Origin of the sequence: Nonomuraea sp. PA05, from assembly GCF_008086045.1 — a bacterium.
In the GTDB taxonomy this organism is placed as follows: domain Bacteria; phylum Actinomycetota; class Actinomycetes; order Streptosporangiales; family Streptosporangiaceae; genus Nonomuraea; species Nonomuraea monospora.
This window is the reverse complement of record NZ_VSEY01000017.1, coordinates 1-222451: the sequence shown is the minus strand read 5'-3', so window position 1 is coordinate 222451 and position 222451 is coordinate 1. Positions and strand designations below refer to the sequence as shown.

The following is a 222451-nucleotide window of genomic DNA, read 5'->3' as shown; positions in this document are numbered from 1 at the left end:
TCACGTCCGGGCGCAGCGCGCCGGCCGCGTGCGCCCGCCGTACCAGCTCATCGAGCAGCCCGTCGCCGCGGCGGGACTTGGCGGCCATCTCCTCGGTGACCTCGATGGTGCCCGCGACGGGCGCCAGCGAGCCCTGCCCGAACTCCACGCAGCCGCGCACGAACCCCACCAGCCCCGCCCAGGCATCCGGGTCGGCCAGGGCCTGCTCGGCGGCGTCGTTCCAGTGGTCGAGGGAGAGCAGGCTGAGCCGCTGGAACAGCTCCTCCTTGGTCTTGTAGCGGCGGTAGAGGCTGCCGATGCCGACGCCCGCGCGGGCCGCGATGGCGGCTACGGAGGCGTGCGCGCCGTCCTCGGCGAGCACGTCGCGGGCGGCCTGGAGCAACGTGCGGTCGTTGCGCTCTGCGATGTCTTTGCGTGTGGTCATCGCCCCGGACTCTACCAGTTGCGGAGCGATTCGCTCCGGCGTAGTGTCAGGCCCCGGAGCGAATCGCTCCGCTAGTTGAGGAGATGCGACGTGAATCCAGATATCGAAGCGATTGAGCAGGTCGTCCGCGACGCGGAGGAGCTGCAGAGCGACGTGGCCGGTTTCACCGGGCTGCTGACCGAACAGGTGGCCCTGGTCAACTTCACCGGCATCCGGCTGCGCGGCCGCGAGCAGGTCGAGAAGGTCATGGCCCAGGCGCTGCGCACCCCGCTGAAGGATGTGCTGACCAGGAACGAGCTGCTCGGCGTCACCTTCCTGCGCCCCGACGTGGCGCTGGCCCATCTGATCAAGCACGTGAGCGACGGCCGGACAGGAGCGCTGACGTTCGTGCTGGTCAAGGACGAGGGCGCGTGGCGGATCGCGCTGGCCCAGACCACCCCGGTGGTGGCGTCGTGAGCCTCGCCCTGGTCATCGGCGCCACCGGCCGGCCGGGCGGCGCCACAGTCACCGGGGTGCCCACGCGGCTCGTGCCGCTGCCGATCGAGGAGAGGCTGTTCGAGTGGTTCGCCGAGAGCGGCCACCAGGCCGATCCCGCCAGGCTGCGCGCGGACTTCCCCGGCCTGCTCACCTTCCGGGACTGGCGCGGCGGGCGGGCCCGCCGCGCCATCGCGTGACGGCCGTACGGGCGGTGAGGAGCTAGAGGCGGCGCAGCACCCGCATGGCCTCCTCCTCGATGCGCGCGAGGTCGCCCAGCAGGGCGCCGGCCTGCTCCAGGGGTGCCGCGTCGCCGCTCTCGCCGGCCTTGGCGATCAGGGCCGACACGTCCGTCCACCCGACGGCCGCCTCGGCGTACAGCCGGTGGCCGGTGCGCAGGCCGGTGCGCGGGCCGCCGCTGACCAGCCGGCTGCCCTCGTCCAGGAAGTCGCGGAACAGGACGCGGAACAGCGCGCCGCCGGTGCCGCCCCGCTCCATGAGCAGGGCGGCCTGCGGCAGGTCCCGCCGCGGCTCGGCCGTGCGGCGCAGCCAGCCCGGCACCAGCCTGGCCGCCTTGGCGATGCCGCGGTGGCCGAGATTGGCGATGGGCGCGGCGAGGAAGGCCTCGGCGCAGTGCCGGACGGCGGGCACGATCCGGTCCTGCCAGGACGGCGGCCGCTGCGGCAGGGCGAGGGTGAAGGATCGGTTCCTGGCGGTCATCGGGCCGCGCTCGGCCCGCGCCGACGCCAGCCCCGCCAGCCCGGTACGCACCGCACCGCCCTGCTGATCGGTGTCGACCAGGTAGGCGTGGTGCTCGTCGTAGCCGTACATGGCGACCACGTGCCCGCCGAAGTGCACCTTGGTGCCGAAGTAGTCCAGGTGGTAGGAGTCGAGCTGGAGGCCGACCGGCCGGCCGGCGTCGATGGGGGCGGCCACGTTCTGCCACGCCTTGCGCGGTGAGGCGGTCTCCTGCACCGTCAGCGTCAGCCCCAGCCTGGACGCCAGGTTCCGGGTCAGCTCGAACGGCTTCACGCGGCCGCCGAGGAACGGGAACGGCATGCTCTTGGCGTCCCAGTAGACGAACGACAGGCCCGAGCCCAGCCCGAACAGCATGGGCTCGGACAGCTCCAGCCCCTCGTGCCGCAGCAGCACCCCCAGCGCGGTCGTCTCGCAGTGGTGCATGCCGCGGGCCTCGATGCCCTGCACGATGGTCATGCCTCGTCCTTCCCGTTCGCCCGTACTCCCCTTCATGGTCGGGTCTCCCTCCGGGGGAGAGTCCAGCGGCCCTCCTGCCGGACCCAGGTCCGCCTTCCACGCTCATCGCGTGATCAGCTCGCGCAGCCGCTGGGCCACGGGATCGTCCGGGCGAGCGCCGAAGCAGATGTTCAGCCACCCGGCCGCATCGGCCTGGAGAAGATCGTCGCGGATGGACGGGTCGGCGCCGCGCTCCAGCAGCAGGCGGACCACGTCCGCTCGACCGGTCGTGATCGCCCAGTGCAGGCCGGTACGCCCCAGGTAGGGCGCGACGTCCGGATCCACGCCCCGGTCGAGGAACCACCGCACGACGTCGATCCGGCCGTGCTGGCAGGCGTGGACGAACGCCTCGCCCGCGATCTCCTCCGGGTCGCCGCTCGCGGGCAGCCGGGACGGGAACCCCGCGCCGGTGTCCGCCAGATCGGGGCGCGCGGCCGCCGCGTCCGGCCGGAGGCCGCCGTCCGCGCCGAAGCACGCCCGCACCAGGTCCAGCCGTCCGCAGGCGGCGAACGTCCACAGCGCCCCCGGGACGATCGCATACCCGGCGAGCAGATCGACGACCTCCGTGTGGCCGTGGTAGATCGCGTTCTCCAGCGGGGTGACGCCCCAGGCGCGGGTGCCGGGGTCGGCGCCGGCGTCCAGCAGCAGCCGCACGTACGCGAGCCTGCCGGAGCGGGCCGCCCACAGGAGCGGGAGGTCCAGGTCGGCGGCCTTGCCGAGCAGGACCTCCACCCCGGCGCGCGGCACACCGAGGTCCTCGCCGAGCCGGACGCCGGGGAGCGTCTCGGGGCCCGCGAGCATGCGCAGCAGGGTCGCGGCCTGCGCGGTGGTCACCCCGGCCAGGCGGTCGGCGTCGCCCGCCAGCAGGGCTTCGGCCTCGCGGTGCAGCCGCCGCCGCTCCTCCCGGTGCGCGCCCAGGTCGCGCTGGGACTTCTCGGTGTACGAGATCAGCTCCCGCCAGGTCGGGAAGCCCAGCTCCCGCGCGATGACCAGCCGCGCGTCCCTGACCTCGACGATCGCGGGGGCAGCGGGGGCAGCGGGGGCAGCGGGGGCAGCGGAGGTGGCGCCTGCGTGGCGGGGCACGTAGGCGCGCAGCCGGCGCAGCGCGCCCGCGTCGCCGCGGCGCAGCTCGGCAAGGAGGGCGTCGGCCATCGAGGCGTAGGTGTCCGGCTGGACGCCCATGAGCCGGGAGACCGGCCGGTCCTCGGCGGCGCCACGGCCGGCGAGGTGGGCGCGGAACTCGGCCCACGTCCGGAACCCGTGCTCCTGCGCGAGCACGAACTGCGCGTCGCTGAGCAGGAACCGCCCGGCGGCCCGGTCGCCCAGCACCTCGGCGGCCCGCGCCCGGGCGGACGCCTCGCCCGCCGCGTACGCGTGGTGCAGGTGTTTGGCCTGCTTGCGGTAGTACTCCAGGCTCGGACGGGCCGGCAGCTCGAAATGACGTGCGGACATCGCGACCTCCTTCGTCACCGAGGTCCGCTCGCCCGGCCGGAAAGAGGCTGATCTACGTCCAGTGCGTCGACGTGGTCGATCGAGGTGGGAAACTCCCTGCCCGCGGACTGGCAGCGCCCTCGCACGCTCCCGTCCACAGTAATGATCGGTCCCGCGCGAAGGCAACCGCACGAAGCGCCTACTGCGCGCGCACGCCCGACGTGGACAGCAGCGGGATGCCCAGCATCACCAGCCGTGGATCAAGCGAGATCTCGGCGAGGAAGTGCAGGTCGCCGGGGTCCATCCCGGCCTCGAGGAGCTGCGGCGCCAGCTCCCTGCCGAAGTGGGCCAGCAGGCAGACGCCGGTGCCGCCGCTCCACGAGCGCTGCCACACCTCGGTCTCGACCCGGCTCAGCCCGGTTCCGGTCATCGCCGCGTGCACGTGGCGGCACCAGGCGATGTCGTTGTCGTTGGCCCGCAGGACGGCGCGGATGCCGCGCTCGTAGGCGGCGAACACGTCGTGGGCGCGCGGGTCGGGGGTGTCGAGCACGGACGCGGCCCACCGCGCCTCCAGCTCTTCCACCAGCAGCACGCCGCCGGGCGCGAGGGAGCCGGCCAGCCGGGCGAGCACCTCGCGGCGCTGCGGCACGTGCTGCAGCACGGCCCGGGCGTGGATGAGGTCGAAGCTGCCGGGGGGCATCGGGTCCGCGGCGACGTTGTGGCGCATCACCGTGAGCCGGGGGTGCGGGCGTACGTGCCGGGGCTTGACGTCGGTGGCGATCACCTCGCCCTCCGGTCCGACGCGGTCGGCGAGCCAGGCCGCGATCGTGCCCGCGCCGGCGCCCACCTCCAGGCAGCGGGCGCCCTCGGCGACGCCGAGCCTGGCCAGCCTGGCGGTGGTGTACTCGTCGAGCATCTCGCCCAGCGAGCTGAGCACCCTGCCGGCGTCGGGCGCGTCGTTGTCGAAGGCGTACGGGGTGTCCGGGTCATGGCTGTGCCCTGTGGCCGCGCTCATCGGTCCTCCTCGTTGGACCTCGCCGGCGGTGCTCCGGCGGCGAAGATCGGACCTGGCCGGAGTGTCGCAGGTCTGCGCGCCGGGAGCAAGCCGCCCCAGGAGCAGGAGGTGGCTCACAGGAGCGGCGCATGGGGACGGGGTCAGCCGCGGCCCCCGGTGAACGGCGGCTCGCCCTCCTTCAGCGGCCGGAAGCGCAGCGCCGACCACACCTCGTCCACCGCCACCTGCCCGTTGGGCCGCAGCCCGTACTCCCCCACGATCGGCCACAACGTGTCGCGGTTGATGTCCGACTTGTTGCCCTTGGGGTAGGCGACCCAGACGATGCCCGGCTCGGTGAGCGCGGCCCGCTGCTCGTCCAGCAGCCGGCGGGCCGCGGCGGCGTCGGCGGCGAAGAACACCGCCACGTCCGCCTCCTTGACGGCGTTCGCGTGGCGAGCCCCGTCGGGCAGCGGCTCCACGAGCGGACGGCGGGCGTCCTCGGAGATCCAGACGGCGGTGCCCGGCTTGATGAGCAGTTTCTCGGCGACGGTCTTGGCAGGCATGGTCAGGCCCTCGTGTAGGTCAGGTTCAGCACACCGGTGCTGAAGGTCTCGGATGCGGTGAGCTTGAGGGGGATCTGCCCGATCCCGTCCTCGAACAAGCGCTGCCCGCCGCCGACCACGATGGGGTGCACCATCAGGTTGAGCTGGTCGAGCAGGCCTTCGCGCAGCAGCCAGATCACCAGGGTGGGGCTGCCGCTCATGCCGATGTCCTTGCCGGGGCCCTCCTTGAGCCGGAGCAGCTCCTTGCGCGGGCCGGCGCTGATGACGGTGGTGTTCTGCCAGGTGGGGTCGGTCAGGGTGGTGGAGACGACGTACTTGGGCGCGGCGTTCAGCGTGGCGGCCATGGGGTCCTTGGCGGAGTCCTGGAGCGGCCAGTGGGCGGCGAAGACGTCGTAGGTGCGCCTGCCGAGCAGCAGGGCGTCGGCGGCTGCCATCTGGGCGGCGACGGCCTGGCCCATCTCGTCGTTGAGGTACGGGAAGTGCCAGGTCTCGGGCGCCTCGACGACGCCGTCGAGCGAGATGAACAGGTTCGCGATGATCTTTCTCATGGTTGCCCGGCTCCTTGTCCTTCTGTGGGGTGGGTTCAGCCTTCCACCGAAAAAAATAATTGTCAAGGCAAGCCGTTCTGTCGGTGACGTAATACGGATGAGAAGCGCCCACCAGGCCGATAAGGTCCATGGACATGACCTATCCCCGCAAGCTGACCAGGGGCGATGTCGTGCGGGTCGTGGCCCCGTCCGGGTCCCGCGCGATGGTGACCGAGCACGACCACACCGGCATCATCGAGACCCGCTTCGCCGAGCTCGGCCTCACCCTCACCTACGGCCACCACGTGGACGAACGCGACGCCTTCGACTCCTCGGCCATCGCCTCCCGGGTCGCCGACCTGCACGACGCCTTCGCCGACCCCGGGGTCGCGGCGATCATCACGGTCATCGGCGGCTACAACAGCAACGAGCTGCTGCCGTACCTGGACTGGGACCTCATCCGCGCCAACCCCAAGATCCTGTGCGGCTACTCCGACATCAGCGCCCTGCAGAACGCCATCCTGGCCCGCACCGGCCTGGTCACCTACTCCGGGCCGCACTGGTCGACGTTCGGCATGCGCGACCACTTCGAGCAGACCCTGCGCTGGTTCACCGAGGTCATGTTCGGCTCCGGCCCGGTCACCCTGGAGCCCTCGCAGGCCTGGAGCGACGACCTGTGGTTCCTCGACCAGGACAAGCGCGAGCTCATCCCCAACGAGGGCTGGTGGCGGCTGCGCCCCGGCACCGCCGAGGGACGGATCGTCGGCGGCAACCTCGCCACCCTGAGCGCGCTGCGGGGCACCCCGTACATGCCGTCACTCGACGGCGCGATCCTGGTGCTGGAGGACGACTTCGAGTCGCACGCGGCCACCTTCGCCCGCAACCTGACGTCCCTGCTGCAGCTTCCCGACGCCGCCGGGGTGCGCGGCCTGGCCATCGGACGCTTCCAGCCGGCGAGCCGCGTCACCCGGCCGCTGCTGGAGCAGATCGTCTCCACCCAGCCGGTCCTGCGGGAGGTGCCGGTGCTGGCCAACCTGGACGTCGGCCACACCTCCCCCCTGGCCACCGTGCCGATCGGCGGGCTGGCCGAGCTCACGGTCACCGGCGAGGAGGCGAGCCTCGTCCTGCGCGAGCACTGACGGCGCGCGCCCGGTAACGGCGCGGCAGCTCAACAAGGGCGAATCGCTGCACGCGCTGCGCCGGGACCTGCACCCCGCTCAGCAGGGCGCCGTCGTCCGGCCCCACCCGCGGACCAGACCGAGCAGGCCTGGTGCCTTACGATCCTGTGGACGACCGCATATCACGGCATGGCAATCAAATCGGATGCCGACGACAGCGAGGGCGGGGCTGGTGGGCGGGTATGAGTGATCAGATGAACGCGCCAGGCGCTCGATCAAGCTAGGGCTTGTTCAGATAGGCCAGGACGGCGCGCACGCGGCGGTTGCTGTCTTCGTCGTCGACGATGCTCAACTTGCCGAACATGGAGGTCGTGTACTTACTGATGGCGCTGTCGCTGAGGAAGAGGCGGCGGCCGATGGCCTGGTTGGACAGCCCCTCGGCCATGAGAGCCAGCACGGCGTGCTCGCGTTCGGTGAGCCGCTCGAGCCCGCGGCTCGGGGAACTGCTGGACAGCAGCTTGGCGATGACCGCCGGGTCCATGGCGGTCCCGCCGTCCGCGACGCGCTCCAGGGCGCCGATGAACTGGTCGGCCTCGAACACGCTGTCCTTCAGCAAGTAGCCGACGCCGCCGGAGCCATCGGCCAGCAACTCCCGGGCGTACAACTGCTCCACGTGCTGGGAGAGGATGAGGACCGGCAGCCCGGGCATCTCGGCACGGGCGGCGAGGGCCGCGCGCAGGCCCTCGTCGGACTGGTTCGGCGGCATGCGGACGTCGATGACGGACACGTCCGGGCGCCATCTCCGTAGCGCCTGCAGCGTCTCGGGGCCCGTGGCTGCCGTGCCCACCACTTGGTGCCCGTACGCTTCGATCAGGCGGACCATCCCCTCGCGCAGGAGATAGAGGTCTTCGGCTACAACGACTCGCATGGCAATGCCATTCTCACACGGGTCGGACCGCCCGGCGGACTGCTGATCTCCAGGGTGCCGTCGAAGACCGCAAGGCGGCGGCGCAGACCGGCGAGTCCGCCGTCGGCGCGCACATCGGCACCGCCCCGCCCATCGTCCTCGACCTCGACGATGAGGGCGGCGTCGTCCCGGGCGAGGGAGATACGCGCCCGGGACGCCTGGGCGTGTTTGACCGCGTTGGCCAGTAGCTCGGCGACGCCGAAGTAGACGGCGGCCTCGATCGGCGGGTCGAGGCGCAGGCCGGCGTCGGCGCTGACGGCCACGTCGAGGGGGACATCCAGGGCCAGGGCGCGGACGGCGTCGGCGAGGCCCCGCTCGTTCAGCACCGGCGGGCTGATCCCCCTGACCAGTTCGCGAAGCTCGGCCAGCGAGGCGGCGGCACCGCCGCGCGCTTCCCGCATCAGCGCCCTTGCCTGGTCGGGGTCGGTCTCCATCAGCCGCTCGGCGGTCGCCAGGGCGAGCCCGAGCGCGACCAGGCGGGCCTGCGCGCCGTCGTGCAGGTCGCGTTCGATGCGGCGGATCTCGGCGGCCTGCGCGACCGTCGCGTCCGCGCGCTGGGCGGTCAGCTCCTCCACCCGCTCGGTCATCGCCATCGCCCGCGACGGGCGCAGGAAGCGGACGGCCACCGGCACGAGCAGCCGCCAGGCGTACGGGGCTGTGGCGATGGCCCCGGCCAAGCCGAGCATCCCGAAGAGGCGCGCGGCGAGTACCCCCCGGCCAAGCCCGAGGACCGCCGCGACCACTCCAGCCGGTGGAACGGACGCCACCACGCCCGCGGCGAACGGCACGATCCCGGTGAACCGCACGTCACGCCAGACGGCGGGATCCTTCCACCGGACCCGCCATTTTTGGTCCAGGACGGCGTCGCGGCGGCTGCGCTCGTAGGAGAAGCCGTTCCACCAGTACCCGGTGGACATCCGCACCACCGGCCCGGCCTCCCGGTAGCCGGCGGGGATGAAGGTGCCCGTCCACCTCGCCACCAGCGAACGGACCAGCCGGCAGACCGGCCGGGATAGCCCCAGCGTGGCCACGCACACCAGCACGAACGGCGCCAGCCACGACCACGGGTTCCCCGCACCCCACCAGACCGCCCACGCCACCGCCATGCCCCACACGGCCGGGACCAGCATGGTGACGACCGCAACCACGCACGACCGCACGAACCCCACGCCCACGCGCCCCGCCCAGATACCCAACTGCCGCATGCCTCTTCCTTCGCCTGTCGGTTCGGTGCTTCCACTGTGCACCGCGCGGAGCGCGCCACTGCCCTGACCGGCCAAGGAGTGGGTCTGGCCCCACCCACCCGTGTGCCTGGACCGATAGTGACTCGGCCAAGCGCTTCGTAGCGTCGCTGAGCATGGAATCCAACAACCCCCAAGGGGCCTTCGACACGGCGAAGAACGGCATCAAGGTTTACGGCGCGCTCAGCGCCATCGCCCTCCTGGCGGTCATCGTGGTGTCGAGCAGCGGTCATATGGTCAACACGTTCATGTGGGTCCGGGCAGCCCTGCTGCCTGCGGTCGCCGTGCTGATCTACCGGATGACCGTCTCCGCTTCCCGGGGATCTCGGCGGGCCTTCGAGCGCGTGAACGCCCTCACCGTCGTCATGCCGATCGCGATCATCGGCGTCGACCTGATCCCGGGGATCTGCCCCCTGTGGTACGCCGTGATGCAGGTCGTCTGCATGCTGCCCGTCGTACGGGTCGCGTTCATCACCCGCGGCTCCACACTGCGCGCCGCCTTTCCCAAGAGGCGCTGATCGGGCGTCGAGCGATCAACCCTCGGTGGCGCCGCCCCGTCCCACGTGAGACCGCGCCTGCCGCCCTTCCGCGATCCCGGACGACGCAGCTGTACGCATGGCTCGACGACAAGATCGCCGACGCCGCGACAAAGCGACCCACTGACGACGAACCGCTCAGGGCTCATCGCATCCTCTTGCGCCATGAGCGCAGGTTAGAGACGGGTTCGCTGGATGTTCCGCGATGGCCACCGGGACCCCTGGTGACGGCCGTGCCAGGCGGGGGCCGGAGGGCGCGAGGGCGGCTTGACCGTCACTTGTTCCGCGTCCGGGAGGCGGGCGGGCAGAACTCGGCCTCGATCACCGCCCTGGACATGTCGAGCGAGTTGTGCCCGCCGTACAGGTCGACGTTCATGTTGGTGGCGATCAGGTGCTTACCGTCCCGGGTGCCCATCGCGAAGGAGAACCCGCCGGTGATGGCGCCGCCGATGCCCCAGACCCGCACGCCGCACGCCAGCGTCCACGAGAAGACGCCGGTGCCGTAGGTGGTGCCCGGGATCCAGGTGTCCTTCCAGGTGCCGTCCGGCATCGTGATCCCGGTCTTGACCATGGTGAACATCTCGCGCTGCTGGGCGGGCGGAAGAAGCGTGCCGCGCAGCAGCGCGCCGGTGAACCGGTGGAGGTCGCCGACCGTTGAGATCACGCCACCGGCCGCCCAGCCGGTGGTGGCGCTCTGGCCGGTCACGTCGTGGACCTTGGCGCCGGTCTCGGTGGCGAACAGAGTCGAGTAGTGCTGGGTGTGGGGGCCGCGGATCCCCGTCTCCCTGCCCGGCAGGTACGTCCCGGTCAGGCCCAGCGGGCGGACGATCCGCCGCTCGATCTCGCCGGCCAGAGTCCGGCCCGTCACCTTTTCCACGATCATCCCGGCCAGGATGTAGCCGGTGTTGGAGTACACGAAGCCGTCACCCGGCGCCTCGAAGGAGCGCGCGTTGCGCAGGCCGATCTTCACGAGTTGCTCCGGCGTGTAGACGTCGTAGCGGTGCTCCAGCCACGCGGGGCCGGAGAGCTTGGCGAACTCCTCCTTGTCGTTGCCGTAGTTGAAGATCCCGCTGGTGTGGTTGAGCAGGTGCCTGACGGTGATCGCGCCGCCGTCGTTGCCGTTGCCCTTGACCAGGCCCGGCAGCCACTTGTCCACGGTGTCGTCGAGGCTCAGCCGCCCTTCTGCCGCCAGTTGCAGGACCACGGTGGCCGTGAACGGCTTGGCGGCACTGCCGATCCGGAACCGCTCCTGCGCGTGGCGCTTGCGGCCGGTCCGGAGGTCGGCCACCCCCGCCGAGCCGAACCACCGCCCCTGACGGTCGCGAACCTCGGCGACCATGCCGGGCACGCCGCCGTCGGCCACGGCCCGCTCGAGCGCCTTCTGCACCTGGGGGTGGGAGGTGGAGGCGGATGCCGCGGGGAGCGACGTGGCGGCCTGCGTCAACGCGACGGCGGCGATGAGCAGCCCTGCCGTTGAGGGGAGAGATCTGGTCATGTCAGGATTCCTTCCTGGTCAACTCGCGATAGTACTCATTTGGCGCAGACGAAAAGCTATCTTGCATTCACAAAATTTGCAACGCAGAACCCCGAAGAAAAAGGAAATGTCCATGGAATTTGCAATGAGTATGAGATCAAACGCAAGTCGAATAGCCGTACTTGCAATGGGGTGTCGACGAACGCAATACTGTCCGCGGAGCGCAGCGACGAGGAGGCACGCCCGATGCCGGGAGGCAGACTGACGCACCAGGACCGCCGGCACATCGCCGCGGGGCTGGCCGAAGGACGTACCTACACCGAGATCGCCGGGGACCTGCGACGGCCGATCTCCACCGTCACCCGTGAGGTGGCCCGCAACGGCGGAGCCGACGGCTACCAGGCCGACCGGGCACATCAGGCGACCGAGGGCCGGGCTCGCCGCCGCAAGCAGACCCCCGCCCCGGCCCCGGCGCCACCGGCGGCCACCGGCTCACCCGGGCGGGACCCTCAAGCGGTGCACGCCCTGGAGGAACGATTCGCCACGGTGATGACCATGACGGGGCTGCCCCGGATGACCGCCCGGGTGCTCGCCTGCCTGTGCACCGTCGACAGCGGGAGCCTCACCGCCGCCGAACTCGTCCAGCGTCTTCAGGTCAGCCCGGCGTCCATCTCCAAGGCCGTCGGCGAACTGGAGCAGCACGAACTGATCCGGCGCGAACGCGACCCCCGCCGGCGGCGCGACCGGTACGTCATCGACCCCGACGTCTGGTACCGGGCCTGGCTGGTCAGCGCCCGGCAGAACGCCCTGATGGCCGATCTCGCCCGTGACGGAGCCGAAATCCTCATCTCCACCACTCCCGCCGGCGCGCGACTGCGGGACATGAGCCAGTTCCTGGAGCACGTCAGCCGGAACTTGATCCACGCCGCCGAGGAGTGGCGGCAGGACTTCATGTCGAGGCGGACGGCTCAGCGCTGAGAATCGCGAGCAGGGGCCCGGTCCGCCGGCGGCGGGTCGCAGGTGAGGGCGGCGGTCACGGCGCCGATCAGGTGCTCCTCGACCTCGCCCGCACGCCTGCCCCGGTCGGCCGTCAGTTGCTCCCAGACGGAGACCGAGGTCATCGCCCAGGCCAGGTCGGCGGCGACGTCCACGTCCAGGCCGGGCCGCAGCCGTCCGGCGGACGCCAGGCGGCGGACGGCGGCGAGGAATCCCGCGTGCAGTTCGCCCATCCGGTCGCTCCAGGCCGCGGCGGCGTCGGGGTCGTCACGGCGGGAGGCCAGCAGCACCGAGGCCACCGGATGGATCGTCGCCGCGTAGCGCAGCCAGACGCGCAGGAAGGCGGTGAACGCCTCGGCGGGTTCCTCCCCGGTCAGCGCCTTCTCGCAGCGCGCGCGGATCCCGTCCTGCTCGTCCATGTCCCGCACGACGGCCACCAGCAGGCTGGCCCGCGAGCCGAAATGGAGGTAGAGCGCCTGCCGGGAAATGCCTGCCGCGCGGGCCACGTCGGCCATCGAGACCCGCGGGCCCTGCTCGGTGATGAGCCGCCGGGCGGTCTCCAGGATGCGCGATCGCGTGCTTGACACGTGTCAAGCGTAGCCCTAGCTTGACACATGTCAAGCATGGAGGCACTCGATGGACACCACCCACCCGGCGGCCGTCGCCGCCCTCACCGCGATGGGCGCGGTCAGCGCCGGCGACCGGGACGCCTGGCTCGCCTGCTACACACCGGACGCCGTGCTCCACGACCCGGTCGGCGGCTCCCCGCTGGATCCCCACGGCGCCGGTCTGCGCGGCAGGGCCGCACTCGAACGGTTCTGGGAGCTCACCGTCGCCCCCAACGACGTGCGTTTCGAGGTCGCCGCGGTGCACCCCGCCGGCGACGAGGCAGCGGTCGTCGCCTCGGTCTCCGTCCGCTTCCCCACCGGCGCCCGCGCTCGCTACGACGGCGTCTTCGTCTACCGGATCGAAGGCGGGCGGATCTCCTCGCTGCGCGCCTACTGGGACCTGGGCCGCGTCCTGTCCGCGCTCGGCGCCTGACCCGCCGCCGGGCCGCGCGGCACAGGCTCCCGGCCGCTCACGACTCCAGGAAGTGCAGCACCGCGAGCACGCGACGGCTGTAACCGCTGGTGTGCGACAGGTTCAGCCTGTCGAACAGCGAATTGACGTGCTTCTCCACCGCGCTCTGCGACACGTGCAGCTCCTGGGCGATGGAGGCGTTGGTCAGCCCCTGCGCCATCCGTTCCAGCACCTCGCGCTCGCGGGCCGTCAGCCGGGCCAGCGGGTCCACCTGGGTGGTGCGGGCCAGGAGCTGCCGCACCACCTCGGGGTCGAACGCCGCGCCGCCCGCGCCGACCCGCTCCAGCGCGTCGAGGAAGTCGCCGACCTGGCCGACGCGGTCCTTGAGCAGGTAGCCGACGCCGTCCACGTCGGAGCTCATCAGCTCGGTGGCGTAGCGCTTCTCCACGTACTGCGACAGGACCAGCACCTTGATCTCGGGCCAGCGGCGCCGGATCTCCAGCGCCGCCCGCAGCCCCTCGTCGGTGTGGGTAGGAGGCATCCGCACGTCGGCCACGACGATGTCGGGACGGTGCTCGTCCACGGCCGCCACCAGCGCCTGGCCGTCGCTGACGGCGGCGGGCACCTCGTGGCCCTCCTCCAGCAGCAGCCGGACCAGGCCCTCGCGCAGCAGCGTGGAGTCCTCGGCGAGGATCACTCGCACGGCAGCACCGCCGTGATCGTCGTGGGCCCGCCCGCCGGGCTGGTCACCTCGAACCGGCCGTCGAGCGCCGCCACCCGCCGGGCCAGCCCCGACAGGCCGCTCCCGGCCGGCCGCGCGCCGCCCGAGCCGTCGTCGGTCACCCGTACGACCACCGCTGTCTCCTCTTCTCGCACCTCGACCGTGATGAGCGTGGCGGCGGCGTGCTTGGCCGCGTTCGTCACGGCCTCGCAGACCACGAAGTACGCCGCCGTCTCCACCGCCATCGGGGGCCGCCGCTCCAGGCGGCAATCTACCTTGACCGGGACGCTGGAGCGTTCCGCCACCCCCGCCAGCGCCTCACCCAGCCCTAACGAGTCCAGCCCGCTCGGGTAGACCCGCCAGGCCACCTCGCGCAGCTCGGCCAGGGCCTGCTGCGCCTCCCGGTGCGCCTGCTCCATCAGCTCGGCCCGGCCGCGCAGGGAGCGGCCGATCAGCATCGACAGCGCCACCAGCCGCTGCTGCAGGCCGTCGTGCAGGTCGCGCTCGATCCTGCGCCGCTCGGAGTCGACCGCCGCCACGATGCCGGCCCGGCTCTCGGCCAGCTCGGCGATCCGGCGCCGCAGCACCTCGGTGGGGTCGGGCCCGAGCATCCGCCTGGCCAGCACGGACTCCAGCGCGTACACGCCGGCCAAGCCCGACAGCACCAGGAACAGTCCCACGAACCCGGCGACGCCGAAGTAGGTCACCAGCGGCACCGACGGCAGCATGTCATCGAACGGCTCGCCGTGCGCCCAGGCGACCGTGATCTGCACGCCGACCGAGATCCCGAACACCAGCAGCAGGATCACCAGGCCGCCCAGCACCCCGACCGGCACCCGCGCGGCCAGGTACCCGGCCGCACGCTTGCCGCGCCCGTCCGTCAGCGCGTCCAGCGCCGTCAGGTCCAGGCGCAGGCGGCGGGCCTCCATCCTGGCCAGCCGCCGCGCGGCGGCCCACACGTTGGGGTTGCCCAGGAACGGCAGCGTGATCACCAGGAACGCCAGCTCGGCCAGCGCTGTGACGGCGCCGAGGAGCACCGCGCCACCCAGGCGCAGCCCCTCAGCGACGGCTCGCATGCCTCCCCTTGCGGCGCTCGGTCAGCCGGATCACGATGAAGATCACGACGGCGAGGGCGACCAGGCCGAGCACGACCTTGCTGCCGATCCCCGCGTAGGTCTCCACCAGGTGCCACTGGTCGCCCAGCAGGTAGCCGGCCATCACGAAGACGGTGTTCCAGATGAGGCTGCCGGCCGTCGTGAGCAGCGTGAATATGGGCAGCGGCATGCGCTCCACGCCGGCCGGGATGGAGATGAGGCTGCGGAAGATGGGGATCATCCTGCCGAAGAACACGGTCTTGCGGCCGTGGCGCTGGAAGAACGCCTCGGTCTTCTCGATGTCGCTGATCTTGATCAGCGGGAGCTTGCTCGCGATGGCCAGCGTGCGTTCGCGGCCGAGCATCGCCCCGACGGCGTACAAGGCCAGCGCGCCGATCACCGATCCGAGCGTCGTGCACACCAGGACGTCGAGCAGGTCCATGTTGCCTCTGCTCGCCGTGAAACCGGCCAGCGGCAGGATCACCTCGCTGGGTAGGGGCGGGAACAGGTTTTCGAGTGCGATGGCCAGGCCCGCCCCTACGGCACCAAGGCTCTCCATCAGTCCGATCAGCCAGTCAGTCATGAGATCAAGGCTATGGAAGATCCGGATAAACGCGGAATGAAGAGGCTGCCCGATCTCTACTGAGGTAAACCACACCCCCGTTGTACCGTACGATGTACGGCCGTGACCTCTTCGACGGATCTGGCCCGGCACCCGGCAGTCTTCCAACCCGGCGACCCGCCCAGATCCGGCCACGTCGCCTTCCTCGACCCCGGCGGAAACGGGCAGGTCACCCTGGCCGAGGAACACGACGGCCAGGTCACCACCAGACCCGCCGCCGCCACCCTCGTGCCCGTCGCGGAGGCCGTCGCGGCGCTGGCCAGGGCCCGCACGGCCCCGGACGCCCACCCCGCCGCCCGCTTCTGGGGCGCCGCCGCGCTCGTGGCGCTGCAACTCGTCACCCGGGGGCGCATCCTGCCCGGCGTGACGGCCGGGGAGCACGATTCGTGGCGGGCCGGGCCGCTGGACGCCGACGATCTGCGGCGGGTGCGGGAGCTGGCGGCCGCCATGCCCGCCGCCGCCCGCGCCATCCCCCTCGACCCCTGCGGCGGCTCTCTCGGTGCGGAGCCGCTGTTGCCGGACGCCGAGCCGCTCGTGCGCGCCTTCCTGGACGCGGTCGCCGACGCCATGCCCCGCTCACCCGGCGCCGTCCGCGCCACCGGCACCACCGCCTTCGCCGCCGCCAAGCCCGTCAAGGTCCCCCACCTGCGCCGCTGGTCGGAGGAGGTCTCGGCGGGGCTGGACGCGGGCGTGCGGCTGTCGCTGCGCGTCGAGGCCGACGACCCGGCCGCCGCCGAGTTCCGCGCCGTCGTCCAGCTTCACAGCCTGGCCGACCCGTCCCTCATCGTGGACGCCGCCGACCTGTGGCAGGGCCGCGACCCCGGCTTCGGCGCCCGCGCCAGGATCGAGGCGACCCTCGCCGTCCGCCGCGCCGCCCGCGCCTGGCCCCGCCTGGAGCGCCTGCTGGACAGCGCCGTCCCCGACGAGCTCACCCTCTCCGACGGCGACGTCGAGGACCTCCTGGCCGGAGCCGCCGACCGGCTGGCCGCCGCCGGCGTGGACGTGCACTGGCCCAAGTCCCTGGTACGCGGCCTCAGCGCCCGCGCCGTCATCGGCGACCGCGACCCGGCCCCCTCCGACATGCCGTCCTTCCTCGGCGGCCACCACCTGACCAGCTTCGACTGGCAGCTCGCCCTCGGCGGACGCCGCCTGACCGCCGAGGAGATGGACCGCCTCGCCGAAGCCCACCGCCCCGTCGTGCGGCTGCGCGACCAGTGGGTGCTCATCGACCCCGACCTGGCCCGCAAGGCCCGCCAGCGCGACCTGAAGCCCCTGACGGGCATCGAGGCGCTCGGCGCCGCCCTGACCGGCACGGTCGAGGTGGAGGGCGAGCAGGTGCCCGTCGAGCCCACCGCCTGGCTGGAGGAGCTGCGCGAGCGCCTGGCCGAGCCCGCCGCCGCCGATCCGCCCGGCGGGCTGGCCGCCACGCTGCGCGACTACCAGCTCGCCGGGCTGCGCTGGCTGGCCAGGATGACCTCCCTCGGCCTCGGCGCCTGCCTGGCCGACGACATGGGACTGGGCAAGACGATCACGCTCATCGCGCTGCACCTGCACCGCGCCGCCGAAGGGGCGGGGCCCACGCTCGTCGTCTGCCCCGCCTCGCTGCTGGGCAACTGGGAGCGAGAGATCACCAGGTTCGCGCCTGGCGTGCCCGTCCGCCGCTACCACGGCGGCAACCGGGCCCTGCCCGGCGATTGGGCCGGGGAAGGCTTCGTGCTGACCACGTACGCCACCATGCGCCTGGACGCGTCCCTGCTGGCCGCACACCGCTGGGGGCTGCTCGTCGCCGACGAGGCCCAGCACGTCAAGAACCCGGCTTCCGGAACCGCCAAGGCGCTGCGCGAGATCCCCGCCGCCGCCCGCGTCGCCCTCACCGGCACCCCCGTCGAGAACAACCTGTCGGAGCTGTGGGCCATCCTCGACTGGACCACACCCGGGCTGCTCGGCCCGCTCGGCAGGTTCAGGGCCCGATGGGCCAAACCCGTCGAGTCCGGCGACACCGAGACGGCCGGGCGGCTGTCCCGCCTCGTCGGCCCGTTCCTGCTGCGCCGCCGCAAGAGCGATCCCGGCATCGCGCCCGAACTGCCGCCCAAGACCGAGACCGACCGGCCCGTGCCGCTCACCACCGAACAGGCCGGCCTGTACGAGGCGGTCGTCCGCGAGATCATGACCCAGATCGCCGGCGCGCAGGGCATGGCCAGGCGCGGCCTCGTCGTCAAGCTGCTCACCGGGCTCAAGCAGATCTGCAACCATCCCGCGCACTACCTGCACGAGACCGGCCCGCGCCTGACCGGACGCTCCGGCAAGCTGGAGCTGCTCGACGAACTCGTCGACACCATCGTCGCCGAGGACGGCGCCGTGCTGGTCTTCACCCAGTACGTCGCCATGGCCTGGCTGCTGGAACGCCACCTGTCCGGCCGCGGGGTGCCCACCCAGCTCCTGCACGGCGGCACCCCCGTCGCCCGCCGCGAGGAGATGGTCCAGCGCTTCCAGGACGGCAGCGCCCCCGTGTTCCTGCTGTCGCTCAAGGCCGCGGGAACCGGGCTGAACCTGACCCGCGCCGACCACGTCATCCACTACGACCGCTGGTGGAACCCGGCCGTCGAGGACCAGGCCACCGACCGGGCCTACCGCATCGGCCAGACCAGGCCCGTCCAGGTGCACCGCCTCATCACCGAAGGCACGATCGAGGACCGCATCGCCCGCATGCTCACCGCCAAGCGCTCGCTCGCCGACGCCGTGCTGGCCTCCGGCGAGGCCGCCTTCACCGAGCTGACCGACGCCGAGCTCGCCGCCCTCGTGGAGCTGAGATGACCACCGCCGCCCTCGCCGCCCTCGTGGAGCTGAGATGACCGACGCCCGCGGATTCGCCGCGTTCCCCCCGCAGAGCGCCGGCGCCCGCTTCGCCACCTCCTGGTGGGGACGCGCCTGGATCCAGGCCATGGAGGACACCTCCCTGGACCACGGCCTGCTGCGCAAGGGCCGCGCCTACGCCAAGCAGGGCCTGCTCGGCCCCATCACCGTCAGCCCCGGCAGGATCGCCGCCGTCGCCGAGAGCGAGTACGACGTCGTCGTCCGCGTCGAGCAGCTCACCGACGCCGCCTGGCAGCGCTTCCTCGACCAGGTCGCCGCCAAGGCCGGGCACATCGCCGCGCTGCTCGACCGCGACATGCCGCACGACCTGGTGGACGCCGCCGAGGACGCCGCCGTGCCGCTGCTGCCGGCCGTCGGCGACCTGGAGCCCGAATGCTCCTGCCCCGACTGGGGACACCCGTGCAAGCACGCCGCCGCCCTGTGCTACCAGGCGTCGTGGCTGCTGGACGCCGACCCGTTCGTGCTGCTGCTGTTGCGCGGGCGCGGCGAGCGCGACCTCATCGAGGCGTTGCAGGAGCGCGAGGAGCCCGTGCGGGAGCCGTCCGGGGTGCCGGTCGCCGAGGCGTACGCGGTGGGGGTGCCGCCGCTGCCGGAGCCGCCGCCGTACGACGTCGTCTACACCCCGCCCGCGCTGGCGCCCGCGCCCGGCGTGGACGTGGCCGCGCTGGGTGTGCTGGCCGCCTCGGCGTCCGGGCGGGCCCGCGAGCTGCTGCGGCGCGGGCGGCTGCCCGAGCTGGGCGAGTACCAGGACCGCGTCCGGCTGGCCGCCGAGCATGACCTCGACCTCGGGCTCGACGCCGCCGTGCAGGCCTGGCGCTACGGCGGCGCCGACGGTCTGGACGTCCTGGACGGCTCGTGGACGCCGCCCCGGCGGGAGCTGGCCAGGGCGCAGGCGCTGCTGGAAGCGGGGTGGGAGGGCGAGCGGCCGCCGGAGGTGGAGGCTTGGCGCAACCGCTGGACGATCGGCGCCGTGCAGTTGCGCTACGGACGTGACGGGCGGTGGTACCCGTTCACGCGGCGCGAGGAGGATTGGTGGCCGGCGGGACCGCCGGAACGCGACCCTGCGGCATTGCTCGGCTGACCAGGCCGCCCATGGGCGGTCAGAGGGTGTTGTCGAACGTTTGATCTCGCTTCGGTGTGCGCAGGTCCGCGGCGGCGATGGCGGGCTGGTCATCGGTCGCGGCGTGGGCTATCGGGGCTGGCCATCCCGGCGTACAGTCACGGGCATAGGCCGGGGGTGACCGGCTGTTTCACCATTTGGGACGGCTCTGGCCGGGAAACCGAACCCCGCCGGATCCTTCGGGTGATGCGCCTGGAAGGGGACGCGTCGCCGGGCCGCACAGAGAAGCCCTTCTCGCAGGCGGCCCCGGATGCGGACCGGGCGCCGTCACGACGGCGCCAGACTCCGATCCCGGGCGGGAGCCTGGCTCTGCTCCGGGTTTGAGGAGGCCCCGCATGGGCCCGACCGACGACCCTGTCCCGAGGGACGCCCCTGCCCAGACCGGCAGCACCGACGGCGGCGGTGGCGGGCTGGATGACGCCTTCCTGCACGAGCTCACCGCGGCGCTGCTGGCCACCAGCGGTATCGAGGCGGCCCTGAACGAGCTGGCCACGGCCGCCTCGCGCATCACCCCCGGCTCGCCGATGGCCGGGGTGACGCTGCGGCTGGGCGGCCGGGTGCGCACGATCGCCTCCTCCGAGGCCGACGCACTGCTGATCGACGAGATCCAGTACGACAACGGCAGCGACGGCGGGCCGTGCCTGGAGGCCATCGACACCGGCCTGGTGGTCCGGGTGGATGATCTGGCCACCGAACACCGCTGGGGCGAGTACTCCGCACTTCTGCTGGCCCATGGGCTGCGCAGCATCTACTCCCACCCGCTGTGGGCCGGCGAAGTGGTGATCGGCGCGTTGAACATGTACGCCCCCACCACGGCCGAGACCGCCTTCGGCCCGGCCGCCCGCGCGGCGATCGCCCGCGCGGCCGAGCACACCGAGCTGCTGCTGCACGCCGTCGTGCAGGCCGCCCGGCACGTGGAGATCACCGGCCAGCTCCGCGAGGCGCTCGCCCACCGCGCACTCATCGATCAGGCCATCGGCATCTTGATGGGCCAGCGCCGGTGCACCGCCGATCAGGCGTTCACCCTCATCCGGCGCGCCGGCCAGACCCGCAACCGCTCGCCGGCTGAGGTCGCCGCCGACATCATCGTCTCCTTCACCGGCCAAGGCCCGGGACCGCCCCCTTTCGCCGATCCGCTCTGACCCGTCCCGCCCTGACCCGTCCCGCCGGACCGGCCACCGGGAACGGAGAGGGCACGCCAAGCACCGGCACCGCGGCAGGGGACGGCACCGCCGCGGAGGATGAGGACAGGCTGGCACGAGCGCGCGAGCGGGCCGCCCGTGCGGCGGAGCGGCTGGCCGCAGCGCTGGAGCGGCTGGATGCGGCGCGAGCCCGCGAGCAACGCGCCCACCGGCGGCTGACGGAGATCCAGACCGAGACGGCGCGCCGGTGGCCCGGCGCCCCGGGCCAGGCGGGCGATGCGTGGGGGGAGAGGGATGTGTGACAGCAGGGTGGCCGGCTGATTCCTGACCTTGAGTGAACCACTGGTAGCAGACTCGTTTGCTGAACGACCACGAGATCCGGACAGCCGCGGCGCTACTGGCCGCGCCGGCCGCTCGTGACAGCGGCTCTCCGTTGAAGCGTCAGGCGCTGCGGACGGCCGTCCGCCTGCGCTCCGTCACTGCCGACCTCACGAGCGGCCCCACTACCGGCGATGCGCCGCCGCCCGGCCCGGCATCGGCAGGCGCCGGCGGGCCGGCCGTGCGGGCCGGCGCCGAGCTTTCTGCATGTCCGGGCGCACTGGCAGGGCTGTGACCTGGCCCAGGCCGCCGCCGAGCTGATCGGCTCGATCGCCGGCCAGCCGATCTCCGCCCGGCAAGGCTCCACCGGCCCCCGGACGCCTCACCCCGGCCCGGGCCCCGCCACCACTCGCGGACCGCCGCGATCGATCGGCCGATCACCATCGGCCAGAACGCGCCCCAACGGGCGTTTTCCCCCGGCATGGCTGTTGGGGTTGATGCGAGCGGAGTGGTCCTGACTTCGGCGCAGCCGCTCCTGCAGCTCCCGTATCTCATCGCGGAGTTCACGCATGGTCTCGGCCAGGACCGCGGCCTCGAGCCGCCTCTGGCCGAGCCGTCGCCGCAGTTCCCCGTTCTGCTCGCGCCAGCAGGCGATCGACATCGCGAGCAGGTCGGGGTGACGAAGAAACTGTTCATTCTTCATCAGGATCTCCCCGGAATGCCGATGCTCTGCCTCGACGCCGCGACGATCGCCGCCGTCCGTCCGCGGTCCGTTCCCCCTCGCCCCATGCGGACGCTGCATCGACCCGTTCCTCCCCGTGGCGGGACCAGGCGTTGCCGAGGAGCCCGGAGGGAGCCTGGCCCGGGTCGGCCGGAGTATGTGAAGACCAGCGCCTGTCCCGGCATGCCTGTGCGAGCATCGCACCGAATCACCGCGAACGACTCGACCCGGCCACGGATCACCATCGAAGTTCCCCCTTCGAGTGGGGTGGTTCGATGGTCTCACCGGTCGCACCGGAGCGGTAGCGCACTGACCGGCTGGAACCCATTCCTGATCAGGTGCGGTAGTGGCGGGCGACGGTGTCGGCGCTGACATCGAGCACGGCGGCGATCTCGTCCCAGGTGGCGCCGGTGGCTCGATCGGCGGCGACGGCCGAGGCCAGGACGGCGCGGGCCCGGGCGAGCGGGGGCAGCGCGGCGGCGGTGCAGCCGGCGATCGGCCCCGGTTGCCAGCCGCTCTGCTGGGTGGGCGGGGCGAGAGCTTCGGCGTGCAGGTCTAGGGCCCCGCTTCCCGGCTGCCTGACCGAGGTGTTCGGCCTGGTCACGGAGATGGTTGCGCTGCCTGCGGGTGTCGTCCTGGCGTTGGCGGCGCTGGGTGAGGAGGCGCCGGGCGCGGGTGCGGCCGAGGCCCATCGGCAGGTGCCGGAGCAGTACCTACGGGGCCGCCCTCCGCGGCCTGCTGGCGGGGGCAGTGGTGCCTCTGAGCCGGCGCGTCATCTGAATGATCGCCGACCAAGTGATCACGATCTCGCTTCATGGTCACGGATGTTGCGGCGGGTCAAGGTCTCGTGTGGCCTCACTGACCGTTTCCGCCCCCTTCACCGACTGAGGATCGACGATCAGGGTGACGGCACCAGGACAGCGGCCCCTGCGCAGCCGGATCGCGCGCCAGGCGCAGCCGTTGGCCACCAGATAGCGAATCGCATCCACCACATCGCGGCGATCGTGCTTTCCCGGCCGGCCGCCGGTGGGCGTCTGGCAGGCGGGGACCGGCAGAAGCCGCTCCAGCAGAGCCCACTGGGCGGCGCTGGTGTCGGAGGGATGGCGGCACGGGCGCATCGCTCAGCCTCCGACCGGCGCATGACCGTTGGTCAGCATGTCCAGCGTGGACTGCAAGCCGGTGGCCTGGGCCAGGACGAAGCGGGCCTACTTGTCGTCGGGGTACTTCATGGCGTGCGGAGTGATCGTGCCGTCCAGCAGTCGGCTGATCCAAGTCAGCGCGGCGGCGAACTGCTCGCGCGCGGCGACTTCCTTCAGCGCCATCCGGACTCGCTCACCGCACACGTTCGTCGGCAGCCTGCCTTGCTGCCCCCGTCCAGGCGTGGAGGCGGCCATCGCAGGCTCGGGGGTCAGAGAGATTTGGAACGGAGTCCGGCGTTAGCGGGGTTCTCCCAGGTCAGCGAAGCCCCGTCGTGGCGGGCTTCCCAACATCGTCAACGCCGGATTTCGCTCCAGTACCGGAGGCCGTCCTTCGGTGGTTCACCGCCGCCCTATCGCACCGTCCACCCATGTCTGCGGAAATGGCTTGACTCTCTGGCTGACGTCGGCGTTCCCGTCACCCCCTGTCCCTTCTCTGCCGTGGCCGGCTGTGGGGCCGGCCACCTCGCCGGTGCCGATCGGCGCCGGCGCTGGGCGTGGCGACCGGCGGTCGCTGGATGCGGAGAGAAGCTGGTTGGCACGCATGAGGAGCTGGTCGCTACGCTCGAGGCGCTGGTCGGCACGCTCCATGACCTGCTTGGCACGCTCGATGAGCTGCTTGGCACGCTCGATGACCTGGCCGGCGCGCTCGGATGGACGACACAGGTGTTCCGCTCGCGCCGTGGCGGCGATGTCGCGTTCGCTCGCTCGCGGTGCCCGATGCTGCCGCGGGGTGCCGGCCCCGTCGATGCTTCGCGCGGTGCGCGAACCGGCGGGATCATCTGGTGACGGCATGGAGGCTCCAGGTGCGGCGGCAGGCGTGACGTCTTCGGTGTTACCCTCGCCGCATGGGTGCCGCATCGACGCGGGATGACCGGCCGGTCAACGACTCGCCAGCGCGCGAGCCGCTGCGCCCGGCAGTGACGCGGCCGGTGATCGCTCTGGTGGATGACGAGGCGGACCTGGTCGAGATGGCCACCGCGTACCTCACCCGCGACGGATTCCGGATGTGCACCGCCGGCGACACCCGCGGTGCGGCGGCGTTGCTGCGCACCCACCCCGTTGACCTGCTCGTGCTGGATCTCGGCCTCCCCGACGGCAACGGCCTGGACTTCCTGCGCGGGGTGCGCGCCGGCCGTCACCTGCCGGTGATCATCTTGACCGGCTGGGTCGAGGAGCGTGAACGCGTCGTCGGGTTGGAGCTCGGCGCCGACGACTATGTCGTCAAGCCGTTCTCCCTGCCGGAGCTGGCTGCCCGGATCCGGGCGGTGCTGCGGCGCGCGCATCCCCCGGATGCCGACGCGGTGCATCGCGTGGGCGGGCTGGCCGTCGACACCCGGTCACGAGAGGTCAGCGTGGACGGTGTGCCGATGGCGTTGACGCCGCTGGAGTACGGGTTGCTGGCGCTGCTGATCGCCCAGCCCCGGCAGGTGTTCACCACCGGTCAGCTGCTGAGCGCGGTGTGGGGCGCCGACCCGGACCGGCAGGACGGCTCGTCCGTGGTCGAGCATGTGTACCGGCTGCGCCGCAAACTCGCCGCGGCCGACGCGACCAGCCCGCGGATCACCACCGTGCGCGGCATCGGTTACCGGCTGGACCCGTGATGGCCTCCCCCAGCGCACGGGCGTTGGACTACGAACGGCTGTTCGAGGCGCTCCCGTCGCCATACCTGATCATGACGGCGGACTTCACCATCGTCACCATCAATCAGGCCTACGCCGACGCCACCATGATCGACCGGGAGGCGGTGGCCGGCCGGCCGATGTTCGAGGTGTTCCCCGACAACCCTGACGACCCGGACGCCGACGGCGTGCGCAACCTGCGCCGATCCCTGCAGACGGTGGTGGATTCCGGCCGGCCCGACGCCCTCGCCCTGCAGCGCTATGACATCCGTACCCCCGAGGGCGGGTTCGTCGAGCGATACTGGAGCCCGGTCAACACCCCGGTCTTCGCCGACGACGGCAGCGTGGCGTTCATCGTCCACCGGGTCCAGGATGTCACCGACCTGGTCGAACTACGCCGTCGCGGCCACGAGCAGCGGCGCGTCGCCGTGGCGCTGCAGACCCGGGTCGAGCAGATGGAGGCCGACCTGTTCACCCGCGGCCGCCACCTGCAGGACGCCAACCGGGAACTGCAGCGCGTCAACGCCGAACTGGCCGCCGCAAGCGACGCGCTGCGGGCCCAGCAGCAGGCCAAGGACCGGTTCATCGCCACCCTGTCACACGAACTGCGCAATCCCCTCGCCTCGGCCCGCGCCGCCCTCGACGTTCTTGGGCTGGACGTCCCCGACCATCCGGCCCGCGCCGTACTCGCCCGGCAACTGACCGCCCTGACCCGGATGACCGACGACCTGCTCGAAGCCGCCAGGGTCGTCACCGGCCAGCTGCAGGTCGCCCGCCGACCGCTGGATCTGCGCACGCTCGTGGCCGCCACCGTCCGCGACATCGAAGCCGCCCTCCCTGGCACCGCCGGGATCCATCTCGCGTTGCCCGACATGCCGGCGACCGTCCACGGCGACCCGGTCCGCCTCGCCCAAATGATCAGCAACTTGCTCGACAACGCCCGCAAACACGCACCCACCGACCTCCCGGTCCACGTCGAGGTGACCACCGACGCCGGGCACGCCTTCCTGCGCGTGAGGGACCCGGTTTCGCGCCTGATGCGGCGGCCGGCCTGTTCGACCCGTTCGTGCGGGCCGGCACATCCGGCCAGACTGCTCCCGCCGGGCTGGGCCTGGGCCTGGCCGTGGTCCGCGGCATCGCCGCGCTGCACCACGGTACCGCCGCCGCCCACAGCGACGGTCCCGGCACTGGCGCCACGTTCACCGTTCGGCTGCCGCTCACCGACGCGCCGCCGAACAGCGCCGAGCGGCGCCCCGCGCCGGCCACCACCCGGGCGCCGATGCGGGTCTTGCTCGTCGAGGACAACGCTGACCTCGCCGCCATGTACGCCGTGCTGCTACGCCAGCGCGGCGACACCGTCACCATCGCCACCAACGGCACCGACGCCCTCGCCGCCGCCTGCCACCCGTTCGATCTGATCCTGTGCGACCTCGCCCTCGGCGACGACCCCGACGGCTACACCGTCGCCCGCCGGCTGCGCCGCACCCCGACCCACCGCAGCACCCGCCTGATCGCCGTCTCCGGATTCAGCCAAGACACCGACCGCGAACGCAGCCGCGCCGCCGGATTCGACGCCCACCTCGCCAAACCACTCGACCCTGCCCACCTCGACAAACTCCTCAGCGACTGGCCGATCGGCCCACCCCGGACAGCCCAGGCCCCGCCCCGCCCCGCGTGACCCTCCCGCATCCCGGTCCGCGACACCGCCGGCGGGACCGATCACGACGGCGACCTGCGGGCGCTGGCCGACGCGCTGGCAGTGCTGCCGGCCGAGCAGGCGCGGGCCACGGCGGAGGCGTGCCTGCCAACGGGGATCCGGGCGCGGTTCGCCATCGATGCCGCGCCGTATCCGCGTCCCGACGCCGAGTGCTCGCCCGGACGCGGGCACGTGTATCACGACGCCTGCCGGTGTGACGGCACCCGCAAGACCATCCTGGGCTGGGAATATCAGTTCGTCGCCGCGCTGGGCGAACCGCGCTCGGCCTGGACGGCGCCGGTGGACGCGGCCCGCACCACCCATGCCACCCGTCTGGCGGTCACCACCAGCCAAGTTCGCACTCTGACCAACCGGCTGCACGCCGGCGATGACCTGCCCATCCCCCTCGGAGTGCTGGACGCCGGCTACCCGGCCACCGCCCTGTCCGGGCTGCCCGCCCATCTCGTGCTGCGCTTACCGGTCAAGAACGTCTCCTACCGCGATCCGCTCACCCGGCCGGGCAAGCCGGGACGGCCCGGCAAGTTCGGCCAGCGCATCAAGTGCATCGACGAACCGCAGCCCGAGCCCGACGAGGAACTCGTCCTGCCCGACACTTCCAGGTGCGGCACCGTGCACGTCGCCTGCTGGCAGGGTGTCCATCCGAAGATCCACGGCGACCGCACCAACTTCGCCGCCTGGCCTGGCGGCCTGCAAGGGAACCCGCGACCTGACCGAGGACCTACGCCGCCCCTGGGACAAGCCACCCGCCCTGGACCGGCCACTCACTCCCGCACGGGTCCGCCGTGGGTTTCGCAACATCCACCACCTGCTCGGCACCCAAGCCGCTGTTCCCAAACCCAGCCATGCAGGACCGGGACGCCCTCAAGGAACACGCTCCGGCCCAGCCCCACGCCACCCCGTCCCACGCAAGCAAGATCAACCAGCAAAGCTCAGGTGGCCACCGAGACGACGTGACCGACCGACGTGCGATCACCGATCAGCTCCAGCATGCAGTGCGCCACGTCCGCGCGGGTCGTCCGGAACCCGCCCCGCACACTCAGGTCGCGAGCCGTCCGATACGAGCCGGTGAGGCCGTCGTCGGTCAGCCGGGCGGGCCGGACGATCGTCCAGTCCGCGTCGGAGGCGCGCAGCAGCCCCTCCGCCCTGGCCAGATCGGCGTAGGAGTGCCGGAACACGCGCTGGATGATCAGGGGCTTGAGCACGTACCGGGCGAACAGGCCGTCCCCGGCGTCGGCCTCCAGCCCGGCGGCGCTGACCATGAGCAGCCGCCGGGCCCCTTCCTGCCGCATGGCGGCCAGGATGGCGGTGATGCTGCCGGCCTGGACGGTGGTGGGGCCGCGCTCGCGCGAGCCCATCGCGCTCAGCACGGCGTCGCGGCCCTTGACGGCGGGCGCGATGGTGGCGGGGTTCATGATGTCGGCCTCGATGACGTCGAGGCGGTCGCGCAGGTCGGCGGGCAGGCGGCCGGCGTTCCTGACGACGGCGGTGACGTCGTGGCCCCTGTCCAGGCCCTGGCGCAGCAGCTCCAGCCCGGTGCCGCCGGTGGCGCCGAACACGGTGATCTTCATGGGCGATCATCCCCAAGGCAGGTGGGTAAGTGCTCACTCACCACCCTACTCCACCCGCCCTCCGCCTGCCTTCCGTGAGCCCCGCTACTCACATCACGGCAGGGGGGAAGCGGCGCTTGGCACCTGATCGGCCAGCACGCGCGCCAGCTCCACCACCACCTCGCGGCGGCGGGCGACCGCGCGCCCGGGGTCCGGCTCGTCCAGGATGAGCCGCCGCACCTGCGGCACCGCGAAGTTCCACGCCACCAGCCCCAGGACGGTGAACAGCCAGTCCTGTGCCGTCGCCCGGTCCGGCAGGCCGGTGGCCTGCAGCCCGGCCACGTGGTCACGGTAGGAGTCGCGGCGTTCCTCCTCGCCCTCGACCCGGTCGCCACCGGCCTCCAGCGCCTCCCACAGCAGCAGGCGGATCAGCTCGGGATGCTCGTGGTACCAGTCGTAGAGCTGCCCCACCGCCTCGGGCAGGGTGCGCGGGTCGAGGGTCAGGGTGTGGCAGATCTCGTCCATCTTGGCCCGCACGACCACGCCGAAGAGCTTCTCCTTGCCGCCGAAGTACAGGTAGATGGCCTGTTTGTTGGCGCGGGCGGCGGTGGCGATGCGGTCGATCCTGGCACCGGCCAGCCCGTTCTCGGCGAACTCGGCCGTGGCCGCCTCGAAGATCCGCTGCCGGGTGGCCTCCGCGTCGTACGTCATGGAAGCAGAATAAACCATCCAGTTGACTTAGTCGGCGGTCGTGCGCCATGGTGGTGCCCATCGGTAAACCAACCAGATGGTTTATTTCCGTCCTGAGGGAGTGTCGTCATGTCCACCACCACCGTTGCCCCGATGCCCGTCTCCTCGCCCCTGACCTCCGCCCTGCGAGGCCGTGGCGTGGTGATCGTCGGCGGCAGCTCCGGCATCGGCCTGGCCGCCGGCGCGCTGCTGACCTCCGTCGGCGCCCGGGTGACGCTCGTCGGCCGCGACGCCACCCGCCTGGCCGCCGCCGTGGACCGGCTCCGTACGACGCCTGACGCCTCCGTGACCGGCGTCGCCGGCGACGGAAACGACGAGAACGTCCTGGAGCAGGTCCTGGACCAGGCGGGCCAGGTCGACCACGTGCTGGTGACCGCGGGCGGCTTCAGCCCGGGGGCGCTGCTGGACACCCCGGCCGAGCAGGTGCGCGCCAACGTGGACGGGCGGATCTGGGGCGCGTACGGCGCCGCCAGGGCCGCCGCCCGCCGCCTGCCCGCCGGCGGCTCGATCACCTTCAGCTCCGGCCTCTACCTGACCCGCCCCATCCCCGGCGCGTCCGCTGCCATCGCGAGCATCGGCGCGGTCGAGGGACTCACCCGGGCGCTGGCGGTCGAGCTGGCGCCGCGGCGGCTGCGCGTCAACGCCGTCCGGTACGGGGTCGTGGACACGCCGCTGGCGCGCGGCGCCATGGGCGCGGCCGACGACTCGGCCATGGCGGCGGCCGGGCAGAACGCGCTGCTGGGACGCTTCGCCACCGCCGAGGAGGCCGCCTCGGCGACGCTGTTCCTCATGGCCAACAACTTCATGACCGGGACGGTGCTGACGGTGGACGGCGGGCAGAGCCTGGTCTGACCTCCCGCTGGACTACAGTCACGCCCATGATCGAACTGGCTGACGGCACGCGGCTGCGCACCTGGACCACGGGCCACGCCACCTCCGGCAGGCTGCCCGTGGTCCTGCTGCACGGCGGCCCCGGGCTGCCCGACTACCTCGCCCCGGTCGCCGGCCTCATCGACGACCTGTGCCTCGTCCACCGCTACGACCAGCGCGGCGCGGGCGGGTCGGCCTGGGAGGGCGAGCACACCGTCGCCCGCCACGTCCAGGACCTCGCGTCGCTGCTCGACGCGTGGGGGCACGAGCGGGCCGTCCTGGCGGGGCATTCGTACGGGACGGATCTGGCCGCCTACTTCCTGCTGGCCCACCCCGAGCGGGTCGCCGGGCTGATCCAGCTCGCCGGGCCCTTCCTGAACCCGTGGCGGGAGGCCGACCGGGCGGCCCAGCTCGCCCGGCGCACCGGCGAGCAGCAGGCCAGGCTCGACGAGCTGGACGCGATCGCGTCGCGTACCGAGGCCGAGGAGATCGAGTACCTCACGCTGTCCTGGTTCACCGATCACGCCGACCGGGACCGGGCGTGGGAGTGGGCGCTGGCCGCGGCCCGTGCGCTGCGGCCCGTCAACTACGTGATGAACGCGCAGGTCAGGGCGTCGGAGAAGGCGGATCCGCTTGAGGCGCACGTGGACGAGCTTCGCGAGCGGCTGCCGGCCGGTGCGGTGATCATCGGCGGGGAGGGGGACAGCCGCCCGGCCGGCGCGCTGCGGCGGCTCGGCGCGCGGCTCGGCTGTCAGGTCGCGATCATTCCGGACGCGGGACACCACCCGTGGCTGGAAGCCCCGGACCGGTTCCGTGAGCTGTTCCGCGCCGCCGTCGAGCAGGCCTCGCGACGCCGCTGAACACCGGGCCTCGCACGGCGCGTCCGCGGCGGCGGCCCGCGACGAGTCGCCGAGGAGCAGGTCGGCCGTGCCGCCGCCGGCCCGCTCGCAGCGCAGCACCTGGCCGCGGGTGCTGCCGCCCGGGTCCGCCGGGGGTTCGAGCCTTTCGCCGAGAGCGGCCGAGGCCGCCGCCAGAATCCGCTCCATGCGCGAGACCCTGAGCGGCGGCCGGTCTCACGCCAGGTCGAGCCGGCGGGCGGCACCGCAGCGGCCGCTGCTCACGCCAGGTTGAGCTGCCAGGAGACGCCGAAGCGGTCGTTGACCCAGCCGAACTTCGTGCTGAACCCGTACGACCCGAGCGGCATGAGCGCCTGCCTGCCCTCCCCCAGCGCGTCGTACAGCCGCTGAAGCTGCTCGTCACTGTCGCACTCGACGAACAGCGACATCGACGGCGTGAAGGTGAAGGCATGCGCGGGCGGGCTGTCGAAGCACCGGTACTCCTGCCCGGCCAGCGAGAACACCGCCTGCTTCACCGTGCCCTCCGCCCCGTCCTCCCCCGGCCCGAAGCGCTCGACGGCCACCACCTTGCCGTCGTCGAACAGCGACACGTAGAAGTTCATCGCCTCCTCGGCGTCGCGGTTCTGGAACATCAGGAACGTGGTGATCTTCATCAGGAGCCCTCCTCGGGTGCGTACGCCGCGCTGGTCGCGGCGACTGTGGCGGCGACGACGTCCTCCGGGGCCCCCGAGGCCCGGTGGGCCTCGCCCCACGCCCTGGTGCTGCCGAGGATGTAGGCGCGGCCCTCCTCGGTGAGATGGAAGGCGGCCTCGTCCACCTTCTCGCCACCCGCCAGGTGCAGGGCCAGGCCGAGCAGGGCCAGATCCCAGCCGACGCCGACGGCGCCGGGCCCGAACTGTCCCCAGAACTCCTCGGGCGGCTCGGCGGTGTGGGTCAGCTCGAACAGGGTGCCGCCGTCCTTGGCGGCCAGGCGCACCTCGACCTCGGAGAAGCCGGGGTCGGGGCCGAACAGCCAGGAGACCTTGAGCAGGCTGGGCGGCTCGCAGCGCAGGATCTCGCCGCCGGCGTTGCCTTCGAGCTGGTACTTGCCGCCCAGGCGAAGGTCGCCGCTGATGGGCATGAACCAGCGGCTGAGCCGGTCGGGGTCGGTGCAGGCCTGCCAGACGTCCTCGACCTCGGCGTCGTAGTGGCGGCGCAGCACGACGACCTTGCGGGTGCCGTCGGTGAGTTCGCGGTGCGCCTGGGTGAGTTGGTCGATCATCTTCATGGATTGTCCTTCTTCTCGCTGTTGAGACGGCGTTCGCGGTTGCCCCGGGCCAGCTCCGTGGCCAGCGCGTCCAGGCGCTGGTCCCAGAAACCCCTGAAACGCTCCAGCCAGAGGTCGACCTCCTGGAGCGGCCCCGCCTCCACGGCGTAGAGGCGCCGGGTGCCCTGGGACCGCACGCTGGCGAACCCGTTGTCCCGCAGCACCCGCAGGTGCTGGGAGACGGCGGGCTGGGAGATGCCGAACTCGCGCTGGATGACGGCGGTGACGTCTCCGGAGCTGCGCTCACCGCCTGCGAGCAGCTCCAGGATCCGGCGGCGGACCGGATCGCCGAGGACGTCGAATGCGTGCACGGCCCGAAGTGTTTCAGTGTCGGCTTATATAAGTCAAGCCCGGTATAACGGGATCAGTCGTCCAGGCCGCGAGCGCTGAGCGCCTCCCCCAGCGCGTCGGCGTGCCGCAGCGAGCTGACCACCAGCGGCACCGCGAACGCCCGCAGGCTGCGCTCGACGCCCCTGGCCCGCTGCGCCTCCCTGACGCGGGCGGCCAGCCCCGCCACCACCGGCACGCTGCGCACGGTCAGCGACAACAACAGCGACAGCCTGAACGGGTCCAGCCCCACGAACCTGACCGGCGACAGGCACCACTCCAGCGCCCGCATCATGTCGGCCGTGCGGGTGGTGAGCGTGACCAGCCCGGCCAGCGCCACGGCCAGCACCACCCGCAGCGTCGTCGAGATCGCCCCGTCGAGGCCGGCGAAGACGAGCTGCATCCCGAACAACGCCACCGCGAACCACCGCACCGGCCTGACCTGCGCCCACGCCGCCGCCACGCCCACCCGCGACAGCGCGTACAGGGCCGCGGTCACGACCGCCGCCACGGCCAGGGCCGCCGGCGTGCGCAGCAGCACCAGGGTGGTGCAGGCCGCGGCGAGCGCGGCCAGCTTGGCGCCGGCGGGCAGGCGGTGCAGGACGGAGGAACCGGGGACGTAGGCGCCGGTCAAGCTGTTCACGCCACTCGCGCCACTCACGCCATGAGCTTCCTGTAGTGGCCGATGGCCTCCCCCGGGGAGCCGTCGGCGACGACGCGGCCCTCGTCCAGCACCAGCACGCGGTCGAAGCCGGTCAGCAGCGGCAGGTCGTGGGTGACCACCAGCACCTGCTGCGGCATGTCGCGCAGCAGGTCGCCGACCTGGCGCGAATGGCGCAGGTCCAGCAGTGTGGTCGGCTCGTCCATGACCAGGATGTCGGGCTCCAGCACCATGACCGAGCAGAGCGCCAGGAGTTGCTTCTGGCCGCCCGACAGATGGTGGGCGGGATGGTCGGCGTGATCGGCCAGGCGGTAGCGGGACAGGACGTCCGTCACGCGCCGCTCGACCTCCTCGCGGGACAGGCCCTTGCGGCGCAGCGAGAACGCCACGTCCTCGGCCACCGTCGGCATCACGATCTGCGCGTCGGGGTCGGTGAACAGGAAGCCGACCCCGCGCCTGATCTTGGCGGCGTGGCGGCGGGTGTCCAGGCCGAGCACGGTGACGCTGCCGGAGGTCGGCAGCGCCAGGCCGTTGACCAGGCGGGCGAGCGTGCTCTTGCCGGAGCCGTTCGCGCCGACCACGCCGATCCGCCGCTCGGACAGGGAGGCGGTGACGCCGCGCAGCACGTCGCGCTGACCGAGCCGGACGTGCACGTCGGCGAAGTCGATGGCCATCAGACCACCTCGAACAGCGCGGCCACGCCCAGCCCGCCGCCGACGGCCGCCGCCGCCAGGCCCAGCGTCCCCGGCGGGGCGGCGGCCCGTACGAGACCGCTGAACAGCCTGGTCACCACGACCGCCCCGGTCGCGCCCCACGGGTGCCCGAGCGCCAGCGCCCCGCCGCCGGGGCACACCCGGTCGGCGTCGGCGCCCAGCGGGTCGAGCCCGAGCGCGTCGGTCACCGCCAGCATCTGCGCCGCGAACGCCTCCACCATCTCCACCGCCGCGACCTGCTCCAATCCCACCCCCGCACGCGCCAGCACCCGGCGGATCGCCGGCACCGGCCCCCATCCGGGCAGCCCGGGATCGCATCCGACGACGGCCCCGGCCACCAGCCGCATCCCCGGCAGGCCCGCGCGAAGCCGCTCCGGCACGATCGCCACGGCCGCCGCGCCGTCGCTGACCGGGGACGCGTTACCGGCCGTCACTGTACCTTCCGCGACGAACGCCGCAGGCAGGCGGGCCAGCGACGCCGCCCGCAGCGGGCGCGGGCGCTGGTCGTCGCGGCGCTCGCCGATCGGCACGATCTCCCGCTCGAAGCGGCCCGCCTGGCGGGCCGCCAGGGCGCGGGCGTGGCTGCGGCAGGCGTAGGCGTCCTGGCGTTCGCGGCCGATCCCGTACGCCGCCGCGAGCGCTTCGGCGGCCGGCCCCATGTCGGGGTCGGGATGGCCGGCGGGCGTGAACGGCGCCCGCTCGTACGGCCGCTCCGCCCCTCTGAACGTGCGCAGCGGCGCGGTCGAGGCGCTCTCGGCCCCGCCCGCGATCACCAGGTCCGCCTCGCCGGCGCGCACGGCCTGCCCGGCCACCAGGATCGCGGCCAGCCCGCTGCCGCACTGCCGGTCCACCGTCAGCCCGGGCACCTCGTGTCCCAGGCCCGCGGCCAGCGCCGACACCCGGGCCACGTTCCCGCCGGGTCCCATGCAGTTGCCCAGCACCACGTCATCGACCCGCCGCCCGGGAAGCTGCGCCGCCACGGCGGCGATCACGGGGGCGGCCAGCCGGTCGACGGTCAGGTCCTTGTAGGCGTGCCCGGCGGTGCCGATGGGCGTGCGCAGCGCCGCCACCACCACGGGGGCGTCACCCAGGTCAGCCCGGCCCCTGTCAGCCCGGCCCCAGTTAGCGCGGCCCCAGTCAGCGCGGCCCCTGTCAGACCAGCTCATCTCAGACTGCCCCTGTCAGACCAGCTCATTTCAGACCAGCCGCCTGATCTCGGGGTCGCCGCCCGCCAGCCGGTCGGCGACCAGGGCGCGGGCGGGTTTGCCCGTCGGGTTGCGCGGCAGGCTCGGCACCACGAACCAGCGGCGCGGCCGTTGCGCCGCGTCCAGCCCGCCCCTGGCGGTGGCCTCCAGCAGGGCGCGCGGCGGCTGCAGGGCGGGCTCCGCCTCGACGACGGCCGTCACGACCGAGCCCAGCGACGGGTGCGGCAGCCCGACCACCACGATGTCGCCCACGCCGGGCACCTGCCTGAGCACCTCCTCGACGTCCTCGGGCACGACGGTGGCGCCGCCCGTCTGGATGGCGCCGTCGCCGCGTCCGCGCAGCCGCAACACCTGTCCTTCCCGGTACGGCTCCGCCAGGTCGCCGACGGTCACCCAGCCGTCACCGTCGCACCGCAGCGGCCCGGCGGCGCCCGCCAGGTAGCCCTCCGCCAGCCAGGGCGAGCGGGCCCACACCTCGCCGAGCGGCCCGTGGGAGCCGGTACGGACCTCGATCTCCACGCCGGGAAAGGGCCGCAGCCCGCCCCCGTCCGCGTCGGCGGCCACGAACGACAGCTCGGTCGCCCCGTAGTACGACACCACGCGAACCCCGGCCGCGGCGGCGTCCGCCCGCGTGCCGGCGTCGAGCGCCGCGCCGCCGACCACGGCCACGCGGACGGAGCCGGGCCGCGCGAGCACGTCGGGCAGGCGGTGCGGTACCACGTGCACGACGCTCGCCCTGTCCAGCTGGGCGGTCAGGGATCGGCCGGGCCAGCGGCCGGGCAGGAGTGCCGTCGCGCCGGTGGCCAGGGTGTGCAGGGCGGCGAAGGAGTACAGGGAGGAGACGAGCGGGCCCGGCACCAGCACGACGTCGTCCGGGCCGATCCCGGTCAGCTCGTCCAGGTGCGGGTAGGAGCCAGTCCACGAGGCGCGGGTGCGGACGATGGCGCGGGGGCGGCCGGTGCTGCCCGAGCTGAAGCACGCCCAGGCCAGGTCGTCCGGGCGCGCCTCGCCCCACACGGACGGGCCCGCGTCGGACGAGCCCGCGTCGGACGGGCCCGCATCGGACGAGCCCGCGTCGGACGGGCCCGCATCGGACGGACGCGCGCGGAGCGAACCCGCGTCGGACGGGAGTGCGTCGGACGGGAGCGGCGTGTCGATGCGGGCGGCGAGGTCCTCGCCGGTGATCTGGTCCCACCGCTCGCCGTCCCAGGCGGGGTCGCCCACCAGCGGCGTGGCTCCGGCCAGGTCGGCCGCCAGCACGGCGGTGAGCAGCTCCACGGGGTCGGCCAGGGCGACGGCTACCAGCGCGCCGGGCCCGACGCCCCGCCCGCGCAGGTGACGGGCGGCGCCGTCGATCTTCCCGGCGAACCGGGCGTAGGTCAGCTCGCCCGCGGGACCGCACACGGCGAGCCGGGACGGGCGCTCGGCGGCGTGCGCCAGGACGTGTCGTGCTACGGGCATGAAGGGGTCAACGCCCCCGGTCCGAGCGCACGCGTTCCCGGTGCACGGCGGGCACCGCGTCGGGGTAGGCCCGCTGCGTGCCCCTGGCCACGACCGCGGTCAGCCCCGCCTTGATCAGGTCGCCCGGCAGGAAGACGAGGGTGCTCAGCGCGGCCGCGCCGAGCGAGATCCCGCTCACGAGCGACCACACGGGGATCCCGAACAAGTAGATCACGCCGATGCAACCTACCAAGCAGGCCACGAACAGTTGCAGGGTGCTCGGGTCGCGGCCCGCCCGCTCCGTCAGCCACCCGGTCACCGCCGCGCCGGGCAGCCAGCCGATCAGGAACCCGGCCGAAGGCCCGGTGAACACCCCGAGCCCGCCCCGCCCGCCGGCCGCCAGCGGCAGCCCGGCGGCGATCAGCACGAGCAGCACCAGGACGGCCAGCGCGGCCCGCCACGAGCCCAGGATCACCCCGGCCAGCATGACGCCCATCGTCTGGAGCGTGATGGGAACGGCGGCCCCGAAGACGTTCAGCGTGCCCGGCACGCCGAGGACGGCGATGAGCGCCGCGAACACGGCCACCCTCGCCAGGGTCTGCGTCGCGATCCCGCGCTGTTTCTTCATGGAGTCGATCCCACACCACGAGGGTCACGGACGGGCATGGAGGGATCCCACAACTTTCCGGCGGATCATCTGCGAGTGATTGATACCGTCCGCACAGTGCAGCGGGCCTCCTGGAACGCCTTGGTGATCTTTTCCTGCCTGGCCTCGAACTCCTTGGCGGGCAGCGCGCGGTTCGGCAGGTCGAACTTCAGCTTTCCGGGGGCCGACAGGGTGATCGTGATCTGGTCGGGGGCGAGGGTGTCGCGGTCGGGGTAGCGCAGGCGCACCCGGTAGCCGGCCACGGCGCCGTCGCCGTCCAGGCAGGAGCGGGCGCCGTCCTCGACGCGTTTCATCAGGCCCTGGTTGATCTGCCTGCCCTGCATGGGGACGAGGTTGTAGCGCAGGCCGACGCCGTCGAAGGAGGCGGCGATGAGGTGGCCGCCGTTCCAGTCGCCGCTGCCGCCCCAGTTGCCGACGGTGCTCTGGCAGCCGGTGCGTGCGGCGCTCTTGTCGGTGAGTCTCCTGGCCAGGGCCTCGACGGGGCGTCCGGCGTCGTCGGTGGTGAAGGTGTGGTGGTGGGCGTGGTAGGTGTGGGCCGGCTTCAGGTGGCGCTCGCATGGAGCGGTCTCCGGCGCGTACGCGGGCGCCGCCGCCCCGGCGGTGAGCAGGAGGGCGGCGGCGCTCGCGCGCCGCAGGGCAGGCAGGATCGGGGGCAGGATCGGGGGCAGGATCGGGGGCACGGTGGCGTTCCTCTCGGGAAGGGAAGATCGCCGGCCAGGCGCGATACGCCGATGGAGGGGCAGGCATATGGCCGTATCGGCCGCCTCGTCGGCTTTGTCGCGACATTCGTGCCCGTGACCGAAGTCACATAACGTTGCCTAATGGTTACTGTTAGTTGTTTCAGGCGGCCAGGCGTAGGGCGCGGGCCACGTCCGAGGTGGCGGCCGAGGTCTCGGTGGCGGTGTAACCGTCACGCAGGGAGGCGTCGAGGTCCTTCAGCCCGTTGCCGCTGAGCGTGATCACGATGCGCAGGCCGGGCTCCAGCCCGCCCCTGGCGTGCAGGTCGAGCAGGCCCGCCACGCCGGCCGCGGAGGCGGGCTCGGCGAAGACGCCGTCACGGCGGGCCACCAGCCGGTACGCCGCGAAGATCTGCTCGTCGGTCACCGCGGCGATGAACCCGCCCGACTCGTCGCGGGCGGCCAGCGCGCCGTCCCAGGTGGCCGGGCGGCCGATGTTGATCGCGGTGGCCGCCGTGCGGGGCAGGGCGACGGGCTCGCCGCGGACGAACGGGGCCGCGCCCGCCGCCTGGAAGCCCCACAGGCGCGGCAGCCGCGACGACAGCCCGGCCTCGCGGTAGTTGCGGTAGCCGCCCCAGGTGGCGGTGATGTTGCCGCCGTTGCCCACCGGCAGGCAGTGCACGTCGGGCGCGTCGCCGAGCGCGTCCACGATCTCGTACGCCACCGTGCGCTGCCCCGACAGGCGCAGCTCGTTGCCGACCGAGTTGACCAGCGCGATCGGGTGGTGGGCGGCCAGCTCGCGGGCCACCCGCAGGCAGTCGTCGAAGGTGCCGTCGATCTCCACGATCTCGGCGCCGTACCGGACGGCCTGGCTCAGCTTGCCCAGCGCGACGCCGCTCCTGGGCACCAGCACGGCGGCGGTCAGCCCGGCGCGGGCGGCGTAGGCGGCGGCCGAGGCGCTGGTGTTGCCCGTGGAGGCGCAGATGACCACTTCGGCGCCGGCCTCGGCGGCCCGGCTGATCGCCACCGTCATGCCGCGGTCCTTGAACGAGCCCGTCGGGTTCGCGCCCTCCACCTTCAGCCAGACCTCGCACCCCGTCAGCTCCGACAGGTGCGCCGAGCGCAGCAGCGGAGTGTTGCCCTCGTTGAGCGAGACGGACGGGGTGTCGGGGGTGACCGGCAGCCAACGCCGGTACGGGCTGTCGATGAGGCCGTGCCAGGTAGTCATGGCGGCACCGTAACACTCGTTTCGCCTATTTCGTCAAACGGGGGTTGATGTAACATTTGTCATTGTGGAGAACGATCCGATCGCGGCCCGCCTCGGCGCCGTCTATCCCGAGTTGCCGCCCGGGGAGCGCGCCGTCGTGCGCGTGCTGCTCGACGACTACCCGTTCGCGGCGCTCGGCTCGCTGCGCGCCCTGGCCGAGCGGGCGGGGGTGAGCCCGCCGACGGCCTCGCGGCTGTTCGACCGGCTCGGGTTCGGCGGGTTCGCCGCGTTCCAGGCGGCCGTGCGGCACGGGGCCCGCGATCGTTCCCAGCTCCTGGAGCACGTCGCGGGGCCCACGAACCTCGGTCAGGCGGCGGAGGACCTGCGGGCCGGGCTCGACGGCACGCTGGCCGCCGTCCCCGAGTCGCTCTGCAACAAGGTGGCCGCGCTGCTGGCCGAGGCGCGCACCGTGTGGGCGCTCGGTGGCCCGCTGAGCGAGCTGGCGGCCGAATACCTGATCCGCCAGCTCGCCAGCCTGCGGCCCGGCGCGCACCGGGTGCCCGACCCGGCGCCCGCCCGCGCCCGTACGGTGCTGGACCTGGGGCCGTCCGACGTGGTCGTGGCCTACGACTTCCGCCGCTACTCCCCCGACACCGCCCGGTTCGTGCGCGCCGCGCACGAGCGGGGCGCGCGCCTGGTGCTCGTCACCGACGCCTGGGGGTCACCGCTGGCCGCGCAGGCGGAGGTGCTGATCAGCCTGCCGCGCGAGGCGAGCGGCCCGATCGCGCCGCTCGCGCACGAGATCGCGGTCACCGAGCTGCTGCTCGTCGCCGCCGCCGCGCTGCTCGCGCCCGCCCGGCGGCTGGCCGACCTTGACAAGCTCACCCGCTCCCTGTCCTGAGCCGACCTGGACGAGCTCGCCCAGTCCCTTTCCTGAGCCGACCTCGACCAGCTCACCCGCTAGTTGTCCTGAGCCGACCTCGATCCAGCTCAGCCACCCCCCGCCCTGAGGCGCGGGGTGGTGCCCAGCGACGCCCAGAACGCGCAGTTGCTCGCCTTGGCCGGGTCCACCGTGCGGATGCCGCGCGGCCCCGGCGCCAGGCTCAGCACGTCGCCCGTCGAGCGGTAGCGCGGCCAGCCCGCCGCCTTGGGACGGCCGGTGGCGGCGAACGACGTCCAGAAGCCGACCATGGCGTCCGACAGCCGCTCCTGCTCGGCGTTCAGCCCGGCGCCCGGCAGCAGCCCGGGGAACAGGTACTCCAGCTCGGAGGCGTGGTAGGCGCCCTCCTCGAACCCCGGCACGTCGATCAGCGGCGGCGCCGTCCTGTCGGCGAACTGGTAGCCCCAGACCGGCACGCCGGAGCGCGCGAACAGGCCGAGCGCGTCCAGATGGCCGCAGGTCGACAGCGGAGAGCCGAAGTCGGTCAGCAGCGTCGCGACCGCGATCCGCAGGTCCGGATAGGCCGAGGCGGGGTAGCGGGCCAGGACCGCGTCGGCGTCGGCGCCGTAGGTGCCACGCACGAACGCCTCGTACTGCTCCACCGTGATCGGCTGCGGGTACTGCAGCGACAGGAACAGCCGCATCTCGTCCAGGGTGTTGCCGTGGATGATCGGCATGCGGTTGTAGCGCCCCGAGGCGAACGCCTCGTACGGCTGCGCGGGCAGCACGTGGTCGGCCCCCGCCACGGCGTACGGGTTGTCCTCCTGGTAGCTCTCCAGCATCGTCCGCACGGGCAGCGCGCGCAGGCAGGCCGCGTCGGAGCAGCCCACGGCCGTGGCGAAGCCGGCGCCCGCCGTCTCGGCCTCCTGCTCGGTCCTGGTCGGCCAGGCGCAGCTGTAGCTCTGCGGGATCGCGCGGTGGAACAGGCCCGCCGCCGTCGGCGAGGCCAGGTTGGCGCAGGTGTCGGCGCCGCCCGCCGACTCGCCGAACAGGGTCACGTTGCCCGGGTCGCCGCCGAAGGCCGCGATGTTGCGGCGCACCCAGCGCAGCGCCGCCTGCTGGTCGAGCAGCCCGTAGTTGCCGCTCTGGTAGCGTTCGCCGGCCTCCAGCGCGGGGTGCGCCAGCCAGCCCAGCACGCCCAGCCGGTAGTTGACGGTGACGACCACGACGCCGCCCTCGACGGCCAGCTTGGCGCCGTCGTACAGGGCGCTGGTGCCGGTGAGGTTGCCGCCGCCGTGCACCCAGACCATCACGGGCAGCCGTCCCGCGCGGCGCGGGGCGGTGACGTTGAGGTAGAGGCAGTCCTCGACGTACGTCGCCACGGGGCCGCCGAAGGGGTTGGCGGGCTGCGCGCACTGGCTGGCGAAGGCCGTCGCGTCGCGCACGCCCCGCCACGCCTCGGCCGGTCGCGGCGCCTTCCAGCGCAGGTCGCCGACGGGCGGCGCGGCGTACGGGATGCCCTTGAACTCCCTGCGGTCGTCCAGCACCTGGCCCTTGACCACGCCCTTGTCCGTCCGCACCTGGTCAGGGGACCTGGACTCAGCGGCGGCGGGGGCGGCGAGGAGGGTGGTGAGGAGCAGAATCGCTGCTGCGGGAATGAGTCGCACGGAAATCTCCTTCCGGCGGAGCGCCCTGACCGTACACGTGTGGGCGCCCTGACCGTACACGCGCGCAGCGCACGCGCCTAGCTGTCCGCCAGCCGCTTGAAGAAGAAGCTGCACTCGCGCAGGGTGCCGTCAGGTGAGGCGGCGTAGTCGGGGACGATGCCGAAACGCGTCCAGCCGCCGGACAGGTAGACGTGCTCGGCGGTGCTGCCCGTCTCGGTGTCCAGCATCAGCAGGCTGACTCCGGCGTCGAGGGCGGCCTGCTCGGCCGTGGCCAGCAGGGCGCGCGACAGGCCCTGGCCGCGCGCGTCGCGGTGCACCATCAGCTTGACGACCTCGGCGCGGTGCCGGGAGTTGGCCTTGACGGCCGGGATCAGGCTGACGGTGCCGGCCAGGACGCCGTCCACCCGGCACACCCACACGAGCTGGCCGCCCGCGGCCACCGACGGTGCCTGCGCCCGCCACCACGCCGCCGCGGCCTCGTGGCGGAACGGGGTCACGAACCCCAGCGAGGCGCCGTCGTCCACGGCGTCGACCAGCAGGTCCGCCAGCTCCTTCACGCTGTGCTCGAACTCCTCGGCGGACAGGCGGGCGATGGTGCGCATGTGATCCCTTCTCACGGCAGGACTATGAAGATCGCGTAACGGGCCTCAAGAGGGCCTGGGCAGCGGAAGCGGGAGGCGCCCCACAGGCGGAAGCGCAGGCAGTCGCCCGCCTCCAGCAGGTGCGTGCGGCCGTTCGCGGTGATCTCCACCGCCCCCTCGAGCGCCCAGATGTGCTGCTCAAGACCTGGTACGGGCGGCGCGTCGTAGGAGATGTCGGCGCCCGGCCGCAGCGTCGCCTCGACGACCTCGCCGCGCAGCCCCGGGTGCGGCGGGGAGAGCGAGCGGCGCACGAACCCCGAGTCCTCGTCCCGCCACACCGGCTGCGCCCCGGCGGTCACGACCTGCGGCGGCTCCTCCTCGACCTCGGCCAGCAGCCGGGACATCGTCCGCCCGTACACTTCGCACAGCTTGCCCAGCAGGGCGGCGGTCGGGCTGATCTCGCCGCGCTCCAGTCTGGACAGCGTCGAGCGGCTGATGCCCGAGCGGTGCGCCAGCTCCTCCAGCGGCCATCCCCGCTCGACGCGCAGTTCGGCGAGGCGGTCGGCGAGCCTCGCGTCCACATCTCTCACATTCGGGATGATATCCCACATCTGGGATGGGCGAGGGCGGCGGCCAGGCAGGCGACCGGGATGACGGGCAGCACGTACCGGTGGTCGAAGTCCAGCACCGCGACCGGGCCGGCCAGCAGCCCGGCCGCCACGGCCCACGGCAGCAGCGCCACGCCGGGCCGCCGCACCGCGGCGTACGCGCCCAGCAGGAGGATCAGACCGAGGAACGGGCCGCGCAGGTAGGCGGCGTACTGGTAGGCGATGAGGAAGTCCGCGTACGGGGACACCGACGACAGGCCGCGAATGTCCGGGTCGTACTCCTGTTTCACCTTGTCGATCAGCGGTTGTTCGGGCAGCTCCCAGTGGCCGCCGGCGAAGCCGAACGCCGGGGTGGTGCGGTCGGGGTGCGGGATCGGCGTCCAGGAGAAGGCGATGGCGGTGTCGCGGACGACGTCGGCCAGGTAGTCCAGCGGCTGGGCGAGGATCGCCTCGATCGCGAACGAGCGGGCGAGGTCGTTGTGCGCGAAACGGCCCCCTGGCAGCAGGTTGAGCGAGGCGCCCGGCGCCCAGACGTACTCGGAGGCGGCGTCCACCTCCGTCCCGTTCGGGCACAGGCGCGCCAGCTCGGGCGGCGGCTGGATGCGGGCGCAGTCGGCGAACGTCATCGTGCGCGCCCACAGGGCCACCCCGTCGGCGCCGCTGATCGCGAACCGGCCGTGGTGGGCGGCGTACCAGGCGGCGTAGCCGGTCAGCGGCAGCGCGGCGGCCACGACCAGCGCGGCCAGGCGCCGCCACCCCACCCGCCGTACCGCCAGCGCCAGCACCACGAGCAGCAGCAGCGGCAGCGCGATCGTCCTGGTCAGCGCCGCCGCTGCGAACAGCAGGCCCGCCCCTGCGGCGGCGCGCACGGACAGCTTCGGCGACCACAGCAGCACCGCCAGCCCGGCCACGACCAGGAAGATGAACTGCGTGTCGGACAGCACGCCGTGCTCCAGGCGCAGGAACGAGGCGTCGAACAGCAGCGGCACCGTCGCCAGGGCCGCCACCCAGCCGGGCGCCGACCTGCGGCGCAGCACCGCGTAGAGCAGCAGCCCGGTGGCCAGGCCGATGGCGTGCTGGACGGCCGCGACCAGCTCCACGCTGTGGAACGGCAGCAGCGCGCGCAGCAGCAGCGGGTAGCCGATGGGGTGGAACGTCGCCGACGGGGCCGGGTGCACGGCGGTGTCGAGGTAGGTGAAGGAGTCGTACCAGTAGAGCGTGACGGGGCGGTAGCCGAGCATCGTCACCACGCGCAGCGCGGCGGCCAGGGCCAGCAGCACGGTGAAGAGGCGGTGACCGTCGAGGCGGGGCTGCGCGGGCAGCGCCACGCGGGTGTCGGTGAGCACGCGAAATCCGATCTCGGGGCATGACTGAGGTCCGCGCATGCCGAGGACGGCGCATGGCGGTGAAGGGGAAAGGAAGTGTCAGTGCGGGGCCGGGATCAGCAGCGGGACCCCGGCTCCGCGCCGGCGCAGGGCCGGGATCAGCAGCCGGGCGCCGTCGCCGGCTCACGCCCGGCGGCGGGCTCCGGCTCGCGCCGGGTGGTGGGCTCCGGCTCGCGCCGGGTGGCGGGATCGGCGGCGACCAGCAGGAGCGCCTGGCCGTCCGCGCTCATGACGCCGTCGTGCACGAACCAGTCGCCGGGCGGCGCGAAGCCCGAGGGCTGGCCGAAGGCGGTGTACGAGGGCGTGACGCCGCGCTCGCGCAGCAGGGCCGAGACCTCGGTGACGCTCTCGTTGACGAAGTCCACGCAGTGCAGCGGCTCGCCGGGCAGGGCGATGCCGGGCGGCAGCTTGTACCGCTCGCCGGGCAGGGCCCGCCTGCCGAGCGTGATCTCGGCCTTCTTGTCGAAGTCGACCGGCACCTTCACCCCGATGGGGCAGCCGGCGAACCGCTCGCAGTCGCCAGGGGCGTCGATCGTGGTGATCGGCCCGTCGTCCGGCACCATCTGGCCGGACATCAGCCGTTCCATGTCGTGCATGACGATGATCCGGCCCGTCAGGCCGGCGGAGGTCGGCGCCAGGTCGAGCGTGATGTCCAGGCCTCTGGCCCGCAGCTCGCGCTGGTAGACCCCGGGCTCTGCCATCAGGTCCTTGACGGTGATCACGTAGTGGTCGTCGACCACCTCGATGTCCAGCGCGGCGGAGGCGGGCGCCTGGGCGACGCCGACGGACAGCAGTGCCGTCAGCAGGGCCGTCAGCAGGGCCAGCACCGGCACGGCGGCCCACCTGCGCGGCCGGGGCAGCGCCTGCCACCTGCGGCGGCGCTCGGGGACCGGGACGGAGACGATCTCCTCCAGCAGCTCCCTGGCGATCGGCGTCGTGCCGGGGCCCGGATCGGGCGCGATGCCGGCCACCAGCCGGTCGATCTTGTGCATCACAGGATCCCCCTCGTCATGGCGACGGCACGCAGGCCGATGCGGGCCAGGTCGATGCCGGCCGCGTCCAGGTGCTTGGCCAGCCGTTTGCGGGCCCGGTGCAGCCGCAGCCTGGCGTTGGGGCGCGAGCAGCCCAGCACGGTGGCGATCTCGTCGGATCCCAGCCCCTCCCAGCCGGCCAGCGCGAGGACCTCCCGATCGTCGGGGCTCAGCCGCGCGAACGCCTCCCGCACGTCCGCCAGGTCCTCGCGGACCTCGGTGTGCTCCGCCCACACGGCGAGCTGCCGCCCGAGCCGCTCCACCAGCTCGCCGCGCCGCGACTCGGCGCGCCGGCCGTTGGCCAGCACGCGCCGGGCCACGCCGAACAGCCACAGGCGCGCGTCCGGCCCCTGCGGGAGGTCGTCCAGGCGGCGCCAGGCGGTGGTGAACGTCTCGGCGAGCGCGTCGGCGGCGTCCTCCGGGGAGGTCGTGCGGCGCCGGATGTAGGCGAGGATGTCGGCGTAGTGGGCAACGTAGATCACCTCGAAGCGCTGCTTCCGGTCATGGTGGTGCACGTTGCCTTCTTCCATCTGATCGGTCCGACATCCCGTACCTGTCCGGACCGATCAGATAGTTTCACCCCTATTTGCGGCGAATTTTGATGTCTCGCATGTCGGTCACCGCGAGCTTCAGGATCTCGTACGGCACTTGGTACGCCTCCAGGGCCGCCATCGCGCCGAGACCCGCGTCGTCCTCGTCGCCGTCGACCGGCACCTGGCAGCGGAAGGTGAACACCGACACGGTCGCGTCGTGCGTGAACGTCCCGGCCTCGGTGTACGCGGCTCCCGACGCCGCCAGTACGGCGGCCCTGCCTTGCTCGTCGAGCCCGTTGAACTTGCCCCTGATCGTCACCCTGAACACCCTTTACTCCTCTCGCACGCCATAGGCCAGGACCCGCTCACCCAGCACGCTTTCGGCCGCGTCCAGCAGCTCCAGCACCGCCCGCGCGATCTCCTCGGGCCGTTCCCCCGCCGCCGTGCGCCGGCCGATCTCGGCCAGCACCAGCGCGTGCAGGCAGCCGATGTGCCAGGCCACCACGCGCGGCAGCGGATCTCCGGGGGCCGCGCCGCTCTCCTCGGCCAGCAGCCCGGCCAGCGCGTCGGTCATCTGGTGGCCGAGCGACTCCAGCCGGGCGGTGAGCGTGGGGGCCGCCCGCATCATCTCCAGCACCCGCCCGAACCCGGCCGTCAGGCCCACCCGGCGCTCGCGCCCGCGTACCTCCTGGCGCAGCCGGGTCAGCACCGCGCCCGCCGCCGACTCGCCGGGGGCGCGCTCGCGCACGATGTCGGCCAGGCGCTGCGGCGAGGCCTCCTCGGGCGGCAGCACCAGGTCCTCCTTGGCCTGGAAGTAGTTGTAGACGGTGTTCACCGACACCTCGGCGGCGGCGGCGACCTCGGCGATCGTGACGTTGTCGAAGCCGCGCTCGACGAACAGGCCGATCGCCACCTCGGAGATGCGCTGCCTGGTCTGCCGCTTCTTGCGCTCGCGCAGTCCTTCACTCACGAAGGTGAACTGTACTGCAATTTTGGAGTCTATTGCAGTTTTCTGGTCGCGATGAGGTGGGTGGCGCGGCGCACGACCTCCGCCTGCGCCGGGGCCAGCCCTTCCAGGAAGGGCTCCAGTTGCGCCGGGTCCCAGTCGGGGCCCGGCCGCATGCCGTGCAGCACGTGCTCCACGCTGTAGTCCGCCAGCTCGGCGGCCAGCGGATCCACGCGGGGGTCGCCGGGCTCGGCGTCGGCCAGCTCGTCCAGCCGGCGGTAGAACTCCTGGCCACGCGCCGCCGTCGCGGGGTCGGCCGCCAGTGTGTCGAGCATGGCCAGCGTCCGCTCCCGGTTGTCCGCCGCCGACGTGCTGTCCACCAGCACCAGCAGGTCGCGGTCCCAGGCGGCGCTCCTGGACGCCGGCACGTCCACCACTCGCAGGAAGGCCACCAGGTCGGGCGAGGCGGTGTCGTCGGGGCCGAGCGTCCCGTCCTCGGCGCGGGCCAGCACCTGCGCCAGGCGGGCCCGGCGGCGGCCGATCTCCTGCTCCTGCGCGGCGAGGTCCGCGTCGATCTCGGCGAGGATCTCGGGCAGGTCCCTGGAGCGGTCCTCGGCGATGACGTCGCGGGCCTCGTCCAGGCTCAATCCCAGCTCGACCAGGCGGCGGACGCGGGCCAGGGCGACGGCGTCGCGCATGCCGTACTCGCGGTAGCCGTTGGTCAGGCGCGGCGGCTCCGGCAGCACGCCCTGGTGGTGGTAGTAGCGCACGGTCCGGGTGGAGACCCCGAGCAGCGCGGCCAGCTCTCCGATCCGCATGCACCCAGTTAAGACGTTGACGCGGCGTCAACGTCAAATCGGGGGCGCGCAGGTCGAAGTGGACGTCAGGCCGGGCGGAGGGCCTTGAGGAAGAGGTCCACCAGCGCGTCGGCGTACTCCGGGGTCAGCGGGCCCGAGCGGTGCAGCCAGCGCTGGTAGAGGGGCGCGTACAGGATCTCCAGAGCCAGGTCGAGATCGGCGTCGGCGGCGATCTGACCGGCCCGCTGCGCGCTGCGCAGCCGGGCCTTCTTGGCCTCGTCCACCGGCGCGGCCAGCCGTTCCCGGTACTGCGCGGCGAGATCGGGGTCGTTGATGATCTCCGTGTTGAGCGCCCGGATCGGCGCCTCGAACGCCGGATCGGCGAACTCCGCCGTCGTCGCCCGCATCACGAGCTTCAGGTCGGCCTCGATGTCGCCGGTGTCGGGCAGCGCCATGTCGCCGTCCGCGCCCGCCTCGCTGAGCGCGAGGAACGCGTCGAAGACCACCGCCCCCTTGGAGCGCCACCAGCGGTAGATCGTCTGCTTGCCCACGCTGGCCCGTGCGGCGATGGCCTCGATGGACACCTTGGCGTAACCCACCTCGGAGACCAGCTCGCGGGCGGCTTCGAGGATGGCCTGGCGGGAGCGCTCGTTGCGGCGGGCGGGATCGGGGTGCTTCGGCATGCGAGGCAGCATAGCAGTCCGACGAGACGAGACGGTCCGTCTTGACATCGCCGTCGGCGTGGTCCAGAGTTGGGGCAATCAGCGAGACGGGCCGTCTCGTCTCGCTAACTGACACAAGGAGTGAATCTTGACCCGAGTATGGTTCGTCACCGGTGCGTCGCGAGGCCTCGGACGGGCGTTCACACAGGCGGCGCTGGCCGCCGGAGACCGCGTCGTGGCCGCGTCGCGGAACGTGGAGCCGCTGGAGGAGCTGGCCCAGAAGTACCCCGGCCAGCTCGTACGACTGCCGCTCGACGTGTCCGACCGCGCCGCCGTCTTCGAGACGGTCGACCGCGCCGTGGCCGCGTTCGGCAGGCTCGACGTCGTGGTCAACAACGCGGGCAACATGTTGTTCGGCATGGTCGAGGAGGCCACGGAGGAGCAGCTCAGAGCCCATTTCGACGTCAACTTCTTCGGCGCCGTCTGGGTCGCGCAAGCCGTCGTCCCGCACCTGCGGGCCCAGGGCTCCGGCCACCTCCTCCAGGTCACCTCGATGGGCGCGGGCGGCGGCTTCGCCTCGACCGGCATGTACGCGGCCGGCAAGGCGGCCCTCGACTCCGTCAGCGAGGCCCTGGCCATGGAGATCGCGCCGTTCGGCGTCAAGGTCACCATCCTCCAGATGGGCGGCTACGACACCGGCCTGTTCACCAAGGGCACCGTCGCCACCGAGCCCGACCCTGCCTACGCGGAACTGCGCGCCAAGCTGGCCGAGATGTGGGGCGACGAGGCCGGCCCCGACCCGAGCACCGCCGCGCCCGTCATCATGGAGCTGGTCGATCTGCCGGAGCCACCGGTAAGGCTGATCGTCGGCAGCGCCTCCTTCGACATCGTGCTGCAGATGGAGCAGGCCCGCACCGAGCAATATCGCGCCTGGGAACGGCTCAGCCGCGTGGCGGCGGGCTGATTAAAGAGTGGCGCGCCCGGCGGGCGGGCATTAATGTGAATGACAACTCCGGTCGATGAGGAAAGGCCAGCCATGCTTCGCACAGCCATTGCGACAGAGCGGGAACGACGTCTCCCCGCGCTCTGCTGTGCGCTGCTCGGGACGGCTTCTGGATAATTTCCGAAGAGGAGAATTCCGGAGGCCGCCAGGTGACCACCAGGCGGCCTTTTCTCTTTGTCCTGCCCGGCGTCCGTAGCATGCCCCGTTCGTCCAGCGGTCAGGACACCCGGCTTTCACCCGGGAAATCGCCGGTTCGAATCCGGTACGGGGTACGGCCCCATAGCTCAATGGATAGAGCGCCGGCCTACGAAGCCGGGTCCGTCGCAGGTTCGAATCCTGCTGGGGTCACTGTGACCGTGGCGCAGTTCGCCGGTCGCGGAGGTCGGCCTGCAAAGCCGTACCGTGCGAGTTCGACTCTCGCCTGCGCTTCCAAGAGTGGTGCCGCTTGACAGCTTCGCGCGGATGTGTGCGTAATAACCGTCGCGTCGCGTGTCGCCGGCCGGGAGGACGGCCGAGGCATGGAGGCGCCGAATCAAGGGGGATGACACCGTGGCCACTCACACTGCCGGTCGTGCCTGAGCGCACTGCGCCCGCGCGTCATCCCATGCCCTCGGCGGTGTCGTAAACCCGCCGGACGTCGGCATGCCCGCGCGGGTTTGTCTCGAACCTTTCGACATCCGACCCGCCAGGAGCTTGAAACCAGCATGCCCATGAACTTCAACCAGCAGATCATCGACGAATTCCGCGCCAACAAGGGCCAGGTCGGCGGCCCCTTCGAAGGAGCCAGGCTGCTCCTGCTGACCACCACCGGCGCCCGATCAGGCGCCCCGCACACCACGCCGCTCGGCTACCTGCCCGACGGCGACCGCGTCCTCGTCATCGCCTCCGCCGGCGGCTCGCCCCGGCACCCCGCCTGGTACCACAACCTGGTGGCCGATCCGATGGCCACGGTGGAGGACGGGCTGTTCACGTACCAGGCCAAGGCGGTGATCCTCGACGGAGAGGAGCGCGACCGCCTGTTCGCCCGCGCCGTCGAGCAGGACCCCGGCTGGGGCGCCTACGAGGAGCGGTCCGGGCGGACCCTGCCCGTGGTGGCGCTGCTCACGGTCGGCTTCGGCCCGCCCGCCGCCCGCATGGGCGACGCGCTGATCGCCATGCACGACGGCTTCCGCCGCGAACTGGCGCTGATCCGCCGCGAGGTCGCCGCCTCCGGCCCGCGCCTGGCCGCCCAGCTCCGGGTCAACTGCCTGACCATGTGCCAGGGGCTGCACGTGCACCACTCGCGCGAGGACGCCGGCATGTTCCCCGTACTGGAGGAGCGCTACCCGGAAGTGGCGCCGGTGATCGCGCGGCTGCGGGACGAGCACGAGGTCGTCGCGCGGCTCCTCGGGGAGCTGCAGTCGCTGCTGGGCGACGGCGCCGACGTGGCGCCGGCGGACCTGCTCGCCGAGGTGGAGCGGCTCACCCGGGAGCTGGAGGCTCATCTCGACTACGAGGAGGAGCAGCTCGTCGCGCTGCTGAATTGATCTTTCGGGGTGTCCCTGTGGCAGAAGGGACAGGCGGGGTCGTATCCTGGTATGGCGTCCGGGCCCGGCGCCATATTCAGGGATTTTTCGCGACTTCGTCGCGCGCCCGTTCCCCAGGATCCATCGAAGGATGGACGACCGGCGGCATGCCCCTCGGCCAGGCCGAGGGGCACGATCTTCACCGTGCTCGGCACGATGCTGCTCCCCTGACGCCACCTGCGACCGCGCTGTCCTGGCAGGACTGCGGGGGCGGCCTGAGATGCGGCCGGGTCACCGTGCCCGCCGACTGGGCCGCCCCCGAAGGTGAGCAGATCACGCTCGGGCTCGCCACATTGCCCGCCAGGCCGCCGGACCGCTCGCGGACCACGTGGCCTACGCTTCCGCGTCGGCCGCATGTACCTGGACCAGCTGTCACGCCGCCCCGCCACCACCGAGCACGGCCTCGTCACCCGTGACGCTCAATGAGCGGGGCGCGTTCGTCCAGCAGCTTCTCCGCACGCAGATCGGACCACAACCCCGCAGGAACGCTCCCCGAGAACGCGGCGACATTGCGTCCCACCTCCTGCTCCGACCGCATGCCGACCACGATGCCCGCGACCACCGGGTGGAGCAGCGGGAACGCCATGGCGGCCTGCGGAACGGTCACCCCGTGCGCCTCGCAGACGTCCGCGATCCGGTTGACCCTTTCCAGCATTCGCGCGTCGGCGGGCGCGTAGTCGAACCGCGCCCCCTCGACGGGCCGGTCGGTCGCGAGCAGACCGGAGTTGAAGATGGAGGCGGCCAGGATCGACACTCCGCGTTCGGCGCAGGCGGGCAGCAGCTCGTCCAGGGCGGACTGGTCCAGCAGCGTGTAGCGGCCCGACAGCATGACCACGTCCGCGTCGGTCTCCCGGACCAGGCGGGCCAGCTTGCCGGGGTGGTACATGCCCGCGCCGACCGCGCCGACCGTGCCTTCGTCACGCAGTTCGGCCAGCGCCGGGTAGCCGTCGCGCAGGGCGGGCTCGAAGTGCTCCTCGGCGTCGTGCAGGTACAGCACGTCGATGCGGTCGACGCCCATGCGGGTCAGTGAGTCCTCGACGCTGCGGCGGATGCCGTCCCGGGAGAAGTCCCACACCCGGCGGTGGGTGGCGGGGACGGCGAAGCCCTCGTCCATCCGGCCCTGCGGATCCTGCGGCACCAGCAGCCGGCCGACCTTCGTCGACAGCGTGAAGTCCGCCCGCGGCTTGCCGCGCAGCAGCTCGCCGATCCGGCGTTCTGAATGTCCGATGCCGTAGTGCGGCGAGGTGTCGAAGTAGCGGATCCCGGAGTCCCAGGCGGCTTCCAGCGCCCGCGCCGCGGTGTCGTCGTCCAGCGGTTCGAACAGGCCGCCCAGCGGCCCGCCTCCGAAGCCCAGCTCGGTGACCCGCACCGGGGTGCGTCCGAGGCGATGAGTGCGCATGTGGTGTGTCTCCTTGGTCTGCGTTCATGTCATGATGCGGTCGAGTGTCCGGCGCCCCATCGCGCTCATCGAGGGGTTGCTGTCGGCGTAGTACCAGACCAGCCCCATGGCCTGGACGAAGGCCCAGGCCATGCCGCGTTCCCATTCCAGGTCGCCGCTGCCCAGGGCTCGCCGCAGCACGTCGCGCGGCTGTGCTCGCAGCAGGTGCCAGGCGCCGACCAGGTCCAGCGCGGGATCGGCGGGGGCGAAGCCGCCGCCGTCGAGGACGCCCGCCAGGCGGCCTGCCGAGACCAGCACGTTCCCGGAGATCAGGTCGCCGTGAGTCATCACGTCGTCGCCGTCGCGTGGCAGCTCTCGCAGGCGGCTCCAGATGTGGCGGAGCCGCGGCACGTCCAGCAGCTTCTCGCTGCGCTGGAAGCACTCCTCCATCCAGGGGTTGTGGCGGGTGAGCTCGCCGCCGCGCCCTTCGCCGTCGAAGCGCCGTCCTCCGGTCCCGGCCTCGCGCAGGGCGGCGATGAAGGTCGCGAGGTCTTCTGCGAAGGCCTGCGAGCCGCTCGGGTCGGTGTCCGTGGCGGCCGTTCCCCGTAGCCACGTCTGCACCGACCACGGCATGGGGTAGCCCGCGCCGGGCGCGCCCAGGGCCACGGGCTCGGGAGTGGGGAACGGTGAGATCCGCGCCAGCTCGGCGCTCGCGGTGGCCTCGCGTTCCAGAGCCGCTCGGGTGGTGTCGGCGTCGGCCATGCGCAAGGGGAAGCGGGCGGCGAGGTCGTCCCCGATGCGGAAGATCGTGTTGACCGTTCCCGTCGAGCGCACCGGGCGGATCCGCAGGCCCCTCCACTGCGGGAACTGCTCCTCGACCAGGGCGGCGACCGTCTCGGCCGGCACGTCCACCTGGTCGTCATGCATCATCACGTCGTGCGCCTTTCCTAGGAGGGACCCCACAATGATCGCTTCGGCGCCGGGGACGCCGCACATGGTTTTGCCGTGGCGCGCCGGGTCAGAAGGCAGGGAACGCCCAGCCGGAGGGGTGGAACGGCTCGCGTTCGCCGCGGAACGCGAGCGAGGCGGCGGCGACCGCGCCTGGTCGCAGCTCCCGCACCCGCCCGGCTGCCGCCAGGCAGGCCAGCGTGGTGCCGCCCAGCTCCGCGACGGACAGCCGCAGGTCCGCGTCGTCATGGGTGCGTTCGCAGGTGACGGTGTCGCCTTCGGCGCGCAGCCGGTAGCGGCCGGCGTTCCACGGGCAGAACGTGTCCTCCACGTCCATGACCAGGTCCAGCGGGGTCGAGTAGCGGCGTGCCGTCAGCGCCCGGTCGACGTCCACCAGGCGTACCCACAGGTTGTCGATCAGCGTGGTGCGGGCCGCGCGCGGGTCGGCCGGCAGGTGCTTGAGCGGCTCGTCCACGGCGCCGTCGGCGGTAGAAGGCGTAGCCGGTGACCTCGCCGCCTGGCTCGGTGTGGACGGCGAAGCGCAGCGCCGTCCGCCAGCCGGGCGTCCCAGAACTTCTTCGTACGGTCCACCCAGCCGACCGCCGAGCCGCGGACGGGCGAAGAGCAGAGAGGCCTCCATGCCGGTCATCCTCCCGGCCACCACTCCCCCGGATCACCCGCCAGCCGTCGGAGATCCCGCCGCTGTCACATGCCGATCGTCGCGTCCCCGGCCATACTGGTCACGCGCCGATCGTCGCGTCCCCGCCACACCGGTCACGCGCCGAGTGGCGCGTCCCCCGCCAAGCCAGGCTCATCGGCTGGCGACCAGCTCCTCGCCACCGGAGGAGGAAGCGGACGCGCGCAGCCCCCGCCGACCGGTGGTGAGCGTCAGGAGCAGCGACGCCGCCGTCAAAGCCACCCCGAACCAGACCACGCTGGTGACGCCCAGGTGATCGGCGAACAGCCCGCCGAAGAGCGCCCCGAGCGCGATGGACGTGTTGTACGCCATCGTGTTCAGCGACATCGCCGCTTCGAAGGTGTCAGGCGCGGCCGCCTGCGTCATGTTGACCTGGCACAACTGCACGACACCGAACGACAGGCCCCACAGGACCAGCGCCACGATCGACCCGGCCTGCCCGTGCCCGATGGTGAGCAGCAACAGCAGCGACACCACGAGCCCCGCGCAGCCGGCGATGAAGCTGCCCCGCAGGCTCCGGTTCACGGTGTACCCGGCGACGAAGTTGCCGATGGCGCCGCCGACGCCGTAGACCATCAGCACCACGGTGATGAACGCGGGCGAGGCGGACGTGTTGCCCTCCAGGAAGGGCCGCACGAAGGTGTACGCGCCGAAGTGGCCGAGCACGAAGAGCACGACGGTGCACAGCACCAGCCGCAGCGGCACGTTCCTGAACGGCAGCACGAACACCTCCCTGACCGGGACCGCGTTCGCCGACGGCAGCGACGGCACGGCGATGGCCACGGCGAGGAGCACCAGCGCGCTGAGGCCGCTCCAGATGAGGAACGTGGTGCGCCAGCCGGTGAGGCTCTCCAGGACGGTGCCCAGCGGGATGCCCACGACGGCGGCGATCGAGATGCCGGACATCACGACCGCGGCCGCCCTGCTGGCCTGCCGTCCGGGGACCAGCCGCATCGCCATGCTCACCCCGATGGCCCAGAACACGCCGCTGGCGAACCCCATGACGAGCCGGGTCGTCAGGACGAGCGGGAACGTCGGCGCGACGGCGGTGACGCAGTTCCCGGCGGTCAGGATGACCAGCAGCGTGGACAGGAGCACGCGCCGGTTGACGCGTCTGGTCCAGGCCACGATGAACGGCACGCCCAGCCCGGCCGAGACGCCGTACAAGGTGACCATCAGCCCGGCGACGCCCACGGAGATGTGCAGGCTGGAGCTCACGGGGGTGAGCAGCCCGACCGGCATGAGCTCGGTGGTGAGAAAGACGAACAAACTGGCCGTGATGGCCGCGACGCCCAGCCAGCCCCGCAGGGCGGAGTGCGCGGGCCCATGGTGTGTTTCCACTTTTTCCTCCATGTTGATAATCTCAACGTTGAGATAACAGCACGCTTGGAAGCTCAACGTCAAATAGATGAACGTTGAGATAGTTAGCGTTCAGAGGCCTGCGAAGCTGGCGAGCAGGCGGAAGGAGGGCCCGTTGGGCGACGCGGTGGACCTGATCCTGGGCCAGTGGCAGCGCGAACGACCGGACATCGACGCCTGGCCGATGGGCGTCATCGGGCGGATCAGCAGGCTGGCGCGGGTGCTGGACCGGGAGCTGAAGGAGTTCTTCGCCGCGCACGGGCTGGAGCGGTGGGAGTTCGACGTGCTGGCCACCCTGCGCCGGTCCGGCGCGCCGTACGAGCTGACGGCCGGAACTCTCAACCGGGCCGCCATGGTGACCTCAGGAGCGATCACCAACCGCATCGACCGGCTCGCCGCCAAGGGGCTGGTGGAGCGGCTGCCGGACGAGGAGGATCGGCGGTCCATCCGGGTGCGGCTGACGGCGCAGGGGCTGGCGAAGATCGACGAGCTTGTCGGCCCGCATGTCGAGAACGAGGCCCGGCTGCTGGCCGAGCTGGGGCCGCGGGAGCGTGATCAGCTCGCGGGGCTGTTGCGCGGGCTGCTGGAGTCGCTGGGCGACACCTCGCAGGAGTGACTGGTCGTGCACGAGCACGAACGGCTCGGCCGCGGCCCGGCCCCGGCGGCACTGGTGGCTGCCTGTGCCGGGCCGGTGGCTCCGTGTCCGATGTTGGACAGCCGCCGGACCTGGCGGGCGCCCGCGATCGGCGGAATATGAGGAGCAAGCGACCGCGTGCCGCGGGCGGGATGTGATCAGCAGGGATCCCGCTCCGCGGCAGGCTCTCCAGCGCTACACGAAGGATGTCCCCATGACGACGACTCGCCCCGCCCTGCCCAACGCCACGACGCCGGAGTTCCAGGCCGAAGCGCTCGCGGAAGCCAACGCCTACCGGGCCAAGCACCACGCGCCGCCGCTGGCCATGGACCCGGAGCTGAACGCCTACGCGCTGGAGAGGGCCTCTTCCCGCTCCGAGCAGGAAGGACTCGCGGCCGGTCACACCGGTCTGCGCGCCCAGACCGGGGAGAACATCTTCTGGGCCGGCGGGTCAGAGGCGCTGCCCGGGTCGGCCGCGGTCAAGAGGTGGTACGACGAGATCAGCGGCTACGACTTCGCCGCGGCCCAGTTCAAGTCCGGCACCGGCCACTTCACCCAGCTCGTCTGGAAGGCCAGCAGCAAGGTGGGGATCGCGCGCGTGGCGGGCAAGCCCGGCGAGTACTTCGAGACCTACATCGTGTTCGTCTTCGAGGAGCGCGGCAACATGCAGGGGGATTTCGCCCAGAACGTCCTGCCTGCCTGACTTGAGCTGCGCCGGGGCCGGCGTTGTGAGAGGCGACGGCCCCGGGCCGGGCGCGTCAGCCGATCGCGTCCAGGCGGTTCATCTCGTCCTCCGTCAGCACCAGCGCGCCCGCCGCCACGTTCTCCTCGAGGTGGTCAGGGTCGCCGGTGCCCGGGATGGCGAGCACATGCGCCCCCTGCCCCAGCGTCCAAGCCAGCCGCACCTGAGCGGCCGTGACCCCACGATCGCGCGCGATGTCCAGCACGGCCTCGGGCTCGGATGCGCCCGAGGCCGCGCCCGCCTCACGCCCCGCTCCGGCGATCGCGAAGAACGGCACGAAGGCGATCCCCTGCTCACCGCAGAGCCGCAGCAGCTCGCGCTGCCCGGATGGTGAGCCGACGCCGTAGGGGTTCTGCACGCACACCACCGGCGCGATGGCCCGCGCCTCGGCGAGCTGGGCGGGGGTGACGTTGGAGACCCCGAGGTGGCGGATGAGGCCGGCGTCGCGCAGGTCGGCGAGCGCGCCGAAGTGCGCGGCGATCGAGCCGGTCCGCTCGCTGGGCGGGACGCGCAGGTTCACCACGTCGAGCCGGTCGCGGCCGAGCTGGCGCAGGTTCTCCTCGACCTGGCCGCGGAGCTGCTCGGGGGTGGCCCACCACCACTCGCCCGACGGGTCCCTGCCCGGCCACACCTTGGTGGTGATGACCAGGTCGTCCGGGTACGGGGCCAGCGCCCGGTTGATCAGCTCGTTGGCCGACAGGCGCGGCGAGAAGTAGAACGCGGCGGTGTCGAGGTGGTTGACCCCGAGCTCCACCGCGCGCCGCAGCACGGCGATCGAGCGGTCGCGGGAGGCGCCGGCGCCGATGGAGGTGAAGGCGGTGCGGCCGGTCAGCCGCATGGCGCCGAAGCCGATGCGGCTGACGGTGAGGTCGCCCAGGGTCCAGGTGCCTGCGGCGTTCGGGTGAGCGGTCATGGGCGTCCTTCGCTGCTGCTGAGGTTTTCCGGCATGAAAAAAGCCTCCTCGGGCGCCGAATGAGGATCGGGCCGAGAAGGCTCAGCAGTCGGGTGAAGACTATCAGGTTTCCGTCATTGACATACTGACCTTGGGTCAACAATAGTGACCTCAGGTCAATAGTGGCCGCAACCCCCAAGGGAGTGCACATGTCGATGGCGACGGACAGCGCGACGTCCGGCCTGCACCTGGTCGGCAAGCTTCTCGACCCCGTGTCGAGGCCCGACCCGTATCCCGTCTACGCCGAGTTCCGCGCCCTCGGCCCGGTCTGGGTCGAGGAGATCTCCGCGCTGGTGGTGACGGGATACCGCGACTGCGAGACGCTGCTGCGCGACCCCCGGCTCAGCTCCGAGCGCTGGCGGCACTTCGACGCCGCCCGCGATGCCGACCCCTTTCCGCCCGACGCCCCGTCCTCGGTCCGCCAGCCGTGGTTCCTGTCGATGGACGCGCCCGACCACACCCGGCTGCGGCGCCTGGTCAGCAGCGCGTTCACCGCCCGCACGGTCGCCCGGATGGAGCCCTACGTGACGCGCCTGGTCGACGACCTCCTCGACCAGGCGTGCGAGCAGGACACGTTCGATGTGGTGTCCGGCCTCGCCTACACCCTGCCCATGACGGTCATCTGCCACCTGCTCGGCGTGCCCACGGCGGACGAGCGGCTGTTCCACGGCTGGTCCGCGCAGCTCACCCGGCAGCTCGACGGCTTCTCCGCCCCGGGCGACGGCGAGGAGGAGCTGTGGGCGGGCGGCATGGTGGAGCTGCACCGCTACATCAACGAGCTCGTCGGCGACCGGCGCAGGAGCCCGCGGCGCGACGACCTGATCTCCGAGCTGCTGGCCGCGCGGGACGGCGGCGACGTGCTCAGCCATGACGAGCTGGTCTCCACGCTCGTGCTGCTGCTCGTCGCGGGGCACGAGACGACGGTCAATCTGATCGCCAACGGCGTGCTGGCGCTGTTGCGTCACCCCGGTCACCTCGCCGCCCTGCGCGACGGCCAGGCGAAAACGTCCCCCGTCGGGCAAGGAGGCGGCCGGGTGACGGCGTCCGCCGTGGTGGAGGAGGTTCTGCGCCATGACCCGCCCGTCCAGCTCACCGCCCGCGTCGCGCGCGAGGACCTGCGGGTCGGCGACGCGCAGGCGCCCGCCGGCGCGCTGGTGATCCTGCTGCTGGCCGCCGCCCACCGCGACCCGGAGGCGAACGCGGACCCCGACCGGTTCGATCCGGCTCGCGCGCAGGTGCGGCATCTCGGCTTCAGCGCGGGCCCGCACTTCTGTCTCGGCGCGCCGCTGGCCAGGCTGGAGGGACGGGTGGCGCTGGACGCGTTCGCCCGCCGGGTCAGGGAGCCGAGGCTCGTCGCCGACCCGCCGCCGTACCGGGAGCACATCAACCTGCGCGGCGTCAGCGAGCTCCGCGTCGCTCACGGCGGAGGGGGTCGCTAGCCTGGTGCGGTGGTCACCTCCAGGAGCCGCCGTCGCCTCTCCCCTGAGGCCAGGCGCGCCGAGCTCATCGACGCCGCCGTCCGGCTCCTGCGCTCCGGTCAGGAGGTGACGAACTGGGTGCAGGCCGTCACCGCCGAGGCCGACGCCGCCAAGGGCACCTTCTACGTCTACTTCTCCTCCTGGGAGGAGATGCTCGTCGCGGTCCGCGACCATGTGCTGCGCGGCTACGTCGACCGGTTTCGCCGGCTCGCCGAGTCCACGGAGCCGATCGACTGGTGGGCCACCCTCGACGCCGAGTGCGCGGCGGCCATCGAGGACATCTCCCGCCCCGGCGGGCTGCACGCCGCCGTCTTCCACTCCACGTCCGAGCTCACCGACGAGGGGCCGATCGACACCATCGCCGCCATCGCCGAGGCGCTGCGGCGCGGCATGGACGACGGCGCGTTCCGCCAGGTCGATCCGCACATCGCGGCGACGATCCTGTTCACCGTCGTGCACGGCGCGGCCGACGCGATCGCCGCCGGTGAGCAGCGGGAACGCTGGCTGGAGGCCGTCCGCGACCTCACCCGCCAGTGGCTGGCGCGCTGAGCGTCAGGCCGGGCGGCACAGGATCGGCATGGCGACCATGCCGTGGTCCTTCAGCGCCGGCCGGACGAAGCCGTGGAAGGTCGGCCTGAGCAACTGGCCGAGCAGGAAGGTGAGGGCCGTGCCCGGCAGGCGCGCGTGATTGACGAACGCGTACGGCGCGTCCTGCTCGATCGGCCCCAGCAGCGTGGAGTTGTCCACGCCGGTCTTGGCCGTGTACCAGCCCGCCAGCCCCTCCCAGATCGCGACCGCCGCGTCCGGGTCGGGCGCGGTGAAGTGGTTGAACAGGAAGGTGCCTCGCGTCGTCGCGTCGGTGTCGCCGATGCGCCTGAGGTTGCGGGCCGGCATGACCAGGTCGGCCTGCAGCTTCTCGACCGGTACGGCGGCGAGCTGCTCCGGGGTGCCGGTCTGCAGGAGCATGAGCACGTCGTGGCGCGGGCCGTCCTTGATGGGCGGGATGAGCACGGCCTCGTAGACGGTGGCGCTGACGACCTCGTTCTGCTCTGTCAGGTGCTGCGCCAGCGCCCGCCACTGGGCGAGCACCTGCTCGCGGCGCGCGCTCCGGCGTACGAAGGGGGCGCGGGCGGGCGGATCGACGGTCGCGCAGGCGTACAGGTACCCGCGCGGCGACGGGTCGGTGAACCTGATCGGGGGGATTCCTTTCGGCATGGCGATCCTCTGCCCGCCGCCCGCGGCGCCGAACTTGCAAAAATCTGCAGACCGGTCTATTTTTTTGGGCATGGGACGCAAGGGTGATGAGACGCGCGGGCGGCTGCTCGACGCCACGCGGGACCTGATCGAGGCGGGCGGATACTACGGCGCCGGCCTCAACCAGGTGATCGCGACCAGCGGGATGCCCAGGGGCTCGCTCTACTTCCACTTCCCCGCGGGAAAGGACCAGCTCGTCGCCGAGACGTTGCGGCGGGCGGGGCGGGAGCTGGGCCAGGCGATGCGCGACCTGGCCGACGCGGCGCCGGACTCGTCCGCGCTGGTGGCCGGGGTGATCAAGCTGCTCGGTGACCGGCTCGAAGGCTCGGCGTGGCGCAAGGGCTGCCCGGTGGCGACCGTCGCGCTGGAGATGTCGGCGGGCAACGACGCGCTGCAGCGGGTCTGCGCCGAGGTGTACGACGAGTGGGAGGGCGCACTGCGGGAGCGGCTGATCGCCGACGGGCGCCCTGACGCCGATGACGTCGCCACCACCGTGCTGGCCCTGGTCGAGGGGGCGCTGCTGCTGGCCAGGGCGCGGCGCAGCCGGGAGCCGCTCGATCGGGTGGCCAGGAGCGTCGCGGCGTTGCTCGGCGGCTGAGCGGCGGCGCTTTCGCGTGTCCCAAAAATATGTAGACCGGTCTAAAGAGAGAGTGGGCATGGAACCCGATTCGATCGTCTTCGGCGCCTCCGGCCTCGTCGGGCGCTTCCTGGTCGCGGAGCTGCTGCGCCGCGGCCGGGCCGTCGCCGCGACGATCCGCGGCGCCGACGGCCTCACGGCCTGGCTGACCAGGGAAGATGTGCCGGTGGACGGGCTGACCGTCGTCCGGGCCGACATCACCCTGCGCGGCCTCGGCCTGCCTCCCGACGAGCTGACCCACGTCCGTGACGTCTACAACTGCGCGGGACGGTACGCGTTCGGGCTGAGCGACGAGGAGGCGCGCGCCACGAACGTGACAGGAGCGCTGAACGTGCTCGACTGGGCCGCCACCCGGCCCGGGCTCCGCCGCGTGGTGCACGTCAGCGGTTACCGGGTCGGCGGGGTGGACGAGCCGCCCGACTACCGGCGGCTGGGCGCGTACGAGGCGTCCAAGGTGGAGGGGGACGCGGCCGTGCGGGCGCGCGCCCGGGAGCGGGGCATCCCGCTGAGCATCGCGAACCCGTCCACCGTGATCGGACCTGGGCAGTTCATCGGGCTCGCCTCCGTGGTGTCCGACCTGTGGCACGGGCGGCTGCCTGCGCTTCCCGGAGGGCGGGAGGTGTTCGTGCCCGTGGTGGAGGCCGGATATTTCGCGGCTTTTCTGGCTGAGATGCCTGAGTGGGAGGAGGGGGCGTACTGGGTGCTCGATGAGGGGACGCCGGTGTTGCCGGAGCTTGTCGGGCTGCTCGCGCGGCACATGGGGGTGCGGGCGCCGGGGCTTGCGGTGCCGGTCGGGCTGCTGCGGCGGCTCCCCCGCACGCTGACCAGGGCCGATCCCGAGACCTTGGCCTTTCTGTCCACCGATCGGTACGACACCGCGTCCGCCCAGGCCCTTGCCGAGAAGGCGGGGCTGCGGATGCCGCCGGTCGAGAGCGCGCTCACGAGCTGGGCCGACGATCTGGTGGCCGCGCGGTTCGGCGACGGGGAGACGCCGCGCGGTCCGTACGGATACCAGCAGGTGGCGGGCATCGCGACCTGGGTCACCGGGGCGCGCGAAGAGCCGGGGCACGTGCTGCTGCACGGGCTGCCGCTGGACTCCGGCTCGTGGCAGGAGGTGGCCGACCGGCTCGACGGGCCCGTGCTGGCGGCCGACCTGCCCGGCCTGGGCCGCTCAGGACCCGCCCACGGGCCCGCCGGTGAGCGGGTCCTGAGCGGCAGGGCCGCCGGGGAGTGGCTCACCGATGAGCCTCCGAGCGGGCGCATTGGGACGCGGCCCGCCGATGAGCCTCCGAGCGGGCGCTTGGGGACACGGCCCGCCGATCAGCCTCCGAGCGGGTCCGCCGGGGCGTGGCTTGATGAGCTGCTGGCCGGAAGCAGGCCGGTGCTGGTGGCGCACTCGCTGGCCTGCGCCCCCGCCCTCCGCTACGCGGCGGCGCACCCGGACCGGGTCTCGCGGCTGGTGCTGATCGCCCCGGCCTTCCTCCAGGCGCCGACGCCATGGCTGCGACGGACGCCACCGGCCGCGCTCCTGCTAAGGCGAATGTCCGCCACCCGGCTGGCCGGTGCGCTCGGCGTCCCCGAAGGCCCGGCCGTCGCCGCCGCGGCGGCGAACCTGGCGCGCCCCGGTCAGGCGCGGCGGGTGGTGGGGGCGCTGCGGGCCGCCCATGCCGTACGGGACGAGCTGCGTGAGCTTCTCACCCAGGTGAACGTCCCCGTGGAGATCATCGTGGGCTCGGCCGACCCGCTGACCGTGGCGGTGGACCGGCCCGTGACCACGATCGAAGGGGCCGGGCACTACCCGCAGCTCACCCATCCCGCGCAGGTGGCCGCCGTCCTGCGTCAGGACGGACAGAGCGAGTGAGGACGTGGATCAGCCGCCACGAGCCGAGCCGCCCGCGGGGCGCTCCGAGGGCGGGCAGGTCTGCTGGTACGGGAGCCGCGGCAAGTAGGTCCGCCAATCCGCCTCCGGCAACCCGCCGCCGGCGCGACGGCACACGGTCGCCACCGTGGCGGCCGGGCCGAGGTCGTAGCGCTGGACCGGCACGTGCTGACCGGCGGCGTACAGGGTGTCGCCGTCGGCGCTGAAGGAGAGGGCCATGATGCCGTCGCCGGGGGTGGGCAGGGGCGTTCCGATGGGCTGGCGGGAGGCGACGTCCCACAGTTGCAGCACGCCGCCGGCGGTGCCGACCGCCAGCACGGACTCGTCGCGGGAGAACGCCAGCGCGGTGATCGCCCGGCGTTGATTCGAGCCGCCCGCGGCGGAGGTGCCGAGCACGCCGACGCGGCGCCGTACGGCACCGTCCCACAGGACGGTCTTGCCCGAGCTGTCGCCCGTGGCCAGGTAGCCGCCGCCAGGGCTGAAGGCCTCCGCCTGGGTGGCGCCGGGGCTGGACGAGGCCGGATTCTTCGCGGCCGATCGCAGATCCACGACGTCGCCCATCGACGTGACCACGAGCGGCCGGCTGGGATGGACGGAGATGCGGTGCGCGGTGACGGCGGCCAGCGTCTTGGTGATGACGCGCCTGCGCAGATCCCACACCTTGGCCGTCCCGTTCTCGGGCAGCGAGGCGACCAGCAGCGACGTGTCGTCCGGCGCGAACGCGATCGCCCCCGCCCCCGGCTCCTCGCCCGTTTCCAGCACGAGCGTGTCCGTCGTGCGCCCGCCGGCCACGTCCCACAGGGATACGCGGGCCGGCCGCCCGGGCCGGTCCGGTGAGCCGCCGAAGGCCAGCGTCCCGCCGTCGGAGTCGAAGGCGAGCAGGACCGAACAGCCCGGCATCTCCGGCGGGTGCGGGCAGGCGAGTTTCGGCAGGTCGGTGGACGGTCCGCCGGACAGCGGCCGGTGAAGCCTGAACAGCACGTTCCCCGGCTCCAGCAGCGGGTAGGCGAGCGCCAGAACGGTACCGTCAGGACTGAACACCGCATTGTGCACGACGGCGTCCTGCCACTCCGGGGTGATGGCGGAGCCCAGATCGAGGGTGCGTACGGTGGCCGGCCAGCTGTTGCCGGAGCCGCCCAGGTAGCGGATCCGGCGCCCCTGCGGATCGACACGAAGATCGAAGACCTGCTCGCCCATGAGGGAATGGCGGAACACGGGCTCGTCAGGCCACGAGACTCGCCACATGATGAGGTCGACCCCGTCGGAGGCGGCCAGGAAGGCCCCGTCCGCGCTGAAGCCGATCTCCCTGACGCCTTCGTGGGCGATGGTCGCCACTTCTGCCGCGGAGGCGAGGTCCCACAGGCGGACCGCCGCCTCGGTGACGATCGCCAGACGCCGGCTGTCGGGCGTGAAGCGCACCAACTCGTACTGGCACTGCCGCCGGGTCATGACTGGCGCCCGGGGGAAGTCCATCCTGCGGCCCGCCCGAACGTCCCACACCTGCGGCCGCTGTCCTGGAACGCACAGTGCCAGGTACCGGTCGTCCGGGCTGAGCGTCGCGTCCGGGAAGCCCGGATCGGTGAAGGTCCGTTTGTCGGCATTGCTACGCACCATGCCGGCCCCGTTGTCCCACGACACACTCAACGGCCCCGACGGCGCCTCGCGACGGACGTTCAACTGCAGAAGCTCACGCCGCCGGGCGAGGTCCCACACCTGGATCCGATACGTGGAGCCGCCGGCGTGGTAGCCGATGGCACTGCGGCCGCTCATCCCCATCTCGAACCCGCTGTTGACGCGGCCCAGTTCCCTCTCGTCCTGGCGGCCGACGGTCAGATCCCACGTCACCACCGTTCCGTCCGATCTCAGCATGGGCACGATCCACGCGTCGCCCCTCCGCGCCCCCACGTGCTTGTGGTAGGCGCCCAGTCCTGGGAAGAGCGCCGTCCTGCGGTGTGTGTCCAGGTCCCAGGTGGAGACCTGGTCCGTGCCCACACTGACCAGGGTCCGGCCGTCGGTGCTGAGGTAGCGCCTGGTCTTGACGGCGCCGTCAGGGTCGGTGAAGACGTCCTGGGGGCGTTGGGCGCCCGCCGCCAGCAGGGCCGAGCGGGTCTCGGGCAGGTCGGCGACCTGCCAGGCGGCCAGGCTGAGGCGCATCGCCGTGACCGGGTCCGTGTCGCGCAGGCTGTCCGCGACGGCGGCGGCGCGGCGGGCGTCGGCCTCGCGCTGGCGGGTCTGGCCGGTCACGTTCTGCTGCCAGGCCAGCAGGGCCGCCACCAGCGTCAGGACGAGCAGCCCGGCGATCGCCGCCGTCCGTCGCGTGCGGGAGCGCCGCTCTCCCTGCCTGGCGGCGACGCTGGCGGCGAGGAATTCGCGTTCCAGCGCACCGAGCTCCGCCGATATCGTCCGCGGCTGCCTGCCCCAGCCTTTCGAGGGCTTCTCCTGGACGGTGAACTCCTCGCAGGCGGCCGACAGGCGCACCCCGCGATAAAGGCCGCCCGAGTCGCGATCATGGTCCCGCCAGGCGGAGGCCGCCTCGGTCAGCCGGCGTTGCAACCGGATCCGCTCCCGATCCTCCTCGATCCAGCCGCGCAGCCGAGGCCAGGCCGTGAGCAGCGCCTCGTGGGCCAGCTCGACCGTGTCCTCGCCGAGAGTGATCAGCCTCGCCGCCGCCAGCCGATCCAGCAGGAACCCGGTGTCGCCGTCGCCCGGCAGCTGGGCGCGGCCGGCCGGGCGGCGGGTGTCGGGCGTGTCGCAACCCGGCTCGACCAGGTGTAACAGCAGGTGCCGCAGCCGTTCCTGCTGGTTCGGGGCGAGTTCGGCGTAGAAGGCTTCGCAGGTGCGGGCGATGGCGGCGTGAATGCCGCCTGTCGCCTCGTACGCGGCGGTTGTCAGGGCCTTTCCTGTACGGCGGCGCCAGGTCTCCAGCAGCGCGTGGGACATCAGCGGCAATCCGCCGGGCTCACCGTCGACCTCGTCGATGATGCGGGCGGTCAGCTCACGTTCGACGATCAGCCCCGCGGTGGCCGCGGGCTTGACGATCGCCTCACGCAACTCGGCCGCGCTCATCGGCCCGACCAGCAGCGTCGACTCCTGCACCGCCTCCGCCAGTGCGCGGTGCTCGGCGCAACGGCCGAAGAAGTCGGCCCGCACGGCGATCACCACCCGGGCGCCGCTCCGGCCCCCGGCGACGGCCAGGAGCGCGGCGACGAAGGCGTCGCGCTCCGCCGCGTCGGCACAGAGCGTGAAGAGCTCCTCGAACTGGTCGACGATGATCACGTCGTCGGCCGGATCGTAGGTGATCTTCGGCTCCGCTCCCGGGGTCACGATCCGGACCGACGGCGACGGCCGCAAGCGGGGAATCAGACCCGCACGCAACAGCGAGGACTTGCCGCTGCCCGACGGGCCGGCCAGCAGGACCAGGCGGTGCGCGCGGACCAGCGCGGTCAGCCGCTCAGCCGGCGCGTCACGACCGAAGAAGCGGGCGTGGTCGTCTTCCTCGAAGCGCGCCAGCCCGAGGTACGGGGCCTTATCGTTGTCGCGGCCGGCCGCGGCGAGTTCGAGGACCTCCTCGCTGGTCTCCTCCCAGCGGCGCCGCCAGTGCTCTTGGTCGCCGTCGCACGCCCGCACGTAGGCCAGCGTCACGTCGAGCGAGGGCAGCCTGTCGCCCGCGGCGGCGTGTGCCAGGGTCGCGGTGGAGTAGTGGGCGCGGGCGGCCATCACCCGGTAGGTCGGCGTACCGGCCTCATGGCGAAGCTTGCGCAACTCGGTGGCGAAGCGGGCAATGGGCCCGCCGGTCGGATCCAGTGGCTGTTCGCGACGTCCCAACATCTCCCCCGATTCGGCCGTCCGGAATGCGTGCAGAGTCCGGGGAGTACAGAGCTTCAACGCGGCCCGATCCGGACGTTCCGCTGCCAGGAAGTTTTTGTCTGCACTGGTGAAACGGGCTGTTGGACAATCCTCGGCCGACCAAGACTGATCTCCGCAGCCGTGGGCCGGACACGTTCACACCGGTCCGGCGACGGTGAGCGACCCTCAACGACCAGAACGCGGAAGGACATCGAATGAAGCTGCTGCGCACGCGTCTCAGCGCGACGCTGGGTGCTCTGGCCCTGACTCTCTCGGCCGGCGCTTTCACGGCGAATCAGGCCTGGGCCGCCCCCGAGGACTGCGCCTCGTGGCCGAGCGCCGCCAACGCGACCAACGCGTACGTCGGGGCATCGGAGAGCCCGGGCTCCTCGACCTACCTCAACCTGTGGTTCGGCACGGTCAACGGCAAGGGGGCCGGCTGGGCGTCGATCACCGGCTTCTCGGGTGACAAGGTCTGGTTCGACGTCTCCCACGACGGAGGCCACTACTGGTTCCAGTGCGGCCCCTTCACCTTGAGCGGCAGCGGCAGGGTCGGAAAGCGCACGCCGGCGCATTACACCAGCCCGGACCCGGATGTCGTCTTCCGTGCCTGCGGCCTGGCGTACGGCGCCATCAAGGAACGCTGCACCGACTGGTACTAGACCGCTCCACTGAACCAGGAAAGGAGTGCCGGTGCAGAGCCGGATCCCGTTATCCAGGCGATGGCAGGCCCCGCTGGTGGCGCTGACCATCGCGGCGGCCGGTGCCGCGATGCACGTCCCGGCGCGGCCCGCCGCCGCGACACCCCCGCCCTCTTCAGCCCAGTCGCCGCCCGCCTCGCCGGCATCGGCTCCTGCGCCTGAGTCGGCCACGGTCGATCCCGCCCGGCGTGACGAGCTGCTCGGCACCGGCTGGGCGTCGTCCGACGACCTCGCCTGGACCACCGCGGGCGACTCGACCGGCCTGCACCTCCTGGTGGCCGAGGCCGGGAAGGGCTACACGTGGCGTACGGCGGCCACGCTGTCCGAGCCCGGACACGAGACCGATCGATGGATCGGCAACGTGTGCCTGACCGGCTCGGGCAAGCGCGCGGTCGTGGTGTACGCGCCGCGCCAGTACACCAACTCGGAAGCCCTCTTCCAGCGCGGCGCCTTCGCCGCGGTCGTGGACCTGGCCACCGGGAAGGTCCGGAAGCTGGACGTTCGTGTCTCGCTCGCCTACCACAATCCGGGGTGCGGGGCCGGCGAGCAGACGGTGCTCAGCCAATCGGGCGGGCAGCGGCTCGGCGCCACCAGGCTGCACCGGCTCGATGCCGCGACGGGCGAGGTCATCGGCCGCCACGAGGTGCCCGGCCAGGTAACCTCCGCGGTCCCGGTGGGCGATGAGATCGTGGCCGCGGGTGGCGACGGCCTGGTGCGGATCGGTCAGGACGGCAAGGTTGCCGTCAAGGCCGCCGTCCGCGGCACGCCGTACCATCTGCGGCCGGACGCGCACGGCGGGGTGAGCTTCCTGCGGGCCGAGGACGACCGCACCGCCGTCGCCGAGCATCTGCTCGCCGGCGAGGCCCGCGCTCGCACGTTCGCTCGTGGCGGGCTGAGCGACCTCGCGCTGGCTCGCGGCGCCGCCGGCCAGGCGTTCCTGGTCGGCACCCCCACCCAGGTGATGTCACCGCCCGCCTCGATCGGCCGCGTGAACGCGTCGCCTCGTGCGGATGTGTCCACCCGGGGCCGGATGATCGTCACGCACGACGGCTCCGGGTCCGCGCCGGTGTCCCTGCCAGGGCGGGGCCTGCCGGTCCGGCTGCGCGGAACGTCGACGCGAACAGGGGCCGCGGTCGAATTCGGCATCCGGCCCGGCGGGCCTTCAAGGGCAACGGCCGGCGCGCGTCCGGAGGGAGCCCGGGCCGCCGGTTCCCCGGTCGATCCGGTCGACGACGACCGGACCTGTTCCATAGCGCGCAACGACCCTCGCCGCCAGGTGCTCCAGCCTCATTGGCGGCAGGTGGAATGGGCGGCGAACCTCGCGGTGCAGGGCGCGCTGACCCTTCAGCGACCCACGAACTGGAACCAGTCAGGGCTGAGCGCCTGGTCGCCGCAGCAACTGTTCCCACCGCTGGCCCTCAAGGGCGGAGGGCGGATCCCGGCTCAGATCATGCTGGGCATCCTGGCGCAGGAATCGAACATGTGGCAGGCCTCCTATCACGCCTTGGAAGGCGTCACCGGCAATCCCCTGGTCGGCGACTTCTACGGCAACCGCTCCGCGCCCGACGGCTGGACCGTCCTGTGGGGCGAGGCGGACTGCGGGTACGGCGTGGCTCAGATCACTGACCGGATGCGGGTCGGCGGCGGCCTGTCCGAGACCTCCCAGCGCGCGATCGCCCTCGACTACGCCACGAACATCGCCGCGGGCGTGCGCATCCTCCAGGAGAAGTGGAACCAGCTCCACGACCACGTCAAAATCAACAACGCCGACCCGTCGCGGATCGAGAACTGGTTCGCGGCGGTGTGGGCCTACAACACCGGCGTGCAGCCGGGAAGCCCCAGCATGGGCAACCCCAGCGGCTGCGTGCCTGGCCCGGCCTGCACCGATCCGGACGGGAACTGGGGACTGGGCTGGTCCAACAACCCGATCAACCCCGACTACCCCGCCAACCGGGCTCCCTTTCTGGAGCTCGACCAGGACGACGCGCGGACACCGAACCTGTGGCCCTATCCGGAGAAGGTCATGGGCTGGGCCGCCTTCCCCATCACCAAGTCCGACTGGCGCACCGGCGGCTACGAACCCGGCTACCAGCAGTCGTGGTGGACGACCGATGCCAACCGCACGGCGATCAAGCCCCCGCGTTCCCAGTTCTGCAACTCGGGCAACCTCTGTGACAGCACCAAGGCCCAGCCCTGCCTGCGAGCCGACTACCACTGCTGGTGGCATCAGCCGTCCACCTGGAAGGAGGACTGCTCGGAGACCTGCGGCTACGAGGCGGTGACCTTCAAGCCGGGCGCCGCCGAGCCCAAGTTCGGCCAGGACGGGCTGTTCACCGAGCACTACCCGCCCAACTGCAACCCCTTCAGCGCCACCAACGGCATCCCGGCGAATTCCCTGATCATCGACGACGTCCCCGACAGCGTGCCATCGGTGCGGCCCAACTGCGCCCGGACCTGGACGAACAAGGGCACCTTCAGCCTCACCTTCGCCCCCGACCGTTACGGCGCCTACCGATCCAAGATCGACTTCCATCAGATCGGAGGCGGCATGGGCGGCCATTTCTGGTTCGCCCACACCCAGCAGGCCGACAACCCCGCCCACCAGGTGACCGGCACCTGGAAGCTCGGCCAATCCCTCAACGGCTGGGCCCGGGTCATGGTGCACCTGCCCGACCAGGGCGCACACACCCAGCAGGCGATCTACACCGTTCACCTCGGCGACGGCCGGACGAAGACCAGAGCCGTCCTGCAGCGAACTCAGCGGCACGCCTGGGTCTCCCTGGGCGTGTTCCCCTTCAACGGCACACCCAAGGTGTCCCTGACCAACATCACCGCCGACGGCGAAGGGGTCGAGGACATCGCGTGGGACGCCATCGCCTTCCAGCCGCTGCCGGCCAAACCCAAGCACATGGTGGTCGCCCTGGGCGACTCCTACGCCTCCGGCGAAGGTGCGGCCACCGACGCCCGCCGGGACTACTACGCGGAGACCGACGACAACGGCGGCGGCGTCGAGGGCACCTACCTCGATCCCACCTACACGTGGAAATACGGCAACGCCTGCCACCGCTCGAAGTACGCCTGGCCACGCCTGCTCAGGAGCTACGACTCCGCAGACCTCATCGGAGCCCGTCACGACCGCTGGGACACCAACGTCGACCTGCAACTCCACGCCTGCTCGGGAGCGCAGACCGAGAACGTCCTGGCCGCCTCCGATCCGCGCAACGACTTCCTCGATCGCAACCAGGGGCTGTACCGGGAACTGTCCCAGCTCGACAAGGGCTACCTCGACGAGAACACCACGCTGGTGACGCTGTCCATCGGCGGCAACGACGCCCGCTACAGCCCGGTCCTGACCCAGTGCATCAGCCTCCCGGACTGCGCGGACACGACTCTCGCGGGGGATGAGATTCCGCTGCGGCAGGCACAACCGCACCTGATCCAGCAGAAGGTGCGTCCGTCCATCGTGAAGGTCCTGCGTGCGATCCACGCCAGGGCGCCCAACGCCGAGATCGCGCTCATGGGCTACCCCGTCCTCTTCGAGGACAGCGGCAGCTGCGTGATCGGCATCAACCCCAACACCGAAGGCCCCTGGCTCAACGAGGTGGGCGACATCCTGACCCAGGAGATGCGGCTCGCCGTCACCGACGCGGTCGAAGCCGTAGCCGCCGAGCCGGGCGACGACACGCTCACCGCACACTTCGTCGATCCGTTCGCCGACCTCCAGGGGCACGCCGTCTGCGCAGAACCCGCCGCCATCCACGGCATCGTCATGGGCCGCACCGAGGGAGAGGTGCCCACCGACCTGCTGCCCCTGCCGTCCCAGCAGTCCTTCCACCCCAACCGCGACGGGACCCCTTTGTTCGCCAACGCCTTCAACCGCGTCCTCGGTCCCCTCGGCTGACTCCCCTTCATCGGTCTACAGCACTGGAGGTTTCATATGTCACTGTCCGCCCTGCGCCGGCGCACGACCGCGGCCCTGACGGCCGTACTCGCCGCGCCCCTGGCCATCGCCCTCGCCCCGGCATCCGCCCAAGCCACCACCACCTGCGCGAAGGCTCAGCTCGGTGTGTACCTGACGGGCGACCAGGCGGGCGACTGGGGCAGCGTGGTGAAGTCCAGGGAGTACGCCGACCGCAAGATCGCCCTGGAGACCGGGTACGTCAACATCGCCGGCGGTGGGAGGCAGCACGTCGCCTGGGCCATCCTGGTCGCAGCGGGGACGCCGGTCAGCCAGTACGACCGGGTCAGGCTCGACGTCACCACCGACGGCGGGAGCACCTACGTCAAGTGCAACGGGGATTACGGCCCGGGCGAGCCCACGACCTGGTTCTACGTCCCGCGTCCGAATGACTCGGCCTACATGTTCCGGGCCTGCGGCTATCTGCCGAACACGTACGGCCGGTCATGGGTGTGCACCGGGTGGTGGTAACCCCTCTCTGAGCTGCCCGCCTGCCACCGCTGCGGAGGTGGCAGGCGGGCAGCGGCGCTCCGGCTCACTCAGTCCGGTCCGGGATCAGCGCCCTGACGGCGAGTTGTTCCTCACCCGCGGGGCCGTCGAGGCGGATGGTCAGCTCCCAGACGCCGCTCATCGGGAACAGCTCACCCCCGGCCACGAACCGGCCCGGCTGCCCCTCGGTGGCGGTCAGTTCGGGTGTGGAGTGACCCATCTCGGCCATGACCGCCGACACGGACACGCTGTCGGCGTCGCCCCTGCTCACCTGGATCTCCACGGTGACCTGGCCGGGCCGGGGATCGGGGATGAGGACGGTGGCGGTGTAGCGGGTGCCCGCGGTGGTCAGGGTGATCGGCCCGGCGGCCGTGCTCCTGCCCACGACGAACAGCGCCGCCGCCACGGCCACGAGTAAGGTCGCGACCAGGATGTGCCACCTCTTCATCACCGGGCCTCCGTTGCGATCACCTTTCCAGTGAAGCGTACGGTGCCGGCGTACCGGGTCCGGGCAGGAACAGCACGCCGAGCGCCAGCCCGATCAGCCCCGCGACGACCGGCGCGCCGGTCCACAGCTCGGGCACGGCGGGCAGACCGCCCCCGAAGGCGGAGGCGACGGCGAGGTAGAGCGTCCAGGTGGCGAACGCCGACAGGCCGGCGAACGCCCAGTAGGCGCCGCGCCGCTCGCCCGAGGGCCGCAGCCAGCGGATGAGAAGGTCGCTCACGAGCCCGGCGGCCACGAACGCCCCCAGGATCGGCAGGTTGCGGAACGACGTCTGCGCGCCCGGCATGAGCGCGATGATCGCGTACATGACGGTGATCGAGCCGAACGGCAGCAGCCAGCGGCGCGCCAGGAGCAGCACCGGGCTGAGCATGTCGACGTTGGTGACGACCATGGCGACGGCCACGCGCTCGGCGCCCACGGCGACCGGCCTGGGGCCGCCGCCCTGGGGCACGGCGGCCGGGCCCTGCCCCATGGACAGCGCCTCGACGATCACCTGGGGCCGGTACTGCAGGGCGCCGCCGTACGACAGGAACAGCGACACCAGCGTGGTGGCGAACGCGAGCCCGATCAGCGCGGGCAGCAGCCGGCCGAGCCGGGGCCGGGCGCCGACGTGCGGCGCGCTCCAGGCCGAGCGGAGCGGGGTGGTGATGATGAGCAGCATCGTCACGACAAGGCCGAGGTGGGACGGGCTGAAGAAGATGTTCAGGGTCGTCTCGATGCCGAGGACGGTGTGCCATGTCAGGTCGGCGAGCCCGAAGGCGGCGAACGCCGGGATGGCCACCAGCCCGGCGAGGTAGCCCATGGGCACGGCCGCCACCCCCTGCCGCCCGGTGCGCAGGTTGCGCCACACCTGCCAGATGATCCAGCCGGAGACGACGGCGAACCCCGAGTAGAACACGGCGTGCCACGGGGTGAAGAACGTCTCCAGCTCGGCCAGGTTGGCGTGCGCCCAGGCGTCGATCATCAGCCCGGCCCCGAACCAGACGCCGAGCAGCGCCGTCACCAGGTCCGCTCGGGGTGACGCCCAGCCGCGGGGTTCACCCGTGTCCGTGATGAAACGCCGGGTGCCGGCGGCGTGTGATGCCACGTCGTGCGTCCTCTCGATCCAGCCATGCGAGCCTAACGGTTAGCCAATAGATAGCGGTTAGCCGTAGGGGTGTCAAAGCAAGATCTCGTCAGAGCCTGGTGCTGACCCCCCGGAGAAGCCGGCGCAGCATCCAGGTGCCCAGCCCGGCGGGCATGGCGACGGCGCCGCGCATCGCCCACTCGCTCTGCGTCAGCAGCGCCCGGGGCCCGCCGGTCGCGACGGCCCGGGTGGCCAGCACCGAGGCCAGCGTCGCCTGCCGGCGCCTGCGCCGCTCGTAGACGTCCAGCGCCTGGTCCGGTTCCGCGCCGGCCAGGGCGCGCAGGAGCGCGGACACGTCCTCGAGCCCCTGGCCCGCGCCCTGCGCGAGCGTGGGCGGCATGGCGTGCGCCGCGTCCCCGATCAGGACCGTGCGCCCGCGCCGCCAGCGCAGCGGCGCGCGGTGCCGCCGGTGCGGGAACAGCTCGATGTCGTCCGCCGACAGCGCCTCCAGCAGGTCGGGGACGGGCGGGCCCCACGAGCCGTAGCGCCGCCTGAGGGCGGCGAGCGCGAGGTCACGGCGCTCGTGCACGTCGCCGGGGCGCGGGCGGAAGTCGATGAGCCACTGCAGGGTGCCGTCGCCGGACGGGTTCAGCCCGAAGTCGCCCTGGCGGCCGAGGAACAGCAGGGCGCGCGTGCCGGGGTCGAAGGGCGCCTTGATCAGGCCCTGCCAGGTCGCCGTGCCGGTCGGGTGCGCGGGCGAGTGGCCGAAGAGGGCCGAACGGACCTGGGAGTTGACGCCGTCGGCCCCGATGAGCAGGTCACCGGTGTGCTCGGCGCCGTCCTCGGTCCGTACGCGCACCGACCGGCCGTCGTCGTGCACCCCGGTGACGCGGGCGCCGAACCGGTAGACGTGCTCCGGCAGCCCCTCGGCGAGCCGGTCGAGCAGCACCCGGCGGGGCAGCGACACCACCGGGGCGCCGAACTCGGCCGACAGCCGTTCCAGGTCCATGACCATCACGCGGCGGCCCTTGGCGCTGCGGACCTCGACGGCGTCCAGGCGCTGCCCCGCCCCCTCCATGCGGACGCCGAGATCACGCAGCACGGTCGTGCCGTTGTGCCAGATCATGATCGCGCATCCGGTCTCGCGTAACGCGGGTGAGCGCTCCAGCACCGTGACCTCGTGTCCGGCGGCCAGAAAGCCTCTGGCCGCCGCCACTCCCGCGATGCCTGCTCCCGCGATGAGTACGCGCATCCCCGTCCCCCTACATCTCGTAGTACTACTTGATGTAGAGAATAGGCTGTCCGTCAGACGGAGATCCGTACGCCGTCGCTCTCGCCGTCCGACAGGAACGACGCCAGCGCCCGCCCCTCCTCCCCCACGGCCTCCCGGTCGATGCGGGAGAGGGGACGCAGCGGGGCGACCGTCACCGCGCCGCCCTCGACGGTCCAGGTCGCGGCGACCCTGCCGTCCACCAGGACCACGCGCGCGCCCGCCACCGACAGGCCGCGATGGGCGTCGTCGATGATCCGGGCGCGGTCGTGGTAGCCGAGGATCGCGTTGTCGAACGCCGGCAGGAACCGTACCGGAGCAGGGGTGTCCGGGTCGGGGAGCGGCGCGCCGGGCAGGTCGAGCAGCACCCTGCCCCGCTCGTCCCTGAAGCTGACCAGCTCCTCGCGGACCGCGGCCACCGCGGCGGGCAGCCCGGCCAGCCCGCTCCAGGCGCGCAGGTCGGCCGCGGCGGCGGGGCCGAACGCGGCGAGGTAGCGGCGCACCAGCTCCTGGCCCACCGGGTCGGAGCCGTCCGCGGGCGGCGGGTCGGGCTCGCGCCCCAGCCAGGCCGCAAGCGGCAGGTTGCGCACCCCCGCCTTCGCCCGCCACAGACCGCGCGGCGGTAGCTGCGCCATCGGGATGAGGGCCGCGACCAGCATCTCGCCCAGCGGCCGTATCCCCGGCTGTATCCCCGACTGTGGCCCCTGCTGAGGCCGGCGTCCGGCCACCGCCCGTGCCAGCTCGCTCATCGAGCGGGGCACGCCGTCGGCCATCACCGCCCGGCCCGCCGCCGCCAGCTCGTCGAGGTCCACCCCGGCCAGCTCGCGGCGGTAGGTGCCGAGCACGCGCTGACGCAGCATGGCGTCGTGCCGGGCGCGCCAGGCGAGGGTGTCCTCGGCGGTGAGCAGGTGGACGGTGCGGCGCATCAGGTGGGTGCGGACCACGTCGCGGCCGGTGAGCAGGCTCGACAGGCCGGCCGGGTCGAAGGCGCGCACCCGGGACCAGAGACCCGCGAACGGCTCCTGTGGTTCCTGTGCTTGCAGGCCGCACAGGTGGGCGACCGCGTCTCGTGCGGTGACGGGGGCGCGGTCGAGCAGGAGCTGGCGAGCCAGCGTCGCCCGGTTCAGCGCGCGGGTCGTGAGAACGGTCATCTCTTCACACTGGACGCGTCGGCGACGTCGAGGACCCAGACGACGCCGAAGCGGTCCTTGAGCATCCCGTAGAGCGGCGCCCACGGGGAGGGGCCCAGCGGCTGCACGACGGCCGCCCCCTCGGTGAGCCTCTCCCAGTACGCGGTGATCTCCGCCGCGTCCGCACCGCGTACGGACAGGAAGAAAGAGTTCTCGCCCCGCTCGAACGGCATCGCGGACGGCACGTCGTAGGCCATCACGTGGAAGCCGCCGGCGGCGAGCACCTGACCCCACGTCACGAGGTCGGCGTCGGCGGGGTTCTGCACGTAGCCGGTGTCCTTGTAGGTGACGACGGCGAGGTCGCCGCCGAACACGGACCGGTAGAACTCCAGCGCCGCCCGGGCCTCGCCACGGAAGTTCAGGTGCAGGACGGACTTGACGGACATCTATGGCTCCTGTCATCGAGGACATCTCGTTTGCGGGACCCACAGTGGCAGGGGTAGCGGTCAGGTTGTGGCCTCTACTCCGGGCACAATGGGAGGCATGCCGAAGACCTCCGCCCGGCTGCTGGCGCTGCTCTCGTTGCTCCAGACGCGCAGGGACTGGCCGGGCGCGCTGCTGGCCGACCGGCTGGACGTCAGCCCGCGCACCGTGCGCCGCGACGTCGATCGCCTGCGCGAGCTCGGCTACCCGATCACCACCTTCAAGGGCCCGGACGGCGGCTACCGGCTGGACGCCGGCTCGGAGCTGCCCCCGCTGCTGTTCGACGACGAGCAGGCGGTCGCGCTGGCCATCGCGTTGCGGATCGCCACCACCAGCGGCGCCGGCATCGCGGAGGCCTCGGCCCGCGCGCTGAACACCGTCCGCCAGGTGATGCCCGCCCGGCTGCGCCACCGGATCGACACCTTGCAGGTCACCGCCGTCGAGCGGCCCGAACCGCAGGTGGGCGCGGGCGTGCTGGTGACGCTCAGCGCAGCCGTCCACGCCTGCGAGGTGCTGCGCTTCGACTACGGCTCAGGCGACGGCCCGCCGCGCCGCGCGGAGCCGCACCACCTGGTCACCTGGGGCGGGCGCTGGTACCTCGTCGCCTGGGACCTCGACCGCGAGGACTGGCGCACCTTCCGCGCCGACCGCCTCACCCCGCGCACCCCGGCGGGGCCCCGCTTCACCCCGCGCGAGCTGCCCGGAGGCACGGTCGCCGCGTTCATGGCCGCCAGGTTCCGTGGCGGCGACGCCTCCGGCGACTGGCCCTGCCGGGGCGAGGTGATCCTCGACCTGCCCGCCTCCGTCGTGTCGCCCTTCGTGCGTGACGGGGTCGTGGAGGAGCTGGGTCCGGAGCGGTGCTGGCTGGTGCTGGGCTCGTGGTCGTGGAGGGGCCTGGCCGCCTCCGTCGGCCGGTTCGACGCCGACATCGAGGTGGTCGGCCCGGCCGAGCTGAAGGACGCGTTCGCGCAGCTCGCCCGCCGCTACGCCGACGCCGCCCAGCCCGTCAGTCCTGCGGGGTGAGCTCCTGGAGGATGGCCTGACCGGCCGCGCGGTGCCCGGCCGCGGCGGGCGGGTCCGTCGCGTCGAGCACGGCCGCGATCCCCTCGTGGGCCAGCGCCTCCGCGTACCGGTAGCCCAGCTTCGGCGCCAGCTCCAGCGCCTGCCGGTGCAGCCGCAGCGCCTCCTCGGGCAGCCCGGCCCACCGGCAGGTCTCCGCGTAACCGTCGAGGAAGTGGATCTTCCAGTGCTCCTCGAACAGCTCGTCCAGCAGCGCGAACGCCTTCCGATGGCTGGCCAGCGCCTCCTCGTACCTGCCCATCCGGCGCAGCGCCACCCCCATGCAGTTCAGGCACCACGCCTCGTTGTGCTTGTGCCCGTCGTCGCGGGCCAGCGCCAGCGCCTGGCGCAGGTGTGCCACGGCCTCGTCGGGCGCCTCGCGGGCGATGGCCACGCCGAGCGTGATCCTGGCCGTCACCGTGGGCGGCCAGGCGGGGTCGGCGTGCCGTAGCTCCAGCGTCTCGCGCGCCAGGCGGGCCGCCTCCTCGGCGTGCCCGAGCTGCAGCATCGCCCAGCCCTCGTACGCCGTCGCGTGCGCCGCCCCCATCGGGCAGCCGGCCCGCGCGTACAGCTCGCCCGCCAGCCGGAACAGGCCGAGCGGCTGCTCGACGTACCCTTCGTCCCACTTCAGGTAGCCGCGGCGCATCGTCAGCTCGGCCTCGAAGCGGGCGTCACCGGACTGGGCGGCCAGCGGGGCCGCCGCCTCGTACGCGGCTGCGGCCTCCGCCATGCGGCCCGCGTTGTAGCGCGCGAAGCCCAGGTCGCTGTGCGCCTCGGCGAGCCGCAGCGGGTCGCCCAGGCGTCGCGCGGCGGCCAGCGACCGCTCGAACAGTACGTTGAGCTGCGTCGTCCCGCATCGCCTGGAGAAGTAGGCGCGCATGAAGCGCGGCAGCTCGTACGCGTGCGCGTCGGCCCCGGCGGCGAGAGCCGCGTCGAAGGCGGCCAGCAGGTTGAGGTACTCGGCGCCGAACCAGGCCAGGGCCGCGTCCTTGCTCGTGAAGCGCGGCAGCTCGGCCGGCGGGCTGCCCGCGGAGGCGGCCCTGCCGGGTGACAGGAACGGCATGGCGGCGTCGGCGGCGGCCGCGGCGTGCACGTAGTAGTCGAGCACCCGGCCCAGCGCCTGCTCCCGCTCGGCGGGCGAGTCCTGCTCCTCGGTGGCCCGCCGCGCGTGCTGGTGCACCAGGTCGTGCAGCCGGTAGCGGCCGATGGCGGGCTGCTGGACGAGGTGCGCGTCGAGCAGGTCCTCCAGCATGGTCCGGGCCGTGCGCAGCGGCACCCCGGTCAGGGCGGCGGCCACGTACTCGTCGAAGAACGCGCCGGGCAGCAGGCCCAGCAGCCGGAACAGCCGCCGCTCGGCCCGGTCGAGCTGCCGAACCGACATGGCGAACGCGGTGTCGAACTCGCTCGCGCCCTCCGCCATCCGCTCGACGAGGATGCCGACGGTCCAGCCAGGCCGGTGCCGCAGCCGGGCCGCGGCCAGCCGCAGGGCGAGCGGCAGGTGGCCGCACAACCGCAGCACCTCGGCCGCCGACTCCGGGTCGCGGGCCAGCCTGCCGTCGGGGCCGCCGGCGTCGCCGCTGGCGCGGGCCAGCAGCTCAGCGCTCTCCTGCGGAGTGAGCACGTCGAGCGAGACGGGCGGCACCTCGTCCAGGCCAAGCAGCCGGTTGCGGCTGGTGATCAGGGTGACGGAGGAGCCCGCGCCGGGCAGCAGGGGGCGCACCTGGGTGGCGTCGGCGGCGTTGTCGAGGACCACCACGGCCCGCCGGTGCGCCAGCTCCGAGCGCCAGCAGGCGGCCAGCTCCTCGACGCCCTCCTGCGGGATCTTCTCCGAGGGCACGTCGAGCGCGGCCAGCAGGGTGCGCAGCGCGCGGTCGGGGTCGAGCGGCTCCCGGCCCTCGGTGAAGCCGTGCAGGTCCAGGTAGAGCTGGGCGTCCGGGTAGCCAGTGGCGAGCCGGTGCGCGGCGTGCACGGCCAGGCAGGTCTTGCCGACGCCCGCCATGCCGTCCACGGCGACCACCCGGCTGTGCTCCACCGCCGCCAGCACGGTGGCGAGCTGCGGCTCGCGGCCGGTGAAGTCGGGCACGTCGCGTGGCAGGTCGTTGCGGGGCGGGCGCGGCGCCGCCGGCGTCTCTGACGAGGGCTGCGGGTGGCGGCTCGCGTTCGGTGGCGCGGGCAGCGCCTTGGAGGCGCGTTCCCACAGGGGACGCAGCGGGCGCGGGTCGCGCCTGACCAGGCGGCACAGCGCGATCACCGCCGGCCACGGTGGCACTGTTCGCCCTGTGAGGTAACGCGACAACGACGACGAGCTGAGGTTCGCGTCGCGCGCGAGGGCGCGCACGCCGCGCCCGGACAGCTCCTGGATCAGCCGCAGCCGGGCGGCCAGCTCGTCCTGCGGGTCGGCCTTCGCCGTCGCCACCACTGTCCCCGCCTTCCCGTCCCGCCGCGTCGGAACCTTTCCTGGCCGCGTCGCCCCTGCTCAGGGCCGTTCCCGCTGTCCCACGGTGTCCCATCGCCATCGTCGTCGCGCGCCTGCTCCGCTGTCATGGAGTCACACACCACACGAAAACGGAGAAACCATCATGAAGTCTCGCATGCAGAACCCCGCCGTCGTCCTGTCCGGCGCCATGCAGCCCATCCAGGCCCTGTCCAAGGCCGCCTACACCGGCGGCGTGGACGAGCAGACGCTGGAGCTGGTGCACCTGCGGGTCAGCCAGATCAACGGCTGCAGCGCCTGCGTGGACGGCGGCGCCAAGAAGGCCCGCAAGTCCGGCGTGAGCAACGAGAAGCTCGACACGGTCGCCGCCTGGCGGGAGACGCCGTACTTCACCGAGGAGGAGCGGGCGGCGCTCGCGCTGGCCGAGGCCGCGACGCGGCTGGCCGACCAGCCCGACGCGGTCGGCGACGACATCTGGGACACCGCCGCCACCTACTACGACGAGAAGCAGCTCGCCTCGATCGTCTTGATGATCGCCGTCACGAACCTGTACAACCGGCTCAACGCCACCACCCGGCAGATCGCCGGCGCGTGGGGCTGACCGCGCGTCCCGCCGATCGGAGGAGCCTGCTGTGACGACCGCACCGGCCGCGACGAACAGCTCGTACCGCGACGTCCTGCGCCGCGACCGGCGGGTGACCGGCCTGCTGCTGGGCGACCTGCTGGCGCAGGCAGGCACGGGCATGCTGATCGTCGCCATGCCCGTGCAGACGCTGGCCGTCCACGGCAGCGTGCCGGCGGCGGTGGCGATCGGGCTGGTGGAGGCCGCGCCGTTCCTGCTGTCCACGGTGCTCGCCCTGGCCATCAGCCTGGGACGGTTCCCTGCGCCGCCGCGGCTGTTGCTGCTGGCCGACTGCGTGCTGCGCGCAGTCACGTTCACCGGTCTGGGGTTGCTGGCGGTGACGGGGCGGCTCACCCTGCCCCTGCTGATCGGCGGGCTGCTGCTGGGCAGCGTGTTCCGGATGGCGGGCTCCAGCAGCCGCCGCCTGCTGGCCACCTCGATGGTGGGCGAGGCGGACCGGTTCGCCGTCAACGGGCTGCTGGGGGTGGGCGGCAACTTCGCGCTGCTCGTCCTCGGGCCCGTGGCGGGCGGGCTCCTGGTGGCGTCGGCGGGCGCCGGGTGGGCGCTGTTCGCCGACGCGTGCGGGGCGCTGATCCTGCTGGCGGCGGTGTTGTGGTGCGCGCCCCGATCCCCGGCTCCGGCTCCGGCTCGTGAGGGGGACAAGCCGCGGAGCGAGTCCGGATGGCGGATCCTGCGGCGGCGGCCGGTGGCCGCGCGGCTGCTCGTGGTGGTCTTCTTCTTCAACTTCCTCTACATGCCGATCGAGGTGGCCCTGCCGCTGTACGTGCGCGAGACGCTGCACACCGGGGCGTCAGGACTGGGGCTGCTCTGGACCGCGCTGGGCGTCGGCGCTCTCGTGGGCGCCGCCGTCGTGGACCGGCTCCGCAACCTCCCGCAGCGCCCGCTGCTCATCACGATCGTCGCCCTGTGGGCGTTGTGCCCGATCGCACTGGCGGGCATCGGGAACCAGGCCGCGGCCATGGTCGCCTTCGGCATCGGCGGGCTGATCTGGGCCCCGTTCACGCCCGTCGCGTACAGCTTCCTGCAGTCGGGCCTGAGCCCGGAGGAGCAGCAGCCGGTCGTCACGCTCTGGACGACGGGCTCGACGGTCGCCGCCCCGCTCGGCCTGCTCGCCGGCGGCCCGCTCGTCGCCGCGGCCGGCACCCACCCCAGCCTGATCCTGTCCGGCGTGCTGACGCTGCTGCTGGCGCCGCTGGCCGCGTGGAGCGTGCTGACGGCCCGCGACCCAGGTCAGGGCGCCGCGGGCGTGTAGATCACCACGTGCAGGTCCGGGTGGTCGGCGGGGGCCAGGCGGTGGTGCTCGTAACGCAGCACCCCCTGCGCCGGATGGTGGAAGACGCGCAGCCGGGAGGCGAAGCCCTCGATGCGGTGGTCCTGCCAGGCGTCGCGGAACGGCCCGCTCGCGCCCAGCAGCCGCTGGATGACCGGCGAGCGGGCCAGGTCGCCCAGCCGGGGCCCGGCCTCGGCGCGGAACTCGGCCAGGAAGCGGCGGCTGGTGGTCTCCCAGTCGGGCAGCAGGTCGCGCACGTAGGGGTCGGTGAACACCAGCCACAGCAGGTTGCGGTCGGCCGGGGCGACGGTGGCCACGTTCGGGTACAGCGCTGCGTAGGCGGCGTTCCAGCCGGTGATCGTCCAGTCGGGGGCGATGGCGTAGGCAGGGAAGCCGGCCAGCGCGTCGAGCAGCCGCCGCACGTGGCCGGGCGCCTCCTGACCGGCCGGCTCGGCGGCCGAGGGCAGCGGGGTGTAGCCGGCCAGGGAGAGCACGTAGGCGTGCTCGGTGCCGGTCAGGCGCAGGCAACGGGCCAGCGCGTCCAGCACCTGGCGGGAGGGCTGGATGTCGCGGCCCTGCTCCAGCCACGTGTACCAGGTGGCGCTCACGCCCGACAGGGTGGCGACCTCCTCGCGGCGCAGGCCGCCCCTGCGGCGCGGCCCCGCCGGGGGCAGGCCGACCGCCGTCGGGTCCAGGCCCGCGCGCCTGGCGCGCAGGAAGCTGCCCAGCTCCGCGCGTCGTTCCGGTGCCGTGCTCACCTGGTCAAGGGTAATGCTGGTAGCGGGACTACTAGCAGTACGGGCGTCTTCGCCGCACGCCCGCCCGCCACCACCATGGCCGCATGCCACAGTTGAGATCACGAACGGTCACCCACGGGCGGAACATGGCCGGCGCCCGCGCCCTGATGCGCGCCTCCGGCGTCCCCGCCGCCGACATCGGCGTCAAGCCCGTCGTCGCGGTGGCCAACAGCTTCGCCGAGTTCGTCCCAGGCCACACCCATCTGCAGCCGGTGGGCCGCATCGTCTGCGACGCCGTCACAGCGGCGGGCGGCATCGCCCGCGAGTTCAACACCATCGCCGTGGACGACGGCATCGCCATGGGCCACGGCGGGATGCTGTACTCGCTGCCGTCGCGGGACCTGATCGCCGACTCCATCGAGTACATGGTGCAGGCGCACCGCGCCGACGCCCTGGTGTGCGTCTCCAACTGCGACAAGATCACGCCGGGGATGCTGATGGCCGCGCTGCGGCTGAACATCCCTGCCGTGTTCGTCTCCGGCGGCCCGATGGAGGGCGGCCGCGCGGTGCTGGCCGACGGCACGGTCCGCACCGGCCTCACCCTGATCACCGCCATGTCCGAGGCGGTCAACCCGGACATGGCGGACGCCGACCTGGCCAGGATCGAGGAGGCGGCCTGCCCCACCTGCGGATCCTGCTCGGGCATGTTCACCGCCAACTCCATGAACTGCCTGCTGGAGGCGCTCGGCCTGGCCCTGCCCGGCAACGGCACCACCCTGGCCACCCACACCGCCCGCCGCGCCCTGTACGAGCAGGCCGGACGTACCGTGATGGAGCTGGCGAACCGCTACTACGGCGACGACGACGCCCGCGTGCTGCCGAGAGCCGTCGCCTCCCGCGCCGCGTTCGACAACGCCATGGCCCTGGACCTGGCCATGGGCGGCTCCACCAACACCGTGCTGCACCTGCTCGCCGCCGCCCACGAGGCGGGCCTCGACTACACCCTGGCCGACATCGAGACGCGCTCGCGCCAGGTGCCGTGCCTGTGCAAGGTCGCCCCCAACGGCCACTACCTGATGGAGGACGTGCACCGGGCCGGTGGCATCCCGGCAATCCTCGGCGAACTGCACCGCGCCGGGCTGCTGCACAAGGACGTGCACGCCGTCCACGCCGAGTCCTTGGAGGAGTGGCTGGCCGCCTGGGACGTGCGCGGCCACGCCCCTTCGCGCGAGGCGGTCGAGCTGTTCCACGCCGCGCCGGGCGGCGCCCGCTCGCCGGCCGCGTTCTCCCAGTCGGCCCGCTGGGAGTCGCTCGACCTGGACGCCGAGGCCGGATGCGTCCGGGCCACCGGCCACGCGTACTCGCCGGACGCGGGCCTGGCCGTCCTGCGCGGCAACCTCGCGCCCGGCGGCGCCGTGGTGAAGTCCGCCGGCGTCGAGGACGGCATGCGCGTCTTCACCGGCCGGGCGGTGGTGACCGAGTCGCAGGAGGAGGCCGGGGAGGCGATCCTGTCCGGGCGGGTCACACCGGGATCCGTCCTGGTCATCCGGTACGAGGGGCCGCGCGGCGGGCCCGGCATGCAGGAGATGCTGTACCCGACCGCCTACCTCAAGGGGCGCGGCCTGGCCGCCTCGGTCGCGGTGGTCACCGACGGGCGCTTCTCCGGCGGCAGCTCCGGGCTGTCGGTCGGCCATGTCTCACCCGAGGCGGCGGCCGGCGGCCCCCTGGCCCTCGTCGGGGAAGGCGACACCATCACCGTCGACATCGCCGGCCGATCCCTCCACCTCCAGGTGGCGGAGCCTGAGCTCGCCGCCCGGCGCGCGGAGCTGGAGCGGGGCGGCGGCTACCGGCCCGGGCACCGCGACCGTCCCGTCTCCGCCGCGCTGCGCGCCTACGCCTTCATGGCGCAGTCCGCCGACAAGGGGGCCGTGCGGGAGGTGCCCGAGTACTGAGCGTCAGGGCGCCTTGACCAGGCGCATGCCGACGTAGGCCCCGATCCCGGTGATCATCTTGTGGTGCACCTTGGTGCGCTTGAACTCGGTGAAGCCCAGCTTCTCGTACAGGCGCAGGGCGGGGGTGTTGATGTCGGCGATGGTGTCCAGCACGTACTCGTCGTACTGGGGCAGGGCGAGCAGGTGCTCGATGACGGCCGACGCCACGCCCTGCCCGCGGAACCGTGACCCGGTCGCCACGAACTCCAGCGAGGCCATCCGCTCCCCGCCGTACGACAGCGGACGCTCGAACATCCGGGTGAACGCGAAATGCGCGACCGTGCCCCTGACCAGGCCGAGGTGCCTGCGCAACTCCCGGGCGTCGTGCCGGACCGCCCGCTGCCGCCCGTCGGTGCACGCGACGATGCCCGCCGGCTCGCCCGCCACCAGGCCGACGTGGAACAGGTCGAGCACCAGCATGTGGGCGAGGGCCTCGGTGAGCTTGCCGGGGTCCTTGGAGAAGAAGACCAGGTCGGGCCCGAATCCTTCGACGAAGATCCGGGTGATCGCGTGGCGGTGGCTCTCGCCCAGCTCGCTGCCGCGTCTGACCTCGATCATGGCGTCGCATCCCTTCTTCGAACGATGAGTGCCTGGATGCCGTCCAGGAGCAGGGTGAGGCCGAAGGCGAAGTCGGCGTCGTCCACCCAGTCGGGCGAGGTGCCGAACGCCCCCGAGGCCAGCGCCGCCGACAGGCCCGGGTAGCCGCGGGCGTCCACGAGCCGCGTGAGCAGCGCGGTGTAACCGGCCGGCCCCTCCGGCCCCGCCTCGTCGACGGTCCCGCTCATGGCGGTCTGGAGGGTGGCGGCGCTGACGGCGTACGCGGACAGGGTGGAGGCGATGTTGACCGCCGCGGGCCCCGTCAGCCCGGCACCGGCCAGCACGGTCAGCGCCCGGTCCAGCCAGCGCAGGGTGCGCGGGCCCAGCGGCGGGGTGAGCGGTGAGACCTCCAGCAGCCACGGGTGGCCGGTCAGGAAGTCGCGGTGGGCGCGGGTCCACAGGGTCAGGTACTCGCGCCAGTCCTGGGCGCCGGGCTCGGGAGGGGCGGGGGTGGCCGCGTCCACCATCGCGGTCAGCAGGTCGTCCTTGCTGGTGACGTAGCCGTACAGCGCCATCGCCGAGACGTCCAGCCGGGCGGCGACGCTGCTCATCCGCACCCCGGCCAGGCCCTCGGCGTCCGCGATGCCGATCGCGGCGTCGGTGATGCGCCGCAGGGTCAGCCCGGGGCGGGGGCCGCGCCGTGAGGCCGGTTCCAGGCCCCACATCCGCGCCACCACCGTCGGCAGCTCGTCCATCGCTCCCCCCTCAAAACTGCGAATGACATACACTGTAGCTTGTACGGAGTTGAGTTGTCTTCGGGGTCCGCGCGAGAGCCCTGCCGCCGGCAGGCCGTGATATGGGTGCAATGAGCTGTAGCTGGGTGCAACAGGAGGAGGCCGCATGCCGGGAGCCAGGCTGACCGCCGAGGACCGCCGCCGCATCGCCGACGGCCTGACCTCCGGCCTGACGTACGCGGAGATCGCCCGCCGCCTGGGACGCTCCAGGTCCACCGTCACCCGCGAGATCGCCAGGAACGGCGGCCCGCACGGCTACCGGGCGGCCCGCGCCCAGCACGCGACGAGCTGGCGGGCCCGCCGCCGCAAGCGCGCTCCGCACGCCGGCGTCGCGCCCGCCGCCGACAGCCGGGACGCCCGCACGGCCCGCGAGTTCGAGGAGCAGTTCACCGCCATCATGGTTCAGACCGGCATGTCGCCCATGACGGCCAAGGTGTTCGCCGCGTTGTTCGTCAGCGAGAGCGGCAGCCTGACCGCCACGGAGCTGGTGCGGCGGCTGCAGGTCAGCCCGGCGACGATCTCGAACGCGATCAAGTGGCTGGAGCAGCGGGAGATGGTCTCCAGGCAGCGCGAGGCGCGCCGGACGCGGTACTTCCTGTCGCCCGACGTCTGGTACCGCACCTGGGTGGCCAGCGCCAGGTCGATGGCGCTGTGGGCGGACACCACCCGGCACGGCGCCGAGATCTTCGGCCCCGAGACGCCCACCGGCGACCGGCTCCGCGCCACCAGCCGCTTCTTCGAGTTGCTCGGCCACGACATGACGCAGGCGGCCGAGCACTGGCGTCAGGCGATCTCGCTGAACCGGCCCGCTACGAGGCCGCTGGATGATGCTCGGTGAGCCGATCCAGAGCGGCGGCTGTGGCCTCGTCGGCGGCGAGGTGGACGACCAGCCGCTGCTCATCGGGGCCGGGCACCTCCAGGCTCTCGTACGCCGGCGCGACTCCCCCGCCTCCGGATGCGCCCACCGCTCGACCCCGGTCCGCGAGGGCAAGGCGGCCACCCCTTCGAACCGGTCGCGGAAACAGGTGGCCGCGGCGCGGCGGGAGGGCGTCACCACCGTGCCCGGGTTCGTCTTCGGCGACGGCGACGGCGACGTGATCGTCGGCGTGACGCCCTCGGCCGAGCGGGAGGAAAACCTCATGCGGTGCCGCCGCGACGTGCACTAACGTCGGCGCTCATGAGCATCCCTCGCGAACGCCCGCCCTTCGTCGCCGACGAACGCACCCAGCTCGTCGGCTGGCTCGACATGCAACGCGCCATCGCGTTGTGGAAGTGCGAGGGCCTGTCGCAGGACGACGCCTACCGTCCGGTCCTGCCGGACTCGCCGCTCATGACGGTCGCCGGGCTGCTCTCCCACCTGCGCTGGACCGAGCACTGCTGGTTCGAGGTGCTGTTCCTGGGCCGCTCGCGCGAGGGTAACCCGCAGTTCGACGAGTCCGTCGAGGACGCCGACATGCGCGTGGAGGGCGTCCCGCTCGCCCGGCTCATGGCGGAGTACGAGGCCCAGTGCCGGCTCTCCAACGACGTCATCGCCGCCCACTCCCTGGACGACGTGGGCAAGCACCCCGACTTCCGCTCCGCTCAGGCGAGCCTGCGCTGGATGGTGATCCACATGGTCGAGGAGACCGCCCGGCACGCCGGCCACCTCGACACGATCAGGGAGCTGCTGGACGGCGCCAAGGGCTACTTCTGATCAGCGGGCCGGGAAGCGCAGGACGCGGTCGTCGCCGTCGCGCAGGTCGCCGCGCCCGTCGGTGTTGGACGTGGTGACCCACAGGGCGCCGTCCGGGGCGACCTGCACCGTGCGCAGCCGGCCGTAGCGCCCGTCGAGCTGCGCGACCGGTTCGCCCAGGTCGTCGCCGTCGAGGGGCACGGTCCAGAGCCGTTCGCCGCGCAGCGCCGCGACGTAGGCGGTGGTGCCAGCGATCGCCATCCCGGACGGGGACGCCTCGCGGACGGGCCAGGTGATCAGCGGGTCGGTATAGCGGTCGCCTTCGCCTTCGCCTTCGACGTTGGGCCAGCCGTAGTTGCGTCCCGGCTGGATGAGGTTGACCTCGTCCAGCTCGTTCTGGCCGAACTCGGTGGCGAACAGGCGACCTTCGTCGTCCCAGGCCAGGCCCTGCACGTTGCGGTGGCCGAGGCTGTAGACCGGAGAGCCCGGGGTGGGGTTGCCGGGTGCGGGCTCGCCGTCGGGCGTCAGCCGCAGGATCTTGCCGTTGGGGCTGTCCGGATCCTGCGAGCTGGCGGTGTTCCCGGCGTCGCCGGTGCCGGCGTAGAGCATGCCGTCCGGGCCGAACGCGATGCGGCCGCCGTTGTGGAAGCTCGCCTTGGCGATGCCGTCGAAAATCACCTCCGGGTCGCCGCCGCCGAGCTTGAACCGGATGATGCGGTTGTCATCGGCGGCGGTGAGGTAGGCGTACACGAGGTCGTCGGTCGCGAAGCCGGGTGAGGTGGCGAGGCCGAGCAGACCGCCCTCGCCACCGGCGGCGACGCCGGGCACCTCGGCCACCTGGCGGGGCCGGCCGCCCGGCGTCAGGCGCAGGATCCGGCCGGTGTCGCGTTCGGCGATCAGCGCGTCACCGCCGGGCAGGAACGTCAGCCCCCACGGCACGTCGATGCCGGTCGCCAGCTCCTCCGGGGTGCCCAGCCCGTCCGTGGCGGCAGGGGAAGCGGTCGCCGTGCCGGTGGTGACGACGGCGCCGCCTCCTCCACCACTACCGCTGCACGCGGCGACGCCGATGCTCAGCACGAGCCCCGCTACCGCTCTCGCGCGCATTCGTCTCCATCTTCTGATCGGTGGCACGAACGTCACTCCACCACAACAACCCGAAACACCGTGTAAAGGACATCCGGCCCGCACCCTACGGCCGGCCGCGCCTCCGCAGGACCACGCGGACGAGCTCGGCGGCGATCGCGGCCACGAGCACCAGGCACGCGATGGGCAGCGAGCGTCCGGGCGCGTCCGTCGTCGCCGTCTCCAGGACGGACTGCCCGGGCAGGAAGATCAGCCCGCTCAGGACGACGAGCACGAAGCACGTGGCGAAGGCAGCCGCCGCGGGGATCAGCGGACGCAGCGCGCCCACCGGCGACTGCGGGCGGGCGGCCAGCCGCCAGGCGAAGACGATCCCGCCGACGAGCGCGAACGCCATCCACCCGAAGTTGGTCGTGCTGAACCCGCTGATACCGGCGTAGTCGAACTGGCGCATTCCGCCGATCACCAGGTTCACGACGCCGGCGGCGATGACGGCCGGGATCCACGGCCAGGTGCGGGCCAGTTCGAGCGGGCCGGGGAACGTCCCCGCATCCGTGGCGGGCTGGGGCCGTGCGTCCGGACGGACGGCTTCTGACATGTCGCGCCTCCCTCTCCTCGACTCCTCCCGCCAAAGTAGCTAGATAATCTAGATACATCAAGTTCTAGTATTCTGGTAATCGTGGATATCGTAGAGGTGACCCCGGCGAGCGTGCAGCAACGGCTGCGCGCCCTGCATGGCGCCGTAGAACGGATCAACCGGCAGGTGTCCGAACGGATGGGCATCAACCGCAGCGACCTGCAATGTCTGGAACTGATCGCCCGGCACGGCCCCACCCCGGCCGGAGAGATCGCCAAGCTGATGCGCCTGCCCACCGGCACGATGACGACGGTGATCGACCGCGTCGAACGCGCGGGCCTGGCGGTCAGGCAGCGGTCGGCGTCCGATCGGCGGCGGGTCCTGGTGTCGCTGACCGATCAGGGCGCGCTGCGGCTCTTCGCGATGTACGCGCCGCTGATGGCCACCTCCGCCCAGAACCTGAGCAGGTATGACGCGGCCGAACTGGCTGTGATCGACGACTTTCTGCGCACCAGCGTGCAGCTCACCGAGGAGTACTCGCCGCCGGAGCCGGAATGAGCGTCGGCGCAGGAGGGCAGGCGAGCACCCGCCGCACCCCGAGCGCGCTCCCCGTCCGGGCCCAGCAGGAGCACCTTCGCCTCCAGCGCCGATGGGGGCCATGCTGCGCGACTGCGCCGAGGCGCTCAGGCGGCCGGCGTCGACAGGAAGGCCCGCCAGAATCCATCCCGGGGGTTCGTCGGACTCCTCCTCGTCCGGGGTCAGGGCTGCAGGAGGACCTTGACGGCGCGGCGTTCGTCCATGGCGCGGTATCCCTCGGCCGCCTGGTCGAGCGGAAGCGTCAAATCGAAGACCTTGCCGGGGTCGATGGCGCGCCCGCAGATCAGCTCGATCAGCTTCGGCAGGTACTGGCGCACCGGCGCGGGACCGCCGTGCAGGTGCACGAGCGACATGAACAGCTCGTCCCCCGGCAGCGCCACGTCGTGGCTGACACCGACGAACCCGACGTGGCCGCCCGCGCGGGTGGAGCGGATGGCCTGCATCATCGACTCCTGCGTGCCGACCGCCTCGATGACGCTGTGCGCGCCGAGCCCGTTCGTCAGCTCCTTGATCCTCTCCACGCCCTCGTCGCCGCGCTCGGTGACGATGTCGGTGGCGCCGAAGAAACGGGCGAGCTCCTGGCGCGGGGCGTGGCGGCTCATCGCGATGATGCGTTCGGCGCCGAGCTGCCTGGCCGCCAGGACGCCGCACAGCCCGACCGCGCCGTCACCGACGACGGCGACGGTCTTGCCCGGCCCCGCCTCCGCGGCGACGGCGGCGAACCAGCCGGTGCCCAGCACGTCGGAGGCGGCCAGCAGGCTGGGCACCAGGTCCGCGTCCGGCATGGCCGGGGTCGCCACCAGCGTGCCGTCGGCCAGCGGGATCCGCGCCAGCTCGGACTGGGTGCCGATCGTGCCCATCAGCACCCGCTGGACGCACGCGCACTGGTATCCGGACCGGCAGATCTCGCAGGTGTTGTCGGAGGCCCAGAACGAGCCGACCACGAACTGGCCGGGCCTGAGCGTGCGGACCTCGCTGCCGACCTCCTCCACGACGCCCACGTACTCGTGGCCCATGGGCGCGGGCCCGTCCAGTTTCTCCACGCCGCGATAGGGCCACAGGTCGGAACCGCAGATGCAGGTGGCCGTCAGGCGGATGATCGCGTCGGTGGGCTCGATGATCCCCGGGTCCGGACGGTCCTCGACGCGGACGTCACCCGGGGCGTGCAGAACTGCTCCACGCATGGTGGATCTCCTTTTCTGTCAGTCGCCCTGCTTTCCGGGAACGGGCCGAGTGGTCCGTACCGCAGGAGAATTTGCCCTTCTCCGCGGCGTTGCTTTGCCACGCGTGACCGTTCGCCGCCCGGCAGGACAATGCCCCAGGAAACCGGATCCGTCGCGCGCCCGGGAGGTCGGGCTTATCGGGGGGACAACCCCTACCCCTCAGCGACCCCCGCGAAGGCACCCCGGCCGCCGCGCACTCCCTGAGCCTACGGACCCGGCTCCAGGGCCCGGCACCGCAGAAGCCTCACCTGAGGAGCCCCCGCCGCCAGCCGACCACGGCGAGCAGGAGCGCCGTGCCGATCACCGCGATCCCCAGGCACCACAGCAGCGACAGCGAGGTGAGATAGGCCAGCCCGCACAGCAGGATCGGGGCGAAGCACAAGCCGTCCAGCATGGGGTGCCGCCGGGACCAGTCCATGAGGCGCTGGAACGGGACCCAGACGGTCGCCGCCAGCGCCCCGTAGGTGAGCGCGGCCAGCACCCCCATGGCCACACCCCGCTTGTCGATCATCCCGAGCGTGATCGCCACGGCGACGAGAGCAAGGAAGACGCGCGAGAACCACTGGGCGATCCGCTGCTTGGTGCGGGACGGAGCCACGTTGTCGGCATCGGTCATGCGACCAGGGAACGCCCCCCGACGCACCCCGTCAACCGCACCACGACCACGGCCGCCATCAGCTTGGCCTGGGACGCGATCCGGGGCCACGAGCCCGAGGAGATGCGCCCGCCCTTGCCGTCGAACAGCCGCGAACCCGCAATGCCCTTGTCCACCCGCTTGCCGTCGGCACAGCGCCTCTGTTGATCCTTTCGACGAGACCGATCGCGTTCGCCGGGATGGCCAGGGCGGTGAAGCTGTCGCCGATCAGCAGAAGGGGCGATTACCGAACCCCGGTGGCCGTTCGTCGTGCCGTCAAGGTCGATCCCCGCCTTGACCCGCGAGTCAGCGACCATGCCATGGTGGCGGAGGCACCGCAGCAGCATCATCAGCGCCACTGCGGTGCTCCCGAGGGTCAGCCTTCTTGCCAGTTAGCGCTACCAGCCCCCGATCCCCCGCCGCATTCCCCTTCGGACGTCCCTCTCTGCCCCTGGTTGAGTGTTATCCACCGGCCCGCGGTGTCCGGCCACAACCCACACACGATCGTGACCCGAAAGGCGATCGCCCGATTGGTGTTGTTGGTGCACTCCGCGAATCCCTTGTAGCCGTCGACCCACGTCCTGCAATTGAGACTGTTGCGCGCGACGGCGGCGGCTGCCGCGTCAGGAGCCGCCGCTGAGGCGGGCAGTGCGAGCCCGGCGGCGGCAGCCGCCGAGACCAGGAGCAGAGCGGTTGATCGGAGGACGGTCGTCATGGAGGACTCCTTTGCTGAACGGGACCGCCTGCGAAGGGCAGGCACCCCACTCAACAACACTGAGTATTCACTTAACAACAGATAGTGACGAAAGTCTGTCGTCGGCGTACTGAGTCGGCCCGTAGCCCGTCCACTGCACATCGGGCGGCTGCCGGAAACGCTCATGACCTCGTGCCGCTCGGCATCCGCCCGCCTCCTCTCGGCGACCTGCGCCGCGGGGGAAGCCGAGGCTGACGGCGGCTGGCGGGCGGAGATGGCGACCGGCCGGGCCTGGGGGAAGTCATGTCGGTGCAGTAGCGGGACGCGTCGTCGGAGGGTGGGCAGGATGGCCACTGCGGCTGCTCATATGGCGATCATCGAGAAGACGGCCAGATCATAGGCCTCACCCCCGTCCCGCTCAGCGATCCGCACAGTGCCCTCCCGCTGGTATCCGGCCTTCTCGGCCACCCGCAGGGAAGCGGCGTTGTCGATTCGGGAGCGCAACTGAACACGCCGTATCCCGCCGTCGATGAGCGCCCACCGTCCAACCGCGCGCGCGGCCTCGGTCGCATGGCCGCGACCTCGCTGACCGGTGTGAATGCCGTAGCCGATCTCGGTGTGACCGGCTTCCCAGTCGGTGTCGCGCAACCCGATGCTGCCGACGATCTCGCCGGTGGCCCGCTCCACGATCGCCAGGTGTACGCCCTCGCCGTCCAGCCGTCGCCGGTGCACGGTGTCGGTCAGCCACCTCTCCACGTCGGCGACCGTCTCAGGAGAGCCCGGGGGCAATGCCGTTCGATCGCCGGAGGCCACGAATGCCGCCACAGGCACGGCATCCTGCGGCCCATACTCCCGGATTACCAGTCCATCGGAGATGATCTTCACTGGAGGAAACATGGTGTGCAGCTTAAGTCCCTCACCTGGTGCTCGATGTGCCGGGTGGCCGGCCAGTCGGAGGTGCTCGCGGATGGTGCCGGCATGGGCGGGTTGGAGCCGCTCTTGTCCCCGCCTGTCCCGCGTCTGGGGGCGGGTCACGCACTCCTGAACAGCCGGTCCAGATGCACGTCGATCGCGGCGAGCGCGTCCTGGGGCTCGATCACGTCGAGTTCGATCAGGGAGGTGAAGCCGGTGAGGGCAAGGAGCAGGTTGGTCTCGGTCGCCGGGTCGCGGCCGGAGTCGATGTGCCCGTCGGCGATCGCCTGGCGGACCAACTGCTCGACGAGGGCCCGCCCTTGGACGAGCCCGCGGCGCGCCCGCTCGTGCACGGCCTCGTCGTGCAGCGCCTCCAGGACGTAGGCGGCGCTCATCCGGCTGGTGGCGCGGGCGTCGGCATGCAGGGGCAGCATTTCCGCGAGCGTCAGTCGCAGCACGTCACGGGGGTGCGGACGCTCACCGAGTTCTTCGAGCCCCTGGCGTACGCGCACCGAGGTCTGCTCGGACGCGAGGTCCATGGCGAAGGAGAGCATGGCGGTCCGGGAGGCGAAGTAGTGCTGCAACTGCCCGAGTGACATGCCCGCCTCCTGCGCCACCACGCGCATCGTCAGCTGTGTGACGCCGCGCTGCTCCACCACCCGCCACAGTGCGCGGGCGATCGCTTCGCGGCGTCCACGGTGATCCACCTGCTTCGGCATCGCCGGCCCCTCTTCCGTACCCCGGGACTGTTCCAATACAGTTGACATAATACACTTGACCTATAACTCTGATGGAAGGAACCGTCATGTCCGAACAGCCAAAGGTGCGGACCACGGAGGGCGTGGTGCAGGGCCGCCGGCGGCAGGGACACGTGGTGTTCCGCGGCATCCCCTACGCCCAGCCCCCGGTCGGAGCGCTCCGCTTCGCCGCGCCCGCGCCGCCGCACCGCTGGGAGGGGACGAGGCAGGCGGTCGAGTTCGGCCCCGTGGTGCCGCTGTCCCTGCCGATCGACGTGCCCCCGCAGGGCACCGACTGGCTGACGCTCAACGTCGGTACTCCGGATCCCGGCGCGGCGGGACTGCCGGTGCTGGTGTGGATCCCCGTGGGCGGCTACCTCGCGGCGGCGTCGAGCGACCCGATGTACGACCCGGCAGCGCTGGCCCAGGCGGGAGTCGTCGTGGTGACCATCAACTGCCGCGTGGGCGCGGAGGGATTCGCGTTCCTCGACGACGTGCCGCCCAACCGCGGATTCCTCGACCAGATCGCGGCGCTGGAGTGGGTGCAGCGCAACATCGCCGCTTTCGGAGGCGACCCCGGCCGGGTCACCGTGGGCGGGGTGTCCGCCGGTGCGGGCTCGGTCGCCGCCCTGCTGACGATGAAGTCCGCGCGCGGACTGTTCCGGCGGGCCATCGCCCATTCGGTGCCGGGGCTGCACAGCACCCCCGCGATGGCACGGCAGGTCACCGCCGCGTTCGCGGACCGGCTCGGCGCGGCGGCCCCCACCGCCGAGGCCCTGCGCGACCTCGACCCGTGGCGCCTGGCCGCCGAGCTCACCTCGTTCAACGCCGGCCTCCACGCGCACCGGGAGAGCTGGGGACGCCTCACGGAGACCGGCACCGCGCTGTGCCCCGTCGTCGACGGCGAGGTCCTCACGGAAACGCCCTGGCCCGCGCTGACCGGCGCGCGCGCGAGCGGGATCGAACTGCTCGTCGGCCACGCCCGGGACGAATTCCGGTACTTCAGCGTCATGAGCGGACGGTACGGCACCTTCACCGAGCAGGACGCCCACGCAGTCCTGGAACTGCACGCCCCGCAGCCGGACGGCCCGCGAGCCTACCGTGCCGCGTTCCCGCAGGCAGGCCCGGAGGAACTGGTGGAGACGGTCTACTCCGACGCCCTCTTCCGCATGCCGTCACAGAAGCTGGCCGAGGCGAACGCCGCAGCCGGCGGCACCTCGTACCTGTTCGAACTGTGCTGGGTCGCCCCGGTCCTCGGCGGCATCCTGGGCGCCTGCCACAGCCTCGACGTGCCCCTGGCGTTCGGCACGCTGGACAGCCCGGTCGGCATCCAGCTCATCGGCGAGGAGCCCACTCCCGAGGCCGTCGCGCTCTCCCGCGAACTCCAGCAGGCATGGGTCCGCTTCATCACCACCGGCGACGCGGGCTGGCCCGCCCACCGGCCCGGCGGGCACCTCACCCGCGTCCTGGACACCGAGCCGAAGACTCTGCCCTACCCCGAGCAGGCATCCCGCCAGATCTGGGAAGGCCATTTCCCCGCCCCCTTCGATCTCTCGTAAGTGTCCGGGCCGGTTCCCAGGCCATCCGCTCGGACCGGTGTGATGCGCCGTGAACGGGCACGGATTGCAGTGGGGTCGTTCGCGGTCCCGGCCGAGCGGGTTTCGGCTCGAACAGGGCAGGACAAGGCTCGATCTCCTCCAACCACGGTGGCGTGAGGTCGCAAACTCAACTTGACGGAGTAACCGGGACCACATGCCGAGCCACTGCTCGGCGCCCCATGCCTCGAACCGCTCTACCTCAGTGAACGCCAGCTTCGCCGCGAGACGCATCGAGCCGGCGTTGGCGGTCTGAGTGGTGAGCACCACCGGCTCGCCAGGAAGCGCGCCGGCAAGCCAGCCGAGTGCCGCCGCGCACGCCTCGGCGGGCAGCCAGGCGTTGGAGGAGCTGACCCAGTTCCTGCTGGACAGGGCGATGGAGCACGACAGCCCGACGGTGCTGGTGAACGATCACCTTGGCCGTATCTCCGCACAGTTCACACCGCCGTTCGAGGAGCCGGGCGACGAGCTCTTTGCGGGGGTGCCGGACCGGGGCTGGGACGCGGTCGATGAGCTTGGCGTCCTTGTTCCGTGTCAGCGGGATCCCGCCGAACCATGCGACCAGTGGTTGCTTGCCACTCGTCCGCCTGTCAGGGGTTCGCGGAGCGGCGGCGTGTCGGCTGTGACAGCCGTCGCAGCAGGGTCTCGGCGGGTCCTGGGTGGCGATAGCGTTCCAGGACGCGGGCTGCCGCTACGGTGATCAGCCATACCGCGATCGCATAGCCGGCGATGGCCGCGCTGTGCAGGTGGGCGCCGAGCCCGAGCCCCCACGCGGCCAGCACCGGGGCACAGAGCACCGATTGCGTGAGGTAGGCCGACAGGGAGCGCTGGCCCACGGCGGCGATGCTCTGGACGACCGGCCCCGGCCTGTGACGGGAGAGCCGGTGTCCGAGCAGGCCGAAGACGGCCGCGTAGCCGAGTCCGGCGGGTAGGCCGGTGGTCATCTGGGTTATCTCGAAGACGAACATCGACTCTGGCGGGATCGGCAGCCACCCCATGACAGCCAGGGCGTGTGGCAGCCCGCCCAGACAGCCGATCGTGACGCCGATGGCCGCCACCCGCCGCAGCAACGGCAGGTGATCTTGGGGCCGCTCCAGGACATGCCGGCGGGCGGCCCAGAAGCCGAGCACGATGGCGACGGGCAGGGCCAGGGCGAGTAGCCCTTGGCCGACGGTGACCACCGGCCAGAAGGCCAGACGCTGCAGCACGGCGGCGAGCGGATCTGCTTGCTCGCTGGCGGCCGTCCCCAGGCCGAGGTAGCCGACGGTCCCGGGCGGTTCGGGTGCGATCGCGGCCAGGTAGGCGCCGACGATGCCGAGCAGGGTCGCCAGCGTGAGCAGGCCGGCGCCGATCGTGGACCAGATGAGCAGCACGCGGTCGCCGCGGCGGACGAACAGCCGCGCCAGGAGGAGCCCGGCCAGGCCGTAGGCACCGAGAATGTCGCCCTGCCACAGCAGCGCGGCGTGCACGAATCCGAACGCCAGCAGCCACAGGTTGCGGCGGCGCAGCTGCGCCAGGGCAATGGGTAACCTCTGGCCCGCCGCCTGCCGGCGTATGACGGCCTGGACCATGCCATAGCCGAACAGGAAGGCGAACATGGGGTAGACGCGGAAGTCCACCGTGATCATGCTCAGCACCTGGACGATCCGGTCGAGGGCCGAGCCGCCCGGCGGGTGAATCGTGCTGGGGCGGACGTCCCGGCCCCACAAGTACCACGGGGTGTTGGCCACGGCGATGAGCAGCAGCATGCCGCCCCGGGCCAGATCGGGTGCCAGCACCCGCGTGCCGGGGGCGGCCTGGGTGACGGTCATGCGGGCGTGTCCTGCGAGTCGCCGAGGTCGAGGGCGAATCCATCGGTGGCCAGCTCCGTCAGAAACGGTACGGGGTCCACGAGCTGCTCGATGTGGGCCGCCCCGGGCGGCAGGCCAGGGAGCTGGCGGATGAGCCGGGCGGCGACCCGGCCGGTGGCGCGGCTTTGCCGCCGGCCGGCCAAGGACGCCTGGATCGTGCCGCAACGCACCGTCACGGCGAATCCGTCCCCGCCGACGTGGGCCGTGCTCAGCGCGCTGAGTAGCAGGCGACGGACCTGGGGGCGGCGGAGCAGGCGGGCGACGGCCGGCCGTCCAGCCACCGACAGCAGACGGGTGACCAGACGGGAATCCAGGCATAGACCTGTACGGGCCGAGGTGAGGCCGAGAGTGCCGGGCAGGGTGAACTGGTCGGAGAACGGGAAGCGGTGCACGGTGCGCTCGCCATACGGTTCCGGGAATGGCATGCTCCACGAGCCCTCGAGCTGTCCCAGGCCGTCCAGCGTCCAGGCGAGCGCGGCGGGCCCATGGGCTTCTCCAGAGCCGAGCAGCGCGCCGATGAGCAGTTCGCCGGAGGGTGAGCGCTCGGCGCAGACGCGCGCCAGCAGGTTGGTGATCCCGGGGATCAGTCCGACGCTGAGGGCGATCGTGGCGCCGTGCTGCCTGGCCGGTCCGTCCAGGGTCTGGAGTCCGGCGAGCAGGTGGTGGGAGGCGGTCACGTCCACGTAGTCGATGCCGCGCTCCACGCAGGCGCGGGCCACCCGGACGTTGTCGATCTCGGCGCACATCAGCACGGTGTCGACCCCGTCCAACGCTTTGGCCAGATCGGTGGAATCGGCGGCGTCCACGCGCATCGCCGTGGTGGCGGGGATGGGAGTGGCCTTACCGGGATTGCGTCCGGCCACGACGACGTTCGTGTCGGGGTGGCCGGTGAGCGCGTGCGCGGCCTCGCGGCCGACCGCGCCGTAGCCGCCCAGGATGAGGATCGTGGTCATCAGCGGTCGGCTCCTTGCGTCTGTACGGCGGTTGCGGTGGCGATGGCCGGGTCTGTGCCGCGGCGGGTGAACATGACCAGGGCGCAGACGGTCCCGAGGGCGGCCAGGCCAGCCGCGATCGCGAAGCCCACCCTGAGCCCGCCGGCGATGTCCGCTTCCGGCCCGGTCCACGCCGCCGCGGCCAGCAGCACGCCGGTCAGGCCGAGCGCGGCACCGACGCGCTGGGCGGTGTTGAGCAGGCCCGAGGCAGCCCCCTGCTGGTCGGCGGGGGCGGCGCGGACCGCCGACGCGGTGGAGCCGACGAAGACGGCCGGCAGGCCGACGGCGAAGGCGACGCTGAAAGGCAGGACGACGGTGAGGAATCCGGCTCCGGCGTGCAGAAAGAGCGCATAACCGGCGAGGGCGAACCCGAGCAGGCTCATGCCCGCCCCCAGCACCGTGCGTGTCCCGTAGCGCCCCACCGCCCGTGGCAGCAGCGTCCTGGCGGTCACCATGTTGACCACCGCGATCGGCAGCACAGCGAACCCTGCCGCGATCGCCGAATACCCCATGACCTCCTGCAGCATCAGCGACAGCAGCACGAACGCCGGCACATGCGCGGCGCCCACCAGCGCGTTGGCCACGGTGCCCGCCCGCACCTCGCGCTCGGCGAGCAGCCCGCGCGGCAGGATCGGCTGCGGGTGGCGCCGCTGGTTGACCGCGAACAGTGCGCCGAGCGCCACGGTGATCGCGGTCGTGGCGAGGATGAGCCCATCCCAGCCCCGTACGGGGAGTTCGGAGGCCACGAACACCAGCGCCAGCAGGCACCCGGTGCCGAACAGCGCGCCGAGGAGATCCAGACGCGGCCGGTCGCTCCGGGGCCGGGGTGGGTCGGCGGGCAGCAGGCGCGGGCTCGCGATGAGCGCCGCCAGGCCGATGGGGACGTTGATCAGGAAGATCCACGGCCAGCCGAGCGTCTGGGTGAGGATGCCGCCCAGCGCCACCCCGGAGCCCGCACCGGCGGCAGCCATAGCGCTCCACACGCCGAACGCCCACCGGTAGGCCGCGGGTTCGGTGAAGATCGCGGCCAGCATCGCCAACTCGGCGGGCACCACGATCGCCGCGCCCACACCCTGCACCGCCCGGCCCGCCAGCAGCGTGATGGCGTCCGGAGCGAGCCCGCACACCAGAGAACCGACGGCGAACAGGGCGATGCCGAGCTGGAACATCCGGCGGCGGCCCAGCAGGTCTGCCGCCCGGCCGGCGACGAGCTGAAAGCCGCCGAAGGTCAGCTGGTAGGCGTTGACGACCCAGGCCAGCCCGGTTCCGGTGAACGCCAGCGCCGCGCCCAGCGCCGGAAGCGCGACGTTGACGATCGACACTTCGAGGAACACCACGAGCTCGACCGAGGTAAGCAGCAGCAGCGCCGCGAGCCCACCCCGGCCCAAAGTTTTCATAGTCACGCTATAAGAATGTTTTCATAGTGGCGCTATAGTCAAGTCGTGAGCGAAACACCACGATCACGGACCAGGCGTGCATCCGGCGGGGAGGACGGGCGGGCGGCGCGGGCCCGGTCCACCCGCGCCCGCATCGTCACCGCGGCCGCCGAGCTGTTCACGACGGCCGGCTACACCACTACGAGCATCACCGCGATCGCCGCCAAGGCCGGGGTGAGCGAGCCGACCGTCTACTACTCCTTCGGCACCAAACGCGCCATCCTCACTACCGCCCTCGACCTGGCCGTCGCCGGCGACGACGAGCCCATCCCCACCCTCCAGCGGCAGTGGGTGCGCGACGCGCTTGCCGATCCCGACCCGCTCGGGCAACTGCGCCGCCAGGTCGCCGGAGCCGCCGACATCTATCTCCGTGCCGCGTCCTTGCTGGATGTCGTGCGCAGCGCCGCCGCCACCGACCCCGACCTGGCCGAGGTCTGGGCCGCCAACCTCCAGCAGCGCCTCACTGTGCAACGCGTCTTCGCCGACGCCCTGGCCCGCAAGAACGCCCTGCGCGACGGGCTCACCACCGAGGACGCCGCAGACATCGCCCTGGCCACGCTCTCACCAGAGACCTACAACCTGCTCGTCAACGACCGCGGCTGGACTCACCAGCGGTGGCAGGACTGGGCCGCCGACGCGCTCGCCCGCCTGCTCGCCACGATGGACCGTCAGGCCTGAATCCCCACCGAACCCAGGGTGCCGGCGAGAACGCTGTCATGAGCCCCAAACGGCGTTGATCTAGTTCGACCAGTGTTCACACAGCTCGGATTTGTAACGGCTCCCGTGTACGCGGCAATGTCACGCGCACCCCCGTTCACGTCACGATCTGGACGTGAAAATCGGCACCGCGAGTGTCTCCACACCCCGAAGCGCAGATCGACGCCCTCAAGGCCGACGGCTGCGAACAGATCTTCATCGACAAGGCGTCCGGGAAACTCGCCCCCCGACCCGAACTCGACAAGACCCTCCTCGTGCTCCGCCCCGGCGACCAGGTGACCGTCACCGCGAACGGTCACCGCATCGAGCCGGGGCCAGACAGGTAAGAGCGCTCCGATGTCCAGCGCCGTCAGCGATCACCCGAGAGCCCTCAACCTCGTGGATCGGGAGAACCTCGCGCCGCCCGACATGCCCGACTTCATGACGAACGTATCTCCGCCGCCACCGCCCGTTCCCGCAGCTGTGCCGCCTCTGCCCGCACAGTCTCCAGCTCAGCCCGCAGATCCTGCAGCCGTATCTGCTCCAGCTGCAACTCCCCCTGCACCCGATCGCGCTCCTTGACCGCCGCATCAGCCCGCGACCTCTCCCGTGAAACCGCCTTACGCTCCCGCGCCAGGGCCGCGGCCCCTTCCTCCTCCACAGCCGTCACTCTCCCAGCGATCCGCTCAACCTCCCCCGCCGCCTGCGCGGCATCCTTCAGCGCCACCGCCCGATCCCGCTCCGCCTCGGCCGCCGCCCGCTCGGCTCTGACGGCCCGCTCCACGGCCCGCTCCCGCTCCTGCGCCGCCGCCTCCTCACGAGCCCTCGCCCCGATCACCTCCCGTTCAGCCTGCTCACGCAGCTGAACGGCCGCCGCCGCCGCCTCCCGGGCGCGATCCCGCTCCCCACGCGCCAGCGCAACACCTTCCTGCGCCCGTACGACCTCCGCCCGCGCCTCCTCCCGAGCCCGTACGAGCTCCGCCTGTGCCTCCTCTTGCGCCCGCACGGCCTCAACCCGCGCCTCTTCCTGAGCGCGCACGCTCTCGGCCCGGGCTTCCTCCTGCACCCGCACGCTTTCGGCCCGAGCCTCCTCCACCTGCCTGCCGGCCAGCTCAACCCGCTCAGCCAGCTCCTGCACGGCCTGATCCCGGGCTTGCTCGATCAGCTCAGCACGCCGAACCGCCTCCTCAGCCCTCCGCTCAGCCAGCTCGGCCCGCCGCTTGGCCTCCTCTGCCGCCTGCAACGCCTGCCGCTCAGTACTCGCCGCCTCCCGCAACGCGGCCAGCGCCTGCTCACGCGCCCGCTCGGCATCCCCGAGCGCGGTCTCCCGCTCCTGCTCGGCCTCTTCGAGCCGCACCCGCATCTCGGCCGTCTGCCTGCGCGCGTGCTCGGTCGCCTCCCGCGCGATCCGTACCTGCTCGAACGCCTGCTCCCGCTCCGTACGCGCGATCGCCACCCGCGTATGCGCCTCGGCCTGCACGGCGCTCAGCTTGGCCTCCACCCCGGCCGGACTCAGCTCCTCGGCCAGCGCCCGCGCCAGCGGCTCGATGGCCGCGGCCAGCCCGCTCTCCATCCGGTCGTACAACAGCTCCGCTCTGGCCAACGCCCCTTCCAGCCCAGGGGTGGCGCGCCGTAGTTCCCTCTCCTGCTTGGCCGCCGCCTGACAGTCCTTCTCGGGACAGTACGCCTTGGGCCGCCCTCTCCCGCGCCGCTGCTCGATCGGGGCACCGCAGTGCTTACAGGGGGTCACGAGGCTGCTATCCGCTGTCACGGCGACAGCATAGCATTTTTGATTTTCTAGAAAATGGAAATCAGAAAATCAAGTTTGTTGCGTCATCTCAAGCCGCAAGCTACTTGCGAGAAGGCAGAATTCCCGCAAGTTACGGATGGATGCAGACCGTGACTCTCGGGCCGGCTTCTGGGACCCTGTCCATGGCTCCTGCGGATTGTGACGCGCAGGCACGTTGTCAGCGAAAACGCAGAGCTATGACAACGGACGACGCCAAGCTATGACACTGAGAAGACCTCACATGGCCACCTACCTGCGGTTTCAGGAGCTCGCCGAGGTGGCCAGAAGCGCAGACCTTTGACAGTGCCAGCGTTCTCTTCGGTCTTACCCCGACGGGCAACTGGAGGCGCTGCAGCCATGCCTCGACGGCGGCGTCGGCATCGTTGACCTTTTCGCCGCGGATGGCGAGGCCTTCGGCGATGGTCGCGCCGACGCAGGTGGCGGCGTAGTCGGCCGCCGTGGTTCCCAGGCCGCTCATGGCGTGGGTGGTGAACGGGACGACGGTCTTGCCACGCAGGTCGAGGGCCTCGGTGAACGTCGTCATGATCATAGGTGCGCGGACGTTCCAGATGGGGCTGCCCAGCAGCACCGTGCCGTAGCGATCGATCGCGGGCAGCGGACCGGCGATGGCCGGGCGGGCGTCGGCGTCCTGCTCGCGCTTGTTGCGTGCGACGGTCTCCTCGTAGTCGTCCGGATAGGGGTCGGCGGGCTGGATGCGGTGGACCTCGCAGTCCAGACGCCTGCTGATCATCCGGGCGAGCACTTCGGTGTTGCCGACCTGAAGGTCGCGGCGTCCTCCGTAGTAGTAGTTCTCTCCCGCCCGGGAGAAGTAGGCCAGCAGGACGGGCCTGGCGGCCGGGCTGGAGCGGGTGGGCTGGTTGGCCGGGGCGGAATTGGGCCGGGCGGGCGGAGAGGAGGCGCAACCGAGGATCGGGACGCCGGCCATCACGGCCCCTGCGGCCAGGAACGCGTTGCGCAGGAGCGAGCGTCATTCCAGCGCGACGGTGTGATCGTCGCCGCGGTTCGTCATCACATGCTCCGGTGGGGTGAGGAATGCAGAGCTGGTCATCGCCGCTGCGCGCGGCGCAGGGGATCGCACCGGGGCGATCGGCGGCGGCGCAGTGCGCATGCGCCTGTCAGTCGTTGACGCGTATGTGGCCGAGCTGGCTGACCATGGCCGGGTCGCGGTGGTCGAAGAACAGCGAGTTTCCGGTGTCCATGGTGGCGATGCGGGCCATCTCATCGTCGGTGAGCTCGAAGTCGAGAACGTCGATGTTATGCGCCATCCGGTCGGGGCGCACCGACTTGGGGATCACGACGACGCCTCGCTGGATGAGCCAGCGCAGCACGACCTGCGGCACCGACTTGCCGTGCGCATCGGCGACCTTGCTCAGCAGCGGATCGGCGAACAGGTTGTTCTTGCCTTCGGCGAACGGGCCCCACGACTCGATTTGGACGCCGCGCTCGCGCATGATCTCCTGGTCGGCGGTGCGCTGGAAGAACGGGTGGGTCTCGATCTGGTTCACCGCGGGGGTGACGTCGTTGTGGTCGATGAGGTCCACGAGCCGGTCGGGATAGAAGTTGGAGACGCCGATCGCGCGGATGCGGCCCTGGCGGTGGAGGTCCTGCATGGCCCGCCACTGGCTGTAGACGTCGCCGAAGGGCTGGTGCATCAGGTACAGGTCGAGGTAATCCAGGCCGAGCTTGCGCAGCGAGGCGTCGAAGGCGCGCTTGGTGTGGTCCTCGCCGGCGTCTTGAACCCACAGCTTGGTGGTGACGAACAGTTCCTCGCGCGCGATGCCGCTGCTCTTGATCGCGCGGCCGACGGCTTCTTCGTTGCGGTAGGCGGCGGCGGTGTCCAGCAGCCGGTAGCCGGCGGCCAGGGCGTCGGTGACGGCCTGCTCGGTCTGCTCCGGCGGGATCTGGAACACACCGAAGCCGAGGATCGGCATCTCGACGCCGTTGTTCAGCGTGACGGACTGCATGCGATGGCCTTTCGTCATGGATGCCGGGACTGCGCAGAGGCGTTGGCGCCTTGCTCAGGGGCGGATGAGGACCTTGAGCGCACGGCGTTCGGCCATGGCACGGTAGGCGTCGGGGACCTCCTGGAGACCGATCGTGCGGTCGAAGACGCGGCCCGGCTCGATGGCGCCGTTCAGGATGTCGGGCATGAGCTCTTCGATGTAGGCGCGGGCCGGGGCGGCTCCGCCGGTCAGGGTGATGTTGCGCATGATCAGGTCGAAGCCGAGCGGGCCCTGCTCGTACTGCGGCACGCCCAGGCGGCTGATCGTGCCGCCGTCGATGACGGCGCCCAGGGCGGTCTGCAGGCTCTGCGGGGTGCCGACGGCTTCGATGACGCGGTCGGCGCCGTCGCCGCCGGTCAGCTCGCGCACCGTGGCCGCGGCTTGCTCGCCGCGTTCGGCGACAACGTCGGTGGCGCCGAAGTCGCGGCCCAGGTCGGTCCGGTCGGTGTGGCGTCCCATGAGGACGATCTGCTCGGCGCCCAGGCGCTTGGCGGCGATCACGGCGGACAGGCCGACCGCGCCATCGCCGATGACCACGACCCGGTCACCGCGGCGCACCCCGGCGGTGACGGCGCCGTGGTGGCCGGTGCACAGCACGTCCGACAGGGTCAGCAAGGACGGAAGCAGCGGCGAGGTCTCCTTCACGGGCAGCTTGACCAAGGTCCCGTCGGCCAGCGGGACGCGGACGGCTTCGCCCTGCCCGCCGTCGACGCCGTCCAGGCCGTAGCGGCCGCCGTGGCGGCAGGAGGAGTGCAGGTTCTTGCGGCAGAAGTCGCAGGCGTTGTCGCAGTAGGTGAACGGCGTGACGACCAGGTCACCCGCCTTGAGGGTCGCGACGTCGGCGCCGGTGTCCTCGACGACGCCGAGGAACTCGTGTCCCATCGGGCGGCCGGTGCCGGTGGCGGGCATGGACGCATATGGCCACAGGTCGCTGCCGCACACACAGGACAACACGACGCGGACGATCGCGTCGGCGGGTTGCTGGATCTTCGGATCGGGCCGGTCTTCGACGCGGACGTCGCCGGCGCCGTACATGACGGCTGCACGCATGAGGTACTCCTCAATACCGGTGGGGTCAGCGCTCCATCATCCGCAGGCCGGATTCGGGGTGAGTGTCACCCGCGGCCGGCGGGAGGCTGGAGAGCTGGTCGATCTGCCGTGTGGTCAGCTGGATGCCGTCGGCGGCGGTGTTCTCCTCCACCCGGCTGACGCGCTTGGTGCCGGGGATGGGGGCGATGTCGTCGCCCTGGGCCAGCAGCCAAGCCAGCGCAACCTGGCCCGGCGTGGCGCCCGCCGCGGCGGCGACGGCTTCGACCTCGTCGACGATGCGCAGGTTGCGCTGGAAGTTCTCACCGGAAAAGCGCGGGTTACCGTGGCGGAAGTCATCCTCGGCGAAGCCGTCGGCGGAGCGGATCTTCCCGGTCAGGAAGCCACGCCCCAGCGGCGAGAACGGCACCAGCCCGATGCCCAGCTCGCGCAGCAGCGGCAGCACCCGCTTCTCCAGGCCGCGGGTCCACAGCGAGTACTCCGACTGCACGGCGGTGACCGGGTGTGCGGCGTGAGCGCGGCGGATGGTCTCCGGGCCGGCCTCGGACAGGCCGATGTGACGGACCTTGCCCTGCTGGACGAGGTCGGCGACCGCGCCGATGGTGTCCTCGATCGGCACGTTGGGGTCGACACGGTGCTGGTAGTACAGGTCGATGTGGTCGGTGCCCAGCCGCTGGAGCGAACCCTCGACGGCGGTGCGGATGTTGGCGGGACTGCTGTCGAGATTCCAGGGGCCATCGCCGACATGAGAGACCAGGCCGAACTTGGTGGCGAGCACGACCTGGTCGCGGCGGCCCTTCAAGGCTCGGCCGAGGAGTTCCTCGTTGGTGTAGGGGCCATAGATCTCAGCGGTGTCGATCAGCGTGACGCCCAGTTCCAAGGCCCGATGAATCGTGCGGATGGACTCGGCGTCGTCGGTGCCGGCGCCGGTGTAACCGTGGGACATGCCCATCGCGCCCAGGCCGATGCGGGAGACCTCCAGACCGCCCAGCATGATGTGCTTCATCAGGTTCTCCAATCCAATATTACTAAAAGTAATATTTCATGCGCCCTTCGTGGGCGTCCGGGGTGGGGTGGCAGGGCAGCCGGCGACACCACCCAGAAGCGGACACGTGGGGTTTTCCCCGGCATTCACCTTCGCGTCTTGCCAGCTCCTGGTGCCAGGCCGGGTCCTGCCGGGGAGCGGCGTTCGGGGTAATGACACGGCCCCCCACCTGGCCACCGAGCACGCCGGCGTGGTGTGAGACTGAAGGCATGGCACCTCAGCGCACCACCAGCAGCAGCGATACCGAGCTGGGCCGGTTCCTGCGCGCCCGCCGTACCCAGACCAGCCCCGAGCAGGTGGGCCTGTCCACTGGCACCGGGCTACGCCGGACCCCGGGGCTGCGCCGGGAAGAGCTGGCCACCCTGTCGGGCATCAGCATCGACTACTACGTCCGTCTCGAGCGTGGCAAGGAGACCCGGCCCAGCCCTTCGGTGATCGACGCGCTCGCGCGCGCCCTCCAGCTCGACGACGAGGAGCATCAGCACCTGCGCGAGCTGGCCGCCCGCGCCGCTCACTACGCCGCCGAGCCGCCGCCGCCACCCAGCCGCACCGTACGTCCCCACCTGAAGCTGCTCCTGCAGACCTTGCGCCCCGCCCCTGCCTACATCATCAGCCGCAGCTGGGACTTCCTCGCGTGTAATCCCGGCGGGCTCGCCCTGTACGCGGGACTGGACGACTGGCCGCTCAAGCAGCGCAACCTCGCCCGCTACCTGTTCCTGCACCCGGCCGCACGCGAGTTGTTCCCCGACTGGGGCCAGCAGATCCGCGGTTGCGTCGCCCGGCTTCGCGCCCAGGCCGGCACTGCTCCGGACGCGCCCGATCTGTCTGGCATCGTCGGCGAACTGCTCCTGAAGAGCCCCGACTTCGCCAAGCTCTGGGAACGCTATGACGTGACCGGCCGCAAACCCGTCCACAAGACCTTCCACCACCCGCACGTGGGCACCATCACCCTCAGCGCCCAATCCATGAACCTGGACGGCACCCCTGGCCAGCGCCTGGGCGTCTACGTCGCCGAGCCCGGCACCCCCGACTACGACGCGATGCTGCTGCTCGACCTGACCGCGCCCGAGACCTCCGCCAAGGCTGAAAGGCAGCATCGCGCCCGGTCCTGACTCGCGTCCTCGACTCCGGAAAACGTGAGGGGGCTGTGCCATTCCCCTGAATGCCGCTCCCCTGCACAGCACGCCCTGCCACGAGAGCGGCTGAGCCGCCAATCTGACGGTGCGGTTGGCCACCGTCCCGGCCACGGTGTCAAGCCGCGCCTTGCACAAGCCCCCGCCCCATGAATTCATCAACGGTGAGGCTTCCGCCACACCCACTGTCCGCGCCATCGCCCCAGCTTCGGCCTAGCCCGCGCACGACCACTGACCCCCCTCCACCGCAACGAGAGAGTGGCCGTGTCTACCGAACTCCCCGCGCCGACCGTCGCCCCCGACGAGGGATCCGCGACCGCCCTGTCACGGCGCACGTTCATCGCGACCAGCACCGCTGCCGGTGGCGTCGCCGCGACCGCAGGTCTGGCCACGACGCCCGCCGCAGCCGCCACGCACACGCCCGGCGCGGCCGCCGAGACGCCGCCTACCAGCAGAGTGACGCTGTCGGTCAACGGCGACCGGCACACCACGATGGTCGACAACCGCACGTCGCTGCTGGACCTGCTGCGCGAGCACCTCGGCTTGCCCGGCACCAAGAAGGGCTGCGACGCCGGCGCCTGCGGGGCGTGCACCGTCCTGGTCGACGGGCGGCGGGTCAACGCCTGCCTCACCCTGGCCGTACGGCTGGACGGCGCGAAGGTCACCACCATCGAGGGTCTGGCGGACGGCGACCGGCTGCACCCGCTGCAGCAGGCGTTCATCGACCAGGACGCCTTCCAGTGCGGCTACTGCACCCCGGGCCAGATCATGTCCGGCGCCGGCTGCATCAAGGAGGGCCGCACCGGCTCCGATGCGGAGATCCGGGAGTGGATGAGCGGCAACATCTGCCGCTGCGGCTGCTACACCAAGATCGTGCGCGCGGTCCAGCAGGCCGCGGGCCGGAAGTGAGCGGCCATGTACCCCTTCACCTTCACCAAGCCCGCCACCACCCGTGAGGCGCTCGACGCGGGCCGGCGCGGCGGACGCTACATCGCCGGCGGCACGACGCTCGTCGACCTGATGCGCGAGACCGTCGAACGTCCCGAAGCCCTGGTCGACATCGCCGCCCTGCCCCTGGACGAGATCACCGTCACCGCACGCGGGGCGCTGCGCATCGGCGCCCTGGCCCGGATGGCCGACACCGCCGCCCACCCCCAGGTGCGTACCCGCTACCCGGTCATCTCCCAGGCCCTGGAGCTGAGCGCGTCCGCCCAGCTGCGCAACATGGCCACCATCGGCGGCAACATCATGCAGCGCACCCGCTGCACCTACTTCCGCGACGTCACCGCCGCCTGCAACAAGCGCCGGCCGGGCACCGGATGCGCGGCCCTTGAGGGCATCAACCGCAGCCACGCCATCCTCGGCACCTCCGACGCGTGCGTGGCCACCCACCCCTCCGACGTCGCCGTCGCCTTCGCCGCGCTGGAGGCCACCGTGCACCTGCTCGGCCCGGACGGCGAACGCAGCGTGCCCCTCGCCGACTTCCTGCTCCAGCCCGGCAGCACGCCGGACCGCGAACATGACCTGCGCCCCGGCGAGCTCATCACCGCCGTGGAGATCCCGCCCCACCCCCGCCCGCTGAAGTCCGGCTACCTCAAAGTCCGTGACCGGCAGTCGTATGAGTTCGCGCTCACCTCCGCCGCCGTCGCCCTGCACCTGCGCGCAGGGGCGATCCGCGAGGCGAAGGTGGCCGCCGGCGGTGTGGGCACGGTGCCGTGGAAGCTGCCCGCCGTGGAGCGGCACCTCATCGGCGAGCGCCCCTCCGACGCGCTGTGGACCGCTGCCGCCGCGCTCGCCGCCGACGGCGCCCGCCCGCTCGCCCACAACCGGTTCAAGGTCGAACTGCTCAAGCGCACCGTCGAACGCCAGCTCCGCATCGTGGGAGGAACCGCATGAGCCCGCAGCCGCAGGAAGCCGTCGGCGCGCCGTTGTCGCGCGTGGACGGCCGGCTGAAGGTGACCGGGCAGGCCACCTACGCCGCCGACCACGGCGCCGGACACGGCATCGACGGGATCCTGCACGCCGTCGTCGTCACCAGCAGTGTCGGCCGCGGCCGTATTACGGCCCTCGACACCAGCGCCGCCGAAGCCCAAAGCGGCGTGCTGAAGGTGCTCAGCCACCGCAACGCCCCCACGCTGCCGTACCGGCCGAACCCCGGCTCGCTCAACCTCCCGGGCGAACGCCTGCACGTCTTCCAGGACGATCAGGTCCGCTTCCACGGCCAGCCCGTCGCTGTCGTGGTCGCCACCACCCTGGAAGCCGCCCAGCACGCCGCCAGCCTGGTGAGGATCGACTACGACGCCCAGCAGCCGGTCACCGACCTGACCGGCGCCCCGCCCAACGAGCCGCCCGCCGCCTACACACGCGGCGACGCCGAGGCAGCGTTCAACGCCGCGCCCGTACAGCTGGAGATGACCTACCGGCTCTCGCGCACCCACCACAACGCGATGGAGTTGCACGCCACCGTCGCCCGCTGGACCGGCGCCCGGGTTACCGTGTGGGAGAAGACCCAGTGGGTGCAGAGCACCCGCGACGAGCTCGCCGCCGTGTTCGGCATCCCCGCCACCGACGTGCGCGTCATCTCGCCGTTCGTCGGCGGCGCGTTCGGCAACGCCGCCCGCTGCTGGCCTCACACCGTGATCGCCGCCTTGGCCGCCCGCGAGGTAGGCCGCCCGGTCAAGCTCGCGCTGACGCGTAGGCAGCTCTACTCCGGGGTCGGGTTCCGTCCCGCTTGTGAGTACAGGCTGCGCGTGGGCAGCGACCGTGACGGTCGGCTGACCGCGATGACCCACGACCTGCGCTCAGAGACCTCACGCTACGAGCGGTTCAGCGAACGCGGCGTCATGTCGCCCGGTCAGATGCTCTACACCACCCCCAACGTCAGCCAGACCTACCGCACCGTGCCACTGGACGTGAACACGCCCACCCCGATGCGCGGCCCCGGCTACTCCACCGCCGCCTTCCCCCTCGAAAGCGCCATCGACGAACTCGCCCACGAACTCGGCATCGACCCCGTCGAGCTTCGCCTGCGCAACGAACCCGACACCGACCAGGCCAGCGGCCTGCCGTTCTCCACCCGCCGGCTTCGCGAATGCCTGACCACCGGCGCCCGCGAATTCGGCTGGAGCCGCCGCAACCCCGAGCCCGGCCAGACCCGCGACGGCGACTGGCTGATCGGCACCGGCGTGGCCTCCGCCGTCTACGACACTCTCCGCGCCCCGGCCCAGGCCCGGGCCCGGCTGAACGCCGACGGCACCGCCCTGGTCGAATCGGCCACCAGCGACATGGGCCCCGGCACCTACACCTCCATGACCCAGATCGCCGCCGACGCCCTCGGCCTGGCCGTCCGCGCGGTCACCTTCCGGCTCGGCGACACCATCCTGCCGCCCGCCCCCGTCCACGGCGGCTCCCTCACCATGGCCAGCATCGGATCCACCGTCCAGGACGGCTGCGACAAGCTGCGCCAGCAGGCCATCCAGCTCGCCATCGAAGACGAGGAATCTCCACTGCACGGCGCCGCCCCCGAGGACGTCGTCGTCCGCGACGGCCGGCTCCAGCTCAAGAACAACCCCGCACGCGGCGAGACGTACCAGCAGCTGCTGACCCGCAACAACCGCACCCACCTCGAATCCGACGGCGCCTACACCCCCGCCCGCCCGCAGGCCTCCATGTACGCCTACGGCGCCGTCTTCGCCGAGGTCGCCGTCGACCGGCGGCTCGGCCTGGTCCGCATCCGGCGCATGCTCGCCGTCTACGACGCCGGCCGCATCATCAGCCCCAAACTCGCCGACAGCCAGGCCATCGGCGGCATGGTCGGCGGCATCAGCGCCGCCCTGCTCGAACACACCCTCACCGACCCCCGCGACGGCCGGATCACCAACGCCAACCTGGCCGACTACCTCGTCCCCGTCAACGCCGACGTCCCCCAGCTCAAAGCCATCTACCTCGACGGCCGCGACAACACCGCCGACCCCATCGGCGTCAAAGGCCTCGGCGAGGTCGTCCTGGTCGGCGTGGCACCCGCCATCGCCAACGCCGTCTTCCACGCCACCGGCCGCCGCATCCGCCAACTCCCCATCACCATCGACGCCCTGCTCTGAAAGGCGACCCTCGCCGGTCGCCCTGACGCGATCACCGTCAGCGAGAGTGACGCGGAGGCGGCAAGACCGCCGATGAACGGGCTCCGCCAGGAAGCATCCCGACAGCGACAGTGCCCGGGACGACTTCGATCGCGAGGCTCAATCAGCCGCCGACACGAACAAGGAGGATCAGCAGGTCGACGATGACTGAACATCCGCGGCGCCGTGGCGTATGTGACAGGGAAGTTGCATCATCTGTCACAGAGGCTGTGCTGTATCCGCCCAGCTCGGCCCGCGCGGCCGACTCGGCTACGTTATGTGTCACTTCGCCTGCCAGGAGGGCGCCCGCGTCCGTCGTGGCCTTTCCTGCTCCGTCCACCTCGCCGGCCGATCGTGGTCGCCGTCGAGCGCTTCCTGGAGTCCCTGCAGGCGGCCACCACCCGCGCGCCGGCTATGCCCAGACCCTCAACCGGCCCACACCGTAAGCGAACAGCGGCCTCCCGTCCCGAGGAACGACATCAGTGCAGGTCAGCGAAATCCGATCAAATTCCCCGGGACTACACGGAGGCCACCAAGCCAAGGCTGCGTCTCTCGACGAGACCGAACGCCTGCGAGGCGAACTCGCCGACGTCGCAAGCACGCTGAAACTCGCCCAGCAGCAACGCGAAGAGGCCGTCATCGCCGCCGCGTTCAGGGCGTCTCGTTGACGTCGGTGACGGCGACGGCGACGGCGGCGCCGGACCCGGCGAAGGCGCGGGCGCTGGCCAGCCCCATGCCGGAACCGGCGCCGGTGACGAGGGCGACCTGCCCGGTGAAGTCGTAGGTGGGATTCATGCGGATTCTCCTGGTGGATGCGAATGTCCCGGCGTGCATCACAAGAGGGCTTCGATGGTGATGGGCAGGTCGCGGACGCGGCGGCCGGTTGCGTGGAAGACGGCGTTGGCGATCGCGGGTGCCACGCCGACGATGACGACCTCGGCCAGGCCCTTGACGCCGATGGGGTCGGCTTGGCGGTCCTCGCCGTCCAGGTAGACGGCGTTGACGTCGGGGACGTCGGCGTTGGTGGGGACGAGGTAGTCAGCCAGGTTGGCGTTGACGAGGCGGCCGTCGCGGGGGTCGGCGACGGTGTGCTCCAGCAGGGCCATGCCGATGCCGCCGACCAGGCCGCCGATGGCCTGGCTGTGGGCGAGCTTGGGGTTGATGATGCGGCCGGCGTCGTAGACGCCGAGTACCCGTCGGATGCGGACCAGGCCGAGCCGCTCGTCCACGGCGATCTCGGCGAACACGGCGCCGTAGGCGTGGGTGGACAGGCGCTCCACCTCGTCGCCGGGGGTGTAGCCGCCGCGCGCCTCCAGGTGAGGGCGGCCGATGCGGGCCAGCAGTTGCTGGTAGGTCTCGCCGCGGCCGGGGTCGTCGCGCAGGTGCAGGCGGCCGTTGTCGGCGACGACGTCGTCGGCGGAGGCCCCGTGCAGGGGTGAGCCCGGGTCGTCGATGGCGAGGTCGGTGGCTTGGCGGCGGAGCTTGTCGCAGGTGTCGGCGACGGCGGAGCCGACGCTGGCCATGGTCATGGAGCCGCCGTGGGGCGGGGCCGGCGGCATGGTGGAGTCGCCGAGCTGGAAGCGCACCCGGGAGACGGGCAGGCCGAGGGCGTCGGCGGCGACCTGGGTCATCGAGGTGTAGGTGCCGGGCCCCATGTCGGAGGTCGCGGACTGGACGGTCGCGGTGCCGTCCTCGGTCAGCCTGGCCAGGGCTTGGGCCGGGGCGCGGCCGGTGTGGTAGGCCGCCACGGCGACGCCGGTGCCGATCAGCCAGTCGCCGTCACGCGTGGAACGCGGCTTGGGGTTGCGGTCGTCCCAGCCGATGGTTCGGGCACCGACGCGGAAGCATTCGCGCAGTCGACGGGTGGAGAACGGGGCTCCGGTGCCCGGATCCTGCTCGGGTTCGTTGCGCAGGCGCAGCTCGATCGGGTCGATGCCGGCTTCGTGGGCCAGCTCGTCCATGGCGCATTCGATGGCGAAGGCGGCGGTGGCGTTGCCGGGGCCGCGCATCCAGGTGGGGGTGCTGATGTCCAGCGGGATCGACCGGTAGGTCTGGCGGACGTTCGGGGTGGTGTAGGTCATCTGGCCCAGGATGGTCAGCGCCTCGCGGTAGTCCTCGTAGGTGGAGGTCTCGGCGCGGATGTCGTGCACGGCCGCGGTGAGCCGGCCGCGCTGGTCGGCGCCCATGGTCAGCTTGTACTCGGTGACCGGGCGGAACCCGGTCCCGGAGTACATCTGCTCGCGGGTGAGGACGACCTTGACGGGGCGGCGTACCTGGCGGGCGGCCAGAGCCGCAACGGTCACGTGCGGCCAGGCGCGCAGGCCGCTGCCGAACGCGCCGCCGACGAACGGCGAGATGACGCGCACCCCGTCCTCGGGGATGCCGAACACGGAGGCGAGGGCGGCCCGGGTGTTGAGCACCATCTGGGTCTTGTCCCACACCGTCAGCCGGTCGCCGTCCCAGCGGGCGATGGTGGCGTGCGGCTCCATCGGGTTGTGGTGCTCGCGCTGGAGCCGGTAGGTCTGCTCGATGCGGGTGTGCGCCTGCCGCAGCGCCTGATCGGCGTCGCCCCGCTGGTAGTTCTCGGGCTCGTTGGGCTCGCCGGCCGGTGAGGACAGGTCGGTCGCGGGACGTTCGGCGGCGTAGGCGACCTTGACGAGGCTCGCGGCGTGCTGGGCGGCCTCCAGGGTTTCGGCCACCGCGACGGCGACCGGCTGGCCGAAGAAGCGGACCCGGTCGTCCTGGAAGACCCGCAGGTGCTCGCCGCGCGGCGGGTCGGTGACGCCGCGGAAGGGGCGGTAAGGCAGCTTGGGCGCGTTCAGGTGGCTGATGACGGTGAGTACGCCGGGCTGGGCGGCGGCCTGGCGGGTGTCGATCGCGGTGATGCGTCCCTTGCCCACCGTGCTGGTGACGATCACGCCGTGCACCGTGCCGTCAGCGCGGTGTTCGGCGGCGTAGGTGGCCTGGCCGGTGACCTTGAGGCGGCCGTCCACGCGGGACAGTGGCGTGCCCGTCGCGGGCCGGGTCATCGGGTGCCTCCCACGGTGCGCAGTTGACGTTCGACGGTGCGTTTGAGCAGGTCGGCCTTGAAGGCGTTGTGCCGCAGCGGGCGGGCGCCGCCGGCGGCGAGGGCGGCGGCCTGCTCCCACAGTCGCTCCGACGGGCGCTCGCCGGCCAGGCGCTTCTCCACGGCGGTCAGCCGCCATGGCACCGTGCCGACGCCGCCGGCCGCGACCCGGGCCTCGCGGATGACGCCGCCGGTGATGTGCAGCACGACGGCCGCGGAGGTGAGCGCGAACTCGTACGACTGCCGGTCGCGGACCTTCAGGTAGCCCGAGCGCAGCGGCTGCGGGTGCGGCGGGATCTCCACGGCGGTGATCAGCTCGCCGGGCCGCAGGTCGTGCTCGCGGTCGGGGGTGTCGCCCGGCCGCAGCAGGAACGCGGTCAGCGCCAGGGCACGTTCCCCGTCCGGGCCCAGCAGGTGCATGCGCGCGTCCAGCGCCGCCAGGGCGACGGCCAGGTCGGAGGGGTGGGTGGCCACGCACGCGTCCGAGGTGCCGAGGATCGCGTGGGAGCGGTTGTAGCCCTCCAGCGCGGCGCAGCCGGAGCCGCGCTGCCGCTTGTTGCAGGCTGCGCTGACGTCGCGGAAGTAGGTGCAGCGGGTGCGTTGCAGGAGGTTGCCGCCGATGGTGGCCATGTTGCGCAACTGCGCCGAGGCGCTCAGCTCCAGCGCCTGGCTGATCACCGGGTAGGCGGAGCGCACCCGGGGGTGGGCGGCGACGTCGGCCATGCGGGCCAGCGCGCCGATCCGCAGTCCGTCGCCGGTCAGCCGGATGTCGTCCAGGGGCAGGCCGCTGATGTCGACCAGGGTGCCGGGGCGTTCGACCGTCTCGCGCATCAGGTCCACCAGCGTCGTGCCGCCGGCGAGGTAGCGTCCGCCGCGCGCCCCGGCGGCGAGCGCGGTGCGGGTGTCGGCGGGTTTGGTGTAGGCGAAGGGGTACACGCTCAGCTCCCCTGTTCACTGGCCGCCTGCGCGACCGCGTTGACGATCTTGACGTAGCAGCCGCAGCGGCACAGGTTGCCGCTCATCCACTCCCGGATCTCCTCCCGGGAGCCGGTGTGTCCCTCGCGGATGCAGCCGACGCCGGACACGATCTGTCCCGGGGTGCAGTAGCCGCACTGGAAGGCGTCCTGCTCGATGAACGCCTGCTGCAACGGGTGCAGCTCACCGCCGTCGGCGGCCAGGCCCTCGATCGTGGTGACCTCGGCGTCCTGGCAGCGCACCGCCAGCGTCAGGCACGCGTTGACCCGGCGGCCGTTCAACAGCACCGTGCACGCCCCGCACGCCCCCTGGTCGCAGCCCTTCTTCGTGCCCGGCAACGCCAGGCGCTCACGCAGCAGGTCCAGCAGCGAGGTCCGGTTGTCGATGGTCACCTGGTGGCGGCGCCCGTTCACCGTCACCGACAGCGCGCTGCTGTGACCGCCGGGCGCCACCGCCTGCGCGATCGAGGCGCCGGCCTGCTCGGCGGCGAGCGCGGGCGGCAGGACGCCGGCGACCACGCCACCGGCAGCGGTCGCCGACAGGAAGCCCCGCCGGGACACCCCGGCCGGTGCGCGCCCGTCGCGGTGGTCTTCGCCAGAGAGCTTGTCAGACACGAATATCTCGTTTCTCCTCAGGTTCGCCAGGGGAGCTCCGGCTCAGGGCTGCAGGAGGACCTTGATGGCGCGGCGTTCGTCCATGGCCCGGTATCCCTCGGCCGCCTGGTCCAGGGGCAGGGTCAGGTCGAAGACCTTGCCGGGGTCGATGGCGCCGCTGTAGATCAGGTCGATGAACTCGGGCAGGTACTGGCGTACCGGCGCGGGGCCGCCGTGCAGGTGCACCAGGGAGAAGAACAGTTCGTCGCCGGGCAACGCGACGTCGTGCGCGACGCCGACGTAGCCGACGTGGCCGCCGGCGCGGGTGGAGCGGATGGCCTGCAGCATCGACTCCTGGGTGCCGACCGCCTCGATGACGCCATGGGCGCCGAGTCCGCCCGTCATCTCCTTGATCTGGGCGACGCCGTCGTCGCCGCGTTCGGTGACGATGTCGGTGGCGCCGAACTGACGGGCCAGTTCCTGACGCGGCGCGTGCCGGCTCATCGCGATGATCCGCTCGGCGCCGAGCTGCTTGGCGGCCAGGACGCCGCACAGGCCGACCGCGCCGTCGCCGACGACCGCGACGGTCTTGCCGGGGCCCGCCGCGGCGGCGACGGCGGCGAACCAGCCGGTGCCCAGCACGTCGGAGGCGGCCAGCAGGCTCGGCACCAGGCCGGCGTCCGGCATGCCGGGCGTGGCGACCAAGGTGCCGTCGGCGAGCGGAACCCGCGCCAGCTGGGACTGGGTGCCGATCGTGCCCATGAGCACGCGGTTCACGCACCCGCTCTGGTAGCCCGCCCGGCAGATCTCGCAGGTGTTGTCCGAAGCCCAGAACGAGCCGACCACGAACTGGCCCGGCTTGATCGTGGTGACCTGGTCGCCGATCTCCTCCACGACGCCGACGTACTCGTGCCCCATCACGGCCGGCCCGTCGAGCTTCTCCACACCCCGGTACGGCCACAGGTCCGAGCCGCAGATGCACGTCGCCGACAGGCGGATGATCGCATCCGTCGGCTCGATGATCGCCGGATCCGGGCGGTCCTCGACGCGCACGTCGGCCGGGGCGTACAGGACTGCTCCGCGCATGAGCGGATCTCCTTCACGAGTATCAGGTTTCAACGGCGGGTGCTGGAGCGCGCGGCGCCGTACTCGGCGTCGCTGACGTGCTCCAGCCAGGTGGTCTCATCGCTCTCCCACAGCGCCAGGTGGACCATGAAACGGTCGGGGGCGGCGCCGTGCCAGTGCTCCTCGCCCGGCGGGGTGTACACGATGTCGCCCGGGTGGGCCTCGATCAGCCGCCCGCCGCGTGCCTGGATCAGCGCGACGCCCTCCACGATGAACAGGGTCTGGCCGAGCCCGTGGGAGTGCCACGCGGTGCGGGCGCACGGCGCGAACCGGACCATGTTCGCCCGCGCCCGCGACGGCTCCACACCCCGGTAGATCACATCCCACCAGACGTCCCCGGTGAACATCTCCGCCGGCGCCTTGCTGGTGGGCGGCTGCTCGATCAGCTGCACGTCAGCTCCCCTCTTCGACGATCTTCTTCAGCTGGGTCATGGCGGTCATCGCGTTCGGCCAGCCGGCGTAGAAGGCCAGGTGGGTGATCGCGTGCTTCAGCTCCTCGACGCTCAACCCGTTGTCCATGGCCGTCTTCAGATGGAAGGGCAGCTCGTTGCCCCGGTACAGGGCCACCAGCGCCGCCACCGTCACCAGACTCCGATCCCGTCGCGACAGGCCCTCATCCGGCCACACCTGCCCGAACAGCACGTCATCGGTCAGCCGCACCAGTTGCGGGGCGAAATCCCCGAACACGGCCTTGGCGCCGGACGGCTTGTCACTCGACATCCGCATCGCCTCCCCTTTCTCGCCCTCTTACCGGGAACAGGTCAGCTGGTCCCGCCCGAGGAGAAGATGGCCTCCCCGAGGGCGTTCCTTTGCCCCGGCTGACCGGCCGCCTTTTCCCTGGACGGCGACCGCCGCTGGGAACGACATCCGATCGAACGGGGCACACGCTCGTGTGACCGGCCTTCTGCTGATCTCAAGAGCCGTGGCGCACGCCATCACTCCGCGTCACCACGCCCAGCAAACCGACTTCCTGGCACGCGCGGGAGGTCGCCTTTATCGGGGGACAACCTCTACCCCCTTCCGCATCCGGCCGCTTCCTACAGTGGGAAGGTGGACAACCGAGACGAGATCCGCGATTTCCTCGCCAGCCGACGCGCCAGGATCACCCCGCAGCAGGCCGGGCTCGCCCCCGGCGGGCGCCGCAGGGTGCCAGGGCTACGCCGCGAGGAGGTCGCCGTCCTGGCCGGGGTGAGCACCGACTGGTACACCCGTCTGGAGAAGGGCCACATCAGCGGCGTCTCCGAGGACGTGCTGAACGCCGTCGCCCGAGCCCTCCAGCTCGACGACGCCGAACGCTCCCACCTGTTCGACCTGGCCCGTGCCGCAGGCGCTCGCGCCCGTCCCCGTCGCCTCGTCCACAAGGTCCGGCCCGGGCTGCAGCGCATGCTCGACGCGATGACGGACGCTCCGTCGATCATCCGTAACGGCCGGATGGACATCGTGGCCGCCAACCGGCTCGGCCGCGCCATGTACTGGCCGGTCTACCAGATGTCGGACCCCGGTGGCGGTCAGAGCCCGGCACGCCCTCAGCCGGCCAACATCGCGCGCTTCCAGTTCCTCGACCCGGCCGGGCCCGACTTTCACCCCCACTGGGAGGCCGCCGCCGACACCACGGTCGCCCTGCTGCGCACCGAATGCGGCCGTGACCCGTACAACGCCGATCTCACGCATCTGATCGGCGAGCTGTCCACCCGCAGCGACGACTTCCGCAGCCGCTGGGCCCAGCACAACGTCCGCCTGCACCACACCGGCACCAAGACCTTCCACCACCCGGCCATCGGCGACCTGGTCCTCGACTACGAGTCCATGGACCTGCACGCCGACCCCGGCCTCAATCTGACCGTCTACACCGCGGCGCCCGACACCCCCTCCCACGACGCCTTGCGCCTGCTCGCCAGCTGGGCCGCCACCCTCGACGCCGCGTCCCACGTTCCGCAAGAGGACCAACCGCACCACCAGGGCCAATAACCCGATCTACCGGACAGGGATCGTGAAGACCGTCCGCGCCGAGTGTGCGTCCGGGACGTCTGACCTGAGAGTTCGACATTCACGTGGGCAGGCGGCAGCGAACTCCGAGCGGTGATAGGTGAGAGCCTGCACGTTGGCCAGCACCGGGTCCGGGTCAAGGGCCTGCAGCAGCGGACCAGAGCTGTACCAGAACACGTCTGTCATGTCGCCGGTGGATGGGTTCGCGTTGGTGAAGGCGTCCCCGAATGCCTTGGCCGTGACCATCGTCGCAGTGCCGGAGGGTCCCTCAAGTCTCCGCCGGCGGTGTCGGCGGCACGTCGAGGGCCCGTTCGAGGGCCAGCCCGGTGAGTTGCAGCGGGCGGACGAGGGGCCAGGCGTGCTCGTCGTTGGGCACCACCAGGCCGAGGGCGGCGACCACGTGCCCAGCCATCCGGATGGGGACGGAGATGCCGGTGGCGTCGGGGTGGATGTGCCCGGGGCAGAAGGCGAACCCGTGGCGCCGCACTTCGGCGAGCGTCGCGCGCAGTGCCTTGGCGTCAGTGATCGTGTGCGGCGTGTACGCCTGCAGCGGCTGATGGAGCACCTGTTCGCGCAGCTCGGCGGGGGCATGTGCGAGCAGGACCAGGCCGCCGGAGGAGGCGTGCAGCGGCAGGCGGCCGCCGATCTGGGTGATGGTGACGACCGCGCCGGGCGCGATCAGGCGTTCGACGAACAGCACCTCCTCGCCGTCGAGGATGCCGAGTTGCACCGAGTGGCCGACCACGTGGTGCAGGTCGCCCATGAACTGCATGGCCGTCTCGCGCAGCCGGCGCACCGGCGAGGCACGCTGGGCCAGCTCCCACAGCCGGTTGCCGATCCGGACCCGGCGCTGCTCGTCGCGGGCCAGCAACCCGTGCCGGGTCAGCTCGTCCACCAACCGGACCGTGGTGGCCAGCGGCAGTGCGGCCCGGCGGCTGATCTGGCTGACGGTCAGCACCGGCTCGGCGGGATTGAACGCCTCGAGAATGCGCACGGCGCGCGTCAGGACCGACTCGCCGCTGGGTGACCTGGCCATGCGTCACATCATCACTGGTCAGGGCGCTTTGTGGGGTGACCTTATCCATTGAATGGATCCGCCGTGGAAACGCGCAGGTAACCGGCTCATCATCGACAGCTAACCACCCCCCGAAAGGCCGGTTAGATGTCTGTTCATCCTCCGGAACTGCGTGCCCGCATCGATGACTCCCCCATGACGCGCCTGCAATGGTCGGCGATCGCCGTGTGCGTCCTGCTCAATGTCCTGGACGGCTTCGACGTCCTGGTCATGTCCTTCACCTCCGCAGCCGTGTCCGCCGAGTGGTCCCTGTCGGGCTCCCAGCTGGGCCTGCTGCTCAGCGCGGGCCTGGTCGGCATGGCACTCGGCTCGCTGTTCCTGGCGCCGCTGGCCGACCGGATCGGCCGGCGCGCGTTGATCCTGGCCTGCCTGGTCATCGCGGCGGGCGGAATGCTGCTGTCGGCCGCCGCCCAGGACCCCGTGCAACTCGGGCTGCTGCGGGTGCTCACAGGTGTCGGCATCGGCGGCATCCTGGCCAGCAGCAACGTCATCGCCGCCGAGTACGCCAACGCCCGCTGGCGCGGCCTGGCCGTCAGCCTCAACTCCACCGGCTACGCCATCGGCGCCACCGTCGGCGACATCGTCGCGGTCGCGCTGCAGAGCTCCTCCGGCTGGCGGTCGGTGTTCGTCTTCGGTGGCGTCGCCACCGCCCTGCTGCTCGGCGCGGTGCTGTGGCGGCTGCCCGAATCGCTGGACTTCCTGCTCACTCAGCGCTCGCCCCGCGCGCTCGACCGGCTCAACACCGTGCTGGGCGCGATGAAGCTGCCCGCGCTGACCTCTCTGCCCGAGCCGGAGCCCGCCGCCCGCAAGCCGAAGCCGCGCCTGGCGCGGATCCTGTCCCCGGCACAGCGCCGCAACACCCTGCTGATCTGGGCCGGGTTCTTCGCCGTCATGTTCGCCTTCTACTTCGTCACGAGCTGGACGCCGAAGCTCCTGGTCGAAGCCGGCATGTCGGCCACCCAGGGGATCACCGGCGGAGTGCTGCTGAACCTCGGCGGCATCTTCGGCACGGCTCTGCTGGGCCTGCTGGCCGCCCGCTTCCGGCTGCAGCGCGTGCTGCTCGGCTACACCCTGGCCACCGCGGCGCTGCTGGCCTGCTTCGTCTCGCTCTCCTCGCAGCTCGCGCTGGTGCTCGCGCTGGGCGCGCTGATCGGCCTGTTCGTCAACGGCTGCGTGGCCGGCCTGTACGCGCTGACCCCCTCGCTCTATCCGGTGGAGGTCCGGGCCACGGGCGTGGGCTGGGGCATCGGGGTCGGCCGTATCGGCGCGATCGTCTCCCCGCTGGCCGCCGGCTGGCTGCTGGATGTCGGATGGGCGCCGGGCCAGCTGTTCCTGCTGGTCGCGGCCGTGCTCGTGGCCGGCGGGCTGGCCGTGCACGCCTTCCGCATCCCCACCGCCGCGCACGTGGCCAAGGAGCACGCATGATCACAGAACCCAGGCTGGACCTGAGAGTCGCCGCCAAGACACCGGTCGCCGACGGCGTGGTCGCCGTGACGCTGGAACATCCGGACGGGGGCCGGCTGCCGGACTGGACGCCCGGAGCGCACCTCGACCTGGTCTTGCCGGGCGGCCTGACCCGCCAGTACTCGCTGTGCGGTGACCGGTGGGATCCGCACACGTACCGCATCGGGGTCCTGTACGAGCCGGACGGACGGGGCGGCTCCGCCTACGTCCACGACGACCTGGCCGCGGGCGACATGGTGGCGATCGGCGGGCCGCGCAACAACTTCCCGCTGGCCCCGTCCGAGCGGTACCTGTTCGTCGCGGGCGGCATCGGCATCACCCCGCTGCTGCCCATGATCTATCAGGCGGAGTCGCTCGGCGCCGACTGGCGGCTGCTCTACGGCGGGCGGACGCGCGCCTCGATGGCGTTCATCGACGAGCTGGCCCGCTACGGCTCTCGCGTCGAGCTCGTCCCGCAGGACGAGTGCGGCCTGCTTGACCTGCCCGGCTTCGAGCCGGAAACGAAGGTGTACTGCTGCGGCCCGGCCGGGCTGCTGGAAGCCATGGAACAGCGCGCCGCCGGTTGGCCCGCCGGGGCGCTGCGCACCGAACGCTTCACCGCCAAGGACCTCGGCGCACCCGCTCGCGATGAGCCGTTCGAGGTGGAGCTGCGCCGCACCGGTACGACCGTGACCGTCACCCCCGACCGGTCCGTGCTCCAGGCCGTCAACGACGCGGGCGTGAACGTGCTGTCCTCCTGCCGTCAAGGGCTCTGCGGCACCTGCGAGACCACCGTGCTGGAAGGCGAGCCGGACCACCGCGACGCGCTGCTCGACGACGCCGAACGCGAGGCCGGCGACTGCATGTTCGTCTGTGTCTCCCGCGCCCGCTCCGACCGCCTCGTCCTCGACCTGTGAAAGGAGCACCCATGCTCGACCTGGACGCCGACCCGTTCGCCCCGGAAACACTGGAAGACCCCGAGCCGCTGCACCACGCCCTGCTGGCGGCCGGGCCCGTCGTCCACCTGACCCGCTACGACGTCTACGGCCTGGCCCGCTACGAGCACGTGCACGCCGCTCTCACCGACTGGCAGTCCTTCCCTTCGGGCGCGGGGGTGGGGCTCAGCGACTTCCGCAAGGAGAAGCCGTGGCGCCCGCCCAGCCTGCTGCTGGAGGCCGACCCGCCCCGCCACGACGCCCCGCGTGCCGTCCTGGTCAAGATCCTCGGCCCGCGGGCGCTGCGCCGCCTGCGCGAACGCTGGTTCGCCGAGGCCGAGGACCTGGTGGACAAGGTGCTGGCCGAGCCGGAGTTCGACGCCGTCCCCGCGCTCGCGCAGGCGTTCCCGCTGCGCGTGTTCCCCGACGCGGTCGGCCTGCCGCCCGACGGCCGCGAGAACCTGCTGCCCTACGGCGACCACGCCTTCAACGCCTTCGGCCCCGTCAACGATCTGGTGGCCAAGGGACAGCCGCGAGTGGTCGAGCTGTCGGCCTGGGTCAACGCCCAGTGCCGGCGCGAGGCGCTGACACCGGGCGGCTTCGGCGCCCAGATCTGGGCAGCGGCCGACCACGGCGACCTCACCCACGAACAGGCGCCGCTCGTCGTCCGCTCGCTGCTCACCGCCGGCGTCGACACCACCGTGCACGGCCTGGCCGCCGCACTGTACGCCTTCGCCACCCACCCCGGCCAGTGGCAGCGCCTGCGCGAGCAGCCCGCCCTGGCCCGGGTGGCCTTCGACGAGGCGGTGCGCTGGCAGTCCCCGGTGCAGACCTTCTTCCGCACCGCCGACCGCGACGTCGAGATCGGCGGCACCGTCATCCCCGAGGGCAACAAGATCCTGATGTTCCTCGGCGCGGCCAACCACGACCCGCGCCGCTGGCACGACCCGTACACCTTCGACCTGACCCGCGACCCTTCCGGACACGTCGGCTTCGGCATGGGCCTGCACCAGTGCGTCGGCCAGCACGTCGCCCGCCTGGAGGCCGAAGCGCTGCTCACCGCCCTGTCCCGGCGCGTCGAGCACCTCGAACTCGCCGGGACGCCCCGGCGTCACCACAACAACACCCTGCGGGCGTGGGAGTCCCTCCCCGTCCGCGTACACCTGGAGAAGAACACCTGATGACCTACGAAGTCCAAGCCGTGATCGCCCGAGGCAAGGGCGAGCCGGTGTCCGTCGAAACCATCCTCGTACCGGACCCGGGTCCGGGCGAGGCGGTGGTGAACGTGCAGGCCTGCGGGGTCTGTCACACCGATCTGCACTACCGGGAGGGCGGGATCAGCGACGGCTACCCGTTCCTGCTCGGACACGAGGCGGCGGGCACGGTGGAGGCGGTCGGGGAGGGCGTCACCGAGGTCGCGCCCGGCGACTTCGTCATCCTCAACTGGCGCGCGGTCTGCGGCCAGTGCCGCGCCTGCCTGCGCGGCCGTCCCTGGTACTGCTTCAACACCCACAACGCCAAGCAGAAGATGACGCTCAAGGACGGCACCGAGCTGTCGCCGGCGCTCGGCATCGGCGCGTTCGCCGAGAAGACGCTGGTGGCCGCCGGGCAGTGCACGAAGGTCTCCGCCGAGGCCCCTGCGCAGGTCGCGGGGCTGCTGGGGTGCGGCGTGATGGCGGGCATCGGCGCGGCCGTCAACACCGGCGGGGTCACGCGCGGCGCCAGCGTGGCCGTCATCGGTTGCGGCGGCGTCGGTGACGCCGCCGTCCTGGGCGCCTCGCTGGCGGGCGCGGCCAAGGTCATCGCGGTGGACGTGGACGACCGCAAGCTGGAGTGGGCCCGCGAGTTCGGCGCCACCCACACGGTCAACTCCCGCTCGGCGGATCCCGTCGAGGCGATCCGTGACCTCACCGACGGTAACGGCGCCGACGTGGTGATCGAGGCGGTCGGGCGGCCGGAGACGTACGAGCAGGCCTTCTACGCCCGCGACCTGGCCGGCACCGTCGTCCTGGTCGGCGTGCCGACCCCCGAGATGCGCATCGACCTGCCGCTGCTGGACGTGTTCGGCCGTGGCGGCGCGCTCAAGTCGTCCTGGTACGGCGACTGCCTGCCCTCGCGCGACTTCCCGATGCTGATCGACCTGTTCCTGCAGAACCGCCTGCCGCTCGACACGTTCGTCACCGAGACCATCGCGCTCGGCCAGGTCGAGGAGGCGTTCGCGAAGATGCACCGCGGCGAGGTGCTGCGCTCGGTGGTGACCTTGTGATCCGGCCTCCCGGGCAGCGGCGATCAGGTCAGGCTCGACCTCGGCCAGCCAGACGCTCAGCTCGGCGAGCAGGGCCAGGGCGGCCAGGGCCTCATCGCCGGTGGCCCGGGGGCTGCGCGGGGAGCGGTACGGGCCGGTCAGGTGGTGAACGTTGGTGACCTTCCCCGCGTCGTGCGTGGCGTTCCCGGACGGCACGAAGCGTGTAGGGCTCTGCTCGCTCAAGAAGGGGCGGGCGTCGCATGGGTTGCTCAGGTCGTAGGCGGGCCGCGCCCGCGAGCGCGATCGCGTGGCGGAGGGTCGGGATGACGCCGCCCGGGCGCGTGATGAGGTCGCCGGGAAACGCGATCACGCGGCGGCCGAGCACGGCCGGGATGCCGGCCCCGGGTGGCAGGATGAAGACCAGCTCGACCGGCGGCTGCACGACGTGCTGTGGGCGGCGCAGCAACGCGACCGGGCGGCGCACCAGCGTGACCCGGCGGGCGCCGGGCGGCAGAGCGCCCTGACCGGCCTGGGCGAGGAGGCCGCCCAGGAAATGCGGCTGCCGGCCGGCGAGCGGGGCCTGGCCCAAGCCGATCGCGCCCGCGACCAGCAGGACCGTGCCGACCTGCGGCAATTGCTGACGGCGTGGCGACAGTCTCGGCTGGCCGCCGACCAGGACATGCAACACGAGCGGGATCAAGGCAGCGGGGATCGCGATGCCGCCGGAGCCGATCGGCGGGCCGCCGCGTCCGACCGGCTGGCCAGGGGCCGGGATCGGCGCATGGACGCGCGGCCGGATGTGGACAATGTGTCGCAGAACACAACCCGCGCCCGCGTACTCGATCAAAATGTGCGGGCACGCGTCCGGCGCCGCAGGGACAAAGGGCCCACGACGGACGCCGACCACCACCCACCTCCCACACGGTTTCCTGGACGAGCCGTGCTTGGGGGTGCGGCGAAAAGGGAGGGCCTGATGCTGCCGTTTCCGACCACGGTGATGCTCACGGACATCGAGAAGGACAAGAACTACGTGTGGGCCGCCTACGCCCGCCTCATCACCGGGGCGCTGGCCAAGGTGAAGGCCGAGGGCGCCAAGCTCGGAGGTGACATCGCGGTGAGGTACGACAACGAGCGGCTCATCGCGACGATGGAGTTCGAACAGCTCAACAAGCCGCTGCCCGCCATGGATCCGCAGCGCGGCCAGGCGCTCGTCGCACGTGCCAAGGGGCTGCCGAAGGTGGTCGTCGCGCTGAACAAGCTCATGGGGTGGGTGCCGCCGCTGGCCGGGGACGAGTACCTGCGTGGCCTCATCGACCAGATCGAGAGCAAGGTCGTGGTGGCCGTCGAGAAGCAGGAGCCGCTGGCGCAGCAGAGCCTGCAGATCTGCTTCGGCGACAAGGCCGCTGCGGCCGTCCCGCGCTTCAGGCAGATCCTCACCCAGCTCCAGGCGTTGTACGCGCGGACCGACGACAAGGGCAAGGGCCTCGTGCACGGCCCCGCTCTGCCGGCCACGATGGGCGCGCTCGCGCACGGCACCGGCGACCACGCCCACGTCGACCTCGGCACCAACCTGATCAACGGGCTGCTGGATCGGTTCGAGGCGGCCGCGTCCCTGTTCCACGAGGCATCGCACACCCTGCCGGCCGACAGCACCGTCGACTTCGCCTACCGGAACAAGGACGCGCACTACCTGCTCCCCCCGGGCCTGGCGTTCCTCAACGCCGCCAGCTACGAGCAGGTAGTGCTCGATCTGCTGAACGGAAAGCTCGCGAGCGACGAGAAGAAGGTCGCGGCGCTGCGGCATGGAGCGGGAACGGTCCAGCAGGCGCATGCTCTGCTGGCCTCACGGGTGACGCGGGCCTGGGTCCGCGCCTACGATCTGCACGGCGTGGCCCTGAAAGGAGGGCTGACCCCGGACATGCTCGCGGGGCTGCCGCCGATGCCGCAGGGCGACACGTACAAGGATCTCCTCACACAGCTCGTGCTGGCGTTCCAGGAGCAGATGAACACGCTCATGCAGACGGTGAGCAGCCGAGTCACGATCGTGGGCACCACCGAGACGGACAAGCTGGACATCAAGTCCACCCCGCAGGAATCGGTGCTCTACGTGCCCTACTCCTGGGCCGGTGACCGGCCGACCAACGAGGTGTCCGTGGAGCTCCTGCGATTCCTCGCCGACAAGATCTGGCCGCAGGACGGGGACAGCGTCTTCAGCGGCTCGCAACTGAGCGGGTACGTCGCCTCGATCCACCTCACCGACCGCCCGGAACTGCAGACGATGCTGCAGGAGTTCTACTCGGGGGTCCAGCGGAAGCCGAAGATCGACTGATTCCCACAGCGGTGCTCCGGCTCAGACGATCGGGGGGCGCCCCGCGCGGGTGAGCCGGAGCACGGTGCGCCACGACATCGGACGGCGCTGGCCGTGCCCGCCCTTCAGCCCTTTCCGGAGACCCGCGAACCAGACGGCCAGGTTGGCGCGCGACCTGATCCGGATGAGACTGAGCTCGATCCAGGTGACCAGGTAGATCGGGATCAGGGGCGCGGGCAGGCGGCGGTAGGCGAGCCACACGCGGTTGCGGGCGACGAGGCGGTAGAAGGTCGCGTGCCGGGCGGGGTCGGTGGCGGGGTGGTGGATGACGATCTCCGGGTCGACGAGGGCTCCTTGGCGGGGCGAGTTGAGGACGACCAGGGGTTCGTCTCGCCTGGACGCCTCGGCGAGCGCGGCGGAGACGGCGGCTTCTCCCTCGGGCGTGGGCAGATAGCCGACCAGGACGGTCATGCCGCCTCCCTGTTCGGGTCGCGGGCGGTGCGGCGGCTGCGCAGGATCGTCCTGGCCGCAGGCGTGAGCGCTACCACCAGGAACAGCAGGAGCAGCGTGCCGGAGATCGGGCGGGAGATGAAGCCGAGGGCGCTTCCGTCGAAGAGCAGCAGCGAGCGGCGCAGTGATGTCTCCAGCAGCGTTCCGAGCACGAACGCCAGCACCAGCGGGCCGGGGTCGAAGCCGAGTTTCTTCATCAGGTAACCGATGACGCCGAAGAAGATGACCAGGCCGATGTCGAAGATGCTGTTGTTGACGGTGTAGGCGCCGACGAGCGTGATGAGCGTGGTGATGGGCGCGAGAATGGCCGGGCGGACGCGCAGGATGCGGACGAACAGGCCGACCAGCGGAATGCTCATGATCAGCAGCAGGACGTTGCCGATGTACATCGAGTTGACGACGCCCCAGAACAGCTCGGGATGCTCGGTGACGAGCTGAGGGCCCGGGGTGATGCCCTGGATCAGCAGGGCGCCGAAGATGACCGCCATGGTGGCGTTGGCGGGGATGCCCAGCGACAGCAGCGGGATGAACGACGAGGTGGCCGCCGCGTTGTTCGCCGTCTCGGGTGCGGCCACGCCTTCGACCGCGCCGCGGCCGAACCGCTCAGGATGGCGCGAACGGCGCTTTTCCAGGGCGTAGGCGGCCAGGGAGGCCAGCACCGCTCCCCCGCCGGGCAGGATGCCGAGGACGAAGCCCAGCACGCCACCCCGGCCGATCGCGCCGGCGGACTGGCGAAGGTCGGCCCGGCTCGGCCACACGTTGGCCACGGGGGCCGGCGCCTGCGCGGCCCGATGGCGTTCTTCGAGGTTGTAGAGGATCTCGCCGAGGCCGAACAGGCCCATGGCGATGGGCACGAAGTCCAGGCCGTCGGCCAGCGACAGGTTGCCGAAGGTGAAACGTTCGACACTGACGAAGCCGTCGCGCCCGACGGTGGCCAGCAGCAGGCCGACGACGGCGGCGATGAGGGCCTTGAGCATCCCGCCGTTGGCCACCGACGCCACGAGCACGATGCCCAGCAACGCGAGCATGGTGTACTCCGGCGGGCCGAAGTCCAGGGCGAAGTCGGCGACGACGGGCGCGACCAGGCTCAAGGCGATGACGGCGAGCGTTCCGCCGACGAACGAGCCGATGGCGGCGATGCCCAGGGCGGTGCCCGCCTTGCCCTGCCGGGCCAGCGCGTGCCCGTCGAAGACGGTGACGACGGAGGACGCCTCACCCGGCAGGCGCAGCAGCACCGAGGTGATGGTGCCGCCGTACTGCGCGCCGTAGAAGATGCCCGCCAGCATGATGATCGCGGTGACGGGGTCGAGCCCCAAGGTGATCGGCAGCAGGATGGCGATGGTCGCCGCCGGTCCCAGGCCGGGCAGGACGCCGATCAGCATGCCGATGACCACGCCGACGAGGCAGTACAGCAGGTTGGCCGGTTCGAGCACGACGGCGAAACCATCGAGCACGGGGGACACGTCCAACGGTCCTCCCAGACATGTGGAGATGTGCGAGTCAGAACAGGTGAGGGATGGACACCTGGAGCGCGCCGACGAACAGCAGGTAGAAGGCGACGGTGATGGCCAGGCTCAGGACGATGGAGATCCGCCAGCTCTCGCGCCCGAGGACGCGCAACCAGAAGAAGGCCAGCAGCGCGGTGGGGATCTCGAAGCCGATGAGGCTGATCACCGCCACGTGAACGACCATGCTGGCCACCGCCGCGAGCACCGAGAACGCGGTGCGGGTGAACCGTTCGGCATCGCTCGTGCGGCGGGCCTGGACGGCCAGGACGGCGCCGAGCACGATCAGCACGGCGCTCACGATGGCGGGCCAGGTGCCGGGCCTGGGGCTGGACAGAGTGCCCACCCCCAGGCTCAGCGACCCGGCGAGCGCCGCTCCACCGAGAGCCATGACGACGACAGCCGTGATGAGGTTGGTCACCGTGCCGGCGGCCGGCGGCCGGGTCTGCTCGGACAGTTCGCTGCCGGCCGATGGGTCCTCGGTGGGCGAGCTCATGCCTCGCCGCTCATGTCGATCTTGTACTTGCCGACAAGGTCGCGGTAGGACTGCAGCGAGCCCGTCCACTGCTTGAGCAGGGTGGCACCGTCGACCTCGTTGGGGGTGAGCAGCCGCTCGGCGTTGAAGTCCTTGTAGGCCTGCGTGGCGAAGGACTTCCCGAACGCCGAGCGGAGACGATCGATGACGTCCTTGGGCGTGCCCTTGGGGGCGACGATGGCGCGCGACTGCTGCACCGGGACGTTGTAGCCTGCCTCGACCGCCGTCGGAGTGTCCGGCATGTAGGAGGGCCGCTTCTCCGCGAAGGTCACCAGCGGCACGACCTTGCCCGCCTTGATCTGCGCCTGCGCCTCGCCCAGCTGCACCGAGCCGACGTCGACCTGGCCGCCCATCACCGCGGTGAGCGTGGGCGCGCCGCCGTCGAAGGGCACGGCGGTGGCGTCGATACCGGCCTGGGAGAACAGCAGCGCCTGGCTGAGCTGGCTGCCCGTGCCGACACCGGTGGTCCCGTATTTGATGGGCCGCTTGGCGTCGACGATGTCCTTGACCGTCTTGAAACCGGTCTTCGGGTTGGCGATGAGCACGTAGTCGTCCTGCGACAGGCCGGTGATGACCTCGTAGTTGTTGATGTCCACCGCCTCGCCGGCGGCGACGGCCAGCGGGGTGATGTAGGCCAGGGAACCGTTGAAGACCATGAGCGTGTGACCGTCGGGCTTGGCGCCGGCCAGTTCCTTGGCGGCGACGGCGCCGTTGGCACCGGGCTTGTTGAGCACAGTGATCGGCTGCTTGAGATCGGCGCTCGCCGGGTCGGCGAGCGCCCGCGCGATGAGGTCGGTACTGCCGCCGGGATCCTGCCCGACGAGCACGCTGATCGCTCGCTGAGGGAAGGCGGCGGCCGTCTCGGCCCCCTGGTCACCTATATTGCCTCCGCAGGCTGTCAGCGACAGGACAGCGGCGAAAGTAGCAACCGCCATCACGCGATGGGGCACCCGAAGCCTGGTGTTCATGAGGATCTCCTCAAGCGGGGGGTGAGGACCGGGACGGCGCGCCGTCCACGATGTGGCGCAGACTATGACCACCTTTCATGCCTGTCCAACTCCCTTAATGCATGGAGTGATACCTTGCGTGCATGCCCTACACGTTGGAGCAACTGCGGGGTTTAGTCGCTGTAGCCGAAGAGTTACACTTCGGCCGGGCAGCCCAGCGATTACGCATGACCCAGCCCCCGCTCAGCCGGCAGATCCAGAAACTCGAGGCCGCCGTGGGCGTGCAACTGTTCGAGCGGGACAACCGGCGCGTCGCACTCACCCCAGCAGGAGAGGCCTTCCTCGGTGAGGCCCGGCGCATCCTGTCCATCGCCGAGGCCGCACCCGATCTGGCCCAGCGAGTCCATGCCGGTACCCGCGGACTGATCCGGCTCGGCTTCACCGCCGCCTCCACCTTCGGCGTCCTGGGCCGCCTGCTCGACCGGCTGGAACGCGAACTGCCCGAAGTCGGCATCGAGCTGTTCGAGATGGTGACTCGCGAGCAGATCGCGGCCCTCACCGGCGAGGACCTCGACCTCGGGCTGGCCCGCCCGCCGTTCGACCCCGAGCTGTTCGACTCCGTGCTGCTGCACAAGGAGGCACTGCTGCTCGCGGTGCCGGCCGGACATCGTCTCACCGAACTGGAGCGCCCCGCGCACGTGGACGACTTGGCGACCGAACCCTTGATCTTCCACTCACAGCAGCGGGCACGCTACTTCTACGATCTCGTGGTCAGCATGGTGCCGCTCGCGCAGGAGCGGATCGTGCACAGCGTGAGCCAGGTGATCACAATGCTCTGGCTGGTGTCGGCGGGACGTGGCATCGCCTTCGTCCCCGCCTCCGCCGCCCTGGTCGGCGTGCCCAACGTCACCTTCATCGCGCTCGACACCCACCTGCCCGAGCCCGTCGAGCTGCACCTGCTCTGGCCGCGCGCCTCACACAACCCCGCGCTCCGACGGGTCCTGACCGTCTTGGCCAGCACCTGCCCCGGACACCTGCCCCAGCACTGACCTGCCCTTGCAGGAGAGCGAAGCTCCACCTAGTGATGCTCCGCGATGCGGAAACACTCATGGGCAAGCATCGTCATCCCTTCTACCGTGGCCGCGTGACGCTGACTCCCCCGCTGAGCTCGCCGGCCGGCTGACCACTGGCCTGCTCTCCTTCCCGTAACCCACTTCGACGAGGCCCGCTACCGCGACCATCTCGCATGGCAAGCCGGATGCGGGGTAGCCGGCCTGTTCGCCGGCGGAGGCACGGGAGAAGGCTTCTCGCTCACCTCGCAGGAGATCGACGCCGTGGTCCGCGCCGCCGCCCCCGCACCCGCTCAGGCAGCAGATTCGGCCTACTTCGTGATGACCGACATCACCCGCGAAGACTTCATCATCAAGCTCACCGACCCCGAAACGATCCAGCACGCCCGCGACCTGGTGAACGGCGAGACTACAGGCAGCGCGGCTGCCGTTCGGCCCAGTGCTGGAACCTCGGGCAGGAGTCGGTGATGCACCGCCCGTCCGGCGTGAGGTCCTGCCAGTAGGCGTTCGGGTGGTGCGGGCCGGTCATCCCCCTGCGGGTACGGCCCGCCCTCGATGCCGACCCGCAGCGCGGCGGCGGCGTGGCCGGCGCCCATCCGGCCGCCCTCGCACCACGCCACGGTGTGCCACTGCCCGCCCGGCCCGGCCGTGTCCGGAGCCCAGACGTGCAACGCGTACGTCGGCGGGTGGCGAAGCCAGCCCGGGGCGGTGAGCCAGCTCTGCCATTCCGGCTCGGCGGCCAGTTCGGGACCGAGGCCGACCGGCCGGTAGCGGTTCGGCCCCTTGTCGGGGCAGCGCGGCCGGGGCGGACGGTCAGCCCCGGCGTCCACCTGGTAGACCAGCCACGCGCCCTCGTGCGGCCAGCCGTGGCCGACCGCGTCGGAGTGGTTGCACGCCTGCGCCCGGGTCAGGCCGCCGTCCCAGGCGACCAGCGCGTCGGCCAGCTCCCGCGCCCGGTCCAGGTCCGCGCACCAGCCAACGCCCGCCCAGGCGGCGGGGCCGCCGGTGTAGTCCTCCATGAGCACGCCCGGCCCGGACGGCGGGGTGAACTCGCGCACCTCGTACGGCATCGGCCACCGGCCGGACCTCGGGGGCGTCGGCGATGTCGCCCGGCTCGTCCACGGCCCAGCCGAGCGAGGACCACAGCCACGGCCGCAGGGTGTCGCCCTCGCGGAGGTGGACCAGCGGCGGCTGGTCCACCACGGCGACCTGGCCGTGCTTGACAACCTCATCGCCGCCACCGAACCAACCTGAACGGCCGTAACCCCCGCCCTTTCACTCGCTGCAGGTATGTAGCAGCTTCGGTGTCACTTTCCTTACTGTGAGGTGAGCGACCGGTGCATTCCACGGCGATGGTAACTAATTGTGAGTTGTCAGTTACTTATTGTGTGAATAATGGGATCAGAGACTGGAAGCTCCAGCAGGTGTTCGGCCTCTACGACGTCAACCGCGATGGCCTGGTCGACCACGGCGATTTCAGCCCCTCGCTCAGCACAGCGCCGAGCGGCTCAACAGCGGTCCCGAGGAGGCCTCAGCGCCGGTGGAGGCCTTTGACCAGTGGTGGAATCTAGTGGCCGGATCCAGCCCCGATATCGCGCTGGATCCGGCCGCCTGGGTCAGCGCCGTCAAGGCCATCGACACCAGCGACGGCAACGCCGAGGTCCCGTCGCGGATCATCGACGCCATGTTCGCCATGATCGACACCGATGGCAGCGGAACCCTGGACCAGGCCGAGTTCGCCCGGATCTACGACTCCGCCGGCGCGAGCCGGCAGCAGGCCCTGGACGCGTTCGCCGTGCTGGACCGTGACGGCGACGGCGTCATCGACATCCAGGAGTTCAGCTCCAGCGACGACCCCCAGGCGCCCGGCAACTGGCTGCTGGGACGCCCCTGAGGACACGCCCGGGTCTCGCCTCGCACGACGCGCAGTCGCCGCCCGAGGTGCCTACGTTCGCGGGGTCCGACGGCGGCCCGGCCCTCCAACTCGTCGACGACCCGCACGGCAGTTCCCACCCCCATCGGCCGCACCTGCCGGCTGGGAACCCAGAGACAACCGCTCCACGCACTTCGATCCAGGAGCCCCTCATGACGCACATCACCACGAGTTACGGCTACCTCTGGGCCGACTGGCTGTACGGCGCAGACAAGGACGCGTTCATGGTCGAGGTCTACGACGACTGCACAAAGATCGACCACTGCGCCGATAAGCAGGAGAAAGCGGCCCTCATCGTCGCCCTCCGTAACAAGCTGACCGGCAGCAACCGCGCTTGGGCCGAGGGAATCTTCGACTTCCTCGACTTCGAGAGCTTCCGGCTGGCGCGCGGGCACGCCCCGGTGACCCCGCTCGGCGACACCGACGACCTCAAGGTGATGGCCGTCCTCGACGCCGCCTACCGGCACGGGGCCTTCCGTGGCCTGTGCCGCACTCCTGGCGGGGCCGAGTGGATCGGGGTCCTGGGTGAGTTCTGCGCCGCGATGGTGCACCAGGGATTCAAGTGGCTGCGCTCGGCGGACGTGGACGACTGGGAGTTGCCCGCCCTGGGCCAAGCCTGGTGTAAGGGTATGGCCGCGTGGGGCCTGGTCGGCCTGACCATGGCTGTCGACGCCGCGGGCCAGGACACCGACAACGATGAAGCTCTGTATCGCATCCATACCGTGGTCGTCGCCCATCACATGGCGGGCGCGGGGTGGCTGCGCTACCGGGGGCCGCACCCGCACCGGCATTTCGACCGGACCGTGCGAGGCGCCGCCCCCGCAGAGAGCGCCATCCGGCAGTTCGCCGCCTGGCGTGGCTGGCCACGGGAGCTGACCGAGGTACTCGTTCGCTCAGCGCGGCACGTGAACACCTGGGTGAGCCCGCCGGCACCGCCGATTCACCACTCCCGTCAGCGCGGTCTGATCCTCGGGCCGCATACCCCACGCCTGAACGCCCGGGTGAATCAGGTGGTGGACGAACTGGTCCCATTGATCGGCGACATGACCCCCGAGGAGATCACCGAGGCCCGCTGGCGCTGCGGATCCTGGCTGATGAACTTCCTGCCGGTGTGGCGAGCCCGAGGCGACCGCACCGACGCCGTGCCCGAGGTGAGCGCGTTCGGGGGCGTGCTGGGCGTGCTGCGGGAATCGCGTCCACGTCCGCACATCACCACCGAGCAGGCGCAGCGCATCATCGAGTGGTGCCGTGCCCGCACCGAGCACCTGAGGCCCGACGATCAGCGGAAAATCATGGACGAGATCGAGGCCACCGTAGCGATCCGGGGACGCCTGCCCGGCGCCCCGTCGGCCACGGGAACCGACGCGCGGCGGTTCAAGGACGGGGTGTGGAGCACAGCCGCGCTGAGCGTGGTCTACTCCCGTCACGGAGGCCGCGAGGTACCCGAGGACATGCGCGAGCCGACCGTCCGCCTGTTCAACGCGATCACCGCGCACCGCCGCATCCCCGGCTTGGACGTCGAGCGGGGACACGTCAACACCGACTGCTGGGTGTGCGTGTGCGATCAGTTGTTCACCGGGCTGGTGGACAACCGGCCTTGTACCGGCGTGCTGGTCGCCAACATCCAGGGGTCACTGTCCTACTGCCATTGCGGGCTGGGAGCCACCGTGGACGACAACGACCTCGGGACTCGATAGATGGACAGCACCCCCGGCCCGGGCATGGCCCGGGCACCGATACCCCTGCCGGTCGATCGACCGTCCCCACTCGACCTGCCCGCCGAGCTGGCACGGCTTCGGGCCGAACTGCCCGTCGCCCCGATGATCTTCCCCGACGGGCCGCCAGGCTGGCTCGTCACCCGCTACCGCGACGTCCGCGCCGCCCTGGCCGACCCCCGGCTGGGAGCCCGCCGTCCTCACCTCAACGCCCACGTGCGCGCCAACCTCGTCACCGCCACCGAGATGGCCGCGCTGCGCCCCTCCGACCTGATGGCCAGCGACCCGCCCGACCACACCCGGCTGCGCCGCCTGGTGGTCGGCCAGTTCACCGCCCGCCGGATGACCCAGCTCACCCCGCGGATCCAGGCGATCGTCGATCAGCACCTCGACGCCCTGGCCGCCGGCCCCCGCCCGGCCGACCTGGTCACCACCGTCGCCCTGCCCGTGCCGTCCCTGGTGATCAGCGAACTCCTCGGCGTCCCCTTCACCGACCACCACCGCTACCAGCGCCTGACCACCGAACTGGTCAGCCTCGACCGCACCCGCGAACAACTGCTGGCCAGCAAAGCCGAGATGAAGGACTACCTCCAAGACCTCATCGACGCCAAGCGCACCAGACCCGCCGACGACCTCATCTCCGGCCTGCTGCACACCCAGGCCGGCGACCCCGCCATCGTCACCGACGACGAGATCGCCGCCCTGGCCCAGCTCATCCTCATCGCCGGGCACGAGACCACCGCCAACGCCGCCGCCATCGCAGTCCTGCTCCTGCTGCGCCCGCCCTGCCTGTGGGACACCATCCGCCAGCGGCCCGAACTCCTCGATGCCGTCATCGAGGAAACCCTGCGCTACGCCACCGCCAACCAATTCGGCCTGCTGCGCATCGCCCGCGAACCCCTGACCATCGCAGGCCAGCCCATTGCCGCCGGCGACCGCGTCGTCCTGCACCTGCCGGCCGCCAACCGCGACCCCAGCCACTTCCCCCACCCTGACCACTTCGACCTTCACCGCCACAACACCGCCAAACACCTCAGCTTCGGCCACGGCCCCCACCACTGCCTCGGCGACCAACTCGCCCGCCTCGAACTCCGCACCCTCCTGACCACGATGCTGCACCGCTTCCCCACCCTGCGCCTGGCCTGCGACCCCGACCAACTCCCCACCCACCGGCACCGCGTCGTCCACGGCCTGGCCCGCCTCCCCGTGGACTTCACCTCGTGAAGGCCGGCACCTCGGGACGCCACGACCAGCGGCCAGGCCAGAGCATGCGCGACGGTGTCTCCGCGTGTAGGACGCCGTCGTCATCCAGGTCACACGATCGTCGAGGTGCCATTCCGCGAACGACCGCCTGCGCACCGCCGGCGACGCCCCGTTGGCCGAACCCTCACCACCGGACAGATCATCCGCTGCGGCCAGAGCCACTCGGTACGCCTCGCAGGCCCGTCTGCCCGAACGTGTCACCGGCGGCGACGCCGAGTCCCTCGACGCGATCGTCGAGCTGTCCGGGCCACTGGCACTGACGATCCGGGGCGCCCGGCTCAGCGCCCGTCCGCGACTGTCGCCGGCGTCGGTCGTCGCGGGGCTGCGCGGCGGTCGGCCGGCTTGTGCACCATTACCTGCGCAGTGTCCTGACGGCGTGGTCGCCGAGCGCCTGCGACTGGCTCGATCGTCACCGCAACGTTCTGTTCGAGGCTGTCCACGTCGCGGCCGACGGCGACCGCGGTCCGCCGGCCGATCAGCTCGCACTCCGGCGAGGCGAAGAAGCTCTCGCCGATCGCGTTGCCGAAGCAGTTTCGGTGAGCGGGTCGAGAAGCATGGGGAAGACGATCACGAGGTGCGCGCGGCCGGAGACCGCCTGGCGACCGCTGTGCCGTCACCTCGGATTGTCTCACTGAGCTGATCGTCAGCGCGCTCGGCCAAGCTCGCTCAACCCCGTGGCGAGGATGTCCACCAACTGCCGTGCATGGTGCCCATCCGGGTCGAGGTCGGGGTCGAACACCGTGACCTGCGCCCCGACGGCGCGTGGGGCAAGTTCGGCGAGCAGGCCGACAAGGTGCTCGGCGTCGATTCCGCCCGGGTCGGGGCTGTCGACTGCGGGCATGACCGCGGGGTCGAGGATGTCCACGTCCAGGTGGAGCCAGTAGCCATCGAGCTCGGTTCGATCGAGTTGCTCGCGGACGCGCTTGCCGACGTCGGCTGCGCCGTCGCGGATGACTTCGGAGGCACGGATCGTCGAGCGCACCGCTTGACTCACTTCGACCAGTTCGTCGTCATCGTCGCGGCATCCGACGTGCGCCACGTCCGTGGGACGGAAGTACGGGCCGAGGCCGTCGATGTCGGCGATCGCGGGCCAGTGCCGGCCTATGGCGGCGGCGAGATCTTCACCTGCCAGGGAGGCGCACGCGGAGGAGTTGCCCGGATGGCGGAAGTCGGTATGACCGTCAAGATGCGCCAAGCCGAACCTGCCCGCCGCTCGCAGCGCCAGGCCGGCTCCGATCAGCAGGCTGCAATCTCCGCCGACGACCAGGGGAAAGTCGCCGGCTGCCCGTATCTCGGTGATGCGTCCGGCCAGCCGTCTCGCATGCTCGATGATCAGGTCCTGATTTCGGAGCCGACCAGGCGAGGAGTCATCGGCATACCGGCCCGGCAGCACGACTCCCGCATCTCGCGCGCCGAGGTCGGCGAAGCGTGCGAAGAGCCCCGCCTCGCGCAGCGCCTCCGGCGCCTTGGCGCAGCCGGGGACGGCCGTCGGCAGCGGCGGACGCAGGCCGAGGTTGGTGGGCGCGGACAGCAACGCGATCATTGATCGATCCTCCCATGATGAGAATGGTGGTGGTGTGAGCAGTGCGACCCCGCGACACTTGCCCGCCGCAGAACGGGCAGAAGCCGGTACGCCTGGCTAGTAGGGGCGCCGGTAAGAAACGTGTCATGAGCCCCAAACGGCGTTGATCTTGTTGTGACATGCCTGGTCAATGCTGGGCGAACATGACACACCCCCCACTGCACATCGATGAACTGGTCGAGCACTGGACGATCCTGGACGAAGAACGCGACCTGATCGCCGGTCCAGGTTCCCGCCTCCGAGCTCGGCTTCTACGAATGGTCCGGCTCCACGATCGAGTACCACCGCAATCAGATCCGCACGCACCTGGGCTTTCGCACCTGCACGACGGCGGACGCGACGAAGCTGGCGGTGTGGCTGGCCGAGGAGGTCGCACACGCCGAGCGACGGCCGGAGCGGGTGCGGGAGGAACTGCTCAAGCATCTGCGCGAGGAGCGGATCGAACCGCCGACCTCGGGGCGTATCTCCCGGATCGTAGCCTCAGCCCTGCACAACGCGGAGGTCACCTGGTCGATGCGGATCGCCTCCCGGCTGAGCCCCGAGACCACGCAGCGCATCTACGCGCTGGTCGGCATCGACGATGCGAGCCGCACGGCAGCCGAGGCGGCCGGCGACCGCCAGGAGCCCACCGGCCAGACGCCTGCCGAAGAAGTCGAAGACGATGAGGACCTCGACGTGCTGGCGTTCATCAAGTCGGCGCCGGGCAACGTGAGCCTGGAGTCGATGATGACGGAGATCCGCAAGCTGGCGGCGGTGCGCGCGATCGAGCTGCCGCCGGGGTTGTTCGCCGACGTGGCGCCCAAGGTGCTGGCGGCCTGGCGGGCCCGGGCGGCGGTGGAGGCGCCCTCGCACATGCGCACGCATCCGCGTGAGCTGGCGGTGCTGCTGCTGGCGGCGCTGGTCTGCGAGCGGGAGCGGGAGATCACCGACACGCTGGTGGAGCTGCTGATCGTCACCGTGCATCGGATCAAGGCGCGGGCCGACAGCAAGGTGACCAAGGAGCTGATCAACGCGTTCAAGCGGGTGACCGGCAAAGAGAACATCCTGTTCAAGGTCGCCGACGCCGCCCTCGGCCACCCCGACGATCCGGTGCGGGCGGTCATCTTCCCGGCCGTCAGCGGAGGCGAGCAGACGCTCAAGGACCTGGTGCACGAGTTCAAGACCAAGGGGCCGGCCTACCGGACCACGGTGCAGACCACGTTGCGCGCCTCCTACACCAACCACTACCGGCGCGGTCTGATCGCGCTGCTGGACACCTTGGAGTTCAAGAGCAACAACACCGCCTACCAGCCGGTGATCGAGGCGCTGGAGTTGATCCGCCGCTACGCCAAGGCGGGCAACACCACCTACTACCCGCGCGGCGAGGTGGTGCCCGAACACCGCGGCACCGCCGGCGACTGGGAGAACCTGGTGTTCAAGAACGACAAGCGCGGACGCCGGCGGGTGGTGCGGATGGTGTACGAGATCGTCACCTTCCAGGCGCTGCGCGAAGCCCTGCGGTGCAAGGAGATCTGGGTCGTCGGCGCGCACTCCTTCCGCGACCCGGAAGAGGACCTGCCCAAGGACTTCGCCACCCGGCGCGTGGAGAACTACGCCGAGCTGCGCAAACCGCTGGACCCGAAGGACTTCATCGCCGAGTTGAAGGCCGAGATGCGCGCGGAACTGGAGGCGCTCAACACCGCGCTGCCCAAGCTGGACTGGCTGACGATCTCCGAGCGCAAGTCCGGCGCGATCAAACTCACGAAGATCGGCCCGGCGGACGAGCCGCAGAACCTGCGCAAGATCAAGAAAGAAGTGGGCCGCCGCTGGGGCTCGGTGCCGCTGATCGACATGCTCAAGGAGGCGGTGCTGCGCACCGGCTGCCTGAACGCCGTCACCTCGGTGGCGGGCACCTCCAGCCTCAAGCCCGAGGTCCTGGCCGAACGCCTGATGCTCGCGATCTTCGGGTACGGCACCAACACCGGGATCCGGGCCGTGGCCTCCGGCGGGCATGCCCACAGCGAGGACGACATCCGCTACGTGCGGCGCCGCTACCTGACCCCGCAGATCGCCACCGACATCGCGATCGCCATCGCGAACGCGACCTTCACCGCCCGGGACGTCGAGCTGTGGGGCGAGGGGACGACCACCGTCGCCTCCGACTCCACCCACGTGCGCGCCTACGATCAGAATATTTTCACCGAGTGGCACTCGCGGTACGGAGGCCGCGGCATCCTCATCTACTGGCACATCGAGCGCGGGTCCATGGTCGTGCACTCCCAGACGCTGCGCGCCTCGGCCTCGGAGGTGCACGCGATGATCGAGGGGGCGGTCCGGCACGGCACCACCATGAAGGTCGAGGGCAACTACGTCGATTCCCATGGCCAGACCGAAATCGGGTTCGGCGTGAGCAGGCTCCTGGGCTTTGACCTGCTGCCACGCATCAAGCAGATCAACAAGGTCAAGCTGTATCGGGTCGAGAGCGGCGAGAGCGACCTGTACCCGCGGCTGACGCCGGCGATGACCCGGCCACACTGATGGAAGGGAGTTATTCCGACCATGCGCTATCCCTCCAGTCCGGAGGGTCGCTCGCGAGGCTCCGTGAGCAGCGCAGCCGCCCAGAGGAACACCTTGGGATCGCCGAGGCCTGAGTCGGTGAGCCATTGAGCGGCCCGGCGCGCGTCTTGCTCATTTTGGATCAGTCCATGGGGATCCGGCTGAACACCGGTGGCTTGGTGAACGTCGGTGACGAGGCCTCCGATGCAGGTCCAGGTGTGCCAGCTTCCGCTGTCGAAACCGACCAGCTCGAAACCCAGCTGCCGCTCGCCGGAGCCGGGGAACTTCTCATGCCGGGTCAGCCGTTCCGGGAGGCTGCCAGCCGATGCGTCCCAGCCGCCGTCGGCCATATCGGCCAGTAGCCCAGGAACGTCAGCGGCAGCGAATCCGACCCCGAGCACGTGCAAGCCCGACCTGCCGGCCTGATCTCGGGCGATCTCAGCCTCCTGTGGACTGGCGAACCAGTCGTCCCAGCCGCCGGCGTCCACGGGGACCAGGTCCACCACGCAGTCGCTCAGCGACAACAGATGAGGACCAGGAAGGCCGGCCTCCTGCCAATCTTGCCGATCAGTGTGTGTAGCCACCCGGTAACCGGCAAGTACGTAACCCGGTTCCACGGCGCTGTCCCCTCTCACTTGTTGCTGCATCACTGGGTATGGCTCGCTCTCTGTTCTGCCGCGCGGTCGGCGAGATAGCCGGTCCAGTCACTGCGGGCGTAGGTGACCCAGCGGACGGCGGTGTTGACGTGGAGGCCAAGGAGATCAGCGAGGATCGCGGCGGGAAGGTCGGAGGCCAGGGCCGCGAGCGCTCCGTTGCGGGCAGGCCGAGCGCTGATGCCGTGGCGATTGAGCTGGCTGATGAGGCTGCGCAGGTCGAGGGGCTGGCCGGGAACCCGGCCGGGGAAGAGCCAGCGAGGTGCGGCAGGCCCATGGGAGATCATGAGGCGGGGCGGTGGCTGAGCGGCCAGTTCGCGGAGGAGGGCGCCGAGCCGCGGTGGCAGAAGCACGGGGTGACGGCCGGCGGTCAGGTAGGTGTGGCCGTCCTTGTCGATGATCTGGTCTGCGGTGAGATGGCGGATCCGTTGGACTTGGAACCCGAACAGCAGGACAAGAGCCCCGGCGGTGCGGACGCCGATAGGCAGGCCGTCGTCGGTGAGGCAGCGTTGGAGGAGCTGCCACCGCTGGTCGTCGTCGAGGAACTCGGTGGGTTCCTGGCGTGGAATGACCGGGACCGTGAGGCGGTGGCTGAGGCCGCGATCGGCGGTCCAGTTGAGGAAGTAGCTGACGCGGTTGCGGCGCTGGGTTTGTTCCTCGTCGAGCCAGCGGTCGAGGTCGTCTTGGCGGAGCTCGGCCAACGTCGTGCCCTGCCGATCGAGCCAGGCCAGGAGGTCGAGAGCGATCAGAACCCGGCGGCGCAGCTCGCGGCCGATCGAGGCAGGGAACTGACGCTTTTTGGCGCGGCGGCGGGCTCGTCGAAGTAGCGACCAATGCAGGAACGGGCGGACGAGGTTGGCATGCTGGATCGGCTTGTCGGCCAGCTGATGCTCAAGCCAGGCAGGGACGCGTTCGACATCCTCGTTCCGTTGGGGCAGGACGCCGGTCTGTACCAGGGCTTGCCGGATGTAGTGAAGGTTGCGGGTGGGTGGTAGCTCGTCCAAGAGGTCGTGAGTGATCGGTCGGTTCTCGGCGACCAGGTGAGTGAGAAGCTTGGCGCTGGGGCTTCGCCGGATCCAGTGGATGGCCTTGAACGGCTCGTGGACTCGGGCGAAAGCCTCGGCGAGGGGCTGCAGCTCGGGTGCGACGTTGCCGTCAGGGCCGGTGAGCAGCTCGGTGACCTTGTCGGCGAGGACGCAGTAGGCGCAGCGGCCATGCCCGTAGGGGTATCCGGACCGCCCGCACTGACGGCAGATGAAGTCGATGTCACGTCCGGCGCACGGCCCGCAAAGCCCGGCACCGTTCTCGTCGCGGCCGATCAGCGGGTGGGGCTGGTGGCAGTGTCCGCATTCTGCCGGCGATCGGACAACGACGGTGTAGCAGCCCTGGCAGACTGGGCCGATCGGCCAGTAGACCTGGACCGGCATGTCCCGCTGGCAGCGAGCGCACGTCGTGCGGGGTCGTTCGTCGCGGGCGTAGCAGGTGTGACAGATTGGTTCTTCTGACCTGGTCCGTTGGCAAGGTCGCACCCGTCCGCAGCGTGAGCAGGTTCGCTCTGGCGCTTGATAGCACCTTTCGCAGAGGTCAGGCTGGTCATCGCGGGCGTTGCGGTGGATCTTCCCCATCGTGCCGCATTTTCCGCATTGGCGGAGGGGCCGTCGGTGCTGGTTGTAGCACGAATGGCAGTAGGCCCCCTCCTCGGAGAGCAACGCAGCGGCCGCGGTTTTGCCGCAGGACACGCAGGTGTGCTGGGGCTGTTTCCAGCAGCCGATGCAAAGAGCGCCGCCGTCGGGCAGGCGCACGGCCGGGTTGCGGACGCGGCCGCACTTCCGGCACTCCTCGACGACCTGGGGATCTCGGCGGTAGCAGCGATGGCAGATTCCGCCCTCGGGCCGCTTCGCGGCGATCTGCACCTCGGTGGCGCCGCAGCGTCCGCACGTTCCGTTCCTGCGCGAACGGGCGTCGCAGGTCCCGCAGATTCGCCCTTCCTCGCGTAATTGCCGGAGGTCTGCGCGGATCGTGCCGCAGCGGGCGCATCCGGGACGGACGACGGGATGCCCGGCCTCGTGCAGGAGGTGGGTCAATCGCAGCAGCACCGGCGGGCATCGTGAATCGCCTGAGGTGAGCGCGTCGGGATGCCCGGCGATGTGCGCGGCCAGCTCTTCCAGGAACCGGGCCGCTCCTTTCACCGTGATCGGCACTGCGGCTTCCAGCGCGGCCATGGCCTCCTCGGCGCCGAGCATCGGGAGCGCAGTCGTCACCCGGGTGACGGCGGTGTTCATCGCGGCTTCCAGGCGCGCGGCTTGGCTGGCGAGCCGGGCGGCCGCCGACGGCGCCGTCACAGTCCCTCCGGCCGGCGTATCGAGGTGCGGCGAACCGCCGGGGCCGGGCCGCTGGTCTCAGCGGCGGTCTTGCGGACTTCGGCGTTGACGACCTCGACTTCGATCAGGTCGTTGGGGGTGCAGCCCAGAATGTCGCAGAGCGCGGCGAGGATGTCCATCGACAGCCGCTGCGGCGCCTGAGTGACCAGGCGGAACACCTGCTCGCGGGAGAGCTGGATGCCGCGCTCGGCCAGCAGCGGGACCAGGTCGGTGGTCTGGAACATGTCCTTGGCGGCCATCAGCCTGCGCAGATTCCATCGAATACCCATCTTCTTGATCACGGCTGGTCATCCTCCCAAAGCCCGGCATGGCGCTCGGTCAGCTTTCTCCTGATCAGCCGGTTGCGGTACTCGTCCGAGACGGAGGTGTAGATACCGGTGGTAGCCGCGACGGCGTGACCTGCTTGATCTTGAACGAACCGCTCCGGGTAGTCGAACTCCACCAGATGCGTGATCATCGAATGCCGGAGGCTGTGCAGGTCGAGCTCGGGTGGAAGTCCGGCAGCCTCTCGGGCGTTCTCAAAGGCGTCGTTGGCGGAGCGCTTGGACAGCCGGCCGCATCGCTCGCTCACCCACAACGCCGGATGCTTACCGACCTCGAACCGAGGTCTGACCTCGGTGAGATAGTGCTCGAGCACGTCGACGACCCAGTCCATCTCCGGGACGGTGAACACCGTCCGCCGCTTGGGCGGGCTGCCGTTGGAGGACTTGCCGTGGCGGACGAACAGCGCGCCCAACCGCCCGTACTGCGGCATCTTAGGGTTGCGGCGCAGGTCGGTGATATCGAGACCGACCATCTCCTGACGGCGGACGCCGTAGGCGTAGAACGCCTTCAGCAGCGCCGAGTCTCGCATCGCCGTCAACACGCCCTTGCGGCCGCGATCCTGTTTATCCTCCACTCTGCCGTCGGCGGCATCGAACAGGGCCTGGACCTCCTCGTAGGTGAGCGGGCGCCGTCCCGGCTGGCCCTCGAACTCGGTCACATGCGTGATCGAGTTCCACTCGTGCAGGATCTGCGCCGGCGCCCGCCCGAACCGCTCCACACAGATCGACAACCAGCCGTAGCGGGCATCGCAGATGAAGTCCATGAACATCCGCAGCCCGTTCTGGTACTGCCGACCCGTCGACACCGTGAAGCGCGGATTGTTCGCACGGATGTGGTCGAAGAACGCCTCGACCTCGGAGGGCTCCCACTCCCACGGGTACTGATTGGTGAACGCCGCGAACCGGCGCACCAGCGACAATCGCGGCTTGATCGTCGAGTCCCATTTCAGGAACCGAGTTCGCTGCTGCCGCGCCCACCCCTCCAGCATCGCGTCGAACACCATCGGCGCCGGGTCCAGAAGCACGATGTTGTCCGCCAGCACCAGGTGCGCCGCACCCGGCAGATCGACCGCTCGGCCCACACCCACCTCCGTTACATCAGATGCAACATTGTTGGGATAGGGCCGCCGAGGCGCAAGAGGTCCAGGTGGATTAGTGGACCAAGCGTCGAGGCGGACCGAGACAGGTTCTCCCACCTGTGGTTACGTCAATATCGAGCCGAGGCGAATGTTGCATTCAACACAACATCGCGCGTTTACACTGGGACCTGATCGAACAGAACTACGACCAGATGATCAAGTACGCGACCGCGATCAAGCAGGGCACCGCCTCCACAGAGGCCATCTTGCGCCGGTTCACCGAGTCCGCCTCCCACCCGACCTACCAGGCCATGCTGGAGGTCGGCCGCGCCCAGAAGACCATCTTCGTGGCCCGCTATCTGCGCCTGCGCGAGCTCCAGCGGGAGATCCAGGAAGGGCTCAACGTGGTGGAGTCCTCCAACGGAGCCAACTCGGTCATCTTCTACGGCAAGGGCGGCGACATCGCCACCAACCGGCGCGAGGAGCTGGAGATGAGCGTGTTGTGCCTGCGCATCCTGCAGGCCGCGCTCGTGTACCAACACCCTGATGCTGCAGGACGTCCTGGCCGACCCCGAATGGGCTCAGTTGCTCAAGCCCGCCGACCAGCGCGGGCTGACCCCGCTGTTCTGGCAGCACGTCCAGCCCTACGGCGAGGTACGGCTGGATGTGGCCAAGCGTCTGCAGCTGAGCGGCGGCGAGGATGCCGTTCAGCTGCGCGAACCGCGGTAGCCCGAACCCTGCGGCTCTTCCCCTGCGGGGCGGGCGGGACCGGCGCGGCGCTCTTGGCCGCTACCCGGGCAAGAGCACCGTGCCGACGCCGAGCAGCGCGCAGATCCCGAGGATGCGCAGCATCGGCCACTTCAGCACGAACGTCATGACCAGCGCCGCTGCCGTGATGACCAGGGCGATCGGGCTGACCGTTCCGAGCGCGGGGACCTGCATGGTGAACGGCCCCCACGCCCAGGTGAAGGTCTGGCCGAACAGGGTGTGCTCGGCGAAGTAGAGCGCCAGGTTGGCGATGACGCCGACGACCGAGGCGGTGATGCCGGTGAGTGCGGCGCTGATGGCGGTGTTGTGCCGCAGCTTCTCCACGTAGGGGGCGCCGAGGAAGATGAGCAGGAAGCACGGCACGAACGTGACCCAGGTCGTCAGCAGCGCCCCCAGCAGCGCCCCGGCCCACGGGGTCAGCGCGCCCGGGTCGCGGTAGGCGCCGAGGAAGGCGACGAACTGCACCACCATGATCAGGGGTCCCGGGGTGGTCTCGGCCAGCGCCAGGCCGCGGACCATCTCTCCCGGTGTCAGCCAGCCGTAGACCTCCACGGCCCGCTGGGCGACGAAGGCCAGCACCGCGTAGGCGCCGCCGAAGGTGACCAGCGCGGTGCCGGAGAAGAACAGACCTTGGGTGGTGAACACGCTGCCGGTGCCGAACAGCAGCGCCACCGCGGCGACCGGCACCCACCAGACGACCAGCCCGATGGCCAGGATCTTGCCCGCCGAGCGCCAGCTCGGTTGGGCGTGGTGCAGGGCGTCGTCCGGAATCAGCGGCGCCGGCCCGCCGTCGCCGCCGTGCCCGTTGCCTGCCTTGAAGACGTGCGGCGCCAGTCGGTGCACCAGCCAGCCGGCGAGCGCCGCGGCGGCGACCACGATCGGAAATGGCACGCCGAACAGGGCGAGCGCGGCGAAGGCGGCCACGGCCAGTGCGAGGAAGAACGGGTGAATGAGCGAGCGCTTGGCGACCCGGATGACGGCCTGGGCGACGATCGCGAGCACGGCCGGGGCGATCCCGGCGAACAGCGCGGTCACCACCGTGGTGTCCTGCCACAGGACGTACACGGCCGAGAGGATCAGCAGCGCGAGCACGCCGGGCAGCACGAACAGGCTCCCAGCGACCAGGCCGCCGCGGGTGCCGTTGAGCAGCCAGCCGACGTAGATGGCCAGTTGCTGTGCTTCCGGGCCGGGCAGCAGCATGCAGTAGTTGAGCGCGTGGTTGAAGCGCTGCTGGCCGATCCAGCGCTTCTCCTCCACCAGGGTGCGCTGCATGACGGCGATCTGGCCGGCCGGGCCGCCGAAGGTCTGCAGCGAGATCAGGAACCAGGCCCGCACGGCTTGGCGGAACGGGATCACATCACGGGTCGCCTCGATGGTCATAGCGGCCTTTCAGCGGAGGGCAGGCGGACGGATCTGAACATCCGCCACAGGGTCAGGTCATAGGCGGTCTTGGCGGCTCCTGCGATGACGAACGGCAGCGCCAGGCCGAACGGCAGGAGGAAGCCGGCCAGGGCGGGTCCGGCCGGGCGGGTGAGGTAGCGGGCGGTGTTGGTGACGGCGGCGGCCGCGGTCCGCTCGTCGGCGGGGACCAGGGCCATCACGTACGCCTGCCGGGTGGGCACGTCCATCTGCGACAGGCAGGCGCGCGCCATCAGCAGCGCGATCGCGCCGGGCAGGCCGGGCGCGAACGGGACTGCGGCCAGCAGCAGGTTGGAGGGAATGTGGGTGAAGACCATGGTGCGCAGCAGCCCGACCCGGGCCGCGACGGCCGGGGCGGCCAGCAGGGAGGCGGTCTGGAGCACGCCGAGCACGGCGAAGGTGATGCCGATGGTCTGCGTGGTGGCGCCGTAGCGCAGGCTCAGCCAGTAGCCGAGGTAGGCCTGCACGACGAACCCGCCAGCCAGGCTGTCCACGGCGAACAGCGCGGCCAGCCGCGCCACCGGCCCGCGGGAGTGGGCCAGTATCCGGGGCCGCGGCACCCCTGCGGACGTTGCGGGTGACACTGGGGGCGCCTCGACGCCAGCGGGCAACCGGAACGCCAGTATCATGCCGGTCGCGCCCACGGTGGCCAGGACGCCGCCGAGCAGCTGCCGATCCGGCGGCAGCGCGCCGAGCAGTGCCCCTGCCGTCCCGGCGACGGCGGCGACCGCGTTGTAGAGGCCGAAGCCGCGCACCACCTCGCGCTGCGGCCGCCCGGTGCCGGCGAGCATGACCTGTTCCAGCGTGGTGAACGGCCCGGACTCCATCACCTCGACCGACAACGCCCCCGTCATGGCCACCACCACGAGCAACCACACCGGCGCCCCGGCCGCGATGACGACTCCCGAGCAGAGCAGGGCTCCATACAGGGCGGCGTACACGCGGCGGCGGCCGGCCCGGTCGCCCCAGCGGGCCAGGGCGAGGCTGGAGATGAGCGTGCCGGCCAGGATGGCCGCCAGCATCAGCCCGACCCCTGCCGGCGTCAGGCCGTCCAGGCGCAGGATCGCGCCGAGCTGAACGGCGGCGATGCCGTACCCGAGGCCGCGCAGCGCCTGGGAGGTCAGCAGCAGGCCGACCGTGCCCGTCACGCCGGTTCCCGCCCCAGCAGCAGGGCTCGCCGGTGGAACTCATACAGGCCGTCGAAAACAGGCCCAGTGATGTCCAGCACGCGCTCGTCGTCGCAGATCATCGACAGTCCGCGCAGGATCACATCCACGCCGCGCGCCTCGGGGGCGTCGAAGCGCTCGTCGTCGATGTCGGCCTCGTGCACGATCTCGGCCAGCTTCCACAGCACCGGATCGTCGAGCTCGTAGCGGCGCAGGATCGTCTCGAAGCTGCAGTCACCGCCGTGATGCGACAACTCGGCCCCGCGCAGGTCGAACGGGGTCGCATCGGCCGGCACCGCCGCGGGGGCGTCGACGAACACGAACTCCGGGTCGGGATCGAGGTGCCGCCTGATCAGCCAGGCGCACGCGGCCCGGTCGATGTGCACGCCCGCCCGCGTCGCCCACCTCATCGGCCGCTCTCCACGATCGTCTGCGCCAGGGCGCGTACGGCCTGCTGAGCGGTCTCCTTCTCCGGGGGCGGGAAGTGGTCGCGCCGCCCGATTCTGCGTAGCTCGGCCTGCAGCCGCTTCATGGTGCGGCTGCGCTCGCCGGGTGGTGCGCTCGCGGCGGCCTCGGCCTGCTCGGCCACTGTCCGGTATTCGGCTGCCCGTGCCGCGCGCATCTCGGTAGCGATGGCCTTCTCCTGCGCAGCGCTTCCCGCGACGGCCAGCCATACGGTGGAGCTGCCGCCCAGTTCGCCGATCTCCTCGGCGATCCAGTCGATCTGCTCTCGCGTGCGGGCGTCGGCGGGCAGCGCCACGAGCCCGTCACCGAGCCGGACCACCCCGAGCCGGTCCAGCTTGCGCCAGATCGTGATCCGCGATGTCGAGGGCTGGCGCGGGATGCGGTAGGCCAACAGCACCCACTGCCCGGTTCTCGAAGGCGTGGCGCCGGTCACGGCGCCAGCTCTCGGGCCAGTCGCTGGGCCCGTTCTTTGAGTTCGGCGTTCATGTGCTCGTCGAAGTGTTGGCGTTGCAGGTGCCATTCCGTTGCGCCGGGGATCGCGCCTGGCCGGCAGTCGATCGTCACGACCAGGTCGGCGTCGGGGGGCGCCGGGACGGTCCGGGGCAGTTCCAGGTCCAGGAGGTCCTCCACTTCTGTGCCTGCCAGCAGGCGCGGCGCGTGCGTGCTCACCTGCTGTTGCGGCTCCAGTCCGGCGGTTGTCGCCGTCCAACCCGGGGGCGCGGCGCCGGTGAACCAGGCGGCAGCGATGCGGCTCTTGCCCGCGCCGTGCGGGCAGACGAACAGCACGGTCCTGGCCTTCGCCTCCGCACCATCTACTGTAACCATGGCTGCACTGTAACGCTGGTTGCATTGCCGAGGGAAGTGACGAGCGACCCCAGCACGTCGCCGCAGGACCAGTCGAGGAACCTCCAGTGGCGCAGGAGCCGGCACCCTTCTGAAGGCGGGAGTGGTGACAGGTCGATGCTGCTCATGGTGTGCAGGTCCGCCGCACCGGCTTTGATGAGGGCCTCCTTGCGTACCCACTGCCGCAAGAACGCGCGATGCGGGTCCGGGTCGCGTTCGACGACCTCACGTTCGCGAGCGGTCAGCACACGGGCCAGAACCTGTGGGCCTGCCGGGGACTGGTCCAGGCGTTCGAGGTCGATGCCGACAGGGTGCAGGTCTGCGGCCGCCGCCACCGTCTCACCCGAGTGCGACAGGCTCAGGTGGACCTGCGGGTAGTTCTGGAGGAACGGCCGGCCGTGCGGCCCCTGGCAGAGCGGGCAGCGCTGGACGACGGCCAGTCGCCCGGCCGGCACGTCCACGAGGCGTGCCGCGCATCGGCGCAGGAGGTGCCGGGCCGCGATGAAGACCTGCCGGTCTTCATCGCGGCGGATGGCCGCCGCGCGCTGCCGTTCCTGGACTGTCAGCGGGGCCTCGGCGTCGTGGGGGCGGGCAAGGATGTCCCGCGCCTGGCGCACCAGCACCACGGCCATGGGTCACCGGGATGCGGCCAGACGGCGGGCGAGGGCGCGGATGGTGGTGTGCCGGAACAGCTCGTCCAAGCTCAGCTGCGGTGCGAGGATCCGGGTGATGGCGTGGTGGGCCCGGACGATGTCCAGCGGGTTCAGGACGGAGTAGTCGTCGGTGAGGGTGATCTGCTCGCCTGCCACCTTGCGCCAGATGGCCAGCAGCGCGGACTCCAGGCCGTCAGCGGGCTCGGCCGATTCGGTCGCGGCCGATGGTGTGGTGATCGGGGCGGGCAGGGCCCTGCGGTCCACCTTGCCGTTGCGAGTCAGGGGCAGCGCGTCGAGGATGATGATGTGTCCCGGCAGCATGTGGGACGGGAGCTTTTCGGCCAGGTGGTCGCGCAGGGTCTTGATGAGTTCGTCGGAGTCAATCGTGCCCGCCGGGGTTGCGTAGGCGACGAGCCGCTTCTCGCCGCGCCGGGCGCCGATCGCCGTGACGACGGCACCGGTCACGGCGTCGTGATCGAGCAGGGCGGCCTCGATCTCGCCGAGTTCGATGCGGTAGCCGTTGATCTTGACTTGGAAGTCTTCCCGGCCCAGAAACTCGATGCTGCCGTCCGGGAAGTACCGTCCCAGGTCGCCGGTGCGGTAGAGGCGCCGGCCGGTCGTCGGGTGGGTGATGAACGCGCGGGCGCTCTTGTCCGGGTCGCGCCAGTAACCCATGGCGACGCCGTAGCCGCCGACGTACTGTTCGCCGGGTACCCAGTCGGGTCTGCGGCGCAGCGCCTCGTCCAGGATCTCGAAGTGCTGGTTGGTCAGCGGTTTGCCGTAGGGAATGCTCGGCAGGCTCGAATCCACGGTGTCGATCCGATGCCAGATGGACCAGATGGACGCTTCGGTGGCGCCGCCGAGGCTGATGATGTCGATGTCGTGGTCGGCCAGGGAGCGGATACGGCCGGGCAGGGTGACCGGAATCCAGTCACCGCTCATCAGCACCAGCCGCAGCGTGGGGGCCAGCCGCTGACGGCGGCCCTGGGTGTAGCCGAGGAGCATCTCCATGAGGGCGGGCACGGTGTTCCACAGGGTGACGTCGTGGCGTTCGATCAGATCGGCCCAGCTCCAGGGGGCGCGGCCGGTGCCGGCCTCCGGCATGACCAGCGCCCCGCCGTGCGCGAACGGACCGAACAGGTCGTAGACCGACAGGTCGAACGTGAGCGGGGTGAGCGTCAGCATCCGGTCGGCGGCTGTGACGTGGAAGCGCCGGTTGATGTCCAGGACGGTGTTGAGCGCCCCCCGGTGGTCGATCATGACACCCTTGGGCAGGCCGGTCGAGCCGGAGGTGTAGATAATGTAGGCCAGGTCGCGATGACTCTGAAGGCGGCTGGGCTCGGAAGCGCCGTCGCCGTCGAGCAGGCTCTCGTCGATCACCATCGGCGTGACGTCCTGCGGCCAGGGCAGTTTGACCTCCAAGCCCTGCTGGGTGAGCGCGAGCTTCACCTCGGCGTGCTTGAGCAGGTAGTGCAGGCGCTCGGCGGGCAGGTCGGGCTCGATCGGCACATAGGCGGCGCCGGATTCGAGGATGCCGAAGACGGCCAGCGGCTGCTCCCACCCCTTGTCCATCACGACGGCGACCGTCGTGTTCGGCCGGGCGCCGAGCTCGCGCAGTCGCGCGCCGAGGGCGGTGGCGCCCGCGCGCAGCTGGCGGTAGGTGAGCGTCCTGCTGTCGGAGATGACGGCGGGCGCGTCGGGGGTGCGGGCGGCTTGGGCCCAGAACGGTTCGTGCAGTAAGAGCGGCGGGATGGCGGCACTCGCGGCGTTGACCTGGTCCCGCACGCGATGCTGCTGAGCCGGCAGCCAGTCGCGAGCTGTCCGCTGCCATGCGCCGGGGTCGGTGGCGAGCTGCTGGAGGAACGCCAGATGGGCGTCGATGAGGTCTTCCAGCACGCGACCGGGGAACAGGGCGTCGATGGCGTCCCAGACGAGGACCAGGTCGCCGTGCTCTTCGCGTACTTCGTGGGCGAGTTGCACCTGCGGACGCTGATGCGAGGTGAAGCCGATCCGCCCCAGGCCCAGGGCCCAGCCGTCGCCGGTCGGGGAGTTCAGCCGGTCGCAGAAGAGCACGGGTGCGAGGGCGGCGGTGAGCTGCCCGGTCGTTCGCGCGATCTCGCGCAGAATGAGCAGGCCGTCCGGCCGGTTCTGGTTCAGCTGCGCTTGTAGGGCGTGGGCCTGCTGCTGGAAGGGGATGCGGGGGTCGGCGTCGACGTCGAGGAAGGTCAGGTCAGTGAAGTCGCCGACTGCTCGCGGGTGGCGGTCGCGGGAGGCATAGGCCAGGGTGAAGCGCGGTTCCTTGGACCAGGCGGCCAGGGCTTGGTTGAGCGCGCAGGCCAGCACCGCCGTAGGAGTGAGGTCCGTGGCATGCTCCCGGAGGGCCAGCCAGTGGGGTGCCGGCAGGCGGCGCTCCCGTCGCGCGCAGAGGGGTTGCGCCAGCAGGCGCGGCTCGATCGCCAAGGGAAGCTGCGGCGGCAGGGCCGCGGTGGCCCCTGCTGGCGCTGTTCCAGCTCGGGCAGCAGGGGCAGCGGGGGCGGCGTCGGTTTCGGTTACGGCTTCGCTGAGGTGGCCTTGGTAGCCGGTGAAGATCTCCTCGCCGAGCAGTGCGAAGCCGTCGGCGTCGGCGACCAGGAGGTCCACGGCCACGTGCACCCTGCTGCGCCGCTCGTCCAGCCGCGATACACGCACCTCGAACAGCGGCCACCGGGTGGGATCGAATGCTTGTGTTGTCATATCGGCCCGGATGGCTTCAAGCCGCCCTGTGGCCTCGGTAGACGTCCGCAGGTCTTCCACCTGCGGTTCGTAGGCGGGTACGTCGGTCAGGATCTGCTGCTGCCCGTCCCCGGTGATGACGGTGCGCAGAGCGGGATGCCGTTGAATCGCCTGCCGCCAGGCCTCGCCGTACCTGGCCAAGTCCAGGTCTTGCACCTCGGCTTCCAGATAGTGCCGGGCGGCGGAGCCGCCCAGCTCGAACGCCGGAAGCCGGCCGAGCCAGTTCGCCTGCTGAGCAGGGGTCAACGGGGAGGCGTTCATGCCGCCGCCACCCCTTTACGCTCCAGAGCAGCGCGGATGTCGCCGAGAGAGCGCATCGTGGTCATCTCGGCGTTGGTGAACCGGATGCCGAACTCGTTTTCAACCTCGATGAGTAACGTGACGTGCCGCAGACTGGTCCAGGTCAGGACGTTCTCGGAGCTGGACTCGTCGGTGAAGCTGTCTGCCGGCTGCTCCAGCACGGTGGCCAGGACGTCTTCCAGTCGCATCTTTCAGTTCCTTGGTCAGTAGCGGTAATAGAGGAAGGGCGAGGGTCCGCCGGCGAAGACCAGGCCAAGGCCGGCGATGACCGCGATGGCGACCGCCCAGGACGGATTCGGCCGCCAGGAGATCGTCCAGCGCCACCGGCGTCCGGCCTCCTTCTCCTCCGACGGGATGGTAGGCAGCCCCACCTCGTACCGGCCGAGAATCTCCTGCGTGTTGCGGGGGTAGAACAGCGCGATCGCCCCCAGGAAGATCGTCCACAGAACGGCGGGGACGACCGTGAGGCCACTGAACAGCACGCTGGTGCCGTAGAACTGGGCGACGCTCGCGCCTCCGGCTGCGCCGAGGCCGACCATGGTCGCGAGGATCTGCGTGGCCGAGCCGGCGTCGGGAGCGCGCAGGTACACCAGTGAGGCGACCAACGGGACCATCATCAGCAGCCAGCCCACCGGTGCCGGGATGCGCGGCAGCCGCCGCTTCGCCCCGAGCTCTCGCCAGGTGAGGTTGATCGACAGCGCGATTCCGTGGATCGCGCCGGAGATGATGAACCCCCAGCCCGCCCCGTGCCAGAACCCGACCAGCACGAACGTCACGAACACCGGCAGGCAGATCACCGCCAGCAGCCGCACCCACTGCGGCCACTTGCGCCGGATGCTGCGCCGCATCATGTTCGCCGTCATTGGCGTGTACACGTAGCTGGTGAAGAAGCGCACCATCGTCATGTGCCAGCGGCGCCAGAACTCCACCAGACTGGTGGCCTTCAGCGGCGAGTTGAAGTTGAGCGGCAGCCGCACCCCGATCATGTAGCCGAGCCCCAGGGCCATGTCGGAGTAGCCGGAGAAGTCGAAGTACAGCTCGAAGGTGTAGGCCAGCGCGCCGACCCAGGCGCTCCCGGTCGAGACCGCTCCGCCCGCGCCCGCGGTGTCGAACATGGTGGCCACGTACGGGGCGACGCTGTCGGCCAGGACCGCCTTCTTGAACAGCCCCATCGCGAACAAGGTCAGCCCCACGGCGAGGAATTTCACCCCGGTCCGCTCGCGCACGGGCGTGTCGAGCTGCTTGAACACCTCGCCCTGGCGCACCAGCGGCCCGGCGGTGATGTAGGGGAAGAACGTGCCGAACAGCAGGTAGTTCAGGAACGACAGCCGCTCGATCTGGCCCACGTAGGTGTCGAGCAGGAAGCCGATCTGGATGAAGGTGTAAAACGACAGCCCCACCGGATACACCGCGGCCAGCGCGCGCAGGTCGGTGCCGAACAGGGCGTTGATGTTCTCGGCGAGGAAGCCGGTGTACTTGTAGAAGCCGAGCAGCAGCAGGTTGGCCACGATGCCGGTGATCAGCACGGCTCGTCTGCCGCGGCCACCTTCAGGCAGCCGCCTCATCTGCCAGGCGAACGCGAAGTTCATCACCACCGAGCCGAGCAGCACCAGCAGGTACCCGGGGCCCAGCGATCCGTAGAACACCAGCGAGGCGATGATCAGCCAGGCCAGAGCCGGTTTCTGGCTGGTGAACACGCGAGTGAGCAGGTAGTAGCCGGCCAGCACGATCGGCAGGAACACCAGCAGGAAGGTGTAGGAGGTGAAGGACATGACCTCAGACCCCCTTGTCCGCAGGAATCAGGCGAACGACCTTCGACAGGCACGCGGGCTTGGAGTGGATCTGATCGATGAAGTCCGCCGCCACGCAGCCGAACTTCGCGGGGTCGTAGCCGCCTACAGAGATCACTCCCCACCGCCTGCTCATGTCCTGAGCAACCGCTTCGAGTGAGTTCAGCGTCTTGCCGAAGGGGCGCTTCTGAACCTCGGCGTAGAAATCCGGATGGTAGGGCGTCTGCACCAGCACCACACGTACACCTTTGCCGCGCAGGAAACCGATCGCCTTGCCCATGGCATCGACCAGAGCCGGGTCAATCTTCGGCGCTCGATCGCCGATCTTCAGCAGCTCCTTGCGGACAGCACCATCAACAAATTTTTTGGTGTACTTCGCGAGGCTTTTATCGGACCAATGGATGGAGCCGTCCGCCGCGATGACCTCAAGAGCGGGGTTCTGCAGGTTCGCGGTCGGCCCGGGTTCTGCAGGGGCCGCCGACACCTGCCGGGCTCGCTCGAAAACGGCGGGAGCGTAGAAAAGGCCGGACCAATTCTTGATGGGCGCCGTGTCGAAATAGGAGTGCGCGGGGACACCCAGCCGGGTGGCCATCGCCCGATATTCATCGGCCCACTCCTGCCATTCGGCGGCTTCGCGCTCCGCCGGCGGCTGGAAGCTGATGAAACGCAGGCTCAAGATCAGAGTTTTGGGCAGCTTGCCGGCCCGGTCGAGCATGTAGGCCAGCGCGAGGGCGTCTTCGGCCTGGTCGTTGCTCACCCAGGCGTTGAAGAAGGTCTGGCCGGGAAACAGGTCGGCGTGCGCTTCCCACCAGCGGCTTCCTCCGAACACGACCACGTCGGGGGCGGCCTTCAGCTGGTAGATCTGCTCGCGCCGCAGCGCGCGCCAGTTGATGTTGGTGTCGTAGTTGGCGTAGTTCCGTCCCTGCGCCAGCACGCCGGCGACCTCGCGGATATGACCGCGATCATAGGCGAGCGGATTCAGCCGGTAATTCCATACGCCGACTCCGGCGAACAGGAGAACAACCAGACCGACGGTGAGCAGGGTGTATAAAAGGAAACGCGGACGCGCGTCGACGTCAGCGGGCATGGTCGAATGAACCCCCGATCCGTGTGCACATCGCGACAATTCTCGGCCAGAATCCTTACCCGGCCCCCACCTCAGGTCCGGCCCTCATCGCCACCTGCGTCAGGATCTGCGAACACACGAGGAACTGTCAAGACTGGTAAGACGTTTCCAAGTATCGGACAGTCAGTCATGTGTGCCAGTGCGAAGTCGAGCAAGGAAAACGGATTCAAGCGAGTCCGAAACGACAGATTGTGCCACCATTTCAGAAACACGCCCGGAAAATTACCAGCATGAAAAGGGGGGAATACCCTGTGACATGTTTCTTCTCCGCGGCAGCGTCGTGAGCCTCGCCTGGCGGGTAGACGGCCGCCTGCTGCCCGATGGCGAACCGTGCACGTTCTTCGTCGTCGGCGGGCGCGTCACGTGGGAGCCGGTGAGCAGGGCGGAGACCCTCGTGGACAGCGGCTGGATCACTCCCGGCCTGGTCGACGCGCACTGCCACCTCGGCCTCCGCACCGGAGGAAGCCCCGTCACCAGCGCCGGGGAAGCTCGATCCCTGGCTGCGGCCGACCGTGACACCGGGGTGCTGGCGATCAGGGACACGGGCTCACCGAACGGCTTCCCCGAGCTGGACGAGCTCCTCGACATGCCGCGGGTGATCCGGTCCGGACGCCATCTCGCACCTCCGGGCGGCTACCTGCCCGGCGTCGCCGTCGAATGCTCCTCGGCCGAACTCCCCGCCGCTGTCGCCGCTCAGGCCGCCCAGGGCCACGGCTGGATCAAGCTCGTCGGCGACTGGATCGACGACGCGTCCGGTGACCTGCTCGTCAGGTGGGACGCCGCCTCGGTGAAGACCGCCGTCCAGGACGCGCACACCCTGGGCGTCAAGGTCGCCGCACACACCTTCAGCGAGGCGGGCGCAGCCATGATGGTCGAGACGGGTGTCGACTCCATCGAGCACGGCCCAGGACTGTCGATCGAGCTGCTGGAGGAGATGGCGCGATCAGGCATAGCCCTCGTCCCCACGATGAGCGCCATCGCCACCTTCCGCTCCATCGCCGCCGTGGCGCAAACCCGCTATCCCCGCTACGCCGCACACCTGCGCGACCTCAGCGCGGGATTCGGCTCCCTCGTCCGCGCCGCGCACGAGATCGGCGTAGCCGTCTACGTGGGGACCGACGCTGGCTGCGATATCCGCCACGGGGCCATCGCCCAGGAAATGCTCGCGCTCCACCGCCAGGCCGGGATGAGCCCGGCCCAGATCGTGGAGGCAGCCTCATGGCGCGCACGCCACTGGCTCGGTCTCGCAAACCTGACGGAGGGCGCTCCCGCCGACTTCGTGGTCTACGACACGGATCCGCGTGAGGACCTCGCGGTCACAAGACACCCTCGGCGAGTGGTGCTCCACGGCAGGGTGGTCCGTTGAAGCCGCTCGATCCTGCCGGTTGGCCTCAGCAAGAGGTCATCCATTCCGACGAGCTACGACGGCGCCACCCTGACAGCAATCGGCGGCCACGTAGCCAGCGTACGGGCCGGCGTCGCCTGCCAGCGAAGCCGGACCAGCCCCCATCGGAAGGCAGGACTATAGCAACCTCGGCACTGGCGATTCAGTCGAGGCGTGACTGATTCTTAGATAACTGTCGTTATCTGGCAAGATAGCGATCACCTGCGTAGCGCGAGCTGGGCGGCTGTTGTCCGGCACGGAGGCTTCGTTTCCCGGTTATCTGGCAACTCGGCGGATGGTGGAGGTCGGCACAGTGGATCCGGTCATCGTCGAGCAGCTCGGCCGCGCACACCCGCTCGCCCGCCATCTCGACGACTTCCTCACCGATCTGGCCAACGCCGGCGCCTCCGCCCACACCCGGCGCGCCTACCGCGGCGACCTGATCGCCTTCGCCGCCCACCACGGCGAGGAGATCGGCGCACTGTCCGCCGCGCCGGTTCGCGCGTTCCTGGCCGAGCTCGCCGACCTGTCACCGGCCAGCCGTAAGCGCAAGCGCGCCGCCGTCGCTACCTTCGCCAAGTGGGCCGTCCGGCACGACCTGCTGCAGGCCAACCCGATGGACCGGATCGACACGGTCAAGGTGCCCAAGAGCCTGCCGCGCCCGGCCGCGGCTGCCGACGTCGTCAAGGTGCTGGCGGTGATCTGCTCACGGCGGCCGCGCAAGGACCTGCCGCTGGACCGGCTGCGCGACCGGGTGCTGTTCGAGACCGCCTACGTGTGCGGCGCCCGCGCCTCCGAAGTCTGTGGCCTGTACGTGGAAGACCTCGACCTGCGCCTGGACGACGAACACGTCCGCATCCACGGCAAGGGCGGCAGCGTACGCACCGTGCTGCTGGACGACCGCGGCTACGTCGCCCTGCTCAAGCTCTACCTGGCCCGTGCCGGCTACACCGCCGGGCCACTGTTCCGCGCCAGCATCAACGGCCGTGGCGGACCACTGTCCTACGACGCCGCTCACCACCGCTGGCAGAACTACTGCACCGCCGCACGCGTCGAGATCGACATCCATCAACTGCGGCACGCCCACGCCACCGAGCTCATCAACGCCGGGGTGTCCATCGAGGCCGTTCGGCGCCGCCTCGGCCACGCCTCTGCCGAGACCACCCAGCTGTACGCGCTGCTGGACGACAAAGTCGCCGACGCCGAGATCCGCGCCGCCCGGCGACGCCGAGATCGGACAGCCCGCCGTACCTGACGTCTACCCCCGGCGGTTACGGGTCGATGAGCTGCAAGATCAACGCCGTTTGGGGCTCATGACACGTTTCTTACCGGCACCCCTAGTAGTGCTTCGCTGGGACTACCGGCGAAGGCCGCGCCGGGCGGTTGTCTGCGCCGGTCCGGGGTGGTGAGCAGCAGGTGCAGGTCGTGGACGGCCTCGTAGAGAGTCCGGCCGCCGCAGCCGCTTCCGGGTCGCCTCGCAGAGTGGTCAGGCATGCGGGCGACCGCGGGCTGCCGCGCTGGTGGCCTGTGGAGCGGCCGGTTCAGGCGGTCTGCCATGCTCGTGTCGTGACTGACGTGGATCTTGCCCGGCGGATTCGTGACCGTTGCCGGTTGAGTGGCCGGTTCGTGTTGCGTTCGGGACGGGTGGCCGGGGAGTACTTCGACAAATACCAGTTCGAGGCCGATCCGGTCCTTCTGGATGAGGTGGCGTCGGCGATGGTGTCACTGGTTCCCGAGGGGACCGAGGTGCTGGCCGGCCTGGAGATGGGCGGCATCGCGGTGGTCACGGCGCTGGGGCGGCGCACCGGCTTGCCCTGCGCGTTCGTGCGCAAGACGGCGAAGCCCTATGGCACTGCCCGGCTGGCCGAGGGCGCCGACATCGAGGGACGTCGTGTCCTGGTCGTTGAGGACGTGGTGACCTCGGGCGGGCAGATCGCGATCTCCACTGGTCAGTTGCGTGATCTAGGGGCTCGGATCGACCACGCGTTGTGCGTCATCGATCGGCAGGAAGGCGGTGCCGAGGCTTTGGCCGCGGATGGGATCCGGCTCCTTGCGCTGCTGAAGCGCGAGGATCTCAAGCGAGACTGAACGGGCTGGACCTGTGCGGGGCCAGACGGCGTGATCGGCGTCGGAAGGTTCCGCCCCTTCGGCACGATCATCCGGCCGGACTGTCGTTCGGCGTGCGTGACGTTCACGGCCACCCAGTCGGTCAGCTTGTCCGCGTCGGCGACCGGGCACTTCCGGAAGCCGGGATGATCGCGGATCTCGCCGCGATGGCGCTCGATCGTCCGGCCTGACCTGTCGTACAGGCTGGCCCACGCTGCCGGGCGACGTCCCTGGCAGCCCATGACACATCGGTCAACGGCACCCATGCTGCCGCTCGGACCAGCCGGGGGTGTCGCCAGTACCTGGCGGCGCCAGGCCTGGGCGACGATGGCCTTCAAGAGGCGCCGCGCAGATGCCCGGGGTCGGTCTTCGGTGTTCCCGAGAGCACTGGTGGCGCGCGTAATTTTCCCGTGTTTCCCATGGTCAGCGTGCTGCATCATCGACGAGCAACGCCCACGTGACCGGTCTCCGCAGGCTGCCCATGACGCACCCACGACCGGCTGCAGGCGCATCATCGCGCTCGCGATTCATTGGTCCCGGCCGTCCGGCCGGACAACCTCGGAAGGATCTCAGATGCTGACCGCTTCGCGGCTGTTCATCCACCGCCGGAGCCGGGAAACCCACCCGGCCGGCGTTGATTCCACCGGCATTGCACCTCATCCCCCGACCAGTCCGTCCCGGACCTGCCAAGGAGGCAGACCCATGCACCGCAGCATCCGCCGGGTCGTACCGGTCTCGATCCTCGCCGTCGCCGCGTTGTTCACGGCGCAGTTCCTCGCCACACCGGCCCACGCCGACTTCCGCTGGTCAGAGCCGATCAGCAATCAGAAGGACGAGGGATTCTGCATCGGCATCGGTGGCGGCTCTTCCGACGCGGGCGCCAGAACAGGGCTGTACCGCTGCGATGGCCGGGTCAACCAGGACTATCAGTTCCTCGACAATCGCTTCAACACCCGGATCAAGGTCAACAATGGCGGCGGACACTGCCTTGTGGTGGACAGTGTCCTCAACGCGGAAGGGTCGCGGGACGTCTTTCAAGGCTCGTGCACGGTTTCTGGAGACCGCGCGCGATGGCAGCTCGCGAGCTCAGCCGGAGGAGTCGTCCACCCGACTGCCCGGCTGGCGTCGATCCGTAGTCTCGCCTACCCCGGGTTCTGCATCGGCGCCGGTGGCGGTGCCATGTTCCACGACAACGTGGTCAAGGCGTACCACTGCGACTTCAAGGACTACGGCAACCAGAACTGGGTCGTGAACCGATCCCAATCCACGATGCCGTGAACCGCCACAGCCCACACCGCGGGTGACAGGCACGCGACCTGCTCCATGCCCCGTCCGATGACGGAAGTCGTCCATGACGCCACGGGGTAGAGCTTTGCCAGCCACCATCCACCAAGGGCCGGCTGCAGGGCAGATCGAGTTCGGTCGCGACCTGGACCGGGGAGCGGGACGCCCCGTCCTGCCGCACCGCGAGGTCCTGCCTCGCGCCGGGATGATGTCGCCGCCGGGGCGCATCGCACCCGGATGGTGCAGGTCAGTGGTGGCAGTCAGGGGCGCGGCACGTCGAGGACGATGACGGGCGCGTTCTCCGCGAGCAGTTGGCCGGCGTCGAAACCCACTGCGGTGGTCTGCTCGATGAAGGCGAACACGGCGGCGCGCTTGCCGTCGAAGTCGTCGGGGGCCAGGCCGTCGAGCAGGGTGCGCAAACCGGCCAGGGCGGACGGATCGCCGTCCTCCTGCCGATGGTCGCCGAAGACGAACTCCCACATCCGCGCCCTGATCCGCCCGTCGGCCGCATAGACGACCGTGTGACCGCCCTTGGAGTGCCAGGACGCCATCCACACCCGGGCGTCCTCGCTGACCGTGGCCAGGGCCTGATCGGACAACAGGTAACCGCTGGTGAACTCCAGCAGCCCCCAGCCGCCCTCACCTTCGAAGGCGAACAGCACTGGCTCGTCCGCCTCCAGCGCCTCCTCGGGAGGGTAGGCCATGACCCGCCGTCGGGGGTCGCGGCCACCGTTGACGCGCCACAAGACGTCGTCGAGGCCGAGGTCCTCGCCCAAGGGCTGCACGACGACCCAGCAGAGGGCGTCCAGCCAGGCGACGCGACGCAGGACGTCCCGGTAATGATCTATCACTCCCCAATGAGAACACGTCGGGAGCTCCTTGAGCAGGACACGCAGGCGCCCGATGAGGACCACGAGCAGGCGCAGCACCTCCAGGACCCGCCCGGCCGGTATCTCCTCGACACCCCGGCAACGCGGCGGCATCCGAACCCGCGGTGTCCCTCCACCCGCAGGCCCGGACGTTGCCTTCCGACCGGCACGGAACTGCGGATCCCGCATCTGCAGGACGAACGGCCCCACCACGGTCACGGGGTGATCGTCGACGACACGCTGACGCCCGGCCGTACGGACGATTCCGGAGCCTGGATCAGGGTGCTGATCGCGGCTCCGGCCAGCGCGGTGGCGGCGGCGGTCGCGGCGGCCACGAGCACGGTAGCCGCCGGAGTGAGGAACGAGCCGATCCTGCGGAAGTCCCGCCCCAGCGACCAGGGCAGCCCGGCCGCCCGGAACAGGCGATACTCCCAGTACAGGGCGAGGGCGAGGCAGAAGACGAGGAGCTGGCCGAGACGGATCAGGGCGATGAGGTACGTGTCGGGCAGGTCGAGGAAGAACACCTGCCGCACCGCCTCCACGACGAGGACGGCCAAGAACAGCGCCAGCGCCTTGCCGGTCGGTCCGTCGCCGCGGAGCAGCGGATAGAAGTACCCGTAGACGAAGGCGCAGACCGCCGGATACAACGCCCATCGCAGCAGGTTCACGTCGAAGGCCAGCACGGTGTTCGCGCTGTCCATCGCGTCGGCGTACCACCACACGACGGATCCGACGAACGGTAGTGCCGCGACGAGGCCGAAGCCGAGCCCCGCCATCCCGTTTCGCGCGGGGGTGAGGCCGGCCGCCGAGTTCACCGACGCGTGCCTGCCGCCGTCGAACTCACGGTGCCCGCCCAGCCGCTCGGAGGCGTTGCGTAACGCGCCCGCGTGCGAGTCGAACTCCTCGACGCTCACCTCCTGCGCCACCAGTTTCGACCGCGCTCCGCGCAGATATTCGGCGTGCGCCGCCGCCAGCACCCTGGTGCGAACCTCCCCGTGCATCAGCCGCCGGTGCAACCGGCGGCCGACCATGCCCAGCCGCGCCGCGGCGCCGAGCCGCGCCTTGGGCAACAGCCAGGCGAACATGAGCCAGGCGGCGACCGCGGAGGCAAGCGAGGCCCTGTCGTGGTACGGGTTCACGACCGCCACCGCCACGAACACGATCCCCGCTCCGCGCACCTCCGGCCTGCCCAGGGCGGCTCCGGAGCACCCCATCCTGAGCAGGTACGCCAGCACGCCGAGCTCCAGGAGCGGAAGAACGGCGGTGCCGAGCAACGTGGCGATCCCCACCGGCGTGTCACGCGGCGCGTCGGCCATCTGCGCGAGGTCCGGCCAGTGCTCCGCCATGGCGACCGGCCGCAGGAGCGCGAGCGCGGCCCAGCCGAGCACGATCGCGTATCCCACGCGGGCGGCAGCCCTGGGCAGCAGCGACGCGGCGGCCAGGAACGGAAGCGTGCCCAGCAGGCCGATGATCGCGCCTTCCCATCGGATGCCGTGGTACCCGATGGCGGACGCCAGAAAGACGTACCAGGCCGCGCAGATCAGTTGCGGCACCTGCCTGCGGTGGCCCAGCGCGACCCCGGCCACCGCCGTCGCGGCGAGGAACGACACCATCAGCCCCGTCCAGGCCGGTGAGACGGCGCGATGGTGCAGGCCGGCCCCGTACAGCAGGTCGGCCAGGTAGACCAGCCCGAGCACCGCGAGAAGCGACGCCCCCGCCGCGGACCACGCCGGACGACCCGACACCACTCGCAGCAGCACGGCTCCCAGCAGCGGCAGCACCACCAGCAGCAGGTACAACGCGATCTTGTCCCCGGGCCACGGGCTGAGCAGCAGCAGGCCGGTCAGCGGAATCACCGCCAACGCCACGGACGCCGCCCATCTGGCGGGACGTAGCGCGGGACCGCGCCGCCGGGCGTAGAGCAGCACCATCACCCACGGCAGGGCAAGCTGGCAGTGCCACAGCAGCGGATTGACGATGTAGCCCTCGACGAAGGCCGCGATCCGCGCCGCCTCGGGCCCGTCGGAGAAGGCGCCCTCTCCCCCTTCCGGGCTCGCGTCCTTGACCGGCCGGGCGAACTTCACGTACCAGTCGTCCGAGTCGTGCGCGTCGCCGGTCAGGACGACCGAGTGCGGGCCTTGCTCGTCGGGCCACCCGTGTACTTCCGCGATCGTCCCGCCCGCCACCTCCACCCGCAGGCGCCGGCCGATGATCGGATCCGTGTCCTCGTCGGACCAGGGGAAGGCGTGGGGCGGCGCCGGGATCCACAGGTCGTCCACGGTGTCGTGGCCCTCCGGCGCCCGGCCGTTGATCGTGACGGTCACCGTGGCGGAACGGCCGTCGTGCTGGATGACCGGCGCGTCGTAGACCACAAGGTTCCGCAGGGCCGGCTCCGTGGTGACCAGCCAGCGGACCAGCCCCCCGGCGTCGGCGAGCCACCTGCCGCGCCGGATCTCGCCGACGAAGGGATCGCCACGTTCGAGGGTGAGCACGTGGGTGACGACGAAACCGTCCGGCACGCCCAGCGGCCGGAGCGTGACCTTGACCGTGGTGTCCGCGAAGCGGGGCGGCTGCGGTGGCCGCCAGAAGTCCTCACCCCTCAAGGGCTCGTCACGGGTGTCGCCTGGCGGCGCCTCGTACGGGAGCGGCAGTCCCAGCAGCGTGCGCTGAGCCGCGTACGCGGCGCCGAACCCGCCCGCCACCAGAAGAGCGATGACGGCGACACGGATGGACCGCAACAACGGCACAGCTTCCAGATATCACCCTTTGCCGCGCACCGGCTGGCTTCTCCCGGGGCTCGTATGGTGATTTTCTCTGGCAACTGCTGGAGCTGACCCATCACGCCATCACCGAGTACCGGCTGCGCAACCGGCAGGATCCCGCCGGTCACCGCCTACGACCGCCACGAGCGAACTTGGTCCTGACCGACGACTCCCACGATGCGTTACAAGGCCGCCTGCTCCACACTGCCGCCACAAGGCGCAGTGATGGTCATGACGGTGCTGGGGATGTCGAGCTGGATCCGCTGCCACCGTCCGCGCGGGACGATGGCGGCGGTGCCGGCCGTGAGCCTGATCTCTTCCTCACCTTCCCCTTGCCGTCCCGGCCGTTGCGGACGCAGGTAGAGCCGGATCTTGCCGATGATGCAGGACACGATCTCGTCGGCCTCGGTGTTCACTCGCCAGTGGTCGGCGTGGACGTCGGCGCCGGTCCTGGCGTGGAATGCCTTCAGGTGCCAGCCATCGCGCCCGGCGTCCGCCGGACGGGCGCCGGCGTGGATCCTGCCGCCCGGGGACAGGTGGAAGCCGGACGCGGAGAGCTCGATCGGGGTCACGGTCATGGGGTTTCGGCGGTGGCGGTCAGTACCGCGCGGCCGAGGAGGTGGCCGGCGATGGTGAAGCCGAGGTAGGCGGGGGTGGCACCGGCCGGGACGCCGATGGTCTCGGTGTCGAGGGCGTGCACCACGACGAAGTAGCGGTGCGGGCCGTGCCCCGCCGGTGGGGCCGCGCCGAGGTAGCGCGCCACGCGGGCGTCGTTGGGCAACTGGTAGGCGCCGTGGGGGAGGCCGGTTCCGGTGTCGTCGCCGGCGCCTTCGGGCAGTTCGGTGACGGTGGCGGGGATGTCGGCCACGGCCCAGTGCCAGAACCCGGAGCCGGTCGGCGCGTCCGGGTCGTACACCGTGACGGCGTAGCTTTTGGTCCCCTCGGGGGCGCCGCTCCACGACAGCTGTGGCGAGATGTCCTTGCCTCCGGGCGCGCCTGCGGACATCTGTTCGGCGGGCCAGGGAGCGCCGTCGGCCAGCGTGGCGCTGGTGACGGTGAAGGAGGGCACCTCGGGCAGGCGGGCAAAGGGGTTGTTCATGTCTGTTCCTTCACGGAGGTGATGAGCCGGGGGTAGGCGGACAGCGCCGTCGAGGCGCCATCCGGATATCATCGACTATAACACTAATAATCGATTATTTGGCAGATGGTCTATCCTGAGGACATGCCGCAGACGGTCGCCCCCTCGACGAAACAGATGCTCTCCGAGCGTGTTCACGCCCGGCTCCAAGAAGCGATCATGAAGGGCGAGTACGCCCCGGGAGAGGCGCTCAAGCCGCAGCAACTGGCCGAACAGCACCAGGTCAGCCTGGCCGTCGTCCGTGAGGCCCTGGTGCGACTGGTGGGCGAGGGCATCGCGGTACGGCTGCCCAACCGCGGCTTCGCCGTCCCCGACTTCTCCGATCGGCGGTGGCAACAGATCGCGGAGGCCCGCCGTACGATCGAGCCGGTCATGCTGCGCCTGGCGATCGAGCGCGGCGACCTCGACTGGGAGGCACGGGTGCGCGCGGCCCACCACCGCCTGACCCGCACACCGCCGTACGTGCCGGAGGAAGGCGAGTCCTACACCAGCGCGTGGTCGGAAGCACACCGCGTCTTCCACCGGACGCTGCTGGACGGGTGCGGCAACCCCGTGCTGCTGGACACGTTCGACAGGCTATGGACGGCCGGCGAACTGGCCCGCCGCTGGTCGGCGCAGCGCATGCCCGACCGCGACGGCGCCGCGGAGCACCGCCGCCTGGAGGAAGCGGCACTGGCCCGTGATGCCGACACCGCCACCGAGGTCCTGGCTCAGCACCTGACGCTCACCGTCGCCGCCCTCACATCCGCACCTGATCAGGTCAGCCAGCAGTCGTGACCTTCCACAGGGCTCTACTTGCCTGACGTGCCTGACAGACCAAGCACGAGAGAAGGGGCGTTCGGCGGGCTTGAGCGTCGCTACGGCTTCGGCGTCCGGACGCCGGGAGCGAGGCGAGGGATGACGTGGATCGAGCGGACCGCCTATCCGCAGTTCAAACGGCTGACATCGGGGCGGGTGCCGCATGTGTTCTGCACGCCGTCGTCGGAAGAGATGGCCTGGGCCGAGAAGCGCACCGGTAGCCTGGAGTCGCGCTCGTCGGCTCTTCCTGGCGGGCGAGGAGCCCGGAGATGGCCACTTCTACCGTCCGGCGCAAAGGCGACACCACCCGGCACGTGCCGCCGATCTTCACAGCGATCCGGACGCTGCCACCGCTGCGCCACCGGCCCGATCACCGTGTAGTCACCTCCGAGGACGCCGCTCCTACCAGGGCATGCTGAAGGTGTGAGTGCCCGCCGCCACCTCCTGCTCCGCCCGGTCCGGCAGGTCGACCAGGGCACTCGTTCCCGGCGGCACGGTGACGGTGAGGGTGAGAGTCCCGCCGCCGATGTTCCATGAGACGGCGGCGGGTCCGTACGGCGTGTCGAGCGAGGCGGAGGCGTGGGTGAGGCCGCCGCCGGGACGTGGGCGCACCAGCAGGCGGCGGTAGCCGGGTGCGGCGGGGGCCAGCCCGGCGACGGTGCGGTGCAGGAAGTCGGCGACCGCGCCGAGGGCGTAGTGGTTGAAGGAGGTCATCTCGCCGGGGTTGACGGTGCCGTCCGGGAGCATGCTGTCCCAGCGTTCCCAGACAGTGGTGGCGCCCATCGTCACCGGATACAGCCACGAGGGGCATTCGCGCTGCGTGAGCAGCCGGTAGGCGGTCTCGTACGCGCCCGCCGCGCAGAGGGCGTCGCAGATCAGCGGGGTGCCGACGAAGCCGGTCCCGATGCGGTGGCCGTCGGCCGCGACCAGCTCAGCCAGGCGGCGTCCGGCCCGTTCGCGCTGCTCGGGGCCGTTGAGCAGGTCGAAGGTGAGAGCGAGGGCATAGGCGGTCTGGGTGTCGCAGGCCAGCCGTCCCGACGGGGTGACGAACTCGCGGCGGAAGGCGTTCCTGACCGCCCTCGCGAGCTCGGAGTACCGCGCGGCGTCGCCCGCGTGACCGAGCAGGGCCGCGGTCTCGGCCAGGACCGCGGCGCTGCGGGCATGGTAGGCGGTGGCGATGAGCGCGGGGTCGGTGCGGGCCTTCTCCGGCCGGTCCGGGGGCGCGGCGGGGTCGAGCCAGTCACCGTACTGGAAGCCCTCGTCCCACAGCCGGCCCCTGGTGAGGGTGGTGATCTGGTCCACCCAGGTCTTCATGCTGGGGTACTGCCGCCGAAGCAGGACGAGGTCGCCGAACCGTTGGTAGAGCGTCCAGGGGACGAGAACGGCCGCGTCGCCCCAGACGGCGGTGGGGCCGGCCCAGGAGGGGTCGGAGTGGTCGGCGGCATACCGCGGCGGCCATGGTACGAACGGCGGGACGGTGCCGTGCGCACTCTGCTCGGCGGCCAGGTCGGCGAGCCAGGAGGCGAGCGGACCGGCGCTGTCGTAGAGGAAGGCGGCGGTGGGGGTGAAGATTTGGATGTCGCCGGTCCAGCCGACCCGTTCGTCGCGTTGCGGGCAGTCGGTGGGCAGGCTGACGTAGTTGCCGCGCATGCTCCAGCGGACGTTGTCGTGCAGCCGGTTGAGCAGCGGGTCGGAGCATGCGAAGGCCCCGATGGGCCGCATGTCGGTGTGGCAGACGACCGCCATGACGTCTCCCGGCCGCAGCTGTCCTGGCCAGCCGTCGATCTGCGCGTAGCGGAAGCCGTGGGTGGTGAAGCGCGGCTCCCAGATTTCGGGCTCCGGGTCGCCGCGCAGGGTGTACTCGTCGACCGCGGCAGCGCCGCGCAGGGGCCGCAGGGCCAGTTCACCGTGTTCCAGGACTTCCGCGTGGCGCAGGCTGACGGTGTGCCCGGGTGGCCCCTGGACGCGGATGCGCAGGCGGCCGGCGATGTTCTGGCCGAAGTCGAGGATGGTCTTGCCGGACGGGCTGGTCAGCATCGCGACCGGGCTCAGAGTCTCGGTGCGGCGGACGGGCGGGCCCGTCGGGGCAGCGAGCAGGGCGGGATCGTGCGGGAGGGCGTCGGCGGGTAGCCATCGCCGGTCGTCGAAGCCGGGACTCGACCAGCCGTCCGGGTGCAGGCGGGCGTCGTGTTTCTCGCCGTCGTACAGGCCGGTCGCGGTGATCGGGCCGGTGGCGCAGCGCCAGGTGCCGTCGGTGGTGACGACGTCGGTGCTGCCGTCGGCGTAGGCGATCTCCAACTGGGCGATGAGGGCGATGCGGTCGCCGTAGAGGTTCGTCCGGTCGAAGGTGCGGCCGCGGTACCAGCCGTCGGCGAGGGTGGCGCCGATGGCATTGGAGCCTTCCCGCAGCAGGGCGGTGACGTCGTGGGTGCGGTAGAGCAGCCGGTGGTGGTAGGCGGTCCAGCCGGGGGCGAGCACGTCGTCGCCGACGACCTGGCCGTTCAGCTCCATCTCGTACAGGCCGTGCGCGGTGACATAGAGACGGGCTCGGCTGATCGGACCGCGCACGGTGAAGTCGCGGCGCAGCAGCAGCGCCGGGCCGTCGGGCGCACCCAGCAGCTCCAGCGGCGGCGCGGCGGCCCTGGCCTGCCAGTCGGACGGGTTCAGCAGGCCTGTCTCGGCCCAGGACCAGGGGCTCCAGTCGCTCGCCGAGCCGTCGGCCCCGTGCACGCGCACCCGGACGCCGCGCCGCTCGCGCGACCCCATGGGGGCGCCCGGCCACGGCACGAGCACCGACTCCCGCGATGCGACACGGCCGGTCGCGGTGCCGTCGCTGAGCTCGATCTCGTACGCCTGCTGCCGCCAGCCGGGAATGCCGGTCGTGACACGCCAGGACAGGCGGGGTTCCGGCTCGCCGATACCGGCGGGATCCCGGTGATGTTCGATGGCGACCGGTCCGACCTCTACGCGGGTCACGGGCATGGTGCTCCCGGTGAAAGCTGAGGCGGTCATGCGTGGGTCAGGCGTTCGAATCGGGGGATGCGGGACAGGCCGCAGGTCACTGTGACCCGGGCAGGTCCTTCGACGACGGTGCCGTCGTCGCCCCGCCACCGTCCCGCTGGGAGGGCGACGATCCGCTCGGTGGCGTCCTTGACCGTCACAGGGGCCACGATGAGGTCGGGACCGAGAAAGAACTGGTCGGTGACCTCGTCCAGGCCGCTCGCGTGGTAGGCCATCGGGCGCACGATCGGTTCACCCGTTTCCGCGGCGGCGTCCACGAGGTCGAGTATGCGAGGCAGCAGCGCGGCCCGGACGGCGAGCGCGTCCCGCACCGCGGCCAGGTGCACGTCGTCCAGGACGCGGAAGGGCAGGACCGAGAACTGCATCATCGGGCTCAGCGCGGCCGTCTGGGCGTAACGGACGAAGAACTCCTGATCCACCGCGCTCTGTTCGGTCATCGCCTCGATCTCACCACCGCCGATCATGTCAGGGCAGACGAAGGGATGGCCGATCATGCCCTGGGCGAGCATCTCCGGGATGAGTGAGCCGATCCCTGCGGGGCCCCATAGGGGCGGCTTGTCCTGCAGCCGCTGGCCGAGGGGCTGGCCGCCCATCCGCCAGCAGGCGCGATACTCGTTGAACGGATACCGCAGCCCGACCCGCGCCCACGCCTCGCACAGATCGACCGGTTCGGCCGGCGCGGACATGAGGTCGTCGGCCCGGTAGTCGCGGATGTCGCCGGCGTCGAACTTGAAGCCGTCCACCCCGGTCTCCTCGACGAGGGCGTCGAGCTGGCCGGTGAGCCAGGCGACGGCGGCGGGAGCGGTGAGGTCCAGCAGGGCGCTGAAACCGTTCCACCAGCGGCGGACCGCGGTGTTCCCGGAGCGGTCACGGATGAGCAGGCGCCGTTGTTCGAGTTCGCGGAAGGCGGCGGAGTCGGGGCTGACAAAGGGGACGACCCACAACATCGCCGAGCAGCCCCACTCGTGAAGCTGCCGGATCATCGCGGCCGGATCGGGGAAGCGGGCGCGGTCGAACCGCCACGTGCCGTAGTCGTAGGCCCACAGGTCGTCGATGAAGACCACGCCAGGCGGCATTCCAGCGTCCAGCAGGTCGCGGGCGAAGCGCAGGACCGTGTCCTGCGTGGGAGTGTACGGGTGCTCGATCCAGGTGTTGTACTGCGGGCTGGAGAACAACTGCCGGGCGGGCGCGCGCCCGGACGGGGGGAAGAACCGGCGCGAGGCCGACAGGAACGCCCCTCGCAGCGACTCGCCGCCCCGGCTGACCTGGATGTGCCGCCCTGACAACCGCAGTACGCCGTCCTCGAAGGCGAACGCGAACGGCCGCTCGGACCAGACCACCCGGCCTAGGGTCGACAGCAGCACCGGGCTGCTCTGGTTGGACGGCGGCACGGCGCCGGTCCCGTGGCCTTTCGGCGAGCCGAGGTCGCAGGCGAACCGCCCCGCCGCGTACGGCATCGCCAGGCCGTCGTCCGCGGCGCCTCCCCACCAGCGCTCGCCCGCCTCCAGGACCAGCCGCAGCTCATCCCCCTCTTGTTCCAGCAGGGGATCAATCGCAGGGGGAACAGGGCGGGACATCGTCATCGGACCTCTTTTGCCGGTGGATCGACGAGATGCCGCTCGCGATACGTATCGTTTGTTACGTATCGACGCTAACGGAAACAGCCCGCGCATGGCAACCGGGTGGCCCCGCGACTCATCTGGCCGCCGATGAGCGCCGATGCGCCGCGGCAGGGTGGGCCGACTACTGTAGGGAGCCATGACACGAGAAAGGCGCGGCGGCCGGACGGCCCCCACCAGCAGGGATGTGGCCGCGCTCGCGGGTGTCGCGCAGAGCACGGTCTCGGCCGTGATGAGCGGCAACCGTACCGTCTCCGCCGAGACGCGCCGCCGGGTGGAGGAGGCGATGCGCACGCTCCGCTACCAGCCCAACGCCGGCGCACGGACGCTGCGCACGGCGAAGACGAACGTGATCGCTCTGATCGTCTACCTGGGCCCGGAGATCGACTCTTCGGAGACGATGCCGTACATCGACACGATCATCGAAGAGGCGCGGCGGCTCGACTACGACGTCGTACTGAGCACGCGACGCGAGGGTCCGGCTGGTCTGACCCGGCTGGCCGGCCGCTCGATCTGCGACGCCTTCGTCGTCATGGACGTGCAGACGCACGACGACCGGATCCCGGCGGCGGCCGAGCTGGGCCTGCCGGTCGTCCTGGTGGGCCGCCCGGTGGAGCCGCGTGGTCTGGACGTCGCCGACTTCGACACCCGGCGCTCGGCCGAGGTCCTGGTGGACGAGCTCGCCACCACAGGGCACCGGCACATCGCGGTCCTGGGAGAGCCGTCGGAGGACCCGGAGCCCTACCAGTTCGTGCAGGACTTCTACGCCGGGGCGCGTGACCGCGCAGCCTTTCACGGTCTCGAGCTGAGCATCGTCCCCCGCCGGTCCAACAGCTGGGACGGCGTCGTGGCCTGCGCCGATCGGCTCCTGGCCCGCCGCGACGACCGGCTGGGCCTGATCGGGCGGACGCCCAAGGTCACCGACTGGCTGGCACGGCTGCTGCGCGAGCAGGATTTGGTCGCCGGACGAGACGTATCGCTCGTCGGGGTCTGCACCGACGAGGCCGCGCTGTCGTACGCGCGGCCGATCACCAATGTCTCGCCCCGGCCCCGCGCGGTCTCGAGGCTGGCGATGCGGCTGCTCTTCGAACGCCTCCAGGACCCGGACACTCCGCCCCGCCACGAGCTGGTCGAGCCCGAAGACCTGGTGCGGCGGGCCACCACGACCCTGTTCTCCGACCCGCGCTGACGCCAGGCGCGAGCGCAGAGCGGGCTCACCGCCCGTGTCGGGTTCCCCTTGCTGCGGATTCACGTCTGTGCCATAGTCTCGGCACGCGGACGATACGTATCGCTTCAGAGGTGTCGTCCGGAGTGCAGGGGATCTGCGATGCCGCGCACCCCTCCTCCGGACTGCTTCCGGCCCTGCGTTCATCAACGGCCGCGCGAACGCCGGCCATGGCCGTCCCTGACCGGCCGAGCAGCAGGCCGTAACCCTCCGCCGCCCCCTGGCACCCACGCGTGGATCGGCCTCCGGGCGAGCCTTCAGGACGCCGGATCGCCGGCGCCCCGAGCTGAACATCACCCGAAAGAGGAGCAATGTGATGAGAATCCGAACCGGAGCCGTGGCGGCGCTCGCCATCGTGGCGGCCATGACCTCCCTGACGGGCTGCGGCAGCGCGGGCGGTTCCGACGGCAAGACCACGATCACCTACTTCGCGTGGAACAACGAGAAGACGATCACTCCGCTCGTCGAGGCGTTCGAGCAGGCCAACCCGGACATCGACATCGATCTCAGCGCGTCGCAGGCCGCCGACGGTTACGTGCAGACGCTGACCACGCGGATCGCGGGCAACCAGGTTCCCGATGTCTTCCACATGTCGACCGAGACCCGTACGCAGGTCATGGAGAGCGGCCTGGCCCGCGACCTGACGAACGAGCCCTTCATGAAGGGCCTCGATCCGACGGGCGCCGCGCTGTACACGCTGCACGGCAAGGTGTACGGGATGGCGCCCACCGTCTGGGCCGGTGTGATCATCTACAACAAGAAGCTGCTCAAGGACGCCGGCTACGACACGGTGCCGGCCACCTGGGACGAGTTCCTCGCCATGGGCAAGAAGCTCGCCGCCGCGAAGGTCACGCCGTACATGGAGGATCTCAGCCTCGGCTCGCCGTCCTTCTACCCGCTGCTCGGCGGCCACTACGCCCAGGAGGGCGACAAGAAGGCCGACGACGCGATCTTCACCGGGGACAAGACGTTCGAGCAGGTCTGGACACCGCTCATTCAGCAGTGGCAGCGCCTCGTCACCGAGGGCGTGATGCCCAAGGACGTGGTCGGGGTGAACGGCGACCAGATCAAGCAGGCGTTCATGACCGGGCAGCTCGGCATGTTCCGCTCCGGCCCCTGGGACTTCGCCGACCTCGACTCCTCGGGCGTCAGCTACGGCACCGCCCCGTTCCCGGCGCTGCCCGGCGGTGAGCCCTTCGTCGGCGGCGGCCCCGATTCGCCGTACACGATCAGCGCGAAGATCGACGGCGCGAAGCTGGCCGCCGCGCAGAAGTTCCTGGCCTTCGTCAACAGCGCCGAGGGGCTGCGGCTCGCGGAGCAGAACATGAATCAGATCTCCACCTCCGCCGCCTACACCAGCAAGGTCGCCCCGCAACTGCAGGACGTCTACGACACCTACATCAAGACCGGCAAGTACTACTGGGTCAACTGGACCAAGGGCGGCACGGTCATGGCGCAGGAGGCCGGCTCGCAGTGGCAACTGCTGGTGCAGGGTAAGGCCACCCCGCAGTCGGTGGCCCAGAGTCTCGACAAGAAGTGGGCTTCCCTGTGACGCAGGCGCGAACGGCCGCCACCGCCCGGCCCCGCGCGGTGGTGCAACGCATCGACCGGAGGGCCTGGACGCCGATGGTCTTCCTGCTGCCGATCATCGCCGTCTTCGTCGGCTTCTACGCCGTCCCGCTGGCACAGACCGTCTACTTCTCCTTCACCGACTTCAACGGCTTCTCCTCCGACATCCACCTGGTCGGGCTGGCGAACTACGAGACGATCTTCACCGACTCGTCGCTGCTGACCGGGCTCGGCTTCACCCTCATGTTCGCGATCGCCACGACCGTGCTGATCACGGTCACGGCGATCCCGCTGGCAATCATGCTGAACAAGAAGTTCCTCGGCCGCAGCCTGGCTCGCTCGATCTTCTTCTTCCTCGGCGTCCCGTCGCTGGCCATCCTCGGACTGGTCTGGCAGTACATCTTCTCGCCGCTGAACAGCGGCGCGCTCAACTCGGCGCTGCGCGCGCTCGGCCTGGAGCCGGTGCCGTGGCTGGCCGACTCCCAGCTCGCCCGCATCTGCGTCATCTTCGTCGCCGTCTGGGCGGCGGTCGGCTGGCACGCCACCCTCTACCTCGCCTACATGCAGGCGATCCCGGCCGACCTGTACGAGCAGTCGCAAGTGGACGGCGCGACAGGACGCCAGCAGTTCTTCCACATCACGCTGCCACAGCTCGTGCCGGCGATCGTCGTATCGTCGTTCCTGCTGATCACCGGCGGCCTGCGGGTCTACGACCTGCCGTACGCGATGACCAAGGGCGGCCCCGGCCACGCGACCAACACGATCACTCAGTCGATCATCATGAAGGGGCTCTCGCAGTCCGACTACGGCGTCGGCTCGGCTCTGGCGGTGCTGTTCACCTTGGCCTGTCTGGGCGTCATCGCGGCGCAGCTCCGCCTGGCCGGCTCCGTCTCCAGGAGGTTCGCATGACTGACTCCAGGAGCAGGATCGTGGTCCGTTCGATCGTGATGACCCTGCTGACCGTGCTCATGGCGATTCCGCTGTACTACATCGTGATCAGCACGTTCAAGACGCCGATCGAGATGGCCACCTCCCCGCTGGGCCTGCCGTCCTCCTGGACGCTCGACAACTACGCGGGCGTGTTCACCACGTCCCCGGTCGTGCGGAGCTTCGCCAACACGCTCATCGTCACCGTCTTCGGCGTGGCCTTCCAGGTGCTGATCGGGTCGCTGGCGGCGTACGGCATGATCCTGCGCAGGGGCAGGCTCACCGCGGCGATCGGCACACTTCTGATGGTGGCCTTCTGCATCCCGATGCAGGCCACGCTCATCCCGCTCTACCGGATGGAAGCCGCGCTCGGCCTGGTCAACAGCCTCACTGGGTTGATCCTCATCTACCTCGGCGGCGCGATTTTCTGCTACTTCCTGATCGTCGGCTACATGCGCAAGCTGCCGATGTCGGTGCTGGAGGCGGCCGTGATCGACGGCGCGGGGCCGTTCCGGGTGTACTGGACGATCGTGCTGCCGCTGATCAGGCCGATCCTGACCACGGTGATCGTCTTCCAGACTCTGGCGACGTGGAACGACTTCCTGTGGCCCAACATCCTGCTGTCGTCGAGCGAGAACCGCACGATCGTGCTGCAGGTCTTCAACGCCGTCGGGCAGTTCAGCACCGACTGGCCGTCCTTCATGACCGTCACGGTGATCGCCCTGGTTCCCGTCTTCGTCTTCTTCGTCCTGTGCCAGAAATGGATCGTCTCGGGCCTGTCCGCAGGCTCGATCAAGGGGTGACATGTGCTGATCAATGGGGTTCCGTGGTTCGACGACCGCGGGCGGACGGTGAACGCGCACGGCGCGTGCCTGCTGGAGGAGAACGGGCGCTACTACCTGTTCGGCGAGTACAAGTCCGACGACGAGAACAGGTTCGCCGGATTCAGCTGCTACTCCTCGCCGGATCTCGTGAACTGGCGTTTCGAGCGGATCGTGCTACCGCCGCAGGCCGGCGGGCTCATGGGGCCGGGGCGCATCGGTGAACGCGTCAAGGTCATGAAGTGCCCATCGACCGGCACGTACGTGATGTACATGCACTCCGACGACCTGCACTATACGGACCCGCACATCTGCGTGGCCACCAGCGAGACCATCGACGGCGAGTACACCTTCGCCGGCCCGCTCACCTTCCAGGGCGAGCCGATCCACCGCTGGGACCTGGGCTCGTTCCAGGACGACGACGGAACCGGCTACCTACTCATCCACGAGGGCGACATCTACCGGTTGAGCCAGGACTACCTGGTCGCCGAGGAACAAGTGGCCCGGCAGATCGCCCGCGGCGGTGAGTCACCGGCCATGCTCAAGCACGACGGCACCTACTTCCTGATGTTCTCCCACAAGACGAGCTGGGAGAGCAACGACAACTTTCACCTGTCCGCCCCCGCTCTCGAAGGACCCTGGACCTACCAGGGCGTGTTCGCGCCGGACGGCAGCCTGACCTGCAACTCCCAGTGCACTTTCGCCTTCACCCTCCGGACTGGGAGCGGCCCTGTGCACATGTACATGGGCGACCGCTGGTCGTTCCCGCGCCAGGCCTCGGCGGCCACCTACGTGTGGCTCCCCCTGCACGCGGAGAACGACCGGTTGTCGATCCCGCAATACTGGGGCGCGTGGGACCCGGCCACGGGCCGTCCGGCCGAGCTCATGGGCAACGAGGCGGGACTCGACTTCTCCTCTGACGAGCCCGGTCAGGGGATCGACATTCCTTTCACGGGCACCCGGGTCGCCCTCATCGGCCAGTCCCGGCCCGACGGCTCCTACGCCCGGGTGGAGATCACGGACGCGAACGGAGCGGCCGTCACCTCCGGCTACGTCACCTTCTACAGCAAGGTGCCCGACCACGGATACCGCTACGTCAGCCCTTCCCTTCCGGCCGGGGACTTCGTTCTCACGATCAGCGTGCTCGGCGAGCCAAGCGAGTGGAGCAACAAGCACGGTGAGCGCTTCGGCTCGGTCGGCACCCGCCTCAGCCTTGATCGCGTACTGGTCATCGAGTGAGCGCCGCGTCCGAAGCGCCTGCGCATCATGGTCCTCGATCTTCGCAGGTCCGCGCTCCGACTACTCCCTCCCGGCTTGATCGCTCCAGTCACCGAGAAAGAGCTACCCCCTTATCGGATATAGCCGGAACTGCCGGACGTGCACCAGCGCAGTTCCAATCGGTACCAGCTGTAGAGGCCGGTGATGCGGGTCGCGTAGTGCCCGGTGACGGCGCCGTCGCGGACCGGCCAGCTATTGCGGGTGTCGCGGACGTAGTAATGGCAGGGCGCCACGATGCCGGTGTTGATATTGATCCAGACAACCCCGTCGCCGGCCTCCACGGCCGCGGTGTTGCAGTCGTACGCCTGCGGCATCACCACGCAGGCCGCGCCCTCCATGGCAACCGGTGCCTGGGCCGCCGCCGGCGAGACTGCCGCCGCAGGGCCGCCCGTCGCGAGCACCGCGGCGAGTGTGGCCATGGCCACGACGATGGCACCCCGCCGCCGTACCCACTGATCAGCCACTTCTCCAAGGGGAGGGACACTGTCCCTTTCTCTCGTACTTGGTCTGCCCCCCTACCAGCAGGATCGGCACCAGCACCGGCACCAGCGGTGCGGACACCGGTAGCGGCGCGGCGGCGGAGACCTATCAACGGCTCCGCGCGCACCTGGCCTTCCTCAAGCTCCGCGCCGCCGCCGAGGCTCTGCCGCGGTGCTTGACGCCGCCCGCGACGGGCAACTGTCGACCTTGGACGCCCTCGAACATCTGCTGGGCATCGAAGCCGGCGCGACCGGCGCTCGCCAGACCGCCTCCCGGCTGCACTTCGCCAACCTCCCAGCGCCGTGGCGGCTGGAAGACTACGACTTCTCCGCCCAGCCCGGCGTCGATGAGGCATTGATCCGCGAACTGGCGTCCTTGCGCTTCATCGACGACGCCAGCAACCTGCTGTTCATCGGCCCGCCCGGGGTCGGCAAGACCATGCTCGCCATCGGCCTGGCCCGCGCCGCCGCCCACGCCGGGCAGCGCGCCTACTTCACCACCTGCGAGCAGAGCGTCCGCAAGCTCACCAAGGCCATCGCCGAACATCGCTTCGACACCGGGCTGCGCTTCTTCACCCAGCCGCGACTGCTGGTGATCGACGAATTCGGGTATCGCAAGCTGGATGAGCCCGGCCGCAGCCTGCTGTTCGAGGTGGTCAACGCCCGCTATCTGAAGGGCTCGATCATCGTCACCAGTCATGTCGGGATCGCCGAGTGGGCCGAGCGGCTCGGTGATCCGATACTGGCCGCCGCACTGGTCGACCGTCTTTTGCACCGGGGCGTCATCGTGGCCATCGACGGCCCTTCCTATCGGATGCGCACCCATCAGGCCCGCGCCGAAGAGATACGCGCCGCCGCCACTGGCACGAGCGGAGAGCGTTCGTGACGCCCCGTCTCGAGCAGCGCCCGTGTGAGCACTGCGGCCGACCGTTCACCTGGAACAGCCACTATCCCACCCGCCGTTTCTGCGACCCGCGCTGCAAAGCCGCCGGCGCACGCGATCACAAGAATGCTCGTCGCCGCGAACTCCGCCGCATCCGCAAGGCCGCAGCCCGGCAAGCTGACGCCCGGACCCGCGCCGGGAGCCACGCAGACCACGACGACCACGACGACCACGAGAGCCAGGGGAACCACGAGAACCGCCTACGGCTGGCTCAGGCCAACGCCATCCAACCCTGTCCGCACTGCCGACAGCCCGTGGCGGTGTTCAACCTGCTCCTCACCCACAATCGGCACACGTCGACACCTCGACACGCCGTTACATTCAGTGACATATCAGAATCAACTACGTAGTATGAAGTCCAACGACCTGGGGAAATTCAGAGAGCAGCTCTGAGGAACTTCACAGAGCGTCAACATTGCGGAGCTTCTGCGCCCCCTCGGCACGAGACAGTCGGGGTTCGGGGCGTTGCCACCAGGTGCCAGTGTTCCAGCCGCGGCCATCACGATCCACGGTGACATAGTCCTGCGGGGCGACGTGATGTAGTCCGTGCCACAGCGGAATATCCTCGAGTGGGTGGGGCTGGGACGCTGCCGGCAACCGCACCAAGGCCGGCAACGCGACCTTCACCTACGACGAACGCAACCGCCTCACCAGCGGCGACGGCACCGACTACACCTACACCCCGCGCGGCACCCTGGCCACGCAGACCAAGGCAGGCGCCACCACCACCTACACCTTCGACGCCTTCGACCGGCTCATCGCCGACGGCAACAGCCTCTACAGCTACGACGCCACCGACCGGATGACCAGCCGCATCCGCGGCACCGCCAAGCAGACCTTCGCCTACTCCGGGCTCGGCAACGACCTGGCCGCCATCACCGACAGCGGCGGCACCGTCCAAGCCACCTACGCCCGCGACCTCGCCGGCGGCCTGCTCAGCCTCAAGGAAGGCACCGGCGCCGCCGCGGCGACACTGAACGACCTGCACGGCGACCTGGTCGCCACCTTCACCACCAGCGTGCAGACCTCCACCGCCTACGACCCCTTCGGCACGGTCACCACCCAGACCGGCACCAAAACCGGCCTCGGCTACCAGGGCGAATACACCGACCCGGACACCGGCAAGGTCAACATGCACGCCCGCTGGTACCAGCCCGGCACCGCCACCTTCACCAGCCGCGACACCCAGACCCAGGCCCCGGACCCGTCGGTCCAGGCCAACCGCTACACCTACGCCAACGCCTCACCCCTGACCGGCATCCACCCCACCGGCCACTCCTCCGAGGCGGTCGTGCCGGGCGGCTCACTCCGGGAGGCCGGACCGGGCTACGGCGGGTGCATCTCCAGCGGCAGCATCTGCCACGAGACCGACTCTCACGCGCGCTGGTGGAGCGACTTCGTCACCTCGCCCGGATACGACTACCTCTACAGCCCGCAGTTCTCCGACGAGGAGATCGAACGCCTCGGTTACGAGATCATGCCCAACGGCCGGCCCGTCGACCAGCCCAACTTCTGGTTCGCCGAAGAACAGGTGCAGAACGACTACATGATGACGTGGGCCCCTGACCTGTCGGTCACCCAATACGTGGCCAACTGGATGCAGGCGGGCGGCCTCGACAGCGTCGACGAGATGGAAGCGGCCGCCCGGGTCAACCCGAACGATCCCCGGCTGCGCCTCTACCGGAAGATGTGGGGGGTGTCCGGCCCGTCGGCCAGTTCCCTGTCGGCCGGCGGCTCCGCCGGTCCTCCGGCCTCCGGCAAGAGCTACGAAACCGAATTGCGCAAGAAATGGGAAGGGGTACTCCGATACCGCGAGGAGATTGCGCACTACGCCACCAAGTGGGCCGTGGACAGGCATTTCCTGGCTGCCGTCATTATCTATGAATTCTAAGATTGGGAAGCGCAACTGACGGCACTCGGCGGCAAACTCGTGCCTGCCGGTGTCGCACTCGATATGTTCGGTGACTTCTTCTCCTACGGTGTGGCGCAATTGGAGCCGTACAAGGTGCAGCTCGCCTGGTGGACATACAAGCGAGAGCGGCTGAGCACGAAAGAAGCCGTGGCCAAGCTGCTCAACCCCGACTCGTCCATCGAGGCCGCGGCGCTCTACATGAGGTACCTGCATGCGAACATCACCGTGAAAACAACCGCCGACGGAGGCGGGTATCAAGAACGCGGTATCACCTGGGCGGAGACAGCCGTCGCCTACTGCGGCTGCTCGGGCGTCACCATGAGCGCCTCGACCCGTGACTTCGGCTGGAAAAATTTCGTCACCTGGATCGAGACGGGCAAGCTGTCCTCGTCGAACGAGGCCGAGGCGATTCGCCGTTACAATGCCATGCACCAGGGCTGGGCCGACAAAGCCGCCGGAGAATATTGGGAGTGTGCCAATGACGACAAGTGCGTCCTGTGGCGGCCTTACTAAGGTGATGTCGGCGGTCACGGCCGTGTGCCTCGCGCTCGTGACCGCCGGCTGCGCCGCGCTCTCCCGCCGAAGGAACTAAAGGTGGATCCCGCGGCCGTCGAGGAGGTACGCGACATCGGCACGGTGTTCACCCGCACCATGGCCGATCCCATCTACGACAACACGATCCAGGTCGAAGACATTCTGATCATGGACGTCGGCGGGTCGGGCGTCGACGAGGCGCTGGACATCGCGCGCGGACGGCTGGCCCAGCGCGGCTGGACGGTCGTAGGCACCAGCGAGCGGCTGCTGGTGATGGAGTCGGCCAAATGGAAGGGGACCACCCTGCAGGCCGCCGGCGTCGAGCGGTTCGACTCATACGGAGCCGACCGGGAGGCCGAGATCCTCGCGGCGGCTGCAAGCCGATCCGGCCAAGGCGGACAGATATCTGGTGTTGAGCCTGTCGCCCGAGGCGTGACGCAGGGGGGCCGAGACCGGCTGATACAGCCGCCCGGCTATCGGCACAGGCCCCCGCTCTGCGAGGGCTTTGCGTGGCGTACGCGCTCCGGTCTCCCTGGGACCGGAGCACGTACGGCAGGATGATCCGCTGTGCTCCTTCGCCTGGCCTACCTGACCGTCACGAACGCCTTCGCCGCGCTGCGGTTGCTCCCATGAACGATCGAGACAAGGACATCGAGATTCTCGTCCTGCGTCACCAGATCACCGTCCTTGAACGCCAGCTCGGCGCCGACACCAAAGCGAGATTCGCACTCGCGGACCGAGCCTTCCTTGCCGCGCTCCTGACCTCGCTGCCCCGCGAGGTCCTGCGCCGGCTACGGCTCCTCGTCCGGCCGGACACCGTCCTGCGCTGGCATCGCCGCCTCGTAGCGCGCAAGTGAACCTTCACCGACAGGCGACGCGCCAATGTAGAAGGAGCACTCTGGCCGTGACTGGGAGGCCGCTCCGATCATGGCAGCCACCCGGCACAGGCCCGAACCGGGTGGTGCGGCCGTGGGGCGGTGCTGCTGGAGAGCCAGTCCCATGGCCGTGGCTCCTTTCCCTCCCGGGCATCCGGCTCGAAGGATCAAGGCAGCCGGATCGGCTGGAAGCCGGCCCCGGGAGCGGCTTCCAGCCTCAGCGGGTCAGCGCACCCGGATCTCGGCGACCTCCAGCGGGCTCAAGCCGCCGTCCCACCAGACCCGGAACTCCAGGCTGTTGTCGGCCGAGGTGACGGTGATGGGGACGGTGAACCGGATGAACCGTTCGTAGGTGCCGTCTTTGAGGAAATCATCGGCTGTCAGGGCCAGTTCGTCGATGACGCCGGACCGGGCGTCGTAAACGTCGAGGTTGGCCACGCGGGGGCCACTGGTCGGGTTCCTCGATCGCAGAACGAACTCCACGTTGTAGGTGCCGGGGGCGAAGGCGTGGTTCGGCCCGAAGGTCATGTGGCCTGCGGCGCTGGTCCCCGGGATGGCCTGGAGGATGCCGTCCGCGGTGAAGTTGTAGCGGTTCGCGGCCGTCGTCTGCAGCGGCGCCTGACCGGGGCTGTAGACCTGCTTGGCACCCGCGCCGAGCGCCAGCGAGTTCACCGCGAGGGTCTCGATGTTCATCAGTGGGGGAGGTTTCCTGCTCAGGTTCACGTGTGTCGTCCATCCGGCGAGCGGCCCGGTGGCGGCCACCCGCTGCTGATTCTTGATGATCATCGCCCGTAGCGAGACCGAGTGCAGCGCCAGCACCCGCTGCTGGGTGCCGGTCAGGCCAGTGTGGTGGGCGAGGATCTGATCGGTCAGCAACTTGAACAACCCGACGTGGTAGTTCTCCTCCAGTGCCGGATAGGTGAACAGCCCGGTGGGGGTGTTGAAGGTGGCGCCGGACTTGACCAAAAGGTCGTTCCACTTGGTCATTGCAGTCGCCTGCGGGCCCGCGGCCAGGTAGTAGAGACCGTCCAATGCCAGCCGGTCCACGTAGCCGAACGCGTCGGGCGTGGCCACTTCATAGGGCATCCAGTTGGTGTCGCCCGAGATGATCCGCCAGCGGACGTAGCCGGGGTCGCCGTAGTCGCTCAGGCCGGTGGGCGAGGACCGACCGTAGGCCTTGGCCATGTACTGGGCCAGCCAGTTGTCGTCGAACCAGAACACGTGGTACGGCCGCTGGTTCGGCTCCGACTCCGGCGGCCGAGCGTTTTTACCCTTGCCCTCGTGCTCGTGGAAGGCGAACCCTGTGGGAGCCAGGTCGAGGATCTTGTCCCGGTCGAAGTCGTACAGCAGATGGTGGTTTTTGTCCAGGGCCGTATAGCGGGACTCGGGCGTTCCCGCCAAAGTTACCAGCGCCGCCTCGTTGGCCTCGTGGGGCACCGGCTCGTATATGTCCTCCTCCTGCGGGATCTCGAACGTAATGTAGCGGTTGGGCCCGTACCTCATGCCGTTGAGGTCCTTCCACATACCGTCTGGTGACGAGTAGGCGTAGTCGACCGCGCCCACGCCGTACGGATAGTTCACGCCGTACCTGTAAAGCGGGTCTTCGTAGTTGATCCGCACGACCGGGATCTGCGACGAGTTCGCAGCCTGCCGCGACCGGACCTGCTTCCAGCTCAGGCTCGGATTCGACTCGTTGTAGGACGTCAGCCCCATGTGGACGGTCGGCGCGCTGGTGTTGGCCGCCCGCTGGAAGAGCGGCACCACGCTGGCGCTCACCCACGCGTCGTCGCAGGCCGAGCTGAAGCCGGCGGTCTGGGTCGAGTAGCCGTCGTTGCTCAGCAGCTTCGGCGCGGTGTCCCACCAGATGGGGTTGGTGAAGGGCATCGTGCTCCAGACCAGCCAGCCGGTCTGCGCGCAGCTGCCCGAATACCAGTTCCACAGGCTCAGCGTGGCGCTGGTGATTCGGCTGCCGGCGAGATGCCCCGCCGGCCATTGCATGAAGGACCGCGCGAGATAACTCGTGGCTTTCCCGTACGCAAGATAGTCGGCGCCGGAATGGTCTGGTTTGCCGCTGGTGGACAGCTCGTCGTTGCGGACGATGGTGTCCGAGGTCGGATCGAGCTCGACCTGCGGATCGAGCGTGACCGGATACCTGGTCTTCGGGTCTCGCAGCCAGGCCAGGTCGGCCGCGAGGCGCAGATCGAGCGCGCCGGGGCCGCCCTCGGCGCGGGTGGTGAGTGCCTTCTCCCGGGTGCGCTCGCCGCTCGCCCCGATCGAGGAGTCCCACATCTTCGGCGCCGGCACCCGGCCGACCGTGATCCCGGCGCTGTCGCGGATCGCGAAGGAGGCCGGGCCGTCTGCGACGAACTTCAGGCCTACGCTGCGCAGCGGCACGGTCAAGGTCGCCACCCGTGCTGCGGCCGCCCTGTTCTTGACCACGAGCGACTGCTCGAAGCCGAGCCGGGTAGCGGTCAGCAGCAGGTCGACGCCGGGCAGGACCTCCGGGTAGGTCGCCGTGTTGGCGGCCAGCACCGGTTCGGGCAGAGGGCCGGACCAGAGCATGCTGACCGTGTTTCCGCCGGTCTCCACCCGGGCGAGCACCTTCTCACCGGCGCCGGTTGCGGCGCCTGAGATGCGCAGGCCGCGCGGGTGCCCGACCGGCTCCACCGCGCCGCCGACGGCCAGCCGCAGCGTCAGGTCCACCACCTGCCAGGCGCCGCCCTTGAGGAAGCGGACCGGACCGCCGTAGATCTCGCTGCTGAAGCCGCCCTCCGGGCGCGCCCACACCTGGGTCGTCTCGGTCCGCTGGGCGAGCACCTCCACGCGCCCGCCGCACGCTTTCGCCGCCATGATGGCGGAGGACGGATCCGGCTGCGCGGAAGGGCAGGCCGGCTTGGCCTCTGCTGCGTGTGGCAGGACGATCTGACCTGTGGAAGTCAGTAACAGGACGGCGGTCGCCGCGGCCGCGATCCCTTTCGAACGCCTCATCTCTTTCCTCCATGGATGATCGACGATGGATGCGGTTCCCCCGGTCAGAACCTCCTCAGCGGCCAATGCGCATGGTCTGTTCGCCGGAGCCACCGAGCAGGCCGACAACGCCGTCTCCCGCATCGCGTTCGGGAACGTCTCGGTGGAGAAAGCTCAGCGAGCGCCGCTGCTTCTCAACGAGCTGCGCGTAGGCGCCTCCCGCCAGGCTCAGTTCCTCATGGGTTCCGATCTCCCGGATCCGGCCGGTGCCGACGACGGCGATGCGATCGGCCAGGCGCAGCAACGGCCACCGGTGGCTGACCATGAGCGCCGTCGCCCCCCGCAGCTCCATCTCCAACGTGTCGATCACGGCGGCTTCCTGCTCGGCGTCGAGGGCTGCCGTCGGTTCGTCGAGCACGTACAGCCCATGTCCACCGAGGAGCAGACGCGCGAACATGACGCGCTGCCACTCCCCGCCCGAGAGCGCCTGTCCGTGCTCGTCGGTGCCGAACTGCTGGGAGATCTCGGAGTCCAGGCCATGCGGCAGGCGGGCGGCGATCCGGTCGACAGCCGTCAGGCGTGCCACCCGTTCCACCTCCTGGCGCGACCGGCCCCGGAATCTGTCGATGTTGTCCCGCAGGCTCGCCTCGAGCCGGACCGGTTCTTGGAGCAGGAACCGAAGCGTCGCCGCCAGTTCGTCGGGGTCGTAGTCGCGCACATCGCGCCCGTCGAGAAGGACCGAGCCGCGAGTGGGGCGGTGGACGCCGAGCAGGAGTTTGAGTGCGGTGGTCTTTCCGGAGCCGTTGGACCCGACGAGGCATACCGCCTCGCCCGCCGCGATATCGAGGGTGAAGCCGTTCAGGCTCCACGGTGCCTGGGGCGAGTAGCGAAAGAACACGTCGTCGAAGGTCACCGGAAGGTTTCTGCCTGTACCCAGTGTGGGTGCGTCCACGGGTATCGGATGGGTGTGTTCTCGGATCGTCGCCCGCAGGTCGTCCGCGCGGCGTCTCTCCAGACTCGCCTCGCGCAGTGTGGCCACGCCCTGCAGCGCGATGCCCAGGCTCCCTTGTAGCGAACCAAACCCGATGATGACGAGGGACAACTCCCCCGCCGAGCGCACCGTTCCCGAGACGACTCCGGCCACGAGAACGACCGCCGTGACGAGGTGGGGAGTGGCGACGATCGCCATGCCGGACCGGGCCAGGGCCCGCTCGACGTCCCGCTGGACCACCGCGATGCGCGCGATCAGCGTGCCACCCGTGTCCCGCAGAGGACCGGTGGCGCGACCGGCCATGAGCTCGATCAGGGCGGCTGGGTGGGTGAGGACGTAACGCAGGTAGCCCAACCGCCGGTCGAGCACACTGGTTGCCACCGAACCCGTATGTGACCGCGTGCCGTTCCGGATGTGGAACGGGCCGGTGGCCGCGGCGGCCAGGAGCGCCACGACTCCCAGCTGCCATTTGATCGTCGCGATCGCCGATCCCAGCAACGCTCCGGCGAGCACCCCCTGCAGCAGCATGGTCGCCGCCTGCAGCCGCGACACCCGGTGACGCTCACTCCCCTCCATCCCCAAGTGGACGATCTCCTGAGAGGCGCCGTTCTCATACATGCCGACGTCCCGGCACGTCTCGAGATTCTCACTCATCCGGCCGTACTCGACGGCGCGTGTGGCCCGCTGGAAGGCGAGCTGGGCGTTGGTCGAGAAGATCTGCAACCATCCCCGGCCGATCCGGGCCCCGACGACCGCGACGATGAGAAGCACGACGAGGGTCGACGCGGCGGCATCGCGGGCCACGGCGTCGACCGCGCGTGCCAGCGCCAGGGTCTCGACGACTGGCATGAGGCCCGCCACGACTGCCAGCGCCAGAGCCATGGCCGCGTGCCGGGCGAACGGTGTCCGGCGTGTCATGCGGGTGCCTGGTCACTGTCGACGGGCCGTGGCCCGTCGGGCTGAGTCTGAGTCGCTACGGGCGTCGTCCAGGACACGCTGTCGAGCCGGTGCAGCCGCCGCCATCGCGCCAGTGGCGCCACGATGCGGCGGGCGATCCCCACCACGTCCTCGGGGCGCACCGGGCCCAGTTGCTCGGAGGTCTGGCTCAGACCTGTCCCGGCGACGCGAAGCTGACCGTCCGCCGTACTTATCACGACTTTGACGATGAGAGCGACCACCGAGCCACCGCCCAACGGCCTGCGATAAATGACGATGTCGCCCGTCGAAGGTGGCTCGCCTGTCATGTCGACAAGGAGGACGTCGCCGGACCTCAGCGTTGGTTCCATGCTCCCCCCGATGACCGTCACCAACTTCCAGGCACGGCGACGAGGTCGGCGCGTTCGTGTCCGCTCGTGTCGCAGCCAGGCACGCGCCCGGCCTCGTCCCCGCGTCATGTCAGTCTCAGCAGATGACCAGGGGCTGGCACGACCCCCAGTAGCTGTAGGCGATCTGGCCGGGGCTGTACCAGCACTGGTAGTGGAACTTGCATCCAAGGCCCCAACCGCAGCTCTGCTGGTCGATGACGTCGCAGTAGACGGCGTGCACAGGCTCGCGGCCAACGAGGGCCTTGATGGCGGTGACGATCTTGCTCACGGCGGTGTCCTTTCGTTGTTGGTCGGATCGGAGATCTGGCCAGGCTGAGTGCGCGGTCATGTCGGCGCCGCGACTACCGTGATCCAGGCGCCGTCCTCGCACAGACCGCTGCGGACCACCTCATTGCCACGCAGCACGACGTACGTCGGTGTGGCGCGGACCTTAGCCTCTTGGATCATGATGTGTTTCTCGGCCTGGGTCAGATGCAGCCACGAGAACCGGTCGTCGGCGCGGGCGCGGAACCGGTCATGCTCTTCCTCGGAATGACCGGACAGGTCGACAATGAGCATTGCGGAGGGGTCGTCATCGGCGAGGTCGGTGTCCTGGAGCTCACCCAGGGCGCGTGAGCACCCCTCACAGTCATCGGTGAGGAACAGGACCGACAGGTCGTGAGGCAGGTTGGGCAGACCCGCCTTCTCCCGGTCGATCAACGACGAAACAGCCGCCACCGGTAGCCCGTTCATGCCGCCAGGCGCATGCGCGGACCGTTGGAGGACGTCACCCATGCGCAGCAGCAGTACGCCGATCGCCACGGTATTGAGCAGTGTGAGCCCCCACAGCAAGGCGGTGTTCATGAGACGGCCTCAGTAGGGGGTCTGACGACGACACGAACAGCCTTCACAAGTGCCTCAATTCGTATCAGGGCCAGGGTCAGGACGACCGCCAGGCAGATATCGATCACGGGGGAGGTGAGCACGACAGGCCCGGCGATGAGGACCGTCACAGCCATGAGAATGAGGACGGAATTTCGCAGCATGGAAAGTGGCAGTGAGATCGTCGCCGTCGGGCCGAAGCACAGGCATTCCCGGCGTCCTTTCCGCAGGGACACCGCGTTCACGCAAGTGAGCAGTCCCAGAGCGGCGATGGAGAAGGCGGCTCCGGGAACGGGCGCGACGAACAGGAGGACCGCCCATCCGAGTTCCCCCACTACTACCGCCACAGCGGTGACCGCGGCAAGGCGCGGAGGCAGGCCGAACAACCTGGACAGTTCACGGCTGAAGCCGGCGCCCCCACCGCGGATCTTGCTGAGCGCGGCCGCTACCACCACCATGGCCATGGCCATCACAAGCATGGCGCAAACCCTTCGTGCGAAGGACCAGCAAGGTCAGCCACGACGTCTCCTTCCGATGAGCCCTCGGCGGTTGTGCGCCATCCACACCGGCGATTAAGAGCGGCCACCGGCGTCTTGGACATGGCTTGCGATTGACGAGCCGTCAGGTTCCCGTATGGCGATGGCAGGACCTTCAGGTCATGCCGCGCCCGCCTTCGCCGAACGCGCCCTCGCCGTCGCGGCAGGCGCAGGAGTGGGCGGCGCAGGTCGCGCCTTGTTGCCGTTCCCGATCACCGGCCGCGTCTTGTCCTCGCGGTCAGCCGCAGACGACCGTTCTGTTGTACTCGATGTAGGGGTAGCGCGTGTCGCCGTCGACCCGCCGGGAAGCTCCGGACGCCAGCCAGAAGCAGCTACTGTCCGGGGCGCTGTCGAAGATCACCTTCAAATAGTATCCGGCTCCAGGTGGGCAATTGTTGGTAAGGATCACGGAGTACCACTGGATGTTTTGCCTGTTGATACAGGCCGGGGCGGTCGGCTCGTCGGCAAATGCCGCCGTGGCGCCGACCGCCACGCCGCCGACGGCCAGTAGGGCAGTGATGACGACAGTTCTGAACTTGCGACGCGTTGCAGTGGAGATTTGAGAGATCTTCATGGTTTTCTCCTCTCTTCGGTGGAGAGTTCAGTGTTCGCTGTTGTGCGCCTCCCGTCTTTCAGTGATCGATATAGATGTGGTGCCGGAGCCCGGCTTTCGCCGACGTCTCGGCGGTTGTCGAGACCTCTGTCCAGTGGTGTCGTAGAGGGTTGACTCGATAATCGATCTTTGAGTGATCGAACAGGCTGGTTCCGAGGGCCGCCAGCTCCACGCCGGCGCGGCTCTAAAGGATTGGATCTACAAACCGCTCGGGTCGGAAGCCGCGCGACGCCAGCAATGTCGTGCGGATGGTGCGCTTGATCACGTGTTCCTCCTTTTGTTGTAGCGGGAGAGTCGGAAAGGGGGAGGTCAGGGCGCGCAGTAGGCCCTGGTCACTGACCGGTCGATAACACCTGTGGTGGTCACCTGCCAGGCCGCGGTCGTGAACTGGCTGCGTATGGTTGTGGTTGACCAGTGGTGCTTGACTTGCCGAGCGATGAACGACTCGATCCGCACGGTTGTCGTTCCCGCGCTGGTACGTTCGGTGATCCACACCACCTGTCCGCTTGTGCAGGTCAGGCGACCGCCGACCGTGTCGTCCAGCAGGGTAAGCGTTCCCTCTGCCGTGTCCGGTGTCGCGGAAGTTGCCAGTACGACTGCCATAACCAGAATCAGTGAGTGCATCGTGCGTGTCTCCTCATGTCGGATCGCTTTTCGCACGTTCACCTGCTAGCGCCGCCATCCGTCTGCGAGATCGCCGCTGCGACGGTGTACAAACCGGCGAGTGAGAGTACACCTAGCACTTGTCGACGTGCCCTTCAGGCGACCAACTTCCTTGATCAGCGATTTGATGTGGCTCCCGATTGACACTGCTGTATCCCCGGGACTTGGCCATCCGCGCTCTCACGTCGTGTCGCGGTCGAGATATCCTGATTGACTCTTCCGAAACTGGACTCATGGCGGAGGCGGCGAGTAACCGCACAGGACGGCGCTCGACCGCCGCTCAGGTTGTCATTCGGCCTTGACGATGTCCATCTGAGCGGGTCGAGGTGTTGTTGCCCAGCCCTGTTCTGGCTTAACAACATGCTCACGAAAGATCAGCGCCTGGGTGCCGACTTGGAATCAGGGGATGTTTCCTGCTGCGACCGCGCATGATACGCCGACTGGAGTAATCCGCTTGTGGCGGAACTGGTGTACAGATGGTTGAGGCGAGCGCGTTGCCAGGGGAGGAGTTATGCCGCGCCCCGAGCGGAAGTTGACTGGTTCCGGTCCGGTTGAGTCGTTGGCTGCCGGATTGCGGAAGTTGCGTCGGCAGGCAGGGAGTCCGGGGTATCGGGAATTGGCTGCGCGGGCTGAGTTCTCGGCTCCGACGTTGGCCAACGCCGCCGGCGGGAAGCGGCTACCGAGCTTGGCTGTGACATTGGCCTATGTGCGGGCGTGTGACGGTGACCCGCTCATCTGGGAGCAACTGTGGCGGCAGGCCGCCGCAGAGTGCGCCGCGAGCCACCCGTCGGACGCTGATGAGGATCCGCCTTATCAGGGGCTGCTCAGTTACGGGGTGCATGACGGCGCCCGGTTCTTCGGGCGGGACGCGATGGTGGCGCAGCTTGTCCGACTGTTGAGGCGGCAACGGTTTGTGGCGGTGTTCGGGGCCTCGGGCAGCGGTAAGTCCTCATTGCTGCGCGCGGGGTTGATCCCGGCCCTGACCACCGGTGCGGACGGGGCCGGAACGGATGGCGTGGGACCGTCCGGGCGTGCCGTGGTGCTGATGACGCCAGGCGGTGACCCGGAGGCGGCGGCGATGGAGGCGATCGGCTCGACACCGGCCGATGGTGAGCTGGTGCTCATCGTCGATCAGTTCGAGGAGGTGTTCACCCACTGCCGGGACCCGGCGCGACGCCGTGCGTTCGTGGACCGGATCGCAGGACTGGTGACAGGCCCCGACCCGAGGGCCACAGTGGTGCTGGGGATCCGGGCGGACTTCTACGCCCGCTGCGCGGATCTGCCGGTGCTGGCCAGGTTGCTGGCCGGGGCGAACATCCCCGTCCCGATGCTGACCGAGGACGAACTACGGGACGTGGTCACCAAACCCGCCGCCCTGGTCGGGCTGACCGTCGAACGCGCCCTGGTAACGAAGATCCTTGCCGAGGCGTCCGGGCAACCTGGCGCGCTGCCGCTACTGTCCCACGCATTGTTGGAGACCTGGCGGCAGCGCCGCGGTGACGTGTTGGGCATGACCGGCTACGAGGCCGCAGGCGGCGTGGCCGGCGCGATCGCCCGGACCGCGGAAACCCTCTACGACCGTTTCGACAATGACCAGCGCGTCACCGCCCGGCAGGCGTTGATCCGGCTGGTCGCGTTCGGTGAAGGTGTCGAGGACACCCGCCGCCGGATCCCGCGCGCCGAGCTGGACCTGCCCGGCATCGACTCGGTACTCGACCGGCTCGCCGCGGCCCGGCTCGTCGTGCTCGGTGAGGACACCGTCGAGATCGCGCATGAAGCTCTCATCCGCGCCTGGCCACGACTGCAACGCTGGCTGACCACCGACCGGGACGGGCTACGCACTCACCGACAACTCAGCGAGGCGGCTCGGTCCTGGACGTCGCTGGAGCGCGACCCCGGGGCGTTGTACCGAGGGGCTCGACTCGCCGTCGCCCGCGAGTGGGCCACCCGCAACGCCGGGCGCGCCACCATGACCGCAATAGAGCGGGAATTTCTGGACGCATCGATCGACCTGGCCGACCGGGAACGCGCCGCCATCGCCCGCCGCCACCGACAGCTCCGATACCTCGTCACCGCGTTGGGCGTGCTACTGGTGGCCGCCGTCGGCGCCGGCACGGTCGCATTCGTGCAACGCCGAGACGCGGTCGCGCAGCAGCAGACCGCGGTCTCCCGGCAGCTCGCTGCCGAATCGCTCGGGCTGGCCAGCACCGAACCCGGCACGGCCATGCTGCTTGCCGCGCAGGCCTACCGCACCGCACCGACGACCGAGGCGCGCGGTGCCCTGCTCAGTATGTCGCCCTATCGAGGCCACCTGGGCAAACTGCTCGGTCATGCCGGCGCCGTCTCCCAGATCGCCTACCTGCCGGATGGCAACACCGTGCTCAGCGTCGGCCGGGACCAGACCCTGTCCCTGTGGGACACCGGCCGACGCGCCAGAACGGCAACGCTCACCGGCCACCACACCTGGTTGACCGCTGCCGCCGTGAGTCCGGACGGGCACACGGCCGCCACCGGCGGCGAGGACAACCAGATCGCGATCTGGGATCTGGACCGCCGTGCCCCCGTCGCGACCATGACCAGCCTCACCAAGCGGGTACAAGACATCCTCTTCAGCCCTGACGGCCGCATCCTGGCCACCACCGCCGACAACGACGTGATCCTCTGGGACGTGGCCCGACACACCCGCGTGACCACGCTGTCAGGCCATACCGAAGCCGTGCGCACACTGGCGTTCAGCCCCGACGGACGCATCCTCGCCACCGCCTCCGAAGACTCGACGGTGATCCTCTGGGACATCCCCCGCTCCGCCCGGGTGGCCACGTTGACCGGCCACACCGACGACGGTGCGTACGCCGTCGCCTTCAGCCCGGACGGGGCCATATTGGCCGTCGGCACCGGCGACACCACCGCGGTCCTGTGGGATGTGCCCACCCGCACCCGGCTGACCACCTTCACCCACCACAAACCCGGACAGGTCATGGCACTGGCGTTCAGCCCCGACGGACGCACCCTGGCCACCGCCGGGGACGACAACACGGCGGTGCTGCTGTGGGACACCCACCACCGGGTCTTGCGGGGGCGGCTGAGCGGTCTCCGAACCGCTGTCTACACCATGGCGTTCAGCCCGCGCACCTCGATGCTCGCCGCCGGTGGCGAAGACGGCTCCATCCTCCTGTGGGATCCCAGCCAGCCTGTCGTCGCCGAACACCCCAAAATGGTCAGCGCCGTAGCGTTCAGCCCCGATGGGCGCACCGTCGCCACCGCCAGCGGCAACCAGACGACCCTGTGGAATACCGCCGACCGCGGTCTCCGCGCGGTCCTCACCGATGGTGAGGTGTTCACCAATGCCGTCGCCTTCAGCCCCGACGGCCGCACGCTGGCCACCGTCACCCAGCCCTTCCCCTGCTGCCCAGACGGCGCCGCCGGCAACACACTCACCCTCTGGAACCTCGACACCGGCACACCCACCAGGCTGACCGGGCACACAGGCCAGGTACTCAACGTCGCGTTCAGCCCTGACGGCCGCCGCATCGCCACCGCCAGCGTCGACCGGACCGTCCTCATTTGGGACTCCACCACCGGCGCCGTGCTCAAGACCCTCACCGGGCACACCACAGCGGTCAACGGCGTCCAGTTCAGCCCCGACGGACGACTGCTGGCCACCGCCGGCCACGAGCAGACCGTGAAGCTCTGGAACCCCGTCAGCGGAACCGTCCTCACCACTCTCACCGGCCACACCGGCTGGGTCAGAACCGTCAAGTTCAGCCCCGACGGGCGCACCCTCGCCACCGCCAGCCACGACCAGACCATCATCCTGTGGGACGTCACCACCCACACCCGGTTGACCACCCTCACCGACCACGCCGACGCCGACTTCACCGGCGTGGCGTTCAGCCCCGACGGACGCACCCTCGCCTACACCAGCGGCGAAACCAGCGTCGCCCTCTGGGATGTCTCGCGCCGACGCACCACAGCTCGCCTCACCGGCCACACCCAACGCGTCCACGCCGTCGCCTTCAGCCCCGATGGGAACACTCTCGCCAGCGCTGGTTCAGACCAGACCCTGATCCTCTGGGACGTCGATCCTGATCACGCGATCACCCACATCTGCACCGCCGCAACCCGAGATCTCACCCCCGACGAGTGGCACCACTACCTACCCTCCACCCCATACGCCCATACCTGCGCGAACAACTGATGGCCCTGCCGTCGAAGAAGAATCCCGTAGATCCGATCGGGCGCTTGACCGCCTCCTCCCATGAGGCGCCGCCGGCCTTCTCCACGATCACGCCCGGTCCAGCAACTCCTGGGCCCGCCTGACGAAGCTGGCCGCGTCCTCGACCGGGCGCGGATCCCAGCCTCGCCAGACCACCACGAAGCTCGTCAGAAAGTCGGCCGGCTCCTGCGCCGTGGCGGCCAGGACGTTCAGTCATCGGCGCCACTGGAGCCCGCCACCTGGGGACGTCTGTGAGGAAGCCGTCCTGGGCGTGGGCCGGGTTTCACGGCTCCAGGCGGGTGAGGTCGAGCCGGGCCAGCCGGTCGGGGTCGGACAGAATTTCGATGGTGGAGATCGTGCCGTCGGCGATGGTGAAGCTCATGACGGAGATGGGCCGGTCATCGATGGTGTTGACCAGGCCGGCGAGGCCGTTGACGAGCGCCGGATGGGTGGTGGCGCTGGTGGCCATGCGCTGGAAGGTGGCGAGTTGCCCGGCCACAGCCGCGACGCCGCGCAGGACCTTCATGCCGCCGGTGAGCACCCCGCCGTCGGCGCGCAGCACCACGTCGGGGTCGAGGATGGACACCAGCGCGGTGAAGTCGCCGCCGCGGGCGGCGGCTAGGAATGCGTCCACGACGCGGCGCTGATCGGCCGGGTCGGGGCCGGGGTTCGGGGCGGCGCCGCGGACGCGCAGGCGGGCGCGGCTGGCGAGCTTCTTGGCCGTCGCGGGGGTGCGGTCCACGATGGGCGCGATCTGCTCGAACGGCAGGCCGAACATGTCGTGGAGCACGAACGCCAGCCGTTCGGCCGGGGTCAGGGACTCCAGCACGACCAGCAGCGCCAGGCCCACCGCATCGGCCAGCAGTACTTCCTGCTCCGGATCGGCGGCATCCGCACGGCTGACCACCGGATCGGGCAGGCGGTCCTCCAGCGACTCCTCACGCCGGGACTTACGGGCACGCAGCATATCCAGACACACCCGGCCGACCACGGTGGTCAGCCAGCCGCCGAGATTGGCGATGTCGCCCGAGCCCGAGCGCGCCAGCCGCAGCCAGGCCTCCTGGACGGCGTCCTCGGCCTCGTTCAGCGAGCCGAGCATGCGGTAGGCGACCGCCTTCAGATGGGGGCGGTGCTCCTGGAACTGGTCGGCCAGAAAGTTATGGGGCGTCACGGTTGTCGTCCTCTCATTTCAGTCACGTCAGAGCGCTGACGCATCGAACGAAGGAAAGGTGACCGCGTACGCACCCGGTCACCTTTCCGCGGACTGTTCGTCATGTCGGCCTACGAGACTGGCAAGAGTCGCTGCTCAGATAGTCGGTGTTCTCTTCGCGGTGGTGTCTGTTGTTACGTTCTGTGGTCGCCGGGGGCGTACTTGCTCCAGGGTGAGCCGGCCGCCGTCACCGGCGACTGAGCGTCCCTAGACCCCCGGGCTGGGTCAGGTGAGCAGGCGACGGCGGTAGCCCTCGGCCACTGCCGAGGCTCGATCACGCACGCCGAGCTTGTCGTAGATGTGCTGCAGATGGGTCTTGATGCTCGCCTCGCCGATGAACAACGCCGTAGCGGCCTCTCGGTTCGAGTTGCCGTTCGCGACCAACTGCAGCACCTCCTTCTCCCGATCGGTCAGCGTGCCGGCGCCGGGCCTCCGGACCTGCCCCATGAAGTGCTGCGTCACCGACGGCGCGAGCACCGACTCTCCACGCGCGGCCGCGCGGACGGCTCGCATCAGCTCGTCGGGCAGCGCATCCTTCAGCAGATAGCCGATGGCACCCGCCTCGATCGCCGGCAGTACGTCGCTCTCGCTGTCGAAGGTGGTCAGGATCAGCACGCGGGCACTCGGGGCCCGCTCGCGCAGGGCCGCGGTCGCGGCGACGCCGTCCATCCCGGGCATCCGCAGGTCCATGAGCACGACATCCGCGGCCAGCAGCCGCGCACGTTCGATGCCCTCGGCACCGTCCCCGGCCTCACCTACCACGACGATGTCCTCGGCGTCGGCGAAGGTGTCGCGAAGACCGCCCCGCACGATCGGATGGTCGTCGACAATCACCAGTCGAATCATCGGTTGGTCTCTCCCTCTGCCCTCGTGCCCGCAGGGGTGATCGCCGGAACGCGCGCACTGACGGATGTCCCTTCACCCGGCGCGCTCTGCACCTCTATGTGACCGCCGACCCCTCTGATGCGCTGGCGCATGCTCGTCAGGCCGAAGCCGGTGCTGGCCCCCTTCGCGAACCCCCGTCCATCATCCCGCACGTCCAGCAGCACCTCGGGGCCCGTGTACGACAGCGTGACACCGACGCGGGTGGCCTCCGCGTGCTTGGCCACGTTGGTCAGCGACTCCTGCGCGACCCGGAAGAGTGACACCTCGATCGCCGGGCTCAGTGGCTCCCGGGTGCCGGTGACCTCCATGTGCGCGGTGATCCCCTGGTCCTCCGACCATCGCTCGGTCAACGTGCGCAGCGCGTCGGGGAGGTGCGCTCGCCCGAGTTCCTGGGGAGCGAGCGCCTGCACCGATCGTCTGGCCTCGGTCAGACTGCTGCGCGCGAGCCGGAGCGCACGCACGACATGCTCATCCGTCTCGCCCCGCACGCTCGCGGAACGCTCCGCCGCCTGGAGTTGGGTGATGATGCCGGCGAGCCCCTGGGCCAGCGTGTCGTGGATCTCGCCGGCCAGTCGCTGCCGCTCATCCTGCGCCCCGGATTCGCGGGCCTGGGCGACCAGTTGCGCGTGGAGCCCGGCGTTCTCGTGCAGTGCCGCCTCGAGTCGCTCGACGAGCTCCTCCCGCTTGCGTTCCTCTGGTTCGCTGCGCGCCGTCAGCAGGATGCCCACCCCGATCGCCGCGGTCTGCACGGTGACGATCAGGATGAACTCCGCGAGCATGTCCGGGGTCGGGCCGGCCCACACGCGCATCGCCGAGCCGTTGAGTGCCACGGAGGTGGCCAGGACGCCGAGCACCCCCAGCGGCCACGGCCTGAGCAGGTACGCGTGGAAGAAGCCCGCGACGGTGAAGACGAGGAAGATCTCGGAGTACGTCATGAGGGTGACGCACAGCGCCAGCAGCCCGACGAAGAAGACGCCCGCCCGCAGGGGCCGGAGCGTCCTCCTCTTGATGGGCAGCGTGTGACCGAACAGTACCCACGGCACCGCGACCGCGACCAGCCCGAGGACGGCTGCGCCCGCAGGCCAGAAGCGTTCACCGGAGGCAGGAAGCACCCACGAGAAATAGACCGCCGCCGAGATCGTCAGCAGCAGCCACGGTGAGATCAACTGCAGCAGGTCCCAGACCCGTAGCTGCTCCTGTTTCCAGGCCAGCCGGGAGCGATTGGCGGTCTCCGCCTCCTCCGCGATGGCGGATTCGTGCGTCCCGGAGCTCGGGCGCTCACCGGCCCCGGCATCCCCCATCATCGACACTTACTCCCAGCGGAAGAGCTTTGCGGCGATCGCGCTCGCGGTCACTGCGATACCCGCCATTATGGCAATCTGCAGCCAGAAGGGCTGCCCGCCTGCGGTGGCGGTGATCGCGCCCGCCTCGGCGGACCACGCCGCAGTGAGAGCCTGCAGCCCTGGCGGGATGAATTCGCCGACCTCGCGCAGCACGTCGGGCATGAGGGTACGGGGCAGGAAGGCTCCGCCGAAGAACATCAGCGCGACGAACAGGATGGTGCCGGCCTGGTTCGCGGCACTGCTCGTGCGGGCCACGGCCGCGGAGATCATGCCGAGCCCGAGCAGTGCCGCATAGCCGACGACGAAGGCGACGACGAGTTCCAGGGGCCGCTCGGGCGGCGTGATGTCCAGCACCGCCCACGCGAAGAAGATCATGAGTGACGCGGAGACGACCACGGAGGCGAACGCGACGATCATCTGCGCGAGCAGGACACTGCGCGGATGCACGGGAGTGGTCGACAGCCTGCGCAGGATGCCGCGCTCACGATACGTCGCGATCACCGCCGGGACGTGCTGCACAGCGATCATCACCATCCCGAACACCAGCGCGGTCGGCGCCCACACGTCGATGGACCGGAGCCCGCCGGTTTCCGGCGACGCCTCTCTGAGCGCCGGGACGGCACCCAGCCCGAGCAGGAGTCCCGTCGGGAACAGCACACCGAACATGACGGTGGCAGAGTCTCGAAGGAAGAGTCTCGTCTCGACCTTGACCAGCTTCAGGACAGCACCCATCAGCCAACCCGCCTTTCAGAGGGGGCCTCCGGGGCGCGTCCCGTGAAGGCCACGAACGCGTCGTCGAGGTTGCGCTGGTCGACGCGGAGATCCTCCGCCACGACCTGTGCCCTGGCGAGAGCCCCTGCGACGCTGCTCAGAAGCTGTCCCCTGCCGGTGACCAGCCAGCGGCCCTCGGTGATCTCGACATTGCTCACTTCGGGAAGCTCGGTCAGGACACTCTTGTCCAGCGGCTGACTCACGCGGAACCGGACCTGCTGTACCGCGCTCGACCGCGCGATCAACCCTTCCGGTGTGTCCACCGCGGCGACCCGGCCACCGTCGATGACGGCGATCCGGTCGCTGAGGCGCTCGGCTTCATCCATGAAGTGCGTGACAAGGAGGATCGTGACGCCCGTGTCGTGAACCCGCTCGATGAGGTTCCAGGTGTCGCGCCTGGCCTGCGGGTCCAGTCCCGTCGTGAGCTCGTCGAGAATCGCGATCTTCGGGTTGCCGACCAGGGCAAGCGCGATCGAAAGCCGCTGCTTCTGCCCACCCGAGAGGGCCTTGTACTGCGTGTCGCGCTTTTCGGTGAGGCTCAGGAGCTGCATGAGCTCGCGCCAGTCGGCGGGATTGCTGTAGAAGGAGCTGTAGAGCTCGAGGGCTTCGGCGACCTTGATCGCGTCTGGGCAGCTGCTCTCCTGCAGTTGCACGCCGAGACGCTCACGCACCTCGGCCCTGTCCTTGATCGGGTCGAGTCCCAGCACGGAGATCGAGCCCGAGTCGGGCGTTCGCAGCCCGGCGATGCTTTCGACGGTGGTCGTCTTGCCGGCGCCGTTGGGTCCGATGATGCCGAAGATCTCCCCCTCTTCAACGGTGAAGGAGACGTCGTCCACGGCAACGTGCTCCCCGTAGCGCTTGTGCAGGTTTCGTACTTCCAATGCGTACATGCTGCGAAGTTACGAACGCACCGCATCCCGCCACATCGACCGTGGCGGCTGAGCTCGGGTTGATTCGCGCCTCCACCGATCGGTGGATACACAGCGCCGTCCGGCTCCATCAGCGGCCGAGGTCGTTGAGGAGCCGCAGGTCCCTTGGAACGGCAGTCCCCCGATGTGCTCCTGCCACTCGGCGCCCTCCCTGCCGTCAGCGGCGCAGATCGAGGCGACCGCCGTTTCGGGATCCACTGTGACCTTCCGGAGCCTGCCGTCCGAGGAGGAGATGAGCAGGGCCGTCGAGCTGAATCCCACGGCGTAAGGCAAGTCGTCGACGTAGCCGATGAGCCCACGACCCGGCGCGCTGCCAGGTTCCGCACCTGGATCGTCTCGTAGCCGACACTGGCTGCCGTCGCGCCCGATCTCTGCGCCGGCAGCGCGGTGATCAGGCTCTGGTGCGCCTTCTGCGGTGGCACCAGCGCTTCGCGCAGCCCGGACGTCCAGAACGCCACCCGCCCATGTATGTCACCCCCGCGCGGAGAGGACCTGCCCCTGGAAGAGGGCACAGGGCTGTTCCTGAACGACCTTCCCTGCCGGCGTGTCCGTCAGAATAACGCGCCGCGCTGGAGCTGACCGAGGCCGTCACCCGGCTGGCCGACCGCTCCGGCGAGGCGGTCAGCGACGAGCTGTGGGACCTGGTCGCCCGGCACTACGACGAGAAGCAGATCTCGGCGCTGCTGCTGCTGATCGGCGTGACGAACCTGTTCAACCGGCTGAACGCGGCCATCAAAGAGCCCGCCGGCGCCTCCTGGAACTTACGCACGGAAAGCGAACCCACGATGAACGATCTCGACAGAACGGCGACGACCGTCGCGCTGGTCACCGGCGCCACCCGCAGAATCGGCCACGCCACCGCCCGGCTGCTGGGTGAGCGGGGCGTCACCGCGATCGTCGGCGCCCGTGACGAGGTGCGCGGCAAGGCCGTCGCCGGACCGCTGGGCCTGCCGTACGTGCGTCTGGACGTCACCGACGCCAGCAGCGTCCGGGCCGCGGCCGCCTGGATCGAGCAGGAGTACGGCAAGCTCGACATCCTGGTCAACAACGCCGGGATCATGGTCCCCGACGGGCCGCCCAGCCAGAGCACGGCCGAGCAGGCCCGCCAGGTGTATGAGACGAACGTGTTCGGCGTCATCGAGGTCACCAACGCGATGCTGCCGTTGTTGCGCCGCTCGCCCGCGGGCCGGATCGTCAACGTCTCCAGCGAGCGCGGCTCCATCGGGCGCGCCCTGGACCGGGGCCATCCGCTGTGGCCGAGGCTCAACCTGGCGTACTGCTCCGCCAAGACCGCGCTGAACATGATCACCGTGTCCTACGCCAAGGAGCTGTGGGACACCCTGATCAAGGTCAACGCGGTCGACCCGGGTTGGGCCAGGACCGACATCAACCAGGGCGCCGGCCTCAAGAGCGCCGAGCAGGGCGCCGCGGCGATCATCGCCATGGCGCTCCTGGACGCCGACGGCCCCACCGCCGCCTTCGTCCAGGACGAAGGCCCTCTCCCCTGGTGAACCCCTGAGGGGACGCCCAGCCCCCAGGGCCGCACCGGTCACCTTTTGCCGGCGCCGGCCGTCATGCCGGCGACCAGCACTCACTCAAGAAAGGTTCTGACAATGAGCAGGACGAACATTCACGGAACGGTGGTGGACGGCTTCGATCCGGTGCGCGAGGAGTTCGCCGCGGTGGTGGCCGAGCAGGACGGCCAGGTGGACGCGCAGCTGGCCGTTCACGTGCACGGCCGCCGGGTGGTGGACCTGTGGGCCGGGGACGAGGTCGGCGGCGACACGCTGACCGGGGTCTACTCCTCCACCAAGGGGGCCGCGACGCTGGTGGCTGCGCTGCTGGTCCAGGAGGGGGCTCTCGATCTCGACGAGCCGGTGGCGCGGCACTGGCCGGAGTTCGCCGCCGCGGGCAAGCACGGGATCACGCTGCGGGACGTGCTGACCCACCGCTCCGGCGTGATCGGCGTCGACGGCGGGCTGTCGGCGGCCGAGCTGGCCGACGACGCGGTGATCGCGCGTCGCCTGGCGGGGCAGCGGCCGTATTGGCGGCCGGGTTCGGCCTACGGCTACGGCGGGTTCGTCTCGTTCGCCCTGGTGAACGAGGTGATCCGGCGGGCGACCGGGCAGTCGCTGCAGCAGGTCTACGACGAGCGGATCCGGGTGCCGTACGGGCTGGACCTCTATCTGGGGCTGCCCGAGTCCGAGGAGGGGCGGTTCCGGCCGATCCAGTGGTGGACGGCCACGCCGGAGCAGGAGGCCGCGTTCTGGTCGAACGTGCCGGGTCCGCACAGCATCCTCGGCATCGGGTACGGGCTCAACAGCACGCCGCCGCTGGACCAGGTGGCCTTCGCCAACGACCGCGCCGTCCACGCTAACGGCCCGGCCTCGGCCGGCGGGGTGGGCAGCGCGCGCGGCCTGGCCGCCCTGTACGCGGCGGCCGTCTGGGGCATCGACGGACGGCCCCCGCTGCTCAAGCCGGACACCGTCGGCGAGTTCGCACAACTGCACTCCACCGGCTACGACCTGGTCCGCGGTGAGCAGGGCAACTACGCGCTCGGGTTCCAGGCCAAGGGCCTGCGTTACCCGTTCTTGAGCGCGAACGCGTTCGGGCACGACGGGTCGGCGGGCTCGGAAGCCTTCGCCGACCCCCTCAGCGGCATCGCCTTCGGCTACACGCGGCGGCGTTTCGGCTTCGGCTGGTCCTACCCCGAGCACGACCGGCTCGCCGCCGCGGTCCACCGTGCAGCCACCGCCTCGTGAGGAGCTTTCAGATGAGTACGCACACCCCGCCTCGTCCTGCGCGAAGCGGCCTGGCGTTGCTGGTGATCGCCGCCGCGCAGCTGCTGATGGTGATGGACGGCACCATCGTGACCGTGGGCCTGCCCGTCATCGGGACCGGACTCGGCATCCCCGAGGCCGACCTGGACTGGGTGCTCACCTCCTACGCCCTGGCCTTCGGCGGCCTGCTGCTGGCCGGTGGCCGCGCCGGTGACCTTTTCGGCCGGCGCACGCTGTTCCGTGCCGGCCTGGTCGTCTTCCTGGCCGCGTCCCTGCTGGGCGGCGTGGCGGGCAACGGGACCGTGCTGATCGTCGCCCGGGTGTTGCAGGGCGTCGGCGCCGCGATCGTCGCACCGGCCGCGCTGTCCCTGCTGGCCGACACCTTCCCCGCCGGGCCCCAGCGCAACAAGGCGCTCGGCGTGTACGGCGCCATGGGCGGCCTGGGCTCGGTCGCCGGCCTGCTGCTGGGCGGCGCGCTCACCGAGTACCTGGGCTGGCGCTGGATCATGTTCGTCAACATTCCCATCGCGCTCCTGGTCCTGGCCGGCACCTTCGCCCTGAAGCCGGGCACCCGCGAGCGCGGCGGCATCGACCTGCCCGGCGCCGCCGCGGTGACCCTCGGCCTCGGCTCGCTGGTGTACGCGATCAACCGGGCCGGCTCCCACGGCGTCGGCGACGGGCTCACCCTGACCTTCGGCGCGGCCACCGTCGCGCTGCTGGTGGTGTTCGCGCTCATCCAGCGCACTGCGCGCAGCCCGATGCTGCCCGCAGGCGTCCTGGCCGACCGCGGCCGGCTCGGCGCCAACCTGGTCATGCTGTTCATGGGCGCCGGGCAACTGGCCACCTTCTACTTCCTCACCCTCTACATGCAGACGATCGAGCAGTTCTCGCCCATGATCACCGGTCTGGCGTACCTGCCGTTCGCCGTCGGCATCGGCATCGGCTCCGGCCTCATCGGCCCCCGGCTGCAGGCCCGCGCCTCCACCCGGACCGTCCTGGCGACCGGGATGGCGGTGGCCGCCGCGGCGATGGGCTGGTTCAGCCTGCTGACCCCGGACCAGAATCCTCTGCTCGTGCTCCTACCCGCCCAGCTCGCCGGCGGCATCGGCCTGGGCATCGGGTTCGTCGCCGCCACCATCGGCGGCGTCCAGGGCGTCGCGCCGCGCGACTCCGGCATCGCCTCCGGCCTGGTCAACACCAGCCAGCAGATCGGCGGCGCCCTCGGGCTGGCCGTCCTGGCGGGCATCGCCGTCTCCGCCACCACCGGCCAGCCGCCGGGCACGCCCCTGCCCGACGCGCTCACCAGCGGCTACACCGCGGGCATGCTCGGCGCGGGCGGCTTCTACCTGGCCGCGATCCTTACCGCCGTCCTGCTCCTGCGCCCCCGGCCCGCGAACCGCGACAGCGAGCTCACGCCGGAAACGCTCGGCAGCACGCCCGGATGAACAGATCGCCTCACCGGTCACCTTCGCCCCGTGCGATCCGTCAGAGCAGCGAAACACCGTTCAGAAAGGAATCCTCCACCATGACCACCACCGAATCGCGCCTGCCCAACCCCGCCGTGCTCGTCCCCGAGCTCAAGGACATCGGCGGCGCCCTGTACAAGGCGACCGGGAACGCCACGATCCCGCAGACCACCATCAGCCTGCTCCAGCTGCGCGCCGGCCAGCTCGCCGGCAGCACCTACCTGACCGTCCTGCACACCGGCAACCTCCGCAAGGCCGGCGCCACCGAGGAGAGCATCACCGCCGTGGCCTCCTGGAGGGACGCGCCCTACTTCACCGACGCCGAACGCGTCGCGCTGGAACTGGTCGAAGCCGTGCTCACCCCGAACCCGTCCGGCGAGCGAGTCCCCGACGACCTGTACGCGAGGGCCTCCGAGCAGTACGACGACAAGGCGCTCGCCACGCTCATCATGGCCATCGGCCAGGTCTGCTTCTTCCTCCCTCTGGCCCTCATCGGCAAGCCGCTGCCGGGTTTGTCGCCGGCGGAGCAGTGGAGACCGTAACGCCCGCAACGCCCAGGGCGAAGATACGGCGACCCGTGCCTCGCCCTGCCTGTGACCTGGATTGTTTGATGGCGTAGGTTCCTGCACGTTTCAGCTGGAGGTCGGTGGGTCGCGAGTTCCTGGCCCGCCTGATCGCCCGCGCTCACGTGGCGCACCGCGACGACGACAACGCCCGCGCGCCCCGCTCTTGACCAGCTGCGGGAAGTCCGGATGCTGCCTGTCGGTGCTGAACCGCCGGTCGTTCAGCACGGTCCGCACGTCCTCGTGGCGGCTGACCACCCAGGCCCAGCCGTTGTCGGGCAGACGAACCCGCGAGACCGACTCTTCCTCGCGGATCTCCGCGTACGCCAGCGGCGGCACGAACGGGCACGCACGGGCCATGGGGAACTCGTGCTTCTCGGCGATAGTCATGACTTCCCTTCCACGACATCACGACCAGGCGACAGAGGTTGGACAGCGAAAAGCCGTGTGTGAACGGCAGCTGGCCGACCGGTGCGACCGGGTTTGGCTCTGGGACGCGGCGGACCAAGGGGACCTAGATTCAGACCCGACCCGTCCCCTCACGGGCGAAGTGCGGTTCCGCCGCTTCCAGTCGCGGTACCGAGATGCCCAGCCGTCGTGCTTCGGCCAGGGTGTCCCGGCAGACCTCGCGCGGCTCCTCGGCATCGGGGTCGGAGTGCGCCGTGAGGCTCACGCGCGCGGGCGCGACATGAGCGGTCAGCCAGGCGAGCACGGATGCCGTCAGCCAGGTGGGCGCCCGGAACGGCAGCACACCGCCCCGGTGCCGTCGCAGGTCGAGGCCGCGCGCCTGGAGGAGCGGCAGCAGTTCGCGGCCGGCCAGCAGCGCCTCGCGCAGGTCGCCCGTCGCCCCGGCCAACTGGGACAGGGATCCCAGCCGCAGGCCCTGCGAGAACATGCCGGCGTCCGACGCGAAATGGACCCACAGCCAGCCGCGGAAGTCTGGCCGCTCCTTGATCCGGAGCCCGGCCTCGCGAAACGCCTGGCGCACGGCCCGTTCACGGTCGGTCGGGGGCCGGTCGAGTGTGCCGAAGACGACCGACGGCAGGAGTACTCCGTGGAGTACGTCGTCCGCGCCGAAACCGCCACCGGCTCGGGGAAAGCCCCAGGCGACCTGGTCGGCGGGGAGTGCGCCGATGGCGGCGAGCGGCTCGGTCCAGAGGTTGCCGAAGATCAGCACCGTGGCCTGGCCGACGCGCGGGGCCAGGAAGGCCGTCGCGCCCGCGAGGCGATGGTGGGGCACGCTGAGCACGACCAGGTCGAAGTCGTGGTCCGGCTCCAGCGCCTCGCGGTAGCGCACCGGCCACTTCTCGGCGACGCGCCGCCCCCACACTCGGCGCCGCATATCGAACAGGTCGAGGTCCACCGCGTCCCCGTACGTCGCCGCGCGACCCGGCCGGACGTAGAACTCAACGTCATGTCCCGCCTGTTGCAGGGCCCAGCCGTAGATGCTGGCGATCACGCCTCGGCCGAACATCAGGATCTTCACACTGCACCTCGTGGGGTACGATCGAATCGGAGGCAATCTCCACTTTCTCAAAATATGGAGATCATCTCCATTTGTCAACGTGAGGCGGCGCATGACCACCGACAAGCCCCTGCGGGCCGACGCCCAGCGCAAGCGTGACGCCCTGCTCGCCACCGCCCGGGAGGTCTTCGACGCCGGCGACTTCTTCGACCTGCGCTTCGATGACTTCGCCCGCCTGGCAGGGGTGGGCACCGGCACGCTGTACCGCCACTTCCCCACCCGGGCGGCGCTGGCCGAGGCGGTCTACCACGGAGAGATCGCCGCGCTGTGCGACCGCGCCCGTCGGCTACAGGCCACACTGCCCGCGGCGGAGGCGTTGGCGACCTTCCTGCGCGGCATGGTCGACCACATAGCTGCCCACGAGGGCCTGGCCCGGACGCTGGCCACGCTCATGGCCGATCGCTCGGGTGCCCTCGCCGAGGGCAGCCGGGCGCTGGAACAGGCTGTCACCGACCTGGTGGCCGCCGCCGTGCGGGACGGCGCCGTTCGCGACGACGTGGGTGGCGGTGCCGTGATGATGGCGCTGCACGGCATCGGCGCGGCCCATGACCGCCCCGGTTGGCGGGCCGAGGCCGACGACGTCATCACCCTCGTGCTGGACGGGCTACGCCGCCCCCTATGACCAGAACTTCGGATGGCCAACGCCCGTCACCTCTTCCCAGGGCCGCCAGTTCCTTTCAGGAACCAGCCCGCCCGCTACGCGACCGTGCCATCATCTACCCGCTGTTCGGCACCGGGCTGCGCCGCGCCGAGCTGGTCGGCCTGGACCTTGACCAGTTGGAGCCGGCCGAGGTCGACGGGCTGCGGCAGGCCAAGAAGGCGCGTCTGACCGAAGTACGCGGTAAGGGCCGCGCCGTCTTTGTCGGCCGCGACGCCCGCCACGCCCTGGCCGACTACCTCGAACACGAGCGGCCCGGCGACGCCGCCGCCAGCACCGGCCCGGCCGCGCTGCTGCTGTCGGCCGCCTCGATCGGTGCCCGCCGCCCCGACGGCCGCCTCTCGCCCCGCTCGATCAACACCGTCGTCGCCGAGATCGGCCGCCTGCACGATGCCCAGACCCCCGACCGCAAGCTCGGCACCCTGCGCCCGCACGACGCCCGCCACGCCTTCGCCTTCCAGCTCTCCCAAGCCTCCGGCCACAAGCGCGCCGAACTCGAACGCCGTGCTACTTCGTTGGAAATTTTTGCATTGCTACAACTGCCGCCATTAAAGGGACTGCAGTGAATTTCTTAGAGTAATAAGATCAGGGGTGCCCGTGGGGACGGATATGCCGATCGCGTCTTTGACCTGCACGCTCGCAGGGGATGCGGATATCTCGCATCAGATGCAATCGACGAAGAGTGAGTGGTGGCCTTGAAAGACCAGGACAATTCGAAGTTCTCAGCCACCGGGACTCCGGTCATCAGATGGATCCGCGGCGCTGCGCCGGTCCGGAAGAAGGTCAGGGCCTGCACGGAGGCGGAGGGTGTCGGCTCGCCCTTGCCGTCGGCTTGAGCGCCGTGGTGATGAAGGGTCCCGGGTGGGGCCCAGAACGGTTTGACGTCTGGGCCCACCCGGGACGGGGTTGTCAGCGCTTCATGAGGGCGAAGACGCCCCAGCTCAGGTACTCACGCCCGTAACGGGCGTAGTGGGCGGGCTCGGTGGTGAGTTCTTCCCGTACGTCGGGAGCGAGTTCGTCGTCCGGGTTCTCATCGAGCCAGCGGCGCATGCTGAGCCACTGAGCCGCGGCGTAGCGGTCCCAGCTGTTCTGGTCGGCCAGCATCATTTCCACGACGTCGTACCCGAGTTCCTGGAACTGCTCGATCAGAGCGGGGAGGAGCAGGAAGTCGGCGATGGAGGTGGCGTGGCATGCCTTGGCGGTCTCCTCGTCCGGCGGGGTCTGCCGCCAGAAGGGTTCGCCGATCAGCATCATTCCTCCCGGGCGGAGGCTGCGCTGGAGCAGTTGGGTCGTTCCGGCGACGCCGTTGCCGATCCAGGTGGCGCCGACGCAGGCGGCCAGATCGACCGGCTGGTCGGCGACGTGGCCGGCGGCGTCACCGTGGAGGAACTCGACCTGGTCGGCGACGCCGAGTTCGGCGGCGCGGGCCCGGGCTTGCTCGGTGAAGAGCGTGCTGATGTCGACCCCGGTGCCGGTGAAGCCCAGGTCGCGGGCCCAGGTGCAGAGCATTTCGCCCGAGCCGCTGGCCAGGTCGAGTACCCGGGTCCCAGTGGGGAGGCGGAGGGATTCGCCCAGGGTGGCGAACTTGTCCGCGGTCAGCGGGTTGTGGATGCGGTGGTTGCTCTCGCGGATGGTGAAGATGCGGGGAAGGTCCATGACCTGATTCCTTTCCGTCATGCCTTGAAGTGGGAGGACTGCTTGAGTGCGCGCACCTGTCGCGAGATCTGCTTCAGGGGCCGTTCCAGCTCGGCGCGCAGCCGCGCGTCGGTGCGGGAGGCGGCGTAGGCGTTCTCGCGCTGGAGCCGGTGATAGCTGTCGAGGCGCCGCTGGGTGAGGCGGCCGTCCTCGACGGCGGCCAGCACGGCGCAGCCCGGTTCGGTGCTGTGAGCGCAGTCCCCGAAACGGCAGTCTCGGGCCAGCTCGGTGATCTCGGCGAAGGTGTGCTCCAGGCCGTCGTCGGCGTCGTGCAGACCGACGCCGCGCAGGCCCGGGGTGTCCAGCAGGACTCCGCCATGGGGCAGCGGCACCAGTTCGCGCCACGCGGTGGTGTGCCGGCCCTTGCCGTCGCTGCCGCGCACCGCGCCGGTGGCCAGGAGGTCCTCGCCCAGCAGGCGGTTACCGAGGGTGGACTTGCCCGCGCCCGAGGGCCCGAGCAGGACGACCGTGCCTGACAGGACGGCAGCCAGGACGTCCAGGCCCTCGCCGGTGGTGGCGCTGGTAACCAGCACCTCCACGCCCGGGGCCGCCTGGGCCACCTCGGACGCCGCCGAGGCGGGGTCGGCGGACCGGTCGGCCTTGGTGAGCATCACCACGGGCGTGGCGCCGCTTTCCCATGCCAGGGTGAGCATCCGCTCGATCCGGCCGAGCTTGAGCGGGTCGGCGAGGGAGACGGCCACCGCCACGGTGTCGACGTTCGCGGCCAGTACCTGGGCTCGGGAGGTGCGCGAAGAGGTGGAGCGGACCACGGCGGTCCGGCGCTCCAGCACCTCCACCACGGTGGCGGAGGTCGCTGCGCCGGCCGGCCGGACGGCCACCCAGTCGCCGGTGCACGGCGTCAGCCGATCACCGGCGCCCGGGGAGAGGAGGACCATCGCGCGGACGGGGCCGGTCTCGGCGACGACGTCGCAGAGACCGCGCTCGGCCCGCACGACGCGGCCCGGCACCAGTCCCCCGGCCCGCGACGGACCGAAGGACCGCTCACGCTCCGTGTCCCAGCCGTAGTCGGCCAAGGTCAGGACGCGCGAAAAATGGGAGAGAGCAGATGGGTGTGAAGCGTGTTGGTGAAACAATTGAAGAGACCCTTGAAAGGGGGTCTCGCCGGACGTCAGACGTGCCGGAACCACTCCCGCAGAGGGGAGGCTGGCAGAGGAAAGGTCAGGCCGAGACCCGAGAGATGCGAACGAGTCGGGCACCGCACACAGCGGTGGTCACCACGACCGTCATCGCGCATCTCCTCCGATCTCCAAGAATGGGCCTGTTCGCCACTTCAACAGCAACCGTAGCATCTTCTGTGAACCTCTGCGTCGACTCGCGCTGGCTGTTTCCCGGACGCCGCCCCGGCCAGGCCCTCCGCCACGAGTTCCTCGCCGGCCAGATCACCAGCATGGGTATCCCCACCACCGCCAGTCGAGGAGCCGCCATCCGCCAGCACATCCGCGAAAGCCCAGCCCCTGTTGTCGCTGACGCCCTGAACTACCACCCCGGCACCGCAACCCGAATTGCCGCCCTCATCGGAATCACCTACAGCCGATACGCTCCGGGCGACCACTCTCAGTCACCTCGGCCCCTGCCTCAGCTGAGAACCGACGACAGTTGAATAGGCGAGCTCACCAGACCGGGCCTACGTCAAGCCGGCATGGTGACGACCGCCCGGGTTTCATCTTTGCGGGAACATTTGTCCAAGACCGACAGCCGGTCGCCCGTGCAGAGTCTCCGCATGAGTGAATACGACATTGAGCACTCGCATGGGATGCACGTGGTCCATGACGGCCCGCGGCAGGCGCCGCCGTTGCTGCTCATCCACGGATCGGGGGCCTCGGGCGCCTTCTGGGGTCCGGTGGTCCCGGCACTGGCCGGCCACCATCACGTCATCCGGGTCGACCTGCCGGGTTGCGGCCAGTCCCCGCCCGCGCCGTCGTATGACGTGCCCGCGCAAGCGGGCCAGGTGGCGGCGCTGCTGGACGGCCTCGGCCTTCGTCACGTCGCCGTGGCCGGGCACTCCAGCGGCGGCTACGTCGCCACCGCACTCGCCGAGCAACGTTCCGACCTCGTCGGTTCGCTTGCGTTGATCAGTAGCGGCCCGAGCCCGGATGCGCTCCTCCGGCAGCCGTTCATCCTTCGGCTCCTGCTGGCCCCGCCGCTGGGCCCGCTCCTGTGGCCGAGGCGTTCGGACGCGATGATCCGCAAGGGGATCAGCGCGACGGCCGTCCGCCCGGTGGATCTCCCGGACGACGTGGTCGCCGACGTACAGGGCATCACCTACCGCATGATGCGGACGGTGCTGCACCGCAACACCGCCTACATCGCCGAACGGAGCGTGCCCGAGCGTCTGGCCGCCCTCGGCCTCCCCGTACAGGTGATCTTCGGTGCTGCCGACCCCCGCTGGGAGCCGTCCTCGGCGCACCGCTACGACGCGGTGCCGGACGCCCGGGTCGTGCTGCTGCCCGGCGTCGGGCACCTGCCCATGCTGGAAGCGCCCGAGACGGTTGGCGAACTGCTGCTGAGCTTCACGGCAACGGGGCCGTCGACCATCCGCAATGCCTGATGCCCGGACTGGCCAAGTGTTGCCGACTGGGACGTCACCTGGCCGGGCATGGGTGGACGTCGCGATCCCGAGCCCGTCGGTTGGGCTGCCGGGAGTCAGCATGGCCGGGTTCCGCCACCGCGCCCCGGCCTCGGTGGACATCTCCATGGTCGCGTACCCGTCCGTCACCCTGCTCGTCGATCTGAGCGAGGGAGCCGGCGTCGCCTACGAAACCCATGGCCGGCACGAGCACGGCAGTGTCGTCGTCGGGCTCCTGCCCGGCGACCTCCGGGCGACCGGCCGGGGAGCCGGCGAGCTGCTCCAGATCCGGCTGGAGCCGGTCGCGGCGGCCACGTTGTTCGGCGCATCGGCCGAGCTCAGCGGGACGGTGGCAGCCCTCGAGGACGTCTGGGGCCGCGACGCCGGGCAGGCCGAGGACAGGCTGCGCGCCGCCGCGTCGTGGGACGAACGCTTCGCGATCGCGGCGGACATCCTGGGCCGGCGGCTGGGCGCCCACCCGCCGGTCGACCCCGAGGTCGCCCACGCCTGGCGGCGGACGTTCGGCGGGCGGGGGCGGGTGCGGGTCGACGGCCTGGCGGACGAGGTCGGCTGGAGCCGCAAGCGCCTGTGGTCCCGCTTCCGGGCCCAGCTCGGCATCACGCCCAAACGCGCCGCCCGGCTGGTGCGCTTCGACCACGCCGCCCATCTGATCGCGGCGGGTCACGCCGCCGCCCGCGTCGCCGCCGAGAGCGGCTACGTCGACCAGTCCCACCTGCACCGGGAGGTTGCGACGTTCGCCGGGCTCACGCCCGCGGCCCTGGCCGTCGCGCCGTGGCTCGCGGTCGACGACGTTGCGTGGCCGGCTTCATCACCGGCCCAGCGCCCGGCGAAGGATGGCGAACGCATCCCCGATCTTCGTTGAACAGCTTGCGTCCACGATGGGGCTGCCACGCGGCGCGCAGGTGGAGAGGCCCGCCGCACCCGCCTGGCCTGTTTGGCCGGGATCCTGGCCGGACAGGCCAGGCGTCACCGAGGATCACCTCGATGCATCCACGGACGACGCGCCCTGGCGGCGCGGATCCGTCAGGTGCCGGGGTTCGGGCGCTTCGTGCCCGAACCAGTCATTCGGGACGTGTACGACGCCGCCGCAGGCCTCGCCGACTCGACCATCGCTGCGGGCATGTCGCCGCGGGACTCACCTTCAGCCCTCGATGTATCCCCAAGAGCCGGGCAGGCAACCGCGAAGTTCTAGGCGGTACCAGCTGTAAAGCCCGGTGAGAACGGGGCGCTACGCTCCGATGAAACGCTCTTCCCGAACTACCGCGTCGTTTCTGATGTCCCGCACTCGGTAGAGGCAGGGAGTCACGTTGCTGGTCAGAAGATTGAGCACCACATTGCCGCCCAACGCTTGAACAGCGGCCGTGGTGCAGTTGCGGGAATGCCGACAGTACAGTTCGACGAGGCCATGGCTCCGGCGTCACGGACGGTTGCCGCGTCGCTTGCTCGGGCCTGACCGGCTCCCACACTGATCATCACCGCCGTTGCGAGCGCCGGCGAATCTCCAGCATCAGTGCGTGGCCGTCAGAGGAGAAGCGTCTTTCGGCCTCCCCCGAGACGCTGGTCGGCAGGCAGCTCGCCCGCCTGTTCCGCTCCGTCGCCGACATCCTCGCCCTGCGCCCAGTGCTCATCCGCCGCGGCCTCCACCCGCGCGTCGAATCCGGGCTGCTGTCCGGGATCGACCTGGCCAGCGACGACCCCGGCACCAGATGATGGTCTCCGTCCTGGCCGCTGTCCTGAAGTTCCAGCGCGACATGATTGCTCGCCGAGCGACCAGATGGCCGGCCGTTCGTCGCCGTGCTGGTCCGTCCGGTGATCGATGACGGCTTGGCCTCGGCGATGAACGCGGGTGGCGACCGGCGCCCCGGACCGATGGGGTCCGGGGCGCTCTTACGACACGGTCAACGCGGCACCCGCTGCAGTCTCCACTGCTGGTTGGGCGCTCTGTCGCAAGGGAAGATGGCGATGTCGGTGCCGCTGCTGCCGCCTGAAATTCCCATGCACTTGCCGATGGCGGCGAGGTTCTGGAGCGCGAAGAACTCGGTTCCGCCGCCGAAGGGCACGGCGCTCCAGTCCTGGGTTCCGCTGCCGGACGGATTGGCCAGGAAGACTCGCGTACCGCTGTGGGTGTCGTTGTAGACGGTGCCGATGTTCTTCTTGGAGTCGTTGTGCTCGAAGGTGACGTAGCCCCGGTCCGGGACCGTGTTGAAGTAGCGGTTGCCGCCGCCGTTGCCGTAAAGGCGGAGCCACGTTCCATCAGCCCCTAGGTACTTGCCGTTGGCGTTGATGAGGTAGAACGGCCCGTCCAGGAACATGCCCTGCGATGACGCAGCATGTGCCGTGGTGGGCGTGACGGCCGCGCCTCCCAGGCCGAGCAGCACGGCAGCGCCGATCGCGGCGGCTCGGGACAGCTTTACTGGGGACGGCTTCATGTTCTGATTCCTCTCTGCGGATCAGGCTTCGCTGCTGTTGTGTCGGTCGACTGGATGACGATCAGTTGATCGGCGCCTCTGTTCGCTATGGCGTGGAGTTGCTTCGGCCTTAACGTTCATGCGCTGCTACGTGGCGGTGCCAGGCAGGCCTTATCCGCCGGACGTGGTGCCCGTTGCACTCGCAACGCTCGTCGCGGGTCCCAGCATCGGCGCACGACCGTCGCACGGTAAGAGTGTTTCGGCGTCTGCCGAAAGACGCAGGTCCAGGGCTTCTTCGGACGGCCAGGCATGCGCAACGCACCCACGCCACGGCGGCGAGCTGGCCGAGGTCGGGGTCGACGACCACGTCCTGCACCCTGGTGGCCGGATCGGCGGTGTTGACCAAGGCGTAGATGGCCGGCCCGGTGTAGGTGAGCTGGAAGAGGGAGGACTTGCAGCCGGGGCAGACCGGCTGCCGGCGTCCGGTGGGTAGCCGCTCGCCTGTGGCCTTCTCCTGCGTGTGCCGCTGCTGAGCGGCGTCTTGCTCATCCAGGTGGCGCTGCCACACCGCGGCCGCCTCGAACGGCAGCAGAACGGCCTGTCCGCCGGGTCAGGGTGACCGGTTCGCCGCCGCCAGCTTGTCAGTTCTGGAGCCCGGGGTAGCAACCACGGCCCCGCCTACACCGGGCACGGGCTGGTCGCGCTGGGCGAGGCTGTCTATAGGAGGCCGAGCAGTCGTACCCGGTGCAGGAGATGCTCGGGTGCGCCGTGGGCGCGCAGGCGCTCGGGGGCGTGCTCGACCAGCCAGGCGGTCAGCGTGGCCCTCATGGTCAGGGCGACCTGTTCGTCGTGCCAGGTGTCCCAGGGTAGGTCGTCCTGCAGCAGGTCGTGCTCCCAGTAGGCCACGGCTTCGGTCAGTCGTTGGTCGGCGAGAGGGTCGTGCAGCGTCTGCCAGATGGCGAGCCAGGGGTCGAGGGTGGCGGAGGACTCGGAGCATGCCTCGAGCACCTCGTGGGCAGGGACGGCCGCGTCGGGGCTGGTGAGGCTGGAGACCCACCACGCGGTCAGGAATCTGTGGACCGCGTCGGTCTGCTCCGCGGGCCAGTGCTGCCAGTCGGCGCGGGTGAGTGAGCGGCCGACGTCCACCATGCCGATCATGGGCAGTACCTGGCCGGTGACGAGGGCGGAGGCGAGCTGCGGCAGGATGCGGCGCAGCACCGATGCGTTGTCGTCCCAGTCGGAGGTCCACCAGGTGCGGCGCAGGAGGTCGGGGTGCAGTTCCACGCCCGCCGTCTTGAGCAGGGCGAGTTCTTCGGCGCTGCCCCAGTGGCACTCGCAGTTGTGCTCGTCGGGGTGGGCGGTCATGTCGCCGAAGACGGTGGTCAGGTCGTCGAGAGCAGTGTCGAGGCGGTGGCGTGCGGACGTCTGATCGGGGTCGGTCATGGGTTGGCCTCGCAGGACTCCGGGAACTCGCGTCCGCCGAAGATCGCTACTTTACCGGGCGTGGGCGTTTGTTACGGCATCTGAGCTTTCTGGGCGCCACCCTCAGTCACCGGGATCAGCATCTGGCACCGTCGCGGTGACCGGCGGCGTGATGGGCCGCTACTTGGTGGAGGGCTGATGGCCTGCGCGTCGAGCCAGTGGAACTGACCGCGGGCAGCCCGCGCTGGCTGTTCGCCAGGACGCGGGAGCTGCACGCCCGGCTGGGCGAGGTCTGGTACGAGGTGCGTCGCTGCTGCCCTACGGCACCTTGATCTCGTAGACGTACTCCAGGCGTTCGCCCGCTTGCACGAGACATGTCGGCGGAGTGTTCAACCGTCGGCGTGTGCTCCTTCTCACCAAAGGGCGGGATTCGTCTGCCTTCTGGTGCGCGGGGCGCGCACCGGCACGGCGGCGCCCTGTTGTTCCGGCAGCACGTCGTGACCGCGACCGGGCCTGCGAAGGATGTGCGCCGGCTCGAGCGGGTGACCGGCCGCATCATCCGTCGCGAGCCTCGGTGCAGTGGGTGGCCACGCGCACGGGCCGTACGCCGAGCGGGTGGGCGAGGCGCGGATCGGCGAGGGTGCCGATGCCGGGCAGCAGCGACGAAAGGGCGGAGGCGGCGGTGATCTCAGGGACCTGGGCGGTCGTATGGCGGTGCCTGAAGGCGTGCATGCCGTCGCGCAGGGTCACGTCCTGGACGTGGAGACTCGTCGTGCGGCCATCCTCGCCGCGACCCGTAGCGCCGCCGACGTCATGATGTCGAGATTGCCGGCATGGGCTGTAAGGGCGATCAAGGCGACGATCTCGGGAGACGGCGGTCACGATCGGCCCGGTGGCCTGGCCGCCGCAAGTCACCATGTTGACGTCGGGTCCGGCGGCGGGGATCGATGTCGGCCATCGCGGCGGCCTCCAGCGTTTCAGATCACCTTGATCCAGGTCGGATGTGGGCCGACCTCGGCTCTGCTCATTCCTCCTCCCCACCACGGCAGAACCGGGCGAACTCGTCGCCCATGGACCGTGCCATCGCCACCACCTCCGGCCCGGCCCCCGTGAGACAGGTGCCGTGGGTGCCGAAGTAGAGGGGCACATCCACGAGGTGGCACGCCCCCAGCGCGACCCCGCCGTGGCTCATCGGCGAGCGGTGCCGGCAGAGCAGGTGCCGGGCGGGAGCGCGGTGGGCGGTGACGATCTCGTCGGCGGGGCCGCCGAAGATCTCCTGGGTGTCCAGGCCGTCCTGTCCGATGGCGGTGAACAGCTGGGTCTCCTCCGCGGTCGTCGTCACCAGGAGCGGCACCTGGGCGGCGGCGCCCGTGCGAATGGCGTCCATGGGGTGGACGGCCAGCAGGTCGCCGTCCACGACGGGCGCCACGGGCAGCAGCCCGCCGGCCGCGCCACAGGCACCCACGGCGGCGGCCTCGGCGGCCAGCAGGTCCGCGAGCGGCACCCGCGCGGGGTCCCGGCCGCCGAGCGCCGCGACGGCCGCCCCCGTCCACGCGCGGGCCTGGTCGTGGGTGTGGAAGCCGTACGGGACGGGGCTCATCGCCGCGGCCCTGGCGAACAGGCCGGGGGCGCAGGTCATGAGGGCCAGGACGCAGGTGCCGCCCGCGGAGTGGCCGGCCAGGGTGACCCGGGCTGGGTCGCCGCCGAAGGCCGCCACATTGCCGCGTACCCATTCCAGGGCGGCGATCTGGTCGCGCAGGGCCAGGTTGGCGGGTGCGCCGTCGCCGTACCAGAGGCCGGGCAGGCCGAGCCGGTAGTTGACGGTGACCACGACGAGGCCGTGGTCGCGGGCGAGGGCGGTGCCGTCGTACATGGCCTGGGCTCCGGAGCCGAACACGAACGCGCCGCCGTGCAGGAACACCAGCACCGGCCGGCTGCCCTCGCAGGAGGGGGTCCAGACGTTGAGGTACAGGCAGTCCTCGCCGGAGGTGGCGGGGTCGAGCTCCAGGCCCGGCACCCAGGCCATGCGGCCGGGCCGCTGCGGCGCGGGCGGGCCGGGCGCGACGGCGTCCCGCACGCCGTCCCAGGGCAGGGCGGGCTCCGGCGCGGCCAGGCGCCGGGCGGGCGCGGCGTACCGCACGCCCTTGAACGCCGTCACCCCACCGGCGGTGAGGCCGCGCAACGTGCCCAGCGGTGTGCGGGCGAGCGTCATCGGGCGAGCCCGAGGAAGGCCGCGGCGTTGCCGCCGAGGACGGCGGCGCGGGCGGCGTCGTCCAGCTCGGGGCAGGCCCGCACGACCGCGCCCGGCTCCAGCTCACCCAGCGGGAACGGGAAGTCGGTGCCCAGCATCACCCGCTCGGCCCCCATCACCTCCACCAGCAGCCGCAGGGCACGCGGGTCGAACACGGCCGAGTCGACGAAGAACCGGTCGGTGTACGCCGACGGCGGCCGGGGCGAGTGCGCGCGGACGAGGTCGCGGTTGTGCCAGGCGTTGTCGGCCCGTCCGAGCAGGAAGGCGAAGCTGCCCCCGCCGTGGCAGAAGCACAGCCGCAACGAGCGCGGCAGCCGCTCGAACGCTCCGGAGAGCATCAGCGACAGGATGCCCAGCTGCGTCTCGGCCGCCATGCCGACCAGCCACGGCAGCATGTGGCCTGACATGCGGTCGGCGCCCAGCATGTCCCAGGGGTGCACGAGCACCGGCATGTCCTGCTCGGCGCAGTGCGTGAGGAACTCGACGATGTCCGGGTCGTCCAGGTTGCGCGGGCCGACGTGGTTGCCGATGTGCACGCCGCGGTGCCCGGCGGCCTTGGCCTCGGTGACGGTCCTGGCGGCCAGGCCCGCGTCCTGCAACGGCACCTGGCACAGCGGCAGCAGCCGGTCGGGGGCCTGCGCGCAGTAGGCCAGGATGCGGTCGTTGACCATGGCGCACCACTCGGCCGCGCGGGCCGCGTCGGCGGCGTAGCCGAACAGCAGCGGTGTCGAGGAGACCGCCTGCACGTCCACGCCGGTCCTGTCCATGGCGGCCACGCGGGCCCCGGCGTCCCACAGCTCGGGCGTGACGGGGCGGTAGTCGTCCTCGCCGCTCATCATCATGCCGTCGCGCAGCCAGGGCTCGCCGGCTCCGGCGAGCGTCCTGGCCTCCTCGCGGGAGATCCGCGGGAAGACGTGCGTGTGGACGTCGATCACCGTCACCGGACCACCGGCCGCAGCTCGTCGGGCCAGTCCTTGCCGGGGTGCTCGGCGCCGCAGTGCGGGCAGGTGCGGTCGCCCTCGTGGAAGGCGCGGAAGACGGGCGGCAGGTCGTCCACGATCGACTCGAGCTGCACCTCGGCCCGGTGGACGAGCCGGTGGCAGTTCACGCAGTACCACTCGAAGGCGTCCAGGTGGCCCTGCGGCCTGGCGAACTCGACGACCAGGCCGATCGAGCCGGGCACCGGCCGCTGCGGCGAGTGCCGGACGTGCGGCGGCAGCAGGAAGACGTCGCCCTCCCTGATCTGGACGTCCACTGGCGGCTTGCCCTCCTCCTCCATCACCCGCAGCACCATGCCGCCCTTGAGCTGGTAGAAGAACTCCTCGATGGGGTCGTCGTGGAAGTCGGTGCGCTGGTTGGGGCCGCCCACGACGGTGACCATGAGGTCGGCGTCCTTCCAGATCTGCGCGTTGCCGACCGGCGGCTTGAGCAGATCCTGGTGCTCGTCGATCCACGCCTGGAGGTTGAAGGGGGGCATCATGGCCGGCTCCTTTGCGGTAGGTGGGCGATGCAGGAGATCTCGATGAGCAGGTGCGGGTGCGGGAGCTGGTGGACGGCGACCGTGGTGCGGGCGGGGCCGCTCTCGTCGAAGAACTCGCCGTAGACCTCGTTGTAGCCGCCGAAGTCGTTCATGTTGACCAGGTACGTGGTCACGCTGACCACGTCGGCCAGGCTTCCTCCGGCGGCGGCGAGCAGGTCGGCGACGTTCTCGATGACGGCCCTGGTCTGCTCGCGGATGTCGAGGCTGGTGGTGCCCAGCTCGTCCGCGGCGGCCCCGGCGAAGCTGCCGTCGGGGCGGCGCGAGCTGGTGCCGGAGACGAACACGAACTCACCCGCCCGCCTGACGTGCGGGAACCGGCCACGGGGGCGGGCTTTGCCCTCGACCAGCAGAGCGTCGTTCGTCATCGGGTGGTCACCTCCACGTGGCCGAGCCCGGCCGCGGCGATGCGTACGTGCGCCCCGGCGGGCAGCGGGACGGCGGCGGTGGCCGCGCCCGCGAGCACGACCCAGCCGGGCTGCAGCTCGATGCCTGCGGCGGAGGCCAGCCGGGCGGCGGCGGTCAGGGAGCGGAGCGGGTCGCCGAGGATGGCGGCCGACGAGCCGCTCGCCACGGCGCGGCCGTCGATCTCCATGACCAGGCCGAGGTTGGCGACGTCGCGCGGGCGGTGCCAGGGGCCGTGGCCGAAGCCGCTGGCCGAGGCGTTGTCGGCGATGACGTCGGCCAGGGTGAAGCTGAAGCCCTCGTAGCGGGAGTCGAGCACCTCGTAGCCGACGGCGACGCCGCCGACGGCCGCCGCGGCGTCGGCCGGGGTGCGGACGGGCCGCTCCAGCAGGAACGCGATCTCCGGCTCGATCCGCGGGTGGATGAGCCCGGCGATGTCGAGGTCGTGCTGGACGAGCATGGCGTCGGTGAGCAGGCCCCAGATGACGTCGTCCACGCCCATCTGCACCATCTTGGCGCGGCTGGTGAAGCCCATCTTGACGCCGATGATCCGCTCGCCGCGGGCCAGCCGCCGCTCGACGGTGGCGCGTTGCACCTGGTAGGCGGCGGGCACGTCGAGGTCGGCCGTGTCGGTCAGCCGCGGGATGGCGCGGCCCGCCAGGGTGGCCTCGTCCAGGAGTTCGGCCAGCGCGTTCACGGGGTTCCCCCTTCCGCGGCGGCGAAGGCCGCGCGTACGTCTCCGAGCCCGTCGATGCGGGCCTCCAGCACATCACCGGGCCGTACCGGGACGACAGGTCCGAGCGCCCCGGTCAGCACCGTGTCGCCGGCCCGGAGCGGCTGCCCGAGCGCGGCGAGCGTGTCGGCCAGCCAGACGGCGGCGTGCAGCGGGTGGCCGAGGCAGGCCGAGCCGATGCCGGTCGAGACCTGTTCGCCGCGCCGCTCGATGACCATCCCGGCCATCCGCAGGTCCACCTCGCGCAGGAGGACGGGGCGGGTGCCGAGCACGTACAGGCCGGAGGAGGCGTTGTCGGCGACGGTGTCGGCCAGCGTGATGTCCCAGTCGCGGATGCGGCTGCCGACCACCTCGACGGCGGGCAGCGCGAACGCGGTCGCGGCGATCACGTCGGCGACGGTGTGCCGCTCGTGCGGCAGGTCGCGCTCCAGCACGAGGGCGACCTCGGCCTCGGCGCGCGGCTGGAGCACGGCTCCGGCGGGGATCTCCGCGCCGTCGGGCACGGCCATGTCGGCGAACAACGCGCCGAAGTCGGGCGAGCCGACGCCGAGCTGCTCCTGCACGGCCCTGCTGGTCAGGCCGATCTTGCGGCCGGTGAGCCGCCGGCCCTCGCCGAGCCACCGCTCGGTGAGCAGGCCCTGCACGGCGTAGGCGGCCTCCAGGCCGTCGACCAGGTCACGGACCGGCTCGCACGGCCGGCCTGACGCGTACGCGGCCAGCAGCCGCGCGGCGGCGGCGCGATGGTCGTCTGTCACGGAAGTCACGGGGGTCCTCAAATCTTGACGCACACGTTCACGGGCTCGGAGAAGAAGTCGAGCGAGTACTCGCCGCCCTCGCGGCCGATGCCGGAGGCCTTGACGCCGCCGAAGGGGGTGCGCAGGTCGCGCAGGTTCCAGCAGTTCACCCAGACGATCCCGGCCTCGATGCGGGGCGCGACGCGGTGGGCGCGCGACAGGTCCATGGTCCAGACCGTGGCGGCCAGCCCGTACGGGCTGTCGTTGGCCAGGCGGACGGCCTCGTCCTCCTCATCGAACGGCGCCACGTGGCAGATCGGCCCGAAGACCTCCTCACGCACGGTCCGCGCGCTCTGCGGCAGCCCCGTGATGACGGTCGGCTCGACGTGGTAGCCGCCGTCGCGCTCGTCGCCGAACTCCGGGACACCGCCCCCGGCCAGCACCGTCGCGCCCTCCTCGACCGCCAGCCGGTAGTACGACAGCACCTTGTCGCGGTGCTCGGCGGAGATCATCGGCCCGTAGTCGCGCAGCGCGGCGGCCCGCTCGGCGAGCGCGCTCACGAACGCGTCGAAGACCGGCCGCTGCACGTAGACGCGCTCGGTGCACAGGCAGATCTGGCCCGAGTGGGTGAAGCTGGAGCGCAGCGTGCCCTCGACGGCCTCCTCCAGGTCGGCGTCGGCGAAGACGAGGGCGGCGTTCTTGCCGCCCAGTTCGAACGAGACCGGGGTGACGTGCGCGGCGGCGTTGCGCATGATGGCGCTGCCCGTGGCGGACGCGCCGGTGAAGGCGATCGCGTCCACGCCCGGGTGCGCGGTCAGGTGCTCCCCCGCCGCGCCGGCGCCGTGGCCGTGCACGAGGTTGAACGCGCCCGCCGGCAGCCCCGCGGCGTCGATCACCTCGGCCAGCAGGGTCGCGGTCGAGGGGGTCTCCTCCGACGGCTTGGCGACGACGGCGTTGCCCGCGGCGAGCGCGGGCGCGACCTTCCAGGTGAGCAGGAGCAGCGGCAGGTTCCACGGCGAGATGACGGCGACCACGCCGAGGGGGCGGCGCACGGTGTAGTTCAGCGCGTGGCCGCTGCCGCTCCAGCCGGGGACGTGGGTCGGGTAGGCGCGTTCGGGGCGGCCGTAGGCGAGGTCGGCGTAGGCGCGGAAGTTGGCGGCGGCGCGCGGGATGTCCACCGTCGCGGCCAGCTCGCGCGGCTTGCCGGTGTCGGCTACCTCGGCGGCGACGAACTCCTCGAATCTGGCCTCGATGCCGTCGGCGATCCGGCGCAGGTACGAGCACCGCTCCTCGGTGCTCGTCCGGCCCCAGGCGCCGTCCATCGCGGCGCGGGCGGCGCGCACCGCCTCGTCCACCGTCTCGCGTGGGGCCTCGGGTACGGCGGCGATCTGGCGTCCGTCGGCGGGTGAGCGGAGCGGGAAGGGCGTCCCCGCCGTCGTGAAGACGCCGTTGACGTAGTGCGCGGGCTTCATGACGGCCATTGTGGTGATCGTCCGCCATAACAGTCCAATACCTAAATCAGGGCGGGCCATCTCCGCTTTGTTATATATCCGTCCTGCTATATCTGGGGCGCATATAGGTATTCGTCCTGGCATACCACCTGCGTGCATCCTCGTCCCTACCCCCATCGGAAGGCACAGGTGTGATGGACACAGACCGCCGCCAGGCCGCCCGCCGCGTCTCGCGGGCGGCCTTCATCGGCACCGCCATCGAGTGGTACGACTTCTTCCTGTACGGCACGGCCGCCGCCCTCGTTTTCAACAAGCAGTTCTTCCCGGCCATGGATCCGGTCGCCGGCTCCATCGCCTCCTTCGGCACCATGACCGTCGGGTTCCTCGCCAGGCCGCTCGGCGGCATCGTGTTCGGCCATTTCGGCGACCGGATCGGGCGGCGCAACACGCTCGTGGTGTCGCTGCTCATCATGGGGATCGGCACCACGCTGATCGGCGTGCTGCCGACGTACGACACGCTCGGCGTGTGGGCGGCCGTCCTGCTCGTGGTGATGCGCATCGCCCAGGGCATCGGGCTCGGCGGCGAGCTGGGCGGCGCGGTGGTCCTGACGATGGAGCACGCGCCGAAGGGCCGGCGCGGCCTGTACGGGGCGTTCCCGATGATGGGCACCCCGGCGGGCATGCTCTGCGCCAACGCCGTCTTCCTCGGCACCTCGTCCCTGCTGGGCGAGGAGAGCTTCATGGCATGGGGCTGGCGGGTGCCGTTCCTGCTCAGCATCGTGCTCGTGGTGGTGGGCCTGTACCTGCGGCTGCGCATCGAGGAGAGCCCCGACTACGCCGACCTCGTGGAGCGCCGCAAGCCGGTGAAACTGCCGATCGCGGTGGTGCTGCGCGAACACTGGCGCGAGGTGGTGCACACCATCGGGGTGATCATCGGCAACAGCGCCCTGGCCTACATCTTCATGGTCTACATCCTCGGCTACGGCGAGTCCGCGGCGGGCCTGTCGCGCACGTTCCTGCTGACCTGCGTGATCGGCGGCGCCGCCGTCTGGCTGGTGACCGCGCCGCTCTGGGCGCACCTCGGAGACCGGCTGGGCCTGCGGGCCGTCTTCACCTGGGGCTCGGTGGTGCTCCTGGCGGGCGCGCTGGCCATCCTGCCGGTCGTCAACACCGGCAACCCCGTGCTCATCGCGGTGTTCATGCTGGTGATGGGCGCCGTGCTGGCCATGACGCACGCCCCTCAGGGGACGCTGACCGCGAGCTTCTTCCCGGTGGCGATCCGGTACTCGGGCACGTCGGTGGCCTACCAGCTCGCGTCCCTGCTGGGCGGCGGGATCACGCCGCTGGTGGCCGCGTCGTTGTTCGCCTCGACCGGGACGTCCTTGTCGATCACTGCCTACCTGGCCGTGGTGTCGGCCATCAGTCTGGTCGCGGCCCTGGTGATCCCGCGCAACGACGCCGAACGTCTCGGGGATCGCCCGGCCGTCATAGCAAAATAGAGCG

The 222451-nt window shown here is 70.8% G+C and carries 211 protein-coding genes, 3 tRNA genes and 5 pseudogenes (1 of these 219 cut by a window edge); 87 read left to right on the top strand and 132 right to left on the bottom strand.

Translation table 11 applies throughout. The features are described 5' to 3' along the window. On the bottom strand, positions 1-424 hold the 5' portion of the coding sequence (locus tag FXF51_RS26930) for a TetR/AcrR family transcriptional regulator (RefSeq protein WP_148437442.1). It extends 209 nt beyond the left edge of the window; 424 of the gene's 633 nt are visible here — the first part of the coding sequence; it begins with the start codon at positions 422-424; its stop codon lies beyond the left edge, outside the window. A 90-nt stretch (positions 425-514) separates the two neighbouring features. Here FXF51_RS26930 and FXF51_RS26925 point away from each other — a divergent pair, with 90 nt between their 5' ends. After that, the gene (locus FXF51_RS26925; RefSeq protein ID WP_187414587.1) at positions 515-880 is read left to right on the top strand and encodes an SgcJ/EcaC family oxidoreductase; all 366 of its coding nucleotides are present in this window, start codon (positions 515-517) and stop codon (positions 878-880) included. After that, the gene (locus FXF51_RS26920) at positions 877-1098 is read left to right on the top strand and encodes a hypothetical protein (RefSeq protein ID WP_187414586.1); all 222 of its coding nucleotides are present in this window, start codon (positions 877-879) and stop codon (positions 1096-1098) included. The genes FXF51_RS26925 and FXF51_RS26920 overlap by 4 nt, the downstream gene beginning before the upstream one ends. Positions 1099-1120: 22 nt before the next feature. On the opposite strand, the gene FXF51_RS26915 is transcribed toward FXF51_RS26920, so the two are convergent. The 5 genes from FXF51_RS26915 to FXF51_RS26895 all read right to left on the bottom strand — a co-directional run bounded on the left by FXF51_RS26915 (position 1121) and on the right by FXF51_RS26895 (position 5688). Continuing rightward, positions 1121-2113 carry a BtrH N-terminal domain-containing protein gene (locus FXF51_RS26915; protein ID WP_148437440.1) on the bottom strand — a complete coding sequence of 331 codons (993 nt, stop codon included), beginning with the start codon at positions 2111-2113 and terminating at the stop codon, positions 1121-1123. Between the two features lie 102 nt (positions 2114-2215). Then, on the bottom strand, positions 2216-3604 hold the full coding sequence (locus tag FXF51_RS26910) for an ankyrin repeat domain-containing protein (protein ID WP_148437439.1): 1389 nt from the start codon (positions 3602-3604) through the stop codon (positions 2216-2218). Positions 3605-3782: 178 nt separating this feature from the next. Then, positions 3783-4598, bottom strand: coding sequence for a class I SAM-dependent methyltransferase (locus tag FXF51_RS26905; protein WP_148437438.1), 816 nt, complete (start codon positions 4596-4598; stop codon positions 3783-3785). Positions 4599-4738: 140 nt separating this feature from the next. Then, positions 4739-5140, bottom strand: coding sequence for a hypothetical protein (locus FXF51_RS26900; protein WP_148437437.1), 402 nt, complete (start codon positions 5138-5140; stop codon positions 4739-4741). Positions 5141-5142: 2 nt separating this feature from the next. Beyond that, positions 5143-5688, bottom strand: a complete 546-nt coding sequence (locus FXF51_RS26895) for a dihydrofolate reductase family protein (RefSeq protein WP_148437436.1) — start codon at positions 5686-5688, stop codon at positions 5143-5145. A gap of 134 nt (positions 5689-5822) precedes the next feature. Here FXF51_RS26895 and FXF51_RS26890 point away from each other — a divergent pair, with 134 nt between their 5' ends. After that, entirely contained in the window at positions 5823-6806 is a 984-nt protein-coding gene (locus tag FXF51_RS26890) for an LD-carboxypeptidase (protein ID WP_148437435.1), read from the top strand. Between the two features lie 259 nt (positions 6807-7065). Here the strand turns inward: FXF51_RS26890 and FXF51_RS26885 are convergent, their stop codons facing one another. Then, positions 7066-7713, bottom strand: a complete 648-nt coding sequence (locus tag FXF51_RS26885; protein WP_148437434.1) for a response regulator transcription factor — start codon at positions 7711-7713, stop codon at positions 7066-7068. Continuing rightward, positions 7698-8957, bottom strand: a complete 1260-nt coding sequence (locus FXF51_RS26880; protein WP_148437433.1) for a sensor histidine kinase — start codon at positions 8955-8957, stop codon at positions 7698-7700. The genes FXF51_RS26885 and FXF51_RS26880 overlap by 16 nt, the downstream gene beginning before the upstream one ends. 152 nt (positions 8958-9109) lie before the next feature. Here FXF51_RS26880 and FXF51_RS26875 point away from each other — a divergent pair, with 152 nt between their 5' ends. Further along, entirely contained in the window at positions 9110-9511 is a 402-nt protein-coding gene (locus tag FXF51_RS26875) for a hypothetical protein (RefSeq protein WP_148437432.1), read from the top strand. 292 nt (positions 9512-9803) lie between these two features. On the opposite strand, the gene FXF51_RS26870 is transcribed toward FXF51_RS26875, so the two are convergent. Further along, the gene (locus FXF51_RS26870) at positions 9804-11024 is read right to left on the bottom strand and encodes a serine hydrolase domain-containing protein (RefSeq protein ID WP_148437431.1); all 1221 of its coding nucleotides are present in this window, start codon (positions 11022-11024) and stop codon (positions 9804-9806) included. Between the two features lie 225 nt (positions 11025-11249). On the opposite strand from FXF51_RS26870, the gene FXF51_RS26865 reads away from it, so the two are divergent. Further along, complete coding sequence (locus FXF51_RS26865; protein ID WP_148437430.1) at positions 11250-11981, top strand: GbsR/MarR family transcriptional regulator; 732 nt, start codon at positions 11250-11252, stop codon at positions 11979-11981. Here the strand turns inward: FXF51_RS26865 and FXF51_RS26860 are convergent. Continuing rightward, entirely contained in the window at positions 11972-12586 is a 615-nt protein-coding gene (locus FXF51_RS26860; protein WP_148437429.1) for a TetR/AcrR family transcriptional regulator, read from the bottom strand. The two genes, FXF51_RS26865 and FXF51_RS26860, sit on opposite strands and share 10 nt — an antisense overlap. 49 nt (positions 12587-12635) lie before the next feature. Between FXF51_RS26860 and FXF51_RS26855 the strand changes: the two genes are divergently transcribed. Then, positions 12636-13040 (top strand): nuclear transport factor 2 family protein, encoded by a 405-nt coding sequence (locus tag FXF51_RS26855; RefSeq protein ID WP_148437428.1) that lies wholly within the window; start codon positions 12636-12638, stop codon positions 13038-13040. 37 nt (positions 13041-13077) lie between these two features. Here FXF51_RS26855 and FXF51_RS26850 read toward each other — a convergent pair whose 3' ends face one another. The 3 genes from FXF51_RS26850 to FXF51_RS26840 are packed head-to-tail and all read right to left on the bottom strand — an operon-like array spanning position 13078 to position 15417. Next, positions 13078-13722, bottom strand: coding sequence for a response regulator (locus tag FXF51_RS26850; protein ID WP_148437427.1), 645 nt, complete (start codon positions 13720-13722; stop codon positions 13078-13080). Beyond that, positions 13713-14816 carry a sensor histidine kinase gene (locus FXF51_RS26845; protein ID WP_148437426.1) on the bottom strand — a complete coding sequence of 368 codons (1104 nt, stop codon included), beginning with the start codon at positions 14814-14816 and terminating at the stop codon, positions 13713-13715. The genes FXF51_RS26850 and FXF51_RS26845 overlap by 10 nt, the downstream gene beginning before the upstream one ends. Beyond that, positions 14800-15417, bottom strand: a complete 618-nt coding sequence (locus tag FXF51_RS26840; protein WP_148437425.1) for a DedA family protein — start codon at positions 15415-15417, stop codon at positions 14800-14802. Before FXF51_RS26840 ends, FXF51_RS26845 begins: the two co-directional genes overlap by 17 nt. Before the next feature lie 102 nt (positions 15418-15519). On the opposite strand from FXF51_RS26840, the gene FXF51_RS26835 reads away from it, so the two are divergent. The 3 genes from FXF51_RS26835 to FXF51_RS26825 all read left to right on the top strand — a co-directional run bounded on the left by FXF51_RS26835 (position 15520) and on the right by FXF51_RS26825 (position 20592). Continuing rightward, positions 15520-18270: a DEAD/DEAH box helicase gene (locus FXF51_RS26835; protein WP_222871475.1), complete on the top strand. Its 2751-nt coding sequence runs from the start codon at positions 15520-15522 to the stop codon at positions 18268-18270. A gap of 34 nt (positions 18271-18304) precedes the next feature. Beyond that, complete coding sequence (locus tag FXF51_RS26830; RefSeq protein WP_148437424.1) at positions 18305-19411, top strand: SWIM zinc finger family protein; 1107 nt, start codon at positions 18305-18307, stop codon at positions 19409-19411. Positions 19412-19785: 374 nt separating this feature from the next. After that, positions 19786-20592 carry a GAF and ANTAR domain-containing protein gene (locus FXF51_RS26825; RefSeq protein ID WP_148437423.1) on the top strand — a complete coding sequence of 269 codons (807 nt, stop codon included), beginning with the start codon at positions 19786-19788 and terminating at the stop codon, positions 20590-20592. A gap of 700 nt (positions 20593-21292) precedes the next feature. Here the strand turns inward: FXF51_RS26825 and FXF51_RS26820 are convergent. From FXF51_RS26820 to FXF51_RS26810, 3 genes are all read right to left on the bottom strand, one after another. After that, positions 21293-21613, bottom strand: coding sequence for a hypothetical protein (locus FXF51_RS26820; RefSeq protein ID WP_148437422.1), 321 nt, complete (start codon positions 21611-21613; stop codon positions 21293-21295). A 352-nt stretch (positions 21614-21965) separates the two neighbouring features. Further along, the gene (locus FXF51_RS60985) at positions 21966-22235 is read right to left on the bottom strand and encodes a hypothetical protein (protein ID WP_187414585.1); all 270 of its coding nucleotides are present in this window, start codon (positions 22233-22235) and stop codon (positions 21966-21968) included. 214 nt (positions 22236-22449) lie between these two features. Next, entirely contained in the window at positions 22450-22749 is a 300-nt protein-coding gene (locus tag FXF51_RS26810) for a transposase (protein WP_148437421.1), read from the bottom strand. Positions 22750-23268: 519 nt separating this feature from the next. Between FXF51_RS26810 and FXF51_RS26805 the strand changes: the two genes are divergently transcribed. The 6 genes and pseudogenes from FXF51_RS26805 (at position 23269) to FXF51_RS26790 (ending at position 27120) form a co-directional block, all read left to right on the top strand. Next, positions 23269-23616, top strand: coding sequence for a hypothetical protein (locus tag FXF51_RS26805; RefSeq protein ID WP_148437420.1), 348 nt, complete (start codon positions 23269-23271; stop codon positions 23614-23616). A 59-nt stretch (positions 23617-23675) separates the two neighbouring features. Then, on the top strand, positions 23676-24431 hold the full coding sequence (locus FXF51_RS26800) for a response regulator (protein WP_148437419.1): 756 nt from the start codon (positions 23676-23678) through the stop codon (positions 24429-24431). Next, a pseudogene (locus tag FXF51_RS63825) lies at positions 24431-25186 on the top strand (PAS domain-containing protein); the annotation flags it as partial. The gene FXF51_RS26800 and the pseudogene FXF51_RS63825, both read left to right, overlap by 1 nt. A gap of 329 nt (positions 25187-25515) precedes the next feature. Continuing rightward, positions 25516-25611, top strand: a pseudogene (locus FXF51_RS63820) (hypothetical protein); the annotation flags it as partial. 159 nt (positions 25612-25770) lie between these two features. Next, positions 25771-26127: a response regulator gene (locus FXF51_RS62015; RefSeq protein ID WP_222871473.1), complete on the top strand. Its 357-nt coding sequence runs from the start codon at positions 25771-25773 to the stop codon at positions 26125-26127. A gap of 81 nt (positions 26128-26208) precedes the next feature. Next, on the top strand, positions 26209-27120 hold the full coding sequence (locus tag FXF51_RS26790) for a transposase (protein WP_148437418.1): 912 nt from the start codon (positions 26209-26211) through the stop codon (positions 27118-27120). On the opposite strand, the gene FXF51_RS26785 is transcribed toward FXF51_RS26790, so the two are convergent. Together FXF51_RS26785 and FXF51_RS26780 are read right to left on the bottom strand one after the other, a co-directional pair. Next, positions 27096-27734 carry an NAD(P)-dependent oxidoreductase gene (locus FXF51_RS26785; RefSeq protein ID WP_148437417.1) on the bottom strand — a complete coding sequence of 213 codons (639 nt, stop codon included), beginning with the start codon at positions 27732-27734 and terminating at the stop codon, positions 27096-27098. The two genes, FXF51_RS26790 and FXF51_RS26785, sit on opposite strands and share 25 nt — an antisense overlap. Before the next feature lie 93 nt (positions 27735-27827). Further along, positions 27828-28424 carry a TetR family transcriptional regulator gene (locus tag FXF51_RS26780; RefSeq protein ID WP_148437416.1) on the bottom strand — a complete coding sequence of 199 codons (597 nt, stop codon included), beginning with the start codon at positions 28422-28424 and terminating at the stop codon, positions 27828-27830. A gap of 108 nt (positions 28425-28532) precedes the next feature. Here FXF51_RS26780 and FXF51_RS26775 point away from each other — a divergent pair, with 108 nt between their 5' ends. Together FXF51_RS26775 and FXF51_RS26770 are read left to right on the top strand one after the other, a co-directional pair. Then, positions 28533-29315, top strand: a complete 783-nt coding sequence (locus FXF51_RS26775; RefSeq protein ID WP_148437415.1) for an SDR family oxidoreductase — start codon at positions 28533-28535, stop codon at positions 29313-29315. Between the two features lie 26 nt (positions 29316-29341). Continuing rightward, complete coding sequence (locus FXF51_RS26770) at positions 29342-30193, top strand: alpha/beta fold hydrolase (RefSeq protein ID WP_148437414.1); 852 nt, start codon at positions 29342-29344, stop codon at positions 30191-30193. Positions 30194-30450: 257 nt separating this feature from the next. On the opposite strand, the gene FXF51_RS26765 is transcribed toward FXF51_RS26770, so the two are convergent. From FXF51_RS26765 to thrC, 10 genes are all read right to left on the bottom strand, one after another. Then, on the bottom strand, positions 30451-30843 hold the full coding sequence (locus FXF51_RS26765) for a VOC family protein (protein WP_148437413.1): 393 nt from the start codon (positions 30841-30843) through the stop codon (positions 30451-30453). Beyond that, positions 30843-31457 (bottom strand): SRPBCC family protein, encoded by a 615-nt coding sequence (locus FXF51_RS26760; protein ID WP_262379855.1) that lies wholly within the window; start codon positions 31455-31457, stop codon positions 30843-30845. The genes FXF51_RS26765 and FXF51_RS26760 overlap by 1 nt, the downstream gene beginning before the upstream one ends. Then, complete coding sequence (locus FXF51_RS26755; protein WP_148437412.1) at positions 31454-31807, bottom strand: ArsR/SmtB family transcription factor; 354 nt, start codon at positions 31805-31807, stop codon at positions 31454-31456. Before FXF51_RS26755 ends, FXF51_RS26760 begins: the two co-directional genes overlap by 4 nt. A 53-nt stretch (positions 31808-31860) precedes the next feature. Next, on the bottom strand, positions 31861-32466 hold the full coding sequence (locus tag FXF51_RS26750) for an energy-coupling factor transporter transmembrane component T family protein (protein WP_148437411.1): 606 nt from the start codon (positions 32464-32466) through the stop codon (positions 31861-31863). Positions 32467-32480: 14 nt separating this feature from the next. Further along, entirely contained in the window at positions 32481-33158 is a 678-nt protein-coding gene (locus tag FXF51_RS26745) for an energy-coupling factor ABC transporter ATP-binding protein (protein ID WP_148437410.1), read from the bottom strand. Continuing rightward, complete coding sequence (locus FXF51_RS26740; protein WP_262379854.1) at positions 33158-34273, bottom strand: thiolase family protein; 1116 nt, start codon at positions 34271-34273, stop codon at positions 33158-33160. The genes FXF51_RS26745 and FXF51_RS26740 overlap by 1 nt, the downstream gene beginning before the upstream one ends. A gap of 120 nt (positions 34274-34393) precedes the next feature. Then, a complete protein-coding gene (locus FXF51_RS26735) occupies positions 34394-35863 on the bottom strand; it encodes a class I adenylate-forming enzyme family protein (protein ID WP_148437408.1) in 1470 nt (489 codons plus the stop codon). Positions 35864-35870: 7 nt separating this feature from the next. Next, the gene (locus FXF51_RS26730; protein ID WP_148437407.1) at positions 35871-36470 is read right to left on the bottom strand and encodes a biotin transporter BioY; all 600 of its coding nucleotides are present in this window, start codon (positions 36468-36470) and stop codon (positions 35871-35873) included. 65 nt (positions 36471-36535) lie between these two features. After that, positions 36536-37189: a DNA/RNA non-specific endonuclease gene (locus FXF51_RS26725; protein WP_187414584.1), complete on the bottom strand. Its 654-nt coding sequence runs from the start codon at positions 37187-37189 to the stop codon at positions 36536-36538. Positions 37190-37349: 160 nt separating this feature from the next. Next, positions 37350-38414 carry a threonine synthase gene (gene thrC, locus FXF51_RS26720; RefSeq protein ID WP_148437405.1) on the bottom strand — a complete coding sequence of 355 codons (1065 nt, stop codon included), beginning with the start codon at positions 38412-38414 and terminating at the stop codon, positions 37350-37352. Between the two features lie 64 nt (positions 38415-38478). Between thrC and FXF51_RS26715 the strand changes: the two genes are divergently transcribed. After that, positions 38479-39294: a MurR/RpiR family transcriptional regulator gene (locus FXF51_RS26715; protein WP_148437404.1), complete on the top strand. Its 816-nt coding sequence runs from the start codon at positions 38479-38481 to the stop codon at positions 39292-39294. 89 nt (positions 39295-39383) lie between these two features. Here the strand turns inward: FXF51_RS26715 and FXF51_RS26710 are convergent, their stop codons facing one another. The 10 genes from FXF51_RS26710 to FXF51_RS26665 all read right to left on the bottom strand — a co-directional run bounded on the left by FXF51_RS26710 (position 39384) and on the right by FXF51_RS26665 (position 47504). Then, positions 39384-40940, bottom strand: a complete 1557-nt coding sequence (locus tag FXF51_RS26710; protein WP_187414583.1) for a carboxylesterase/lipase family protein — start codon at positions 40938-40940, stop codon at positions 39384-39386. A gap of 77 nt (positions 40941-41017) precedes the next feature. Continuing rightward, positions 41018-41557 carry a GNAT family N-acetyltransferase gene (locus tag FXF51_RS26705; protein ID WP_262379853.1) on the bottom strand — a complete coding sequence of 180 codons (540 nt, stop codon included), beginning with the start codon at positions 41555-41557 and terminating at the stop codon, positions 41018-41020. Continuing rightward, positions 41554-42111, bottom strand: a complete 558-nt coding sequence (locus tag FXF51_RS26700; protein ID WP_262379852.1) for a helix-turn-helix domain-containing protein — start codon at positions 42109-42111, stop codon at positions 41554-41556. Before FXF51_RS26700 ends, FXF51_RS26705 begins: the two co-directional genes overlap by 4 nt. After that, positions 42108-43475 (bottom strand): hypothetical protein, encoded by a 1368-nt coding sequence (locus FXF51_RS26695; RefSeq protein ID WP_148437401.1) that lies wholly within the window; start codon positions 43473-43475, stop codon positions 42108-42110. The genes FXF51_RS26700 and FXF51_RS26695 overlap by 4 nt, the downstream gene beginning before the upstream one ends. Positions 43476-43612: 137 nt before the next feature. After that, complete coding sequence (locus FXF51_RS26690; RefSeq protein WP_187414582.1) at positions 43613-44506, bottom strand: hypothetical protein; 894 nt, start codon at positions 44504-44506, stop codon at positions 43613-43615. Beyond that, a complete protein-coding gene (locus tag FXF51_RS26685) occupies positions 44506-45060 on the bottom strand; it encodes an RNA polymerase sigma factor (protein WP_262379851.1) in 555 nt (184 codons plus the stop codon). Before FXF51_RS26685 ends, FXF51_RS26690 begins: the two co-directional genes overlap by 1 nt. A 67-nt stretch (positions 45061-45127) precedes the next feature. Beyond that, positions 45128-45406, bottom strand: a complete 279-nt coding sequence (locus tag FXF51_RS26680) for a DUF6204 family protein (RefSeq protein ID WP_148437399.1) — start codon at positions 45404-45406, stop codon at positions 45128-45130. Positions 45407-45409: 3 nt separating this feature from the next. Next, a complete protein-coding gene (locus tag FXF51_RS26675) occupies positions 45410-46048 on the bottom strand; it encodes a TetR/AcrR family transcriptional regulator (RefSeq protein WP_148437398.1) in 639 nt (212 codons plus the stop codon). A 29-nt stretch (positions 46049-46077) separates the two neighbouring features. After that, on the bottom strand, positions 46078-46842 hold the full coding sequence (locus FXF51_RS26670) for a MerR family transcriptional regulator (RefSeq protein WP_148437397.1): 765 nt from the start codon (positions 46840-46842) through the stop codon (positions 46078-46080). Between the two features lie 65 nt (positions 46843-46907). Beyond that, a complete protein-coding gene (locus tag FXF51_RS26665; RefSeq protein WP_148437396.1) occupies positions 46908-47504 on the bottom strand; it encodes a TetR/AcrR family transcriptional regulator in 597 nt (198 codons plus the stop codon). Positions 47505-47631: 127 nt separating this feature from the next. Here FXF51_RS26665 and FXF51_RS26660 point away from each other — a divergent pair, with 127 nt between their 5' ends. From FXF51_RS26660 to FXF51_RS26640, 5 genes are all read left to right on the top strand, one after another. Further along, entirely contained in the window at positions 47632-48447 is an 816-nt protein-coding gene (locus FXF51_RS26660; protein WP_148437395.1) for an SDR family NAD(P)-dependent oxidoreductase, read from the top strand. 238 nt (positions 48448-48685) lie between these two features. Further along, a tRNA-Glu gene (locus FXF51_RS26655) sits at positions 48686-48758 on the top strand. Position 48759: 1 nt separating this feature from the next. Continuing rightward, positions 48760-48834 (top strand) — tRNA-Arg (locus FXF51_RS26650). A gap of 10 nt (positions 48835-48844) precedes the next feature. After that, positions 48845-48918, top strand: a tRNA-Cys gene (locus tag FXF51_RS26645). 272 nt (positions 48919-49190) lie between these two features. Next, on the top strand, positions 49191-50012 hold the full coding sequence (locus FXF51_RS26640) for a nitroreductase/quinone reductase family protein (RefSeq protein ID WP_148437394.1): 822 nt from the start codon (positions 49191-49193) through the stop codon (positions 50010-50012). 445 nt (positions 50013-50457) lie between these two features. On the opposite strand, the gene FXF51_RS26635 is transcribed toward FXF51_RS26640, so the two are convergent. From FXF51_RS26635 to FXF51_RS26620, 4 genes are all read right to left on the bottom strand, one after another. Further along, the gene (locus tag FXF51_RS26635) at positions 50458-51450 is read right to left on the bottom strand and encodes an aldo/keto reductase (protein WP_148437393.1); all 993 of its coding nucleotides are present in this window, start codon (positions 51448-51450) and stop codon (positions 50458-50460) included. A gap of 24 nt (positions 51451-51474) precedes the next feature. Continuing rightward, complete coding sequence (locus tag FXF51_RS26630) at positions 51475-52359, bottom strand: aminoglycoside phosphotransferase family protein (protein WP_262379864.1); 885 nt, start codon at positions 52357-52359, stop codon at positions 51475-51477. A gap of 88 nt (positions 52360-52447) precedes the next feature. Continuing rightward, positions 52448-52852, bottom strand: a complete 405-nt coding sequence (locus tag FXF51_RS26625; RefSeq protein WP_222871471.1) for a sterol carrier protein domain-containing protein — start codon at positions 52850-52852, stop codon at positions 52448-52450. 336 nt (positions 52853-53188) lie between these two features. After that, on the bottom strand, positions 53189-54415 hold the full coding sequence (locus FXF51_RS26620; RefSeq protein WP_262379850.1) for an MFS transporter: 1227 nt from the start codon (positions 54413-54415) through the stop codon (positions 53189-53191). Between the two features lie 133 nt (positions 54416-54548). Between FXF51_RS26620 and FXF51_RS26615 the strand changes: the two genes are divergently transcribed. After that, positions 54549-55049 carry a MarR family winged helix-turn-helix transcriptional regulator gene (locus FXF51_RS26615; RefSeq protein ID WP_148437391.1) on the top strand — a complete coding sequence of 167 codons (501 nt, stop codon included), beginning with the start codon at positions 54549-54551 and terminating at the stop codon, positions 55047-55049. Between the two features lie 232 nt (positions 55050-55281). Continuing rightward, on the top strand, positions 55282-55770 hold the full coding sequence (locus tag FXF51_RS60980; RefSeq protein WP_187414581.1) for a CAP family protein: 489 nt from the start codon (positions 55282-55284) through the stop codon (positions 55768-55770). Positions 55771-55825: 55 nt separating this feature from the next. On the opposite strand, the gene FXF51_RS26605 is transcribed toward FXF51_RS60980, so the two are convergent. Beyond that, positions 55826-56722: an aldo/keto reductase gene (locus FXF51_RS26605; protein ID WP_148437389.1), complete on the bottom strand. Its 897-nt coding sequence runs from the start codon at positions 56720-56722 to the stop codon at positions 55826-55828. A gap of 188 nt (positions 56723-56910) precedes the next feature. On the opposite strand from FXF51_RS26605, the gene FXF51_RS26600 reads away from it, so the two are divergent. After that, entirely contained in the window at positions 56911-58200 is a 1290-nt protein-coding gene (locus tag FXF51_RS26600; RefSeq protein ID WP_187414580.1) for a cytochrome P450, read from the top strand. Between the two features lie 9 nt (positions 58201-58209). Further along, positions 58210-58788: a TetR/AcrR family transcriptional regulator gene (locus FXF51_RS26595; protein ID WP_148437388.1), complete on the top strand. Its 579-nt coding sequence runs from the start codon at positions 58210-58212 to the stop codon at positions 58786-58788. A gap of 3 nt (positions 58789-58791) precedes the next feature. On the opposite strand, the gene FXF51_RS26590 is transcribed toward FXF51_RS26595, so the two are convergent. Then, on the bottom strand, positions 58792-59454 hold the full coding sequence (locus FXF51_RS26590; RefSeq protein WP_148437387.1) for a hypothetical protein: 663 nt from the start codon (positions 59452-59454) through the stop codon (positions 58792-58794). A 70-nt stretch (positions 59455-59524) separates the two neighbouring features. Here FXF51_RS26590 and FXF51_RS26585 point away from each other — a divergent pair, with 70 nt between their 5' ends. Next, on the top strand, positions 59525-60091 hold the full coding sequence (locus tag FXF51_RS26585) for a TetR/AcrR family transcriptional regulator (RefSeq protein WP_148437386.1): 567 nt from the start codon (positions 59525-59527) through the stop codon (positions 60089-60091). Between the two features lie 58 nt (positions 60092-60149). Then, complete coding sequence (locus FXF51_RS26580; protein ID WP_148437385.1) at positions 60150-61991, top strand: alpha/beta fold hydrolase; 1842 nt, start codon at positions 60150-60152, stop codon at positions 61989-61991. 9 nt (positions 61992-62000) lie between these two features. On the opposite strand, the gene FXF51_RS26575 is transcribed toward FXF51_RS26580, so the two are convergent. Then, positions 62001-65837, bottom strand: coding sequence for a hypothetical protein (locus FXF51_RS26575; RefSeq protein WP_222871470.1), 3837 nt, complete (start codon positions 65835-65837; stop codon positions 62001-62003). A 233-nt stretch (positions 65838-66070) separates the two neighbouring features. Here FXF51_RS26575 and FXF51_RS26570 point away from each other — a divergent pair, with 233 nt between their 5' ends. The 3 genes from FXF51_RS26570 to FXF51_RS26560 are packed head-to-tail and all read left to right on the top strand — an operon-like array spanning position 66071 to position 70985. Then, a complete protein-coding gene (locus FXF51_RS26570; protein WP_148437384.1) occupies positions 66071-66517 on the top strand; it encodes a hypothetical protein in 447 nt (148 codons plus the stop codon). Between the two features lie 31 nt (positions 66518-66548). Beyond that, positions 66549-70457: a GDSL-type esterase/lipase family protein gene (locus FXF51_RS26565; protein ID WP_148437383.1), complete on the top strand. Its 3909-nt coding sequence runs from the start codon at positions 66549-66551 to the stop codon at positions 70455-70457. Positions 70458-70493: 36 nt separating this feature from the next. Next, complete coding sequence (locus FXF51_RS26560) at positions 70494-70985, top strand: hypothetical protein (RefSeq protein WP_148437382.1); 492 nt, start codon at positions 70494-70496, stop codon at positions 70983-70985. Between the two features lie 64 nt (positions 70986-71049). Here FXF51_RS26560 and FXF51_RS26555 read toward each other — a convergent pair whose 3' ends face one another. From FXF51_RS26555 to FXF51_RS26535, 5 genes are all read right to left on the bottom strand, one after another. Then, positions 71050-71451 carry a hypothetical protein gene (locus FXF51_RS26555; protein WP_148437381.1) on the bottom strand — a complete coding sequence of 134 codons (402 nt, stop codon included), beginning with the start codon at positions 71449-71451 and terminating at the stop codon, positions 71050-71052. Between the two features lie 19 nt (positions 71452-71470). Continuing rightward, positions 71471-72595, bottom strand: coding sequence for a hypothetical protein (locus tag FXF51_RS26550; RefSeq protein ID WP_262379849.1), 1125 nt, complete (start codon positions 72593-72595; stop codon positions 71471-71473). 88 nt (positions 72596-72683) lie between these two features. Then, positions 72684-73826 carry an FAD-dependent oxidoreductase gene (locus FXF51_RS26545; protein WP_148437380.1) on the bottom strand — a complete coding sequence of 381 codons (1143 nt, stop codon included), beginning with the start codon at positions 73824-73826 and terminating at the stop codon, positions 72684-72686. Positions 73827-73879: 53 nt separating this feature from the next. Beyond that, positions 73880-74995 carry a winged helix DNA-binding domain-containing protein gene (locus tag FXF51_RS26540; protein WP_148437379.1) on the bottom strand — a complete coding sequence of 372 codons (1116 nt, stop codon included), beginning with the start codon at positions 74993-74995 and terminating at the stop codon, positions 73880-73882. Further along, the gene (locus FXF51_RS26535; RefSeq protein WP_148437378.1) at positions 74992-75420 is read right to left on the bottom strand and encodes a VOC family protein; all 429 of its coding nucleotides are present in this window, start codon (positions 75418-75420) and stop codon (positions 74992-74994) included. Before FXF51_RS26535 ends, FXF51_RS26540 begins: the two co-directional genes overlap by 4 nt. Before the next feature lie 97 nt (positions 75421-75517). On the opposite strand from FXF51_RS26535, the gene FXF51_RS26530 reads away from it, so the two are divergent. Next, a complete protein-coding gene (locus tag FXF51_RS26530) occupies positions 75518-76480 on the top strand; it encodes a helix-turn-helix transcriptional regulator (RefSeq protein WP_148437377.1) in 963 nt (320 codons plus the stop codon). Here FXF51_RS26530 and FXF51_RS26525 read toward each other — a convergent pair. Next, positions 76464-78935 (bottom strand): XRE family transcriptional regulator, encoded by a 2472-nt coding sequence (locus FXF51_RS26525; protein ID WP_148437376.1) that lies wholly within the window; start codon positions 78933-78935, stop codon positions 76464-76466. The genes FXF51_RS26530 and FXF51_RS26525 overlap by 17 nt on opposite strands. A 160-nt stretch (positions 78936-79095) precedes the next feature. Here FXF51_RS26525 and FXF51_RS26520 point away from each other — a divergent pair, with 160 nt between their 5' ends. Further along, positions 79096-79551, top strand: coding sequence for a carboxymuconolactone decarboxylase family protein (locus tag FXF51_RS26520; protein ID WP_148437375.1), 456 nt, complete (start codon positions 79096-79098; stop codon positions 79549-79551). 31 nt (positions 79552-79582) lie between these two features. Further along, positions 79583-80845, top strand: coding sequence for an MFS transporter (locus FXF51_RS26515; protein WP_222871469.1), 1263 nt, complete (start codon positions 79583-79585; stop codon positions 80843-80845). Here the strand turns inward: FXF51_RS26515 and FXF51_RS26510 are convergent. Beyond that, positions 80824-81621, bottom strand: coding sequence for a helix-turn-helix transcriptional regulator (locus tag FXF51_RS26510; RefSeq protein WP_148437374.1), 798 nt, complete (start codon positions 81619-81621; stop codon positions 80824-80826). The two genes, FXF51_RS26515 and FXF51_RS26510, sit on opposite strands and share 22 nt — an antisense overlap. 83 nt (positions 81622-81704) lie before the next feature. Here FXF51_RS26510 and ilvD point away from each other — a divergent pair, with 83 nt between their 5' ends. Further along, on the top strand, positions 81705-83552 hold the full coding sequence (gene ilvD, locus FXF51_RS26505; protein ID WP_148437373.1) for a dihydroxy-acid dehydratase: 1848 nt from the start codon (positions 81705-81707) through the stop codon (positions 83550-83552). 3 nt (positions 83553-83555) lie between these two features. On the opposite strand, the gene FXF51_RS26500 is transcribed toward ilvD, so the two are convergent. Next, entirely contained in the window at positions 83556-84149 is a 594-nt protein-coding gene (locus FXF51_RS26500) for a GNAT family N-acetyltransferase (RefSeq protein WP_148437372.1), read from the bottom strand. Next, complete coding sequence (locus tag FXF51_RS26495) at positions 84146-84883, bottom strand: TetR/AcrR family transcriptional regulator (protein WP_148437371.1); 738 nt, start codon at positions 84881-84883, stop codon at positions 84146-84148. The genes FXF51_RS26500 and FXF51_RS26495 overlap by 4 nt, the downstream gene beginning before the upstream one ends. Before the next feature lie 145 nt (positions 84884-85028). On the opposite strand from FXF51_RS26495, the pseudogene FXF51_RS63815 reads away from it, so the two are divergent. From FXF51_RS63815 to FXF51_RS26480, 4 genes and pseudogenes are all read left to right on the top strand, one after another. After that, positions 85029-85163: pseudogene (locus FXF51_RS63815) on the top strand (helix-turn-helix domain-containing protein); the annotation flags it as partial. A gap of 156 nt (positions 85164-85319) precedes the next feature. Next, positions 85320-85760 (top strand): GbsR/MarR family transcriptional regulator, encoded by a 441-nt coding sequence (locus FXF51_RS63810; protein WP_411268382.1) that lies wholly within the window; start codon positions 85320-85322, stop codon positions 85758-85760. Beyond that, a complete protein-coding gene (locus tag FXF51_RS60975; RefSeq protein ID WP_187414579.1) occupies positions 85747-86088 on the top strand; it encodes a hypothetical protein in 342 nt (113 codons plus the stop codon). The genes FXF51_RS63810 and FXF51_RS60975 overlap by 14 nt, the downstream gene beginning before the upstream one ends. Positions 86089-86099: 11 nt before the next feature. Continuing rightward, complete coding sequence (locus FXF51_RS26480) at positions 86100-86615, top strand: DinB family protein (RefSeq protein ID WP_148437369.1); 516 nt, start codon at positions 86100-86102, stop codon at positions 86613-86615. Here the strand turns inward: FXF51_RS26480 and FXF51_RS26475 are convergent, their stop codons facing one another. Further along, positions 86616-87698 carry a PQQ-dependent sugar dehydrogenase gene (locus tag FXF51_RS26475; protein WP_148437368.1) on the bottom strand — a complete coding sequence of 361 codons (1083 nt, stop codon included), beginning with the start codon at positions 87696-87698 and terminating at the stop codon, positions 86616-86618. An 85-nt stretch (positions 87699-87783) separates the two neighbouring features. Then, positions 87784-88272: a hypothetical protein gene (locus FXF51_RS26470; protein ID WP_148437367.1), complete on the bottom strand. Its 489-nt coding sequence runs from the start codon at positions 88270-88272 to the stop codon at positions 87784-87786. Positions 88273-88353: 81 nt separating this feature from the next. Here FXF51_RS26470 and FXF51_RS26465 point away from each other — a divergent pair, with 81 nt between their 5' ends. Next, positions 88354-88809, top strand: a complete 456-nt coding sequence (locus FXF51_RS26465) for a MarR family winged helix-turn-helix transcriptional regulator (protein WP_148437366.1) — start codon at positions 88354-88356, stop codon at positions 88807-88809. A 200-nt stretch (positions 88810-89009) separates the two neighbouring features. Here the strand turns inward: FXF51_RS26465 and FXF51_RS26460 are convergent, their stop codons facing one another. The 5 genes from FXF51_RS26460 to FXF51_RS26435 all read right to left on the bottom strand — a co-directional run bounded on the left by FXF51_RS26460 (position 89010) and on the right by FXF51_RS26435 (position 93030). After that, positions 89010-90032: a zinc-dependent alcohol dehydrogenase family protein gene (locus FXF51_RS26460; RefSeq protein WP_148437365.1), complete on the bottom strand. Its 1023-nt coding sequence runs from the start codon at positions 90030-90032 to the stop codon at positions 89010-89012. A gap of 283 nt (positions 90033-90315) precedes the next feature. Continuing rightward, a complete protein-coding gene (locus FXF51_RS26455; protein ID WP_148437364.1) occupies positions 90316-90687 on the bottom strand; it encodes a hypothetical protein in 372 nt (123 codons plus the stop codon). Further along, positions 90684-91064, bottom strand: a complete 381-nt coding sequence (locus FXF51_RS26450; RefSeq protein WP_148437363.1) for a hypothetical protein — start codon at positions 91062-91064, stop codon at positions 90684-90686. The genes FXF51_RS26455 and FXF51_RS26450 overlap by 4 nt, the downstream gene beginning before the upstream one ends. A 698-nt stretch (positions 91065-91762) precedes the next feature. Then, positions 91763-92284, bottom strand: a complete 522-nt coding sequence (locus tag FXF51_RS26440; RefSeq protein ID WP_187414578.1) for a GNAT family N-acetyltransferase — start codon at positions 92282-92284, stop codon at positions 91763-91765. 146 nt (positions 92285-92430) lie between these two features. Beyond that, complete coding sequence (locus FXF51_RS26435) at positions 92431-93030, bottom strand: TetR/AcrR family transcriptional regulator (protein ID WP_148437360.1); 600 nt, start codon at positions 93028-93030, stop codon at positions 92431-92433. An 86-nt stretch (positions 93031-93116) separates the two neighbouring features. On the opposite strand from FXF51_RS26435, the gene FXF51_RS26430 reads away from it, so the two are divergent. Next, the gene (locus tag FXF51_RS26430; RefSeq protein WP_148437359.1) at positions 93117-94607 is read left to right on the top strand and encodes a carboxylesterase/lipase family protein; all 1491 of its coding nucleotides are present in this window, start codon (positions 93117-93119) and stop codon (positions 94605-94607) included. A gap of 626 nt (positions 94608-95233) precedes the next feature. On the opposite strand, the gene FXF51_RS26420 is transcribed toward FXF51_RS26430, so the two are convergent. From FXF51_RS26420 to FXF51_RS26410, 3 genes are read right to left on the bottom strand one after another with little or no spacing between them, the layout of a single operon-like run. Then, a complete protein-coding gene (locus tag FXF51_RS26420) occupies positions 95234-96454 on the bottom strand; it encodes a DUF418 domain-containing protein (RefSeq protein ID WP_148437358.1) in 1221 nt (406 codons plus the stop codon). After that, entirely contained in the window at positions 96451-97446 is a 996-nt protein-coding gene (locus FXF51_RS26415; protein WP_148437357.1) for a saccharopine dehydrogenase family protein, read from the bottom strand. Before FXF51_RS26415 ends, FXF51_RS26420 begins: the two co-directional genes overlap by 4 nt. After that, positions 97446-98882, bottom strand: a complete 1437-nt coding sequence (locus FXF51_RS26410; protein ID WP_148437356.1) for an MFS transporter — start codon at positions 98880-98882, stop codon at positions 97446-97448. The genes FXF51_RS26415 and FXF51_RS26410 overlap by 1 nt, the downstream gene beginning before the upstream one ends. A 45-nt stretch (positions 98883-98927) precedes the next feature. Between FXF51_RS26410 and FXF51_RS26405 the strand changes: the two genes are divergently transcribed. Further along, positions 98928-99599, top strand: a complete 672-nt coding sequence (locus FXF51_RS26405) for a TetR/AcrR family transcriptional regulator (protein ID WP_148437355.1) — start codon at positions 98928-98930, stop codon at positions 99597-99599. Between the two features lie 173 nt (positions 99600-99772). After that, a complete protein-coding gene (locus FXF51_RS26400) occupies positions 99773-99964 on the top strand; it encodes a recombinase family protein (RefSeq protein ID WP_148437354.1) in 192 nt (63 codons plus the stop codon). Positions 99965-100056: 92 nt separating this feature from the next. On the opposite strand, the gene FXF51_RS26395 is transcribed toward FXF51_RS26400, so the two are convergent. The 5 genes from FXF51_RS26395 to FXF51_RS26375 all read right to left on the bottom strand — a co-directional run bounded on the left by FXF51_RS26395 (position 100057) and on the right by FXF51_RS26375 (position 105483). After that, positions 100057-101388, bottom strand: a complete 1332-nt coding sequence (locus FXF51_RS26395; RefSeq protein ID WP_148437353.1) for a hypothetical protein — start codon at positions 101386-101388, stop codon at positions 100057-100059. 196 nt (positions 101389-101584) lie between these two features. Next, a complete protein-coding gene (locus tag FXF51_RS26390; protein WP_148437352.1) occupies positions 101585-102352 on the bottom strand; it encodes a flavodoxin in 768 nt (255 codons plus the stop codon). A 190-nt stretch (positions 102353-102542) separates the two neighbouring features. Next, a complete protein-coding gene (locus tag FXF51_RS26385; protein ID WP_148437351.1) occupies positions 102543-103391 on the bottom strand; it encodes an aldo/keto reductase in 849 nt (282 codons plus the stop codon). A 54-nt stretch (positions 103392-103445) separates the two neighbouring features. Then, positions 103446-104480 (bottom strand): zinc-binding dehydrogenase, encoded by a 1035-nt coding sequence (locus FXF51_RS26380; protein WP_187414577.1) that lies wholly within the window; start codon positions 104478-104480, stop codon positions 103446-103448. A 25-nt stretch (positions 104481-104505) separates the two neighbouring features. Further along, positions 104506-105483, bottom strand: a complete 978-nt coding sequence (locus FXF51_RS26375; RefSeq protein ID WP_148437350.1) for an aldo/keto reductase — start codon at positions 105481-105483, stop codon at positions 104506-104508. A 248-nt stretch (positions 105484-105731) separates the two neighbouring features. Between FXF51_RS26375 and FXF51_RS26370 the strand changes: the two genes are divergently transcribed. The 4 genes from FXF51_RS26370 (at position 105732) to FXF51_RS26355 (ending at position 110755) form a co-directional block, all read left to right on the top strand. Beyond that, positions 105732-106634: a helix-turn-helix transcriptional regulator gene (locus FXF51_RS26370; protein WP_148437349.1), complete on the top strand. Its 903-nt coding sequence runs from the start codon at positions 105732-105734 to the stop codon at positions 106632-106634. 513 nt (positions 106635-107147) lie between these two features. After that, positions 107148-107564, top strand: a complete 417-nt coding sequence (locus FXF51_RS62010) for a (2Fe-2S)-binding protein (RefSeq protein WP_222871483.1) — start codon at positions 107148-107150, stop codon at positions 107562-107564. A 6-nt stretch (positions 107565-107570) separates the two neighbouring features. Beyond that, positions 107571-108551 (top strand): FAD binding domain-containing protein, encoded by a 981-nt coding sequence (locus tag FXF51_RS26360; RefSeq protein ID WP_148437348.1) that lies wholly within the window; start codon positions 107571-107573, stop codon positions 108549-108551. Beyond that, positions 108548-110755, top strand: coding sequence for a xanthine dehydrogenase family protein molybdopterin-binding subunit (locus FXF51_RS26355; RefSeq protein WP_148437347.1), 2208 nt, complete (start codon positions 108548-108550; stop codon positions 110753-110755). The genes FXF51_RS26360 and FXF51_RS26355 overlap by 4 nt, the downstream gene beginning before the upstream one ends. Before the next feature lie 669 nt (positions 110756-111424). On the opposite strand, the gene FXF51_RS26350 is transcribed toward FXF51_RS26355, so the two are convergent. The 7 genes from FXF51_RS26350 to FXF51_RS26320 are packed head-to-tail and all read right to left on the bottom strand — an operon-like array spanning position 111425 to position 117259. After that, positions 111425-111568: a hypothetical protein gene (locus FXF51_RS26350; RefSeq protein WP_222871468.1), complete on the bottom strand. Its 144-nt coding sequence runs from the start codon at positions 111566-111568 to the stop codon at positions 111425-111427. 38 nt (positions 111569-111606) lie between these two features. Continuing rightward, entirely contained in the window at positions 111607-113802 is a 2196-nt protein-coding gene (locus FXF51_RS26345; RefSeq protein ID WP_148437346.1) for a xanthine dehydrogenase family protein molybdopterin-binding subunit, read from the bottom strand. Next, positions 113799-114776: an FAD binding domain-containing protein gene (locus tag FXF51_RS26340; protein ID WP_148437345.1), complete on the bottom strand. Its 978-nt coding sequence runs from the start codon at positions 114774-114776 to the stop codon at positions 113799-113801. Before FXF51_RS26340 ends, FXF51_RS26345 begins: the two co-directional genes overlap by 4 nt. Before the next feature lie 2 nt (positions 114777-114778). Next, entirely contained in the window at positions 114779-115429 is a 651-nt protein-coding gene (locus tag FXF51_RS26335) for a (2Fe-2S)-binding protein (RefSeq protein ID WP_148437344.1), read from the bottom strand. A gap of 42 nt (positions 115430-115471) precedes the next feature. Then, positions 115472-116494, bottom strand: coding sequence for a zinc-dependent alcohol dehydrogenase family protein (locus FXF51_RS26330; protein ID WP_148437343.1), 1023 nt, complete (start codon positions 116492-116494; stop codon positions 115472-115474). A gap of 29 nt (positions 116495-116523) precedes the next feature. Next, on the bottom strand, positions 116524-116925 hold the full coding sequence (locus FXF51_RS26325) for a cupin domain-containing protein (protein ID WP_148437342.1): 402 nt from the start codon (positions 116923-116925) through the stop codon (positions 116524-116526). A gap of 1 nt (position 116926) precedes the next feature. Then, entirely contained in the window at positions 116927-117259 is a 333-nt protein-coding gene (locus FXF51_RS26320) for a carboxymuconolactone decarboxylase family protein (protein ID WP_262379847.1), read from the bottom strand. Positions 117260-117583: 324 nt separating this feature from the next. On the opposite strand from FXF51_RS26320, the gene FXF51_RS26315 reads away from it, so the two are divergent. Further along, complete coding sequence (locus FXF51_RS26315) at positions 117584-118501, top strand: helix-turn-helix transcriptional regulator (protein ID WP_148437341.1); 918 nt, start codon at positions 117584-117586, stop codon at positions 118499-118501. 286 nt (positions 118502-118787) lie between these two features. Here FXF51_RS26315 and FXF51_RS26310 read toward each other — a convergent pair whose 3' ends face one another. Next, complete coding sequence (locus tag FXF51_RS26310) at positions 118788-119555, bottom strand: IclR family transcriptional regulator (protein WP_148437340.1); 768 nt, start codon at positions 119553-119555, stop codon at positions 118788-118790. 174 nt (positions 119556-119729) lie between these two features. Between FXF51_RS26310 and FXF51_RS26305 the strand changes: the two genes are divergently transcribed. From FXF51_RS26305 to FXF51_RS26290, 4 genes are read left to right on the top strand one after another with little or no spacing between them, the layout of a single operon-like run. Beyond that, a complete protein-coding gene (locus FXF51_RS26305; protein ID WP_262379846.1) occupies positions 119730-121019 on the top strand; it encodes an MFS transporter in 1290 nt (429 codons plus the stop codon). Then, positions 121016-121954, top strand: a complete 939-nt coding sequence (locus tag FXF51_RS26300; protein ID WP_148437338.1) for a PDR/VanB family oxidoreductase — start codon at positions 121016-121018, stop codon at positions 121952-121954. The genes FXF51_RS26305 and FXF51_RS26300 overlap by 4 nt, the downstream gene beginning before the upstream one ends. A gap of 11 nt (positions 121955-121965) precedes the next feature. Next, positions 121966-123153, top strand: a complete 1188-nt coding sequence (locus tag FXF51_RS26295) for a cytochrome P450 (protein WP_148437337.1) — start codon at positions 121966-121968, stop codon at positions 123151-123153. Further along, entirely contained in the window at positions 123153-124238 is a 1086-nt protein-coding gene (locus tag FXF51_RS26290; RefSeq protein WP_148437336.1) for an S-(hydroxymethyl)mycothiol dehydrogenase, read from the top strand. The genes FXF51_RS26295 and FXF51_RS26290 overlap by 1 nt, the downstream gene beginning before the upstream one ends. A gap of 91 nt (positions 124239-124329) precedes the next feature. Here FXF51_RS26290 and FXF51_RS26285 read toward each other — a convergent pair whose 3' ends face one another. Beyond that, the gene (locus tag FXF51_RS26285; RefSeq protein ID WP_148437335.1) at positions 124330-125127 is read right to left on the bottom strand and encodes a hypothetical protein; all 798 of its coding nucleotides are present in this window, start codon (positions 125125-125127) and stop codon (positions 124330-124332) included. 63 nt (positions 125128-125190) lie between these two features. Here FXF51_RS26285 and FXF51_RS26280 point away from each other — a divergent pair, with 63 nt between their 5' ends. Continuing rightward, complete coding sequence (locus tag FXF51_RS26280; protein ID WP_148437334.1) at positions 125191-126546, top strand: hypothetical protein; 1356 nt, start codon at positions 125191-125193, stop codon at positions 126544-126546. Between the two features lie 21 nt (positions 126547-126567). On the opposite strand, the gene FXF51_RS26275 is transcribed toward FXF51_RS26280, so the two are convergent. From FXF51_RS26275 to FXF51_RS26260, 4 genes are read right to left on the bottom strand one after another with little or no spacing between them, the layout of a single operon-like run. Then, positions 126568-126996: a hypothetical protein gene (locus FXF51_RS26275; protein WP_222871467.1), complete on the bottom strand. Its 429-nt coding sequence runs from the start codon at positions 126994-126996 to the stop codon at positions 126568-126570. Beyond that, positions 126993-128504, bottom strand: a complete 1512-nt coding sequence (locus FXF51_RS26270; protein WP_148437333.1) for a tripartite tricarboxylate transporter permease — start codon at positions 128502-128504, stop codon at positions 126993-126995. The genes FXF51_RS26275 and FXF51_RS26270 overlap by 4 nt, the downstream gene beginning before the upstream one ends. 31 nt (positions 128505-128535) lie before the next feature. Next, positions 128536-129036 (bottom strand): tripartite tricarboxylate transporter TctB family protein, encoded by a 501-nt coding sequence (locus tag FXF51_RS26265; protein WP_148437332.1) that lies wholly within the window; start codon positions 129034-129036, stop codon positions 128536-128538. Then, positions 129033-130043, bottom strand: a complete 1011-nt coding sequence (locus tag FXF51_RS26260) for a Bug family tripartite tricarboxylate transporter substrate binding protein (protein ID WP_148437331.1) — start codon at positions 130041-130043, stop codon at positions 129033-129035. Before FXF51_RS26260 ends, FXF51_RS26265 begins: the two co-directional genes overlap by 4 nt. Before the next feature lie 122 nt (positions 130044-130165). Between FXF51_RS26260 and FXF51_RS26255 the strand changes: the two genes are divergently transcribed. Continuing rightward, entirely contained in the window at positions 130166-131071 is a 906-nt protein-coding gene (locus FXF51_RS26255; RefSeq protein ID WP_148437330.1) for a LysR family transcriptional regulator, read from the top strand. 332 nt (positions 131072-131403) lie between these two features. Here FXF51_RS26255 and FXF51_RS26245 read toward each other — a convergent pair whose 3' ends face one another. Continuing rightward, a complete protein-coding gene (locus FXF51_RS26245; protein ID WP_187414575.1) occupies positions 131404-132162 on the bottom strand; it encodes a hypothetical protein in 759 nt (252 codons plus the stop codon). On the opposite strand from FXF51_RS26245, the gene FXF51_RS26240 reads away from it, so the two are divergent. The 4 genes from FXF51_RS26240 to FXF51_RS26225 all read left to right on the top strand — a co-directional run bounded on the left by FXF51_RS26240 (position 132137) and on the right by FXF51_RS26225 (position 135964). Beyond that, entirely contained in the window at positions 132137-132346 is a 210-nt protein-coding gene (locus tag FXF51_RS26240; protein WP_187414574.1) for a hypothetical protein, read from the top strand. The two genes, FXF51_RS26245 and FXF51_RS26240, sit on opposite strands and share 26 nt — an antisense overlap. 286 nt (positions 132347-132632) lie before the next feature. Next, positions 132633-132986, top strand: coding sequence for an EF-hand domain-containing protein (locus tag FXF51_RS26235; RefSeq protein WP_148437327.1), 354 nt, complete (start codon positions 132633-132635; stop codon positions 132984-132986). A 263-nt stretch (positions 132987-133249) separates the two neighbouring features. Next, positions 133250-134722, top strand: coding sequence for a hypothetical protein (locus tag FXF51_RS26230; protein WP_148437326.1), 1473 nt, complete (start codon positions 133250-133252; stop codon positions 134720-134722). Continuing rightward, on the top strand, positions 134723-135964 hold the full coding sequence (locus tag FXF51_RS26225; RefSeq protein WP_222871466.1) for a cytochrome P450: 1242 nt from the start codon (positions 134723-134725) through the stop codon (positions 135962-135964). A 682-nt stretch (positions 135965-136646) separates the two neighbouring features. Here FXF51_RS26225 and FXF51_RS26220 read toward each other — a convergent pair. Then, positions 136647-137546, bottom strand: coding sequence for an arginase family protein (locus tag FXF51_RS26220; protein WP_148437325.1), 900 nt, complete (start codon positions 137544-137546; stop codon positions 136647-136649). Between the two features lie 276 nt (positions 137547-137822). Here FXF51_RS26220 and FXF51_RS62780 point away from each other — a divergent pair. Together FXF51_RS62780 and FXF51_RS63505 are read left to right on the top strand one after the other, a co-directional pair. Further along, a pseudogene (locus FXF51_RS62780) lies at positions 137823-138059 on the top strand (DUF4158 domain-containing protein); the annotation flags it as partial. A 39-nt stretch (positions 138060-138098) separates the two neighbouring features. After that, entirely contained in the window at positions 138099-140102 is a 2004-nt protein-coding gene (locus tag FXF51_RS63505) for a Tn3 family transposase (protein WP_316247642.1), read from the top strand. 26 nt (positions 140103-140128) lie between these two features. On the opposite strand, the gene FXF51_RS26210 is transcribed toward FXF51_RS63505, so the two are convergent. The 4 genes from FXF51_RS26210 to FXF51_RS26195 form a co-directional block, all read right to left on the bottom strand. Continuing rightward, on the bottom strand, positions 140129-140626 hold the full coding sequence (locus FXF51_RS26210; protein ID WP_148437323.1) for a hypothetical protein: 498 nt from the start codon (positions 140624-140626) through the stop codon (positions 140129-140131). Positions 140627-140766: 140 nt separating this feature from the next. Next, positions 140767-143115, bottom strand: a complete 2349-nt coding sequence (locus FXF51_RS26205; RefSeq protein WP_148437322.1) for a hypothetical protein — start codon at positions 143113-143115, stop codon at positions 140767-140769. Then, a complete protein-coding gene (locus FXF51_RS26200) occupies positions 143112-143435 on the bottom strand; it encodes a helix-turn-helix domain-containing protein (RefSeq protein WP_148437321.1) in 324 nt (107 codons plus the stop codon). Before FXF51_RS26200 ends, FXF51_RS26205 begins: the two co-directional genes overlap by 4 nt. Then, positions 143432-144559, bottom strand: coding sequence for a tyrosine-type recombinase/integrase (locus tag FXF51_RS26195; protein ID WP_222871465.1), 1128 nt, complete (start codon positions 144557-144559; stop codon positions 143432-143434). The genes FXF51_RS26200 and FXF51_RS26195 overlap by 4 nt, the downstream gene beginning before the upstream one ends. A 209-nt stretch (positions 144560-144768) precedes the next feature. Here FXF51_RS26195 and FXF51_RS62770 point away from each other — a divergent pair. Then, positions 144769-145285: pseudogene (locus tag FXF51_RS62770) on the top strand (Tn3 family transposase). A 60-nt stretch (positions 145286-145345) separates the two neighbouring features. Here the strand turns inward: FXF51_RS62770 and chrA are convergent. The 10 genes from chrA to FXF51_RS26140 are packed head-to-tail and all read right to left on the bottom strand — an operon-like array spanning position 145346 to position 155819. Further along, on the bottom strand, positions 145346-146704 hold the full coding sequence (gene chrA, locus FXF51_RS26185; RefSeq protein WP_148437320.1) for a chromate efflux transporter: 1359 nt from the start codon (positions 146702-146704) through the stop codon (positions 145346-145348). Continuing rightward, positions 146701-147891: an MFS transporter gene (locus FXF51_RS26180; protein WP_148437319.1), complete on the bottom strand. Its 1191-nt coding sequence runs from the start codon at positions 147889-147891 to the stop codon at positions 146701-146703. Before FXF51_RS26180 ends, chrA begins: the two co-directional genes overlap by 4 nt. Then, on the bottom strand, positions 147888-148319 hold the full coding sequence (locus FXF51_RS26175; protein ID WP_148437318.1) for a chromate resistance protein ChrB domain-containing protein: 432 nt from the start codon (positions 148317-148319) through the stop codon (positions 147888-147890). The genes FXF51_RS26180 and FXF51_RS26175 overlap by 4 nt, the downstream gene beginning before the upstream one ends. Beyond that, a complete protein-coding gene (locus FXF51_RS26170) occupies positions 148316-148771 on the bottom strand; it encodes a Chromate resistance protein ChrB (protein WP_148437317.1) in 456 nt (151 codons plus the stop codon). The genes FXF51_RS26175 and FXF51_RS26170 overlap by 4 nt, the downstream gene beginning before the upstream one ends. A 32-nt stretch (positions 148772-148803) precedes the next feature. After that, positions 148804-149199 carry a hypothetical protein gene (locus FXF51_RS26165; protein WP_148437316.1) on the bottom strand — a complete coding sequence of 132 codons (396 nt, stop codon included), beginning with the start codon at positions 149197-149199 and terminating at the stop codon, positions 148804-148806. Continuing rightward, positions 149187-149849 (bottom strand): 4'-phosphopantetheinyl transferase family protein, encoded by a 663-nt coding sequence (locus tag FXF51_RS26160; RefSeq protein WP_148437315.1) that lies wholly within the window; start codon positions 149847-149849, stop codon positions 149187-149189. Before FXF51_RS26160 ends, FXF51_RS26165 begins: the two co-directional genes overlap by 13 nt. 3 nt (positions 149850-149852) lie before the next feature. Beyond that, positions 149853-152903 carry an amino acid adenylation domain-containing protein gene (locus tag FXF51_RS26155; protein ID WP_148437314.1) on the bottom strand — a complete coding sequence of 1017 codons (3051 nt, stop codon included), beginning with the start codon at positions 152901-152903 and terminating at the stop codon, positions 149853-149855. After that, positions 152900-153130 (bottom strand): acyl carrier protein, encoded by a 231-nt coding sequence (locus FXF51_RS26150; protein ID WP_148437313.1) that lies wholly within the window; start codon positions 153128-153130, stop codon positions 152900-152902. Before FXF51_RS26150 ends, FXF51_RS26155 begins: the two co-directional genes overlap by 4 nt. A 15-nt stretch (positions 153131-153145) precedes the next feature. After that, positions 153146-154714 carry an MBOAT family O-acyltransferase gene (locus FXF51_RS26145; protein WP_148437312.1) on the bottom strand — a complete coding sequence of 523 codons (1569 nt, stop codon included), beginning with the start codon at positions 154712-154714 and terminating at the stop codon, positions 153146-153148. A 4-nt stretch (positions 154715-154718) separates the two neighbouring features. Further along, positions 154719-155819 carry a hypothetical protein gene (locus FXF51_RS26140; RefSeq protein ID WP_148437311.1) on the bottom strand — a complete coding sequence of 367 codons (1101 nt, stop codon included), beginning with the start codon at positions 155817-155819 and terminating at the stop codon, positions 154719-154721. Positions 155820-156114: 295 nt separating this feature from the next. On the opposite strand from FXF51_RS26140, the gene FXF51_RS26135 reads away from it, so the two are divergent. The 4 genes from FXF51_RS26135 to FXF51_RS60970 all read left to right on the top strand — a co-directional run bounded on the left by FXF51_RS26135 (position 156115) and on the right by FXF51_RS60970 (position 160626). Then, a complete protein-coding gene (locus tag FXF51_RS26135; RefSeq protein WP_148437310.1) occupies positions 156115-157224 on the top strand; it encodes an amidohydrolase family protein in 1110 nt (369 codons plus the stop codon). Positions 157225-157555: 331 nt separating this feature from the next. Next, positions 157556-158497, top strand: coding sequence for a tyrosine-type recombinase/integrase (locus tag FXF51_RS26130; RefSeq protein WP_262379845.1), 942 nt, complete (start codon positions 157556-157558; stop codon positions 158495-158497). A 311-nt stretch (positions 158498-158808) separates the two neighbouring features. Beyond that, on the top strand, positions 158809-159330 hold the full coding sequence (locus tag FXF51_RS26125) for an orotate phosphoribosyltransferase (RefSeq protein WP_148437308.1): 522 nt from the start codon (positions 158809-158811) through the stop codon (positions 159328-159330). A 720-nt stretch (positions 159331-160050) separates the two neighbouring features. Beyond that, entirely contained in the window at positions 160051-160626 is a 576-nt protein-coding gene (locus tag FXF51_RS60970; RefSeq protein WP_187414573.1) for an RICIN domain-containing protein, read from the top strand. Positions 160627-160892: 266 nt separating this feature from the next. Here the strand turns inward: FXF51_RS60970 and FXF51_RS26115 are convergent, their stop codons facing one another. The 4 genes from FXF51_RS26115 to FXF51_RS26100 form a co-directional block, all read right to left on the bottom strand. Next, positions 160893-161483, bottom strand: coding sequence for a hypothetical protein (locus FXF51_RS26115; protein WP_148437466.1), 591 nt, complete (start codon positions 161481-161483; stop codon positions 160893-160895). A 233-nt stretch (positions 161484-161716) separates the two neighbouring features. Continuing rightward, positions 161717-164239, bottom strand: a complete 2523-nt coding sequence (locus FXF51_RS26110) for a hypothetical protein (protein WP_148437306.1) — start codon at positions 164237-164239, stop codon at positions 161717-161719. Positions 164240-164445: 206 nt separating this feature from the next. Continuing rightward, positions 164446-164841 (bottom strand): cupin, encoded by a 396-nt coding sequence (locus tag FXF51_RS26105; protein ID WP_148437305.1) that lies wholly within the window; start codon positions 164839-164841, stop codon positions 164446-164448. Then, positions 164838-165362, bottom strand: coding sequence for a YbhB/YbcL family Raf kinase inhibitor-like protein (locus FXF51_RS26100; protein ID WP_148437304.1), 525 nt, complete (start codon positions 165360-165362; stop codon positions 164838-164840). The genes FXF51_RS26105 and FXF51_RS26100 overlap by 4 nt, the downstream gene beginning before the upstream one ends. A 123-nt stretch (positions 165363-165485) precedes the next feature. On the opposite strand from FXF51_RS26100, the gene FXF51_RS26095 reads away from it, so the two are divergent. Continuing rightward, on the top strand, positions 165486-166178 hold the full coding sequence (locus FXF51_RS26095) for a GntR family transcriptional regulator (protein WP_148437303.1): 693 nt from the start codon (positions 165486-165488) through the stop codon (positions 166176-166178). A 423-nt stretch (positions 166179-166601) separates the two neighbouring features. Here FXF51_RS26095 and FXF51_RS26090 read toward each other — a convergent pair whose 3' ends face one another. Both FXF51_RS26090 and FXF51_RS26085 read right to left on the bottom strand, forming a co-directional pair. Then, entirely contained in the window at positions 166602-169181 is a 2580-nt protein-coding gene (locus tag FXF51_RS26090; protein WP_148437302.1) for a glycoside hydrolase family 78 protein, read from the bottom strand. A 26-nt stretch (positions 169182-169207) separates the two neighbouring features. Beyond that, positions 169208-170803, bottom strand: coding sequence for a glycoside hydrolase family 31 protein (locus FXF51_RS26085; protein WP_222871463.1), 1596 nt, complete (start codon positions 170801-170803; stop codon positions 169208-169210). 175 nt (positions 170804-170978) lie between these two features. Here FXF51_RS26085 and FXF51_RS26080 point away from each other — a divergent pair, with 175 nt between their 5' ends. The 5 genes from FXF51_RS26080 to FXF51_RS26060 all read left to right on the top strand — a co-directional run bounded on the left by FXF51_RS26080 (position 170979) and on the right by FXF51_RS26060 (position 176620). Beyond that, on the top strand, positions 170979-172028 hold the full coding sequence (locus tag FXF51_RS26080; RefSeq protein WP_148437301.1) for a LacI family DNA-binding transcriptional regulator: 1050 nt from the start codon (positions 170979-170981) through the stop codon (positions 172026-172028). 352 nt (positions 172029-172380) lie between these two features. Then, positions 172381-173616, top strand: coding sequence for an ABC transporter substrate-binding protein (locus FXF51_RS26075; RefSeq protein ID WP_148437300.1), 1236 nt, complete (start codon positions 172381-172383; stop codon positions 173614-173616). Then, the gene (locus FXF51_RS26070; RefSeq protein ID WP_222871462.1) at positions 173613-174542 is read left to right on the top strand and encodes a carbohydrate ABC transporter permease; all 930 of its coding nucleotides are present in this window, start codon (positions 173613-173615) and stop codon (positions 174540-174542) included. Before FXF51_RS26075 ends, FXF51_RS26070 begins: the two co-directional genes overlap by 4 nt. Further along, positions 174539-175363: a carbohydrate ABC transporter permease gene (locus tag FXF51_RS26065; RefSeq protein ID WP_148437299.1), complete on the top strand. Its 825-nt coding sequence runs from the start codon at positions 174539-174541 to the stop codon at positions 175361-175363. Before FXF51_RS26070 ends, FXF51_RS26065 begins: the two co-directional genes overlap by 4 nt. 3 nt (positions 175364-175366) lie before the next feature. After that, the gene (locus FXF51_RS26060; RefSeq protein WP_148437298.1) at positions 175367-176620 is read left to right on the top strand and encodes a family 43 glycosylhydrolase; all 1254 of its coding nucleotides are present in this window, start codon (positions 175367-175369) and stop codon (positions 176618-176620) included. Positions 176621-176730: 110 nt separating this feature from the next. Here the strand turns inward: FXF51_RS26060 and FXF51_RS26055 are convergent, their stop codons facing one another. Continuing rightward, positions 176731-177078 carry a hypothetical protein gene (locus FXF51_RS26055; RefSeq protein ID WP_148437297.1) on the bottom strand — a complete coding sequence of 116 codons (348 nt, stop codon included), beginning with the start codon at positions 177076-177078 and terminating at the stop codon, positions 176731-176733. 232 nt (positions 177079-177310) lie between these two features. Between FXF51_RS26055 and istB the strand changes: the two genes are divergently transcribed. The 5 genes from istB to FXF51_RS26030 all read left to right on the top strand — a co-directional run bounded on the left by istB (position 177311) and on the right by FXF51_RS26030 (position 181384). After that, positions 177311-178024, top strand: a complete 714-nt coding sequence (gene istB / locus FXF51_RS26050) for an IS21-like element helper ATPase IstB (RefSeq protein WP_222871461.1) — start codon at positions 177311-177313, stop codon at positions 178022-178024. An 859-nt stretch (positions 178025-178883) separates the two neighbouring features. Next, positions 178884-179972, top strand: a complete 1089-nt coding sequence (locus FXF51_RS26045; protein ID WP_148437296.1) for an RHS repeat protein — start codon at positions 178884-178886, stop codon at positions 179970-179972. 63 nt (positions 179973-180035) lie between these two features. Next, complete coding sequence (locus FXF51_RS26040; RefSeq protein WP_148437295.1) at positions 180036-180506, top strand: hypothetical protein; 471 nt, start codon at positions 180036-180038, stop codon at positions 180504-180506. A gap of 81 nt (positions 180507-180587) precedes the next feature. Then, on the top strand, positions 180588-181088 hold the full coding sequence (locus FXF51_RS26035) for a hypothetical protein (RefSeq protein ID WP_148437294.1): 501 nt from the start codon (positions 180588-180590) through the stop codon (positions 181086-181088). A 68-nt stretch (positions 181089-181156) separates the two neighbouring features. Then, positions 181157-181384 (top strand): hypothetical protein, encoded by a 228-nt coding sequence (locus tag FXF51_RS26030; RefSeq protein WP_222871460.1) that lies wholly within the window; start codon positions 181157-181159, stop codon positions 181382-181384. Between the two features lie 243 nt (positions 181385-181627). Here FXF51_RS26030 and FXF51_RS26025 read toward each other — a convergent pair whose 3' ends face one another. From FXF51_RS26025 to FXF51_RS25990, 8 genes are all read right to left on the bottom strand, one after another. Next, on the bottom strand, positions 181628-184513 hold the full coding sequence (locus FXF51_RS26025; RefSeq protein WP_187414572.1) for a DNRLRE domain-containing protein: 2886 nt from the start codon (positions 184511-184513) through the stop codon (positions 181628-181630). Next, positions 184446-186242 carry an ATP-binding cassette domain-containing protein gene (locus FXF51_RS26020; RefSeq protein ID WP_187414571.1) on the bottom strand — a complete coding sequence of 599 codons (1797 nt, stop codon included), beginning with the start codon at positions 186240-186242 and terminating at the stop codon, positions 184446-184448. Before FXF51_RS26020 ends, FXF51_RS26025 begins: the two co-directional genes overlap by 68 nt. A 32-nt stretch (positions 186243-186274) precedes the next feature. Further along, a complete protein-coding gene (locus FXF51_RS26015; RefSeq protein WP_148437291.1) occupies positions 186275-186754 on the bottom strand; it encodes a S24/S26 family peptidase in 480 nt (159 codons plus the stop codon). A gap of 7 nt (positions 186755-186761) precedes the next feature. Next, complete coding sequence (locus FXF51_RS26010; RefSeq protein ID WP_148437290.1) at positions 186762-186953, bottom strand: hypothetical protein; 192 nt, start codon at positions 186951-186953, stop codon at positions 186762-186764. A 56-nt stretch (positions 186954-187009) separates the two neighbouring features. Beyond that, positions 187010-187528: a hypothetical protein gene (locus tag FXF51_RS26005; protein WP_148437289.1), complete on the bottom strand. Its 519-nt coding sequence runs from the start codon at positions 187526-187528 to the stop codon at positions 187010-187012. After that, positions 187525-188025 (bottom strand): MauE/DoxX family redox-associated membrane protein, encoded by a 501-nt coding sequence (locus tag FXF51_RS26000; protein WP_148437288.1) that lies wholly within the window; start codon positions 188023-188025, stop codon positions 187525-187527. The genes FXF51_RS26005 and FXF51_RS26000 overlap by 4 nt, the downstream gene beginning before the upstream one ends. Before the next feature lie 295 nt (positions 188026-188320). Further along, positions 188321-188656 carry a hypothetical protein gene (locus FXF51_RS25995; RefSeq protein ID WP_148437287.1) on the bottom strand — a complete coding sequence of 112 codons (336 nt, stop codon included), beginning with the start codon at positions 188654-188656 and terminating at the stop codon, positions 188321-188323. A gap of 348 nt (positions 188657-189004) precedes the next feature. Then, positions 189005-189319, bottom strand: coding sequence for a hypothetical protein (locus FXF51_RS25990; protein ID WP_148437286.1), 315 nt, complete (start codon positions 189317-189319; stop codon positions 189005-189007). A gap of 730 nt (positions 189320-190049) precedes the next feature. On the opposite strand from FXF51_RS25990, the gene FXF51_RS25985 reads away from it, so the two are divergent. After that, on the top strand, positions 190050-193556 hold the full coding sequence (locus FXF51_RS25985) for a WD40 repeat domain-containing protein (RefSeq protein ID WP_187414569.1): 3507 nt from the start codon (positions 190050-190052) through the stop codon (positions 193554-193556). A gap of 301 nt (positions 193557-193857) precedes the next feature. Here the strand turns inward: FXF51_RS25985 and sigJ are convergent, their stop codons facing one another. The 5 genes from sigJ to FXF51_RS25960 form a co-directional block, all read right to left on the bottom strand. Further along, positions 193858-194745 (bottom strand): RNA polymerase sigma factor SigJ, encoded by an 888-nt coding sequence (gene sigJ / locus FXF51_RS25980; RefSeq protein WP_148437284.1) that lies wholly within the window; start codon positions 194743-194745, stop codon positions 193858-193860. 264 nt (positions 194746-195009) lie between these two features. Then, the gene (locus FXF51_RS25975) at positions 195010-195630 is read right to left on the bottom strand and encodes a response regulator (RefSeq protein WP_148437283.1); all 621 of its coding nucleotides are present in this window, start codon (positions 195628-195630) and stop codon (positions 195010-195012) included. Next, positions 195627-196973, bottom strand: coding sequence for a sensor histidine kinase (locus FXF51_RS25970; protein WP_148437282.1), 1347 nt, complete (start codon positions 196971-196973; stop codon positions 195627-195629). Before FXF51_RS25970 ends, FXF51_RS25975 begins: the two co-directional genes overlap by 4 nt. Positions 196974-196979: 6 nt before the next feature. Then, entirely contained in the window at positions 196980-197744 is a 765-nt protein-coding gene (locus tag FXF51_RS25965; protein ID WP_222871459.1) for an ABC transporter permease, read from the bottom strand. Further along, positions 197744-198673, bottom strand: a complete 930-nt coding sequence (locus FXF51_RS25960; RefSeq protein WP_148437281.1) for an ABC transporter ATP-binding protein — start codon at positions 198671-198673, stop codon at positions 197744-197746. The genes FXF51_RS25965 and FXF51_RS25960 overlap by 1 nt, the downstream gene beginning before the upstream one ends. 737 nt (positions 198674-199410) lie before the next feature. On the opposite strand from FXF51_RS25960, the gene FXF51_RS25955 reads away from it, so the two are divergent. From FXF51_RS25955 to FXF51_RS25940, 4 genes are all read left to right on the top strand, one after another. Next, positions 199411-200223 (top strand): SDR family NAD(P)-dependent oxidoreductase, encoded by an 813-nt coding sequence (locus FXF51_RS25955; RefSeq protein WP_262379843.1) that lies wholly within the window; start codon positions 199411-199413, stop codon positions 200221-200223. A gap of 102 nt (positions 200224-200325) precedes the next feature. Next, the gene (locus tag FXF51_RS25950; protein WP_148437280.1) at positions 200326-201474 is read left to right on the top strand and encodes a serine hydrolase domain-containing protein; all 1149 of its coding nucleotides are present in this window, start codon (positions 200326-200328) and stop codon (positions 201472-201474) included. Positions 201475-201485: 11 nt separating this feature from the next. Next, positions 201486-202937: an MFS transporter gene (locus FXF51_RS25945; RefSeq protein WP_148437279.1), complete on the top strand. Its 1452-nt coding sequence runs from the start codon at positions 201486-201488 to the stop codon at positions 202935-202937. An 80-nt stretch (positions 202938-203017) separates the two neighbouring features. After that, positions 203018-203500, top strand: a complete 483-nt coding sequence (locus FXF51_RS25940) for a carboxymuconolactone decarboxylase family protein (RefSeq protein WP_148437278.1) — start codon at positions 203018-203020, stop codon at positions 203498-203500. A gap of 90 nt (positions 203501-203590) precedes the next feature. Here the strand turns inward: FXF51_RS25940 and FXF51_RS25935 are convergent, their stop codons facing one another. Both FXF51_RS25935 and FXF51_RS25930 read right to left on the bottom strand, forming a co-directional pair. Continuing rightward, complete coding sequence (locus FXF51_RS25935; RefSeq protein ID WP_222871458.1) at positions 203591-203911, bottom strand: hypothetical protein; 321 nt, start codon at positions 203909-203911, stop codon at positions 203591-203593. Positions 203912-204041: 130 nt separating this feature from the next. Further along, entirely contained in the window at positions 204042-205007 is a 966-nt protein-coding gene (locus FXF51_RS25930) for a ketopantoate reductase family protein (protein WP_148437277.1), read from the bottom strand. Positions 205008-205098: 91 nt separating this feature from the next. Here FXF51_RS25930 and FXF51_RS25925 point away from each other — a divergent pair, with 91 nt between their 5' ends. Both FXF51_RS25925 and FXF51_RS25920 read left to right on the top strand, forming a co-directional pair. Continuing rightward, a complete protein-coding gene (locus FXF51_RS25925) occupies positions 205099-205668 on the top strand; it encodes a TetR/AcrR family transcriptional regulator (RefSeq protein ID WP_148437276.1) in 570 nt (189 codons plus the stop codon). Beyond that, positions 205665-206270 carry a tyrosine-type recombinase/integrase gene (locus FXF51_RS25920; RefSeq protein ID WP_148437275.1) on the top strand — a complete coding sequence of 202 codons (606 nt, stop codon included), beginning with the start codon at positions 205665-205667 and terminating at the stop codon, positions 206268-206270. The genes FXF51_RS25925 and FXF51_RS25920 overlap by 4 nt, the downstream gene beginning before the upstream one ends. Positions 206271-206613: 343 nt before the next feature. Here the strand turns inward: FXF51_RS25920 and FXF51_RS25915 are convergent, their stop codons facing one another. Both FXF51_RS25915 and rsgA read right to left on the bottom strand, forming a co-directional pair. Beyond that, on the bottom strand, positions 206614-207360 hold the full coding sequence (locus tag FXF51_RS25915) for an SAM-dependent methyltransferase (RefSeq protein ID WP_148437274.1): 747 nt from the start codon (positions 207358-207360) through the stop codon (positions 206614-206616). A gap of 17 nt (positions 207361-207377) precedes the next feature. Then, complete coding sequence (gene rsgA / locus FXF51_RS25910; protein ID WP_262379842.1) at positions 207378-208433, bottom strand: ribosome small subunit-dependent GTPase A; 1056 nt, start codon at positions 208431-208433, stop codon at positions 207378-207380. A 707-nt stretch (positions 208434-209140) separates the two neighbouring features. On the opposite strand from rsgA, the gene FXF51_RS25900 reads away from it, so the two are divergent. Together FXF51_RS25900 and FXF51_RS25895 are read left to right on the top strand one after the other, a co-directional pair. Then, on the top strand, positions 209141-209968 hold the full coding sequence (locus FXF51_RS25900; protein WP_187414568.1) for an alpha/beta fold hydrolase: 828 nt from the start codon (positions 209141-209143) through the stop codon (positions 209966-209968). A 100-nt stretch (positions 209969-210068) separates the two neighbouring features. Then, the gene (locus tag FXF51_RS25895) at positions 210069-210869 is read left to right on the top strand and encodes an AraC family transcriptional regulator (protein WP_148437270.1); all 801 of its coding nucleotides are present in this window, start codon (positions 210069-210071) and stop codon (positions 210867-210869) included. A gap of 1036 nt (positions 210870-211905) precedes the next feature. Here the strand turns inward: FXF51_RS25895 and FXF51_RS25890 are convergent. The 10 genes from FXF51_RS25890 to FXF51_RS25845 all read right to left on the bottom strand — a co-directional run bounded on the left by FXF51_RS25890 (position 211906) and on the right by FXF51_RS25845 (position 220969). Beyond that, entirely contained in the window at positions 211906-212436 is a 531-nt protein-coding gene (locus FXF51_RS25890) for an RICIN domain-containing protein (protein WP_148437269.1), read from the bottom strand. 696 nt (positions 212437-213132) lie between these two features. Further along, positions 213133-213858, bottom strand: a complete 726-nt coding sequence (locus FXF51_RS25885) for a hypothetical protein (protein ID WP_148437268.1) — start codon at positions 213856-213858, stop codon at positions 213133-213135. Between the two features lie 534 nt (positions 213859-214392). Further along, positions 214393-214587, bottom strand: coding sequence for a hypothetical protein (locus FXF51_RS25880; protein ID WP_148437267.1), 195 nt, complete (start codon positions 214585-214587; stop codon positions 214393-214395). 274 nt (positions 214588-214861) lie between these two features. Continuing rightward, positions 214862-216049, bottom strand: coding sequence for a carboxylesterase family protein (locus tag FXF51_RS25875; protein WP_148437266.1), 1188 nt, complete (start codon positions 216047-216049; stop codon positions 214862-214864). After that, positions 216046-217029 (bottom strand): amidohydrolase family protein, encoded by a 984-nt coding sequence (locus FXF51_RS25870; RefSeq protein ID WP_148437265.1) that lies wholly within the window; start codon positions 217027-217029, stop codon positions 216046-216048. Before FXF51_RS25870 ends, FXF51_RS25875 begins: the two co-directional genes overlap by 4 nt. Further along, complete coding sequence (locus FXF51_RS25865; protein ID WP_148437264.1) at positions 217026-217568, bottom strand: 3-hydroxyanthranilate 3,4-dioxygenase; 543 nt, start codon at positions 217566-217568, stop codon at positions 217026-217028. The genes FXF51_RS25870 and FXF51_RS25865 overlap by 4 nt, the downstream gene beginning before the upstream one ends. Continuing rightward, positions 217565-217993, bottom strand: a complete 429-nt coding sequence (locus tag FXF51_RS25860) for a RidA family protein (protein WP_148437263.1) — start codon at positions 217991-217993, stop codon at positions 217565-217567. Before FXF51_RS25860 ends, FXF51_RS25865 begins: the two co-directional genes overlap by 4 nt. Then, complete coding sequence (locus tag FXF51_RS25855) at positions 217990-218727, bottom strand: 2-keto-4-pentenoate hydratase (protein WP_222871457.1); 738 nt, start codon at positions 218725-218727, stop codon at positions 217990-217992. Before FXF51_RS25855 ends, FXF51_RS25860 begins: the two co-directional genes overlap by 4 nt. Then, complete coding sequence (locus tag FXF51_RS25850; protein WP_316247640.1) at positions 218724-219527, bottom strand: 2-keto-4-pentenoate hydratase; 804 nt, start codon at positions 219525-219527, stop codon at positions 218724-218726. Before FXF51_RS25850 ends, FXF51_RS25855 begins: the two co-directional genes overlap by 4 nt. Positions 219528-219535: 8 nt before the next feature. Further along, on the bottom strand, positions 219536-220969 hold the full coding sequence (locus FXF51_RS25845; protein WP_148437262.1) for a 2-hydroxymuconic semialdehyde dehydrogenase: 1434 nt from the start codon (positions 220967-220969) through the stop codon (positions 219536-219538). A gap of 173 nt (positions 220970-221142) precedes the next feature. Here FXF51_RS25845 and FXF51_RS25840 point away from each other — a divergent pair, with 173 nt between their 5' ends. Next, the gene (locus tag FXF51_RS25840) at positions 221143-222447 is read left to right on the top strand and encodes an MFS transporter (RefSeq protein WP_148437261.1); all 1305 of its coding nucleotides are present in this window, start codon (positions 221143-221145) and stop codon (positions 222445-222447) included. Positions 222448-222451: the final 4 nt, after the last annotated feature.

What these genes read in the sequence shown, in the direction of transcription:
- FXF51_RS60970 (WP_187414573.1), top strand. Translation starts at nt 160,051, where the DNA reads ATGCACCGCAGCATCCGCCGGGTCGTACCGGTCTCGATCCTCGCCGTC.
- FXF51_RS26220 (WP_148437325.1), bottom strand. Translation starts at nt 137,546, where the DNA reads ATGATCGCGTTGCTGTCCGCGCCCACCAACCTCGGCCTGCGTCCGCCG.
- FXF51_RS25920 (WP_148437275.1), top strand. Translation starts at nt 205,665, where the DNA reads ATGACCAGAACTTCGGATGGCCAACGCCCGTCACCTCTTCCCAGGGCC.
- FXF51_RS26585 (WP_148437386.1), top strand. Translation starts at nt 59,525, where the DNA reads ATGGGACGCAAGGGTGATGAGACGCGCGGGCGGCTGCTCGACGCCACG.
- FXF51_RS26605 (WP_148437389.1), bottom strand. Translation starts at nt 56,722, where the DNA reads ATGACCGCTCACCCGAACGCCGCAGGCACCTGGACCCTGGGCGACCTC.
- FXF51_RS26165 (WP_148437316.1), bottom strand. Translation starts at nt 149,199, where the DNA reads ATGGTTACAGTAGATGGTGCGGAGGCGAAGGCCAGGACCGTGCTGTTC.
- FXF51_RS26295 (WP_148437337.1), top strand. Translation starts at nt 121,966, where the DNA reads ATGCTCGACCTGGACGCCGACCCGTTCGCCCCGGAAACACTGGAAGAC.
- FXF51_RS25970 (WP_148437282.1), bottom strand. Translation starts at nt 196,973, where the DNA reads ATGATGGGGGATGCCGGGGCCGGTGAGCGCCCGAGCTCCGGGACGCAC.
- FXF51_RS26065 (WP_148437299.1), top strand. Translation starts at nt 174,539, where the DNA reads ATGACTGACTCCAGGAGCAGGATCGTGGTCCGTTCGATCGTGATGACC.
- FXF51_RS26500 (WP_148437372.1), bottom strand. Translation starts at nt 84,149, where the DNA reads ATGATCGAGGTCAGACGCGGCAGCGAGCTGGGCGAGAGCCACCGCCAC.
- FXF51_RS26540 (WP_148437379.1), bottom strand. Translation starts at nt 74,995, where the DNA reads ATGACCGTTCTCACGACCCGCGCGCTGAACCGGGCGACGCTGGCTCGC.
- FXF51_RS26225 (WP_222871466.1), top strand. Translation starts at nt 134,723, where the DNA reads ATGGACAGCACCCCCGGCCCGGGCATGGCCCGGGCACCGATACCCCTG.
- FXF51_RS25960 (WP_148437281.1), bottom strand. Translation starts at nt 198,673, where the DNA reads ATGTACGCATTGGAAGTACGAAACCTGCACAAGCGCTACGGGGAGCAC.
- FXF51_RS25840 (WP_148437261.1), top strand. Translation starts at nt 221,143, where the DNA reads ATGGACACAGACCGCCGCCAGGCCGCCCGCCGCGTCTCGCGGGCGGCC.
- FXF51_RS26880 (WP_148437433.1), bottom strand. Translation starts at nt 8,957, where the DNA reads ATGCGGCAGTTGGGTATCTGGGCGGGGCGCGTGGGCGTGGGGTTCGTG.
- FXF51_RS26350 (WP_222871468.1), bottom strand. Translation starts at nt 111,568, where the DNA reads ATGAATCCCACCTACGACTTCACCGGGCAGGTCGCCCTCGTCACCGGC.
- FXF51_RS25885 (WP_148437268.1), bottom strand. Translation starts at nt 213,858, where the DNA reads ATGACCGACCCCGATCAGACGTCCGCACGCCACCGCCTCGACACTGCT.
- FXF51_RS26080 (WP_148437301.1), top strand. Translation starts at nt 170,979, where the DNA reads ATGACACGAGAAAGGCGCGGCGGCCGGACGGCCCCCACCAGCAGGGAT.
- FXF51_RS26530 (WP_148437377.1), top strand. Translation starts at nt 75,518, where the DNA reads ATGCCGAAGACCTCCGCCCGGCTGCTGGCGCTGCTCTCGTTGCTCCAG.
- FXF51_RS25950 (WP_148437280.1), top strand. Translation starts at nt 200,326, where the DNA reads ATGAGCAGGACGAACATTCACGGAACGGTGGTGGACGGCTTCGATCCG.
- FXF51_RS26290 (WP_148437336.1), top strand. Translation starts at nt 123,153, where the DNA reads ATGACCTACGAAGTCCAAGCCGTGATCGCCCGAGGCAAGGGCGAGCCG.
- FXF51_RS26420 (WP_148437358.1), bottom strand. Translation starts at nt 96,454, where the DNA reads ATGACCGTCACCCAGGCCGCCCCCGGCACGCGGGTGCTGGCACCCGAT.
- FXF51_RS25875 (WP_148437266.1), bottom strand. Translation starts at nt 216,049, where the DNA reads ATGACGCTCGCCCGCACACCGCTGGGCACGTTGCGCGGCCTCACCGCC.
- FXF51_RS63810 (WP_411268382.1), top strand. Translation starts at nt 85,320, where the DNA reads ATGGTTCAGACCGGCATGTCGCCCATGACGGCCAAGGTGTTCGCCGCG.
- FXF51_RS26385 (WP_148437351.1), bottom strand. Translation starts at nt 103,391, where the DNA reads ATGCAGTCCGTCACGCTGAACAACGGCGTCGAGATGCCGATCCTCGGC.
- FXF51_RS26015 (WP_148437291.1), bottom strand. Translation starts at nt 186,754, where the DNA reads ATGACGCGGGGACGAGGCCGGGCGCGTGCCTGGCTGCGACACGAGCGG.
- FXF51_RS26640 (WP_148437394.1), top strand. Translation starts at nt 49,191, where the DNA reads ATGCCCATGAACTTCAACCAGCAGATCATCGACGAATTCCGCGCCAAC.
- FXF51_RS25925 (WP_148437276.1), top strand. Translation starts at nt 205,099, where the DNA reads ATGACCACCGACAAGCCCCTGCGGGCCGACGCCCAGCGCAAGCGTGAC.
- FXF51_RS26560 (WP_148437382.1), top strand. Translation starts at nt 70,494, where the DNA reads ATGTCACTGTCCGCCCTGCGCCGGCGCACGACCGCGGCCCTGACGGCC.
- FXF51_RS26840 (WP_148437425.1), bottom strand. Translation starts at nt 15,417, where the DNA reads ATGACTGACTGGCTGATCGGACTGATGGAGAGCCTTGGTGCCGTAGGG.
- FXF51_RS26155 (WP_148437314.1), bottom strand. Translation starts at nt 152,903, where the DNA reads ATGAACGCCTCCCCGTTGACCCCTGCTCAGCAGGCGAACTGGCTCGGC.
- FXF51_RS26090 (WP_148437302.1), bottom strand. Translation starts at nt 169,181, where the DNA reads ATGCCCGTGACCCGCGTAGAGGTCGGACCGGTCGCCATCGAACATCAC.
- FXF51_RS25860 (WP_148437263.1), bottom strand. Translation starts at nt 217,993, where the DNA reads ATGACGAACGACGCTCTGCTGGTCGAGGGCAAAGCCCGCCCCCGTGGC.
- FXF51_RS26390 (WP_148437352.1), bottom strand. Translation starts at nt 102,352, where the DNA reads ATGGCCGGCGTCCCGATCCTCGGTTGCGCCTCCTCTCCGCCCGCCCGG.
- FXF51_RS26885 (WP_148437434.1), bottom strand. Translation starts at nt 7,713, where the DNA reads ATGCGAGTCGTTGTAGCCGAAGACCTCTATCTCCTGCGCGAGGGGATG.
- FXF51_RS26635 (WP_148437393.1), bottom strand. Translation starts at nt 51,450, where the DNA reads ATGCGCACTCATCGCCTCGGACGCACCCCGGTGCGGGTCACCGAGCTG.
- FXF51_RS26245 (WP_187414575.1), bottom strand. Translation starts at nt 132,162, where the DNA reads ATGCCGTACGAGGTGCGCGAGTTCACCCCGCCGTCCGGGCCGGGCGTG.
- FXF51_RS26320 (WP_262379847.1), bottom strand. Translation starts at nt 117,259, where the DNA reads ATGCGGATGTCGAGTGACAAGCCGTCCGGCGCCAAGGCCGTGTTCGGG.
- FXF51_RS26865 (WP_148437430.1), top strand. Translation starts at nt 11,250, where the DNA reads ATGCCGGGAGGCAGACTGACGCACCAGGACCGCCGGCACATCGCCGCG.
- FXF51_RS26360 (WP_148437348.1), top strand. Translation starts at nt 107,571, where the DNA reads ATGTACCCCTTCACCTTCACCAAGCCCGCCACCACCCGTGAGGCGCTC.
- FXF51_RS26000 (WP_148437288.1), bottom strand. Translation starts at nt 188,025, where the DNA reads ATGCTTGTGATGGCCATGGCCATGGTGGTGGTAGCGGCCGCGCTCAGC.
- FXF51_RS26430 (WP_148437359.1), top strand. Translation starts at nt 93,117, where the DNA reads ATGTCCGAACAGCCAAAGGTGCGGACCACGGAGGGCGTGGTGCAGGGC.
- FXF51_RS26345 (WP_148437346.1), bottom strand. Translation starts at nt 113,802, where the DNA reads ATGACCCGGCCCGCGACGGGCACGCCACTGTCCCGCGTGGACGGCCGC.
- thrC (WP_148437405.1), bottom strand. Translation starts at nt 38,414, where the DNA reads ATGACTACCTGGCACGGCCTCATCGACAGCCCGTACCGGCGTTGGCTG.
- FXF51_RS26280 (WP_148437334.1), top strand. Translation starts at nt 125,191, where the DNA reads ATGCTGCCGTTTCCGACCACGGTGATGCTCACGGACATCGAGAAGGAC.
- FXF51_RS26570 (WP_148437384.1), top strand. Translation starts at nt 66,071, where the DNA reads ATGAAGCTGCTGCGCACGCGTCTCAGCGCGACGCTGGGTGCTCTGGCC.
- FXF51_RS26545 (WP_148437380.1), bottom strand. Translation starts at nt 73,826, where the DNA reads ATGCGCGTACTCATCGCGGGAGCAGGCATCGCGGGAGTGGCGGCGGCC.
- FXF51_RS63505 (WP_316247642.1), top strand. Translation starts at nt 138,099, where the DNA reads ATGCGGATCGCCTCCCGGCTGAGCCCCGAGACCACGCAGCGCATCTAC.
- FXF51_RS26855 (WP_148437428.1), top strand. Translation starts at nt 12,636, where the DNA reads ATGGACACCACCCACCCGGCGGCCGTCGCCGCCCTCACCGCGATGGGC.
- FXF51_RS25965 (WP_222871459.1), bottom strand. Translation starts at nt 197,744, where the DNA reads ATGGGTGCTGTCCTGAAGCTGGTCAAGGTCGAGACGAGACTCTTCCTT.
- chrA (WP_148437320.1), bottom strand. Translation starts at nt 146,704, where the DNA reads ATGACCATCGAGGCGACCCGTGATGTGATCCCGTTCCGCCAAGCCGTG.
- FXF51_RS26590 (WP_148437387.1), bottom strand. Translation starts at nt 59,454, where the DNA reads ATGCCGAAAGGAATCCCCCCGATCAGGTTCACCGACCCGTCGCCGCGC.
- FXF51_RS25945 (WP_148437279.1), top strand. Translation starts at nt 201,486, where the DNA reads ATGAGTACGCACACCCCGCCTCGTCCTGCGCGAAGCGGCCTGGCGTTG.
- FXF51_RS25940 (WP_148437278.1), top strand. Translation starts at nt 203,018, where the DNA reads ATGACCACCACCGAATCGCGCCTGCCCAACCCCGCCGTGCTCGTCCCC.
- FXF51_RS25990 (WP_148437286.1), bottom strand. Translation starts at nt 189,319, where the DNA reads ATGCACTCACTGATTCTGGTTATGGCAGTCGTACTGGCAACTTCCGCG.
- FXF51_RS26330 (WP_148437343.1), bottom strand. Translation starts at nt 116,494, where the DNA reads ATGCGCGGAGCAGTCCTGTACGCCCCGGCCGACGTGCGCGTCGAGGAC.
- FXF51_RS26105 (WP_148437305.1), bottom strand. Translation starts at nt 164,841, where the DNA reads ATGACCGTGACCCCGATCGAGCTCTCCGCGTCCGGCTTCCACCTGTCC.
- FXF51_RS25845 (WP_148437262.1), bottom strand. Translation starts at nt 220,969, where the DNA reads ATGAAGCCCGCGCACTACGTCAACGGCGTCTTCACGACGGCGGGGACG.
- FXF51_RS26670 (WP_148437397.1), bottom strand. Translation starts at nt 46,842, where the DNA reads ATGCGGATCGGAGAGCTGGCCGCGCTGCTCGGGGTCTCCACCCGGACC.
- FXF51_RS26730 (WP_148437407.1), bottom strand. Translation starts at nt 36,470, where the DNA reads ATGAAGAAACAGCGCGGGATCGCGACGCAGACCCTGGCGAGGGTGGCC.
- FXF51_RS26915 (WP_148437440.1), bottom strand. Translation starts at nt 2,113, where the DNA reads ATGACCATCGTGCAGGGCATCGAGGCCCGCGGCATGCACCACTGCGAG.
- FXF51_RS25975 (WP_148437283.1), bottom strand. Translation starts at nt 195,630, where the DNA reads ATGATTCGACTGGTGATTGTCGACGACCATCCGATCGTGCGGGGCGGT.
- FXF51_RS26770 (WP_148437414.1), top strand. Translation starts at nt 29,342, where the DNA reads ATGATCGAACTGGCTGACGGCACGCGGCTGCGCACCTGGACCACGGGC.
- FXF51_RS26415 (WP_148437357.1), bottom strand. Translation starts at nt 97,446, where the DNA reads ATGACCACGATCCTCATCCTGGGCGGCTACGGCGCGGTCGGCCGCGAG.
- FXF51_RS25865 (WP_148437264.1), bottom strand. Translation starts at nt 217,568, where the DNA reads ATGATGCCCCCCTTCAACCTCCAGGCGTGGATCGACGAGCACCAGGAT.
- FXF51_RS26600 (WP_187414580.1), top strand. Translation starts at nt 56,911, where the DNA reads ATGTCGATGGCGACGGACAGCGCGACGTCCGGCCTGCACCTGGTCGGC.
- FXF51_RS60975 (WP_187414579.1), top strand. Translation starts at nt 85,747, where the DNA reads ATGATGCTCGGTGAGCCGATCCAGAGCGGCGGCTGTGGCCTCGTCGGC.
- FXF51_RS26355 (WP_148437347.1), top strand. Translation starts at nt 108,548, where the DNA reads ATGAGCCCGCAGCCGCAGGAAGCCGTCGGCGCGCCGTTGTCGCGCGTG.
- FXF51_RS26910 (WP_148437439.1), bottom strand. Translation starts at nt 3,604, where the DNA reads ATGTCCGCACGTCATTTCGAGCTGCCGGCCCGTCCGAGCCTGGAGTAC.
- FXF51_RS26900 (WP_148437437.1), bottom strand. Translation starts at nt 5,140, where the DNA reads ATGCCTGCCAAGACCGTCGCCGAGAAACTGCTCATCAAGCCGGGCACC.
- FXF51_RS26075 (WP_148437300.1), top strand. Translation starts at nt 172,381, where the DNA reads ATGAGAATCCGAACCGGAGCCGTGGCGGCGCTCGCCATCGTGGCGGCC.
- FXF51_RS26870 (WP_148437431.1), bottom strand. Translation starts at nt 11,024, where the DNA reads ATGACCAGATCTCTCCCCTCAACGGCAGGGCTGCTCATCGCCGCCGTC.
- FXF51_RS25995 (WP_148437287.1), bottom strand. Translation starts at nt 188,656, where the DNA reads ATGAAGATCTCTCAAATCTCCACTGCAACGCGTCGCAAGTTCAGAACT.
- ilvD (WP_148437373.1), top strand. Translation starts at nt 81,705, where the DNA reads ATGCCACAGTTGAGATCACGAACGGTCACCCACGGGCGGAACATGGCC.
- FXF51_RS26055 (WP_148437297.1), bottom strand. Translation starts at nt 177,078, where the DNA reads ATGGCCACACTCGCCGCGGTGCTCGCGACGGGCGGCCCTGCGGCGGCA.
- FXF51_RS26775 (WP_148437415.1), top strand. Translation starts at nt 28,533, where the DNA reads ATGTCCACCACCACCGTTGCCCCGATGCCCGTCTCCTCGCCCCTGACC.
- FXF51_RS26760 (WP_262379855.1), bottom strand. Translation starts at nt 31,457, where the DNA reads ATGAAGATGATCGACCAACTCACCCAGGCGCACCGCGAACTCACCGAC.
- FXF51_RS26030 (WP_222871460.1), top strand. Translation starts at nt 181,157, where the DNA reads ATGAACGATCGAGACAAGGACATCGAGATTCTCGTCCTGCGTCACCAG.
- FXF51_RS26230 (WP_148437326.1), top strand. Translation starts at nt 133,250, where the DNA reads ATGGTCGAGGTCTACGACGACTGCACAAAGATCGACCACTGCGCCGAT.
- FXF51_RS26575 (WP_222871470.1), bottom strand. Translation starts at nt 65,837, where the DNA reads ATGTTGGGACGTCGCGAACAGCCACTGGATCCGACCGGCGGGCCCATT.
- FXF51_RS26475 (WP_148437368.1), bottom strand. Translation starts at nt 87,698, where the DNA reads ATGCGCGCGAGAGCGGTAGCGGGGCTCGTGCTGAGCATCGGCGTCGCC.
- FXF51_RS26735 (WP_148437408.1), bottom strand. Translation starts at nt 35,863, where the DNA reads ATGCCCGTAGCACGACACGTCCTGGCGCACGCCGCCGAGCGCCCGTCC.
- FXF51_RS25915 (WP_148437274.1), bottom strand. Translation starts at nt 207,360, where the DNA reads ATGGACCTTCCCCGCATCTTCACCATCCGCGAGAGCAACCACCGCATC.
- FXF51_RS26040 (WP_148437295.1), top strand. Translation starts at nt 180,036, where the DNA reads ATGTTCGGTGACTTCTTCTCCTACGGTGTGGCGCAATTGGAGCCGTAC.
- FXF51_RS26830 (WP_148437424.1), top strand. Translation starts at nt 18,305, where the DNA reads ATGACCGACGCCCGCGGATTCGCCGCGTTCCCCCCGCAGAGCGCCGGC.
- FXF51_RS26160 (WP_148437315.1), bottom strand. Translation starts at nt 149,849, where the DNA reads ATGGCCGTGGTGCTGGTGCGCCAGGCGCGGGACATCCTTGCCCGCCCC.
- FXF51_RS26370 (WP_148437349.1), top strand. Translation starts at nt 105,732, where the DNA reads ATGGCACCTCAGCGCACCACCAGCAGCAGCGATACCGAGCTGGGCCGG.
- FXF51_RS26765 (WP_148437413.1), bottom strand. Translation starts at nt 30,843, where the DNA reads ATGAAGATCACCACGTTCCTGATGTTCCAGAACCGCGACGCCGAGGAG.
- FXF51_RS26460 (WP_148437365.1), bottom strand. Translation starts at nt 90,032, where the DNA reads ATGCGTGGAGCAGTTCTGCACGCCCCGGGTGACGTCCGCGTCGAGGAC.
- FXF51_RS26665 (WP_148437396.1), bottom strand. Translation starts at nt 47,504, where the DNA reads ATGCCGAAGCACCCCGATCCCGCCCGCCGCAACGAGCGCTCCCGCCAG.
- FXF51_RS25895 (WP_148437270.1), top strand. Translation starts at nt 210,069, where the DNA reads ATGGCCGGGTTCCGCCACCGCGCCCCGGCCTCGGTGGACATCTCCATG.
- FXF51_RS26555 (WP_148437381.1), bottom strand. Translation starts at nt 71,451, where the DNA reads ATGAAGAGGTGGCACATCCTGGTCGCGACCTTACTCGTGGCCGTGGCG.
- FXF51_RS26255 (WP_148437330.1), top strand. Translation starts at nt 130,166, where the DNA reads ATGCCCTACACGTTGGAGCAACTGCGGGGTTTAGTCGCTGTAGCCGAA.
- FXF51_RS26480 (WP_148437369.1), top strand. Translation starts at nt 86,100, where the DNA reads ATGAGCATCCCTCGCGAACGCCCGCCCTTCGTCGCCGACGAACGCACC.
- FXF51_RS26305 (WP_262379846.1), top strand. Translation starts at nt 119,730, where the DNA reads ATGACGCGCCTGCAATGGTCGGCGATCGCCGTGTGCGTCCTGCTCAAT.
- FXF51_RS26300 (WP_148437338.1), top strand. Translation starts at nt 121,016, where the DNA reads ATGATCACAGAACCCAGGCTGGACCTGAGAGTCGCCGCCAAGACACCG.
- FXF51_RS26800 (WP_148437419.1), top strand. Translation starts at nt 23,676, where the DNA reads ATGGGTGCCGCATCGACGCGGGATGACCGGCCGGTCAACGACTCGCCA.
- FXF51_RS26820 (WP_148437422.1), bottom strand. Translation starts at nt 21,613, where the DNA reads ATGAAGAATGAACAGTTTCTTCGTCACCCCGACCTGCTCGCGATGTCG.
- FXF51_RS26135 (WP_148437310.1), top strand. Translation starts at nt 156,115, where the DNA reads ATGTTTCTTCTCCGCGGCAGCGTCGTGAGCCTCGCCTGGCGGGTAGAC.
- FXF51_RS26375 (WP_148437350.1), bottom strand. Translation starts at nt 105,483, where the DNA reads ATGAAGCACATCATGCTGGGCGGTCTGGAGGTCTCCCGCATCGGCCTG.
- FXF51_RS26845 (WP_148437426.1), bottom strand. Translation starts at nt 14,816, where the DNA reads ATGCGAGCCGTCGCTGAGGGGCTGCGCCTGGGTGGCGCGGTGCTCCTC.
- FXF51_RS26580 (WP_148437385.1), top strand. Translation starts at nt 60,150, where the DNA reads ATGGAACCCGATTCGATCGTCTTCGGCGCCTCCGGCCTCGTCGGGCGC.
- FXF51_RS26535 (WP_148437378.1), bottom strand. Translation starts at nt 75,420, where the DNA reads ATGTCCGTCAAGTCCGTCCTGCACCTGAACTTCCGTGGCGAGGCCCGG.
- FXF51_RS26410 (WP_148437356.1), bottom strand. Translation starts at nt 98,882, where the DNA reads ATGAAAACTTTGGGCCGGGGTGGGCTCGCGGCGCTGCTGCTGCTTACC.
- FXF51_RS26085 (WP_222871463.1), bottom strand. Translation starts at nt 170,803, where the DNA reads ATGACGATGTCCCGCCCTGTTCCCCCTGCGATTGATCCCCTGCTGGAA.
- FXF51_RS26145 (WP_148437312.1), bottom strand. Translation starts at nt 154,714, where the DNA reads ATGTCCTTCACCTCCTACACCTTCCTGCTGGTGTTCCTGCCGATCGTG.
- FXF51_RS26175 (WP_148437318.1), bottom strand. Translation starts at nt 148,319, where the DNA reads ATGAGGTGGGCGACGCGGGCGGGCGTGCACATCGACCGGGCCGCGTGC.
- FXF51_RS26005 (WP_148437289.1), bottom strand. Translation starts at nt 187,528, where the DNA reads ATGAACACCGCCTTGCTGTGGGGGCTCACACTGCTCAATACCGTGGCG.
- FXF51_RS62010 (WP_222871483.1), top strand. Translation starts at nt 107,148, where the DNA reads ATGGTCGACAACCGCACGTCGCTGCTGGACCTGCTGCGCGAGCACCTC.
- FXF51_RS26265 (WP_148437332.1), bottom strand. Translation starts at nt 129,036, where the DNA reads ATGAGCTCGCCCACCGAGGACCCATCGGCCGGCAGCGAACTGTCCGAG.
- FXF51_RS26150 (WP_148437313.1), bottom strand. Translation starts at nt 153,130, where the DNA reads ATGCGACTGGAAGACGTCCTGGCCACCGTGCTGGAGCAGCCGGCAGAC.
- FXF51_RS26380 (WP_187414577.1), bottom strand. Translation starts at nt 104,480, where the DNA reads ATGCGTGCAGCCGTCATGTACGGCGCCGGCGACGTCCGCGTCGAAGAC.
- FXF51_RS26690 (WP_187414582.1), bottom strand. Translation starts at nt 44,506, where the DNA reads ATGCACAAGATCGACCGGCTGGTGGCCGGCATCGCGCCCGATCCGGGC.
- FXF51_RS26095 (WP_148437303.1), top strand. Translation starts at nt 165,486, where the DNA reads ATGCCGCAGACGGTCGCCCCCTCGACGAAACAGATGCTCTCCGAGCGT.
- FXF51_RS62015 (WP_222871473.1), top strand. Translation starts at nt 25,771, where the DNA reads ATGTACGCCGTGCTGCTACGCCAGCGCGGCGACACCGTCACCATCGCC.
- FXF51_RS60980 (WP_187414581.1), top strand. Translation starts at nt 55,282, where the DNA reads ATGACGACGACTCGCCCCGCCCTGCCCAACGCCACGACGCCGGAGTTC.
- FXF51_RS26140 (WP_148437311.1), bottom strand. Translation starts at nt 155,819, where the DNA reads ATGCCCGCTGACGTCGACGCGCGTCCGCGTTTCCTTTTATACACCCTG.
- FXF51_RS26310 (WP_148437340.1), bottom strand. Translation starts at nt 119,555, where the DNA reads ATGGCCAGGTCACCCAGCGGCGAGTCGGTCCTGACGCGCGCCGTGCGC.
- FXF51_RS26495 (WP_148437371.1), bottom strand. Translation starts at nt 84,883, where the DNA reads ATGGACGAGCTGCCGACGGTGGTGGCGCGGATGTGGGGCCTGGAACCG.
- FXF51_RS25890 (WP_148437269.1), bottom strand. Translation starts at nt 212,436, where the DNA reads ATGAAGCCGTCCCCAGTAAAGCTGTCCCGAGCCGCCGCGATCGGCGCT.
- FXF51_RS26025 (WP_187414572.1), bottom strand. Translation starts at nt 184,513, where the DNA reads ATGCGGGAGACGGCGTTGTCGGCCTGCTCGGTGGCTCCGGCGAACAGA.
- FXF51_RS26895 (WP_148437436.1), bottom strand. Translation starts at nt 5,688, where the DNA reads ATGAGAAAGATCATCGCGAACCTGTTCATCTCGCTCGACGGCGTCGTC.
- FXF51_RS26020 (WP_187414571.1), bottom strand. Translation starts at nt 186,242, where the DNA reads ATGGCTCTGGCGCTGGCAGTCGTGGCGGGCCTCATGCCAGTCGTCGAG.
- FXF51_RS26435 (WP_148437360.1), bottom strand. Translation starts at nt 93,030, where the DNA reads ATGCCGAAGCAGGTGGATCACCGTGGACGCCGCGAAGCGATCGCCCGC.
- FXF51_RS26905 (WP_148437438.1), bottom strand. Translation starts at nt 4,598, where the DNA reads ATGAGCGCGGCCACAGGGCACAGCCATGACCCGGACACCCCGTACGCC.
- FXF51_RS26825 (WP_148437423.1), top strand. Translation starts at nt 19,786, where the DNA reads ATGGGCCCGACCGACGACCCTGTCCCGAGGGACGCCCCTGCCCAGACC.
- FXF51_RS26455 (WP_148437364.1), bottom strand. Translation starts at nt 90,687, where the DNA reads ATGACCGATGCCGACAACGTGGCTCCGTCCCGCACCAAGCAGCGGATC.
- FXF51_RS25900 (WP_187414568.1), top strand. Translation starts at nt 209,141, where the DNA reads ATGAGTGAATACGACATTGAGCACTCGCATGGGATGCACGTGGTCCAT.
- FXF51_RS25935 (WP_222871458.1), bottom strand. Translation starts at nt 203,911, where the DNA reads ATGACTATCGCCGAGAAGCACGAGTTCCCCATGGCCCGTGCGTGCCCG.
- FXF51_RS26875 (WP_148437432.1), top strand. Translation starts at nt 9,110, where the DNA reads ATGGAATCCAACAACCCCCAAGGGGCCTTCGACACGGCGAAGAACGGC.
- FXF51_RS26745 (WP_148437410.1), bottom strand. Translation starts at nt 33,158, where the DNA reads ATGGCCATCGACTTCGCCGACGTGCACGTCCGGCTCGGTCAGCGCGAC.
- FXF51_RS26045 (WP_148437296.1), top strand. Translation starts at nt 178,884, where the DNA reads ATGACCAGCCGCATCCGCGGCACCGCCAAGCAGACCTTCGCCTACTCC.
- FXF51_RS26810 (WP_148437421.1), bottom strand. Translation starts at nt 22,749, where the DNA reads ATGCGCCCGTGCCGCCATCCCTCCGACACCAGCGCCGCCCAGTGGGCT.
- FXF51_RS26520 (WP_148437375.1), top strand. Translation starts at nt 79,096, where the DNA reads ATGAAGTCTCGCATGCAGAACCCCGCCGTCGTCCTGTCCGGCGCCATG.
- FXF51_RS26785 (WP_148437417.1), bottom strand. Translation starts at nt 27,734, where the DNA reads ATGAAGATCACCGTGTTCGGCGCCACCGGCGGCACCGGGCTGGAGCTG.
- FXF51_RS26100 (WP_148437304.1), bottom strand. Translation starts at nt 165,362, where the DNA reads ATGAACAACCCCTTTGCCCGCCTGCCCGAGGTGCCCTCCTTCACCGTC.
- FXF51_RS26260 (WP_148437331.1), bottom strand. Translation starts at nt 130,043, where the DNA reads ATGAACACCAGGCTTCGGGTGCCCCATCGCGTGATGGCGGTTGCTACT.
- FXF51_RS26890 (WP_148437435.1), top strand. Translation starts at nt 5,823, where the DNA reads ATGACCTATCCCCGCAAGCTGACCAGGGGCGATGTCGTGCGGGTCGTG.
- FXF51_RS26275 (WP_222871467.1), bottom strand. Translation starts at nt 126,996, where the DNA reads ATGACCGTCCTGGTCGGCTATCTGCCCACGCCCGAGGGAGAAGCCGCC.
- FXF51_RS26470 (WP_148437367.1), bottom strand. Translation starts at nt 88,272, where the DNA reads ATGTCAGAAGCCGTCCGTCCGGACGCACGGCCCCAGCCCGCCACGGAT.
- FXF51_RS26630 (WP_262379864.1), bottom strand. Translation starts at nt 52,359, where the DNA reads ATGATGCATGACGACCAGGTGGACGTGCCGGCCGAGACGGTCGCCGCC.
- FXF51_RS26780 (WP_148437416.1), bottom strand. Translation starts at nt 28,424, where the DNA reads ATGACGTACGACGCGGAGGCCACCCGGCAGCGGATCTTCGAGGCGGCC.